Raw genomic sequence first — 229041 nt, 5'->3', positions numbered from 1 at the left:
CTCTTCAACGCTTTTTTCACGCAGCTCTGTTGCTTTCATTACATCACCGTCTTAGTTACAAAGGTGGTTTTGATAGGCAGTTTTGCTGCTGCCAGCTTGAATGCTTCACGGGCCAGCTCTTCTGGTACGCCGTCCATTTCATACAGGACTTTACCAGGCTGGATCAGGGCAACCCAATACTCAACGTTACCCTTACCTTTACCCATACGCACTTCCAGCGGCTTCTCGGTGATCGGTTTGTCCGGGAATACACGGATCCAGATCTTACCTTGACGCTTAACTGCACGGGTCATAGCACGACGTGCTGCTTCGATCTGACGGGCAGTCAGACGACCACGGCCAACAGCTTTCAGACCGAAAGTCCCGAAGCTAACATCCGTACCCTGCGCCAGACCGCGGTTGCGGCCTTTGTGCACTTTACGGAATTTCGTACGCTTTGGTTGTAACATAGCGACTCTCCTTACTTACGGCCTTTACGCTGCTGCTTTTTAGGTTGAGCAGCCGGTTCCGGTTGTTCAACAGCAGCCATACCACCCAGGATCTCGCCTTTGAAGATCCATACCTTAACGCCGATTACACCATAAGTGGTGTGCGCTTCAGAGGTGTTGTAGTCAATGTCAGCACGCAGAGTGTGCAACGGCACGCGACCTTCACGGTACCATTCGGTACGTGCGATCTCGGCGCCGCCCAGACGGCCGCTAACTTCAACTTTGATACCCTTCGCGCCCAGACGCATGGCGTTCTGAACCGCACGCTTCATAGCACGACGGAACATCACACGACGCTCCAGCTGTGAAGTGATGCTGTCAGCAACCAGTTTTGCGTCCAGTTCCGGTTTACGGACTTCGGCGATATTGATCTGTGCAGGAACGCCAGCGATTTTCGCGACGACCGTGCGCAGTTTTTCTACGTCTTCACCTTTCTTACCGATCACGATGCCAGGACGAGCGGTGTGAATGGTCACACGGATGCTCTTAGCTGGACGCTCGATAACGATACGAGATACAGACGCCTTAGCCAGTTCCTTAGTCAGGTACTGACGTACTTTAAAGTCGCTGTCCAGGTTGTCAGCGAATTCTTTGGTGTTCGCAAACCAGGTAGAGTTCCATGGTTTTACAATACCCAGGCGAATACCATTAGGATGTACTTTCTGACCCATTGCTAGTCTCCAGAGTCTCAGCGATCGGACACAACCACAGTAATGTGGCTGGTGCGCTTCAGGATGCGATCTGCACGACCTTTTGCACGCGGCATAATGCGCTTCATGCTTGGGCCTTCGTCGACGAAAATTTTCGCGACTTTCAGATCGTCGATATCAGCGCCATCGTTGTGTTCAGCGTTAGCAATGGCAGATTCCAGAACTTTCTTGACCAGTACAGCCGCTTTCTTGTTGGTGTAGGTCAAAATGTCCAGTGCCTGCGACACTTTCTTACCGCGGATCAGGTCAGCAACAAGGCGAACCTTCTGAGCAGAAGAACGAGCGTGGCGATGTTGAGCTAAAGTTTCCATCTCTTCCTCCTACTTATTTCTTCTTGGCTTTTTTATCAGCCGCGTGACCGCGATAAGTACGTGTCGGCGCGAATTCACCCAGTTTGTGACCAACCATTTCGTCGGAAACAAAGACAGGAACGTGCTGACGACCATTATGGACAGCGATGGTCAAACCGATCATGTTAGGAAAGATCGTTGAACGACGGGACCAAGTGCGCAAAGGCTTCTTGTCACCGCTTTCCACCGCTTTCTCTACCTTCTTCAGCAAGTGCAGGTCAATAAAAGGACCTTTCTTGAGAGAACGTGGCATGGCTTATCCTCTAATATTATTTGCTACGGCGACGTACGATAAATTTATCGGTACGCTTGTTGCTACGGGTCTTCTTACCTTTGGTCTGAACGCCCCACGGAGTTACCGGGTGCTTACCAAAGTTACGACCTTCACCACCACCGTGCGGGTGATCTACTGGGTTCATCGCGGTACCACGAACGGTCGGACGAACACCACGCCAACGGGTTGCACCAGCTTTACCCAGAACGCGCAGCATATGCTCAGCGTTACCGACTTCGCCCAGTGTAGCGCGGCAGTCAGCTTCGACTTTACGCATTTCACCTGAACGCAGACGCAGGGTAACGTAGGAACCTTCACGCGCAACGATCTGCACGTAAGCACCGGCTGAGCGAGCAATCTGACCGCCTTTGCCTGGTTTCATTTCTACGTTGTGAACGGTAGAACCCACCGGGATGTTACGCATCGGCAGTGTGTTACCTGCTTTGATCGCAGCATCAACGCCAGACTGAATCTGGTCGCCGGCTTTCAGGCCTTTAGGGGCCAGGATGTAACGGCGTTCGCCGTCTTTGTACAGAACCAGTGCGATGTTCGCAGAGCGGTTCGGATCGTACTCAAGACGTTCAACGGTTGCCGGGATACCATCTTTGTTGCGTTTGAAGTCAACCAGACGGTAAGCCTGCTTATGACCACCACCGATGTGACGGGTAGTGATGCGACCGTTGTTGTTGCGGCCACCGGATTTGCTGTTTTTTTCCAGCAATGGAGCAAACGGCTTGCCCTTGTGCAACTCTGGGTTCACCACTTTAACGACGTGGCGACGACCCGGAGATGTCGGTTTACATTTAACAACTGCCATTGTCTTTCTCCTCCGACTTACTCAGCGCCGCCGACGAAGTCCAGATTCTGGCCTTCCTTCAGGGTGACGTAAGCTTTTTTCCAGTCGCTACGACGACCGATACGCTGTCCGTGACGCTTAACCTTACCTTTAACTACCAGGGTGTTAACGTCTTTAACTTCTACTTCGAACAGTTTCTCAACAGCAGCAACGATCTCTGCTTTAGTCGCGTCTTTAGCTACTTTGAGTACGATGGTGTTGGTTTTTTCCATCGCGCTAGATGCCTTTTCAGATACGTGCGGCGCGCGCAGTACTTTCAGCAGACGTTCTTCACGGATCATGCCAGCATCTCCTCAACTTGCTTAACTGCATCAGCAGTCATAACGACTTTGTCGAAGGCGATCAGGCTAACTGGGTCGATACCCGCTGCATCACGCACGTCAACCTTGTACAGGTTACGCGCAGCCAGGAACAGATTCTCATCCAGTTCGCCGGTGATGATCAGCACGTCTTCCAGCGCCATGTCTTTCAGCTTCTGTGCCAGCAACTTGGTTTTCGGTGCTTCAACAGAGAACTGCTCGACAACGATCAGACGATCTTGACGTACCAGTTCGGACAGGATGCTTTTCAGCGCGCCGCGGTACATCTTTTTGTTAACTTTTTGACTGTGGTCTTGTGGCTTAGCAGCAAAGGTCACGCCACCTGAACGCCAGATCGGGCTCTTTACAGAACCTGAACGCGCACGGCCGGTGCCTTTCTGACGCCAAGGCTTTTTGCCTGAACCGGTTACTTCAGCGCGAGTTTTCTGCGCGCGAGTACCCTGGCGGGCGCCTGATGCGTAAGCAACAACAACCTGGTGAACCAGCGCTTCGTTGAAATCACGACCGAAGGTAGTTTCGGAAACAGTCAGCGCGCTCTGCGCGTCTTTCAATACTAATTCCATTGCTATCCCCTTACGCCTTCACAGCTGGTTTAACGATCAGGTCGCTACCGGTAGCACCGGGAACTGCACCTTTAACCAGCAGCAGGTTGCGCTCAGCGTCAACACGTACTACGTCCAGGCTCTGAACAGTTACGCGCTCATTACCCAGCTGACCTGCCATTTTCTTGCCTTTGAACACTTTGCCCGGAGTCTGGTTCTGACCGATAGAACCCGGAACGCGGTGAGACAAGGAGTTACCGTGGGTTGCGTCCTGGGTACGGAAGTTCCAGCGCTTAACGGTACCTGCGAAACCTTTACCTTTAGAGGTGCCAGTTACGTCTACTTTTTTAACGTCAGCGAAAATTTCAACGCTGATGCTCTGACCTACAGAATACTCATCACCTTCAGCGGTGCGGAATTCCCACAGGCCACGGCCAGCTTCTACGCCAGCTTTAGCAAAATGACCAGCTTCAGGTTTGGTCACACGGTTTGCTTTTTTAGCACCGGTGGTAACCTGAATTGCCTGGTAACCATCGTTCTCCAGGCCTTTGACCTGAGTAACGCGGTTCGCTTCAACTTCGATTACGGTTACTGGGATAGATACGCCATCTTCAGTGAAGATGCGGGTCATACCCACTTTTTTACCGACTAAACCAATCATTGTTTCAACCTCTCAATCGCTCGATGACCTGATTAACCCAGGCTGATCTGCACGTCAACACCGGCAGCCAGGTCCAGACGCATCAGAGCATCAACGGTTTTTTCAGTTGGCTCAACGATGTCTACCAGACGCTTGTGAGTGCGAATTTCGTACTGGTCACGCGCATCTTTGTTAACGTGCGGAGAGATCAGAACGGTAAAGCGCTCTTTGCGGGTCGGCAGCGGGATCGGACCACGTACCTGCGCACCAGTGCGCTTGGCAGTCTCGACGATTTCCGCGGTTGATTGATCGATCAGACGATGATCAAACGCTTTAAGACGGATACGGATTCTTTGGTTCGACATGAGACCAAGGCTCCAAACATTTTATAGACGAAAAAAATTACTACTCGAACCCATTACGATTGATGGGAGAGTGTAATCGTTCAGCATATAACTCCACAGTTGGGAGTATTGTCAGACGGCCCAACAAACTGCCGTCTGCGATTCAGCTCGAATCGCGCCTGCCAATATCGGCAGGCCCGCGCATTATACGTAGATTTGCTCAGGAAGCAACCCACGATGCACATTTGCCACAGAAAACTGTGTTTAACGCTTTTGTGTACGTCTGCACAAAAGCCCTGCAGGACGGATGTCTTCGCCCCTTTTTTTCTGGGCGCGGTTTTCCATTCTCTTTTTCTTATCCGCGACGCAGAGGATGCGTTCAGACAGACTCAGTCATCACATCAGGTTAACCGGAGGTCATCGTGTTGCTCATCATCGTTGCTGTCTCCCTGTCAGGCGGCGCGCTTGGCAGCTTTCTCGCCCTGGCCTGTCAACGTTTTAATACGTCCGCTTCACCACGTCGCTGGCTGCAGTCATTGTGGACGCCGCCTTCCCACTGTAGTTACTGTCGCCGCACGATCCTGTGGCACGACAGCGTTCCGCTGATAAGCTGGCTGTGGTTGCGGGGGCACTGTCGGTTTTGTTCGCATCCGGTCGGTTTGCTGCCCGTGCTGTTTGAGCTGACAGGCGCCCTGCTCTGCCTGTTGCTGGCTTACCTGTTTCACGACAATCTCATTCATGCGCTGTTTCCGCTTCTGGCTTCCTGTTTGCTCCTCGTCCTTGCGGCCATCGACCAGCGCCACTTCCTGCTGACAGATGTTCTCACCCACGCGCTCCTGTGGCTGGGTCTTTCACGTTTCATGTTCTTTCAGCCACTCACGGTCAGTTCGGCCATCGGTGGCGTCATGTTTGGCTATGGTTCACTTTGGTTGCTTGCCGGAATTTTTCAACAGGTTACACGGCGGAAGGGATTAGGTTGTGGGGATATTAAACTGTTTGCCGCACTGGGCGCATGGTGTGGTTGGCAGGCCCTGCCCTTCATTGCCCTGACCGCCTGTACGACAGCCTTGATCGCTTTCGGCGCGCTGCGGATAAGGAACTGGGCGTGGTACCTGAACAGCCCGCTTCCCTTTGGCCCTTTCCTGGCCGTCGCGGGCTGGGGAGTTATCGTTAGTCAAAGCCTTACTCTTCTTTGATTTGCGCCTGCAGGTAATTCTGGATGCCCATCTTACTAATAAGATCAAGCTCAGTTTCAATCCAGTCGATATGGTGCTCCTCATCTTCGAGGATGGCGATCATCATATCGCGGCTTACGTAATCATGAACTTTATCCGCATAGGCGATGGCTTCACGCAGGTCTTTTGCGCCTTCGAGTTCAAGATTGAGATCGGACTGCAACATCTCCCCGACATCTTCTCCAATCCTGAGTCGTCCCAGATCCTGCAGATTAGGAATGCCTTCAAGAAACAGAATACGTTCGATGTATTTATCCGCATGCTTCATTTCATCTATGGACTCATGGTACTCAACGTCGTTAAGACGCATCAGTCCCCAGTTTTTGAACATCCGTGCATGTAAGAAGTACTGGTTTATTGCAACCAGTTCATTCCCCAACAATTTATTGAGATGACTTATGATTTTCGCATCGCCCTTCATTTCGCTTCCTCCGCTCATGTTTATTTGAGCGTAGATGCGGTTAAAAAGAAGTCAAAAAAACGCGATGAAAATTGTGGGTATTATCAAGTCGGTGGTGTGTGTGCGTTTACGCGATTTCTTTATATTGCGGAGCGTGCTGCATCTCTTCATCCATAATCGCACGGGCATCCCGAATACATTTTCCACATTGCTTTCCCACGGGCACGATTTGGCGCAACTGCTGGATAGATTTGGGCTGATAACGGCGCACGACTTCACGGAGCGTTTTGTCACTGATGGCATTACACAGACAGACGTACATTTATTCATCACCCGGTCTATTTCGTGCGCACAGTGTAAATGCGAATCGTTTTTATTTCAAACCTACCTTTTGTGAGGAGAAAGCCTGCGTGATTAAATGACAGGCATAAAAAAAGAGCACCGAAGTGCTCTTTTTATTTTGCAGTGGCCACTCATGTGGCCACATCAGAGATCACAATTAAGCGATAACTTTAGCAACAACGCCCGCGCCAACGGTACGGCCACCTTCGCGGATTGCGAAGCGCAGACCTTCGTCCATTGCGATTGGGTGGATCAGGGTAACAACCATTTTGATGTTGTCGCCTGGCATAACCATTTCAACGCCTTCTGGCAGCTCTACTGAACCGGTCACGTCAGTGGTACGGAAGTAGAACTGTGGACGGTAGCCCTTGAAGAACGGAGTATGGCGGCCACCTTCGTCTTTAGACAGAACGTAAACTTCTGACTCGAACTTGGTGTGTGGCTTGATGGTGCCTGGCTTCGCCAGAACCTGACCACGCTGGATGTCTTCACGCTTGATACCGCGCAGCAGAACACCACAGTTTTCGCCTGCCTGACCCTGGTCCAGCAGTTTGCGGAACATTTCAACACCGGTACAGGTTGATTTCGCCGTATCTTTGATACCCACGATTTCAACTTCGTCGCCGACTTTAACAACACCGCGCTCAACACGACCGGTTACTACAGTACCACGGCCAGAGATTGAGAATACGTCTTCGATTGGCAGCAGGAACGGCATGTCGATAGCACGAACCGGATCCGGGATGTAGTTGTCCAGGTGGTTAGCCAGCTCAACGATCTTCTCTTCCCACTCTGGGTTGCCTTCCAGCGCTTTCAGTGCTGAACCGCGAACGATTGGAGTATCGTCGCCCGGGAAGTCGTACTGTGACAGCAGGTCACGGACTTCCATCTCAACCAGCTCCAGCAGCTCTTCGTCATCAACCATGTCACACTTGTTCAGGAACACGATGATGTAAGGAACGCCTACCTGACGACCCAGCAGGATGTGCTCACGGGTCTGCGGCATTGGGCCGTCAGTCGCAGCAACAACCAGGATCGCGCCGTCCATCTGCGCAGCACCGGTGATCATGTTTTTCACATAGTCGGCGTGGCCCGGGCAGTCAACGTGTGCATAGTGGCGAGACGGGGTTTCATACTCAACGTGTGCAGTGTTGATGGTGATACCACGTGCTTTTTCTTCAGGGGTGCTGTCGATCTGGTCGAACGCACGCGCCTGGCCGCCGTTGGTTTTAGCCAGAACGGTGGTGATTGCTGCAGTCAGGGTGGTTTTACCGTGGTCAACGTGACCGATGGTGCCCACGTTTACGTGCAGTTTGTTACGTTGAAATTGCTCTTTCGCCATGGCGATATTCCTTACGTTATGCCTTCATCACCCGGGATGAAGGCATCAGTTCAAATTTAAACCGTAGCTTATTTGCTACGAGCTTCAATAACGGCCTGCGCAACGTTGTTCGGTGCGTCGTCATACTTCAGGAACTCCATGGAGTACGAAGCACGACCTTTGGTCAGAGAGCGCAGCTGAGTTGCATATCCGAACATTTCAGACAGTGGAACTTCAGCGTGGATCTGAACGCCAGTAGCGTTAGATTCCTGCCCTTTGAGCATACCACGACGACGGCTAAGGTCACCGATTACGTCACCGGTGTTCTCTTCTGGGGTTTCAACTTCAACCTTCATGATAGGCTCAAGCAGAACAGGCTGCGCTTTCTTAAAGCCATCTTTAAAGGCTATAGACGCGGCCAGTTTAAACGCCAGTTCAGAGGAGTCAACGTCATGGTAAGAACCGAAGTGCAGACGAACACCCAGATCCACAACCGGATAACCTGCCAGTGGGCCTGATTTCAACTGCTCCTGGATACCTTTATCAACGGCTGGGATGAATTCGCCAGGAATTACACCACCTTTAATATCGTTGACAAATTCGTAACCTTTCGGGTTCGAACCTGGCTCCAGCGGGTACATGTCGATAACAACATGACCGTACTGACCACGACCACCAGACTGCTTGGCGTGTTTACCTTCGATACCGGTAACTTTAGAGCGGATAGCTTCACGGTAAGCAACCTGTGGTTTACCCACGTTCGCTTCAACGTTGAATTCACGCTTCATACGGTCAACGATGATATCGAGGTGAAGTTCACCCATACCAGCGATGATAGTCTGGTTAGACTCTTCGTCAGTCCATACGCGGAATGACGGGTCTTCTTTCGCCAGACGACCCAGAGCCAGACCCATTTTTTCCTGGTCAGCTTTGGTTTTCGGCTCAACGGCGATAGAAATTACCGGCTCAGGGAATTCCATACGCTCCAGAATGATTGGCGCGTTTGGATCACACAGGGTATCACCAGTGATAACGTCTTTCAGGCCGATCGCAGCGGCGATGTCACCTGCGCGAACTTCGCTGATTTCTTCACGTTTGTTAGCGTGCATCTGAACGATACGACCGAAACGCTCACGTGCAGATTTCACGGAGTTCAGAACGGTATCGCCTGAGTTAACCACACCAGAGTAAACGCGGAAGAACGTCAGGTTACCCACGAATGGGTCAGTTGCGATCTTAAACGCCAGAGCAGAGAACGGCTCTTCATCACTTGCGTGACGCTCAGCTGGGGTATCTTTACCATCGTCCAGCATACCGTTGATTGCCGGTACATCGGTCGGGGCTGGCAGATACTCAACAACCGCATCCAGCATTGCCTGAACACCTTTGTTCTTAAATGCAGAACCACAGGTCACCAGGATGATTTCGTTTTTCAGCACGCGCTGACGCAGCGCTTTTTTGATCTCTTCTTCAGTCAGCTCTTCACCGCTGAAGAATTTCTCCATCAGCTCTTCAGAGGCTTCTGCTGCAGCTTCGATCAGCTTGCCGCGCCATTCTTCAGCCAGTTCTTGCAGGTTAGCTGGGATCTCTTCGTAATCGAAGGTCACGCCCGCATCCTGGTCGTTCCAGTTGATGGCTTTCATTTTGATCAGGTCAACAACGCCGGTGAAGTTTTCTTCAGCGCCGATAGCGATCTGCAGCGGAACCGGAGTCGCGCCCAGACGAGATTCGATCTGACCAACTACTTTCAGGAAGTTTGCACCCATGCGGTCCATTTTGTTAACGAACGCAATGCGTGGAACTTTATATTTGTTAGCCTGACGCCATACGGTCTCAGACTGTGGCTGAACACCACCTACAGCACAGTAAACCATTACTGCGCCATCGAGCACACGCATGGAACGTTCTACTTCGATGGTGAAGTCAACGTGTCCCGGGGTGTCGATGATGTTGATGCGGTGTGGCTCAAACTGCTTAGCCATACCTGACCAGAACGCGGTCGTTGCAGCAGACGTGATGGTAATACCACGTTCCTGCTCCTGTGCCATCCAGTCCATGGTCGCTGCGCCATCATGCACTTCACCGATTTTGTGGTTAACACCGGTGTAGAACAGGATACGCTCGGTAGTAGTGGTTTTACCGGCGTCGATGTGTGCGCTGATACCGATATTACGGTAGCGCGCAATGGGTGTTGTACGAGCCATTTTATTCCTCGGTTTTTAGGACGTTCAAAGTTAGTCGACCCCAGCGGGTTGGCTGTTTGAGCGCCCGCTGGTTTAACAACAACTACGCAGCTGTTACCAGCGGTAGTGAGCGAACGCCTTGTTGGCTTCAGCCATACGGTGAACGTCTTCACGTTTCTTAACTGCAGTACCTTTGTTTTCTGCAGCGTCAGAAAGTTCGTTCGCCAGGCGTAAAGCCATAGATTTATCACCGCGTTTACGAGCAGCTTCTACGATCCAACGCATTGCCAGGGCATTACGACGAACCGGACGGACTTCAACTGGAACCTGATAGGTTGAACCACCAACGCGACGTGACTTAACTTCGACAGTCGGACGCACGTTTTCGAGAGCAACCTCAAAAGCTTCCAAGCCATCTTTACCAGCACGTTGAGCCAGGGTCTCAAGTGCGGTATAGACGATAGATTCAGCAGTAGATTTTTTACCATCTACCATCAGGATATTTACAAATTTAGCCAGCAGCTCTGATCCGAACTTAGGATCCGGCAGAATTTTACGCTGACCAATGACGCGACGACGTGGCATGGAAATACTCCGTTGTTAATTCAGGATTGTCCAAAACTCTACGAGTTTAGTTTGACATTTAAGTTAAAACGTTTGGCCTTACTTAACGGAGAACCATTAAGCCTTTGGCTTCTTCACGCCGTACTTGGAGCGTGACTGCTTACGGTCTTTAACACCTGAGCAGTCCAGCGCGCCACGAACGGTGTGGTAACGCACACCTGGCAGGTCTTTAACACGACCGCCACGGATCAGGATCACGGAGTGTTCCTGCAGGTTGTGACCTTCACCACCGATGTAGGAGGTGACTTCAAAACCGTTAGTCAAACGCACACGGCAAACTTTACGCAGTGCTGAGTTTGGTTTTTTAGGAGTGGTGGTGTACACACGGGTACAAACGCCACGTTTCTGCGGGCAAGCTTCCAGCGCCGGCACGTTGCTCTTTGCAACTTTGCGGACGCGTGGTTTGCGAACCAGCTGGTTAACTGTTGCCATTAAATAGCTCCTGGGATTTAGCTTTTTGCTTCGTAAACACGTAATAAATCACCTCGTAGAATTACGAGGAGGCAGAATTTTAGGGCTGTGTCAAAAAGGTGTCAAGAAATAACCAGGGGGCCAACGCATTACCAGGCCATTTGTTGTTGATGTTTTACCGTTAGCGCAACGAAAAAAGTATAGTCCACAGACTGCACAACAGGGGAAATTTGCGTGCTCAGCCCCCGGGCATTCAGGTCATCTTCCAGTGCCCAGAGCTTCGCCCCTGAGGCGCGAAGCTGTTCCAGCGCCCTGCTGCCCTCAATCGCCGCCAGTACGCCATCCTGCAGCAAGAGCAGGTCATCCTCCGGCATAAGCAGTCGGGTCAGGCTTTCGATGTCGCTGTAAGTCGGTGAGTGAAATAACGTATGCAGCATTAGGTGCTCTTAAAAAGTCAAAATACGGTCATAGCCTGCGAGTTTTTGCCGCAGGGCCGACGCATCTAAAATTTCGGCATCCAGAATGCGTGGCGCATTTTCCGCTAAACCGCGCGACTGCAGCGATGCCCTGCACAGATAACACTGGTCGATATCATACAGCGCCAGCACGCCGAAGGTAGCGGCATAATGCCGGCTGTGAATATTTTCCGGCTGTTGCTCACTGTTAAGCTGCAGAACGCCATCTCCAATAAAAAACAGGCCGATATCGTCACTCAACGCGCCGGTGGCCAGCACCGCATCTAACCCTTCACGTCCCGCACTGCTGCCATGTGGGGCTCGGGTGAATACAAACGCGACACGCTTCATCAGAACTGCACCATCCGCTCGCAACGCAGCGCCGCTTCCGCCAGCGCGCCTAAGCCGGCCAGGGTAAAACCGGGCTGAAGATTCGCGCCCGGCAGCGCAAGCCGTGAGGCTTCCTGCGCATCCGTTACGCCGCGCCGGAGTGCGGCCGCCACGCAAATGTTCAGCGCCACGCCATGCGCCTGATGAAGCGACTGCCAGGCACGAACAAGATCGAATTCGTCACTGGCGGGCGCGCTAAGCTGATTGGCGTTCAGCACGCCTTCCCGATAAAAAAAGACGCTTTCCAGCTGGTGTCCCGCTGCCAGCAGCGCGTTGGCAAACAGCAGGGCGCTGGTCGCCTGCTGCGTACCATAGGCCGGACCGGTGACAAGAAGCGCATAGCGCATTAACGATCCTGCCCCTGAAAGTCACCGTTTTTAAACTGGCGGATGTACAGGTACACGGTATGTTTGGAAATATTTAAGCGCTCGGCGACCTGATTGATGGCGTCTTTGATATCGAAAATCCCTTTTTCATACAGATTCAATACGATCTGACGGTTCTTGGCATTATTCGAGACGTTACGGTCGGCGCTCACTTCTTCAATCGTAAATTCCAGCGTCTGCATGACCAGGTCATCGACCGAACTGGCAAAGTTCACATTGGAATCGACCTGCTGCATCTCTGGCGGCAGAAACGTCGACATGATCTGTGAAAACGGAACGTCGAGGTTCATGTTGATACACAGTAAGCCAATCACCCGCTGCTGGCGATTACGAATCGCAATCGTGACGGACTTCATCAGCACACCACTTTTCGCGCGGGTAAAGTAAGCGCGGGAGACGTTGCTGTCTGCACCCTGCATATCATGCAGCATGCGCAAGGCTAAATCCGTGATGGGCGAGCCCACTTTACGCCCTGTATGCTCGCCGTTAGCAATACGCACGGCCGAACAGTTTAAATCTTCCAGTGAGTGAAGGACGATTTCACAATGCGAGCCGATCAACATGGCAAGACCATCTACAACGGCCTCATACGATTTTAAAATATCGTAATCAGTTTGCTCGAACGGATGCTGCTCCAGAAGATCGAAGTCGCTCAGTTCACCGGGATTGAATGGATTAGACATTGAAGACATCACCCTACATGGCTGGAGCCTGTCACAGCGGCTACGGGCAGACTCAATATTGGGATAGTTATGCAGGCGATAGTCTGGCAAATGTCGCGGGGTTATGCCAGAGGTTTGTCATAAAGAGAAACCGCCACCCGAAGGTGGCGGCAGACAGATTACTGGGATTTCTTCGCGTCAGCAGCAGGTGCCTGCGTTTTTTCATCCGCTTTTGGTGCCGGTTTGATATCAAGCAGCTCAACGTCAAACACCAGCGTGGAGTTAGCCGGGATGCCCGGAACACCGTTTTTACCGTACGCCAGGTTTGGTGGGATAACCAGCTTGATCTTACCGCCTTTCTTAACGTGCTTCAGGCCTTCAGTCCAGCCTGGAATCACGCCGTCAAGACGGAAAGACAGGGGCTCACCGCGCGTGTAAGAGTTATCAAACTCGGTGCCGTCGATCAGCGTACCTTTGTAGTTTACAACGACTGTATCGCTGTCTTTTGGTGCCTCACCGGTCCCTTCTTTCTCAACCTTATACAGCAGACCACTTTCGGTCTTCTTCACGCCGCTCTCTTTAGCAAACTTAGCGCTGTAAGCTTCACCCTTCTCGGCATTTTCTTTTGCGTCTTTTTCCATCTTGGCTGACGCCGCGCCTTTCACGCGGGCTTCGAACGCCTGCAGGGTTTGCTCGATTTCTTCGTCAGACAGCTTGCTCTTGCCGCCAAACGCGTCCTGAACACCGGCAATCAGTTGCTGCTTGTCCAGCTTGATGCCCAACTTCTCCTGTTCTTTCAGGGAGTTGTCCATATAACGGCCCAGTGACGCACCCAAAGCGTATGCAGATTGCTGATCTTCATTTTTGAAGGCGGCATTTTTTGGAGCCTGAGGAGCAGACTGTGGAGCATCGGCAGCGGCCGGAGCTGCTGCTGTTTCTGCAGCCATTGCCAGCGGAGCATTCAGCGCGACGGCCATGGTGGTAGCTAACAATGTGACTTTAAACAGTGATTTCATCCTTTCTCCAAAACCGAAGCCTCTCACCTCGGGAATCATTGCGGACTGAGGGCCCACACTATAACTTTACGTGGCAATGACGAACACTCCCACAACGTAATTATCTGGTCTACTTCCGACCTTTTTTGCATCAGGAAGTTTCACCAGAGATGATGTCATCTGACCCTTTTTCAAGCTAAACACCAAATAAAAGCGAATAAATAGGGCAATTCTGCAACGCCAGCCTTTAGAATCATGCGCTGAGTAACCCCTTAACAGGAGAAAAGATCATGCAACAGTCAGAGTGGGAACAACGTATTGAAGCGCTTGAAAGTAAGCTGGCCTTTCAGGAGATCACTATCGATCAACTGAACAATACCGTCGTTCAGCATGAACTTGAAATGAGTAAGATGCGCGAACATATGCGCCTGTTACTTGAGAAGTTTAAAGCCAGCGCGCCGTCGATGATTGCCGATGCTTCAGAAGAAACCCCGCCGCCGCATTACTGATCCATCCGTGACAGGCCAGGCTGACTGTCGGCAGGCCCGCTCTGCCGAGGTCTGCTGACAATAAAATGCCGCAAAAAGTAAGGCCACCCGAAGGTGGCTCTGCACTACCGCGTCGGACTTAGTGGCTGCAGCCACAACCACCCGTTCCGCAACCACCTTTACCGTGGTCATGGTCATGGTCGTGATCGTGGTGATGACCATCTGCACCGTGAACATGGCCGTGTGCCAGCTCTTCCGGTGTGGCTTCACGAATCGCAACCACCTCAACGTTAAAGTTCAGGTTCTGACCCGCCAGCATGTGGTTACCGTCAACCACAACATGGTCGTCTTCCACTTCGGTGATTTCAACCGGCACCGGACCCTGATCGGTTTCCGCCAGGAAACGCATGCCAACCTGTAATTCGTCAACGCCCATAAAGACGTCTTTTGGTACGCGCTGTACCAGGTTGTCATCGTACTGACCGTACGCGTCATTTGCCGGGATATGCACGTCAAACTTATCGCCCGCGACGTGGTTTTCCAGCGCATTTTCCAGACCAGAAATCAGGGAACCATGACCGTGCAGATAGTCTAACGGTGCACTCACCGGTGACTCGTCAACCAACACACCGTCTTCTGTACGTACCTGATAGGCCAGGCTTACCACCAGGTCTTTTGCTACTTTCATGATATCTCCTAACCGTTGAGAACTAAGATCCCGTCTCATTGGTCTATTCTTGCGTGCAATAACACCAACCAGAAAGGTTCGGGGCTGAGTACAAGAGGCACTCTTTTGCTCTTGCGACTTCAGCGTTAATGGCGTCAATTGTAACGGAATTCAATCCCGCTGTGTGCTTAAGCTTAAAAAAAGCTGGGCCATTTCGCTACTCGGGATGGAAAATTCCGATCACTTGCTCGTTACTGCGAACCTGATCGCGTGCCTGTTTATCGGCTTCCCGCATTTGATGGCCGCACTTTACACACTCGACGACATCGACATTGTTTTCACGCCACATGGCCAGCGTGTCTTTTTCCTGACAATGCGGACATACCGCACCAGCAATAAAGCGTTTACGCATGCTGTTCTACCTGTGTCTTTTGATTACTGATCGTCATCCCAGTCATGGAACTGACGTCGTTCATGCTGCATTTCACGCTGAAAAATGTCTTCCAGTTCACGTCGCGCCTCGCGGACACGGGAAATCTGCGCCATATCAGAGTGGACAGGCATCAGCTCCCGCAACATGCGCATATCCAGCCGGCGGAAGTGTTGCTGTGCCCGATGAGCCTGATGAGGATGCATTCCCAGCGACATAAGCGTTTTACGCCCCAGTTCCAGCGCACTGGAAAAAGTTTCACGTGAGAACTGCGTCACGCCCGCCTGCAGCAGTTCGTGGGCTTCCACACGACCACGGGCACGCGCCATAATCTGCAAATGCGGAAAATGTTGCTGGCAGAGATGCACAATCGTCATCGCATCTTCCGGATTGCTGCAGGTAATGACGATTGACTGCGCATCAGCCGCACCCGCCGCTCGCAGCAGTTCCAGCTCCGTTGCATCACCATAGTAAACCTTGTAGCCGTACTTGCGCATCAGGTTGACCGCACTAATATCACGCTCCAGTACGGTGATGCGCTTATTGTTTGCCATCAGCAAACGGCCCACTACCTGACCAAAACGTCCGAAGCCCACCACAATGACCTGCGGCTGATCGTCCTCAACGAAGGGTTTTTCAGTGTCTTCATCGCTTTCATTAAAGCGACGCGCCAACAGCCGATCAATTGCCTGCATCAGCAGCGGCGTGGTCATCATGGACAGCGTCACGGTAACCAGCAGCAGCGGCAGTTGGTCGCCCGAGAACAGTCTGGCTGACGAGGCCGCCGAGAACAGTACAAAAGCAAACTCGCCGCCCTGACTCAACACGCCGGCAAACTGCTGACGTTCAGAGCTGCGTAAGCCATAGATTCGAGCCAGCACATACAGCACCAGTAACTTGACCGACACCAGCGTCAGTACGCCCAGTAAAATGGCGATAATGTGGGTATAAAGCACCCCGAGGTTCAGCGCCATGCCCACCGAGATAAAAAACAGCCCCAGCAGTAAGCCTTTGAACGGCTCGATCGCCACTTCCAGCTCATGACGGTATTCACTTTCCGCCAGCAGAATCCCGGCGATAAAGGTGCCTAACGCCATGGATAACCCCAGCGCATCCATAAACAACGCGGAGCCCAATACCAGCAGCAGCGAGGCGGCGGTAAACACTTCACGCACGCCTGAGGCCGCGATGTAGCGAAAAATGGGGCGCAGTAAATAGCGGCCCCCGACGAGCATGCCGGCAAACGCCAGGACCTTCATGCCCACTTTCATCCAGTCGACGCTGCCGCTGTCATTCCCGGCCAGAAGCGGAATCAGTGCCAACGCCGGAATAACAGCCAGATCCTGAAACAGCAGCACCGAAAACCCTAGCTGGCCCGCTTCGCTGCGGTTCATGCCCTTGTCCCGCATCAGCTGCAAGGCCATCGCCGTTGATGACATGGCCAGACCGATCCCGCCGATTACCGCCGCGCGCCAGTCAAAGTTTGTCAGCCACAGCAATGCGCCAAGAATGGCGGCGGAGAAAATGACCTGCGCGGCACCGATACCAAAGATAGAACGGCGCAGCGCCCACAACTTTGCCGGGTTCAGTTCCAACCCGATGATAAACATCAGAAAGACAACGCCCAGTTCAGAAAAGTGCAGAATCTCGTCGACGTCACTAATAAATCCCAGTCCCCACGGACCAATGGCAATACCGGCCAGTAAGTACCCCAATACTGCGCCAATCCCCAGGCGAGCCGCTACCGGTACAATCAGCACCGCCGCAAAGAGATAGATGACTCCTGCGGTCAGCAGCGTTTGTCCTTCCATTTATAACCCTCCATTCGGCAGCGGTGCTGCCAGCCAGTCGCTATAGGCACGGGCATATTTTTTGAGTAAATCAGGTTGCTGACGGCGCGCCCAGTAAATAATCATCGGCGACATCCAGTGCATACGGCACATCTGTGCGGTCAGCTCAAAAGGTCGCAAAATGTCATTCATGGAATAGCGGTTCAGTCCGTGCTGCTGAAAGGCCGTTTCAGGTTCGCCGGTTGTGACGATACTGCGCCAGTACTTTCCTTCTAATGCGTTTCCGTCTATGCCGTTAGCAAAACCCCGGGACAACACGCGATCTAACCACTCTTTAAGTAACGCCGGGCAGCTGTAGGTATAGAGAGGATGTTGAAAAATAATCACATCATGCTCACGCAGTAGCTGTTGCTCATGGTGGATATCGATAAAAAAATCCGGATAGGCGGCATAGAGGTCATGAACAGTAACATGCTCAAGGGGCCTGGCCGCGTCCAGCAAAATACGATTTGCGATGGAATCCTGCGCTTCCGGATGAGCAAAAAGCAGCAAAATCTTAGGTGGCTGCGACATCCTTTCCCTCCAAAGCGTCGTCATTGGTGCGGATTTCCGCTACCATGCACAACGCAACAAAAACCCAATTATGTTGCACGTAAATTAACATATTCTGACGATACGGCGCTTATGATTGTCTTTTCTGCCCTACAAATTCGCCGCGGTGTTCGCGTCCTGCTCGACAACGCTACCGCCACCATCAATCCCGGCCAAAAAGTCGGGCTGGTGGGTAAAAACGGCTGTGGAAAATCCACCCTGCTGTCGTTGCTGAAAGGTGAGATCACCAGCGATGCGGGATCGTTTACCTTTCCCGGTAACTGGTCGCTTGCCTGGGTGAATCAGGAAACGCCTGCCCTCAGCCAGGCCGCCCTTGACTATGTCATCGATGGCGACCGTGAATACCGCCATCTTGAAGCAGAACTGGCAGAGGCCAACATCAGAAATGACGGAAATGCCATCGCCCTGATTCACGGTAAGCTCGATACCATTCAGGCCTGGACGATTCAGTCGCGCGCCTCAAGCCTGCTGCACGGGCTCGGATTCAGTCAGGAACAGCTTCAGCGCCCGGTCAGTGATTTTTCGGGGGGCTGGCGCATGCGTCTTAACCTGGCCCAGGCACTGCTGTGTCGATCGGACCTGTTGTTACTCGATGAACCGACGAACCACCTCGATCTGGACGCCGTGATCTGGCTGGAACGCTGGCTAAAAAGCTATGAGGGCACGCTGATTCTGATCTCGCACGATCGCGATTTTCTCGATCCGGTGGTGGACAAAATTATCCACATCGAACAGCAGACGATGACCGAGTACACCGGCAACTACAGTTCCTTCGAACGCCAGCGCGGCGCGAAACTGGCCCAGCAGCAGGCGTTATACCAGAGTCAGCAGGAAAAAGTGGCGCACCTGCAAAAATATATCGATCGTTTCCGTGCACAGGCCACCAAAGCCAAACAGGCGCAAAGCCGTATTAAGATGCTGGAACGGATGGAGCTGATTGCGCCAGCCCATGTGGATAATCCGTTTAGCTTCAGCTTCCGCGCACCCGAAAGCCTGCCGAATCCGCTGCTGAAAATGGATAAAGTTACCGCGGGCTATGGCGATCGCATTATTCTGAACGCCATTAAACTTAACCTGGTGCCGGGATCGCGCATTGGCCTGCTGGGTCGCAACGGTGCCGGCAAGTCAACGCTGATTAAGCTGCTGGCGGGCGAACTCGCCGCCAAAGCGGGCGAAATTGGCCTGGCGAAAGGGATCAAGCTGGGTTACTTCGCTCAGCATCAGCTGGAGTTCCTGCGCGCCGATGAGTCGCCTTTACAACATCTTTCACGGCTTGCGCCGAAAGTGCTCGAGCAGCAGTTACGGGATTATCTGGGCGGCTTTGGCTTTCAGGGCGATAAAGTCACAGAGGTAACCGAACGCTTCTCTGGCGGCGAAAAAGCGCGGCTGGTGCTGGCGCTGATTGTCTGGCAGCGCCCCAACCTGCTGTTACTGGACGAACCCACCAACCACCTCGATTTGGACATGCGTCAGGCATTAACTGAGGCGTTGATTGATTTCGAAGGCGCACTGGTTGTCGTATCGCACGATCGCCATCTGTTACGCGCCACCACCGATGACCTCTATCTGGTGCATGATGGCAGCGTTGATGTGTTCCCGGGCGATCTGGAAGATTATCAGCAGTGGCTGAGCGACCTGCAAAAACAGCAAACGCAAAATGAGGCCGCGCCTAAACAGGACAATGGTAACAGTGCTCAGGCCCGTAAGGATCAAAAGCGTCGTGAAGCCGAGCTGCGAACGCAGACCCAGCCCTTGCGCAAAGAAATCGAGAAGTTAGAAAAACAGATGGCGAAGTGGCAAGCCCAACTGGCCGACGCCGAACACCTGCTGGCAGACAGCGCGCTGTACGAACACAGCCGCAAGGCTGATTTAACGGCTGCCCTGCAAAAACAGGCTGAGAGTAAATCGGCGCTGGAAGAGGTGGAAATGGCCTGGCTGGACGCGCAGGAAAAACTGGAAGCGATGCTCGCCTCCTGACAGAGGCGGCATCACCTTTCGTCACAACCGTACCGGTGTACTCGCGGTACGGTTCAGTAAGGCTTATCGCCTAATACCGTGGCGCGCTGCATCACTCTTCGGGCCGGATAGTAATCGGCATTGGCGTAGTGCTGAGTGACGCGATTGTCCCAAATCGCCAGGTCATTAGGCTGCCAGCGCCAGCGCACCTGAAACTCCGGTTTCGTGCTATGCGCAAACAAAAAGCCCAGTAATACATCGCTCTCTTTCTGACTCAGCGTCAGAATTCGGGTTGTAAAACCCTCATTGACGAACAGCGCTTTTTTCCCACTAACCGGATGCGTCCGGATAACAGGATGCTGCACAGGTGGGTTTTTCGCCGCAGCCTGCCGCCAGCGCTGGTGTTCCTCTTCTGTCTTACGGTGTTTATATTCCGGAAACGACTTTGTAAAATCGTGCTCCGCATAGAGTTCAGACAGCAAGGTTTTGAAGGGAGCAGACAGCGCCTCATACGCCGCAATACCGCTGGTCCATAACGTATCCCCACCCGCCTCCGGCAAGACTTTGGACGCCAGCAGCGCCACAGCCGGAGGCGTCTGAATGAACGTCACATCGGTGTGCCAGTTATCATTATCCGGAGGATTATCCTGATGCGTATCCAGGACAATGATCTCTTCCACGCCCGGCGCATGCGGATAAACCGGATGGATATGAAGATCGCCGAAGCGAATGGCCAGCGCACGATGCTGCTCGGGCGTGATCACCTGATCACGTAAAAACAGTACCTGATGACGCAGCAAGGCGTGATAGAGCTGCTCAAACTGCGCGTCACTGAGTGGACGCGAGACATCAAGGTTGCCGACCTGCGCGCCGATAAAGGGGCCCAGAGGCGTAATCGCTAACTTTTCGTTCATTTTTGCTCTCCGTTCCAGGGCGTCAGACGGCGCTGTAGCGCACGCAGACCCAGTTCTAAACTACATGCCACAATGGCAATCACCGCGATCCCTGCCAGCACCACATCCGTTGCCAGAAATTCCCCTGCCGACTGCACCATAAAGCCCAGCCCACGCGTGGCAGCAATGAGCTCGGCGGCCACCAGCGTTGACCAGCCCACACCTAATCCAATGCGTAAGCCGGTCAGTATCTCTGGCAAGGCACCCGGCAGGATGACCCAGCGCAGCCGTTGCCAGCGATTCGCCCCCAACGATGCCGCGGCGCGCAGACGAACCTGCTGTGCGTTGCGAACACCGGCCACAGTCGACAGCACTATCGGGGCAAAAATCGCCAGCGTGATCAGCAGTATTTTCGATGTTTCACCAATACCGAACCAAATGACCATCAAAGGTAAATACGCCAGCGGCGGCACGGGCCGATAGAGCTCAATCAGGGGATCGATCAGGGCACGTAAAACCGGGCTGACGCCCATCGCAATGCCCACCGGAATGCCTGTTAATGCCGCCGCGCTGAGCGCGATCAGCATGCGCGTCAGGCTGGCTGACAGGTGCTGCCATAACGTCGCGTCCATAAACCCCTGCGGACCGGCAACGCTCAGTAACTTACTCAGCACCTGCTGCGGCGACGGCAGAAACAGCGGCGCAATGAGCCCCAGTGTGGTCACGCTCCACCAGATGAACAACAGCACAAGCAGGCTCACTGTGCTCAGCGTGGCCGTCAGGGAGAAAGGCCAGCGCAGGCGACGACGCCGGGCGCGGGTCGGCACATCGTTAATGATCGCACTCATGCAAATGCCTCCCGTTGTGCAAATACCCGGTTCAGCACATATTCCCGTTGGGCGATGAAATCGGGATCAGACTTGATGCTGCGGCAGGGTTCGCCGTCCACGAAACGCTGGCCAAAATTCAGCGTCAGCGTTTCCTGTACCCGACCGGGCCCCGGAGAGAGCAGCACCAGCTCGCTCGCCAGAAAAATGGCTTCTTCAATGTCATGCGTAATCAGCAGGATCTGTTTACCGCTGTCCTGCCACAGCCTTAACAGCAAGGTCTGCATTTGTTCACGGGTAAACGCATCAAGTGCGCCAAACGGTTCATCGAGCAGTAACAGGCGGGGATCGGCAGCCAGCGCGCGGGCGATGCCAACGCGTTGACGCTGTCCGCCAGATAACTGCCAGATATGCCGCTTTTCAGCGCCTTCCAGCCCAACATTTTTTATCATCTGCCGTGCAAGGGCTTCACGCGGCTGGCGCGCCATACCGGCAATCTGTAATCCGAAAGCGACGTTATCCAGCACATTCCGCCAGGGCAGCAGGCCTTCATGCTGAAACACCACGCCGCGATCGGCGCCTGGCCCCTGAATTGCCTTGCCGTCCAGAGAAATACTGCCGGACTCGACCGGTAAAAACCCGGCGATCAGATTCAGCAACGTGGTTTTGCCACAGCCTGACGGTCCCAGCACAACGACCAGCGCGTTATCCTCCACGCGCAGTGAGATGTCCTGTAATACCGGCTGTCCGCCATAGCTCGCGTTCAGATGGGCTATTCGCAACATGACGATGTCCTCAGGGCTTGACCAGGGGCGCAACAAAACGACTCGTGACAAAGGCGCTGTAATCATTACCGGCCTGCGGCACCTTGCCCTGTTCTTTCAGGAATTGCGCCGTGTCCACGATGGCTTTGTTCACCGGCTGCTGCAGTTGCGCCACCTGCTGGGCGGCGGTCAGATAGGTGTTGCCCTTAACCAGTCCAGGAATTTGTTGCTCGGGCACGCCGCTTAAGCGCGAAAGTTTACTGAGGTTATCAGGCTGTTTAAGCCAGTGTTCGGGATGGTCCAGGTAGGCTTTCTGCGCCTCAATAGCGCTACGGGCAAAGGCGGTCACGATATCCGGATGCTGCTGCGCGAAGTCTTTGCGTACCACCCAGACATCAAGTGTCGGTGCGCCCCAGCGCCCGACCTGCGACGAATCCGTTAAAACGGTGCCATCTTTCTCCAGTTCATTCACCGCAGGTGCCCAAACGTAAGCACCGTCAATGTCCCCGCGTTGCCAGGCCGCCACAATCGCAGGCGGTTGCAGATTGACCAGTTGGACCTGAGACGGCTTAATCCCCCAGTGTTTTAATGCCGCTAACAAGCTGTAATGGGTAGTCGAAATAAAGGGGACAGCGATCCGCTTGCCGATCAGGTCCTGGGGACGGGTGATCGTTTTCTTCACGACCAGCGCTTCAGAATTGCCTAACTGAGAAGCCAGTAAAAAGGCTTCGATGGGGAGCTGCTGCGTTGCCGCAACGGCCAGTGGGCTGGAACCAATATTGCCAATCTGGACATCGCCTGATGCCAGCGCACGAAGCACGCCTGATCCGCTATCGAATTTGCGCCATTCGACCGTCGCACCGCTCTCTTTGGCAAACGTATTATCCGCCTGCGCCACCTTCGCGGGTTCAGCGGAGGTCTGATAAGCCACCGTTACGTTGACCGCGTTGGCCTGAAACGCCAGCACTGACAGGACCGCCGCCAGAATCGTGAGTCGCCCTTTTTGCATGATTTTTCCCCATCATTTTTATGATGTGGGCAGTGTTGCTGGCACAAGTAATTTCATAAAGGAATTAAAAGTTATCCCTAATAGAAAGAAATTCTTAGATCATCATCTGCAATAGATTGCCGTTATACGCAAATTAAATTTCAGACAAAAAGCCATAAATTTGTCAGGCGCTCACATCCTGGTTGTGCTATTGATATGCGCTATTATTTGCTCCCCGGTGAGGCTTGCGAGTTCGATGTCGATCGACAAAGTTGCCCTGTTAGCTGGCGTGTCTAAAGCCACGGTATCCCGCGTGCTTAACGCGCATCCTGGGGTAAAAGCAGATACGCGACAGAAAGTGCTGGATGCCATTGCCACAAGCGGCTATCAGCCAAACCTGCTGGCGCGTCAGTTGCGAACCTCGCAGAGTCATATGCTGCTGGTCCTGATCTCCGATATCACGAACCCTTTTTGCTCCCGAGTTGTTCAGGGCATCGAAGCTGAAGCAGAAATGCACGGCTACCATATTCTGCTGTGCAATTCGGCCTCACAGTTTAAACGTGAGTCGGCCTACCTGACCTTACTGACCGGCAAGGTGGTGGACGGCGTGATTACGATGGATGCCGCCGCCGGGCTGCAAAGCCTGATCGATATTATCGGTGATGCGCCCTGGATTCAGTGTTGTGAGTTTGATCCCGAGATTGCGGCCTCGTCCGTCTCCATCGATCATCTGGACGCCGCACGTGATACCGTCCATTATCTGGCCGGCCGGGGCCGTAAGCGCATTGCACTGGTGAATGGCGATATGCGTTATCTCTATTCTCAATATCGCGAACAAGGCTATCGAGAAGGCGTTGCGCAATCGGGGTCAGACTGGACGAATGTCGTCTATACCGAAGGCATTACCTGCGAAGAAGGCAGTCGGGCATTGCAGGAATTGTTGCGTTTAGCGGAGCCGCCGGATGCGGTATTTGCCGTGTCTGATGTGCTGGCGGTTGGCGTGGTGCATGCAGCGCTGGAGGCGGGCCTGCGTGTCCCGGAAGACCTTGCCGTCGTGGGGTTTGACGGCATTCCCTTTACCAGCAGCCTGAATCCACCGTTAACCACCATTGAACAGCCCATGTATCAACTGGGCGCGCGCAGCGTGCAGCTGTTGCTGAAAAAAATTCGCCAGCCGCACGCGCCGGTTGTTCGCGAAGTGTTGCCCTGGACGCGCCTGGAGCGCGCATCCAGCTAAGCTCAGTGCCAGATCAGCAATACGCAGGCCGCCGTTAACAGCCCCATGCTCAGGTTAAAGCGTTTCCAGGCGCGGGGACTACGTAAAATACGGCCGATCATCGCACCAAAGCCCATCCAGATAACGCCTGCAACCAGATTGACCATAACCATGCCAAGACTGATTAACAGGACAGAATGGCGATAGCCCGCACCGGCCAGACTAAAACTGGCGACGGCACCCAGCGCCATGAGCCAGGCTTTGGGGTTGATCAGTTGTAATAAGCCTCCCTGCCAGAACGGCATAGGTGCGACAGGTGCCGCATCGGTTTCCAGCTTCTCATAGGCTGCGGTGGCAATCTTCCAGGCCAGCCACAGCAGGTAAAGGCTACCGGCAATTTTCAGGATGAGATGCAGGGAGGGATAAAGCAGTATCAATCCACCCACGCCAAACGCTACCAGCAGCAGCATTAGCTGCATGCCAATCATAATGCCGATCATCAACGGGAGGGTGCGCAAAAAACCAAAATTGGCCCCCGAGGCGGTGAGTAACATATTATTAGGTCCGGGTGTAATCGCCGCGACCCAAAGAAAGCCTAATAATGATAAAAACAGACTGAGTTCCATTAACCCGGGTTCTCCTCCCTTAGTGAAAACTTATCGAAGCTAACAGTGTGATATGGAACAGACAAGCCTTTACAACATGAAATTTTCGGGCCCTGACGACGCGGCGTTCATTCCCCTGCCCGGTCTGGGCAACCCGCACCTGCAAACCATTCTGCCGCGGTTGATACGGCGGACGAAAAGGTTAACGCCACACTGGCAGCGGCTGGATTTACCTGACGGTGACTTTGTTGATTTGGCCTGGAGTGAAGATCCTCAGTTTGCCCGGCATAAACCGCGCGTGGTGCTGTTTCATGGCCTGGAAGGAAGTTTCCACAGTCCCTATATTCATGGCCTGATGCTGCAGTGCAAACAGCGTGGCTGGCTGGCGGTAGTAATGCACTTTCGCGGCTGCAGCGGTGAGCCGAACCGTCTGAACCGGATATACCACTCCGGTGAAACCGAGGATGCGCGTTTTTTCCTGCACTGGCTGACGACGCGCTGGGGCCGGGTACCCACAACTGCTGTCGGCTTCTCGCTGGGCGGGAATATGCTCGGTTGCCTGTTAGGCCAGCAAGGTGATGAAGCCCTGATCGACGCGGGCGTGATTGTGTCTGCGCCCCTGATGCTGGAACCCTGCAGCGCCCGACTGGAGCGCGGCTTTTCACAGGTTTATCAGCGTTACCTGTTAAGCCAGTTAAAAAAGAATGCCCAGCGTAAACTGCGGGCCTGGCCCGACACGTTGCCGGTGAACCTCATTCAGCTTAACGCCCTGCGCCGTCTGCGGGACTTTGACGACGCGATCACGGCCCGGGCGCATGGTTTTGCCGACGCCACGGATTATTACCGTCGCGCCAGCGCTATGCCGCGACTTAAGTTCGTGACAAAACCGCTGCTCATCATCCATGCAAAAGATGACCCGTTTATGAGCGATGAGGTGATCCCGCAGCCTGCGCAATTATCTGCCACTATTACCTATCAGCTGACACAGCAGGGTGGGCATGTTGGTTTCGTCAGTGGCACCCTGCGTCAGCCTCGGTTGTGGCTGGAGCAGCGCGTGCCACAGTGGATTTCCTCTTATCTGGATAACTGACTCTGTGATTATTCCCTGGGAACAGGTTTCTCCCGAAACCCTTGAAAATCTTATCGAAGCGTTTGTTTTGCGTGAAGGCACGGATTACGGCGAGCAGGAGCTCAGCCTGACGGAAAAAGTCGCCGATGTGCGTCGTCAGCTGGAGCACGGCGAGGTCGTTCTGGTATGGTCGGAACTGCACGAGTCGGTCAACATCATGCGCAAAAGCGAGTTTCGTGGCTGATGCAACGAACGGAAAATCGTGCTAACAATGCTCATCGCCCGACGTCACAGGGACTTCAACTATGTCTGCACGCCATCCGATTATCGCGGTAACGGGCTCCAGCGGTGCGGGAACCACCACCACCAGCCTGGCGTTCCGTAAAATTTTTCAGCAACTCGGTTTGCACGCTGCCGAACTGGAAGGGGACAGTTTTCACCGCTTTACCCGACCCGAAATGGACATGGCTATCCGAAAAGCGCGCGATCTGGGGCGACATATCAGCTACTTTGGCCCGGAGGCGAATGATTTTGGCCTGCTGGAGCAAACGTTCATCGAATACGGCGAACACGGTAAGGGCCAGTCGCGTAAGTATCTGCACACCTATGATGAAGCCGTTCCCTGGAACCAGGTTCCCGGCACCTTCACGCCCTGGCAACCGTTACCACCGGATACGGATGTGCTGTTTTATGAAGGCTTGCACGGCGGCGTGGTGACTGCACAACACAATGTGGCGGAAAAAGTCGATTTGCTGGTCGGCGTCGTGCCCATCGTCAACCTAGAGTGGATTCAGAAACTGGTGCGCGATACCAGCGAGCGTGGCCATTCACGCGAAGCGGTGATGGATTCGGTAGTGCGTTCCATGGAAGATTACATCAATTTCATTACGCCGCAGTTTTCACGAACCCATATTAACTTTCAGCGCGTCCCCACGGTGGATACCTCTAATCCCTTTGCCGCGCGCACCATCCCTTCGCTGGATGAAAGCTTTGTGGTTATCCACTTTCAGGGGCTGGAAGACATTGATTTTCCCTATCTGCTGGCCATGCTGCAGGGATCGTTTATTTCCAATATCAACACGTTGGTGGTACCCGGCGGCAAAATGGGACTGGCGATGGAGTTAATTATGGCGCCGTTAGTAAAACGGCTCATGGAAGGGAAACGGATTGAATAACCACAGAGGCCAGCCTGGCCTCTGTGAGATTACAGCGCGATCACTTCGTAGCTGTGGGTAATGTTGACGCCTTTGCCTAACATGATGGCGACAGAGCAATATTTTTCCGCTGACAGATCGACAGCGCGTGCCACGGCTTTATCCGAAAGTGCGTTGCCGCTGACGATAAAATGCAGATTGATATGGGTAAAGATGCGGGGGGCTTCTTCCCGACGTTCAGACGATAGTTTCACTTCGCAATCAACCACATCGTTGCGGCCTTTTTGCAAAATTGACACAACGTCAATGGCGCTGCATCCCCCTGCCGCCATCAGCACCATCTCCATAGGGCTCGGCGCTTTATCGCCAGAATTGCCATCCATCAGTATCTGATGGCCGGACGATGATTCCCCCAGGAATGTTAACCCTTCAACCCATTTGACGCGTGCCTGCATAATTTTGACCTCAGAATAACCTGTTTTGGCTCAGCGTACGCTTTTGCCTGGGAAACAGCAATCCAGAGAAAACGCCATCTTGCTGAAGCGAGACAACACAAGACAGTCGACGTAAGCTGTGCTACAAACAGAGCTGAAAATATTTTTCGTCATCCGAAGACGAAGCCGGGAAGAATGATGCGCACTGCGCCGAATGCAGCCCGAATAATTTCCTGAATGGAAAGACGCTTAACGCTTACATCGCCTGGCAGGGAAACAGAGCCCTGTATTTTGGGCACGATTACAACAGAGGATAATAGCGAATGGTTCTCGGCAAACCGCAAACAGACCCTACACTTGAATGGTTCCTGTCCCATTGCCATATTCACAAGTATCCATCCAAAAGTACGCTCATTCATCAAGGTGAAAAGGCGGAAACGCTTTACTACATCGTTAAAGGTTCCGTTGCGGTACTGATTAAGGATGAAGAAGGCAAGGAGATGATTCTGTCCTATCTGAATCAGGGCGACTTTATTGGTGAGCTTGGCCTGTTCGAAGAAGGTCAGGAGCGCAGCGCCTGGGTACGTGCGAAAACCGCGTGCGAAGTGGCAGAGATTTCCTACAAAAAATTCCGTCAGCTGATTCAGGTGAATCCGGACATCCTCATGCGCCTCTCCTCGCAAATGGCGCGCCGTCTGCAGGTCACATCGGAAAAAGTGGGCAACCTCGCGTTCCTTGATGTCACCGGTCGCATTGCGCAGACGTTGCTCAACCTGGCGAAACAGCCGGATGCCATGACGCATCCTGACGGCATGCAAATTAAAATTACGCGTCAGGAAATTGGCCAAATCGTGGGATGTTCACGTGAAACCGTGGGACGTATTTTGAAGATGCTGGAAGACCAGAATCTGATCTCCGCACACGGCAAAACAATTGTTGTTTACGGCACGCGCTAAGCTTTATTCTTCACGGCATAATGGCAACGTTATGCCGTGAATTATTTGCGTTGAGCCGATGTGGCGAAGAATAATTTATCACCCTGAAGTTAACTATGCCCTGCGCCAGACACTGGTGTTGTGTCTCCCCGTCGCGCTCGGCTGGCTGTTTGGCGATCTGCAAAAAGGATTGCTGTTCTCATTGGTGCCTGCCTGCTGCAATATTGCCGGTCTGGATACACCCCACAAACGCTTCTTTAAACGCCTGATTGTCGGCGGCAGCCTGTTTGCCCTGGGTAGCTTACTGATGCAGTGGCTTCTGTTTAAAGACGTGCCCTTACCGCTTATTCTTTTCGCCCTGCCTTTGCTGCTGGGCGTGACAGGTGAAATCAGCCCACTGCACGCACGGTTACTCCCTGCCACACTGATCGCAGCGATATTTACCACCAGCCTGATTGGCCGCATGCCCATTTACGTACCGCCCCTGCTCTACATCGGCGGTACGCTGTGGTATGGCCTGTTTAACTGGTTCTGGTTTTGGCTGTGGAAAGAGCAGCCAATGCGTGAAAGCCTGAGTCTGATTTACCGCGAACTGGCGAACTATTGTGACGCCAAGTACACCTTGTTGACGCAACTTACCGATCCGGAGAAGGCGCTACCACCGTTGCTGGCGCGGCAGCAAAAAGCAATCGACCTCATCAACACCTGTTATCAGCAGATGCATATGCTGTCCGCCAGCCGCGATCACAGTCATAAGCGACTGACCCGCGCTTTTCAGGTCGCACTGGATTTACAGGAACACATTTCTGTCAGCCTGCATCAGCCAGAAGAAGTGCAAAAACTGGTAGAACAAAGCCATGCAGAGGCCGTGATTCGCTGGAATGCGAAAACCATTTCCGCCCGTTTACGTGAGCTGGCAGACAACATCCTGTACCACCAACTGTCCAGTCGCTTTGATATGGACAAGCAGCTGGGGGCACTGGAAAAAATCGCCCGTCAGCACCCGGACAATCCGGTAGGAAATTTTTGCCTTTATCACTTCAGCCGCATCGCACGGGTACTGCGTACACAAAAGCCCCTTTATCAGCGTGATTTGATGGCGGATCGCCAGCGCCGTTTACCGCTTCTGCCCGCACTCAGAAGCTATCTCTCGCTGCGCTCATCTGCCCTGCGCACGGCCGGACGTTTTTCTGTGATGCTGATGCTGGGTAGCGGGCTGGCGCTGTTCTTTTCGATTCCCAAACCCTACTGGATTCTGATGACCATTATGTTTGTCAGCCAGAGTAACTACAGCGCCACACGGGTGCGTATTCAGCACCGTGCGCTGGGCACCTTTGCCGGGCTGGTGATTGCGGCAGCCTCGCTGCGGCTGGATGTCCCTGAACCGCTGGTGTTGAGCATCATGCTGGTGATTACCTTTATCAGCTATCGCTTTACCCGCCAGTTTTACGGCTGGTCGATGGTGGGATTCACGGTCACCGCGGTATATACCCTGCAACTTCTGTCACTTAACGGCGCACAATTCTTACTGCCGCGCCTGCTGGATACCCTGATGGGCTGCCTGATTGCGTTTGGCGGAACGTTATGGCTTTGGCCGCAGTGGCAAAGTGCCCTGCTACGACAGAACGCACATGATGTGCTTGAGGCTTTCCAGGACGCGTTACGCATGTTGCTTGGTCCGGAACAGTCTCCCGAGGTACTCGCCTATCAGCGCGTTAACGTTAATCAGGCCCACAATGCAGTCTTTAACTCACTAAATCAGGCGATGCAGGAGCCGGGGTTTAACGCACGCTATTTACAGGATATGCGTTTATGGGTCACGCACAGCCAGTTTATCGTTGAGCACATCAACGCCATGACGATTCTGGCACGCGAACATACCATGCTGCCGCCTACGCTGGCGGAGCACTATCTGCAATGGTGTGAAATTGCGCTGCAGCGTTGCCAGCAGCGGCTTGAATATGACGGCGAAAGTTCGCAAACCGATCTGTTACAGGGGATTGAAGATATCAACGAGGGACCGGTCACAGTACTGGAGCAGCACATCAGGCGCATTCTGGATCATCTTAAGGTGATGCACACGATCTCATCGCTGGCGTGGAACCAGCGACCGCATCATGGTCGCTGGCTGATTCGTAGTCTGGGTCGAAAATAACTCAGGCAGCCAGGACTTTCCCGACCGCTTTGGCAAAGCGCGCCATGCCTTCTTCAATATCGGCGGGTTCAATAATCAGTGAAGGGGCAAAACGCATCACATCCGTACCAGCCACCAGCACCATAACGCCTTCAGCCGCGGCGGCATTGAGGATATCGCGTGATTTTCCGGCATGTTGCGGCTTCAGGGCCGCGCCTACCAGTAAGCCTTTGCCGCGAATATCGCTAAACAGATCGTAACGGGCATCAATCGCCTTGAGTGCCTCGACAAACTGCTGGCGACGGGATTCCACGCCGTTCAGCACGTCTGGCGTATTGATCAGATCCAGCGCGGTTTCAGCAATCGCACAGGCCAGCGGATTGCCACCATAGGTGGTGCCATGCACGCCAGGAGCCATCGTTGACGCCACCTCTTCGGTGGTCAGCATCGCGCTGACAGGAAAACCACCGCCCAGCGCTTTCGCCGAAGTCAGAATGTCTGGCGTGACGCCGTAGTGCTCATAAGCAAACAGCTTACCGCTGCGCCCCATACCGCTCTGAACTTCATCCAGCACCAGCAACGCCTGATGTTTATCGCAGAGCTCACGCAGCCCCTGCATAAATTCTGGCGTGGCCGGCATGACGCCACCTTCACCCTGAATGGGCTCAACGACAATCGCACAGGTGTGGTCGTCGATAACGGCTTTCACTGCCGCCAAATCGTTAAATGGCACATGCACAATGTCAGCGGGTTTTGGGCCAAAACCGTCGGAATATTTTGGCTGGCCGCCTACCGTGACCGTAAACAGCGTCCGGCCATGAAAGGCATTATGGAAGGCAATAATTTTGCTTTTAAACGGGCTATGACGTTTACAGGCATAATAACGCGCCAGCTTAAACGCGGCCTCGTTGGCTTCTGCGCCGGAGTTGGCAAAAAACACTCTGTCCGCGAAGGTGGCGTTAATCAGTTTGCTGGCCAGGCGCAAAGCCGGTTCATTGGTGAACACATTGCTGGTGTGCCACAGGGTTTCGCCCTGTTTCTTCAGGGTTTCAATCAGCGCCGGGTGACAATGGCCCAGCGCGGTGACGGCAATCCCACCCGAGAAGTCGATATACTCTTTACCCTGCTGATCCCACACCCGGCTTCCTTTGCCTTTTACCGGTACAAACTGCGCAGGTGCATAAACAGGCAAAATAACCTGATCGAACGTTTCCCGTGTTACCGCAATGTTTTCCGCTGCCATTGACAACCTCGCAAACTGATGAGTTGATTCATGATGAAATAATAATCATGAAATATGCATAAAAAATCACTTAAAGGCAAACACAACTTTACTGTTGCAGGAAATTAGCGAGCAGTTGATGTCCCTGTTCGCTGAGGATACTTTCAGGATGAAACTGCACGCCTTCCAGTGCCAGCGTTTTATGGCGGATGCCCATAATTTCGTCGGGCTGACCGTCACGTAAACTCCATGCGGTGACGTCAAATTCATCAGGCAGCGTATCGGCTTTCACAATCAGCGAGTGATAACGCGTTACGGTCAGCGGTTGATTCAGACCGCGAAATACACCACAGCCGTTATGCTGAACAGCAGACGTCTTACCGTGCATGACTTCGCGCGCACGCACGACCTGCGCACCAAACACCTGGGCGATGGCCTGATGCCCCAGACAAACGCCCAGCACCGGCAGGCGACCGGCGAAGTGGCGAATGGCCTGTAATGAGATCCCGCTCTGATCGGGCGTACAGGGGCCGGGTGAAATCACCAGGTGGGTTAACGGCAACGCCGTCATTTCATCCAGAGTGATGGCATCATTTCTTACCACCTGAACGTTCGCGCCCAGTTGGCAAAAATACTGGTACAGGTTCCAGGTAAAAGAATCGTAATTATCAATAAGCAGCAGCATGGTTATGATTTCAGGCAGATCAGAAGGATACGTACAAGGCCCGGCATCCGGAATGAGGACCAGAGCCGTATCTTATCATGCGGTGTGACGTGAGTGTGATGTGAGGAAAACAGACTACCATGCGCAGGGAGACGCGCTCGCCTCCCTGGCGGGAACGGGGTTCAGACAGGATGCGCTTCGCTGACGATGCTGGCAAAGACGTCTTCCAGCGGTTGTAAATCCCCTGCCGCACCGGCCTGACTGGCGCTGACCCACTCTTCCGGATTCAGTTTTTCCCATTCCAGCAGGTAACCTGCATGCAGGGCCAGTTGCTCAAAGAAAATACGCTGCGCCCGGCCATTACCTTCGCGAAAAGGATGAAGCATATTGATTTCGCAATAATACCAGGCGACGCGTTTCGCAAACTCAGCTAAAGGCAGATCGGCCAGGCCGTTCTCTTCTTCTAGCGCGGCCATGAGTGCATTACCCTCTTTTTCGATATATTCGAAGTGACAAAAAGGGGTTTCGTCGCGCCAGATGTCCAGCGTGCGGAGTTCGCCAGCCCAACTGTAGACATCCTGAAACAGCGTACGGTGAATGTGACACAGGTAAGGCAGGCCGATTTTGGGTGGGCCCAGTTCAAGCGTGGCAAGCCGGGCGGCGCTAAAGCTCAGTTCCGCTTTACGTAACTGTGCCTCATCATGAATATCGAGACGGTTTTTGAGGACCGTGTCGTTTTGCCACAGGTAGGGATCCTGCGTGACGGCAGTATTAGCAGCCATATTGCCTCCTTAATGAGGCCAGACGGGCTTCCGCCTCTTCACCCTTAACCTCCGGTTCCGTCAGGGTAAAGCCTTCAAGCCGACAGCTTGCCCGATAGCTGGCATTCCGCCGCTGTCGCCAGAGCGCTGCCTTCTGTTTGTCTGTAAGTGTATTTGCCATACCGCCTCCTGCTCAGGTTTGCCCTAAGTATAAGAGCAAATTTTCCCTTTGCCGGAAACGGGATGGCAATCAAGACAATCAGGGCAGGACTTTTGCTGACAAAATGACCACCGGCTTGACGGGAACATTCTGGTAAGGCCCGACATCTTTGGTTGGCACCTGAGAGATTTTGTCCACGACGTCCTGGCCCTTCACGATCTTACCAAAGACGGCGTAGCCAAAATCGCGCTGACCATGATCCAGAAAGGCGTTGTCAGCGACGTTCAGAAAGAACTGGCTGGTGGCGCTGTCTTTGTCGGAGGTGCGCGCCATGGAGATGGTGCCGCGCAGGTTGCGCAGACCATTATCCGCTTCATTTTTGATCGGCGCATTGGTTTGTTTTTGCTGCATTTCATTGGTAAAGCCACCGCCCTGAATCATAAAACCCGGGATAACGCGGTGAAAAATCGTGTTGTTGTAAAAACCACTGTTAACGTAATCAACGAAGTTTTTAACGGAGATCGGTGCTTTTTGATTATTCAGTTCGAGTTCGATGTTACCGGCAGAAGTGGTCAGCAGGACATGCGTATCACCTTTGGCCGCTAAAGCTGAGGCAGAAACAGAAGAGAGCGCTAACAGGGCAACTGCCGCTGTCAAAGTACGTTTAAACATGAGTAATTCCTTACTTTGGAGAGCTAGCTCAAAAACGATATTGATTGTAAAGAGCATGTAATACAAGAGCCAGCGTTTTACCTATATTTACGCTAAACGCACCCAAAAACGCCTGAAAAAGATTGCTTCCGCTTCGTGACTAAAATCACAGTATTGATGAAATGAATGACAACAGTTTTCACTCTTAGTTTATTAAGATCACGGTTCCGTTTACAATTTCTGCCGCTTCAGCGCTCCCGCTTCCCAACAGGTTCAGAACATGACAAATCGTAATCGTATCGGCCTTACCTGGATTAGCTTTCTTTCCTATGCGCTCACCGGTGCCCTGGTGATTGTCACCGGTATGGTAATGGGTGATATCGCGAAAGATTTCCAGATTCCCATCGACAGTATGGGTAACACCTTCACTTTCCTGAACAGTGGCATCCTGGCTGCCGTTTTCCTTAATGCCTGGTTGATGGTCATTGTGCCGCTCAAACGCCAGTTGATTTTTGGCTTTGTGCTGATGGTATTAGCCGTTATCGGACTGATGACCAGCCGGGATCTGTCGGTATTTTCGCTGTGCATGTTCGTACTGGGCGTCGTCAGTGGTATCACCATGTCGATTGGGACGTTCCTGATTACCCACATGTACGAAGGCCGCCAACGGGGTTCACGCCTGCTGTTTACGGACTCCTTCTTTAGTATGGCTGGCACCATTTTCCCGATTCTGGCCGGCATTTTACTGGCACGTCATCTGCCGTGGTACTGGGTTTACGTCTGCATTGGCGTCATTTACGTCGGTATTTTTATCATGACGTTATTCGTGGAGTTTCCGGTTCTGCGTAAGCCAGAGAACAGCCCAACGGTTGAAAAAGAAAAATGGGGACTGGGCGTACTGTTACTGGCGATTGCCGCCTTATGCTACATTCTTGGCCAGCTCGGCTTTATTTCCTGGGTGCCTGAATATGCCACCAAAGTGATGGGCATGAATATTGATGATGCCGGTCAACTGGTAGGAAGCTTCTGGACCGCTTATATGGTCGGCATGTGGGTATTCAGCTTCCTGCTGCGCTTCTTCGATCTGCAACGTATTCTGATGGTACTGGCAGGACTGGCCACGGTGCTGATGTACTGGTTCGTAAGCAGCCAGGATGCAAGCATGTTGCGGTGGATTATTCTGACGCTGGGCTTCAGCTCAAGCGCGATCTATACGACCATCATTACGCTCGGCTCTCTACAAACCAAAGTCGCGTCTCCCAAGCTGGTTAACTTTATTCTGACCTGTGGCACCGTGGGTACCATGCTGACCTTCGTCGTTACGTCACCCATTGTGAAAAACAGCGGCGTGCACAGCGCGCTGCTAACGGCAAATGGCCTGTACGCCGTGGTGTTTATCATGTGTGCGTTGCTGGGCCTGGTGACCAAACACCGCTCGCACGGTCATATCACGCATTAATCCTCTCAGGGCGGCGGCAACGCGCCGCCCTTTGCTTCATCGCCTAAAGGTCACCGCTTCCCACGTTTCCAGACAGATTTTGCTCTCTGCGGGCTGCGTCGCCGCGATGACCTTTCCACGCCGAAGCGAATAACGCACCGGCACCTGCCGCCTGACCGCATCAAAACCGTTCTCTGCGGGCAGAATGATAAAACTGGCTTCATGACCGCGCTGAATACCGTACTCTGCTAAATTCAGCGTGTTGGCACTGTTGCGTGTAATCAGATCGAGCCCGGCATTAATTTGCTCGTACCCCATCAGCTGACACACATGTAATCCCATATGCAGCACCTGAAGCATATTGCCCGTACCCAGCGGATACCAGGGATCGAATACGTCGTCATGGCCAAAACAGACGTTAATCTCCGCCTCCAGCAGCTCTTTCACCCGGGTAATGCCGCGGCGTTTGGGATAGCTGTCAAAGCGACCCTGTAGGTGAATATTCACCAGGGGATTGGCAACAAAGTTGATGCCGGAGAGCTTCAGTAAGCGAAACAGACGAGAAGTATAAGCCCCGTTATACGAGTGCATCGCTGTGGTATGGCTTGCCGTGACGCGCGCACCCATCCCGTCACGGTGTGCCAGCGCGGCAACGGTTTCGACGAAGCGTGACTGCTCATCGTCAATTTCGTCACAGTGCACGTCTACCAGCCTGTCGTAACGGTTGGCCAGCGCGAACGCTTTATGCAGGGATTCCACGCCGTACTCCCGCGTGAACTCAAAATGGGGAATCGCGCCGACGACATCCGCGCCGAGTCGGAGCGCTTCTTCAAGTAGCGCTTCGCCATTAGGGTAAGACAGAATGCCTTCCTGCGGGAACGCCACGATTTGAATCGTGATCCAGGGTGCCATCTCCGCTTTCAGTTCCAGCATAGCCTTGAGGGCGGTTAACGTCGGATCGGACACATCCACATGCGTGCGCACAAACTGTATGCCATTCGCGATCTGCCATTTCAGCGTTTGCATCGCGCGCCGTTTTACATCCTCATGACTTAATAAGGCTTTCCGCTCTGCCCAGCGCTCAATACCTTCAAACAGCGTGCCGGACTGATTCCAGGCCGGTTCACCCGCCGTTTGGGTGGTATCCAGGTGAATATGAGGCTCAATAAAAGGCGCGTACGCCAGGCCGCCTTCCGCATCGAGTGCTGCGCCCTCGGCTGACAGCTGCTGAGGCTGCGCCGTGATGCGGGCGATTTTTCCTTCCACGATCTCTATCTGCCACAGCCCTTCCCGGGTGGGCAAACGCAGATTGTTTATCCAGCGAAGTGGTGCTGTTGTCATTCCGGGCTCCTCATGCGTTAAGCGCTGCGAAGTAAAGCTAACACGATCTCTCTGCCCTGCTCCAGATGACTTTATTCGTTATTTAAATCACTTAGCGCGTACGAGGCCGAACCGGTGCCCTGCCTCTGCGGACAGATCAGGCGCGGGAGCAAAAGGTCGGGGACGAATAAGATGACATGATTACCGAAAGCGAAACGCAAGAAGGGTTGGCACACGTTCCGCTCCGTTTGCGCGTGGTACCTGGCCGTCATTTTCCTTTGTCGGCAGCGTGGTCAGCCTGCGCCGCCCATTACGCCGGGGGGGAAAATCAAAACGGCGAGCCTTCGCTCGCCGTTTGACTTACAACGTTACCGATTAGGGTTGAGAAACAAACCCGACCGCTTCATAGACTTTTTTCAGGGTTTCCTGCGCCTGGGCACGGGCTTTCTGTGCACCGTCACGCATCACCTTTTCCAGCAACGCTTCGTCGTTGCGGAAGCGATGATAACGTTCCTGCAGGTCTGTCAGCATGCCCGATACGGCTTCTGCGACCGCGCCTTTCAGGTGCCCGTACATTTTGCCTTCGAACGCCTGCTCCAGCGCGGTCACCGGCGTACCGGTTACGCCTGACAGGATGTCCAGCAGATTCGAGACGCCCGCTTTCTCTTTAATGTCATAGCGGATAACCGGCGGCTCTTCAGAGTCGGTCATCGCACGCTTAATCTTTTTAACCACCGATTTGGGATCTTCAAGCAGGCCGATCACATTGTTGCGGTTATCATCCGACTTAGACATCTTTTTCGTCGGTTCCAGCAGCGACATCACGCGTGCGCCTGATTTTGGAATGAATGGCTCCGGCACCTTGAAGATATCGCCATACAACGCATTAAACCGGCTCGCAATATCACGGCTCAGCTCAAGATGCTGTTTCTGATCTTCCCCCACCGGTACCTGCGCGGTCTGGTAAAGCAGAATGTCGGCAGCCATCAGCACCGGATAACTGAACAAACCCGCGTTGATGTTTTCTTCATAGCGTGAGGATTTGTCTTTGAACTGGGTCATGCGGCTCAGCTCACCGAAATAGGTGTAGCAGTTCAGAATCCAGCTGAGTTGCGTGTGCTCCGGCACATGCGACTGAACAAAGATGGTGCTCTTCTCGGGATCGATGCCGCAGGCCAGATAGAGCGCCAGCGTATCTAAGGTGGCTTTACGCAGTGCAACCGGATCCTGGCGCACGGTGATGGCGTGCAGATCGACGATACAGTAAATGCAGTGGAAATCGTCCTGCATCTGCACCCACTGACGCAGCGCCCCCATATAGTTGCCAATGGTCAGTTCGCCGGACGGCTGTGCGCCGCTGAAAACGATGGGTTTGCTCATGCTTATGTCCTGATAAATTACAGCCCGATAGCGGGCAAAAGTTCGTCAAAAGAGTCAAGGGTCAGATCGGGCTGGCTGCTGGCAATAGGTTCACCATAGTTATAGCCAAACGTCATGCCGACATTGGGTACGCCGGCAGACTGCGCGGCCAGAATATCATTGCGTGAATCCCCGACAAACAGCAGTTGTGAGGGCAGCAGCCCCCATTTACCCAACACCAGAAAAATCGCGGCAGGATGCGGTTTTTTAACCACCACATCATCGCCACCAATGATCAACGAAAACGCCTGGTCGATTCCCAGCGATTGCAGCAGCGGCGCGACAAACGGCGTCGGCTTATTGGTCACAATCGCCATCGGCATGCCTGTGGCCTGTAACCGTGTCAGCGTCTCTTTGACCTGAGGAAACAGGGTACTGCCCGCCTCCACCGTGCTGGCATAATGTTTGTCAAACAGCACACGCGCATCACGCTGCTCGTCCGGGTGTGGCTCGCGTCCGAGCGCCCAGGTCAGCGCACGGCACATCATAACGTCGGCACCATTCCCAATCCACGTTGACACGCGCGCCACGCCAGCAGCAGGCAACGCCAGGTCTGCCAGCGTCAAATCGATCGCATCCGCCAGCCCCGGCGCGCTGTCGACCAGCGTACCATCCAGGTCAAAGGCCAGCCCACGAATATCAGTGAAATGAGCCATTCGCTTTCTCCAGCTCGTTCCGCATGTCGTCGATCACTTTCTTGTAATCCGGATGGCCAAAGATGGCCGAACCGGCAACGAACATATCTGCACCCGCTGCCGCGATTTGCGCAATGTTATCAATCTTCACACCACCGTCGACTTCAAGGCGAATGCTGTAGCCGCTCTGATCAATCCGCTTACGCGCTTCACGAAGCTTGTCGAGCGTGCCGGGGATAAATGACTGACCACCAAAGCCGGGGTTCACCGACATCAGCAAAATGATGTCCAGTTTATCCATCACATAGTCGAGGTAGCTGAGCGGAGTGGCAGGATTAAAGACCAGGCCTGCTTTGCAACCGTGCTCTTTGATTAACTGCAGCGTGCGGTCAACGTGCTCGCTCGCTTCGGGGTGGAACGTGATGTAGGTCGCGCCAGCCTTGGCAAACTCGGGGATTAACGCGTCCACTGGCTTCACCATGAGATGCACATCGATCGGGGCTGTGATGCCATAGTCACGCAGCGCTTTCAACACCATCGGTCCCATTGTCAGATTCGGCACGTAGTGGTTGTCCATTACGTCGAAGTGAACCACGTCGCCTCCGGCCGCCAGTGCCTTCGCGGTGTCTTCACCCAGGCGAGCAAAGTCTGCCGAAAGGATGGAAGGGGCCAGCAAATATTGTTTCATCCGATTCTCCACTGTTGTGCGCCAGCATGATGGCTGGCGTAGTACCCTGGTCGCGGACGAAACAGACTAGCTATAGAGTGCCAGCAGTTCGTCGACCTTGGTGCGACCGGTTATGCTTCGGCTAATAGAACGCCGGACTTTGACCACATGTAACACGGCATCCTGATACCAGCAACGCGTCAGTTCCGTATCATGGTTAGAAATCAGGACCGGAATTTGACTCTCAGACGCCAGCTTTGCGGCCAGTTGCGCCAGATGCTGCTGCTCATGCAGGCTAAAACTGTTGGTGTGGTAAGCCGTGAAGTTAGCCGTTGCGGACAGCGGCGCGTACGGCGGATCACAATATACCACAGAGCCTTTTTGGGCATTGTTCAGGGTAACATCGTAGGATTCACAGACAAACGTCGCCTTTTGCGCCCGTTCGGCAAACCAGAGCAGCTCGGCTTCCGGGAAGTAAGGTTTACGATAGCGCCCAAACGGCACATTGAACTCACCACGCAGATTGTAACGGCACAGGCCGTTGTAGCAGTGGCGATTCAGATAGAGGAACAGCAGCGCACGCTGATAAGCGTCATGACTGAGGTTAAACTCCGTGCGCAGTTGGTAATAACGGATTTCGCTGTTTGTTTCGCTGGTAAACAGTAAACGCGCATCGCGAATAAAATCCGCCGTGCGCGTTTTGACAATATTGTAGAGATTGATGAGATCGTTGTTGATGTCGGCCAGATGATAGCGATCAAAATCGGTGTTAAGAAACACGGAGCCCGCGCCAACGAAGGGTTCGATCAGGCAATCACCTTGCGGCAAATGACGGTGGATCTCTTCGACTAAGGGAAATTTCCCCCCCGCCCATTTCAAAAAAGCGCGATTTTTTTTCATGCTGTCGTGGTAATTACATCTTATTGTGAGGCTGTGGTTGAACCGACAGCAGATCTGCGCTTAAAACAAGGCCCGCATGGGCAGGCCCCACATCACTTATTGACTGGCTTCTTTCCTGACCTGACTGACCGGTTTCACCCAGGGATTCTGTGCACGTACCTCTGCAGGCAATGTCGCAACGGCACGCTTTGCGTCGGCCGGCGTGGCGTAAGAACCACTGACCAGCACATACCAGGGTTGACCATTGCGCGTGGTTTTATACACATGGTACGCACTCAGGTTTTGCTTCTTCGCCCAGGCATTCAGGCTTTCCGCTTTAGATGCGCCGCTCAACTGCAACGTGTAGTTGCCGCCCGGTACTGATTTGCTGGCCGTAGCGCTACTGCCCGCCGCTTTTGCCGGCGCGTTATTCACGGATGAGTGCGCTGGCGTTGTGTGGGTTTTATGCTCGCTGGCTGCGGGTTTAGACGCCGTTCTGGCAGGCTCACGCGTATGACGCGGCGTGACGGGTGCCTGCGCGGCGTTTTGACGACCTGTAGCGGGAAGACTCGCCGCTGCACCTGCTTTCCCACTCACCGTAGCGGGTGCGGTCGGCAGAGAACTGCTGCCTTCTGCACCCTGTGCGGCGCCATCAACCTGCTGTTGCTGGTTGGTCAATGCGCTGTTCAGGTCGCCGGGTAATGTAATGCGTTGCTGATTAGCCGGGGTTTCAACCGGGGCTGCCTGCGTGGGTGTGGATGCAACCGGTGGCATGGAAATATCGCGTGGCGCATTTGTCGCCCCGGCTGCCGGTTCCGCTCCTGCTGCATTCGGAGTGCCGGTGGAAGGCTGTGCTGTTCCCGTGGCGTTCTGACCGCCGCTCATGGCGGTGGAGCCGCTGAGATCAATATTTTTTCCGTTGCCCGATCCTGCGGCCCCGCTGGTGGCGGTGCCTTTGTCAGTAGAGGACGACGCGGATTTGCTGTCGTCAGCGCCGTTGAGCGCTGAGCCAATGCCCAGCACGAGCAGCAGCAACACAAGGATACCGACGCCCATCATGACGTGCTGGCGCGAGACCGGAGCTTTCGTCGCAGAGGACGATTTACGTGGGCGCGAGGGACGACGGTCACTGGCGTCAGGTTTTAACTCATCATCCGGTTTGAACTCATCCATTTTGCCTCCTCCGTAAAGCGGCCGTTCGCACTGCGCACCCGCGCGTCGCGTCACCACTTACCTGCTGAATATCAAGATTTCTGGCAGTCATTAATTGCCGCCATCACCATATCATGAGCCACGCCACCACGCACTTCAGCGCGGCCTATTGCCAAAGGCAGTATCAGACGTAATTCGCCCGCCAGCACTTTTTTATCGCGCATCATATGGGGCAAATAGTCTTCGGCCTGCATCTCAACCGGTCCGTTTACCGGCAAACCGGCGCGCTGCAGTAACGCGATAACGCGTTCGCAATCCTGCTCGCTGAACTGACCAAGACGTTGCGCGGTTCGCGCCGCCATCACCATACCAGCGGCAATCGCTTCACCATGCAACCAGTTGCCATAGCCCATATGCGCTTCAATGGCATGGCCAAAAGTATGACCCAGATTCAGTAATGCGCGCTGACCGTTTTCACGCTCATCCGCGGCGACAACCTCGGCTTTCAGCTCACAGCAACGACGGATGCACCAGGCCAGCGCGGCTTCATCCAGCGCCAGAAGGCGGTCAAGATTTTGCTCAAGCCAGTGAAAGAATTCACCGTCCAGAATGATGCCGTATTTAATCACTTCAGCCAGACCGGACGCCAGCTCACGCGGAGGCAGTGACCGGAGACATTCCGTATCAATCACGACCGAAGCGGGCTGGTAAAACGCACCTATCATGTTTTTGCCAAGAGGATGGTTAACCGCCGTTTTTCCGCCAACCGACGAGTCAACCTGAGACAGCAGCGTGGTCGGCACCTGAATGAACCGCACACCACGTTGATAGCTTGCCGCAGCAAAACCGGTAAGATCGCCAATCACGCCCCCACCCAGCGCCACCAGCGTGGTATCGCGCCCGTGGGGCTTTTGCAGGAGGGCGGTAAAAACCTGATCCATCACCGCCAGCGTTTTGTGCTGCTCACCGTCGGGCAAAATCACCTGATCCGTCTTCACTCCCGCCGCCTTTAGCCGCGCCGTGACCTTATCCAGGTAAAGCGGTGCCAGCGTCTCGTTCGTGACCAGCATGGCATTATCACCCGCTTTTAACGGCCAAAAAGAAGCCGGATCATTAAACAGTCCGGCGGCGATAGTGATGGGGTAACTGCGTTCCCCCAATGAAACGGTGATCTTCTCCATGATGCTCGATACCTGTCAAAGAGCTTTCAAACGTTGGATCAACTTTTTTCCAACATGTGGATAATCTGATTCGCCACCACTTTTGCACTTTGATCGTCAGTGCGGATGGTAACATCGGCGATCTCTTCATACAGCGGGTTGCGTTCAGCGGCCAGCGCTTCAAGTACTTCACGCGGTGGCGACTCGACCTGCAGTAAGGGGCGTTTTTTGTCACGCTGCGTACGTGCCAGTTGTTTCTCAATAGTGGTTTCAAGATAAACCACGACGCCGCGGGCGGAGAGACGATTACGTGTTTCCCGGGATTTTACGGAGCCACCGCCGGTCGCCAGGACGATGCCCTGCTTCTCGGTCAGTTCATTGATGATTTTTTCTTCACGATCGCGGAAGCCAGCTTCGCCTTCAACGTCAAAAACCCAGCCCACATCCGCTCCGGTGCGTCGCTCAATTTCCTGATCGGAATCGAAGAACTCCATATTGAGTTGCTGAGCCAACTGACGGCCAATAGTGCTTTTGCCGGCACCCATCGGCCCAACCAGAAAGATATTGCGTTTCTCTGCCATTTTGTCGGTATTACTAAGAATTCGTTAATGATACCCCGCTTTCAGCATTTTACTGGCGGGACAGGAACTGAGACCTCATGAGCGTTAGCAAGAGTCAGACGAAAAATTATCTCAACACTCAAGGCTGTTTGGCAACCGATTATATTGCTTACAGCACATCCATTTCTGAATTGGCCTGTTGTTCGCGAAACTGTAAGGCGTCAGTAAAGCGTTGTGACATGACTGCGTACAGAGGAATTCGCTCATCTGCTTGCCGGGTTCTTCCAACTCAGACGCTTACAACGTGTTAAAAATCGCTAAACCTTGTAAGCTAATTCCTGTCCTGCGTCAACGCAGTTAAACTTTAAGGGCACATTTTCCGTTTTATCGTGCCGTAAGCGCTGCTTCCCTGACCAATCGCGGCGTCATGAAGATCACCAGCTCGCGTTTTTTATGTTCTTCAGCCTGCTGGCGGAATAATCCCCCCACGACAGGCAGACGGCCAAGTAACGGCACCTGCGTTTGCCCCTGAGTGCGCTGCTGATGGAAAATACCGCCCAGGGCCAGTGTTTGCCCGTCGTTAACCGTCACCTGCGTTTCCATTTCCTGCTTATCAATCGACAGCACCTGCGAGGCGCTGGTCTGAACCACGCGCCCCGGCACGTTCTGGCTGATACGTATTTTCAACTGAATGCGGCCATTGCCTAAAACGGTGGGCGTGACTTCCATGCCCAGCACCGCTTCTTTGAATTCGATACTGGTTGCGCCGCTGTTACCGGCTGAGACTTCATAAGGGATTTCGGTGCCCTGTTTAATCGACGCGGTTTGCTGATGCGACGTAAAAAGCCGTGGGCTGGCGATGATTTCAACCTGGTTTTCCTGCTCCAGCGCACTGAGCTCCAGATCCAGCACTCTGCCGCCTGTCCGCGACAACGTGACGCCCAGCGAAACAGCGGGCGAGGTCAGCCCCAGGGGAATAGCCAGAAGCGGGTGATGTAAAGCCCGGCTGAGGCTTTCACTATCCTCAGACAGTCGCCAGTTGACGCCCAGCTCATGCAGATTCTCTTCGCTAATCGTCACGATATGGGCCGCCAGCTCAACCTGTTCCAGCGGCACATCCAGCGCCTGAATCCAGCGCTCCGTGTCTTGCAGCGCCGGTTCAATGTCGCGTAGCAACAGGCTGTTGGTGCGCGTGTCCACAGAGGCGCTCCCGCGCGATGTCATAAGCGACTGGCGTTCCCCTTGCAGGCTGCGATGCACCTCACTGGCACTGGCATAGAGCAGGTTGATCCTGCGCTGCATTAAAGGACGCTGCTGACGCGCTTCCGCCTGTTGTACCTTTTCTGCTTCGCGCCGCTGCTGCTGCCAGCGCTCGGGATAAACCAGCAGAACGTTATCTTCTTCCAGCACAGTCAGTTGCGCCATCCGCGCGACCAGCGACAGCGCCTGTTGCCAGGAGACGTTGTCCAGCCGCAGTGACAGCGTTCCGTTAACCTCAGGGGAGATCATCAGGTTGATCTGCTGGTAATCAGCCAGCGCCTGTAAAATGCGCTCAATCGGCGCATCATCAAACGCGAGGCTCAGGCCTTCATCAGGGCTGGCGTGAGCGGGGATCTGGCAAAACAGCAGGAGGGTCAGAATCGCTATCCTTATCATGCAGGCGTCCTTTGAGATGAAACGTGAAACGTTGGGCCGGGCAACTGCCCGGAATAAATAGCTGAAGCGAACGGGAAGTAAACCGGAGGGTTTGCCAGGGGAACAACGGAAAAGGCTGGTCGCTCAGGACGTGAACAGATTTGCCCTGTGGCGTCAGTAGCCAGCCCTGAAACCGGGGAGCACGACCAATGATGCCCTGCAAACGCCATTCGCTGAGAGGTTCAACCTCCGCCAGGCAGGCCGCGCCAGGAAGGGGACGAAACGGATCGCGTGCCTGCGCAACGCCAGCGCCACAGCTGAGTAACAGCAGAACAACACTAATGGGTTTCATCAGCGTCCAGCCAGAGTTGCGCCACCAGATAGTCAGAATGAGCGGTTAACTGAAAGCGATCAGGAAACGCCGTTGCAGACGTTGAAAGCGCTGAAAACAACGGCGGAAACTGGGCCCATTGCAGATGGAAAGTGAGGGCTCGAGGCTGTTCATCGGGCAGCCACTGCTCAAGCGCTGCACCCCGTTCTGCGATAATCGCCTCCAGCGTCGATGACGCAGCTGGCTTTTCCATCTGAATCTGCTGAAGTTGTGCCTGTAAAACAGCAAGGGCGGGATAGCGGGCAAACTGTCGCTGCAGCTGTTGCAGGTGCGCCTGCTGCTGCACGCATTGATGCCTGGCATCAGCCAGCACCCGTTTTTGCGGCTGTAGCACGGTCCACCAGGCCACACACAGCAGGCAGACCGCGCCCGCCAACAGGCTGCCATAACGCAGCGGTGGAGCTAACCGCATCCAGTGCCCGGTAAGGCTACTCACTAGTCGCCTCCTTAAGGCGAATATGCAAGACGAAGCGATACTCCCCTTCAGGCTGGCGTTGCACATTGCCTTGTTTGATCTGTGAAAACAGCGCCACATCGCTTAAGCGCTGGCGAAAGGCGCGAATCTCCTGCATATGCTGCGCTTTGCCCTCCAGTTGTAACGACGTTTCCCGTTTATCCAGTCGCGTTAACCACAGCCCGTCAGGCAGCAAAGCAGGCAACGCAAGCCAGAGTTGCTGCCAGACGTGAAACTGCCTGCTCTGCTGGTGCAGCCAGTGGCGGCGCTGCTGCGCCTCATCCAGTTGTTTCAACAATCGCTGTTGCTGCGCCACCTGCTGTTCAGCGGCCTTAAGGGCATGACTGAGGCCGACATGCTGACGCTGAACCCGTCTGAGCGCCTTATGGTTCCGCCAGCACTGTCCTGCCACCAGCAACACGACCAGTCCTGACGTGACAGCCAGTATACGTAAGCTCTGACGCCGTTGACGCTGCCAGCGCCAGTGCCGCCAGGGAAGAAGGTTCACAGCGACCATCAGCAATCCTCTTTCCGCAACGCCAGCCCGGCGGCCAGGACGAAGGCCCCCGGATGCGCGGGCAAAGGTGGCTGCTGATAGCGAAATGTTTGCAGGGGAGAGAACGGCACCGTGCCAGCCGGCGGCAATGCGTTATCGGCATCACAATAATAAAGCGACGTCGCGTGGGGAAAAGCCTGCTCACGTAGCGCGTCAAAACCGCCCTCTCCGGCAAAAAGTGCGGCGTTGACGCCATCGCTCCACAGGTAACGTGCATCCTGGCGTAAAACCACTACACTTCCCGCAGCCAGTTGCGCCTGTTCTGCGACGATGTTGAGTGCGTTCGTTGCCAGTTCAAATACAGAGCATTTAAGGCCGGCCTGCTCCAGCGGTGTCCGCCACTGCGTAACGACATCCCGCCGTGCAGCCGTGACGCTTAGCCGTTCCAGGTTGGTATCGACACGGTAATCCAGGGTCAGTTCACTGGGGTCCACCGGGAAAAGACGCTGAGCGGATGCCCGGACAAAGCGGCCCAGTGCGGGTTCTTTTAAGGGCGGATCAGGCAGAGAAAGCGGTTGCTGTAGTGCCAGATACGCGGGAAGACAGACCCGTAACGTATAGCGCCGTGGTAACAACTTACGCCACTGGCTTAATACAGACAGCAATGCAGGGGAAGATTGCAGCACACCGTTTCTTAACGTATCTTGCGGCAGCCGTTGCTGCCACCAGTGGCATAATTGCCAACCCCGGCGACGACGCAGGATGGCAAGGGCACAGCACTGCCGGTTCTGAATATCCAGTCCAATTTGCCAGGTGTGAAAAGCCATGCGCGCGATCTCCTTATCGTCCGGAAAAATGGACATATCAAAGCGTCTGGCTTGCCTTTATACTACTGCGCGGTTGCTTATAAACTGCCCAAACGACAACAGATGGGAAATCTCAGGTGAAGTTCGTAAAGTATTTATTAATCCTTGCAGTGTGTTGCATCTTGCTGGGAGCTGGCTCGATTTATGGTTTGTACAAATATATAGAGCCCCAGTTACCCGACGTTAACACACTGAAAGATGTGCGTTTGCAAACCCCTATGCAGGTTTACAGCGCCGACGGTGATCTTATCGCCCAGTATGGTGAAATGCGCCGTATTCCGCTTAGCCTGCAGCAGGTTCCACCTGACATGGTCCATGCGTTTATTGCGACGGAAGACAGCCGCTTCTATGAGCATCACGGTGTGGATCCCATCGGGATTTTCCGTGCCGCCAGCGTTGCGCTGGTTTCAGGCCATGCGTCCCAGGGGGCCAGTACCATCACACAGCAACTGGCGCGTAACTTTTTCCTCAGTCCGGAACGCTCCCTGATGCGTAAGGTAAAGGAAGCCTTTCTGGCGATTCGCATTGAGCAGTTGCTGAATAAAGACGAAATTCTTGAGCTTTACCTGAATAAAATCTATCTCGGCTACCGGGCTTATGGCGTTGGCGCAGCCTCGCAGGTGTATTTTGGCAAACCCGTTGGCGAGCTGTCGTTGAGTGAAATGGCGACCATCGCCGGGCTGCCGAAAGCCCCGTCAACCTTTAACCCGCTGTATTCCCACAGTCGTGCTGTCGCCCGGCGCAATGTGGTGCTGGCTCGTATGCTGGACCAGAAATACATCACCCAGCAGCAATATGATGAAGCACGTAATGCGCCGCTGGTCGCCAGCTATCATGGCCCGAAAATCGTCTTCTCCGCGCCCTATCTGACCGAGATGGTGCGCCAGGAAATGGTGAAACGCTATGGCGATAATGCGTATACCGATGGTTACAAGGTTTACACCACCGTGACGCGCCGTCTGCAGGAATCCGCGCAGGAAGCCGTGCAGAACAACGTCATCGCCTACGATATGCGTCACGGCTATCGTGGCCCTACCAGCGTGCTGTGGAAAGTCGGCGAGCCAGCCTGGGGGCAAACGCAGATTGTTAAAGCATTAAAAAATCTGCCTCTGTACGGGCCGCTTCATCCGGCCGTCGTAACGCATGTCCAGAGTGACGAAGCCACCGTCATGATGAAGGATGGCAGCAATGTGTCACTGACGATGGCGGGCGTGCGCTGGGCGCGTGCCTTTAAATCGGACACAGTGCAGGGACCGACACCAAAAAGCATTGCACAGGTGCTTCAGCCGGGCCAGCAGATCTGGGTACGCCAGGTCGGCGATACATGGTGGCTGGGCCAGGTACCGGATGTGAACTCGGCCCTGGTTTCACTGGACCCTAATAACGGTGCGGTTCGCGCACTGGTCGGGGGCTTTGACTTCAACCAGAGCATGTTTAACCGCGCGACTCAGGCGCTGCGTCAGGTGGGTTCAAACATCAAGCCGTTCCTGTATACCGCGGCGATGGATCGTGGGTTAACGCTGGCCTCCATTCTGAACGACGTACCGATTTCTCGCTGGGATGCCGGTGCCGGTGCGGACTGGCGTCCAAAGAACTCTCCGCCCACTTACGATGGTCCGATTCGTCTGCGTCAGGGGCTGGGGCAGTCTAAAAACGTTGTCATGGTTCGTGCCATGCGTGCAATGGGCGTGGATTACGCCGCAGAGTATCTCCAGCGTTTTGGCTTCCCGGCACAGAATATTGTGCATACCGAATCGCTGGCCCTGGGTGCCGCGTCGTTCACACCGCTGCAGGTCGTGCGGGGCTATTCGGTGATGGCTAACGGCGGCTTCCTGATCGATCCTTATTTCATCAGTAAGATCGAAAATGAACAGGGACAGACCGTTTTCGAAGAGAAACCCAGAATTGCCTGTCCGCAGTGCAACTTACCGGTGATCTACGGTGAAACCAAAAAAGCGCTGGCGCTGAATGCGGAAAGCGTTGAGAACGTTGCCCCGTCCGCCCCACAGCAAAATCAAGCCGTGCCGCAGCCTGAGCTGGAGCAAGTGCCCGCCCAGCCTCAGCAGGGTGGCGAGCAGCAGTATGCGCCGCACGTGATTAACACACCGCTGTCCTTCCTGATCAAAAGCGCACTGAACAGTAATATTTTTGGTGAGCCAGGCTGGATGGGCACCGGCTGGCGTGCCGGACGCGACCTGAAACGTAATGATATCGGCGGGAAAACAGGGACGACTAACAGCTCCAAAGATGCCTGGTTCTCGGGTTACGGCCCGGGCGTGGTGACCTCGGTGTGGATCGGCTTCGATGATGCGCGTCGCGATCTGGGTCGCAGTACGCTTTCTGGTGCCATTCCCGATCAGATTTCGGGCTATGAAGGCGGGGCGAAGAGTGCACAGCCTGCATGGGATGACTTTATGAAAGTGGCCCTTGAAGGTGTACCTGTTCAGCCGTTAACGCCGCCTGAGGGCATTGTTACCGTGACCATTGACCGCAGTACGGGCAAGCTGGCCAATGGCGGAGGAAACACACGTCAGGAGTACTTTATCAACGGAACACAGCCAACCGAATATTCGGTTCATGATGCAGGTACGACCATCATGGACAATGGCGAAAGTCACGAACTGTTCTGATAAACGTGAGAGGCGGCCTGGCCGCCTCTCCGCTTTTTACCGCCCGGAAATCTGGTGCTCAATCAGTAATGCAGACGGCCCTGCTTCACCAGCCACTCACGCACCATAAACAACGCACTGACGTTGCGCGCTTCGCGGAAATCAGGCTCCTGCAGTAACGCCAGCATGTTGCTTAACGGCCAACGGTGGACCACCAGCGGCTCAGGCTCATCCCCTTCCAGCTTCTCCTGGTAAAGCCCTTCTGCAACCACGATGTTCATCTTGCTGGAAAAATAGGACGGTGCCATCGTCAGTTTACCCAGCATAGTTAACTGGCCAGCCCCGAATCCCGCTTCCTCTTTCAGTTCACGGTCGGCCGCCTGATTGACCGTTTCACCCGGATCGATTAAGCCTTTTGGAAAGCCCAGTTCATAGCTTTCCAGGCCCACGGCATACTCTTCGATCAGAATCAGATGATCATCAATAATGGGCACAATCATGACTGCCTCGCGTTCCGACGGTTTCATGCGTTCATAAATGCGCCGGGCGCCATTGCTGAAGGCCAGGTCGACCGCTTCGACAGTAAACAACCGTGAACGTGCTACGGTTTCTACATTGAGGATGTCAGGTTTTTTTAACGACTTTTTCATATCAGCCTCAAACTTGCTGCGCCAGCACTCCGTAGCGAATTAGCATACCTAACCGTGGAGCATTGTGCGACTCAATGACGTCATCCGGTTACGCAGCCGACGTTTTCTCTATGCAATAACGGCTCTATTTCGGGCACAAAAAATTTGCGTTAGTCAATATCTGCCTTCAAAATTCAGACAATGCCGATACAATACTATGTGCATGATAGTTACTATTCTGGCACTGTGTGCTGTAATAACGCCTAATCAAATGATTTACAGTACAATTTTGTTTGTTGTTAAACTTGTCAGAGTTGTTTAACCTCCCATCAATCGCCTGAAATCAGGGGCGCGTCTGGGGACGTAAGTCTAAAGTGAAGGCAGTATTTTGGCTGAATTGAGCAAAGCATGAGCACAATAATTATTATATTGGCCTTAGTGCTAACCTGTTCAATTCTGGCAGGTATTGGATTTTGGTACGCTATGCGGCGCAGGCCGCCGTTGGCGAAACCGTTGCCATTCATCAGCCCGCCCTGCCGTAAACTGACTGAAAGAGAGCGCAGAGCCGTAGAGCAGTATCTTGCCGCCCTGGAAAAACAACCCCGTATTCTCAGCCCTGGTGAATCCCGTCGTCGGCACGAAAAGCTGGTGCTGACCGCCCAGAGCAACAATGTTTATCCGGTTACCCGCGCGATTACCCGCTATGGGCTTTCCACCGACGATCCGCATAAGTGGCGCTACTATCTGGATGAAGTTGAAGTCCATTTGCCGCCGCTGTGGGAACAGTACATCACCGATGAAAATTACGTTGAGTTGATCCGTACGCAATCGATCCCACTCATCATTTCGTTAAACGGCCACTCGCTGGTGGATTACGCGATTGATCAGCAGTCACTGCCTAATCTGATACGTCCGGCATCCACAAATGCCTCTATCCGTAAGGCCGAAAGCGAAAACGTTGAGTTAGTTCGGGTGCGCAAAGAAACCCTGGAAGAGTATCGACTGTCCCGCCCGGATGGCACGCGCGAGGCCGTTATCATCTCGTTTGCGTTGATGATGTTTTTTATTGGTTTGTTATTACCCACAAGTCTGATGATCTGGCTGGTGGTGATTGCCAGCGCGATGGTCGTCGCAAGTCTGTGGTTAATGTACCGGATTCCCGGTGAAAATGGTCTGCGTGAGATCCACTGCCTGCGCGGCGCGCCAAAACGCTGGGGCTTGTTTGGCGAGTCCAATCAAGAGCAGAGCAACATCACGCTGGGAATTATCGACCTGATTTATCCTGCGCACTGGCAGCCTTACGTCGCTCACGACCTGGGACAGGTTACAGACGTCGAAATTTATCTTAACCGTCAGGTGGTGCGTCAGGGCCGTTTTCTTTCTTTGCAGGACGAGGTAAAAAACTTTCCGCTTCAGCGCTGGCGGAAAAATGTCGTTCTGGCCTGCGGTGCCTTTATTGTTCTGGCCTTCTTACTCACCTGGATACCGCTCAGTATGCCCATCAAGCTCAGCCTTGCATGGGTAAAAGGTACTGACAGCCTTGATGTCAGTAGCGTCAATCAACTGAGTCGTGAAGATTTGAAAGTGGGTGACAGCCTGAAGGTTACCGGGACCGGAATGTGTGCCGTGCCGGGCAATTATCAAAGCAATCGCACTTATATCTACATGCCGTTCGACTGCTCGCAGATCTACTGGAATAACGCTACGCCTCTGCCACTGCCTCACTCAGATATTATTGAGAAAGCCTCCGCGCTTCTGGAAACCACCACAAAACAGCTGCATCCCGAAACCAATACGGACCCCAAACTGAATCCGCAGTTAGCGTCTGCAATTCAGAAATCAGGCATGATTTTGCTGGATGACTTTTCCGATCTGGTGTTGAAAACGCAGGCGCTGTGCAGCCAGGCACAGGACTGTGTTCGGCTTAAAAACGCGTTGGTGAATTTGGGCAATGCCAAAGACTGGGACACATTAGTCAGCCGCGCCGATTCCGGTCAACTTAACGGGATGAATGTCCTGCTGCGCCCTGTCAGCGCGGAAGCGCTGGAAAATCTGGTGCACACCGCGACGTCGACCTTCTTTTATCGTGAAACGCGTCGTGCCACAGAAAATCTCAACAGCCCACCGCCGGGCGGGTTTGTGATTGTCAGCGACGAAGGGCATCAGTTAGTCAACCAGCCTCAGCCCGCGGTTCCCTTGTTTGATCTGGATGCGGCCTCACAATGGCAGGAGCTGCAACGTCTGTCCTCACTGCTGTTGCACACGCCGTTCAGCGCGACGGGCATCATCACGAACATCTACACAGATGCCAACGGCACGCGCCATATCGCCCTGCATAATGAACCTGATGCGATGGCAAAATGGCGCTATCTCGGTGCCGCCTTGCTGTTAATCGTGCTCCTGGCCTGTGGCCTGACTAACGGCCTGCTGGCGCTGCGTCGTATACATCGGAATCGTCAGCGTATGCTCGCGATTCAGCAATACTACGACACGTGCTTTAACCCTTCCCTCAGCACTATACAGGGCGTGCGCTCCGTATTCTGACCGGCCTGCAACTGTGCTACCCTGTTGCGCGAAAAGGCAATGGGTAAATCCGCCATGATGTGTAACGGTTCTGATATTGATACCGTGCTGTTGGATATGGACGGCACGTTACTGGATCTGGCGTTTGACCGCGTCTTTTGGCGGGAACAGGTGCCGGATGCGCTGAGCGCGCATCGGGGCATCCCTGTCAAACACGCGCGGCAGTTGATGGAAGAAAAATATCAGGCCGTGTCCCATACGCTAAACTGGTATTGTCTGGACTACTGGTCAGAGGCCCTGCAACTGGATATCCACGCGATGCTCTGGGCACACCGTCATCGCGTCCGCTTACGGCCCGATACGCTGCCTTTTCTGCAGATGCTGCGGCGCGCAGGTAAGCGCACTATTCTGCTGACCAATGCGCATCCCTGGAATCTGGACGTTAAACGACGACAAACAGGTTTAGCACCACACCTTGATTTATTACTTTCCACCCATACCTTTGGCTATCCGAAAGAAGATCAACGTTTGTGGCAGGCGGTCGCGCAACACACGGGCTTTGATGCATCACGAACATTGTTCATTGATGACAACGAAATCCTTCTTGATGTCGCTAAATCCTGGGGAATCGGCTGGTGTTTAGGCATCCGTAATCCTGATTCCGGTCGTCCCGAACAACCCTTTCAGCGTCACTATGCAATAAGCCATTACCGCACAGTGATCCAGGCCTGGGAGCAGCTATGAAAGAAAAATCTGAAGACGGTGTTCGTCTTGATAAATGGCTTTGGGCGGCGCGGTTCTATAAAACCCGTTCCATTGCGCGCGAGATGATTGAAGGCGGTAAGGTTCATTACAATGGTCAGCGCAGCAAACCAAGTAAGCTGGTTGAACGTGATGCGGAGCTAACCCTGCGCCAGGGCAATGATGAACGTACCGTCGTAATTACCGGGATCAGCGAACAGCGGCGCCCGGCCAGTGAAGCGCAGCAGCTTTATCGTGAAACGGACGCCAGCATTGAGAAGCGCGAAAAAATGGCGCTGGCGCGCAAAATGAATGCGCTGACTATGCCCCATCCCGATCGCCGGCCTGACAAAAAAGAGCGCCGCGATTTGATGAAATTTAAGTTATCGGGTGATGAGTAAGACAGGCCTTGATGCCGCTCACCGCCCGCCCAAAGAGAGAAAAATTATGTCTGTAAACGATCAACTGCGCCGTTATCTGTTTGAAAATGCTGCTGTTCGCGGCGAACTGGTCAACGTTTCAAACACCTGGCGTGAAACCATTAAAAACCACGATTATCCACCCGCTGTGCAAACCCTGCTGGGTGAGTTACTGGTGGCAACCAGCCTGCTTACCGCGACGCTGAAATTTGATGGTGAGATCACCGTGCAGTTGCAGGGCGATGGTCCGCTGACGCTGGCCGTGATCAATGGGAATAATCAGCAGGAATTACGCGGTGTCGCGCGAATGAAAGGCGAGATCCCTGACGACAGCACGCTTAAGAGCATGGTGGGCAACGGCTATCTGGTGATTACGATTACGCCAGAAAAAGGTGAGCGCTATCAGGGCGTGGTCGGTCTGGAAGGTGACACGCTGAGCGAATGCCTGGAAGATTACTTCATGCGTTCAGAACAGCTGCCAACCCGACTGTTTATCCGCACCAGCGATGCAGGCGCCGCCGGGATTCTGTTACAGGTTCTGCCCGCGCAGGACACGGATAAAGAGGATTTCGACCATCTCGCTACGTTGACAGAGACGATTAAAACAGAAGAATTGATCGACCTGCCGGCAACTGATGTGCTCTGGCGACTGTACCATCAGGAAGAAGTGACCGTTTACGATCCCCAGCCGGTGATCTACAAATGTACCTGCTCGCGCGAACGTTGCGGCGAGGTCCTGAAAACGCTGCCGCAGGAAGAAGTCGATGAGATTATTGCCGAAGACGGCAAAATCGATATGCATTGCGACTATTGCGGATCGCATTATGTTTTCGATGCTGTCGATATTGCCGGTATCCGCAGCAACTCCGTGGAAAACAGCAACCGTCTTCACTGATCCGACCAGGGCGGTTCTGCCGCCCTCACCTCTGCTTTGCTATGCCCTTAATTTACTTGATAAATTATCTTTTTTTACTTTCTTAACATCTTAAAAACGTTCGAAACACGACCTTAACGCGCCCTGAGTCGCATTTTTAAAAGAACATACCTTCCCCCTCAGACTCAGTAGAGTACACTGCGCGCGATCTGTCTCCTCGCCTGACCGGGCGGCCTTTGACCGACACGATCCCAAACTCTTTTTGCCCGTACAGAACAGACACCGATTTAAGGAGCAGTAAAATGCGCGTTAACGGCCTGACCTCGAAAGCCCTTGCCGATCTGGGCATCACCGATACCACTGAGGTGGTTCACAACCCTGATTACGACACGTTATTTCAGGAAGAGATGCGCCCGGAGCTCGAAGGTTTTGAGCGTGGCACCCTGACGCAAAGCGGCGCAATCGCAGTCGATACCGGGGTGTTTACCGGGCGCTCGCCTAAGGATAAGTACATCGTCCGGGATGACACCACGCGCGATACGTTGTGGTGGAACGATCAAGGCACCGGAAAAAACGATAACCAGCCTCTGTCGCAGGAAACCTGGCAAGCGCTGAAAAAATGCGTGACGCAGCAGCTTTCAGGTAAGCGTCTGTTTATTGTGGATGCCTTCTGCGGTGCCAATCCTGACTCACGCCTGAGCGTACGCTTTATTACCGAAGTGGCCTGGCAGGCACACTTTGTGAAAAACATGTTTATCCAGCCCAGCGCTGCCGAACTGGATAACTTCACGCCGGATTTTGTGGTCATGAACGGCGCAAAATGCACCAATCCGGACTGGCAGGCGCAGGGACTGCATTCTGAGAACTTCGTGGCCTTTAACCTGACGGAAAGGATGCAGCTGATTGGCGGCACCTGGTATGGCGGGGAGATGAAAAAAGGGCTGTTCGCAATCATGAACTACCTGCTCCCACTGAAAGGCATTGCGTCAATGCACTGCTCGGCCAACGTGGGTAAAGCCGGTGACGTGGCGGTGTTCTTTGGTCTGTCCGGCACGGGTAAAACCACATTGTCTACCGATCCGGATCGCCAGCTTATTGGCGATGATGAACACGGCTGGGACGATGACGGCGTGTTTAACTTTGAAGGTGGCTGCTACGCCAAAACGATTAATCTTTCTGAGCAGGCCGAGCCCGAAATCTACCGCGCCATTCGCCGCAATGCGCTGCTGGAAAACGTTGTGGTGCGTGAAGACGGCAGTATCGATTTTGCGGATGACAGCAAAACCGAAAACACCCGCGTCTCCTATCCGATTCATCACATCGATAATATCGTGCAGCCGGTTTCCAAAGCAGGTCATGCGAAGAAGGTGATTTTCCTGACCGCCGATGCCTTTGGCGTACTGCCTCCGGTCTCCCGTTTAACGCCAGAGCAGACGCAGTACCATTTCCTGTCGGGATTCACCGCCAAGCTTGCCGGCACGGAACGCGGTGTGACCGCCCCCACGCCAACATTCTCAGCCTGCTTTGGTGCCGCCTTCCTGACACTGCACCCCACGCAGTATGCAGAAGTGCTGGTGAAGCGCATGGAAGCGGCCGGTGCGCAGGCTTATCTGGTTAACACCGGCTGGAACGGCAGTGGAAAACGCATTTCGCTGAAAAATACCCGCGCCATTATCAACGCGATTCTGGCCGGTGAACTGGATGATGCGCCAACGGAAACGCTGCCGGTATTCAACCTTCAGGTCCCTAAAACCTTGGGCGATCTGGATGAAGACACCCTGGATCCACGTCGTAGCTGGGAAAGTGAAGCGAAGTGGCACGCTGCGGCGGATGATTTGGCCCAGCGTTTTATCACTAACTTTGAGAAGTATACCGATAATGCGGCAGGTGCCGCGTTGGTTAAAGCCGGTCCACAGCGCTAATCGCCACGGCGCGGCCTGAACCGCCGCGCCGTTGTTTTAGCTCAGCGAAAGATTGCCGCTGTTTTGAACCGCTTCCGGGGTTTCTGCTAACGGCAGCCAGGCACGGATGCGTAATCCTCCCCGCTCACTGTCGCCAATTTCCAGCGAACCCTGATGTGCATCGATAATACGCTGCACGATAGCCAGTCCCAGACCGGTACCGCTGGTGCTACGCGCACTGTCACCGCGCACAAAGGGCTGGAACAAATGGGCCAGTTGATCGGGTTTAATACCCGGGCCATCGTCTTCAACCTGGAACCAGGCGCGATGCAGTTCCCGACCGCTGCTGACCTTGATCCAGCCATTTCCATAACGTGCTGCGTTCACCACCAGGTTAGCCAGCGCACGTTTAATGGAAAGGGGATTAATCTCCAGCATCAACTCTTCCGCCATCACCGCATTTTCGATTTCACGCTCGTAACCGCTTTCTGCGGCCACCACTTCACCTAAAACGCTGTTCAGGTCGGCCAGTTCGGTCTGCATTTCCTGACCGGTGCGCAGGTAGTCAATGAACTGCTCTATGATGGCATTGCACTCTTCGATATCTTTATTGATCGATTCGGCCAGATAGCCATCCTGCTCGTTCATCATCTCTGTGGCGAGGCGAATACGGGTTAACGGCGTACGTAAATCGTGGCTGACGCCCGCCATGAGCAACGTTCTGTCGTCAGCGAGCTGTTTAACGCCTGCCGCCATCTGGTTGAACGCGCGCGTGACCGAGCGCACTTCTGACGCGCCATACTCACGCAGTGGCGGCGGGATAATGCCTTTGCCGACCTGCAGTGCGGCGTGTTCCAGGTCCACCAACGGGCGGTTTTGTATGCGGATAAATAGCCAGGCCCCGCCGATCGCCAGCAACATTATCGCCAGGGTATAGCGGAACAGCGGCGAGAAATCACCCTGGTGAATTTCAGTCAGCGGCACGCGCACCCAGATATCGGGCGACAGCCAGGTCTTTAACCAGACAACCGGGGAGTTTTTATTAACCTCGACGCGCACATCGGTCGGGCCACCAAGCTGCTGCCCCATCTGATCGCTGAGGAACTTATAGTGCTGTGCCCAGCGCAGTCCGCTCTCCTCTGCTGCCGCATTGGTATAGAGCGAAATACCCAGTTCACGATAGATTTCTCGGCGAAACGCGGGTGGCACTTCCAGCTGCGTGCCATCTTCCAGTTGTAAACGGTCCGTCATCAGCATACGGACTTCATACGCCAGAACCTTATTGAACTGTTGCAGGCTGGGAAGAATGGCGAAGTTCAGCACCACCAGGTAGGTCGTTACCAGGCTGACAAACAGCAAGGTAACGATCAACAGCAGGGTGCGGGCAAACGAACTTCGTGGCGAGAAGCGCAACCGCCTCATGCTTTACTGCCGTCCGGCACAAAGACGTAACCCAGGCCCCAAACGGTCTGGATGTAGCGTGGGTGAGCCGGATCTTCTTCCACCATGCGGCGCAGGCGAGAGATCTGAACGTCAATGGAACGCTCCATAGCACTGTACTCACGACCGCGGGCCAGGTTCATCAGTTTATCGCGCGACAGCGGCTCACGTGGGTGACTCACCAGCGCCTTAAGCACGGCGAATTCGCCGCTGGTTAACGGCATAGGTTCATCTTCACGGAACATTTCCCGCGTGCCCAGATTGAGCTTGAACTTACCAAACGCGATGACCGCTTCTTCCTGCGAAGGCGCACCGGGCAGCTCATTGGCCTGACGACGCAGCACGGCACGAATGCGCGCCAGCAGTTCACGCGGGTTGAATGGCTTGGGAATATAGTCGTCCGCACCGATTTCCAGCCCCACGATACGGTCCACTTCTTCACCCTTAGCCGTGACCATGATGATAGGCATGGGGTTGCTCTGGCTACGCAGACGGCGGCAAATCGACAGCCCATCTTCGCCAGGCAGCATCAGATCCAGCACCATCAAATGGAAGGATTCGCGGGTTAACAGACGATCCATCTGCTCGGCGTTGGCGACACTGCGCACCTGAAAGCCTTGTTCGGTAAGGTAGCGTTCAAGCAGAGCGCGTAAACGCATATCGTCATCGACGACCAGGATCTTGTAGTTTTCTTGCATTTTTAACTCCCAAAGGCGCGATTGCCTGAGCCAATATTGTTAAAAAAACATGTGGCACAGCGACAGTGTTTAATGGTTTATATTCTAGTCAAAATTGTTACAAAGCATATTAAACAGCAGCTTATATTTAAATTCACGTTCTGCTGACGGAGAAGCCGTTCCGTTTCGTCCTCCGTGGGACAGAATACGGCAAATCTGAAATATTGGCTAAAATTCCGCTATTTACTGGTTTTAACACCGTACCAGTAATAATCGCGCTAACAAAAACAACGGGTTGCCAGAAAATTTGACTTAAATCGAATCCGTTATTGCCCGCTTCTCCGGCAAGCTGCGGTTTATGACTCTGATAACAGCATATTCTTCCGCAAAAAAACAGGATAATACGCGACCGTTCTCGGATTAGTATGAGATCCGCTTTTAATGAGTCCACTTGCAGCTAAAGTCCAATAAATCAATCAGTAAAGCTCACTTTGCGTACTGCCTGATATCACCCAGACTAAAGCAACGCCAATCTGTCGCTTTACGGGGAAAACATGAAAAAAACGATCTTACTGCTGAGCGTACTGGCCTTGTCCAGCATCAGCCAAAGTTATGCCGCCCCTGCAGCCGGTGAAGCCGCCGGTGCACAGGCCACCACAACCGCTCAGGGCAACTCCAATGCCATCGGTATTGGTGCCATTGGCGCGCTGTTGGGCGTAGCGCTGGCGACCGCAGGCGGTGGCGGCGGTGATGGTAACAGCAGCAGCACCTCAACCACGACGTCGACCAAAGCGGGTAAATAAGTCAGCCTCCTCGCCTCATTGTGCTTCCCTGAGCGTGAAGCGCAGTAAAAGGGTTTTTAGCCTGTTAAAAACCCTTTTCTCGCCCCCTTTTTCGCCACACCGGATTTGCTTTACACTGAAGCTCTTTTGATTTGACCGGCTGCAGTACATGAGAACGCGACTGATTACCCGTGAAGGTTTTAACACCTTAAAAGCTGAACTTGATTATCTGTGGCGGGAAGAGCGACCCGAGGTCACCAAAAAAGTGACCTGGGCTGCCAGCCTGGGCGATCGGAGTGAAAATGCCGATTACCAGTACAATAAGAAGCGTTTGCGCGAGATTGACCGCCGCGTCCGCTATCTCAGCAAAAGTCTTGAGCAACTGCGTATTGTGGATTATTCGCCCCAACAGGACGGCAAAGTATTTTTTGGTGCCTGGGTGGAAGTCGAGAATGACGACGGTGAAGTGAAACGCTTTCGTATCGTGGGCTACGATGAAATTTTTGGCCGTAAGGATTACATCTCGATTGACTCGCCGATGGCCCGTGCGCTGTTAAAAAAAGCGGTCGGTGATATGGCTATTGTTGAGACGCCAGCCGGGCCGGCCGCCTGGTATGTTAATGAAATTAGCTATATTGAAGCCTGATTCAGAATATCGCTGAAAGCAGGCCCATTCTCTGGCATTTTCGCCCATCAATCCGTATAACTATCGGCTATTTCTCAACCCAGAAAGCATAATAGTCCGATGATGAATGTTCTTAGCCAGCTAATTGCAAGTGAGCTCCAGGCGCGCCCCGAGCAAGTTGACGCCGCCGTCCGCCTGTTGGATGAAGGGAATACCGTGCCATTCATTGCACGTTATCGTAAAGAGGTGACGGGCGGTCTGGATGATACGCAACTCCGCCAGCTGGAAACCCGCCTCGGCTACCTGCGTGAACTCGCTGAACGCAGGCAGGCCATCCTGAAATCCATTGAGGAACAGGGAAAACTCACCGACGACCTGGCTCAGGCCATCAATGCAACGCTCAGCAAAACAGAACTCGAAGATCTTTACCTGCCCTACAAACCCAAACGCCGCACCCGTGGGCAAATCGCCATCGAAGCCGGTCTGGAGCCGTTGGCCGAGACATTGTGGCAGGATCCCTCGCACGATCCGGAGCAGCTGGCTGCCGGTTATGTGAATGCCGATAACGGTGTCGCCGATGTTCGCGCAGCCCTTGATGGCGCGCGCTATATTCTGATGGAGCGCTTTGCTGAAGATGCCGCGCTGCTGGCTAAAGTACGCCACTATTTGTGGAAGAATGCCCATCTGGTATCGAAAGTGGTGGAAGGTAAAGAGGAAGCGGGCGCGAAATTCCGCGACTATTTCAACCACCATGAGCCGCTGCATACCGTACCGTCTCACCGTGCACTGGCGATGCTGCGCGGACGTAACGAAGGCGTGCTGCAACTGTCACTGAATGCCGATCCGCAATTTGATGAGCCACCGCGCGAAAGTCATGGCGAAACCCTGATTGCCGAACACCTGAACCTGAGACTGAATAACGCGCCCGCCGACAGCTGGCGCAAGGCTGTGGTCAGCTGGACCTGGCGCATCAAGGTGATGCTGCATCTGGAAACCGAGCTGATGGGCACGGTTCGCGAGCGGGCCGAAGATGAGGCCATCAACGTCTTTGCACGCAACCTGCACGATCTGTTGATGGCGGCACCTGCGGGCATGCGTGCCACTATGGGCCTGGATCCGGGCCTGCGTACCGGCGTGAAAGTTGCCGTCGTTGACGCCACCGGCAAGCTGGTCGCCACCGATACCGTTTATCCCCATACTGGCCAGGCCGCGAAAGCGGCGGCGGCCGTGGCGGCGCTGTGCGTGAAGCACCAGGTCGAACTGGTGGCGATCGGAAACGGTACCGCCTCACGTGAAACCGAACGTTTCTTCCTTGATCTGCAAAAGCAGTTCCCGCAGGTCACGGCGCAAAAAGTGATCGTCAGCGAAGCGGGCGCATCGGTCTACTCCGCGTCAGAGTTAGCGGCGCAGGAGTTCCCGGATTTGGATGTCTCCCTGCGCGGGGCGGTTTCCATTGCCCGCCGCTTACAGGATCCGCTTGCCGAGCTGGTGAAAATCGACCCGAAATCCATCGGTGTAGGCCAGTATCAGCATGACGTCAGCCAGAGTCAGCTGGCGAAAAAGCTGGATGCGGTCGTGGAAGACTGCGTGAATGCCGTCGGCGTTGATCTGAACACCGCTTCCGTACCGCTGCTGACGCGCGTAGCAGGTCTGACGCGCATGATGGCGCAAAATATCGTCGGCTGGCGTGACGAAAACGGGCGTTTTCAGAATCGTCAGCAGTTACTCAAGGTGAGCCGCCTGGGGCCGAAAGCCTTTGAGCAATGCGCAGGCTTCCTGCGTATCAATCACGGCGATAACCCGCTGGATGCGTCTACGGTTCACCCCGAAGCCTATCCGGTCGTCGAGCGCATTCTGGCGGCCACGGAACAGGCCCTGACCGATTTGATGGGCAATCCGGCCAGCCTGCGGAATCTGAACGCTGTGGACTTTACCGATGCGCGTTTCGGCTTGCCGACCGTGACTGACATCATGAAAGAGCTGGAAAAACCCGGCCGCGATCCCCGTCCTGAGTTTAAAACCGCGCAGTTCGCGGAAGGCGTGGAAACCCTGAACGACCTGATGCCGGGCATGGTGCTGGAAGGTGCGGTCACTAACGTCACTAACTTCGGTGCTTTCGTGGATATTGGCGTTCATCAGGACGGGCTGGTCCATATCTCTTCCCTGTCCGATAAGTTTGTGGACGATCCGCATCAGGTCGTGAAGGCGGGCGACATCGTCAAAGTCAAAGTCATGGAAGTGGATCTGCAGCGTAAACGTATCGCGCTTACTATGCGTCTTGACGAGCAGCCGGGTGAAGGCCATGCCCGCAGTGGTAAGAGCAGCACGGCACGTGAGGAAAGACGTCCCGCAGCGAACAAAGGCCGGGCGCGTCCCGCCAGTCAGCCAGCAGGTAACAGCGCCATGGGTGATGCCCTGGCTGCGGCCTTCGGTAAGAAGCGCTAGTTAACGGCGGTTACGTCGCCTCTTTCCCGGTGCGGAAGGAGGCGACGCTTCACCCTCCCTTCCCCTTTACGCTGTTCTTAGCCCTCCGCCAGGCTTTGCCTGTCAGCAAGCCGTTGCGCCCTTTCGCTGGCTGCGCGTGCGATTAAGTTGAAAATCCTCACCCTGACGCTACGCTAAAAAGACGCCCGTGATAATAACGACACCCGCTGTGGCAGCCCCTTAAAATGGAAAAAATCACTGCTTTACTCGATGCGATTTATGCCGATGCCTTTCCACAGGCTTTACGTGAACGCCTGCTCGTCCTGATTGCAGACGCTCGCGATACCACAAAATTGCCACGTAAAGCGCACTGGGACGAACAGGATGTCGTACTGATTACCTATGCCGATCAGTTTCGCGAACCGAATACGCCTACGCTCCACACTTTCTCACGCTTTTATCAGCAGCATTTGCAGTCGACCTTTCCACTGGTGCACCTTCTGCCGTTCTATCCTTATTCGTCCGACGACGGTTTTTCCGTCATCGATTACCATCAGGTCAATCCGTTATGTGGCGACTGGCATGACATTGCCCTGCTGCATCAGGAAACACGACTGATGTTCGATTTTGTCTGTAACCATATGTCGGCGCACAGCGCATGGTTTAAGCATTATCTTGCACAGGATCCGGGCTGGGATGATTTTTTTATAAGCCTGCCGCCCACTACCGATCTGAGTGCGGTAACGCGGCCACGGACGTCGCCCTTGCTCACCCCGTTCACGCTGGCAAACGGTGACATTCGTTTTGTCTGGACCACCTTCAGCGCCGATCAAATTGACCTGAACTTTGCCAGCCCTGACGTGCTGCTGCGCATGGTTGAGGTCCTGCTCGACTACCTGAAACGTGGAGCCGATTACGTACGGCTGGATGCAGTGGGCTATATGTGGAAAACACCCGGCACCACGTGCATTCACCTCGAAAAAACGCATCTGCTGGTCAAACTGTTTCGTGCCATCGCCGACGAGGTTGCACCGGGCACCGTGATCATTACTGAAACCAATGTGCCGCATAAAGACAACATCAGCTATTTCGGCAAGGGTTATGATGAAGCCCAGATGGTGTACCAGTTCTCGCTGCCGCCGCTGGTGCTGCACGCCATCCACACCGGCTCGGCGCGTGCGTTACGCCAATGGGCCAGTACCCTTACGACAGGCAATGGCAATACCACTTTTTTCAATTTCCTGGCATCGCACGATGGTATTGGCCTGAATCCGGCACGCGGTATTTTATCTGAAGTGGAAATTACCGCCCTGGTGCGCGATCTGGCGCTGGAAGGTGCGCTGATCTCGTACAAAAATAATCCTGATGGCACGACCAGCCCCTATGAAATCAACGTGACCTATTTCGACGCGCTCAACCGTGAAGGCGATGACGATGAAACGCGGCTCAAACGCTTTATGTTAGCGCACGCTATCTTACTGGCGTTTCCGGGCGTACCCGCCATTTATATCCAGAGCATACTGGGTGCACGTAACGATTATGAGGGCGTACGCGAAGCCGGCCATAACCGGGCGATCAACCGGCAAAAATATGCGATGCCGGAGATTGAAGACGCGCTGGCAAACAGGAACGGTTTACGCCATCAGGTTTATACGCATTTGAGTAAACTGATTCAGCAGCGTCGCCGTCTGGCCGCTTTCCATCCTGATAATCCGATGCAGCTCTTTCAGAGTGACAATGCGCTGTTAATAATGAAGCGTGATGAGCCCGCCCGCTGCGATGCGTTACTGTGTGTATTTAATCTCAGTGGCAGACAGGTTAAAGCGCAGTTACCCGAAGCGCGCCTTTTTCAGGATGTGATCAGAGGTGAGAAGGTGGATGGCACCCAGCCTGTGGTGCTGGATGCCTGGCAATTCATGTGGCTACGCTAATTACTTGTACACTTCCGCAGTTGCACTGAACTTACCGTGCTCACGGCCCGCGATCACCCGGAAGTACTTGCCGCCCTTCTCATCCGCTGCTTTTGACAGCTTCTTCTTGGCATCCATTGGCGAGGTGGTTTCTGCCGTGGTGTTTACGGTACCAATTTTGGTCAGATTCATCTTCTGCACTTCTTCTTTGGTGACTTCTTTCGCCGCCAGTGCAGAAAATGACACTGCGCCCATCATCACTGATGCAACTACCCATTTCATAACCTTCATTTGTCTACCCTCATTCATGATCCATTGTTGAGATGTAAGCAGCCGCAAATCGCTTAAGGCTATATCGAACGGCATAGTCATCTCCCTGACTAATCGCATAGAAGTGCAGCGGCCTTGCTCACTCATCAAGTATTGCTGCTACACAGAAATTTGCCAGTTACGGTCTGGGTTAACTGTCTAATCCGCTGATAAATGAAATAATATGCTGGCAGAAGGCGTCAGGATGAGAAATAAACGGCGCATGTGCGGCTTTGTCTGTCACAACAGAAGGCGATGCCGGTAACTGTTGGTCAAGCTGTTGCGCAATGCGACGGGGTACCAGACCATCCAGCGCGCCATAGATGCGCAGAAAAGGCAGCGAAAGCGTGGCAAGCCTGTCACGTAAATCGCATTCACTCAGAATCTGCAGACCACCATTCAGCACCGCTACGTCGGGCATCTGCTGTGACAGCACAATGTCTTTCAGCTGGCGTGCATCGGCGCGGGCGCTTTCCGAGCCCATGGTTTGCAGAGCCAGAAAACGCTCAACGGTACGCTGAAAGTCCTGACTCAGCTGCTGCTGAAAGTTATGTAAGGTTAAAGGGGCAATCCCAGGCCAGTTATCGCGGGCGGTAAAGCAAGGTGACGAGGCGACGGTAATCAGGGCACGTAATCGTTCGGGGACGCTCAACGCCAGCTGCGTGGCAACCAGCCCGCCCAGAGACCAGCCCAGTACAGTGGCGCGCGAGGGCAGATGCGGCTCAAGCACCTGTGCCATCGCTTCCAGCGACATTGCCGGGAATCCCTGGCTGCGGCCATAACCGGGTAAATCCACTAAGTGCAGACGGAAATGCGTGCTGAGTCGCGGCACGATGTTTTGCCACACTTCCGCATTCAGTCCCCAACCGTGCAGCAGCACAAGATCGTTATCTCCTTCGCCGCAGGTATGCCAGTAAAGTGAGCTCATCCGTTATGCTTCCATCATTCATTAATAAGGAGGCCACTATGCTACCAATGCCCGCCCTGTGTTGGCTATGCCAGTTGCCGCTACGTCTTGCCCGGCACGGCATTTGCTGTGTCTGTCTGCGCCAGTTGCCCCGCCTGCCCCCGTTATGCCCGGTGTGCGGTCTGCCTGCCGCTTCTGGCAATCTGACCTGCGGGCGCTGCCTGCGTCACCCGCCGCCCTGGCAGACGTTAGTCTGCGTCAGCGCCTGGCAGCCCCCGCTCAGCACATGGGTAAACCAGTTAAAATTCTCCGGGACGACCGCACTAAGGGTGATGCTGGCGCGTTTGCTTTTGTTAAGCTGGTTGAATGCGTACCGTAGCAAACGGACGAGCCGTCCCGATCTGCTGATGTGTGTTCCGCTGCATTCACGACGCTGCTGGTGGCGCGGCTACAATCAAACGGTCCTGCTGGCCGCACCCCTGGCTCACTGGCTGGGCTGTGCATTCAGTCCGGCGTTATACCGACGGCGCGCAGGTGCCGTTCAGCATCACTTAAGCGCCCGCCAGCGTCGTCGCAACTTGCGAGGAGCGTTTCATCTTGAAGCCGATGTCACCGGACGCCATATCGCCCTGATCGATGATGTGGTCACCACCGGCAGTACGGTCAAAGAAATCAGCCGGCTGCTCCGGGCGCGAGGCGCAGCCAGCGTGCACATCTGGTGCCTGTGCCGTACCTTGTAGAGCCCGAATGATGGGCGTATTATAACCAACTAAATTAGTCAACTATTGAGCAACTGACATGATCCGAATTACTGATTCTGCCCAAGAGCATTTTTCAAAACTGCTGTCTAAACAAGAAGATGGCACCCAGATTCGCGTATTCGTGATTAACCCGGGTACGCCAACGGCCGAATGCGGCGTGTCATACTGCCCACCCGATGCGGTTGAAGCCACGGATACTGAACTTAAGTTTGAAAAACTGTCCGCGTATGTTGATGAACTGAGCGCGCCCTATCTGGAAGACGCTGAAATTGACTTCGTCACCGATAACCTGGGCTCGCAGCTGACGCTGAAGGCGCCTAACGCTAAGATGCGAAAGGTTTCTGACGATGCGCCACTGGTTGAGCGCGTTGAGTACCTTTTACAGGCGCAGATTAACCCACAGCTGGCCGGACACGGCGGACGCGTTTCGCTGATGGAAATCACCGACGACGGTTTTGCTATCCTGCAGTTTGGTGGCGGCTGTAACGGCTGTTCGATGATCGACGTTACCCTGAAGGATGGCATTGAGAAAGAGTTGCTGGCAGCCTTCCCGCAGTTGAAAGGCGTGCGCGATATTACTGAGCACCAGCGTGGCGAGCACTCGTTCTACTGATGTTCACGCGCGACAGCACCGCTGTCGCGCGTTCCCGTTATCCCGCCTTTCGCCGTTTAGTCACGGTTTTCAGTAGCTTATTGACGTCATCATCGGCAAAGATGCTTTCCAGTGGCTGCACCAGCTTGCGGCGCCAGTTGGGATATTGATCGACGGTGCCCGGCACGTTAACCGGCGTGGTCATGCCCAGCCAGTCCTCAGGCTGCAACCCAAGCAGTGCACTGTTAGTATCCGCCAGAAAGCGGTGCACAGACTGATTCAGACCGGGCGTCATCGCGAGCGACGCCGCCTGTTTTGCGCTCCGTGCCGGCACCGCGCCCGCTTTATGTAGCGCATCGAGCAGCGCCTGCTTTTGCTTCAGTCGCTGCTGCTGCAGGTTGAGGACAGTTTTTTTATCGGGATAAAGCCCAAGCTCCTCGCCGAGCTGCAAATCGCCGCCACTCCAGAACCCTGTCAATGTGGGCAGATCGTGCGTGCTGGCGCTGGCGATTGACTGCCGTGGATAGGCCCGGGGCGCGCGATACTGGCCCTGCCTGCCCTGTTCAAACCACAACACTTTCCACGAAAAGACGCCACTGTCGCGCAGCAGACTGACGATCTCTTCAGGCACGGTACCTAAATCCTCACCGATCACCATACAGCCCTGTCGGTGGCTTTCCAGCGCCAGAATACCTAACAGATCGTGAACCGGATAAGCCACATATGCCCCTTTATCCGCCGTTTCACCCGCCGGTACCCACCAGAGGCGCAGAAGCGCCATTACGTGGTCGATACGTAGCGCGCCGCAGTCACGCATATTCGCACGCAGGATGTCGATAAAGGGCTGATAACCTCTGGCCTGCAGAACATGGGGATCCATCGGCGGCAGCCCCCAGTTTTGGCCCAGCGGACCAAGCCGATCGGGCGGCGCGCCGATGGACGCTTTCAGCCGGTAGAGCTCTGGATCGTGCCAGGTTTCAGCGCTGCCTTCTGCTACGCCGACAGCCAGATCGCGGTACAGGCCGACACTCATACCCAGCGCCTGACTGCGCGCCCAGCACTGCGAAAACTGCTGCTGCGCCAGCCACTGCAACCACTGCCAGAAAGCAATCTCCTCGCCGTGCTGTTCGCACCAGTTCTGCACCTCCGCGGAGCGGCAGTCACGCCAGCTTTCGGACCAGGCAGGCCAGCCTGTCAGCGCGGAGCCTTCACGCTGCATGTCTGCCTGCAGACCGTCATAAACGGCCTGATAGCGCAAACTGTCGCCCCCTTGCTGGATAAATTCGGCAAAGCGTTGTTTCTGCTCATCTTCCGCACGCCGGGCCTGGAACTGAGTCCAGCTATGGCGCAACGCCGTCAGCTTCAGCGCCATCACTGCATCGTAATCCACCCACTCACTTTCCCGGGCCTTGCTGAGTGCTTTTTGGGTTTTCGCGCTTTTCCACCACTTTTGCGCCGCGCGGCTCTGCTGGAAATCCTCTACCTGTGCCACATCAATATAGATGATGTTTAACCAGCGACGGGACGACGGACTGTAAGGGCTGGCAAAAGCGGGGCTGGCCGGATAGAGCGCGTGCAGGGGATTCAGGCCGACAAAATCACCACCGCGCGCGGCAAGCTGCTCCAGCAAATATTCCAGATCGCCAAAATCACCAATGCCCCAGTTTGTTGCTGAACGCACGGTATAAAGCTGAACCAGCGCGCCCCAGCGTTTCTCTCCGGCACGCAAGGCCGGGGGGAGATAACAGCGGCGCGGCGCGACGATCACTCTCGTCTGCCACGTACGCTTGCCCTTGCTCAAGGTAAGCTGGTGATAACCCTGTCCCAGAGGAGAAGGCAGCGTAAAGGGTGCACCACCTTCGAGTGTTCCGCTAAAAGTTTTGCCTTTCTCTGTCTGCAACTGCCAGCTTATGCGACCGTCAATCTGTGGCGCCAGCACGCGTTGGCGATTACCGCTGAAGACCACAACAGGCGGCAGCGGTGATTTGCTGGCTTTCTGCGGATTTTCCATCACGGCAAGCAAGGCACGCTTTGTCTCATCGCTGATCGCTTCCGGTTCACCGTTCGCATTGAAGTACGTCAGCGCTATTCCTGCCGCCAGTGCGGCTTTATCAAGTGAAGAGGATGTCATCGCAATTCCTTAGCGTTGCGCCTGCCAGATGCGCTGTTGGTAGTCCCGAATCGAACGATCCGAACTAAAAAACCCGGCTCGTGCCGTATTGAGAATGGCGGCGCGCGTCCAGGCTTCCTGATCGCGCCATAACGCCTCAACGCGTTTTTGCGCATCGACGTAAGCCTGATAATCCGCCAGCACCAGCCAGGGATCGCCATTTTTTGTCAGACTCTCCAACATTAGGTCGAATGCATGCTTATCGCCATTACTGAACTTCCCTTTTTTCAGAGACGTCAGTAATTCATCCAGCTCTTTGTTATGCTTGCGGATCTTTTGCGGCTTGTAACCTGCCGCTTTAAGCGCCTTAACCTCATCCACGGTATGGCCGAAAATAAAGATGTTCTCTTCGCCGACCTGTTCGGCGATTTCTACATTCGCCCCATCCAGCGTGCCAATAGTGAGTGCGCCATTTAATGCCAGCTTCATGTTGCCTGTGCCTGAGGCTTCGTAGCCCGCTGTGGAGATCTGCTCCGACAGATCGGTAGCAGGGATCAGGTATTCGGCTGCCGTAATGCGGTAATCCGGCATAAAGACGACTTTGAGTTTGTCGCCAACAAGCGGGTCGTTATTCACCACGTCTGCCACCTTGTTGATGGCATAGATAATGTTTTTTGCCAGGTAATAACCCGGTGCGGCTTTGGCACCAAAGAGAAACACGCGGGGAATCATGCTGGCATCATCGGGATTATCGCGAACGCGTTTATAGCAGTGCAGAATATGCAACAGGCCTAAATGCTGACGCTTATACTCATGCAGTCGCTTGATCTGCACATCAAAGATCGCTTCTGGATTAACAAGGATGCCGGTGCGCTGCGCAATGTAGGTAGCCAGACGCGCTTTGTTATGGCGCTTAACCGCACGGAAGCGCTCACGGAAGGCAGGATCATCCGCACAGGGCTCCAGGCCCTGTAGGGCCGTCAGATTACTGACCCATTCGCATTGAAGCGTATCGTCAATCAGGCTCGACAGTGCGGGATTACACTGCTTAATCCAGCGGCGCGGCGTGATGCCGTTCGTGACATTGTGGAATTTTTGCGGCCAAAGCTGATGGTACTCGGGGAAAAGATCGGTCACGACCAGGCCGGAATGCAGGGCCGCCACGCCATTCACTGCAAAACCGCTCACCACGCACAGGTTTGCCATGCGCACCTGACCATCGGCCACCACTGCCAGCTTCTTCCATATCGCTTTATCACCTGGCCAGCGCTGTTTAACCTGCTGTTTCAGGCGGCGATTGATCTCTTTGATAATGACCATATGACGCGGCAGCACACTGCGCATCAGCTTTTCATCCCAGCGTTCCAGCGCTTCAGGCATTAAGGTGTGATTGGTATAGGCAAACACGCGGCTGGTGATATGCCAGGCCTCATCCCAACTCAGCTGATGCGCATCCAGCAATACACGCAGCATTTCCGGTATAGCGATAGTGGGATGCGTATCGTTTAGCTGGATCACTTCATGATCTGGCAGGGCATGGATACTGCGCCCTGCCTGATGATGACGTCGCAAAATATCCGCCACTGCGCAGGCACACTGAAAATATTGCTGCATCAGGCGCAGGCGTTTTCCCTGTGGGTGATTATCGTTGGGATAAAGCACTTTGGTCAGGCTGGCGGCATCAATCCCCTGCTGTTCAGCCTGTAAAAACTTACCATCGTTAAACAGCGTCAGGTCAAAAGGATGTTCGCTGGTGGCTTTCCACAGCCGTAACGGCAGCGTCACCCCGTTACGGTATCCCGTAATCGGCAGATCCCAGGCTTCCCCGCGAAGATAAAGGGCAGGTACCCATTCCAGGCGACCTTCATCGCGCTTGATCACTTTTCCACCCAGCCCGACACGCACATCCAGCGCTGCGTTATGGCGAAACCAGGGATAGGTGTCGCGCTCCCAGTCATCCGGTTCTTCAACCTGTTTGCCCTCTGCGAAGCGCTGGCGGAACAGGCCATATTGATAATTCAGCCCATGTCCGGTTGCAGGCTGGCCTGCCGTCGCCATGGCGTCCATGTAACAGGCCGCCAGCCTTCCCAGGCCGCCGTTACCTAAGGCTGGATCGACCTCTTCTTCCAGCAGTTCGCTCAGCTCAACCTGATGTTCAGCCAGCAGGGCTTTTACCTCATCAAACCAGCCCAGATTAAGCAGGTTATTGCCCGTAAGACGTCCCAGCAGAAATTCCATCGACAGATAGTTCACATGACGTTGTGGCGAGAGGGATCGGGCGGTGGGCTGCACACTGATCACATCATTCATTGCGGCACTGAGTGCCTGCCACCACTGATGCGGCGTCATTTGCCTGGCGGAGGTGTAGCCAAGATGTTGCCATTGGCGGGTTAATGCAGCCTGAAAGCGGGATTTATTGAATTTCTGCTGTGGCATATCACTCCCTTTGTATCCATATGGGTAAGGTAAACATGGCATGCGCATGGGCCGGCAACATGGCCAGCGACCGTTTTAATTAAATACGTGAGTGCGGGAAAAAGCGACAGACTGAGGTAAAAAACGCCAGTTTACTCACTGGCGGGCAGGAATTAGCAAAGTTCGAGGTGAACGTCGTGCTGTTCAATCACCTTCATGACGCTGGCGGGCGGCATTTTATCGGTATAAAGATAATCAAGCTGGCTCATATTGCCCAGGTTGACCATGGCATTACGTCCAAATTTCGAGTGATCCACAACCAGCATGACACAGCGTGAGTTCTCGATGATGGCGCGCTTGGTGCGCACCTCGTGGTAGTCGAACTCCAGCAGTGATCCGTCCATATCAATGCCGCTAATCCCGAGGATGCCGTAATCAAGGCGAAACTGTGAAATAAAGTCCAGCGTCGCTTCGCCCATGACCGCGCCGTCACGGGTACGTACTTCGCCACCCGCAATAATGACTCTGAAGTCCGGTTTGCCCATCAACAGCATGGCTACGTTCAGGTTGTTCGTCACCACGCGCAGATCGCTGTGGCCCAGCAGCGCATGCGCCACCGCTTCCGGCGTAGTGCCGATATCAATAAACAGCGTTGCGCCGTCGGGAATCTGGCTGGCAACGCGCTGGGCAATGCGCGCTTTTTCGGCCGACCACATCATTTTACGGTCCTGCCAGGCGGTGTTCTCCGAGCTGGAGGGCAAAGCCGCCCCACCGTGGTGCCGTTGAATTTTATTTTGATCGGCAAGGTCGTTTAAATCACGACGAATCGTTTGTGGGCTGACTTCAAAATGGTCGACCAGCTCCTCAGTACTGACATATCCCTGACGCCGAACCAGATCAATAATGGCGTCATGACGTTGCGTCTGCTTCACATTCCTCTCCTGTTTCGGGCTTATTCTTCTTCGTTGTGACTAGCGTTTTTTCTTGCGCGTATCAACAAATGCCATCGCCAGGCCAACCAGTAGCCCACCCACGTGCGCGGCATTGGCGATGGCCAGACCAAAGGCCCCAAACCAGCCGACCACCAGCCAGACGAGGGCAAATCCGATTAACCCGCGCTCCAGACAGATACCACTCTCAGGATCGCGTTCGCCACGCAGCCAGCAATATCCCATTAATGCATAGACCACGCCGGACAGACCACCAAACCAGATGCCGCTGAACTTTGCCTGCAGCCAGCCACTGAGCAGGGCGGAGATCAGTAAAATGACAAAAAGTTTGCCGCTGCCTAACCGTTTTTCTACCGCTCCGCCGAGATACCACCACCACATCAGGTTAAACAGGATATGCAGCAGCGAAAAATGCAGCAACGCATGACTAAACCAGCGCCAGACCTCAAAGTGCTGATCGGCATCGGGCCAGGCTAACCAGTACATTACGGTGCGATCGCCCAGCACCTGCATCAGAATAAAGACGGCGATACAGGCCAGCATCACGACGGTCGTCAATGGTCCGGCCCGCTCACGTATGTTTGCCCAGATGTTGCTGCGCTCATAGCGCAGGCCGCTGTCGGTTTTACCACTTTGCCAGCTCGCTGCCTGGTAGCGCGGATGATTGGGATCGCGCACGAACGCCTGAAGTTCGTTTTCGACCATTGAAAGCTGACTTTCATCATCCAGCACAATGACATAGTGACTTTCATGCTCAATACGCAATTTCACGCCACGCGTCGCCATGTAGTCAACAAAAGCCTGCGCCATGCGCGGCTGATTAAATTGGGTAATGCGCATTACTCACTCTCCGTGTTACGCCCGCTTATTTATTCAGCGCCGCTGGCAACCTGTTGAGGAAAGGCGGCGCGCCAGGCGTCAAATCCGCCATCTATACTGTAAGCCGTGGCAAATCCCTGACCATGCAGATAGTCCGCCGCGCCCTTACTGCTGTTGCCGTGATAGCACATCACCAGTACAGGCAGGCTCATGTCAGTGGTGCTGATGAAATCATTGAGGTTGCTGTTCGACAAATGCAAGGCGCCGCGGGCATGGCCGAGTGCAAAACTTTGCGCATCGCGAATATCCACCAGCACTGCGCCCTGCTCAAGATGCGCCTGCGCCTGGTGAACATCGATACATTGGTAGGTTTCCATGGTGTCTCTCATCATGTTTCATCATCAAAATGACAGCTAGTGTAACCCGATAATCCTCGGCAATAACCTGACAATAATTGTGGCTACTCACCTTTCCGCACACATAATGTTATCCATATCACGCAAAATTGTTTTTAAGCGGTTAAATACTGGCATCAATGTTGGTTTGCGATTATGATTATGCTCGAAAACGAACATAAGTGAACTATTCCGAACATCGGAGGAGACAACGTGGAAACCAAAGACCTGATCGTTATCGGCGGCGGCATCAACGGTGCTGGCATCGCAGCAGACGCTGCAGGACGCGGACTGTCGGTGTTAATGCTAGAGGCGCGGGACCTGGCTTGCGCGACCTCTTCCGCCAGTTCAAAACTGATTCATGGTGGCCTGCGCTACCTTGAACATTATGAGTTTCGTCTGGTAAGTGAAGCGCTGGCTGAGCGCGAAGTGCTGCTAAAAATGGCACCGCATATCGCGTTCCCGATGCGTTTCCGCCTGCCGCACCGTCCGCATCTGCGCCCGGCCTGGATGATTCGCACCGGTCTGTTCATGTATGACCACCTGGGCAAACGCACCAGCCTGCCGGGCAGTAAAAGCCTGACCTTTGGGCCGGATTCGGCGCTGAAGCCTGAAATTAAACGTGGTTTCGAGTATTCCGACTGCTGGGTCGATGATGCCCGTATGGTCGTCCTCAATGCGCAGGAAGTGGTTAAGCATGGCGGTGAAGTGCGCACCCGTACCCGCGTTACCCGCGCGTGGCGTGAAAATGGCCTGTGGATGGTCGAAGCAGAAGACATTGACAGCGGCAAAACCTTGTCCTGGCAGGCTAAAGGTCTGGTCAACGCAGCCGGCCCCTGGGTTAAGCAGTTCTTTGACGACGGGCTGGCGCTGAAGTCGCCCTACGGTATCCGCCTGATCAAAGGCAGCCATATCGTGGTGCCACGCGTTCACAATGAGAAGCAGGCTTATATCCTGCAAAACGAAGATAACCGCATTGTGTTTGTCATTCCGTGGATGGACGAGTTTTCCATCATCGGCACAACCGACGTGGAATATAAAGGCGATCCGAAAAATGTCGCTATTGACGACAACGAAATCGACTACATCCTGAAAGTGTACAACGGCCACTTTAAAAAGCAGTTAACGCCAGACGATATCGTCTGGACCTATTCCGGTGTGCGCCCGCTGTGTGATGATGAATCGGATTCGCCGCAGGCCATCACCCGTGACTACACGCTGGACGTCCGTGATGAAAACGGTAAAACGCCATTACTGTCGGTCTTTGGCGGTAAATTAACGACCTATCGCAAGCTGGCTGAGCATGCGATGGAGAAACTGGCGAAGTATTATCCCAAGGCTGGCCCGGCCTGGACGAAGAACTGCGTATTGCCCGGCGGTAATATCTCTGGCACCAGTGATGACTACGCTGCCAGCCTGCGCCGCCGTTATCCGTTTATTACTGAAAACATGGCGCGCCACTATTCCCGCACTTACGGCAGCAACACGGAACTGCTGCTCAACGATGCAACGTCGCTGGAAGATCTGGGTGAGAACTTTGGCCACGAGTTTTATGAGGCCGAACTGCGTTACCTTGTTCAGCATGAATGGGTGCGTGAAGTCGACGACGCTATCTGGCGCCGCACCAAGCAAGGTATGTGGCTCAACGAAGCCCAGCAGGCCCGTATCGCTGAGTGGCTGGCGGAGAAGGCCAAGCCGACGCTGTCGCTGGCCTCGTAACAGCGCGTGAGCGCTGAGCGTGCGGCACAACAGGTTACGGCCTGTTGTGCCGTTTTTTTTGCCTGCGCGGTCCTTTCGCTCGTTCAGATTACCGCCAGGACGTCATGTGAGCTCATCCTGAAATCCCTCATCCGCTCAGCGGGTGGGAAGGCCGCCCAACTCCCCCGCTTTGAGATTTGCGCCTGCTCAGGCGTTTTTATTGCTTTGGATACCGATAATTGATGCTTGTGCGAGAAGTCTTTTCAGGCACTGAGAAGGTTTGAGTCGCTGACAGCTTATGAAGCGCTGAGAGGGTTTCGCTCGCCAGACGGCCTGGAGTTTCAGCCAGCCCGGTGCGGGCGACCGACAAGGGGCCGCCAGCCGCCGCGGCCCCTTGACCCCGGGCTCCCGTCCTGCCCACCCGCCGCTTTGCGGTGCCTTCGCTCCTTCAGGATTTCTGCGGACCGCCAGGACGCGCCATCCGTGGCGCGGCCCGGCTCTCGCCGACGTCCTGTCGGCTCATCCGGAAATCCCTCATCCGCTCAGCGGGTGGGAAGGCCGCCCCAACCCCCCGCTTCACTATCTCTGTGTTAAAGCCACTTCCGGTGTCGCTGTAGGTGACCGGAAAGTCCTACAGTCTGCTGGTTTTGAATCAATGCCTGTTTATAAAAACTTTTTTGAATCCCACTGCACACATTCACTACAGACAACACCCGCTTTTAAAAGAAACCAGGACTGACAGGCGGGGGTTTTTCTGCCGGCATCCGGCGCGCTGAGGAGGGAACGGAGGCCAGGACGGCGCGGCAGGGATGCCGCGCAGAGGACGGCTGCGCTAGGGAGGGCGCATCCGGACGGTCCGTGAGGCCGCAGTGAGAGACGAAGGAACAGCGACGGCTGACGGCCGCCGGGATTGTTAAGGGGCTGGCGCGAGCCCCTTAACCCGGCCGCCTGCACGGACAGGCTGAAACTCCCTGTCGCCTGGCGGGCGGAAAATTCCCGGTGCAGGACCGTAATATCCCCCGCCCCGCGGCCAAACAGACAAATCCTCAGACAACACCACACCACATCAGTAACACGATCCCACAGGCAGGGGTTTCCTGCCGGCATCCGGCGCGCTGAGGAGGGAACGGAGGCCAGGACGGAGCGGCAGGATGCCGCGCAGAGGACGGCTGCGCCAGGGACGGCGCATCCGGACGGTCCGTCAGGCCGGAGTGAGAGACGAAGGAACAGCGACGGCTGCCGGCCGCCGGGATTGTTAAGGGGCTGGCGCAAGCCCCTTAACCCGGCCGCCTGCACGGACAGGCTGAAACTGCCATCGCCTGGCGGGCGGAAAACTCCCGGTGTACGACCGTAATCTCCCCCGCCCCGCGGGCAAAATATTCCCGACACACAACCGTAATCTCCCCCGCCCCGCGGGCAAAATATTCCCGGCGCACAACCGTAAACCCTCACCCCACGAACAACGCCCCAATAAAAAAGGGGCTGTCACCAGCCCCCCTCAATCTCAACTTTATCGCCAGGCTACAACCTCACCGGCGAAATATTCCAGATCTCATCCGCATACTCCTGAATCGTGCGGTCAGACGAGAAATAGCCCATGCCGGCGATGTTCATGGCGGCGCGGCGCTGCCATTCGTCTGGCTGACGATACAGTTCATCGACCTTATCCTGCGTATCCACATAACTGCGGTAATCCGCCAGCAACTGGTAGTGATCGCCAAAGTTCACCAGCAAATCGAACAGGTTACGGTAGCGGCCCGGATCCTGCGGGCTAAAGACGCCCGAGGCGAGCTGGGTCAGCACCTGGTGCAGTTCAGCATCTTCTTCATAGTACTTACGCGGGTTGTAGCCTGCCTGACGCAAGGCTTCGACCTGCGGAGTGGTATTACCAAAAATAAAGAAGTTTTCTTTGCCCACATGCTCCAGCATTTCGACGTTGGCACCGTCCAGCGTGCCAATGGTCAGCGCACCGTTGAGGGCAAATTTCATGTTACTGGTGCCCGAGGCTTCGGTACCTGCCGTCGAGATTTGCTCAGAGAGATCGGCTGCCGGAATAATAATCTGCGCCAGACTCACGCTGTAGTTAGGGATAAAGACGACCTTCAGCTTATTTTTAACCTGAGGATCATTGTTAATCACCTTCGCCACATCGTTAATCAAATGGATAATGTGCTTGGCAACGTAGTACGCCGAAGCCGCTTTACCCGCAAAAATATTCACGCGCGGCACCCACTCGGCATCGGGATCGGCCTTGATGCGGTTGTAACGGGTAATCACGTGCAGGACGTTAAGTAACTGGCGCTTATACTCATGAATACGCTTGATCTGAACGTCGAACAACGCGTTAGGATCGATCACCACATCGAGGTTTTTCGCTACCCAGACGGCGAGCCGTTTTTTGTTTTCCAGCTTGGCATCCGCCACTTTCTCAATAAAGGCCGGGTAATCGATACAGGCTTTCAGCTCGCTGAGCTGGCTTAAATCTGTCCGCCAGTTACGACCAATCTGCTCATCCAGTAATTCAGACAGAGGTGGGTTTGCCAGCGCCAGCCAGCGGCGCGGCGTAACGCCATTGGTTTTGTTGCAGAAACGGCCGGGGAACAGGCGGGAGAAATCGGCAAACAGGGACTGAACCATCAGGTTCGAGTGCAGCTCTGAAACGCCATTGACCTTGTGACTGACGACCACGGCCAGCCAGGCCATGCGCACCCGGCGCCCGTCGTTCTCATCAATGATAGAAATGCGCGACAGCAGATCCCAGTCGTCAGGATAATATTCCTGAATCGTTTTAAGGAAAAAGTCGTTGATTTCAAAAATGATGCTGAGGTGGCGCGGCAGGATCTTGCCAATCATATCTACCGGCCAGGTTTCCAGCGCTTCGCTCATCAAGGTGTGGTTGGTATACGAAAACACCTGGCAGCACACATCGAACGCATCATCCCAGGTAAATTTATGCTCATCAATCAACAACCGCATCAGCTCGGGAATCGCCAGCACCGGATGGGTGTCATTGAGGTGAATGGCAATTTTGTCCGCCAGGTTGCCCCAGGTCCGGTGCATCGTCCAGTGACGATTCAGAATGTCCTGCACGGTAGCCGACACGAGGAAATATTCCTGGCGCAAACGCAGTTCCCGACCGGAATAGGTTGAGTCGTCGGGGTAAAGCACGCGGGACACGTTTTCTGAGTGGTTCTTGTCTTCCACAGCCGCAAAATAGTCACCCTGATTGAATTTACCCAGGTTGATTTCGTTACTGGCCTGCGCGCCCCACAAACGTAACGTGTTAGTAGAATCCGTATCGTAGCCGGGGATGATTTGATCGTAGGCCATAGCCAGAATCTCTTCGGTTTCCAGCCAGCGAACCTTGGCCCCTTCGTGCTGAACACGGCCACCGAAGCGAACTTTATAACGGGTGTTGAAACGCTGGAACTCCCACGGGTTGCCGTATTCAAGCCAGTAATCCGGTGACTCTTTCTGCTCGCCATCCACAATATTCTGTTTGAACATGCCGTAATCGTAGCGAATGCCGTAGCCGCGGCCCGGCATACCGAGCGTTGCCAGCGAGTCCAGGAAGCAGGCCGCGAGGCGACCCAGGCCACCGTTACCCAGACCGGGATCGTTCTCTTCTTCCATCAACTCGGCCAGATCGAGGCCCATTTCGTCGAGCGCCAGATTGAGATCGTCGTAGATCCCCATCGCCAGCAGAGCATTGCCCAACGTGCGCCCCATCAGAAATTCCATCGACAGGTAATAAACCTGCCGCACATCCTGAGAAAGTTGCGCGCGGTTAGAGCGCAGCCAGCGCTCAACCATACGATCGCGCACGGCCAGCAGTGCGGCGTTCAGCCATTCGTGTTTATTCGCAATGGAAGGGTCTTTACCAATGGTGAACATCAGTTTGTATGCAATTGAGTGCTTTAAAGCATCAACCGTCAACGTAGGTGAAGCGTAAGTGAATGGTGTATTCATTTTCAGTTTCCCAATCCGTTACAACAAACGTTGATAAAGATCGCGGTAGGCTTGAGCGGCGACCTGCCAGCTAAAATCCATCCCCATCGCCTGACGCTGCACATAACGCCACAGTGAAGGGCGAGACCACAACACAAACGCGCGACGAATGGCCCTTAATAAAGACCAGGCATTACTGTCTTCAAAACTGAATCCACTGGCAATACCATCCGCAAGGTTTTCCAGCGAACTGTCGTTTACCGTATCGGCCAGGCCGCCCGTGCGACGCACTAATGGCAGGGTGCCATATTTCAGTCCGTAGAGCTGTGTCAGACCACAAGGCTCGAAGCGGCTTGGCACCATGATGACATCCGCGCCGCCAACAATGCGATGCGAAAACGCTTCGTGGTAGCCAATCTGTACGCCAACACTGCCAGGATGTTCCGCCGCAGCGGCCAGAAAACCCTGTTGCAGTTCGGCATCACCTTGCCCTAACAGCACCAGTTGTCCGCCCTGAGCCAGCAAACCGGGCAGCGCTTCCAGTACCAGATCCAGCCCTTTCTGTCGGGTCAGGCGGCTGATCACGGCAAAGACGGGGGCTTTGTCGTCCACCTTCAGTCCCATTGCCACCTGCAGCTGACGCTTGTTTTCCGCTTTGGCTTCCAGCGTATCGCGGTTATAGCGTGAGCTCAGCAGCAGATCATGGGAGGGATCCCAGATTGCCGGATCGACACCATTTAACACACCGCTTAAACGCCCTTCGCGCATCCGTTGGGCCAGCAGGGTTTCCATGCCGTAACCGTATTCGGGCGTGGTGATTTCATGCGCATAGGTTGGGCTTACGGCCGTCACATGATCTGCGTAAAACAGGCCCGCTTTCAGATACGAGATCTGTCCAAAAAACTCCAGGCCGTACATATTAAAAAAGGATTGTGGCAGCTGAATCTGATCCAGATGATGCGCGGAAAACAGTCCCTGATAGGCCAGGTTATGCACGGTGAAAACGGATTTTGCAGGCCGTCCACGCGCTTCAAGATAGGCACAGGTCAGCCCTGCATGCCAGTCGTGTGCGTGGACGATATCGGGCCGCCAGTAGCTGTCCAGACCGCAGCCTAACTCACAGCCCATCCACCCCAGTAAAGCAAAGCGTAAATAGTTGTCGACGTAGGCAAACTGCGATTCATCATGATAAGGACTACCCGGACGATCATAGAGATCAGGGGCATCAATAAGGTAAATGCCTACCCCATCAAACTGCCCAAACAGTAAGCGAACGGGCCCGGCAAACGTCTGCAACTCCGCCACCAACTGCGTATCCGGTATTCCTTTACGTAATGCAGGAAACGCGGGAAGTAACACTCGCGTATCTGTTCCACCCGCAATTTGTGCCTGAGGTAATGCCCCGACTACATCAGCCAGCCCGCCCGTTTTCAACAGCGGGAAAAGTTCTGAACAGACATGTAAAACCTGCATCCTCGACCTCATTAAGTTACCAGGCACGATCCTCGTGCCGATGGGTTGTGTGCCGCTTGTCGTTTATTGTCCCGCACTACTGAGTTTGGCCAGCATGGCGCGGGTTACCAGTACAATGCCTTCTTCTGAACGGAAAAAGCGGCGGCTGTCTTCATCAGGGTTTTCACCAATCACCATCCCTTCTGGCAACACACAGGCGCGGTCAATGACGCAGCGGCGCAGACGACAGGATCGGCCAACCACCACATCAGGCAGCAGTACCGTTGAATCAATGTTGCAAAATGAGTTCACCCGCACGCGGGAAAACATAACCGAATTCACGACCACCGAGCCCGAAATAATGCAGCCGCCAGAGACCAGGGAATTCATTGTCATACCATGGCTACCGGAACGGTCCTGGACAAACTTCGCCGGGGGTAAGGGTTCCATATGGGTACGAATCGGCCAGCTGCTGTCGTACATATCCAGTTCCGGTGTGACCGAGGCCAAATCGAGGTTCGCACGCCAGTAAGCCTCCAGCGTACCGACATCCCGCCAGTAAGGCGGAGCCTCGTGATCGTTTTGCACACAAGAGATCGCAAATGAATGGGCGTAGCCCTCACCACTTTCTACGACCTTCGGCAAAATATCTTTGCCGAAATCGTGGCTTGAACCGGCCTGATGCAGATCGTCCTCCAGCAAACCATAGAGATACTCGGCGTCGAAAACGTAAATCCCCATGCTGGCCAGCGATTTTGTGTCATCGCCCGGCATGGTTGGCGGCTTCGGCGGCTTCTCCACGAAATCGATTACTTTATTGTTTTCGTCAACCGCCATCACACCAAACGCGGTCGCCTCTGCGACGGGCACCGGCAGACACGCGATCGTGCAGCGGGCATCGTTCAGCACGTGATCCAGCAGCATTCTGGAGTAATCCATTTTGTAGATGTGATCGCCTGCCAGGATAACCACATACTGCGCGTTGTAACGCCGGATAACGTCGAGGTTCTGGGTCACCGCATCCGCTGTGCCGCGATACCAGTGCTCAGTGGAAAACCGCTGCTGAGCCGGAAGCAGATCAACAAATTCATTCATCTCTTCGTTGAAGATAGACCAACCACGCTGAATATGTTGGGTTAACGTATGAGATTGATACTGCGTAATGACGCCGATACGGCGAATGCCGGAGTTAACACAGTTGGAGAGCGCAAAATCGATAATGCGGAATTTGCCGCCAAAATGAACGGCGGGCTTGGCGCGTTTGGCGGTCAGATCCACCAGGCGCGTCCCGCGTCCTCCAGCGAGTACAAGGGCGATGGTTTGTGTAGGGAGCTGGCGCGCCAGCATAAGATGTTCTGCTCTTTCTAATTTAACCATGTCTGACTCCTTATCATTGCTTTTGGAACACACACACAGCGTGTGCGGGACCATGCCAGACAGTTAATCGGATGGGGTTACATTCCCCGGTAAAAGGAGGAAGGACGTGCCATTCTCCGTCTGGTAAGGCGATATCACATTGCGTATCTGTCGCATTTATTGTTATTAACCAGCAACCAGAGAGCAGAATTTGCAACCTGCGCATGCCCTGCTTCCAGCCGCCTTCATCCACAGGTTTACCCTGGTCATCCAGCCACTCGACATTGCCGTCCTCGTTCTGCCACCAGCTATCCGCAGTGAGTGCCGGAATGCGCTTACGCAGGTGAATCAGCGATGCGGTAAAGTCGACAAGGCCTTTTTCTTCATCGTCCCACTTGAGCCAGGTCAGTGGGTTGTCCTGGCAGTAAGCATTATTGTTGCCGTGCTGGGTTTGACCACGCTCGTCCCCGGCCAGCAGCATCGGTGTGCCCTGAGCAAGCAACAACGTCGTCAGCAGCGCTTCCGTGCTGCGCCTGCGGCGCTGGGCCACATCCGCACTGACCACCAATCCTTCTGTACCATGGTTATGGCTGTAATTGTTACCGTGTCCGTCACGGTTTTGTTCGCCGTTGGCTTCATTATGTTTTTGACTGAAGCTCACCAGATCGCGCAGCGTGAAACCATCATGCGCGGTGATCATATTCAGGCTGGCATGGGGCTTGCGGCCATTGTGCTGAAAAAGGTCGCTTGAGGCGGCAAACCGGCGGACAAAATCCCCCATCGTCACATCCCCATGCAGCCACGTCCGGCGGGCCGTGTCACGAAACTGATCGTTCCACTCAGCAAACTGTGCGGGGAAATTCCCTACCTGATAACCATTGGGGCCAATATCCCAGGGCTCGGCAATCAGTTTGACCGTTGAGAGGATCGGGCAGCCGCGTATGGCCTCGAACAGCGCGGCGTCGCGATGGTAGTCAGGCTCACGCCCCAGAACCGGTGCCAGATCAAAGCGAAAGCCATCCACGTGGCAGACGCGCACCCAGTAGCGCAACGCCTCCAGTATCCAGTTCATGACCTGAGGATGGCTCAGATTGAGTGTGTTACCGCAGCCAGTCCAGTTGTGATAACCGCCCTGGTCGTCGAGCCAGTAATAGCTGGCATTGTCGATGCCGCGAAAGGATATTGTCGGCCCGGTCTCATCCAGTTCTGCCGTATGGTTAAACACCACGTCCAGGAGCACTTCGATGCCCGCAGCATGCAGGCGCTTCACCGTCTGCTGAAACTCCTGCAGCGGAGACAGCCCATCCTGGCCGGAAGCATAACGAGGATCGACCGCCCAGAGGGCAAAAGGGTTATAGCCCCAGTAGTTGGTTAAGCCCAGACGCAACAGGCGCGGCTCGCTGGCAAAGTGGGCCACAGGCAGTAACTCGATAGCCGTAATGCCCAGTTGGAGCAGGTAATCGATCATCACAGGATGCGCCAGTGCGGCATAAGTGCCACGCAGTGCCTCAGGAATACCGGGATGCAGCTGGGTCAAACCGCGAACATGGGTTTCATAAATCACGCTGCTGCCCCATGGCGTGCGCGGCGCCTGATCTCCCTGCCAGTCGAAATCCTCCATCACCACGACAGATTTGGGTGCCAGCGCCGCGTTATCGCGTGTGTCGGGCTCCGTGTAGCCACAGTGGAAACGCGGATCGTCGGGGATGTCGCCCAGCACTGCTTTGGCACAGGGATCGACCAGCAGCCTGGCGGGATTGAAAACATGCCCCGCCTGCGGTGCCCAGGGGCCATAAACCCGGTAACCATAGCGCTGTCCGGGCTGGACGCCCGGAAGATAACCGTGCCAGATATCGCCGCTACGCGCAGGGAGTTCAACGCGCTGCTCAAGCCCGTTCTCGTCGAACAGGCAGAGTTCAACGCGCTCAGCATGATGGGAGAACAGCGTAAAGTTTACGCCCTTCCCGTCATAGCTGGCACCCAGCGGGTGGGGATGTCCGGCACGCACGATCATTCTCCCTCCCGCACCAACCATACCGTCGCCAGCGGCGGTAAGTTCAGGCTCAGTGACTGGGGACGACCGTGGCTTTCCTGCTGATCGGTATGAACACGATGATTACGTACGTCGCTGCCGTGATAGTCATGCTGATCGGTATTGATGACTTCGCGCCAGCTGCCCGCCTGATTGACGCCAAAGCGATAGCCCGGCCGCGGTACAGGCGTAAAGTTGCTGACGACAATGATTTCATTGCCTTCACGATCGCGACGCACAAAGGCAAAAACTGAATGTTCGGCGTCATCCACCACCAGCCATTCGAATCCGGCCGGATCGAAATCAAGCTGATGAAGCGGGGTGTAATATTGGTAGGTATGGTTCAAATCACGCACCAGACGCTGCACACCGTGGTGCCAGTTGTCTTCCCCTTCCAGCAAATGCCAGTCCAGGCTGACATCATGGTTCCACTCTTTGCCCTGTGCGAATTCGTTGCCCATAAACAGCAGTTTTTTACCCGGGAATGCCCACATCCAGCCGTAGTAGGCGCGGAGGTTGGCAAATTTTTGCCAGGCGTCGCCGGGCATGCGATCCAGGATAGAGCGTTTACCGTGCACCACCTCGTCATGGGACAACGGCAGGACAAAGTTTTCGCTGTAGTTGTACATGATGCCAAAGCTCATCAGGTTGTGATGGTAACGGCGATGAACGGGATCGAGCTTCATGTAGTCGAGCGTGTCATGCATCCAGCCCAGATTCCATTTGTACCAGAATCCCAGGCCGCCGCTTTCAGGAGGACGTGAAACGCCGGGATAATCGGTAGACTCTTCGGCCATCGTCACCGTACCGGGCGCGACATGCCCCAGCGTGCGGTTGGTGTAGCGCAGGAAGTTAATCGCTTCGAGATTTTCCCGACCGCCATATTGATTGGGGATCCATTCGCCCTCGGCGCGGCTGTAATCGCGATAGATCATTGAAGCAACGGCATCCACGCGCAGACCATCAATACCAAAACGTTCCAGCCAGTAAAGCGCATTGCCTGACAGATAGTTACTGACTTCGCGGCGACCAAAGTTGTAAATCAGTGTGTTCCAGTCCTGATGGTAGCCTTCACGCGGATCGCTGTGTTCGTACAGTTCTGTGCCATCGTATTTCGCCAGGCCAAAGTCATCGCTGGGGAAATGGCCTGGCACCCAGTCCAGCAGAACGTTGAGTCCCGCCGCATGGGCCGCCTCGATAAAGTGACGGAAATCATCCCGGGTGCCAAAACGGCGCGTGGGCGCATACATGCCCAGCGGCTGATAGCCCCAACTGCCGTCAAAAGGATGCTCATTGATGGGCAGCAATTCGATATGGGTAAACCCCATCTCTTTCACGTAAGGCACCAACTGTTCAGCCAGCTCTTTGTAGCTGAGCCAGAAGTTGTTGTCGGTATGGCGGCGCCACGATCCCAGGTGAACTTCGTAAATAGAAACAGGCTTGTCGAAATCATTGGCCGCTTTACGGGCCTCGGACATCTCGACTTTTTCTGGCAGGCCACAAATCATCGAGGCCGTTTGTGGCCGCATTTGCGCCTCAAAGGCATAGGGATCGGCTTTGATTCGCAACTGACCCTGCGCATCGATGATTTCAAATTTATAGAGCTGCCCGTTAATGGCCCCGGGAACAAACAGCTCCCAGACCCCCATTTCCTGGCGCAAACGCATCGGATGGCGACGGCCATCCCAAAAGTTGAAATCACCGACAACGGAGACACGACGCGCATTAGGAGCCCAGACGCAGAAACGCGTGCCGATGACGCCATCAATCACATCACCGTGCGCGCCCAGGGTTTCATAAGGCCGAAGGTGAGTTCCTTCCGCCAGCAGCCACAAATCCATCTCCTGCAACAGAGGACCAAAGCGGTAAGCATCATCGATGAGGTTTTGCTGACCATGCCAGTTCACAGCCAGTTGATAGCGAAAGGGATTTTTACGACGAGGAATAACGCCGCTGAAAAACCCGCGCGCGTCATCGCATTTCAGTTGAGCAAGCTTACGTCCTGTGGAGGTTTCGATAACCCAGACTTCAAGGGCCTCGGGGAGCAACGCCCGCACTTCAAGACCGTTTTCCGTTTTATGCATCCCCAGCAGCGAAAAGGGGTCGGAATAGTTACCCGCAAAAAGGGCATTGATCGCCTGGCGATCGGGTAGCTCTGACATGACTTTCTTCCTGTGATAGTTGGCAGGCTAAAAGACCACGATGCACGCGCTATCGCATATCTCTTGCGCTGCTCTTCATTGAGCCATGAGTACAGCGGCGTGGGCGCCAGCAAAAAACGCTTGTCACCACGCGCCTCCTTAAATCACAACCAGTAAGCATTAAGCCTGTCTGCTTGATGCCAATCCCGCAGTATCACCAGACGACTATCCGGCACTCCGAGACATTAGATAATTTTGACTTTTTCCTACCGTCCGGTTCCTGATGCAATCCTGCGCCATTCGGACGATTTTCCTGTATACCGTCGACTTAAACCGCGGAGCCGGTATGTGAGCGCCCTTGCACAATGATGAAAAACAGTAAAATATATTAATACATAACGGATCTATGTCTCATAATCTTCACTCAAATGCAGTATCTTTTTTTGGCGCGATCATCTTGCCTGCGTGCCGTATGGACGAAAGGCGGTCAACGGCCTGCCGGACTCGCCACCTGTCTTACGCGCCGGGAGCCGTGAGCCACGGCGACATTTCCCTGGCCGCTTTAACATGACATAAAACGGACAACTGCCGAGTGTGCGTTAACAGTGTGACAGGATGCTGCTCACACGCCGGAACCACGCGCCTTTTGAAAAAAAACGCGGCCAGCTTGCACCGAAAAAAGTCTGTCTTTACCAGCCACAACAACCAGTTAGTGAATACATTAAAACAGCCCGTCTGTTACACGCCCTTGTTAAATCATAGCTTGGCGGCGAGCGTTGACAGAGCAGATCAGCAAAAATTTATTTCTGGACAGGCAAAAAGGGGAAGCGGATCACTTAGTGATCGTAACGGTAGAACAGTTTGCAGGGATTTGTAGAAAAAAGACCGGAAAAACCCGGTCTTTTTCGTCTTTCAGATTTAGTCGATCAACAGACGTAACATGCGGCGCAACGGCTCAGCCGCACCCCACAGTAGCTGATCGCCCACGGTAAAGGCCGAGAGGTATTCTGGTCCCATATTCAGTTTGCGCAGACGGCCGACCGGCGTGTTCAGCGTCCCCGTTACCGCCGCAGGCGTCAGTTCACGCATAGTGATTTCACGATCGTTAGGCACGACTTTTACCCATTCATTATGGGACGCCAGCAGTTGCTCAATCTCGGCCAGCGGCAGATCCTTTTTAAGTTTCAGCGTGAAAGCCTGACTGTGACAGCGCAGCGCACCGACACGGACGCAAAGTCCATCGACAGGAATGACGCGCGGGGTCGCCAGAATCTTGTTAGTCTCAGCCTGTCCTTTCCACTCTTCGCGGCTTTGGCCATTATCAAGCTGCTTGTCGATCCACGGAATCAGGCTGCCCGCTAACGGCACGCCGAAATTATCCGTCGGCAACGTGCCAGAGCGCGTGAAATCCGTCACGCTACGTTCGATATCCAGAATGGCAGAGGCAGGATTTTGCAACGAGGTCGCCACGTGATCGTGCAGCATGCCCATCTGTGTGAGCAGCTCGCGCATGTGACGGGCACCGCCCCCGGACGCAGCCTGATACGTAGCCACGGAAACCCATTCAACCAAATCATGTGCGAACAGGCCGCCCAGTGACATCAACATCAGACTCACCGTACAGTTGCCGCCAACAAAAGTTTTGATGCCGCTGTCGATGCCCTGACGAATAACCTGATGGTTAACCGGATCCAGGATAATAATGGCATCGTCTTTCATGCGCAGCGTGGACGCCGCATCAATCCAGTAGCCATTCCAGCCACTGGCACGCAATTTCGGATACACCTCAGAGGTATAGTCGCCGCCCTGGCAAGTAATGATGATATCCAGCGCCTTCAACGCGTCAATATCAAAGGCGTCCTGCAATGTTCCCTGCTGTTTGCCCGCAAACGTCGGGGCCGCTTCACCATGTTGTGAAGTGGAGAAGAAGACCGGATTGATTACATCAAAATCACGTTCTTCACTCATGCGGGACATCAGCACTGAACCCACCATACCGCGCCAACCCACTAAACCTACATTCTTCATGTCATATCCGTTTCAGGGTGATAAACACCTGACTTTCTCATCGAAGGGAAAAGTGTCGTGGTACTTTCACGCCACTCTGCGTAATAATCAACGTTGCCTGTGATGATTAACTCTACAAAATGCAGATTTTCTGGCAAGTGAATTAATGTAATCGGGCCAACTTTTTCAGCAGCCCTGCTAATAACCCGGCTTTATCTATAACGAGAAGATGTTAAACGAATGACTGAAATGATCTCAGCAACAATATTGTTGTTGTTAATAATGGATCCGTTGGGCAATTTGCCGATTTTTATGTCGGTTTTAAAGCATCTGGAACCCAAACGTCGGCGCGTCGTGCTTATTCGCGAAATGCTGATTGCCCTTATCATCATGTTGTTGTTTTTATTCACGGGCGAACGCATTCTGGCCTTCCTTAATCTGCGTACCGAAACCGTCTCCATTTCCGGTGGCGTTATTCTGTTTTTAATCGCTATTAAGATGATTTTCCCCTCGCCGGAAAGCAGCAGTACCGGGTTACCGGCGGGCGAAGAACCCTTTCTGGTGCCACTGGCCATCCCACTGGTGGCGGGGCCTTCACTGCTGGCGACACTGATGCTGTTATCTCACCAGTATCCAAACCAGATGTCGCACCTGGTTGGAGCCTTACTCATCGCCTGGGGCGTAACGGTGATGATCCTGCTGTTATCGGGCCTGTTTCTGCGTCTGCTGGGGGACAAAGGCGTTAACGCACTGGAACGCCTGATGGGATTGATCCTGATTATGCTGGCGACGCAGATGTTTTTAGACGGGATTCGTGTGTATCTGAAGCTATAGTTGTCGGCGTTAACCCGGGCAGCGTTGCCCGGGTTAAATCGCTCAGGTGAGCAGGGTAAAGGCGATCATCCCGACCACCGCGCCCACGGTGCCTAAAATGGTTTCCATCAGCGTCCATGTCTTGAGCGTTTCACCTTCGGTCGCGCCGGTGAAGCGGCCAAACAACCAGAAGCCCGCATCATTAACATGGCTGATAATAATGGAACCGCCGCCGATGCAGATGGACAAGGCTGCCAGCTGTGCGCCGGAGTAATGCAACGGTTCTATCACCGGCATGATCAAGCCCACCGTCGTCAGGCAGGCCACCGTCGCCGACCCCTGAATCACCCGGACCGCACCGGACAGAATAAAACAGGCCAGGGCAACCGGCAGCCCGGCACCGGTCAAGGCATTGCCCAGTACCGGCCCTACGCCAGAATCAACCAGCACCTGTTTAAAGACGCCGCCCGCTCCTATTACCAGCAAAATAATCCCCGCAGGCTGCAGCGCACTGCCACAAATCTGCATCACTTTTTCTTTATCCATGCCCTGACGGTACGCCAGGCCATAGATAGCGACCAGGCAGGCCAGCAGAATCGCGATGAAGGGATGCCCGATGAATTCCAGCCACTCGTAAAGTGTAGAGCCCTCAGCGGTGAAGCGTGCACCAATGGTTTTCAGCCCGACCAGCACAAGTGGAAACAGGATAAGCGCCAGGCTAAAGCCAAAAGAGGGCAACTTGCCGGCATCAACGTCGGGCTGATGATCTTCCGGTGGTGCGCTGAACGTTACGCGCTTCGCGATAAAATTGCCAAACAACGGCCCGGCAATCAGCATGCCCGGCAGAGCGGCACACAGCCCAAGCAAAATCATCCAGCCGAAATCCGCATGCATTTGCGAAGCTAACAGCATGGGCGCAGGGCCCGGCAGCAAAAAGGCCGCCGCCGCCGCCACACCGGCAAACAAGGGAATAACCAGCCTGACCAGGTTATCCCCTGTCCGCCTGGCGACAGCGAATGCGATGCTAATCAGCAGCACTACGGCCACCTCAAAGAACAGCGGCAACGCGCAGATTAAGCCGGCAATGCCCATGGCAAAATGCGCCCGGCTCTCGCCAAAGGTGTTCAGCATGCGAATCGCAATCTGATCCACCGCCCCGGTTTCATGCAGGATCTTGCCAAACATGGCACCCAGCGCCACGACGATGGCTAAGAAACCGAGCGTGCCGCCCATGCCTTTCTGCATCGTTTCCGCGATTTTATCCAGCGGCATGCCCGACAACAGACCCGCGCCTACAGAAACCAACATCAGGGCAAGAAAAGCATGCATCCGGGCTTTCATCACCAGAAAAAGCAGCAGCAGGACAGAGCCTGCTGCAGTCAAAATAAGTGTTGCGGTATTCATGGTCTAGCCTTGATTGATTGCATCCTTAATGGTTGCAACCGTTGCCGCTACAACCTCGTCCAGGGAGTGCGTGATATCGACAGCCAGCACATCCGTTTCATCCGCACCCGGCTCTTCCAGCGTCGCAAATTGTGTTACCAGCATTTGCGGCTTAAAGAAGTGCCCTTTGCGCGCTTTCAGACGCGATTCGATGGTATCGAAATCCCCTTTCAGGTAGACAAAACGCAGGTTGTCGTTGCCCTGTCGAAGCATATCGCGGTAATGCTTTTTCAACGCTGAGCAGACGATGATGGAGATCGCCTGCGTACGTTGCATGGCGAACGCCGCGTCATTCAATGCCTGTAACCATGGCAAACGGTCGTTATCGTCCAGCGGATGGCCTTCTGCCATCTTTAAGATATTGGCGCGGGGATGAAGAAAATCGCCATCGAGAAAAGCGGTGTTCAACTGGTGGGAGACCCGGTTTGCCACAACGGATTTGCCGCTGCCTGAAACACCCATCAAAATAAAAACGTGATGTGGCGTGGATTGCGTCGTCATTTTCTACTCCGGCAAGTCAATGTGCCATGTTACCGATAACAATGATGCTTATCATTCTCCTGGTGACATTACACTCTGGCAACCTTTTTACTGACTGAAGCCTTAAAGTGTGAGCTGACTCATAAATTTGCGCGAATCAGATACTGCCGCCTTCCACAATAGCAAATCCCATATCCAGCGGCTGGCTGACCCGGTTTTCACCGGCAATGCGCGCCAGTAACAACGCGGCCGATTCACGACCTATTTGGTCTCGCGGCGTCAGAACCGTCGCCAGCGCAGGCGTCACCACCTGACTGATATCATGACCGTGAAAACCGGCAATAGCCATTTGGGAAGGCACCTGAAGCCCCTGACGCTGGCACTCAAACATCGCGCCCACCGCCAAATCGTCGTTGGTACAGAACAGGCTGTCCGTCTGAGGATAGCGTCGCTGCGCTTCGCGGAGCAATTCGCCACCGGCACTGAAAGAGGAGGCTTCTTCCATCATGACACTGCGCGGCGTTAATCCGGCTTCGCGCATGGCACTTTCATAACCCCGCTGCTTTTGCAGCGTGCGTTCATCCAGGCGCGCGCCCAGATAAACGGTATGACGGTGCCCTTTTTTCAGAATCGCCAGCGTCATTTGCCGGGCGGCTTCGACGTTGTCAAAGCCTACCGCCATATCCAGACAGGGCGTAACGCTGTCCATCATTTCAATCACCGGAATACCGGCCACCTCCAGCATGCGTAACGTCCCTGCTGTATGTGTGCGTTCGGTCAGAATCACGCCATCGATGTTCCAGCCAAGCAGCGACCGCAGCTGGCGCTCCTCTTTTTCCGGGTTATAACCAAAGTGTGCCACCAGCGTCTGGTAACCGGCTTCATCCGTCACCGCTTCGATTCCCCGCAGAACATCGGCGAACACCTGATTGGTCAGCGAGGGCAGCAACACGCCGATGGCGCGGCTGGTCGCGTTGGACAGCATATCGGGGGCGCGATTGGGGATGTAACCCAATTCATCCAGCGCAACGGCGATCTTCTCCCCCAGCGCAACCGACACCTGCTCAGGATTGCGCAGATAACGACTGACAGTCATTTTGGTGATACCGATACGATCGGCAACGTCCTGTAGAACCGGTCTTTTCTTCTTCATCGTAAGCGCCTGGATCTCGCTGAAAGCACATGATGACGAGTCTACCACTTTTTTACAGGCAGATTGCTAATGGGGCGATGGGGCGAGACAGGCTCGCCCCCTTCAGGCTCAGACCGGCGGCAGGTCAAACAACAACACTTCGGCCGCGCTGTCGGCTTCAAGCGTCAGGCCAGTTTCGTCCCAAACGGCAAAGGCATCACTGTTTGACGCGGATTGCCCGTTCACCTTCACGTCGCCTTTGACAACCTGAATCCAGATACGGCGTCCCGGCTCAATGGTCACGCTGTCGCTTTCGCCTGCCGCAAATACCCAGCGCGATAGCGTCATGTCCTGCCAGACTTTGAGCGAACCGTCACGGGCATCCGGGGTGAGGATAAACTGGCGACCCTGCACATCCGGAAAGCGACGCTGATCGTAACGCGGCTCAATCCCCGTGCGCTCTGGAATGATCCAGATTTGGTAAAGATGCAGCGGTTCTGTTTTGCTGGCGTTGTATTCTGAATGACGTACGCCGGTACCTGCACTCATGATCTGGAACTCACCCGCGGGAATCTGTTCCTTGTTGCCCATGCTGTCCTGGTGTTCCACGGTACCCGACAGGACATAGGTCAAAATTTCCATGTCTTTATGCGGATGCGTACCAAATCCCTGGCCGGGATCGATCACATCTTCATTAATCACCCGCAGGGCTGAGAAGCCCATAAAATTTGCATCGTAATAGTTGGCAAACGAGAAGGTGTGCCAGCTGTCCAGCCAGCCATGATTAGCGTGGCCACGTTCTTCAGCTTTACGTAAATAGATCATGTTCAAATCTCCTCACTGTTTTTTATAGTTTGGTATCAGGTGAGAAAGATTGATAGCTGAAAAACTTCACCTCTCTGTTCAAAAATTATGAACCTCTGGCAAGGGGTTGTTGAACGGAACTGAAGGAAAGCAGGACGGGCGCGCAAAAAAAAAGCCAGCACCCGGCTGGCTAAATAATACTGTGAGCAATGTCGTGCTTTCTGACGTCTCGACAACATCCAGAAAGCATGACAATAATAATTATTATCATTCTCGTCTGTAAAGCGATTTTGTGTATTATTTCTGTTGACGCCTGACGTAAATCCCCTGATGTTTAAAGGGTTTACCACGTGCTCATAAGGATAACCGCCATGCCTTCAGTGATGATTCGCCATGCTGTCCCGGCTGATGCCCCCGCGTTAACTCGTCTTTACAGCCAGCCTGAAACCCAGGCCGCAACCCTGCACCTGCCCTATCCCTCACTATGGGAGCAAAAACTGGCCAGTCCACGCGCCGGTGTGCATATGTTGGTAGCCTGTATTGATGAGCAGGTGGTCGGGCAACTCACGCTTGAAGGCGTTACGACAGCACGGCGGCGACACTGCGCCAGCATAGGGATGGGCGTTGATCCGGCGTTTCATCGACGCGGGGTGGGCAAAGCTTTGATGGCGGCAATGGTCGATCTTTGCGACAACTGGCTTCAGGTGACGCGCATTGAACTGACGGTCTTTGCTGATAATCACAAAGCAATCGCGCTGTACCAGCAGTTCGGTTTCCGAATTGAAGGCACCGCGCAGGGCTATGCGATACGCGAGGGGAACATGACAGATGCGCATTTTATGGCGCGTATCAAAGCATAACGAAACGGGCAGCCAGAAGGCTGCCCACCGATATTAATAACCGGCACTCAGATCGCCCACCGTGCGGGGATCAGACGCACCGTACAGCGTACCGTCAGGACCAATCATAATACTTTGTGTACTGCCCATGGCCGGTTGCACTTTAACGTGTTGTCCTTTCGCTTCGAGCAAGCGCAACGTATCCGGGCTGAAGCCCTTCTCAACCCGTAACTGATCGGGCAGCCACTGATGATGGAAACGCGGCGCATTGGTCGCCTCTGCCACGTTCATGCCGTAATCAATGCTGTTCACGACCATTTGTAATACCGTGGTGATAATGCGACTGCCGCCCGGGCTACCGGTAACCAGCCACGTTTTTCCGTCCTTCGCAACGATAGTCGGTGACATTGAGGATAACGGACGTTTTCCAGCCTGCACCGCGTTGGCTTCCCCGCCCACCAGCCCATATACATTCGGCGTGCCCGGTTTGGCCGAGAAATCATCCATCTGGTTGTTCATCAGAATGCCGCTGTTACCCGCTACGATGCCACTGCCGAAGTTAGTGTTTAAGGTGTAGGTGACCGCAACCGCATTGCCGCTTTTGTCCACCACAGAGAAGTGAGTGGTTTGATTACTTTCGTAAGGGGCCAGTTTACCGGGCTTAATATCACTGGATGGCCGTGCCTTCGCCAGATCGATTTGCTGTGCCAGCGATTTGGCATAGGCTTTGCTGGTCAGCGCCTGCCACGGGACTTTGACGAAGTCTGGATCGCCCAGATACTCTGAGCGATCCGCATAGGCATACTTCTCTGCTTCAGCCATGACCTGCATGGCGTCGGCGCTGCCAAAACCCATTTTTCCCAGATCGAAATTTTCCAGGATATTCAGGATCTGCACGATATGAATACCGCCCGATGAGGGTGGTGGCATCGAGAAGACCTCATAGCCCCGGTAAGTGCCGCTGATCGGCTTACGCTCTACCGCATGATAGGCCGCGAGATCGGCTTTCGTTATCAGGCCGCCATGCTGCGCCATCTCGGCCGCAATCTGATCGGCAATCTTGCCTTTATAAAACGCATCCGGGCCTTGTTGTGCGATCAACTGCAGGCTGTGAGCCAGATTCTTTTGTACCAGACGTTCGCCTTTCAGCCAGGGCGTGCCATCCGGTTTGAAGAAAATAGCTTTACTGTTGGGATGGGCGAGCAGGACTTCCTTGCCATAGGTGTTAAGATCGTCCGCCAGCGCATCATTCACGATAAACCCGTCGCGCGCCAGTTTGATGGCAGGTGCCAGCAGTTTATTCAGCGGCAGCGTACCGTATTTGTTCACCGCCAGCGCAAAGCCAGCCACGGTGCCAGGCGTGCCTGAAGCCAGCGGTGACGTTAGAGAAAGCTTACTGTCGGCGTTGCCTTGCTTGTCCAGGAACATATCGCGCGTGGCCGCCGCCGGGGCCATTTCACGAAAATCGATCGCCGTGGTCTGTCCTGATGCCGTTCGCAACAGCATAAATCCACCGCCGCCCAGGTTGCCCGCCTGCGGATGCGTCACTGCCAGCGCGAAGCCAACCGCCACAGCGGCATCGACCGCGTTACCGCCCTGACGCAGGATATCCACGCCCACATTGGTGGCCAGCGCATCGACTGACGCCACCATGCCGTTATGGGCTTTGACCGGATGAAACGTATCGCTGTCTACGCCATAGGAGACAGGCGGCGCCTGAACCGGGGCGGCATTTGCCCCCGTAACAACAGTAAAACTCATTAGTAGTGACCAGCTCAGCTGGCGTAACCTGGCTTGCATCATCATTCCGTTCCCACCTTCACGGTTATTTACATTTCTTTATCCTTTATGTAACTGACTACAAACAAAGCCGAATATCAAGGATTAACGCAAATTCAGTGCACTCCTGGAGCAGTAATCTGAACCAGCGCATAAACTTACGCTAACGACCACATGACCTGCTTCAGGCATGCACACACAGCACCGGTCGTTTACTGGAGGATTAAAATGAAAAAGTGGCTTATGGTTTTCGCCGCCCTGCTGCCGTTAACCGGCATGGCGAACATGCTGAACAGCACGAATGATTCCAACAAGCCTGGCTATAATCCCAGCCAGCAACGCATGCAGACCCAGATGCTTAACCAGTCGCAGCAACAGCAGACGAAGTTACAGCAGGACCAGCAGCGTCAGAATCAGGACGTACAGCGGAAGTTGCAGGAGCAGCGGGATAGTGCCCAGCAGCGGGTGATCAAATCGCAGCCGGGCCAGCAGCAGAACCAACAGAATATGAACTAGTGAAAATCGGGGCCAATGCTGTCGATGCTGTCGGTACAGATGGCATCGACGCCCCATTTCAGTAATGTCCTTGCCCGTTCCGGGCTGTTCACGGTATACACCAAAATACGCAGATCGGCCTCTTTCAGCTCAGCGACTCTGGCTTCAGTGAGGACCTTGTGATTCAGGTGAATTGAAGTGCAGTCCAGCGCCCGCGTCTTCGCCTGCCATGCGTTATCCCAGTGATGAGACAACAGGCCGCGCGGTAGTTGTGGTTCGGCCTGCATGGCCGCTTCCAGTGCCACAAAGGAGAACGAGGAGAGCAGAGGAAGAGGTTGCCGCTGCCACAGCGTGGCAGCGGCCTGCGCAATGGCGCGTCCGGTTTCGGCGTCGGTCCCTGTGGTCGGTTTAATTTCGATATTGGCCATCAAACCATGCTGACGGCAGCGTGCCGCGACCTCATCCAGTCGGGCCAGCTTTTCGCCCTGAAAGGCCGCGCTGAACCAACCGCCCGCATCAAGCTGCGACAGCTTGTCCCACGGGAGCTCGCCCGCAATGCCCCAGCCGTCGCTGGTGCGATCTAACGTATCGTCATGCAGCAGAAAAATGTGCGCATCTGCCGAGAGTTTGGCATCAAACTCAATCATCAGATGTCCGTATTTTGCGCCAACGTCAATCGCAGCAAGGGTATTTTCAGGTGCCAGCTTGCCACCACCACGATGGGCGACAATGCGCGGATAGGGCCATTGCTTTTCACTCATTCCAGACGCTTCCCGTGACTTGAATCGAAGAAATGTAACGCCTCAACAGGCAGATGCAGCCACAGGGTGCTGCCTGCTTCCGGGCGCTCGCTATGGGGTAAGCGTACCACTAAACGTGCCTCACCGATGCGACCGTGTGCCAGATTGTCGGCACCCAGCATCTCAAGCGTCTCAACACGGAAGGGAATGCCGCCCTGCTGCTGGCTACTGAGTTGAACATGTTCGGGCCGGATACCAAGCACCACGGGGCGATTGGCCCATTTGGCTTTGCCCTCGCCCACCGGAATAGCGTGGGACGCATCAACCACAAAGCGAGCGCCATCTTCGCTGAAATTGCCCTGTATCAGACTCATCGCGGGGGAACCCATAAAGGAGGCCACAAACAGGCTGGCCGGGCGCTCGTAAACATCGACCGGCGTGCCAATCTGTTCCAGCACGCCTTTGTTCATCACCATCACGCGCTGGGCCAGCGTCATCGCTTCAACCTGATCGTGCGTCACATATAAGCTGGTCGTTTGCAGACGGCGATGCAGTTGCTGAAGCTCAAGGCGCATTTGTACGCGCAGGCGCGCATCCAGGTTAGAGAGCGGCTCGTCGAACAAAAACACGGCGGGTTCACGCACGATGGCACGCCCCATGGCCACGCGCTGGCGCTGTCCACCGGATAACTCACGTGGACGGCGCGTTAACAGATGATCCAGCTCCAGGCTCCGTGCCGCATCCAGCACGCGTTGGCGAATATGCTCTTTACTCATCCCACGAATTCTGAGGCCGTAAGCCATATTTTCTTCGACGGACATATGGGGATAAAGTGCGTAGTTCTGGAACACCATGGCAATGCCGCGATCCTTGGGCTCCTCATGCGTGACGCGTTTATCCGCGATATAAATATCGCCGGACGTGACGCGCTCCAGTCCTGCCACCATGCGCAACAGCGTGGATTTGCCACAACCCGAAGGGCCTACCATCACCATAAACTCGCCGTCATTGATCGTGACGTTGAGCGGCTGGATGATTTGATTTTTACCGTCGTAAGATTTGGTCACCGCCTGAAGGGTTACGCCTGCCATCACTATTTCTCACTCTCAACCAGACCACGCACGAAGGCGCGCTGCATAACAAACACCACCACCACGGGTGGAATCAGGGTTAATAACATTGCGGCCATGACTTCGTTCCACTGCGTTGGCGAACCGCTGGTAGAAATCATGCTTTTGATCCCCGCCACGGCCGTGCCCAGGCTGGCGTTATCAATGATTAATAATGGCCAGAGGTACTGGTTCCAGCCATAGATAAACGTGATAACGAACAGCGCCGCCAGATTGGTTTTTGACAAGGGCAGCACGATGTCCCAGAAAAAACGCATCGCGCTGGCACCGTCAATGCGCGCGGCTTCAATAAGCTCATCCGGCAACGACATAAAGAACTGCCGGAACAGGAAAGTGGCCGTCGCGGAGGCCATCAAGGGCAGTGTCAGGCCGCTGTAGCTGTCCAGCATGTTGAGATCGGCAATCACCTGCACCGTTGGGAAAATGCGCACTTCGACCGGCAGCATCAGGGTGATAAAGATCATCCAGAAGAACAGTGAGCGCAGGGGGAAGCGAAACCACACCAGGGCAAAAGCGGACAGAATCGACACCAGAATCTTACCGACGGTGATGCCCAGCGCCATGATAACGCTGTTCATCAGCATCAGGCTAAAGGCCGGACCGTTGCCGTTCACGCCCTGCGTCCAGATATGCGAAATGTTTTCCCACAGGTGAGTACCGGGAATCAGCGTCATCGGGACGTTATAGACGGCGTCGTTATCCAGCGTGGCGGCCACAAAGGCCACATAGAGTGGAAACAGGATGGTCAGGATACCCAGCACCAGGACGACATGGCTGAAAATGTCCAGCCCGCGACGATTTTCAATCATTGATATTGCACCTTACGCTCGACGAAGCGGAACTGAATAACGGTCAGCGCGATAACCAACAGCATCAACACCACGGACTGCGCAGCAGATGAGGAGAGATCCAGACCGGTAAAGCCTTCACGATAAATCTTATAGATGAGCGTCGTCGTCGCCTGGACCGGGCCACCGCCTGTCGCGGCATCAATGACCGGGAACGTATCGAAGAAGGCATAAATCAGGTTAACCACCAGCAGGAAAAAACTCACCGGGGTAATCAACGGAAGCGAAATAGAGAAGAACCGACGCACCGGCCCTGCCCCATCAATGGCGGCGGCTTCGACCAGCGACTTTGGTATCGACTGTAACGCGGCAAAAAAGAACAGGAAGTTGTAGCTCATCTGCTGCCACACTGAAGCCAGCACCACCAGGAACATGGCCTGGCCGCTGTTCTGTGCGAAGTTCCAGTTATAGCCCATGTGGTTAAGCAGGTAGCTCAGCAACCCCAGTCCGGGACTGAACAGGAACATCCACAATACGGCCGCGATCACCGGTGCCACCGCATAAGGCAACAGCAGCAACATCTGATAGAGCTTGCGCAGGCGTACGACGTAGTCCACCAGCGCCGCCAGGAGCAATGAGGACACCATGCCAAAAAAGGCGACCATGCTGCTGAACTTGATGGTGGTCCAGAAGGTGTCCAGATAAAGCCCGTCGGAAAAGAGCCGTTCAAAGTTCGCCAGACCCACAAAGGTGCTGGAGATGCCGAAAGGATCCAGGTTTTGCAGTGAATACCACAACGCTTCACCCGCTGGCCAGACAAAGAAAATAGCGGTGATCAGAAGTTGCGGCAGCACCAGCAAATAGGGTAACAGGCGATTACGAAACACCGGGCGAGATGGAGACATAACGTTCTCTGACTTGGGTGAAAAAAGGCCAGCCGGAGCTGGCCTGCAGAACGGATTATTTATTCTGTTGCTCGAAACGACGCAGCAGCTCATTACCCCGCTTCACGGCGTTATCTAACGCAGCCTGCGGTGTCTGCTTGCCGGTCCAGACGCTTTCTAACTCTTCATCCAGGATGGTACGAATCTGCGGCATATTCCCCAGACGCATGCCTTTGGTGTAAGGCAACGGCGGCTTGTTCATCATCTGGCGAATCGCAATATCCGCACCTGGATTTTTCTCGTAGAAGCCTTCTTTCTTCGTCAGCTCATACGCGGCGGTAGTAATAGGCAGGTAGCCCGTTTTCTGGTGCCATTCCGCGGCAATTTTTGGCTCGGTAAGGAACTTCATAAATTCCGCCGCGCCTTTGTAGGTATTGGCATCTTTGCCTTTCATCACCCACAGGCTGGCACCGCCGATAATCGCGTTCTGCGGGGCATTCGGAATATCCGCATCGTAAGGCATCATGCCGACGCCATAATTGAATTTGGCGTAATGGCGGATATCGGCCAGTGAACCTGACGAGGCCGTGGTCATGCCACAGTCACCGTTATAGAACTTCGCGGTGGATTCATCTTTACGACCAAAATAGGTGAAATCACCTTTCTTGTTCATGTCTTCCAGCAACTGGATATGGCGAACCTGCGCCGGTTTATTGAATTCCAGTACCGCATCGGTGCCGTCGAATCCGTTATTTTTGGTGGCCACCGGCAGACCGTTCCAGGCGCTGAAGTTCTCAATCTGAATCCAGCCCTGCCAGCCGCTGGCATAGCCACAGCTCATGCCTGATTTACGCAGTGCATCGGCATCTTTTGCCAGTTCCTGCCAGGTTTTGGGTGGCTGATCCGGGTTTAAACCGGCTTTTTTAAACGCATCTTTGTTGTAGTACAGCACAGGCGTGGAGCTGTTGAACGGTTGCGAGATCAGCTGGCCTTTTGAATTGCTGTAGTAAGCCGCGACCGCAGGAACAAACTGCTTCTCGTCCATTGAAATGCCCGCGTCTTTAAAGACCTGATAAACAGGCACAATGGCTTTAGAGGCCATCATGGTGGCGGTGCCCACTTCGTAAACCTGCAACAGCGCGGGCGCTTTTCCGGTGCGGACCGCGGCGATACCTGCCGCCAGACTTTGTTCGTAGTTCCCTTTGTACACAGGGACGATTTTGTAGTCAGGGTGTTCCTGGTTAAAACGTTGTGCCAGTGAGTCAACTTCTTTGCCTAACTCGCCTTCCATTGAGTGCCAGAAAGGGATCTCAGTGACGGCCAGTGCATTACCACTGATCGCCAGACCGAGCAGGGCGCTCATCAGGCTACGACGAAAAGTAACAACGGACATAGGATTTTCCTGTTCAGGTAGGTACGCGCGCTATCACGCATTTTTTGCTCGCGAAGTAACATGACATGTGGAAATGACGGAAAAATAACAGTCAGATGACGGAAAAATGACGACAGAATGTCAGGATATGACAGTGATAAGCGCGTTTAATGGACCGGAAAGCACCGGGCTGAACCGCGCTGCTGAAGCAGGGATAAGTATGTGCCGTAAGGGAAGGAAAATTCGCCGGGTGACAGCCCGGCACAGAGCCTGCAGTCACCCGGCATAGATGATGGCGGGGAAACCTAGGCGCCCAGATAGGCGCTGCGCACGGCTTCATTCGACAGCAGTGCCGCACCGCTGTCCTCCAGCACGACATGACCATTTTCCAGTACGTAGCCCCGATCGGCCAGCTTCAGCGCCTGGTTCGCGTTCTGTTCAACCAGGAAAATCGTCATACCTTCGCTGCGCAGTTGCTCAATCGTGTCAAAAATCTGCTGGATAATAATCGGCGCCAGACCCAGAGAAGGCTCATCGAGTAACAACAGGCGCGGCTGGCTCATTAACGCGCGGCCGATGGCGAGCATTTGCTGTTCACCGCCCGACATGGTGCCCGCACGCTGCACCTTACGCTCTGCCAGACGTGGGAACAGAGTGTAAACGCGATCGATGCGCGCCAGATACTCCGGGCGACTGGCAAAAAAACCGCCCATGGCCAGGTTCTCTTCCACCGTCATGCGTGAGAACACGCGGCGACCTTCGGGCACGATGGCAATAGCCTCACGCATAATGCGCGCCGTTTGCCAGTCGGTAATGGTTTTGCCGTCAAACGTGATCGTACCGCTGGTGGCGCGCGGCTCGCCGCATAATGTGCCCAGCAAAGTGGTTTTGCCTGCACCGTTTGCGCCGATCAGGGTGACGATTTCGCCCTGATCGATATGCAAACTGACATTATGCAGCGCCTGAATTTTGCCATAGTGCGCACTGACGTTATCAATGGTTAACATGGCCATATTACGCCTCTCCTAAATAGGCACGGATCACATCCGGATTATTACGAATCTCTTCCGGCGTGCCGTTCGCCAGTGGCGTGCCCTGATTCACCACATAAATACGGTCAGAAATGCCCATTACCAGCTTCATATCGTGCTCAATCAACAAAACGGATACCTTATGCTCGCCTCGTAACTCGGCGATCAGCGCATCCAGCTCATGCGTCTCTTTCGGGTTAAGTCCGGCTGCCGGTTCATCCAGCATTAAAATCTCCGGCCGCGTCACCATGCAGCGGGCGATCTCCAGTCGGCGCTGCTGACCGTAAGCCAGGTTACCGGCCTGGCGATTCGCCATATCGAGTAAGCCAACCCGCTCAAGCCAGGTGGCAGCGCGATCCAGCGCCTCGCCTTCACTGCGGCGAAAAGCCGGGGTTTTCAGTAGCCCCGCAAACACGCCACTTTTCAGGTGCTGGTGCTGGGCGACTAACAGGTTTTCAATCACCGTCATTTCGCGGAATAAACGGACGTGCTGGAAGGTACGCACGATCCCCATACGGGCGATCTTCTGTCCGGGCAGGCCAGTCAGGTTCTTGTCGCGTAAGGTGATACTGCCGCCCGTTGGCTTATAAAAGCCGGTCAGGCAGTTAAACACGGTGGTTTTACCCGCACCGTTTGGACCAATAAGCGACACAATTTCCTGGGGGCGCAATTCCAGTTTAACGTTGTTCACGGCTAACAGACCGCCGAAGCGCATCATCAGGCCTTCAACGGCTAATAAAGGCTGACTCATGCCTGTTCTCCTTGTTTACCCTGACGCAGTTTCAGGTGCGGTCGTTTCATCGGCAGTAAGCCTTGCGGACGCCAAATCATCATCAGCACCATCAGCGCCCCCAATACCAGCATGCTGTATTCGTTGAGGTCGCGCATCAGCTCACGCGAAACCACCAGCAAAATGGCGGCCAGAATAACGGCAAACTGCGAGCCCATTCCGCCCAACACCACGATAGCCAGAACAAAAGCGGACTCGACAAAGGTAAAGGACTCCGGACTGACAAAGCCCTGGCGAGCGGCAAACAGCGTTCCCGCGAAGCCAGCAAAGACGGCGCTGATAGTAAACGCGGTCAGCTTAATGCGGGTCGGGCTCAAGCCCAGCGAACGACAGGCGATCTCATCTTCACGTAACGCTTCCCATGCCCGACCCAGCGGCATGCGCAGCAGGCGGTTGATCACAAACAGCGTCAGCACCACCAGCAACAATGCCACCAGATAGAGGAATATCACCCGGTCGTTAGGATCGTACTTCATGCCAAAGACATCGTGAAACGTGCCCCATCCCCCCTCGCTGACGCGACGGCCAAACTCCAGGCCAAAAAAGGTGGGCTTAGGAATCTGAGCAATTCCATTTGGACCGCCGGTGATTGCCGTGTTATTGAGCAGCAGAATACGGACGATTTCGCCGAAGCCGAGCGTGACAATAGCCAGATAGTCACCGCGCAAGCGCAGCACCGGGAAGCCGAGCATCAGGCCAAATGCGCCCGCAACCAGGCCCGCCAGCGGCAGGCTTTGCCAGAAACCAAAACCATAGTAATGATTAAGCAGCGCGAAGGTATACGCGCCAATGGCATAGAAACCACCGTAGCCCAGCACCAGCAGACCCGACAGCCCTACGACCACGTTCAGTCCCAGACCCAGCATGATGTAGATCAGTGTCAGGGTGGCAATATCGACGCTGCCGCGTGTAACCAGGAACGGCCAGATAACCGCCGCGGCGATCATCAAGCCCATAATGGCTTTTTGCTTTGGCGTTGAGCCGTCGAAGCCCGGCAACACCAGGCCACCACCGCTACGTATCAGCTTGCCCTGAAACAGCGGACGTAGCAGTTGAAACAAAAACACAACGGCACAACCGATGAATATCCAGTTCCAGCGCACGCTGCCGGCATTCACTATCTGTAGCTGCGTACCATTCAGATCGAGGCGCATTCCCATAAAGAAGGCCGCCAGCACCAGCAGCATGGCCGCTGAAACAATCGCATTGACCAGACCAAGGCGTTTCATACTTTCTCCACCTCCGGGCGGCCCAGAATACCGGTAGGCATGACCAGCAGCACCACAATCAGTAAGGCAAACGACACCACATCTTTGTATTCGGTGGAGAGATAAGCCGAGGTCAGCGCTTCGGCAATGCCCAGCACCAGCCCGCCAATCATCGCGCCGGGAATACTGCCGATGCCGCCCAGGACCGCCGCGGTAAAGGCTTTCATCCCCGCCATAAAGCCGATAAACGGGTTAATCGAGCCATAAAACTGCCCCAACAGCACGCCCGCAACCGCCGCCATCGCCGCACCAATCACAAAAGTCAGCGAGATCACCCGGTCAGTATTAATGCCCAGCAGGCTGGCCATTTTGAGGTCTTCCGCACAGGCGCGGCAGGCGCGTCCCATGCGGGAATAACGGATAAACAGGGTCAGGGCCAGCATTGCCAGGAACGTGACCACCCAAATCACGATCTGCATCGTCGACAGCGTGGCGGCAAAGCCGTTGCTTTCGCCCAGCGTCCACTGGCCGGTGATTAAGCTCGGCAGGGCAAGGTCACGTGAACCCTGCGTCAGGCTGACGTAGTTTTGCAGAAAGATGGACATTCCGATGGCGGAGATCAACGCAATCAGACGCTTGGATGCCCGTACGGGACGATAAGCCACCCGTTCGATGCTCCAGCCATAGGCACTGGAGATGATAACGGCCATAACAAAACCGGCGGCAATCATGAGCCAGCCGGTATCAATACCCATCATCATCAGGGCTGCAATAACCATAAAAGAGACATAGCTACCGATCATATAGACTTCGCCATGGGCGAAGTTAATCATGCCGATAATGCCGTAAACCATGGTGTAACCGATGGCGATCAGCGCGTAGGTGCTCCCCAGAGTCACCCCGTTGAACATCTGCTGAATAAAATAGAGAAACTGCTCGGACATAGTGAGGACCTGCTCAGAAACCAGAAAACCCCTCTCCTGCTGCCAGAAGAGGGTTAGCCAGGCGATGGCGCGTCAGTCACGCCTTCTCCTGCTTCCCCGCTGTCGTACGACGGGGAAGAATCAGTGCCTTATTTAACTGCGGTAGACGAACCGTCTTTGTGCCATTTGAAGACGCCAAACTCGAAGCCTTTCAAATCGCCTTTCTGATCCCAGCTCAGTTCGCCCATCACTGTCGGAACCGGTGCGCCGGTTTTCAGGTTCTTCGCAATCGCATCCGGCTCATCGCTCTTACTGCGCTCCATGCCGGTCACCAGAGACTGGATAGCCGCATAGGTTGTCCAGACAAACGGGCCGGTAGGATCTTTACGGTTAGACGCGCTATTCGCTTTGATGGCGTCCACGATGGCCTTGTTCTGAGGCAGCTGGTCGTAACGTTTTGGCAGGGTTACGTAGAGCCCTTCTGAGGCGTCGCCCGCAATGTTAGACAGCGAGGCGTTGCCCACACCTTCTGGCCCCATAAAGCCTGCTTTCAGTCCTGCCGCTTTTGCCTGACGCAGAATCTGGCCCAGCTCCGGGTAATAACCACCGTAATAAACAAAGTCGACGTTTTCTTTCTTCAGTCGCGCAATCAGCGTTGAGAAATCTTTATCGCCCGCGGTGATCCCTTCAAACATCACCACGTTGCCGCCTTTCGCTTTCAGGGTTTTCTGTACCGATTCTGCCAGACCCTGGCCGTATTGCTGCTTGTCGTGCACCACAGCAATGCGTTTTGGCTTGATGACATCCAGAATGTAGTTCGCCGCAGTTGGACCCTGATCAGAATCCAGACCGGTCGTACGCATCACGTCGGCATAGCCGCGTGCAGTCAGTTCTGGCGCGGTAGCCGCAGGCGTAATCATCAGCACGCCTTCATCGTTATAGATATCTGATGCAGGCTGCGTAGAGGAGGAGCACAGGTGACCGATAACATATTTGATACCGTCATTGATGACCTTGTTAGCCACCGCAACCGCCTGTTTCGGGTCACAGGCATCGTCATATTCGACACCGACCAGTTTGTCGCCGTTTACGCCACCTTTGGCATTGATGTCTTTAATCGCCTGTGCGGCGCCGGTAAATTCCATATCACCATATTGCGCGACCGGGCCAGTAGCGGCACCTACGATAGCGATCTTAATGTCTTTCGCCATTGCCGCATGGCTCATCGCCAATGCAATGCATCCTGCCAGTAACGCGCGACCTGTCATTTTCATGCGAACTACCCCATTAGTTATGTCGTGTTTGTTGTGAGTGGTTTTATTTTGGCCAGATAAAGGGGAAAACTGATTTAACAATAAGGAGTTAGCACGCTTTTCTGGCTTTTATTAATAATAAGGCTTTATATTTCAGTCTATTAAACAGGAAGTTTATTCTGTAAAGCAACTGACATATTCATGATTCGCGGCCAAAAGCAGCATAATCAACTGGATGCAATGCGCGGCTTTTGTTCACCAGGCCAGCGCGTTATGCTGGCTTTAAATGCTGACTACCTGTTTATAACTATTATCCTGGCACTCTGTCGCTGTTTTGACCTGTTTTATTGCGTAAAATGTGCCGGGGTTCTGATTACGGGAATTGACTACACTTTCGGCTTATACACGGACAGGTGTTTGTTATGAAGCTTACTATTTTGCGGTTGACCTCTCTAACGCAGCAGGATCGGATCGATCTGGAGAAAATCTGGCCTGAGAGGGATTTGGCCACGCTGGAAAACGCGTTAAATGAAAATCACCGCCTTTATGTCGCACGCTTCAACGACCGTTTGCTGGCGGCGTTACAGTTAGAGATAGCCGGTATCCACGGTAAAGTGCATCATCTGACCGTCAGAGATGTCACGCGACGTCGCGGTGTCGGGCAATATTTGCTGGAAGACACGATGAAGCAGAACCCATCGCTGGAGGACTGGTGGATTGCTGATGACGGTAGCGAAGATCAACGCGTTCGGGCGGCGTTTATGCAGGCCTGTGGATTTCGTGCGCAGGTTGATGGCTGGGTAAAATAAATCGCGGGCAATAAAAAGGGCGACCTGAGGTCGCCCTGTCTCGTCAGGCTTCGATAGCCATTCGGAGTTTTTTCATCGCGTTCTTCTCAAGCTGTCGGACACGCTCAGCAGAAACACCGTATTGATCGGCCAGTTCCTGCAGGGTGGTTTTGTTGTCTTCGTCCAGCCAGCGGGCACGGATGATATGCTGGCTGCGCTCGTCCAGCCCTTCCATTGCATAAGTCAGCTTATCGGCTGCATGCGATTCCCAGTTGTCCTCTTCGATGCCGTCCGCAAAGTCAGAGGTTTTATCCTGGAGATACAGCACCGGCGCCATGGATTTTCCTTCGCCGCTTTCGTCGTCAGCGGACATATCGAAGGTCATATCCTGAGCCGCCATGCGCGATTCCATTTCTCGCACATCTTTGCTGCTCACGCCCAGCTCACGCGCCACCATCTCGACTTCATCCTGGTTAAACCAGCCCAGACGCTGCTTGGTTTTACGCAGGTTAAAGAACAGCTTGCGCTGTGCCTTAGTGGTCGCCACTTTCACGATGCGCCAGTTACGCAGCACATACTCGTGAATTTCTGCTTTGATCCAGTGAACGGCAAAGGACACCAGACGAACACCCACTTCTGGATTGAAGCGACGAACGGCTTTCATCAAGCCAATGTTACCTTCCTGGATCAGGTCAGCCTGAGGCAGGCCATAGCCAGAATAGTTACGAGCGATATGAACAACAAAGCGTAGGTGAGACAGGATCAGCGTCTTTGCCGCATCCAGATCGCCCTGGTAATGCAGCCGTTCAGCCAACGCTTTTTCCTCTTCTGCCGACAGCATCGGCCAGGTGTTGGCAGCCCGAACGTAAGATTCCAGGTTGCCCAGAGGAGCAATAGCTAAAGTTTGCATTTCTTTGGTCATTCAAACCCTCACAAAATCAGTGGAATTGCCGCATCTTTCCATAAGCGCACGTCACATTATGTCAACGTCGCAGGAAAACCAAAAGCAATCTGTGCTACTTAGAAAACAAAGTTATCCACAAGTTCAATTATAGCAGTGAATATTTTACACACAGATGACAGCAGGGCAACATCCTCTGCGCCCACTGTCGGCAGCAGAGGATGATTATAACAAAAAAATGTTGCAGCGCTTTACTGGGGCGTAAATCGACGTAAATGTTGTACGGTTGCCAGCCAGGCGGCAATCCAGCCGATAATGGCGGCGATGAGCAACAGCAGTAATGCCTCATCCCAGGAAAACCCTTCCAGAGAGAAGGTGGTGCCAAATACCGACGCCACCTGAGCCACAACAGACTGCAGGCGCAGCACCAGCACTTCAGACAGGATCAGGGAAAGTACCGCGCCACTGAACCCGAGTAACGCGCCACCATACAGGAACGGCCGCAGGATAAATCCATCCGTTGCCCCGATCAGCTTCTGAACGTTGATCGTATCGCGGCGGGCAAAAATACTCAGCCTGACGCTGTTACCAATCACGAGGAAGACCGCCACGATCATCAGGATACCGATCATCGACGCAATTTGACCGACCAGGCCGGTCAGCGCCGCCAGACGGGCAAACCAGCTGTCATCCATCCGTACCTCATCGACGCCCTGCACTTTCGCCACTCTGTCGCGTAACGTTTGCATGGTGTCCGAATTCTGGAAGTTGAGCTTTGGCGTAATGATAACGACAGCAGGCAGCGGATTCTGTTCCAGCATATCCATCGCGCCGCCGAAGCCTGACCAGTTGCGGAATTCATTCAGGGCTTCTTCACGCGTCAGATAGTTAACGTGATCCACACCCTCAACCTGTTTCAGTTGCGCGGTCACATTCTCAGCAGCCGTATCATCCAGCGTTTTTGAGAGATACACCGTCAGTTGCGGCGCGGGATACCACTGCGAAGCCGCCTGACTGACGTTTTTCCACACCATATAGCAGACGCTGGGCAGCGTCAGGGAAATCGCAATCACCATCACTGTCAGCAACGTCGCCAGCGGCTGACGCCACATATCTGACAGCGTACCGCGTAGCGCGTAGCGCCACTGTTCCTGCCAGCCACCGCGTAACGCTTTGCTCTTTGACGGTTGCTTCGCCTTCGGGGCTGCCGCGCGTTTGTTGCGTTTATTGACCATCGTGGCCTCCGTGCAGGCGTCCTTTATTCAGCGTCATTACCCGATAATTGCGGCGACCAATAAGGGCAACATCATGCGTCGCCATCAAAACGGTCACACCTACGCGGTTAAACTCTTCAAACAGGCGCAGGATGTCTTCTGACAGCGCCTCATCCAGGTTACCCGTTGGTTCGTCAGCCAGCAGAACGGCGGGCTTATTCACGACGGCACGGGCAATACCGACACGTTGCTGTTCACCGCCGGAGAGCTGAATAGGAAAACTTTTCGCTTTGTCGAGCAGGCCCACTTTATCGAGCGCCGCCGAAACACGACGACGGATATCCTCGCCGCTGGCACCGGAGATGATCAACGGGATGGCCACATTGTCATAAACGCTACGATCCATCAGCAGATGGTGATCCTGAAAGATCATCCCGATCTGACGACGCAGGAACGGCACTTCGCTGTTACGTAGGCGCGAAATATCGTGTCCGCTAAACCAGATTTGCCCGGCGCTGGGGCGCTCAATGCCACAAATCAGCTTCAGCAACGTACTCTTACCTGCCCCGGAGTGGCCGGTCAAAAACGCCATTTCGCCAGGACGCAGATTAAAATCTACGCCCTGCAGCGCCTGACGTCCGCCGAGATATGCCTTACTGACCTCTTCAAAGCGAATCATCCTAATTAGTCCTCTCGGGCAAACAGTGCCTCAATAAAATCCTCGGCCTTGAAGGGCCGTAAATCGTCGATGCCTTCTCCGACACCGATATAACGGATAGGGATGCCAAACTGATCGGCGACCGAGAAAATCACGCCACCTTTGGCTGTCCCATCCAGTTTAGTCAGTGTAATGCCGCTCAGCCCTACCGCTTCATGGAACAGTTTGGCCTGGCTGATGGCATTTTGCCCGGTACTGGCATCCAGGGTCAGCATGACTTCATGTGGCGCCTGCTCATCCAGCTTCTTCATCACACGGGTAATTTTCTTCAGCTCTTCCATCAGGTGCGATTTATTTTGCAAGCGCCCTGCGGTATCCGCGATCAACACGTCAACGCCACGTGATTTGGCCGCCTGGATGGCATCGAAAATCACCGAGGCAGAATCCGCGCCGGTATGCTGCGCGACAACGGGAATGTTGTTGCGCTGGCCCCAGACCTGAAGCTGTTCAACAGCGGCCGCACGGAACGTATCGCCCGCAGCCAGCATCACAGATTTACCTTCTGCCTGATACTGACGTGCCAGCTTGCCGATGGTGGTGGTTTTACCCACGCCGTTCACGCCGACCATTAAGATAACAAACGGGGTTTTACCTTCGACATTCAGCGGTTCATCGACTTTCGCCAGGATCGCCGCCATTTCGCTTTTCAGCAGGCCATAAAGCGCTTCCGCATCACGCAGTTGCTTACGGTCAGCATGCTGCGTCAGGCTGGTAATAATGCGCCGCGTCGTTTCCACGCCCACGTCGGCAATCAGCAGTTGTTCTTCCAGTTCTTCGAACAGGTCATCGTCGATTTTCTTGCCACGGAACAGGCTGATAAAACCCGAGCCCAGGTTCTGGCGGGTCTTCACCAGGCTGCGCTTCAGGCGGGCAAAGAATCCCTCTTTGGTGGGGCGCTCCTGTTCCTGCTCGTGCGCTACCAGCGGTGCGGCGGCTAACGGAAGATCGCTGACCGTGTCGTCTGGCGCTGTCGCCCCGGCATCGTGCCCGACAGTTTCAACGTTAACGACGTCCGCGTCTCCCAGTGCCAGCGCAGCCAGTTCTTCGTCACTCAACGGCGCATCGTCCGCCTGTTCAGTTTCAGCGGTGGCAGCGTCGTGCGGCGCGATATCTGTCACGTCGGCATCCGCCAGCGCCAGCGCGGCCAGTTCATCGTCGCTCAGCGGCGCATCGTCCGCCTGTTCAGTTTCAGCGATGGCAGCGTCGTGCGGCGCGATATCTGTCACGTCGGCATCCGCCAGCGCCAGCGCGGCCAGCTCATCGTCGCTCAGCGGCGCATCGTCCGCCACAGGTGCCTGTTCAGGCGCGGATGAGGCAAGCTCAACCTCCGCTGACGGCAGCGCAGTCAGTTCCTCATCGTTGACGTCATCGGCAGGCTCAACGGGCGTGATCATACCGGTATGCGGATCAACCGCCGTTTCAGGCCCGGCTACACGGGCGGTAACCGGTACGTCTTCAGACGTAGCTGCATCACTTTCCTGTTGCTGTTCAACACGGTTTTCAGGTGCGGCACCGCGTTCCTGTTCAGCGGTTTCCGCCTGACTGCGTGCCGGGGCTTCCTGTTCTGGCTGCTGGGCTTCCGGTTGTGCCGTCTGCGCATCCGTTAAGGGTTGTTTCTCTTCTTCTTTGCCAAATCCCAGCCAGGAAAAAAAGCCTCGTTTCTTCTCTTTTGCCATTGTGTAACCACACTCCTCGATGGCTTCATCCCGGTAGCACAATGTTCCCAGGGTTAAAAACAGTATTGGTGATAAACGCCAAAGTGGCGTTAAACCGCAGAATTATGCATAACATCAGCAGCGTCGTAGTCTAACACTTTCCTGGCAGCTCACCACAGCACCCTTTTTTAACGTTTCTTCTCATCGTTTCGCCCGTTAAACTACGCAACAAATTATGACGATTTGTGAGCAAGATGATAAAACCTCCCCGTAAAACAGGTGGTGCGGGCCAAATCCGCATTATTGGCGGACAGTGGCGCGGCCGCAAATTACCGGTGCCAGACAGCGCGGGTCTTCGTCCCACCACCGACAGGGTGCGAGAAACCCTGTTTAACTGGCTGGCACCCCACCTGCAGCAGGCTGACTGCCTGGATTGCTTTGCCGGAAGTGGCGCACTGGGGCTGGAAGCGCTCTCACGCTATGCCGCGTCGGCAACGCTGCTTGAGCTGGAGCGCCCGGTGGCGCAACAGCTGAGCAAAAACCTTCAGACATTGCAGGCCTCAAACGGCAACGTCGTACAAACCAACACCCTGAGCTGGCTGGCGCAGGACGGCCATCCCTTTGGTATCGTGTTTGTCGATCCTCCGTTTCGGCAGGGTTTGCTGGAGCAAACCCTGCAACTGCTGGAAAAAAATAACTGGCTGACAGCGGATGCACTCGTCTACGTTGAAAGCGAAGTGGAAAACGGCCCACCGCCGGTGCCGGTTCACTGGGATTTACATCGCGAAAAAATTGCGGGCCAGGTGGCCTATCGTTTATATCAGCGCCAACAGGAGACGCATGATGTTACTTAATTTAGGACGCCTGCTGATGCTGTGCGTATGGGGTTTTTTACTGTTTAACCTGATTCATCCGTATCCGAAGCCCCTGACCTGGTTCATCAATGTGGCCTTGATATTTATGATCCTGATGCACGGCCTGCAGTTAGTCCTGCTGCGCACGACGCAGGGCAAAGATGCACCACCGCTCGATCGCGCTACCCAGATCAAAGTCTTTTTGTTTGGCGTGTTCGAACTGGTTGCGTGGCAGAAAAAAAATTTCCCACGTAAATAAAGGATAACGGCGGGCGTCACGCTCGCCGTCAGTTTCCGGCAGGCGTGAAGCGGATAAAACGCGTGCCCTGAAGTGTCAGCTCGCCTTTCGTGCCCTTGTCCATCAGGTGGTAGTCGCTTTCATTAACGCGCATCTTAATATCGCTTTCGCCATTGAGCGGATGAAACCAGGCCTCATAGCGCATTTCGTCTCCGGCGATCACTTCGCGCTCACGTGAGCGGCGACTGGATACCGAAAACTCACGTTTGGTTTTGACCTCAACCGCGACGGTGCGTACCGGCGAGGCATCGTTGACGGCTGCCTCGCGCCGCTGTTTGATGAACTGGCGTGTCGCGAGTACGGCAATAATGGCCACGACGATAATAAAAAGTAGCGGTGGTTTCATCTTTCCTCAGCGTTTATCCGGTCTCAGATCGTCTTGCATTGCGCGATAAAGCATACAACCAGAGTTGACCGATTGTCACATCGCGCTGGCATAACCTAGACTGACAGGAGTGTTTCAGGAACTGTCACCATTTTGGTAAAAAGGGAGAAGCAATGCTCTGGTCCTTTCTCGCTGTACTTTTCTCCGGCTGGCTGTACGTTGATGCCTCTTACCGGGGCCCGCAATGGCAACGCTGGTTATTTAAACCTGTTACGTTGCTCCTGTTAGTCGGTCTGGCCTGGCAGGCCCCCACACGCAATACATCTGATTACCTGATTGTGGCTGGGTTAGTCGCCACGCTCATCGGCGACACGCTGACGCTGCTCCCGCGGCAACAAATGCTTTATGCGCTGGGCGCGTTTTTCCTGTCGCATCTGCTGTACACGCTGTGTTTTGCGGCCAATATGACGATGACATTTTACTGGCCCATCCCACTAACGTTTCTGATCATCGGGGTGGTTGTGATTGGTGTGCTGTGGAGTAAGCTGGAAACGCTGCGCTGGCCCGTCTGTACGCTGATCGGCATGACGCTGGTCATGAACTGGATGGCTACTGAACAATATGTCTTCCGCCCCAGCGATTACAGCTTCTCAATTCTGGTTGGCTCTGCCCTGCTGCTGCTGGCCAATATCGTGTGGTTTATCAGCCATTATCGCCGCCGTTTCAGCGCCGACAGCGCGATTGTCGCGGCCTGCTACTTTGCCGGTCACTTTATGATCGTCCGCTCCCTGTGGATCTACTGAAAAAAGGCACAATAATGCTGGCGTTGGGTTAAACCTCTGGGTGTAAGATAAGCCGTGGGCACGTCGCCCACGTCTTCCGGAGGTTATATGCATCAACATCATGCTTGTGGCTGCGGTAAGCCACGCAATACTCATCGAGCCGCAAAACCACTTTGTGCCATTCGCCCTGTTCGTCCGGGCACCTTATCCATTACTGCGGCCTCTCCTGAAACGACAGAGAGCACCAGCTGCGGCGGCGACTGTAGCTGCTCTGCCGCGTCTGCCGGCGAAGCCAGTGACGAAGGTGACCGACGACGATCCTCTGATGCTTTTCAGTTCAGCTGGCAGGTTAGCGGTATGGACTGCCCCAGTTGTGCCCGCGCAATCGAAACCGCCGTTCGCCAACTCCCTGACGTCCTGCAGGTCCGCGTCGTCTTTTCCAGTGAAAAACTTGTCGTTAATGCCCGTGCCCCGGTTCAGTCTGCAATAGAAGACGCCGTGATAAAAGCAGGTTTTCATCTCTCCTCAACCTCTGTTTCTGCGCCTGCGCCATCGCCCTGGCGTGCCCGTTTCCCGCTTTTACTGCTTGCTGCGCTCATGGTAGCCAGCGCTGCGCTTACGCAGGTGAATGCCGTTTGGGGCGACCGGTTATTTATTCTGACGACGCTGGTCGGGCTGGTGCCGGTCGCGCGTAAGTCGTGGCAACGTCTGCGAACCGGCTCTGCCTTTACCATTGAAACTCTGATGACCCTGGCGTCGGCAGGTGCGTTATTAATTGGTGCGCATGCGGAAGCCGCCATGGTTCTGCTGCTGTTCCTGTTGGGCGAAAAACTGGAAGCCTATGCCGCAACCCGCGCGCGCAGTGGGGTAAGCCAGCTGATGGCGCTGCGTCCCGAGTTCGCTGTGCGCCTGCAAAATGGCACCCGTAGTGAGGTGCCCCTGTCCGCGTTGCAGCCTGGCGACCGGATCGTAATCGCCGCCGGTGACCGTTTGCCGGTCGACGGCTGCTTACTGGCGGAAAGCGCCAGTTTCGATGAGAGCGCGCTGACGGGCGAGTCGGTACCGGTGCTGCGTCAGCGTGGCGAAAAAATACTGGCGGGTGCGACCAGCGTTGATCGTCTGGTGGAACTGGAGGTGGTTTCCAGGCCTGGCGAAAGTGCCATTGACCGCATTTTGCAGTTGATTGAGGAAGCCGAAAGTCATCGTGCCCCGGTAGAACGTTTTATCGATAACTTTAGCCGGATTTACACGCCAGCCATCATGCTGCTGGCCCTGCTGGTGATGGTGCTGCCGCCCCTGTTTGGCGCGGGTGCCTGGCTGCCCTGGGTTTATAAAGGCCTGACGCTGCTGTTGATCGGCTGTCCCTGTGCGCTGGTGATCTCCACGCCCGCCGCCATCACGTCCGGACTGGCCGCCGCCGCCCGCCGTGGTGCGCTGATTAAAGGAGGCGCGGCCCTGGAACGGCTGAGCACAGTGCAGACGATCGCGTTCGATAAAACGGGTACGCTGACAGAAGGCCGGCCGCAGTTGACGCGAATTTTGCCGTTCGGCGAGGCTAACGAAGACGCGATTCTGCAATTAGGTGCCGCGGTGGAACAAGGTTCTACCCATCCACTGGCAACGGCGATTGTGGCAGCCGCACAGTCCAGGGCACTGCCGCTTCCGTCTGCCACTCAACAGCAGGCACTGGCGGGAAGCGGTATTCAGGCTGAAGTGGACGGCCAGCGTATAACGTTGCTGGCACCGTCGTACGTCAGCAGCCTGAGTCCGGCGCACCAGGCAATGGTGCATGAGCAGGAAGCCCAGGGCGAAACCCTTGTGATGGTGCTGCGTAATGGCGAGGTGCTGGGGGCGCTGGCCTTACGGGACAAGCTGCGCAGCGAAACCCCCGCCGCCTTGCAGGCCTTAAAAGCGCTTGGCATCAACAGCCTCATGCTGACAGGTGATAACCCGCGGGCGGCCGCTGTCGTCGCCCAACCTTTAGGCATCGCCTGGCATGCCAGCCTGTTGCCAGCCGGTAAGGTGGAGGCGGTTCGTCAGCTCAGTGAGCAGCAGGTGGTGGCGATGGTGGGCGACGGTATCAACGATGCGCCAGCCATGAAGGCCGCCACGCTGGGTATTGCGATGGGCAGTGGGACGGATGTCGCGCTGGAAACGGCGGATGCCGCCCTGACGCGCAATCAGCTCAGCAACCTGGCCCCGATGATTGCCCTGGCGCGCCGCACCCGGGCGATTATTCGTCAGAATATTGGTATTGCGCTGGGGCTGAAGGCGCTGTTCCTGGTGACGACGCTGGCGGGGTTAACGGGATTGTGGCTGGCGGTGCTGGCTGATTCCGGTGCCACCGCACTGGTCACGGCAAACGCGTTGCGGCTGTTGCGCACGCGGGATGCATAACCTGACGGCGGCTCACTGCCGCCGTTATTCTCCCATCCCTTTCTGAATCAAAAACTGGTAAGGCAGCGTGTCGGTTTGTTCGGCCAGTAGCTGGTGCTCCATAAACCGGCAAAAACCGGGGATATCCCGCGTGGTTGCCGGATCGTCCGCGATAATCAGCAGCGTTTCACCGTCCTGCATGCCGCGCACCGTTTTACGTACCATCATGACCGGCTCGGGACAACGCAGGCCCTGAGCATCCAGTTGATGGTCGGCGGAAGAAAATGCATCACTCATGACGGTCTCGATTTCAGTTAACGGGCGCTTATTCTAGCGCGTCCGCCCTTTGACGCAAGGCGGTAACGATTGCGTTAAAATTAGCCATTGCATTAATAGCACAACAGGGTAAGATGCGGCCGTTTTTTGTTCATAAAACTGCAGCGCACTGAATGTTCAGTTGCCTGCACTGGGTTCCCTCACCCCACCACTAAAAAGGCTTACTATGCTCGCATTTACCCCGCGTCAGCGCGCTCATGCGCTCGTCTGGTTGTCCCTGTTTCATCTGCTGGTGATCACTTCCAGCAATTATCTGGTGCAGTTGCCTGTTTCCCTTTTCGGTTTTCATACCACCTGGGGCGCCTTTAGCTTTCCGTTTATTTTCCTGGCCACTGATCTGACCGTGCGCATCTTTGGTGCGCCGCTTGCACGCCGCATTATTCTGGCGGTGATGGTGCCGGCCCTGTTTATCTCTTACGCGATTTCCAGCCTGTTTTACCAGGGCGAATGGCAAGGCTGGCAGGCGCTGCAACAGGTAAACCTGTTTGTCGCCCGTATCGCCTGCGCCAGCTTTATGGCTTACGCATTGGGCCAGATTCTGGATGTGCACGTTTTCAACCGCCTGCGTCGCTTGCCGCAGTGGTGGGTGGCGCCAGGCTGTGCCATGTTTTTAGGCAACATCAGCGATACGCTGGCCTTCTTTTTCATTGCCTTCTACAAAAGCTCCGATCCGTTTATGGCACAGCACTGGGTAGAAATCGCTCTGGTCGATTACAGTTTCAAAGTGCTGATTTGTATGATTTTCTTTTTGCCTGCCTATGGTGTTTTACTCAACGCTGCGCTCAAACGCCTGGCCGAACGCCAGGCCCAGCCGCAGATACATTTCGGCTAACCGGCAATACAGCCTTTCCTGACAATCCGCTAAAATCTCCTGACAATACTCAGGTTGCGTTTGCAACCTGATTCCTGTTGTATAAACGCCTTCGTGGAATGTTAAAAAGGGATTCTGATGCGTAATTTAGTGAAATATGCGGGAATTGGTTTGCTGGTACTCGGCCTTGCCGCCTGCGATCAAAAGAAAGATGAAGCAGCAAACGATAATGGCGCATCTGCCAGTCAGTCTGCACAAACCGTGGCGCTGATGGACGGTAAATTACGTTTTACCCTGCCACCTGGACTGTCAGATAAGAGCGGTAAACTGGGTTCTCAGAGTACCAACATGCACGTTTATGCTGATGAAAGCGGTGCGCGGGCGATTATCGTCATTGCCGGTGAGCCGACGAATGAGGCCCTGGATGTGTTAGCGCAACGCATGGAACAACAGCAGCGTAATCGCGATCCCCAGCTTCAGGTTGTCTCCAATAAAGCGGTCACGCTGGGCGGTGAGCCGGCACAGCAGCTGGATACCGTCATCTCAGCAAACAACCAGACCTCCTGGTCCTCGGTTGTTCTGGCCAAAGTCGATGGTAAGCTGATGACGATGCAGATTACGCTGCCCGGGGACAATCAACAGCAGGCCCAAAGCGATGCTGAAACCGTGGTGAAAAGCATTACCCTGAAATAACGGCAAGGGCACACCACACCACCGCGCGTTAATACTGAGCCATGCAATGATCATTCTGCCGCATGGCTCAGTTATCACTCATCCCTTCTGCTTCAGACACGCTGTTCGCGCGCCTGACGCCAGTAATCAATCAGCCGCAGGTAGTTCTCTTTTACCGCCGCCACCAGTGCGTCGTCACGTATTTCACCCTGCAACCACTGGCGCGAGGGCTGTGCAAAGATTGTGCGCCCCACCGCAAACCCTTTTACCCACGGGGCCTGCGCCGCCGCGGCAAACCCCGCTTTAAGCGTTGCTTCTGGCGCATCAAGTCCCAGTAATAAAATGCCACGACAGTAAGGATCCTGCTGTTCGATCAAGGCACCTATGTCACGCCAGCTTGCCGGAGACAGGGGTGGGAGCTTCCACCAGTCAGGCTTGATGCCAAGCGCATAAAAGTGGTTCAGCATCTTAAGAAAATGCGCTTCATTGTGGTCTGGCTGGCTGTCAGGCAGGATCACTTCCAGCAGTAACTCATGACCGCTCTGGTTACAGCTTTTCCACACTTCCAGCAACAGCGCGTCCTGCTCCTCGCGCAGTTCGGCACTGTCGTGAGGATGATAAAACACCAGGCATTTCACCACATGCTCCGCTGGCCAGCCGATCAACTGGGAACCAATGCTGCCATGTTCCAGGCGTAACGGACGCGACCCCGGTAGTTCAATGGGTCGGCCAATCCATCGGTTCTTACCCGTAATCGCATTCAGCGTTTTCTGACCGAAGGTCGTGTCTGCCAGAATGCCGCTTTTACTTTCAATGCCGGCTTGCTGCACGGCCTGCTCCGCAGCCTGCAATAGCAAAAGTTTCAGCTGCGGAATGCGCGAAATGTCCGCGCCAGCCTCCGTAGCCATCTCTACCAGCTGTTTGCGGTGATCAAAAGCGAAAATATTCAGTTCTGGCCAGGCGTGTTGACGCGACGTGACGCGGTGCAGATGGGTCAGACGGCTATCCAGATCGGGGCGTTTCACGTCCTGTTCGCGGCTTAAAAAGTCATCCAGCTCCTGTCGGGTGGGCATCGCAGGGGCGCACCCGTGTCGCGAAACCACCAACGCGCCACAGGCGTTTGCGTAACGGCAGGCCTGTTCCCATCCTTCATCGTTTAACCAGCCGCGCAGCAGACCGGACATAAACGCGTCCCCTGCGCCCAGCACATTAAGGACCTCGACACGCACGCCGCTGTGCAGTTTCACCGCTGCCCAGTTGTCTGGAATCGCGCCTTCAAATACCACGCATCCCATTGCTCCTCGCTTACAGACCAGCGTTGCGTTGCTCACCGTGCGCACGTTTTTCAGCGCGGTCAGCGTATCGGTGCTGCCGCCTGCGATATGAAACTCTTCTTCCGTGCCGACAATGAGATCGAAATAATGCATAACCTGCTGCAGTTGCGCGGTGACTTCAGAGGAGGCGATAAACCGGGTTTCCCCGTCCCCCAGTGAAGTCAGGCCCCACAATACCGGACGATAGTCGATGTCCAGCGCAGTACGCAGATCATGCTTACGGGCATATTCCAGCGCTTTCAGCACGGCCGCTCGCGTCTGCGGGTGCGACAAATGCGTGCCGGTTACCGCAACCGAGCGAGAAGAAGCGATAAAGTCTTCATTAATGTCGTCTGGCACCAGGGCCATATCGGCGCAGTTGTCGCGGTAAAAAATCAGCGGAAAAGTGTCTTCATCTTTAATGCCCAGGATGACCAGAGCGGTCAGCCGCTTTTTGTCCGTGATAAGTGCTTCTGTATTGCAACCGACCCGCTGCAAACTTTCCCGCAGAAAACGGCCATTATGTTCATCGCCTACACGAGCCAGCATGGCGGATTTCAGCCCCTGAATCGCCGTACCGTATGCGACATTGCCTGATGACCCGCCCAGATATTTCGCGAAAGACGTGGTGTCTTCCAGCCGCGCGCCAATTTGCTGACCATAGAAGTCGACGGCAATGCGTCCGATACAAATCACATCAAGACGCTTCTGTTCTCTCTGCATGCTTCTGGTTTCCTTCTGTGATGAGCAGACACTGCGGACAGGTTGTGCGTGGGGTCTGAAGGTGTCTGGTTAACGATAAACGCAGTATGAGGAACAAATATTCCAAACTCAATTCAAAATGAAACTTACACTGCGATTATGTGAAGCAGTTAAAAATCTGTTATGCCCGACACGTCAGTCAGGCGTTGCCGGACGGGACCTCGCGGGCCCGGTGCGACAGGGCCATGACGCTCCTGCCCGTTTTGCAGCATCTTTCTGCGTGATGAAATGAAATCTCGAAAACTTTGTAACTCTCACTAAACATTCCAGTTACGCTTATGGCATAGCTTCCCGCTGCCCTGTCAGCAAGGGTAAATTTGATCCCCCTCGCAAAATGAAATATTTCTTCTGTAATCGTATTTTATGAAAAATGCATTTGTTTATAATCCTCTGACATTTCAGTTCTTCAGGTAGCCTTTTCCGTTACGTCACGCCTTTTTAGCGCGGTGCCGGACTCTGCTACTGCCAGCACGTTGAGGAAGGTTTATGGCCACCATCAAACTGACTACCGCACAGGCATTAGTTAAGTTTCTCGATAATCAATACATTGACGTAGACGGCACAGAGACAAAGTTTGTAAAAGGCATTTTCGCCATTTTCGGTCATGGCAATGTGTTGGGACTGGGACAAGCGCTGGAGCAGGACAGCGGCGATCTGGTGGTCTATCAGGGGCGTAATGAACAAGGGATGGCCCATGCCGCAACGGGCTTTGCCAAACAGTCTTTGCGCCGCCAGATTATCGCCTGTACGTCGTCCGTAGGGCCCGGCGCCGCCAATATGCTGACGGCCGCCGCCACTGCCACCGCAAACCGAATTCCTCTTCTGCTCCTGCCTGGCGACGTCTTTGCCACCCGCCAGCCCGATCCGGTCTTGCAGCAGATTGAGCAGCCCTGGGATCTGAGTATCAGCACCAACGACGCCTTTCGTGCCGTCAGTAAATACTGGGACCGCGTCAGCCGTCCGGAGCAACTGATGAGCGCCTGTATTAACGCCATGCGCGTCCTGACCGATCCGGCTGAAACGGGTGCCGTCACGCTCTCTTTACCGCAGGATGTTCAGGGTGAAGCCTGGGATTATCCGGATTATTTCTTCCAGAAACGCGTTCATCGTCTGGATCGGCGTCAACCCACCGTTGCCCAGCTCGAAGATGCGCTGAAGCTCATCATCCGTAAACGTAAGCCATTAATTATCTGCGGCGGGGGCGTGAAATATTCCGGCGCAGGCGAGGCGCTGCGTGCATTTGCCGAACGCTATCAGATTCCGTTTGCTGAAACCCAGGCGGGAAAAGGTACCTTATTGTCTGATCATCCTCTCAACATCGGCGGCGTGGGTGAAACCGGCTGTCTGGCGGCCAACCTGCTGGCAAAAGAGGCCGATCTGGTGATAGGCATTGGAACGCGCTACACCGATTTCACCACCTCGTCGAAATGGATCTTCCAGCATCCTGATGTGAGCTTTCTGAATGTCAACGTCAGCAACTTTGACAGTTATAAGCTCGATGGCGTGCAGTTGCTGGCCGACGCACGTGAAGCACTGCTGGCGCTCAGCCATGGACTGGTTTCACAGCACTATGCCAACGACTGGGGCGATCAGGTTGCCCTGGCCCGGCAGCAGCTGGAAGACGAGACACAGCGCGTTTATCACATCACGCCCAACGATACCGCCTTTGAGCCTGAGATTGCCGATCACCTTGACCGAAAAGCCGTCTATGCCGAATTTAACCGCCTTACGCAGTCTCTGCTGACACAAAGCAGCGTAGTGGGCACGCTGAATCAGCACCTGCCTGCCGATGCCGTGATCGTGGGTGCTGCGGGCAGCCTGCCCGGCGACCTGCAACGCGCCTGGCGTACGCGGGGTTATAACGGCTATCACCTTGAATATGGTTACTCCTGCATGGGGTACGAAGTGAATGCGGCACTGGGCGTCAAACTGGCGCAGCCTGAGCGAGAGGTTTATGCCCTGGTAGGCGATGGCTCGTTCATGATGCTGCATTCCGAGCTGGTGACCTCCCTTCAGGAAGGGGCGAAAATCAATGTGGTCCTGCTGGATAACATGAGCAATGGCTGTATTAACAACCTGCAAATGGGGCACGGCATGGACAGCTTTGTTACCGAGTTCCGTTTCCGTAATCCGGACGGTGGCAAGCTCGACGGCGGACTGGTTCCGGTGGATTTTGCCGCCATTGCCGCCGGTTATGGCTGCAAAACCTATCGCGTCAGTACGCTGGAGCAGCTTACCGCCGCGCTGGAAGACGCAAAAACGGAGCGCGTTTCCACGCTGATTGATATCAAAGTGCTGCCCAAGACCATGATTCACAACTACTTCAGCTGGTGGCACGTTGGTGTGGCACAAACCGCCCACTCGACGCGCGCGCAACAGGTGGCGAACACGCTGAATACGCATCTGGCTCAGGCCCGTAAATACTGATTTCCGGGCCGTCTGACGGCCCATGTTTCTACTCTCCGATTTAACCCTACAGGTGTAATTATGACATTGAAACTTGGTGTGATTGGAACAGGTGCGATTGGTCAGGAGCACATTCGGCGCTGCAACAATGTCTTACAAGGGGCAAAAGTGGTTGCGGTATCCGATATCAATGCGGAAGGCGCCAAAGCCGCGCTGCAACGTCTGAACAGTGATGCAGACGTATGTGAGGATGGCTTCGCAGTCATTCAGTCACCCAACGTGGATGCCGTGCTCGTCACCTCCTGGGACCCGACCCATGAAGCGTTCACGCTGGCCGCCATTGAAGCGGGCAAACCGGTCTTCTGTGAGAAGCCGCTGGCGATGAGCGCTGAAGGCTGTCGTCGTATCGTGGACGCCGAGATCAAACACGGCAAACGTCTCGTACAGGTCGGCTTTATGCGCCCCTACGATGCCGGTTATCGGGCATTGAAAAAGGTGATTACCGATGGTGATATCGGTGAGCCGCTGATGCTGCATTGCGCGCACCGCAACCCGACGGTGCCGGAAAACTACAACACCGAAATGGCGATTACCAATACGCTGATCCACGAGCTGGATGTCCTGCGCTGGCTGACCCGCGACGACTATAAAACCGTGCAGGTGGTGTTCCCGCGCGTCAGTTCTAAAGCCCGTCCACACCTGAAAGACCCGCAAATCGTTCTGTTTGAGACGCAAAAAGGGATTCGCATTGATGTGGAGATCTTTGTGAACTGTACCTACGGCTACGATATTCAGTGCGAAGTCGTGGGCGAGGAAGGTATCGCCAGACTGCCCGAGCCGTCATCGGTACAGTTACGTAAAGACGCCAAACTGTCCAATACCATTCTGGTCGACTGGAAAGATCGCTTTATTGAGGCATACGACGTTGAGCTACAGGCCTTTATCAACGACGTAAAAGCGGGCCAGTTAACCGGTCCTTCCGCATGGGATGGTTTTGCCGCCTCGGTCGCTGCTGACGCCTGTATCAAAGCGCAGAAGAGCGGCGCGATCGAACCCATTGAAATGCCCGCCCGTCCGGCATTTTATAACTGACTCCTCTCGCCTTCAGGCAGGTAACTGATGAACAATCAAAAGGTTAAGCTGGCGATCGCGCCCATTGGCTGGACGAATGATGATATGCCCGAACTGGGCAGCGAAAACACCTTCCAGCAAACGGTCAGTGAAATGGCGCTGGCCGGGTTCACCGGCAGTGAAGTCGGCAGTAAATACCCACGCGATCCTGCGGTTCTGAAACCGATGCTGGAGATTCGCGGTATTGAGATCTGTAACGCCTGGTTCAGCACCTTCTTTGCACAGGGCGACAAAGCGAAAACGATTGAGGGATTCACCGAGCACATGAATTTCCTCTTCGAGATGGGCGCCCGGGTGATTGGGTGCTCTGAACAAAGCAAGAGCATACAAGGCACGACGCTGGCGGTGCTGGACGATAAGCCCGTGTTTAACGACGATGAATGGCAGCGCACGGCGGAAGGCTACAATGAACTGGCCGCGATCGCCGCCCGTAAAGGCATGCGCGTCTGCCTGCACCATCACATGGGCACCGCTATCCAGACGCCAGCAGAAATTGACCGTTTTATGGCCATGACGAACGATACTGTCGGCTTACTTTACGACACCGGCCATATCTACTATTCCGAAGGCTCACAGCAGGCCATGCTGGCGGTACTGGAAAACCACTTGCCACGTATTTTCCACGTGCACCTCAAAGATGTGCGGGATGACATCGTCGCTGAAGTCAGAGATCAGCATCTGTCTTTCCTGGACGGCGTAAAAAAAGGCACTTTTACCGTGCCGGGCGATGGCGTGATCGACTTTAAACCCGTGTTTAAAATCCTTGATGATTACGGCTATCAAGGCTGGATGGTGGTGGAGGCAGAGCAGGATCCCGCGCTGGCGAATCCATTTGAGTATGCGGTGAAGGCACGAAAATATATTCGCGAGCACACCGGGCTGTAAATTCACCCTGACGCAGGACGATATGCATAAGGCTGCCCCAGAGCAGCCTTTTTTTTTCAGCCCGATCGCACCGTTTGACGACGAATCTGTGAGTCATTTCATAAACCAATGAAATAAATTATGCCTGAAAAACAAACAAATGAAATTTTCCATCCATCTGGTATCATAGCGATTCTTATCCAGCCACGCTTTCCGCACATGAGCCGACGTAATGAGCAATAACCCTTCCCAACTTTCACTGCTGCAGGACGAGATTCGTCGCCGTTATGAAACGCTGAGTAAGCGTCTGAAGCAGGTGGCTCGTTATATTCTTGATAACAGTAACAGCATCGCCTTTGATACCGTCGCGTCTATTGCTCAGCAGGCCGATGTGCCGCCTTCGACCCTGATTCGCTTTGCCAACGCCTTTGGTTTTAGCGGCTTCAACGAAATGAAACAAATTTTTCGTCAGCATCTGATGGAAGAGACGGTTAACTACACCGAACGGGCACGCCTGTTCCGCCAGACCGCCGCAGATGACGCAGCGAACGCGCCTGAAAGCCCGGCGGAAATTCTGAATGTCTTCACCATGGTAAACAGCCAGGCGTTGCAGCAACTGGCGATGCAGGTGAGCCCGGAGCAGTTGAACAAAACGGTACAGTTACTCAATGATGCCGAGAATGTCTATGTTATCGGCCTGCGTCGCTCGTTCAGTGTCGCCTCCTATCTGGTTTACGCCCTGCGCCATCTGGAGCGCCGCGCCTTTCTGATTGACGGGTTAGGCGGCATGTTCACTGAACAGCTGACGCTGGTGAATCCGAAAGACGTGGTGATTGCTATCAGCTGTTCGCCTTACGCCCGCGAAGCGGTAGAAGTGGTTGAGCTGGGCGCCAGGCTCGGTGCCCGCCTGATTGCGATTACGGACAGCCAGGTGAGCCCTCTGGCCGCGTTCAGCGACGTTTGCTTTGTGGTACGGGAAGCCCAGGTGGACGGTTTCCGCTCTCAGGTGGCGTCACTCTGTCTGGCTCAGACGCTGGCGGTTTCCCTGGCACTGAACAATGCCCGGACGCCCCCCGCATCCTGACGATCGCGCCACCTGACAGGGCGGCGTAGCCTGCGCCGGTCAATCAGAGACGGCCTCGTCAGGTAACAGACAGAGCCTGTCGCCGAACACCGTTCTCTGGTCAACTTACAGGTACCATCACGCAATAAAAAAGGCAGCGAATAGCGCTGCCTTGTCAGTCCTCGCCACGGATTAACGTCGCGGATAACTGTCGCTGTTAACCCAGGCGTGATCGTGCTCCCAACTGAACTTCCACAAACGTACCGGCCCCGCCATGACGTTAAGGTAGTAATTGTCGTAGCCTGCCAGCGTCGCCACAGGATGATAGCCGCGCGGCACCATGACCACATCACGGTTATACACTGCCATGCACTCATCCAGCGAACGGTCGTCAGTATAAACGCGCTGCATGGCAAACCCCTGCTCGGGTTGAAAACGGTGGTAATAGGTTTCTTCCAGATAGGTTTCGTGTTCGCTGTTTTCCTGATCGTGTTTGTGGCTCGGGTAAGAGCTGGTATTGCCCTCATCGGTATACACTTCCACGACCAGCAGGCTCTCTGCCGGTTGAGAGTCCGGCAGAATATTATGCACCAGGCGCTGATTTTGCCCTTTGCCCCGCCGTTCAACGCCAACATCCTCCGGCGCAATCAGGCGAGCGGGCAGCTTGCCGCCCTGCCCGGGTGCCTGGCAGACCGCCAGCTCAAGATCGCTTTCAGCCTGTACCCTGACGTCATCATCATGAGGAACATACACAGAATAAGGCGGCGTGCGCTCAAACGGTGACAGACGTTTGCCGATATTCGGGAAACGTGCGTGGCGCGTGGTGACGGAAGCCAGCCCCGCGACCAGCACCAGGCAAAGTTCGCTGTCGCCACTTTTCAGGTCGAGCGTTTGCCCTTTTTTCAGCAGATAGGATGAAAAACCGACATAACGCCAACCGGCGCGCGCTGGCGTCACCTGCTGAATGCAGCCGTTATTGTCGGGCTGTTTTACCTTCGAAAGTAAGGCCATTCGCCTCCTCCTGTTTTGCGGTCCTTCACCTGACAACCCGCGCCCCTGTGTGTGGAACGCTGCGTCAGTGGTGCAGGTGATTTAGCCTAACGTTGGCATGCTGAATTCGGACACCGTTTGCTGACCGCCTGGCCAACGCACGGTGGCGGTTTTCATGCGGGTGTAAAAACGCACGCCGTCTGGCCCGTGCACGTTTAACGCACCAAAGACTGACCGTTTCCAGCCCCCAAAACTGTGGAAGGCCATCGGCACCGGCACCGGCACATTGACGCCGACCATTCCGGCCTCAACATCCTGCACAAACTCCCGCGCGGTATGGCCATTGCTGGTAAAGATGGCGCTGCCGTTACCAAATTCGTGGCTGTTAACCAGCTTCAGGGCACTGTCGTAATCCGGCGCGCGCATAATGCTCAGCACCGGACCAAAAATTTCCTCACGCCAGATGGTCATCTCGGCGGTAACGTTATCGAACAGCGTACCGCCGACGTAGTAGCCCTCTTCGAAACCGGCGACTTTGTGGTTGCGGCCATCAACGACCAGCTTCGCCCCTTCCTGCTCGCCCAGATCGATATAGCCCAGCACCTTTTTCTGGTGTGCCGCAGAAACCACAGGCCCCATTTCATTTTCATCGCTGCCTTGCTGGATTCCCGGCCCAACCCGTAATGCGTTGATCAGCGGTGTCAGGCGCGAAATGAGCTTATCGGCGGTATCATTGCCCACTGCAACGACAACCGGCAGCGCCATGCAACGCTCGCCCGCCGAGCCAAACGCACCGCCCATAATCGCGTTTACCGTGGCGTCCAAATCGGCGTCTGGCATAACGATGGCGTGATTTTTTGCCGCGCCAAAAGCCTGAACGCGCTTACCGTGCGCACTGGCCGTTTTGTAAATATGCTCGGCCACACCGGATGAGCCAACGAAGCTGACGGCGGCAATACGCGGATCTTTATAAAGCTGTTCTGCATTGTCATTGGAACTGTGCACGACATTAAATACGCCATCCGGCAGGCCCGCCTCCTTCAACAGCTCGGCCATGCGCACCGACGCTGACGGATCCAGCGCAGGCGGCTTGAGAATAAAGGTGTTACCGCAGGCCAACGCAATCGGGAACATCCACAATGGCACCATTGCCGGAAAGTTGAAGGGCGTAATCCCTGCCACGACGCCCACCGGCTGCATCAGCGAGTAACTGTCTACGCCACCGCCTACATTCGGGGAATACTCGCCTTTAAGCAGGTGCGGAATACCACAGGCAAATTCGATGACTTCGATACCGCGCGTCAGCTCACCCAGCGCATCTGACCAGACTTTGCCATGCTCAGACACAATCAGCGCCGCCAGTTCATCGCGGTGCTGCTCCATCAGAGCTTTAAAATTGAACATGATGCGTGCGCGGCGCAGCGGGGAGGTTTTTGACCAGGCAGGAAAGGCCGCATGTGCCACATCAATCGCCTGAGCCACTTCATCTGCGCTGCTTTGCGTGAGCTCACGGATAACCTTGCCGGTTGCCGGATCGAACACAGGAATGGTTTCGTTGCTGGCGCTGAATGTGGTTTGACCGCCAATAAAATTTCCTACGATAGTCATGATGTTGCCTCTTTGGTATGTACGGTTCCAGCGGGCAGAGCACAGAAGTGGCATGCTGGCTGGGCAGGAAAAGCCAAAAGCATGCTGGAAAACTATTACAATGGAATAAATTTTTCAAATAGATATTTTTGGAAAATTACTTTTTAGTGGCACAGATCGCATTTCTCTTTTCATAAAGGATTGACGCCTTCGCGGCGGCCATTCTGGCTCGTCATCGCTGACGGTGTAATCGGGGTCCCCATGACATTGTCGCTTCAGGGCGGTTTAACACCTTTGCGGGATGAAAGGTTTTCGGCCTGACGGCATTAAGCAGCCCGGATATGTTTCATCAATTTAAAATATGAAATATACATTTCTTTTTGCTGAGAGTCGGCCAGAAAAATGGCTGCTGGCCATGAGGACAGTTGTCTGGTGAAAAAACATCACTACGCACTAACGCAGTGCAAAAAAGGGCGTTAATCGTCATTTCATGAACCAATAATTTCTTCACTGCCCCATCAGGAATCATGTGTTTCACTTTCCCTGGGCGAGCAACACGTTTTATCACAACATTATCCCTATGATTTTAAAGGCATTGATAGCAGAGGAACGTTTATCAGATAAACCTGGCCTGCTTTATGCAACATCTGGTGACTTCCCCGCACTGAGATGAGATAACCGTGTCTGACGAAAAAAACAGTGGCTTACTGTACGGCCTTGATCAGCGAATTCCGCCTGTGCAGGCTTTTTTTAGCGCATCGCAGCATGTACTGGCAGGTCTGGTCGGGATTATCACGCCGCCTTTGCTAATTGGCACCGCGCTTGGTCTGGAAGCCTGGCTTCCGTATTTAATTAGTATGTCGCTCCTTGCTTCGGGCATCGGCACCTTTCTGCAGTCAAATCGCGTGTGGGGCGTGGGCGCGGGCATGATATGCATGCAGGGCACCAGCTTTGCTTTTCTCAGCGTCGCCATTTCAGGTGGCCTGTGGGTCAAAGCCCAGGGCGGCAGCCCTGAGGACATTATGGCGATGCTGTTTGGCGTCAACGCCGTGGCCGCGCTGGTTCCGGTTATCGTCAGCCGCTTTATTGATACCTTAAAACGGGTCTTTACGCCGGTCGTGACGGGAAGCGTGATTGCGTTAATCGGTATCAGCCTGATTAAGGTCAGCGTGATTAACTGGTGCGGCGGTCAGAATGCACAGGATTTTGCCAGCCTTAGCAACCTCGCCCTGGGGGCGTTGACGCTTGGCGTGATCGTGCTGCTGAGCTGTTCGGGGAACCGCTGGCTGCGTCTGTCATCCATCGTGGTCGGCATTCTCACCGGCTGCATCGCGGCGGCACTGAGCGGCAAATTTCAGGTGCATGGTTTGGGGGACAGCCTGTTTCGCCTGCCCGCGCTGTTTCCGTTTGGCTTTCACTTCAACAGCAGCCTTTTTGTGCCTGTAGTGCTGGTTTCACTGGTCTGCATCATTGAGGCGGTAGGCGATCTTACCGCAAACCACCTGATCTCCGGTAAGTCGATTACGGATAAAGCGTTCAGTGCGCGCCTGAAAGGCGGCATTCTGGCTGACGGACTGAGTTGTATGATTGCCGCCATGCTGAGTGCCTTTCCAAATACCACCTTTGCGCAAAACAACGGCGTCATACAGATGACCGGTGTGGCAAGCCGTTTTGTTGGCCGCTATATCGGTGTGATGCTGATTTTACTGGCTCTGTTTCCGCCGTTTAGCGAAGCGTTGCGTCAGATTCCCACGCCCGTCCTGGGTGGCGCGACCATGGTGATGTTTGGCTGCGTGGTAACGGCCGGCATTCGTATTCTCAGCCAGACCGCGCTGACGCGCAGAGAGATGCTGATTGTCGGCCTGGCCTTCAGCTTCGGCTTAGGGATTGAGTCCGTGCCTGCTGCCCTTTCCCATCTGCCGCCCCTGTTTGCGAACCTGTTTGGTTCAGCCGCCACCAGCGGCGGGATTGTTGCCATCGTGCTGAATATTCTGATTCCCGGCGGGCAGGAGCCGGTGCCACAGGACGCCACGAAAGAGGAATCTGCGCCCTCAGTGTAAGGCGGCGGCATCGCTGTTGACAGCATATCGCAGTGACAGTCGCCATTGTCCGCCGCGGCATCAGGACGCTTAACACCCTTTCGCGTCCTGTTTCCCGTCACCGTCTCGCCTCGCTTACCCTTTTCCTCAACGAATCCGCTTCTGATTTTTCCTTCAACTACACTTCAATCAGTTATTTATGCGTAGAGAGAACGAATGAACGGGTTGCAGCAGGAAAGAATTGGACAAAATATCTTAATCAAACTGGCGATGTTAGTGATTATCCTTGCCGGGATAAGAGCCGCTTCCGATATTCTGGTGCCGTTACTCCTGGCGGCGTTTTTTGCCATTGTGTTGAATCCCTTAGTCACGATACTGATGCGGCGCGGGATGGCGATTACGCTGTTGATCACGGTCATTTTTGTTGTGATTTTGCTGCTGGGGGCCGTACTGGCCAGCTCCATGAGTGAGTTTTACGATCTCTATCCTCAACTGCGCACCATCATGGAAAAGAAAATGCTGGTCGTTCAGCATCTGGCGGCCAGCATTCATCTGAATGTCTCTACCGATGCGCTGGTTCAGCGCTTCGATCCCAACACATTGATGAATCTGGCCAGCGTGGCGCTGAGTGGTTTTTCCGGCGCAATGACCAATACTGTCCTGTTGATCCTTACCGTCGTCTTTATGCTGTTTGAAGTGCACCACCTGCCTTACAAAATGCGCAACTCGTTTGTGAACCCCAAAATTCGTATTGCGGGTTTACACAAAGCGCTTAAAGGCGTGACGCATTACCTGGCATTAAAAACGCTGATCAGCCTGATTACCGGTATCTCGGTCTGGCTGACGCTGTACCTGCTGGATGTGAAATTTGCATTACTGTGGGGCGTGGTAGCCTTTATCCTGAATTTTATTCCCAATATCGGGCCGATTATCGCCGGTATTCCCCCTTTCCTGCAGGCACTGTTGCTGAACAGTGTGTTTGACGCGGCGATGGTGGCGGCGCTGTTTACCGCCATTCATATGGTGTTTGGCAATATGTTAGAGCCGCGCATCATGGGGCGCGGACTGGGATTGTCGACACTGGTGGTCTTTCTGTCCTTGATCTTCTGGGGCTGGCTGTTGGGTCCGGTCGGTATGCTGCTCTCCGTACCGCTGACCAGCATTACAAAAATTTTGATGGAAACCACGCCAGGCGGAAGCCGGCTGGCAATCATGCTGGGCACCGGACGTCCTAAACCTGCCCGGCTGCTAACCAAGTAAACGCTGCTGCACATGCTGCAGATGCGCTCTCATCGCAGCCTGTGCAGCCTGCTCATCTCCCCCGACAATGGCCTCTGCAATGCACTGATGGTCGGCGTTCATTTCGTCAGCAAAGGTATTGTCGGCATAATGGCGTTCCAGCCGACGAAAATGCGCGCTGTCGCGTTTGTTCCACAGGTTTTCCATCATCTCCCGCAGCAGATCGTTACCGCTCATCTCGCTAATCAAAAGATGAAAGGCTTTATCCTGTTCTATAAACGCCGCATCGTTTTCATTAAATTGCTGGAGACTGATGCTCATCGCCATGAGCCGCTCACGTTGCGCCTCACTGCCGTTACGCGCCGCCATTCCTGCCAGCAGACTTTCATAGGCTTCGCGCGCCTGTAAAAGATCCTGCAGGCTGAAATGTTCGGTGTCTTTGACCGCTGAGGGCTGAGGCAGGGTTTGGGCGACAAATACGCCCGTTCCGGTCTGGATAGTGACGTAGCCCGTCATCTCAAGCGCAATCAGCGCTTCACGCACGGACGAGCGACTGACACCCAACTGCTTTGCCAGCTCTCGCTCCGGTGGCAACGCACCGCCGGGTACGAAATCCCCACGCTGAATGCCCGCGATAATGGCATTGGCGATCTGTCGATAAAGTCGTTCAGTTTTCAGTACCGGTAGCACCATCACCTTCTCCTGTTATGGCCGTCTTTGCAGAATCCAGCCGGACGTATTTACTATGCTGCGATCCGGATCACGGCCTTAATTTACGCGCTAATTTACTCTTGGTCCAGCGGCCTGACCACTGGGCCACCCGTTCATCAAGGAGTAATAATGGAACATACATGGCGCTGGTACGGCCCCAACGATCCTGTTTCACTGGACGATGCTCGCCAGGCAGGTGCAACCGGTATTGTTACGGCACTTCATCACATCCCAAACGGCGACGTGTGGCCCGTAGCCGAAATCAAAGCGCGTCAGGCGCTACTGGCGGAAAAAGGACTCACCTGGTCTGTTGTTGAAAGCATTCCCGTTCACGAATCCATTAAAACGCAACGGGGCGATTATTCGCGCTATATCGCCAACTATCAGCAGTCGATTCGTAATCTGGCCGCCTGCGGGATCGATACCGTGTGCTACAACTTTATGCCGGTGCTTGACTGGACGCGTACCGATCTGGCCTGGACCTTGCCGGATGGGGCGAAAGCGTTGCGGTTTGACGCCGATGCGTTTGCTGCGTTTGAACTGTACCTGTTAAAACGTCCCGGTGCGGAAAAAGAATACAGCCCCGCCGAGCAGCAGGCCGCTGCTGCCTGTTTTGCCGCGATGAACGAAGAAGAGAAAGCCACGCTGGTGCGCAACATCATTGCGGGTTTACCCGGTGCGGAAGAAGGCTACACGCTTGAACAGTTCCAGGCCCAGCTGGCCCAATATGATGGCATTGATAAAGCCAGACTGCGCGAGCATATGGCCACCTTCCTGCGGGCTATTGTGCCAGTGGCAGAAGAGGTGGGCATCAAACTGGCGGTACATCCCGACGATCCGCCGCGTCCTATTCTTGGCCTGCCGCGCATTGTCTCCACCCAGGAGGATATGCAGTGGCTGAAAGAGACTGTCGACAGCCTGCATAACGGATTCTGCTTCTGTACAGGTTCGTACGGCGTTCGCGACGATAACCCACTGGTTACGATGGCCGAAACCTTTGCCGATCGTATTAACTTCGTGCATTTACGCGCCACAAAACGCGAAGCAAACCCCAACAGCTTCCACGAAGCCGCTCATCTGGCGGGAGACGTTGATATGGTTGGCGTCATCAAAGTCATTCTGGCTGAGGAGCAGCGCCGTCGCCGTGCAGGCAATCTACGCGCTATTCCTATGCGTCCCGATCACGGTCATCAGATGCTGGACGATTTGCACAAGCGCACCAATCCGGGCTATTCAGCAATCGGCAGGCTCAAGGGGCTGGCCGAGCTGCGTGGCGTAGAAGTCGCGCTGAAGCAAATCTACTTCCAGGATTAGCCCACCACGGTGCCGCTGGAGGGGACATGCCAGACCAGAAGCCATCGTGTTCCGTTGACCCGGCGCATGTGGTCCGTGGCTGCGGCGTCAACGCCCTTTTGCTTTCCCCACCGCGCGGGGACATTCTTTTGCCCCGCGCACACGGCCTGCCTGCCGGCCACAGGGACACTTTGCAGAAAATGTGAGTATTCACTTTCATCAGTACACTCTGTCATATGCCGTCTTTCACCCAATCCGGGCATGAATTTTCTGTCAATAAATTATGGACGAGGCCGATAATGACGATTATCGGAGGCAAAGGATATCCGACCGTTCACCCGTGGTGTGAACTGGCGTGCTATGCTGAATAAACCCTTAGCACCGCTCAAAAACATGATTACAATTCAGAGGTTATACGGTGCCGCTGATTAAAGAAAAACCGGCCCATACCAGGCTACTTATCGTCTTTGCTGGCGTCCTGCCACTCCTTCTGGGACTGTTTTTTTGTGCTATTGATGCGCGTCAAACTGTGCGCGAGCAACAGATCAACACGGCAGCGACTTTACTGTCTCAGGCAGAAAAAATCAGCGACAACGCCTGGAGCATGATTGCCTGGCTTCGGCAGTACGAGGAGCAGCCCTGCGAGCAAATTGAGCATGCATTGCGGCTTAACGGCACGCTTTATCCCTACTTTCGTGGCCTGGGCACGCTGGAAAACGACGTGATCACCTGCTCTTCGGCTTACGGTAATAAACCCTCAACCCTGAAGGCGATGATTGGCGTAACGCCGCCGGTGGCGCGCAAAGACGGGTGGAGTTTGTCTCTGCGCGGCTCCTACAGCGTACCCGACCGGCCCGCCGTCATCTTTGTGCGTAACCTTACCGCAGGCAGAGCCGTCTGGGTAATGGTGGAAGGGCAATATCTCATCGATTTTATGAGTGCGTTAGGGAGCACGCACGATTATCAGATCACGATGCGCTTCAGTGACGGTGCGTCAATTGTGTCAGGTGAACATGATTTTACCGGGGATACCGGGCCTTCTCCTCAACTTTATCGCGCCACGTCATCGCGCTATCCCATCAGCGTAACGCTACTGGCACCGGGCACAGAACGCATAAAAGCACTGAAACAGTTGTTGCTCCTGATTATGCCTTTTGCTTCCGTGTTTTCCGTTTTGTTGATGATTCTCACGGCATCATGGCTACGCCGGCGATTTTCATGGGCAGATGACATTCGTCGCGCCATTCGTTCCGGGCAGTTCAGCGTGCACTATCAGCCCACCTACAGCTATGCGCTTAAACGCTGCACCGGCGCAGAAGCCCTTTTGCGCTGGACGCTGCCCAATGGTGACAGCGTACGTCCCGATACCTTCATCAGCGCGGCGGAAGCCGAGGGAATGATCATTCCCGTTACCCGCCATTTAATGGATTTAATCGTTGAAGACGCGCGGCAGTGGAAAACGAATCCCGGTTTTCATCTGGCAATTAACGTGGCCGCCGACCATCTTCAGCATCCAGACTTCGTCGATGAGATGCTGAGCTTCGCGGAAAAGATGGCAGTAACGGAATTCAACCTTACTCTGGAGCTGACCGAACGAAGCCTGATTAAGGAAGGTAACGTGGTGGCGGACAAACTGGAAAGATTGCGTGCGGCGGGGATGAAAGTCGCGATTGATGACTTCGGAACCGGCCATTGCTCGCTCAGTTATCTGCAAACTTTCGCGCTGGACTATCTCAAAATCGATCGGGGCTTTATTAATGCCATTGAATCACTGGATGGCGAAACGCCTGTGCTGGACGCCATTATCAGCCTGAGCCACAAGCTTAAGCTACAGGTATTAGGTGAAGGTGTTGAAACTGCACTGCAATTCCACTACCTGCAACAGCACGGCGTGACCTTCGTGCAAGGCTATTTTTATGCCCGCCCTATGGAAAACAGCGCCTTCATTGCATGGATGGAAAAATATGGTCATTTGCCAGTGCCTCCTGAAGCGCTCTAGAGCACATCAGGTCACCATCGGATGACAACAGCACGAAATGATTTTGTAGGGATTTAGCGCCGTTTACGTGCCGCGCGCAATGCGACGGCTACCGTTTCTTCCTGCTGGCAGACAGACAGGCCTTCACAGGGCCGACGGGTACGCTGGCTTAGCCGCTGGCGTTGGCACCGACTGCTGGAGTAACTGCTGGCATTCTTCATATGCCGAGCACTGCTTTCCCGTTGTCGTCGACGTGATAAGCGTTTCGCTCAGCTTCGTCAGTCGGTTTATCCAGCGTTTCCCCCGACAGCGAAACCAACCCGGCGCAGAGTCCATCTGTGTCCTCTCGCCGCGCTGCCGATCAGCGGACAACAGAGTGGCAGGATAGATTAATTTTTTTTCCACACTATCGATGAGCGCCACCCAGGGATTTTGGCTCATGGCGATATCCTCCTTGACAATTTCTATCCAAATCAAGGGGGATGAGTATTACTGAAGGGAATTGATTAGGCAAGCCTCAACGGTCAACACGAAAAATCATAAGTAATTTTAACCTGTAATGCGTCAGAGCGCGTTTTCATTTGCGATCGGCACGTATAGTTACCATGCAAACGCGTTCGCCTGCTTCTTTTTTTAGCCAGTAAGACTGGTGTAAACACAAGGCAGAGTTGGTCACTTTCAGGCCAAACATGACAAATATCACACAAAAACGTTATACTCTGCGGTCGATGAAATGAATCACGGCAGTTTTCGTTGTATTTATACGTCGACAGATAATGCTGTTTTACGGCTATGCTTAAATTTCCTCAACGCAGCGGTCTGAACGCTGTTGTCGGTTCGCGCCGTTGAGGACTTTCATGTTCCATTACAGGGTAATTCTATGAAATTGCGTAGGAAGCGTGTAAAACCGATTGGGATCGATGATGTGACCATCATTGATGATGCCCGTTTACGAAAAGCCATTACCGCCGCGTCGTTGGGTAACGCCATGGAGTGGTTTGATTTTGGTGTTTATGGCTTTGTGGCTTATGCCTTAGGTAAAGTCTTTTTTCCGGATGCCTCACCGGGCATTCAAATGATTGCCGCCCTGGCAACGTTCTCTGTTCCTTTTCTGATTCGTCCTCTGGGTGGCCTGTTCTTCGGCATGCTGGGTGATAAATATGGCCGTCAGAAAATACTGTCCATTACCATTGTCATTATGTCGGTCAGTACGTTCTGTATTGGTCTGATTCCCTCTTACGCCTCCATCGGCATCTGGGCACCGATTTTGCTGCTGTTGGCCAAAATGGCGCAGGGCTTTTCCGTGGGCGGGGAATATACCGGCGCATCGATTTTCGTGGCGGAGTATTCACCGGACCGCAAACGTGGCTTTATGGGAAGCTGGCTCGACTTCGGTTCTATTGCCGGTTTTGTACTGGGTGCGGGCGTTGTCGTCCTGATCTCGACCATTATTGGCGAAGAGAACTTCCTTGAGTGGGGCTGGCGTCTTCCTTTCTTCCTGGCCTTGCCGTTGGGCATTATTGGTTTATATCTGCGTCATGCGCTGGAAGAAACGCCAGCATTCCAGCAGCACGTTGATAAGCTGGAACAGGGGGATCGCGAAGGCCTGCGTGATGGTCCGAAAGTCTCTTTCAAAGAGATCGCCACCAAACACTGGCGCAGCCTGTTAGCCTGTATCGGCCTGGTCATTGCGACCAACGTGACCTACTACATGCTGCTCACCTACATGCCAAGTTATCTGTCACACAACCTGCATTACTCAGAAGATCATGGCGTGCTGATCATCATCGCCATCATGATGGGGATGCTGTTTGTGCAGCCGGTAATGGGCATGCTGAGCGACCGTTTTGGCCGCCGTCCGTTTGTGATTCTGGGCAGTATTGCGTTGATGGTTTTTGCTATTCCCGCCTTTATGATGATCAACAGCGGCGTGCTGGGAATGATTTTTGCCGGACTGCTACTACTGGCGGTAATCCTGAATGCCTTTACGGGTGTGATGGCATCGTCTCTGCCTGCAATGTTCCCTACGCATATTCGTTATAGCGCCTTAGCCAGCGCCTTCAATATTTCGGTATTGATTGCCGGTCTGACGCCAACGGCCGCGGCCTGGCTGGTCGAAGCGACCAACAACCTCTACATGCCCGCGTACTATCTGATGGTCGTGGCGGTGGTCGGTCTGATTACCGGTCTTTACATGAAAGAGACCGCGAATAAGCCGCTGAAAGGGGCGACGCCTGCCGCATCAGATTTAGAAGAGGCGCGCGAAATCCTTCAGGAACACCACGATAACATCGAACAGAAAATCGAAGATATCGACGCAGAAATTGCCCGTCTCGAAGCGAAACGTAAAAATCTGGTGCAGCAGCACCCGGACATTAACGAGTAAGCTCTCCCGTCTCCCGCCTTGTGGCGGGAGACGTTTTATTCTCTCAGCGCACCGCACACAAACCTTCATCGCCTGCTCTTAATCGGAGTAGACTGTCCGTCTTATTTGAATTAGCTACGTGAGTAACTATGTCTGATTTTTCCCTTACCCAACGTCCCAGAAGATTGCGCGCCAGCGCATCCATGCGTGCAATGTTTCAGGAGTCCACCCTCAGTATCAACGACCTGGCTTTACCCATTTTTGTTGAGGAAGGCGTTGATGACTATAAAGACATTCAGGCTATGCCAGGCGTAAGGCGTATCCCGGAAAAACGTCTGGCCCACGAGATTGAACGTATCGCCAGGGCAGGCATCCGCTCCGTGATGACCTTTGGGATTTCTCATCATACCGACGCGACCGGCAGCGATGCCTGGAATGAAAACGGCCTGGTCGCACGGATGTCGCGCATTTGCAAAGATACCGTGCCTGAAATGATTGTGATGTCGGATACCTGCTTCTGTGAATACACCAGCCACGGCCACTGCGGCGTGCTGTGCGATCACGGCGTGGATAACGACGCAACCCTTATCAACCTGGGTAAGCAGGCCGTTGTCGCGGCAGCGGCAGGCGCTGACTTTATCGCGCCCTCGGCCGCGATGGATGGTCAGGTGCAGGCTATCCGCCAGGCACTGGATGCTGCGGGCTTTACGCAAACGGCGATTATGTCTTATTCCACCAAATTTGCGTCATCCTTCTACGGCCCGTTCCGTGAAGCCGCCGGAACCGCGCTGAAAGGCGATCGCAAAACGTATCAGATGAACCCCATGAATCGCCGCGAGGCCATTCGCGAATCACTGATTGATGCCGCCGAAGGTGCCGATTCGCTGATGGTGAAACCGGCTGGCGCCTATCTGGACATCCTGCGCGACATTCGTGAACGCACTGAGCTTCCCCTGGCGGCTTATCAGGTCAGCGGTGAATATGCGATGATTAAATTTGCCGCGCAGGCCGGCGCGATTGATGAACGTAACGTGGTGCTTGAGAGCCTGGGGGCCATTAAACGTGCGGGTGCCGATCTGATCTTCAGTTATTTTGCGCTCGACCTGGCGGAGCAAAATCTGCTGTAGGCAGTCGTTCTCTGCGATGCGACAACGTGTCGCAGAGAGGTCTGTTTTAACTTTGCTCAGGGTGACATTTTACTTGCGGCATGGTAACGTGATGTAATATTACCACAAAGTCACCCCTCCCACCTTTGCAACAAATAATATACATATCACGCATAAATATAATTGCTCATCATGTTATTTCACATCCCTGGAAATAACCATGCACTTCCTTGAGAATCTTTACGTAACGCCTATTTTGAGAAACATATGTTAATTTAAAATCATCTTCATTATTTAAGGGGGTGTTATGAATGAGAACAAATACAATGAGAGCGTAATTATTTCTGTTACTGAATGGATTAATGAAAATCTCGATCAGCGATTAAGCATTGATGATATTGCGGAAAAGGCGGGCTATTCAAAATGGTATCTGCAGAAGTTATTTTCCCGCTATAACGATGAAACGCTTGCACGCTATATTCGCAAGAAGAAATTAATATCCTGTATTAACGATCTCAAAAACAGCCGTACACCTATTATCAACCTGGCCGTTAAATACCATTTTGAAAGCCAACAATCTTTTACGCGCTCGTTTAAACAGATGATGGGCTGTACGCCCAGCGTTTGCCGCAAAAGACAAATGAAAGGGGGAACGGACAGCGCCACGTCCACCGGTGCGCATCCCTGTAGTCTCTGCATACGGACGCCGAAAAAGGCAAAAAAGCCGGTTTACAGCGGAATAAATGACACCCGGAGCAGCGACGATTTAGTCCGCTTTTTTTAAATACAGGCGTTACTCGTCCGGCTTATAATATTGCACGCCAATCTGAATTCGCTCTCGCCCGTTGGCAACACGATGACGATTGGTATCGCGTAATGAGTAAATACATCCGCAGTACTCTTGCTGATAAAAGCTTTCGCGCTTACTGATTTCGATCATACGCGCCGAGCCGCCGCCTTTGCGCCAGTTAAATTCCCAGTAGGTCAAATCGGGATATTTTGCCGCCGCACGGACACCGCAGTCATTAATCTGCTGCATGTTCTTCCATCGGGAAATCCCCAGACAACTGGTGATAACAGGAAAACCATTTTCATGCGCATAGAGCGCCGTACGCTCAAAACGCATATCGAAGCACATGGTGCATCGCTCACCACGCTCAGGCTCCCATTCCATGCCTTTGGCCCGTTTAAACCAGTCATCACGATCGTAATCTGCATCGACAAAAGGCACATTAAACTTTTCAGCAAAGCGGATATTCTCCTCTTTACGCAGTTCGTACTCTTTAAGCGGATGAATATTCGGGTTATAGAAATAGATCGTGTATTCAATGCCGGAGGCCAGCATGGCTTCCATGACTTCCCCTGAACAGGGCGCACAGCAGGAGTGCAGAAGCACTTTTTTGTGTCCACCGGGCAACGGTAGCGGTTGACGCTGATAGGGCTGAGACATAAGCACCTTCAATCAATGAAATAAAAAAGGCAGTGTAATGCCGGGACTGGTCTGTTGCAAAACTTCAGTGTATCGGATCGCCCCTGCCTGTAGTGAAGGCCTGAGGGCGAATTCCTTTACGCCATTACCATTGCAGCGTTTTTCCCGCGTAGTCCACATAGTGGTGACCACCGCGCCCCTGAAACATCGTCAACTGCGTGAAGATCCCTTCCGCGCTTTTTTCAGCCGTAAGGGGGGCCTTATCGCCGCCCATATCCGTTTTCACCCAGCCGGGATGCAGCGTTAACAGCGTGCCATTCTGCGCTTCTACCCCTCTGGCAAGGGAACGGGTCAACATATTGAGCGCCGCTTTACTGGCCGAATACAGAGGAGCGTCCGCGCTGCGGTTCTCATTCAGGCTGGCAAGCTGCGAAGACGTTAACGCAATCACGCCCTTTTGCTGATTCAGCAACGGCAGCAAAATCTCAGCGCAACGTACCGGCGCGACGGCATTGGTCAGGAACAGCTGCATCAGTTCGCTGTCATCCGTCTCGGCCAACTTTTGATGCGCTGGCCCGTAAACGCCTGCATTAATCAAAATGGCGTCATAAGGCTCTCCACTCAGCTGGACCGCAACGTGTTTAACCGCGTCGGTATCCGTTATATCCACTTGATGCCAGTCAACCTCAGGGTGCTCGCCTTGTGGCGGAATAGCACTACGGTAAGTGGCCGTCACCTGCCAGTGATGGGCTACAAACGTGTTAACCACGGCGAGTCCGATGCCGCGCGACGCGCCGATAACTAAGATTTTCCCCTGATGAGCCATAGGATTGTCCTCGTTGATGAAGTCAGTAAGCAGAGTAGAGGCGGGTTAGCGCACGCACTGCATTATACAGGCTGTTTTGTGCGGATACCGCCGCTCCGACCCTGCTGTGTGTCCTGATACGCCCTGCCTGGGTTATTCAATCTGCTGATCAGGCGGCGAAGATTTGTTGCCATCCCGGCTCTTTTCCACACTCTGCGGATGATCTTCCCCCATTGCCAGGGCTGTCGCGCTGGCGGGATCGAACAATGAGAAGCTCTCGATCTGGTCCAGCATGATCACTTTGCGAAACGCCATGGCATTTTTGGGTTCTGAATCCAGCGTGATGCCGTGCTCGGCGTACCAGCTACTGTAATTATGTTCGACCGCCAGCTTTAATGTATGGCTGTCGCGATAACCGCTCAGCATCGGAATGAGCACGATATTGGCGGTGCTTTCATATTCAAAAGTTGCCGCATGCACCATGCCTATGTAGATGCGTCGCGATTTTAGCGTGATCCATGCCAGCTCCCCCTCCTCCATGCACTGGAAAAGCATCTGCTCGACGCCGTTAGAACGGGAGAGTTTTTGATAGAGGTCTTTTCGGCCAGAGACATTAAGCCGTGCGCTGCCCGCCCAGTTCGAGCGATAAAGGCAAAACAGAATGGCGAAGGTCAGCATAATGACTACCGGTGCCTGAATACCTAAAAAGCTCCAGTTCATAAACTTCATTTGCAGCTGAAGATGATCGCCGGGGAAAATATAAAGCGCGTTAGAAACGGAGGAAATAATAAATAAGACAAACCAAATAAATGCGGTGGCAAAAACCCCCTGAAGCACGAATATACAACCGTATAACGCCACCAGAAAATAGACATCCCAGCCTGAGGTACGGCGCATTTTGAAACGGCTGGAAAGATCCCGACTGGTGTACCAGTAACCACTTACCATCAATACCATAAAAATCGCGGTACCCACCTCAGACTCCTTTTAAGCTATTGACGTGCCGGTTGAAATCCTCCTTTACTTCCTCACTGAGGATATTGACCGCGGCGTTACCGTTTTCATCGATAATAATGCGCTCACCATCGGCAATGGAGTCGTTTATGTCCTGGCGGCTCATTATCTGGAGGAATTTATCCGGGCTGGCGAACAAGGAACGAACAAAGCTGATCATGACAGGTCACTTACTGAGTTAAAAAACACAAGTATGTGACCGAATTGGCTTTGCTGCCATTTTATTGCCGGTAAACATTCTTAAAAGCCTGATTAACGAAGCGGTAAATGTTGCTGATTTTTTCGCGTTCTGCTCTCCCCCTTTATAAAAGATGGCGAAACGAATTCATTCATCCCTGACGATGATGCCCTTCTTAACGCAATCCGGTCTGCCCGATGCACGCCATAAAACGACAGTGCACAAACCGCTTTTGTCGCCTGATGGCAGCTCATCGCGGCGGTCGACAGCGCCGTGCATCGTACGCACCTTGTTGCCGGCCCCGACGTAAAGGATCGGCCACTCGCTCGTACGCGGAAAGAGGAACATCGTTTCTTCAGTCTGGATCACATTACCGGGTTATTTTGTTGCACTAGTGTGATGCAAGTTTCAATTACGTTGCACCTCGATTGCGCTTAATTTATCGGCAGGCTATCAACTCCACCATTCCGTTGCACATAATCACCTGACGTGGCTGTTTTTTAACAGGCCAGGGCAAACTGGCATGCATTGTGCTTGTTACTTAAATAACAACATTGCGAGAAATGACAGCCAGGTAACATTGAGGACGACATGAGCGCTCACACCGAACTGCTGAAAAAAATCGAGGCTGCCATTAGTCAGCAAACGCCCAGCGAAAAACGGATAAGTTCGTGGCTGCTCAGCCATTCCGAACAAATCCCCTTTGAAACGGCGGACAGCATTGCCCAGGCGACCGGCACCAGCGGAATTACTGTCGGGCGTTATTTGCGCAAGCTGGGATTTAAAAATCTTGATGATGTGAAAAACCTGCTGCGCGATGTGCCCAATACGCCGTACAAGCAATGGGGCGTGATTGACCGCCTTGATTCATGGGAGCAGCAACGCACGCTGCCGGATCCGGCCAGCCAGTCACTACAAATGGAGTTAGAGGCTATCCGCTATGTCTACCAGCTGGCGCAGACGGAGACCTTTCGCCATATCAGCCAGCAAATAGCCGAGGCCGAAACCGTCATCGTGTTGGGGATTCAGTCCACCCGGGGCATCGCGAATACCTTCTTCAGTCATCTGGAATATCTGCGACCGCGCGTGACCTATGCCGATGGCAGCTCGGGCAGTTGGCTGGAGTCGCTGAACTCCGAGTCGTCAAAGCCTTACGTCATTCTTACGGATACGCGAGCCTATTCCACCGTAGCAAGACAGTTTTGTCGGGTCGCCACCGCACGTGGCGTGTCGATGGCGCTGGTTACCGATATCTGGTGTCCATGGGCCCGAGATTATCCGGTGGATTTACTTCAGGTAAAAACGGACACCGCCAATTTTTGGGATTCGCTGGCCCCCATCAGTTGCCTTTTCAACCTTCTGCTGTCTGCAGTCGTCGAACGCCTTGGCCCCGCGCTTTCTCAGCGCCTGGCACAAAACCGATTGTTGCAGCAGGAATTTGGTCAGTTTGAACATTGATAAAACAGGGATTACAGAATGATGCAGGAAACAGAGCTGGTCGATATCGCAGTGGCCTTTCCGGCGCTGACTATCGATCTGAAATATGCCACCGCCGATAACATTACGGGCCAGCCCATCTACAGCGTAGCCCGCTGCCTGCTGCATCCCGATGCCGCCGTCGCGCTGGAGAAAAGTATTGCTATTGCCAGCGTGGCGGGTTTTACGCTGCTGGTGCTGGACGCCTATCGCCCACAAAAAGCGCAGGAGCTGCTTTGGCACGCCTGTCCTGATCAGAATTACGTCGTGCCTTTATCGCAAGGCTCGAATCACAGCCGTGGCACCGCGATTGATGTCACGCTAATCGATGCTGACGGGCACATTCTGGATATGGGAACCGGGTTTGATGAAATGCAGGCGCTGTCGCACCCCTACCATCCCGACGTGCCGCTGGCTGCTCAGCGCAACAGGCTACTGCTTAATGCCGTGATGTTTGGCGGTGGCTTTACTGGCATTGCGACCGAATGGTGGCATTTCGAGTTACCGGAAGCGGCCCGTTATCCGCTGATTAACGATGTTTTCACCTGCATATCCCCAGCCCAGACTGACGGAGTTTTACCATGACAATGACGCACACAGCACCCCATTATTTTCGCCCTTTGTTACTTGCTATTACCCTCGCGGCCACGACGACATCCGTGCTGGCTGCGGTACCGAAAGACATGCTGGTGATAGGAAAAGCGGCCGATCCGCAGACGCTGGATCCGGCGGTGACGATTGATAACAATGACTGGACCGTTACGTATCCTGCCTACCAGCGCCTGATCAAATACAAAACAGAAGACGGTAAAGGCACCACGGAGATCGAGGGCGATCTGGCTCAAAGCTGGCAGAGTAGTGACGATGGCAAGGTCTGGACGTTTACGCTACGTCCGGATGCCGCGTTTGCCGATGGCTCACCCGTGAATGCTGAGGCGGTTAAGCTCTCTTTTGAGCGTCTGATGCGTATCAAACAAGGCCCGTCGGAAGCCTTTCCAGCCGACATGAAAGTCGAGGTAGTCGATCCGCATACCGTGCGTTTCACGCTGAACACCCCGTTCGCACCGTTTCTTTATACGCTCGCGAATGACGGCGCGTCCATTATTAACCCTGCCGTGCTGAAAGCGAACGCCGCCGATGATGCGCGCGGCTATCTGGCCGAGCATACCGCAGGATCCGGTGCCTATATGCTGCAACGCTGGCAGAAAGGTCAGCAGCTGGTGCTGGTGCCTAACCCGCACTTTACGGGGCCTAAACCGGCCTTTAAGCGCGTTTCCGTGAAAATTATCAGCGAAAGCTCTGCCCGTCGTTTGCAGCTGGCAAAAGGCGATGTCGATATTGCCGATGCGTTACCGGTAGACCAGTTCGCCGCGCTGAAGAAGCAAGGTGACGTCACCGTCATGGATTATCCCGCCCTGCGTGTGACCTACCTCTATCTGAACAACAGCAAAGCACCGCTAAATCAGCCTGATTTACGCAGAGCGATCTCCTGGGCGACCGACTACCAGGGCATGGTACAGGGCATTCTGGGCGGCAACGGTAAACAGATGCGCGGTCCGATTCCGGAAGGCATGTGGGGCTATGATCCTCAGGCCATGCAGTACAGCTTTAACATGGATAAAGCCAGGGCTGAACTGGCTAAACTGCCCAGCAAACCGCAGACCTTGTCCTTTCTCTATTCGGACAACGATCCAAACTGGGAGCCGATTGCCCTTTCCATGCAGGCCAATCTGAAGACGCTGGGCATCAACGTTAAGCTGGAAAAACTGGCCAACGCCACCATGCGCGAGCGTATCGGTAAAGCGGACTATGACATTGCCATTGGCAACTGGAGCCCGGATTTTGCCGATCCCTACATGTTCATGAACTACTGGTTTGAATCAGACAAAAAAGGTCTGCCCGGCAACCGCTCTTTTTATTCCAACCCGGCGGTCGATGCGCTGCTGAAGAAAGCGGTTTCCACGACCAGTCAGGCTGAACGGACCCGCGATTACCAGCAGGCCGAGCAGATCGTGATTAACGATGCGGCTTACGTGTATTTATTCCAGAAAAATTATCAGGTTGCGATGAATAAGTCGGTTAAAGGCTACGTGTTTAATCCGATGCTGGAGCAAATCTTTAACCTCGCCACCATGCATAAAGAATAACAACCTTCACGCCCGTTCACGCAGGGCCTGCCTGGCCCTGCTGAGGAAGACATGATGAGTTACTGGAGTCTGTTAAGACAGCGTAGCTGGGGACTGCTGTTGGTGGTCGCTGGCGTCTGCGTCATTACGTTTATTATTTCGCATCTTATTCCCGGGGATCCGGCCAGGCTGCTGGCCGGCGATCGTGCCAGTGATGAAATTGTCCAACACATCCGCCAGCAGTTAGGGCTGAACTTACCGCTGTGGCAACAATTTATCCGTTATGTACAGCAACTTTTGCATGGCGATCTGGGCACCTCGATCCGCACAGGCCGCCCGGTGTTAGACGATTTGCGGGCATTCTTTCCCGCCACGCTGGAGCTGGCCTTTTGTGCGCTGTTGATCGCGCTGCTGGTCGGCGTGCCGCTGGGCGTGCTTTCTGCCGTTTATCGCAACCGCTGGCTTGATCATCTGGTGCGTCTGCTGGCGCTGACCGGTATTTCGACCCCGGCGTTCTGGCTGGGACTGGGTGCCATCGTCCTGTTTTATGGCAAGTTGAACCTGCTGCCCGGCGGCGGACGCCTGGATGACTGGCTTGATCCACCCACACGCATCACCGGTTTCTACTTGGTTGATGCCTTGCTGGAGGGCAATACTGAGGTCTTTATGAACGCCCTGCAGCATCTGATTTTGCCTGCCACCACGCTGGCCTTTGTCCATCTGGGCATCGTGGCGCGTCAGATTCGCTCGGCCATGCTGGAACAGTTAAGCGAAGACTATATTCGCACCGCGCTGGCGAGCGGACTGCCTAAGTTTACTATCGTCGTGCGCTATGCCCTGCCCAACGCCCTGATCCCCTCTGTGACCGTGCTGGGGCTGGCCCTGGGTGACCTGCTGTATGGTGCCGTCCTGACCGAAACCGTGTTTGCCTGGCCCGGTATGGGCGCGTACGTGGTGTCCTCGATTCAGGCACTCGATTTTCCCGCCGTGATGGGTTTTGCCATCGTCGTGTCCTTTGCGTACGTGCTGGTCAACCTGTTTGTGGATCTTCTTTATCTGTGGATTGACCCGCGCATGGGTCGGGGAGCGTAACGCATGATGATGACGCAAGAACAGCCTGCTGTACGTCAGGCGAAACCCACGCTTCTCGTCTGGAAGCGTCGGCTCTGGATGGTGCGTAAAAGTCCACTGACCCTGCTGGGGGCCGCCATTATTGTCCTGATGCTGGGATTGATGGTGTTCTCGCCCTGGCTGGTGCCCCACGATCCGAATGCCATCAGTTTGACCGACCGTCTTCAGCCGCCCAGTGCTGCGCACTGGTTTGGCACCGATGAAGTGGGCCGGGATCTGTTTAGTCGCGTGTTGGTCGGCAGCCAGCAGTCTGTCGCGGCGGGACTGGCCGTGGTGCTGCTGGCGGGCATCAGCGGTTCATTACTGGGCTGTCTGTCCGGTGTTCTGGGCGGTCGCAGTGATGCGCTCATTATGCGCCTGATGGACATCATGCTGTCTATCCCTTCGCTGGTGCTGACCATGGCGCTGGCCGCGGCGCTGGGACCGAGCCTGTTTAACGCCATGCTCGCCATCGCCATTGTGCGTATCCCTTTTTACGTCCGGCTGGCACGCGGTCAGACGTTGATTGTCAGACAGCATACCTTTGTCGAAGCCGCCAAAACCTTTGGTGCCTCGCGCTGGCATCTGATTAGCTGGCATATCCTGCGTAATGCACTGCCGCCGCTGGTGGTACAGGCCTCGCTGGATATCGGCAGCGCCATTCTGATGGCCGCGACGCTGGGCTTCATTGGCTTAGGCGCGCAGCAACCGACCGCTGAATGGGGTGCGATGGTAGCGAACGGGCGCAACTACGTGCTGGACCAGTGGTGGTACTGCACCTTCCCCGGCGCGGCGATCTTAATCACCGCCGTTGGATTCAATTTGTTTGGCGATGGGATTCAGGATCTGCTGGATCCGAAAGCAGGAGGACGTCACTGATGCAAGAGAGAATCCTGACGATTGAGGATTTACGCCTCAGTTTCCCGGTCTATCAGGGCGAGGTGAATGTGCTGAACAATGTGTCCATGCACATTAACCGTGGTGAAATTGTCGGCGTAGTCGGGGAATCCGGTTCGGGGAAATCGGTCACCGCCATGCTGGCGATGCGGCTGATTCCCGAACACAGCTATCAGATCAAAAGCGGCAAACTGGAACTGGCGGGACAGAATGTCCTGACCGCCAGTGAGGCCGCGATGCGTAAAATGCGCGGCAATCGCGTTGCCATGATCTTTCAGGAACCCATGACCGCCCTGAATCCCACTCGCCGCATCGGCAAGCAGATGGTGGATGTCATTCGACAACATCGTCCCGTGTCAGCCCGTGAGGCCAACGCACGGGCGCTTGCGCTGTTGGGCGATATGCAAATCGCGGACGCAAAGAACGTGATGGCGCGCTATCCCTTCGAGCTTTCCGGCGGCATGCGTCAGCGCGTCATGATCGCCCTGGCCTTTTCCTGTGAACCCGATCTGCTGATTGCCGATGAACCCACGACCGCGCTGGATGTCACCGTACAGCGTCAGGTACTGCGCCTGTTAAAACAAAAAGCGGAGGCAACGGGCACGGCGGTGCTGTTTATCAGCCACGATATGGCGGTGGTTTCGCAGTTGTGCGACCGGATTTACGTCATGTACGCCGGCGCAGTCATTGAAAGCGGCCTGACGGAAACCGTCCTGCATTCACCGAGCCATCCCTATTCCATTGGCCTGCTTGCCTGCTCGCCCGATGCCAGCGAACCGCGCGCCCCGTTGGCGTCCATTTCCGGCACCGTCCCCAACCTGACCTGCCTGCCCTCGGGCTGTGCGTTTCGCGAGCGCTGCTTCGCGGCAGGCGAACGCTGCACCCGCGCACCACGTTTACAGGCGACGGGCAACGCTGCCCAGCAGGTGGCCTGCTGGTATCCACAACAGGAGACGCGCCATGTCTGATGCTCTGCTCACGCTACAAAACGTACACGTTGCCTTTCCTGCGAAGAAGAACTGGCGTGGCAAAGTGACGGAACGGGTTCATGCACTGAATGGCCTGGATATCCAGGTCAGACAGGGCGAAACGCTGGGCATTGTCGGTGAATCCGGTTGCGGCAAAAGCACCCTGGCGAAACTGTTGATGGGCATGCTGAGTCCGACAACGGGTCAGCTTGACCTGGCCACCGCCGCTGGCGGAGGCCAGGAACGTCGCATGCAAATGGTCTTTCAGGATCCGCTCTCGTCACTGGATCCCCGCCTGCCGGTCTGGCGTATCATGACCGAACCGGTCTGGATTCAGTCACGCGCGTCAGAAAAAACGCGACGCGCCCTGGCTGACTCCCTGGCCCGTCAGGTGGGGATTCGCCCGGAATACCTGGACCGTCCACCGCATGCGTTTTCCGGCGGTCAGCGTCAACGCATTGCCATCGCCCGGGCACTGTCCTCCCAACCCGACATCATTGTGCTGGATGAACCTACCTCGGCACTGGATATTTCTGTCCAGGCGCAGATTCTGAACCTGCTGGTGGAACTGCAACAGCAGTACAATCTGACGTATATCCTGATCTCTCACAACGTCTCTGTCGTCCGTCACATGAGCGATCGCGTTGCGGTCATGTATCTGGGCCAGATTGTCGAACTGGGCGCGGCTCAGCACGTTCTCGATTCACCTCAGCATCCCTATACGCAATTGCTGATGGACTCTGTGCCACGTATTGGCGCGCCGCTGGAGGGGGCTCCCGTCAACACCGAACTACCGGGTAACCGCCACCTGCCAACCGGCTGTTTCTTTCGCGATCGCTGTCCGCAGGCAACAAGTGGCTGTGCCACGCCTCAGCCTTTGCGCGTTCAGGATGACGGGCGGGCGGTCAGGTGCTGGCTGGCCCATAACCTTATGCATGCCTGATTCACAACACATCAAGCGGGTGGCGCAACGCGACCACCTTTTAACGATCACTCTTTCAGGAAGACATTGCGATGAAAATCATTGTGCTTGGCAGCGGCGTGGTGGGCGTCACCACCGCCTGGTATCTGCAGCAGGCAGGGCATCAGGTCACCGTGATCGAACGTGAAGCGGGCCCGGCATTGGGTACCAGCGCCGCCAACGCCGGTCAGATCTCGCCTGGCTACGCCGCGCCCTGGGCCGCACCAGGCGTGCCGCTTAAAGCGGTTAAGTGGATGGTGCAGCGCCATGCGCCCCTTTCGGTACGGCCGGATGGATCTCGCTTCCAGTTGGCCTGGATGATGCAGATGCTGAAAAACTGCAATCCTCACAGCTATGCCGTCAATAAAGCCAGGATGGTCAGACTGGCAGAGTACAGCCGTGACTGCATCAGTGCGCTGCGGGCCAGCACAGGAATTGAATATGAAGGACGCCAGGGCGGCACCCTGCAGCTGTTTCGCACAGAACAGCAGTTTGAAAACGCAGCGCGTGATATTGCCGTGCTGCAGGAGGCTGGCGTGCCGTATCAACTGCTTGAAGCCGACCAGCTGGCGACCGTCGAACCTGCACTGGCTGACGTAAAGCACAAGTTGACGGGAGGTTTACGGTTGCCTAACGATGAGACTGGCGATTGCCAGCTGTTTACCCAGCGACTTGCCGCCCTGGCGCGCGATGCCGGCGTCACGTTCCGCTTTAACACGCAGGTGGATGCGCTACTGACCGAAGGTGACAGGATCAGCGGGATTGTCTGTGGCGATCAGACGCTGACGGCGGACGGGTACGTTATGGCATTTGGCGCTTACTCTACCCAGTTGCTTCGACCACTGATGTACATTCCGGTGTATCCGCTGAAAGGCTATTCCCTGACGATTCCCCTCGCCGATGAGGCCGGTGCCCCGGTTTCCACGGTACTGGATGAAACCTATAAAATTGCCATCACGCGTTTTGATAATCGCATCCGCGTCGGCGGTATGGCGGAAATCGTGGGATACAGCAAAACCCTGCTGCCCGCGAGACGGCAAACGCTTGAGATGGTGGTAAACGATCTTTATCCCCGTGGCGGCCGCGTTGAGCAGGCGACTTTCTGGACCGGATTACGGCCGATGACGCCTGACGGCACGCCGATTGTCGGTCATACACATTTCACCAACCTGTGGCTGAACACCGGACATGGCACGCTGGGCTGGACGATGGCCTGCGGATCCGGCCAACTGTTAAGTGATGTGATTTCAGGCAAACAGCCCGAGATTGCGCACGCAGACTATGCGGTTTCGCGCTATGCCTGAGCGCGTCACTGATGGCGAAGCTCGTTACACGGCCTGCGCGCAAGCCCAGGCCGAGCTCCAGGCCCACTGGAAATTATAGCCTCCCAGCCAGCCGGTCACGTCAACGACCTCACCGATAAAATAGAGTCCCGGCACGTCACGTGCTTCCATTGTTTTAGAGGACAGCTGAGTCGTATCCACACCGCCCAGCGTGACTTCAGCGGTACGGTAACCCTCCGTGCCGTTGGGCTGCACCTGCCAGTTGTGCAACGTCTGCACCAGCGCTGACTGCTGCTTGCTGTTCAGCTGCTTCAGCGTGACATCCGGCACCACCTGCATTTCCTGTAAAATTTCGACCAGGCGCTTAGGCAGAATTTTCGCCAGACTGTTTTTCAGACTCAGATTCGGGTGCGCGTCACGCTGAATCGTGAGGAACGCATCCAGCGGCGTGGCAGGCGAGAGATTGACCGAGATAAACTCACCCGGCTGCCAGTAGCTGGAAATCTGCAAGACCGCCGGGCCGGACAGGCCACGATGGGTAAACAGCATCGCCTCTTTGAAGACGGTGCCGTCTTTCGCTTCGATGGTCGTGTCCAGCGCCACACCGGACAGTGTCTGCAGTTGTTCAAGCAGGGGTTTATGCAGCGTAAAGGGCACCAGGGCGGCACGGGTTGGCAACACCGTTAACCCAAACTGCTCGGCCACTTTATAGCCAAACGGTGACGCGCCCAGGCCCGGCATGGAAAGCCCGCCGCTGGCGATGACCAGCTTCTCTGCCTGTACGCTGCTGCCGTTGAGTTGCAGGACATAGCCCGCTTCGTCGCGGGTTACACTCAGGATTTCGCTGCGCAAACGCAGGGTCACACGCCCCTTTTCACACTCGGCGAGCAGGAGATCGACCATCTGCTGCGCAGACTCATCGCAAAACAGTTGCCCCAGCGTTTTCTCGTGCCAGGCAATGCCGTGACGATTCACCAGATCGATAAAATCCCATTGGGTATAACGCGCCAGCGCTGACTTACAGAAATGGGGATTATTCGACAGGTAGGCGGCCGGTTCGGTATAGAGATTGGTGAAATTGCAGCGCCCACCGCCTGACATTAAAATCTTGCGGCCCGGCTTTTTGCCGTTATCCAGCAGTAATACGCGGCGACCGCGCTGTCCAGCCTGCGCGGCACAAAAAAGCCCCGCGGCCCCTGCTCCAATCACGATAACGTCAAACTGTTCCACTGCCATTGTCCACCTGATAAAAGAGGGGCAGATTGTAGTGATCTGCCTGCGTTGATGCCAGTGTCAAAAAATTGCCGCAATTATGTCATAATGTAACTTTATAATTTTTAAGGAATTTACGCCTTTAAGCTTACAAAATTGACACTTTTAAGCCGGTTCAGGTCTATATTTTCCTTTCCCAGACCACATATTGTCGCGGATAATGCGCCGCGTTCATGTCCTCCAAAATGGCGTAACGTCTATGCTACATCTGTTTGCTGGTCTCGATCTTAGCACCGGCCTGTTACTGGTTCTTGCTCTGCTGTTTGTATTGTTTTACGAAGCAATTAACGGCTTCCATGATACGGCCAACGCGGTTGCGACGGTCATCTATACACGCGCTATGCGTGCTCAGCTTGCTGTGTTAATGGCTGGGGTATTCAATTTCTTTGGCGTGCTGCTCGGCGGATTAAGCGTGGCTTACGCCATCGTGCATATGCTCCCGACCGATCTGCTGCTCAATGTTGGCTCCGCTCACGGTCTTGCTATGGTCTTCTCCATGCTGCTGGCCGCGATTATCTGGAACCTGGGAACGTGGTATTTAGGGCTTCCGGCCTCCAGTTCTCACACCCTGATCGGCGCGATTATCGGTATTGGCCTGACCAATGCGTTAATGAGCGGGACATCGGTGGTGGATGCGCTTAACATTCCGAAAGTGCTGAATATCTTCCTGTCGCTCATTCTCTCCCCCATTGTCGGTCTGGTGATTGCGGGCAGCCTGATTTTCCTTCTGCGCCGTTACTGGAGCAACACTAAAAAGCGTGCACGGATTCATATGACGCCCGCTGACCGTGAGAAGATTGACGGCAAGAAAAAACCGCCTTTCTGGACCCGTACCGCCCTGATTATCTCCGCCATTGGCGTCAGTTATTCACATGGTGCTAACGACGGGCAAAAAGGCATTGGTCTGATTATGCTGGTCCTGATTGGCGTTGCGCCAGCGGGCTTTGTGGTCAATATGAACGCGTCGGGTTACGACATCACGCGAACGCGCGATGCTGTGAATCACCTGGAACAGTATTACCAGCAGCACAGCGAATCACTGACCCATATTATCCAGATGGCACCGCCTAAGCTGCCCACGCCGGAAGAAGTCGAACCCACCAGTCCCAAAGAGTTTCACTGCGACAGTGCACGTGCGCTTCAGGCCGTGCAGCGTGCGCAGGTGCTTCTGAACAATCTGCAAAACTACAACGACTTGTCGGTTGAGCAACGCAGCCAGATGCGTCGCCTTTTGTTGTGTATTTCCGATACGGCCGATAAAGCGGCGAAGCTGCCGGAAACCTCGCCAGAGGATAAACGCTTCCTGGGCAAGCTCAAAGGCGACCTGCTGAACACCATTGAGTACGCCCCGGTGTGGATTATCATGGCGGTCGCACTGGCATTGGGAATCGGCACGATGATTGGCTGGCGCCGTGTGGCCACCACCATCGGTGAGAAAATCGGTAAAAAAGGCATGACGTATGCGCAGGGCATGTCGGCGCAGGTTACTGCCGCAGTGTCCATAGGGATTGCCAGCTACACCGGCATGCCGGTTTCCACGACCCACATCCTCTCGTCTTCCGTGGCCGGCACCATGCTGGTCGACGGTGGCGGACTGCAGAGTAAAACGATCAAAAACATCGCCATGGCCTGGGTTTTCACCCTGCCGGTCTGTATTTTGTTATCAGGTTCACTCTACTGGATAGCGCTGAAGCTCATCTGAGTAAGCAGCACATCAGGGCGACTTCGGTCGCCCTTTTTAATGCCAGATAGCCAGGGCGATCAAACTGATAATGACTAATCCGCACAGCGAACTGGTCAACAAAAACAAGCCTCTTACCCGCTCACACCGGCGAATAAATTCGTCATCATGATGATCAAGATAGCGCCTTGCCCAGATATAGCGGACCAGCCGCACCTGCTTGCCAGGCTGACCATGGGAGGTGAAAAAACCCGCGCCGTCAACATATTGGTATAAGAGGGGATCGCAACCCCGGAGAACCACCAGCAGCGCACGCAACGAAGAGAAATAGCGCGCCATATTTACAAGGCATACCACACAAAGAGCCCAAAAAAGCGCGATAGTGCTGATCATGTCACCCTCCTTACCGGCACCGCAGAACAGTGCAGAACGCGCACCGTGCTGAACAGTCCCTGCAGAATTTGCCAACAACCCCGTTAAGCGATTTGTAGTTTTATTTTTGAATCATCAGAAAAGTAACAGCCATGTGATCAAGGCTGCTTTTTTTAGTTTAGGAGAAATGTTCAATTTTTTACCAGCGAGGATTTTCGTTTTATACGAGTAAAAATCATTCATCATTGATCTTATTCACAAGCCAGACGGCTTCAGAAGCATTTGTTAACACACAGGGCTATACTTTCAGGTATAACAACAGCATTGCCTGTATTGCAGGTTACCCATTTTGGTGGCGCTCATCGCCCGTTCGCGCAATGGATTTCGCAGCTGTGACGCGTCTGGAAACCGCTGCCATTCTGAATCTCGTGGAAGGAGTTATATCATGGCTTATAAACATATCCTGATTGCAGTCGATCTTTCGCCAGAAAGTCAGTTATTAGTGGATAAAGCTGTCTCGCTCGCGCGCCCTTACGACGCCAAAATTTCGCTGATTCATGTCGATGTGAATTACTCTGATCTGTACACCGGCCTGATTGACGTCAACCTGGGCGATATGCAAAAGCGGATTTCTGAAGAAACCCATCTGGCGCTGAAAAATCTGTCAGATGCAGCGGGCTATCCCATCACCGAAACCCTGAGCGGCAGTGGCGATCTGGGCCAGGTGCTGGTCGATGCGATTAAAAAATACGACGTGGACATGGTGGTGTGCGGTCATCATCAGGACTTCTGGAGCAAGCTGATGTCATCAGCGCGTCAGTTGATCAACACCGTGCATATCGACATGTTGATCGTGCCACTGCGCGACGAGGATGACGAATAACCCGCACGAAAAAAGCCGGGGCGGTTGACGTGAAGGAACGTCGTCGCCGACCGGCTTGACATGACTACTCCGCGAGCGGCGGATAGATATCGAAGCGGTGGCTTTTCGTGACCACCGCAGACTGCGTCACGACACCGGCCAGCGGTGGCGCATAATCAGGACGTTTCACCACGATACGCTTCTTTGCCAGACGGCGTGCCGGTTCCAGCAAGGCATCCGCATCCTCATCCGCGCCGACTAATGACTGAAACACCCGCATCTCTTTTTTCACCATGGCGCTTTTTTGTCGATGGGGATACATAGGATCGAGATAAACCACATCTGGCGGTGGCGCAATATCGGTGAGTGCCTGAATACTGGAGGCATGAATCAGTGAAAGACGCTCACGCAGCCAGCCACCAATTTCCGCATCCTGATAGCCACGCGCCAGCCCGTCTTCCAGCAGCGCCGCCACCACGGGATGCCGTTCCAGCATGCGCACCCGACAGCCTAAGGCCGCCAGCACAAACGCATCGCGCCCTAACCCGGCGGTCGCATCCACCACGTCGGGCAGGTAACTGCCTTTAATGCCGACCGCTTTTGCTACCGCTTCGCCACGGCCACCGCCAAAACGCCGGCGATGCGCCATGGCACCGGAAACAAAATCCACGAAGATGCCGCCCAGTTTAGGCTCATCCCGCTTACGCAGTTCAAGATGCGTTGCGGTCTTTACCAGCGCCAGCACCGCATCGTCACAATGAGTCAGTTGCCAGCGTTCGGCCAAAACAGATAAGGCGCCGTCACCGGCGCCTGTTTCATCAAACAAACAAATTTTCACGTACGGCTTATCCCTGAATACCGTAGTGTTCCAGCATGGCATCCAGCTGAGGCTCACGGCCACGGAAGCGTTTAAACAGCTCCATCGGTTCTTCCGAACCGCCGCGCGTCAGAATGTTGTCGAGGAAGGACTGACCGGTTTCGCGGTTAAAAATGCCCTCTTCTTCAAAACGTGAATACGCATCCGCCGCCAGTACATCGGCCCACAGATAGCTGTAATAACCCGCTGCGTATCCGCCCGCGAAGATATGGCTGAACGCATGCGGGAAGCGGCCCCATTCCGGGCTGGGGACCACGGCGACTTTGCTTTTCACTTCGCGCAGCGTCTCCAGGATCTGTGCGCCTTTTTCTGGGTTGAATTCAGTATGCAGACGGAAATCGAACAGACCGAACTCCAGCTGGCGCAGGATGAACAACGCCGCCTGGTAATTTTTCGCTGCCAGCATCTTATTCAGCAGGTCTTCAGGCAGTGGCTCGCCGGTTTCGTAGTGCCCGGAAATAAACGCCAGCGCCTCCGGCTCCCAGCACCAGTTCTCCATGAACTGACTTGGCAGTTCCACCGCATCCCATGGCACACCGTTAATGCCTGACACGCCAGCCGCCTCAACGCGGGTCAGCATATGGTGCAGGCCGTGACCAAACTCATGGAACAGGGTGATCACTTCGTCGTGCGTGAACAGCGCCGGTTTACCACTGACGGGACGGTTAAAGTTACAGGTCAGGTAAGCGACCGGTTTTTGCAGGCTGCCATCGGCTTTACGCATCTGCCCAACGCAGTCATCCATCCACGCGCCGCCACGCTTATGCTCACGCGCATACAGGTCAAGGTAGAAGCTGCCGCGCAGCTCGCCACTTTCATCAAACAGATCGAAGAAACGCACATCCGGGTGATAAACATCCACATCCGTCCGCTCTTTGGCGGTGATGCCATAGATGCGTTTGACGACTTCAAACAGGCCAGACACCGCACGGGATTCCGGGAAGTAAGGACGCAGTTGCTCATCACTAATGGTGTAGAGGTGCTGTTTCTGTTTTTCGCCATAGTAGGTCAGATCCCAGGGATTCATGGTCTCCACGCCGTACTCTTTCTTCGCGAAAGCACGCAACTGCGCCAGCTCTTTCTCGCCCTGTGGACGTGCGCGGTCGGCCAGATCGTTCAGGAAATCGATCACCTGAGCAGGGCTTTGCGCCATTTTGGTTGCCAGCGATTTATCCGCGAAGGAGTCGAAACCCAGCAGCTGAGCCAGTTCGTGGCGCAGAGCCAGCTCCTCGGCCATAATCGGGCCGTTATCCCATTTGCCCGCATTAGGGCCTTGATCGGAGGCGCGGGTGGAATAAGCACGGTACATTTCTTCACGCAACGCGGCGTTATCACAGTAGGTCATCACCGGCAGGTAGCTGGGAATATCCAGCGTCAGCAACCAGCCTTCCTGACCTTTGGCTTCAGCCTGCGCTTTCGCTGCGGCCAGTGCGCTCTCCGGCATGCCCGACAGTTCGCTTTCGTCAGTGATCAGCTTGCTCCAGCCCATCGTGGCATCCAGCACGTTGTTACTGTAGGCAGAGCCCAGCTCAGACAAACGCGCGGCAATTTCGCCATAGCGCTGCTGCTTGTCTTTTTCAAGACCAATCCCGGACAGTTCAAAGTCACGCAGGGCGTTATCGACGGCTTTCTGCTGCGCCTGATCCAGCGTGCGGTAATGACTGCCTTCCTTTAAATTCCGGTAAGCCTGATAGAGCCCTTCGTGCTGACCAACCCAGGTACTGTACTCAGACAGCAGCGGCAGCGTTTGCTCGTAGGCTTCACGCAGTTCCGGGCTATTTTTAACCGAGTTCAGATGGCTGACCGGCGAAAAAATACGGCTCAGGCGATCGTCGGCTTCTGCCAGCGGCTGGACAAGATTGTCCCAGGTGTAAGGTGCGCCGTGCGCTACCACTTTTTCCACCATCGCCCGGCATTCATTTAAAACGTCGGTCACGGCAGGCACCACGTGCTCAGGCTTAATCGCCGAAAACGGGGGAAGCGTGAACGAGGTGAGTAACGGATTAGTCATAGCGCAGTCCTTTAACAATGTGTGGGGCGCGATGAATCGCGCAACGCAATCTTATTAACATGCGGTCTGGAATGCTGAAAATCAATGGTGTAACCGGTCATGAATAGCAGAATAGCGCCGGGCTGGCCTTCCGCCGGCGTTTGGATTAACCATAGCAGAGGATAAAACAGGCTAACACACCGATGGCGCAGAAGGTTTACCCTGTAATCCAGGGCCAGAGGCCCGCTGCCGTGCGCGAAATGCCAGCAATTATTCTTATCTGTCGTTATAATCGGGCCAACTTGATTATTTTTAGCTTCAACCGCGGACATACCCTTTTTTATGTTGAGTTATCGCCACAATCTTCATTAATGGTTTTTGTGCTTACTCATGCTTACCCAGTTTTGTTATTTATCAACAAGTTAACCTTTTAAACCCACTGTACATTGTTCCAGTGTTTTTTGACGTTTATGCAGTTATGCGGCAGACTGTGGGGTAATCGGTGGGGTAATAAAACGGCGCATCAGGTATGGCTACATCCATTAATAAGTTAAGCGACAGAAAACTTCGCTCATTGCTGGGCGTGGAATCTGACAAGCTGGTAAAAATATCTGATGGTGCCGGGCTGATGGTCAGGATCACCAAGTCAGGCTCAATTACATGGCTTTTCAAATATCGCTTGGGTGGCCGCGCTACAGAGGCAAAACTGGCTACGCTGGGCCGCTATCCAGACCTGACCTTATCCAAAGCGAGAGAATTACGCGATCAGTGCCGCCAGTGGCTGGCAGAAGGTCGTGACCCGCAAAGAATGCTCAAACTGGACAGGGAAATAACCTTAAAGCCTGCCACGGTGAAAGACGCTATTGAGTACTGGCTTGCCGAATACGTGGATGGCAATCTGGTCAACGATACCCGCTACCGTGAGCGTTTCGACAAGCATATATTCCCGCACATTGGCGAAATGGCTCTATCAGACTGTGAAACCCATCACTGGCTTACCTGCCTTGCCCGAACAAAGAAAACAGCTCCAAGCATTGCCGGAATGCTTCTGCAAATGTCACAGCAGGCTTTTAAGTTTTGCCGCGTTCGGCGGTTTGCCGTCTACCATGCGCTGGACGGCCTCACAATGCAGGATATTGGTGTAAAGGTGAATCGTCGCAAGCGCGTTCTGTCTAACCGTGAATTGCGTGACCTGCTAACCGCGCTGAGAGCAGATTTCTTTGCGCCCTATTATCAAAACATTATTCATCTGCTGCTGGTGTTCGGTGCCCGTACTGTAGAACTGAGGCTCTCAGAAATCAGGGAATGGGATTTGAAGGAAAGACTCTGGACTGTACCGGAAAGCCACAGCAAGACCGGCGAGAAGATTATCAGGCCGATTCCTGAAAAATTATTTCCACTGATAAAGCGGCTGGTGGACGAGAACAGACACACAGGCTATCTGCTGGGCGAACTGAAAAAGAATACAGCAGTAAGCCAGGTGGGCGCATATGTCGCAAAAAGGCTCAGTCATGATGAGCACTGGCGCTTACATGATTTGCGCCGCACTTTCTCAACCTATATGAACGATCTCGGTATACCGCCTCATATTGTTGAATTACTGCTAGGGCACTCATTGGGCGGCGTAATGGCAGTTTACAACCGCAGTCAGTATCTGCCTGAAAAGCTGGATGCGCTTAATAAGTGGTGTGATCGGCTTGAAGTACTTGCAGGTAACCACAAAAACGTAGTTTTACTTAAGGCTGGTGGAAATGAGTAATTATCCTGATTATGTTCATGAAGAAATCATTAGGTATTATGAGTCTGAGCTTATTAATGCTGATGGATGCAAAGATATCACCTCTAAATTGATTTTTGATGAGCGAATGATGTTCATTTGGAGCGCCCTTTCTAAAAGAGCAAATTCTCTGAATAGTCCGTTTTTTTTCTTCGCATGCCTTGCCATGAAAATAAATGAATTGGCCGAAGGTCCTAGCGAATGGGATTTAGTGACGCATAAAAATAAGATAGCTAAGATAAAGAGGATTTCTGAACTTTCAAGAATGCTCTCCATGGAGTTAGACGGCACGCCGCTTGATAGTTCGGTAACTTCTTACATGAGCCATGGTTATTTTGTTAGAAGATTCCAAGATAAATGGCAAGGCGGTGACAGATTAAAGGTCATGGATTATGTGCTGGATAAATATTGTTCAGAAGTTAATGGTACATATGTAGATAACACTGACGATGTATTAGGAATTTCTGCCGCCTGGAATTCAGTCGGGGTAAACGGACCTTACCTTAGCTATGTTCTTGATTCTCTTAGTCAGAAAGCAGAAGAATTTAATCCGGTATCAGTTATAAAAAGGAAGAGCGGAACGCCTGAAAAAACCTTTTTTGTTAGGTCTTTGAGTGACTTTTTCAAAAGTGGTTTTGGTGACTCACTTTACAATATTACAGCGGTCATAAGCAGTATTTTTCTTAATTCTGATATTGATATTGAGACAGTAGTGAGCATTAACAAAAGTAGTTAGACATTGGCGTAAAATTGGGTAAAGTGCATTAATTTACGCCAATGTCACTAAATTGACCAAGAATCAAGATTTTCTGCCAATGATGTATAAACAGCTATTAATAGAGGTTTAGCGCAAATTACATAATCATTTTTGACACTGCACAATCTCCATAACACCAAAACGGAGAAGTAAACATGTCAAATAATGCACCTGCGCAAGCTCAACAATTTACCCCCCCGACTCCTGAGCAACGCCGCACTATTCTCAATGAGTACGCTTTCAAATACGACAAGCGTATTCGTGAGGATGAGTGCGTGGAAATCACCAGCCTTTCCCGCTCTACCCGCTGGAAGATGGAACAGGAAGGCCGTTTTCCTGCCCGTTGTCATTTTGGCCGCAATAGCTGCGCCTGGCTCCTTTCTGATGTGCTCTGGTGGGTTCGCAACCCGCCGTCAGTAAACAACGTTAATAACCCATACAGCCGCAAAACAGCTTAAGGGGCCATCATGAAGAAATTAAATCAGTTGGTGCCCATCCAGCAGGGAAATATTTGTGGTGAGTCTGCCTCTGTGGTTAGCGCTAAAAAGCTTCATGCTTTTCTGGAGGTTGGCCGCGACTTCACAACATGGATCAAGGCTCGCATTAATCAATACGGCTTTACATCAGGCGTGGATTTTATCGTCGTCGAAAATTTGAGTTCCCCCATTTTGGGGAGCGCAAATATTAACCGGTTTACCCCCGAATGGGGGAAAACCTCTGCTGGTGGCCGTCCGGGTGCTGACTATCTGATCACCACAGATATGGGGAAAGAGCTGGCGATGGTAGAGCGCAATGAAAAGGGGCGTGAAGTACGCCGCTATTTCATCAATTGCGAGCGTCAGGCGAAATCAGCGGCTGCTATTCCTCAATCCTTACCTGAAGCCTTACGGCTTGCCGCTGACATTGCAGAGAAAGCCTCGCGCCTTGAAAGCCAGCTGCAGGATGCGGCGCCAAAAGCTGAGTTCGTTGACCGCTTTGTCAATTCAGCTGGCAGTCTGGGATTCAGGGAGGCTGCAAAGCTGCTGAACGTCAAAGAGACTGTATTGCGCCGCTTCCTGATTGATAAAGGGATCATGTATGCACTGGCAGGAAAACTGACACCTTACGCCCATCACATCGAGTCAGGACGCTTTACCGTCAAAACTGGTGAGAACATGAATAACGGGCATGCGTTTACCCAGGCAAAATTTACGCCGAAGGGTACTCAGTGGCTTGCTAAAAAACTTTTGGAGGCTGGGTTGCTGGGAGGTGGAAATGCGGGAGCTTAATAAAACAAAAGCGGCCTTGCAGGGCCGCCTAAGTCACTTCTCAAATATCGCTGAAAATAATATCACACTGATCGGTCAGGTCAATGCGCGAAGATTTGCTCATATCTTTTCTGGCTGCGGGAAATCCACCGCTGTAAATGGGCCAACGTTGTTGACCGAACCGCAAAAATGCGCTTCATCAATACGTCCAAAGTTGGACGCATCGTCGTCATCGCTAATAAGCTGGTTTTACAGCGCATCTTTGGCACCTTCAAAAGCGAAGGGGGGTGTCTCGACTTTTGGATCGACCCCTATAATCGATGAGCCCATCCGATTATCTTTAAGCGAGTCGGTTCTGAGCTTTTACCTCATTGGGGGAAAAGACCGGTTACCTCAAAATGAGGTTATCGAAGAAATCAGTTACTTACAGATTAAGGCTCAGGCATTTCCCCAAATCCGGGGAGATAATCTGGCTCCTGAAAAGTCAGGAGATTACTGTCAGCATTCTGAATCTTTGCGCTTACCCTGGGCAAGATATGCGTCTACGTCAGCAGAAAGAGCATTTGTAATCGTTCTGGGTGTAAAGCCAGCCTTTTCCCGCTCACGCTTCTTCTTGCGGAGGGTGCGCAAATCCTGCTCGGATACAGCGTTTGTTGTGCGGTCAGGAAAGCCTTCTGCTGGTGGATCGTCATCATCAAAGGGCCAGCGCTTCATGGTTCATTCCTTTGGTTCTGTTTTAGCCTGTTTTCGCTGGCGGCGTTTTATTTCGCTTTCCAGCGCAGTAACAACAAACTGCCCTGCACTCTCGCCTGAATCTTTAAGGCGCTCAACTTCGCTTGCAATACTCAGTGGCACTCTTACATCAATCCTTTTTGACTTTGCATTAACTGATTTTGTTGCCATTGCAGGTTTCCTTGTAGTTGGGTGTCCGACAATGATAAACAAAAAAAAATATGTTTCAAGCCTTGACGTGTCCGACACCAATAAATACTCTTTGTCCGACACCTCAGAATTCCCTCAGGTGCAAAAGCAGCGAAGCCCGGTAGTGTCACCAGCACTAACCAGGCTTCTGACCAAACCGTTAAATGGAGTAACGACTATGGCTAAGACTCATAGTACCCAAACTCACCCAAAATTTACATGGCGTTTTCTGGCTATTGATCGCGCTGACATGTCGGCTAAGCCTTGCCTCCTGTCAGTCATTGCAGAAAATGAGAAAGACGCCCGCCGCGTACTGGCCCCGTACTTCATTCTTTCACTGGCTGCACGCCTGCCGGTAGTGGTGGTGAACCATGCATAACATTCAACCTAAACAGCGCTGGCAAAACAGCCGCGGCGAACTGGTCACTATCGTTTCTGCTGCATTCAATCGAGTTGGCTTTGTTCGTGACGGCTTCACATGCCCCTGCACATGGCCAGAACAACGTTTTGTTAAAGAGTTCACCCCTGCTCAGGAGGTCAGCCATGGATAAGCAAACCCCAGTTCATGTTGCCAGTGAACTTTACGGCCTTGAAACCATCATCAGGGCTGCTATGGAAATGGATCACCGCTGTGATGATGAGTACGAAATTACCCTGCACCTGTTAGAAAGGGCCATTCAGCGTTGCGTTAAAACCCGAGAAGCCGTTGAGACAGCGGGGGTGCACCATGTCTGATAAAGCACAGTTCTCAAACGTCTGCCAGTTAGAGCAGATGCATTCAGACGATCTCCGCATTGGTCAGGTCATGGGGCAGGCCAGTAACCCGGATATCAAAAATATCTCCCGCGCACGGCTGATGCGTATTGGTAACGGACTGCATCACCTCATGACTGAGGTTATTCCCCAGATTGAGGACATTCCGTTGAGGCAGGAAGTGTACTTATGGGTAAGCCGCTGTTACCAAATCACGCAGTTTGAGCAGATCGATCAGGAAAAGGGGCGTTAATCATGAGAGTACGTAAAGCCCCAAATGTTAAGCATCTGCCGAGTGATCAGGGGGAGGAAGCCATTATTTTTGCCGGTGATGACGCTTGGTCTTTTGCTAAGGCGTGGCAGGATTCAAACCCGATGAACGACAAAACGCCGCCCGTGGTTCTGAGCCCTAAGGAACTCAGGGATTTGAGCTCCGTGACAATCATCAATGAGGGTCGCCGCTACGTCAGCGTTTATCGGGGCGGTAACCTGACACAGACTGAAATCACCACTATAGCGACAAAGCTGGCGCTTGCTGGTGTGAAAGAGGCCCGCCTGTACGACGAGGCATATCAGTTGCTTGAGGACTGGACGGCGCAACTTCCTCGGCTGAAAGAGGAAGCGGAGAAAGGTCAGAGCGTGGTAATCAGCCTGCCCGTAAAGAACGTGCGCCCTGAGCCGGGTGACGAGCTTAAAGCGCGGGTAGAAAGGCGCGAAGACGGTCTGTTCTGGATTACGCCTAAAGTCGATAAGGACAGCGGCGAGATCATCAATAACGAGGCGTGGCTCTGCTCACCTCTTGAGGTGGTCGGTTCCGGTAGTGATGGGGCAGAGCGTTATCTGGTTCTCCGCTGGCGTTCACCGCGAGGCAAAGAGGATATTACCCGGCCCATTCCCAGCGCTGACATTGGTGAGCGTGACGGCTGGCGGGCGTTAAAAGCTGGTGGGGTGAACGTCACGACCAAAAGTTCTTACCGGGCTATCCTGGCTGACTGGCTACAGCAGAGTGGCAGCGGTCAGGAATGGATTATCAGCCAGACCACCGGCTGGCATCACGGCGCGTACATCATGCCGGATGGTGAAGTGATCGGCGAACCTGAGACACCAATCCTGTTTAACGGGCGCAGCGCGGCTGCGTCAGGTTATGCGGTGTCGGGAACGCCGGAGAGCTGGAAGCAGTCTGTGTCGCGTCTGTCCTGTGGTAACCCGTCAATGATGTTGGGCGTTGCTGCTGCGCTCTCAGCCCCGCTTATCGGGCTGGTGGGTGCTGACGGGTTCGGCGTTCACCTTTTCGAGCAGTCCAGTGCGGGTAAAACGACCACGGCCAACATTGCCAGCAGCCTCTGGGGTGAGCCTGACGCACTGCGCCTGACGTGGTACGGCACGGCGCTGGGTATTGCCAACGAAGCGGAGGCACACAACGACAGCCTGTTACCGCTTGATGAAATCGGGCAGGGCAGCAGCGCCAAAGACGTGGCCACGTCTGCTTACACCCTGTTCAACGGAGCCGGAAAGCTACAGGGCGCGAAAGAAGGCGGCAACCGCGACCTGAAGCGCTGGCGCACGGTGGCGATCAGTACCGGTGAAATGGATATCGAAACCTTCCTGTCTGCGGGGGGAATCCGCGTTAAGGCTGGTCAGCTTGTTCGCCTGCTGAATATCCCGATGGAAAAAGCGTCTGTGTTCCATGATTACCAGAACGGCAAGCAACATGCCGATGCGCTGAAGGAGGCCTATCAGGCTAACCACGGCGCAGCTGGCCGCGAATGGGTTCGCTATCTGGCATCCCACCAGCAGGAGGCTAAACAGGCGGTGCGCGATGCTCAGACGCGCTGGCGGGCATTAATTCCCGCTGACTACGGTGAGCAGGTGCACAGGGTGGGTGAGCGGTTCGCCATTCTTGAGGCGGCGCTGGTCATGGGAACAGCCATTACGGGCTGGACGGAGCTACAGAGTCGTGACGCCATACAGCACTGTTTTAACGCCTGGGTAAAAGAGTTCGGCACCGGCAACAAGGAGTATCAGCAGATCATCGAGCAATGCGAAGCGTTCCTGAATGCTCATGGGCTGAGCCGGTTTGCGCCACTGCCTTACAATCCGTCAGACATGCCGATACGCGATCTGGCTGGCTACAGGGAGCGCGGAAAGCATGACGATTCGCCAATGGTGTTTTACACCTTCCCGGCAACGTTTGAAAAAGAGATGGCTCAGGGTTTCAACGCTAAGCAGTTTGCCCGCGTTCTGGCAGAGTCCGGGATGCTCACACCGCCTGCAAGTGGCAGGGGTTATCAACGCAAGTCGCCACGCATAGATGGAAGGCAAATAAATGTTTATGTCATGCAGTATCAACAGGATGAGCATGAATAATAGTTACACGTAAGCGTTTATTTTGTTGGTTCAGTTGGTTCACTGATACATGTAAGTTATTAGTTATATGATTTTACTGATAATTTTTTTAAAAAACTGAACCAACACTGAACCAACAAATAGCGATTTTGAACCAACAAACGTGTGATTTGAACCAACAGGATTTAAGCCTCGAAAAATTGCGAGTCGTACTGAACCAACATCAAAACCCCGTTTGTTGGTTCAAAACGGGCCTTTGTTGGTTCACTTTTTAAAAAATAACCCTTTAAAAACAGTCATCTTTACAAATTGAACCAACTGAACCAACTGAACCAACAACGTTTTGTTTATATATACGAAAAAGAGAGGATGTTATGAGTGCAAAACTGACAGATGAACAGATTTACTCGCAGGTTTTGATTAGCAAAATTGCAGAGCATCAGGATCACTTCGGTATGCCACGCAGCAAAACAGACTTGCAGCTTATGGCGCTGAGTGATTACCGTGACATGTCACGCCGTGATGCGTTCTTTTATGTGGATCACAATGGCTTCCTTCGCCACCAGTTTTCGGGCGAAGTTATTGCAGCCAGTAAGGAGCAGCTTGATATTTTCATTGATGAGCTGAAGGCAAAAAGATACCTCCTTGATGACGCGATGGACTGCGCCAGAGAATAGTTTTGTAAATTATTTGTTCGCATCTTATCGCCAGTGTTCAGGCATACAAACTACTGTTTACTCTGGTTTTATCATGTATATCTTAGAGAGTGGCACTCAGACGTGAGCCGCCACTGGCCGTTAAATCAAGCTGTAGTGAGTACAGCCTGCGCGAGGCAGAAAAAGGTTTAACGGCCTCCCCTTCCCTGTCGGTTTCACGTCTTAACTTTTTATTGTTACGAGAAACCACTTCATGAAAAAACTTTTTGAACTGCGCCAGCAGAAAACCGCCCTTAAAGACCAGATGCGATCATTGCTGACCACCGCAGACGGTGAAAAGCGCAGCCTGAACGACGAAGAAGGCAAACAGTTTGACGAACTCCGCGCTAAAGTCGCTGACCTCGATGTAGAAATCTCCCGCCTTGAAGCCGTACATGACGAAGACCGTAGTCAGCCAGGCATTCCCGCAGAGGGAAAAGGCGTCACCAACGAAGAATTGCGCACCTATATCCTGACCGGGGAGCGCCGCGCCCTGTCTACTGCCGTTGGCGCTGATGGCGGTTATACCGTTATCCCTGAGCTGGACAAAGAGATCATGCGCCAGCTTCAGGATGACAGTGTGATGCGCTCCATCGCCACGGTAAAGACCACCAAAACCAACGAATACCAGAAGCTGGTGTCTGTTGGCGGTACCACGGTTAAGCGCGGTACGGAAGGCGAAGACCGCACCGAAACCGCCACGCCGAAGCTGGAAGAGGTCAGCATTAAACTGAATCCGATTTACGCCTACCCGAAAACCACTCAGGAGATTCTCGATTTCTCCGAGGTGGATATTCTGGGCTGGCTGTCGTCTGAGGTTGCCGATACCTTCACCGCCGTGGAAGAAGACGATTTTGTTAACGGCGATGGCGTGAAGAAGGCGAAAGGCTTCCTGACCTATCCCCGCGCGGCCACCGGCGACAAGGCCCGTCCGTTCGGTACGCTGGAAAAAATCGTTTCATCTGGCGTGACCGCTGACGGCCTGATCGACCTGCTGTACAAGCTGAAAGCCAAATACCGTAAAAATGCGGTCTGGGTGATGAACTCCAACACCGCCGCAGCCCTTCAGAAGCTGAAGAACGGCAACGGGGATTACATCTGGCGAGATCGTCTGGTTGCCGGTTCTCCGGATACGCTGCTGGGCCGTCCGGTTCAGTACGTTGAAACGATGTCAGATGCCGCAGCCGGTAAAGCGTTTCTGGCCGTGGGTGACTTCAGACGCGGTTATTTCATCGTTGACCACACAACCGGCGTGCGCACCCGCCCGGACAACATCACCGAGCCGGGCTTCTACAAAGTTCATACCGACAAATACGTTGGCGGCGGCGTGGTGGACTCTAACGCCATCAAAGTGCTGGAAATCGCTGGTTCAGGTTCCTGATTCAGTTCATGAGGGGCTACGGCCCCTTTTCAGCCTCTGTGGAAGCCGACAATGAAAACAAAAGAATTTGAAATCCGCACCTCTGAAGTCACCGCCAGCGATAAAAAGCTGGTGGGCTATGCCGTGCGCTGGAACAGCCTGTCAGAAGTTATCTGGGATGAGTTCCGCGAACAGTTTGCACCGGGGGCCTTTACTGACAGCCTGGCCGCTGGTGGGGATGTTCGCGCCCTGTATGAGCATAACTACACCCAGCTTCTGGGCCGCACCAAATCCGGCACGCTGCAACTCTCTCAGGACGATACCGGCTTACGCTTCGAGCTGACGCCGCCTGACACGCAGTTAGGCCGTGACGTGCTGACGCTGGTGGAGCGTGGCGACCTGTCCGGCATGAGCTTTGGCTTTCGTGCGCTGAAAGAGTCATGGGATATCGCCCTGGCACCTTACCTGCGCACCATCACCACGGCTGAGTTGATCGAAGTCACCGTCACCAGTATGCCTGCCTACCCCGAAAGCGCGGTTGAAGTGGCGCAGCGTTCCCTTTTTACCCAGCACCCTGAGTTACGCCGCCATGGTGATAACCGCCGCCGCTGGGCTGATTTAGCGGGGCTGTGATATGTGGCCTTTCAGTCGTAAAAAAGAAGAACAGCGCAGCATGACGATTGATGAGTTCATGGCGATGGCAGGGATACCCAATACCGGTTCAGGTGAATACGTTTCATCCGGTACAGCGGAATCCCTGCCGGCGGTCATGAATGCCGTATCGGTCATCAGCGAGGCGGTGGCAACCATGCCGTGCTTCCTTTATCAGGTTCGCCACATCAACGGACAGGAAGAACGCGAGTGGATGAGCAACCACCCGGTGGATTTTCTGCTCAATGAGCGCCCGAACGAGGTGCAGACCGCCTACCAGTTCAAACGTACCATGATGCGGCACTGCCTGCTGAACGGTAACGCCTATGCGGTGATTACGTGGGGCCGTGACGGTCAGCCGCAGTCACTCTATCCCTATGCGCCGGGTTCGGTTGTGCCGGAGCGCATCGGCGAGCGTAAATTTCGCTACACCATCACCGAACCGTATACCGGCAACGTGCGCGTTTATCTTCAGGAAGAAATCCTTCACCTGCGCTATGCCACGGAAGACGGCTTTTTAGGCCGCTCACCCGTTTCCGTCTGCCGCGAAGCGCTGGGGCTGGGTCTGGCTCAGCAGCGTCACGGGGCCAGCATCATGAAAGACGGCATGATGGCATCGGGCATCGTGAAGGCCAAAGAGTGGCTCGACAGCGTGAAGGGCAAGCAGGCACTTGACGCACTGGAGCGCTACAAGGGCGCACGTAACGCCGGAAAAACGCCGATTCTTGAGGGCGGTATGGAGTACGAGCAGTTAGGCATGAGCAATCAGGATGCCGAATGGCTGGCTTCGCGCCGGTTTTCTATCGAAGACATTGCCCGCATGTTCAACGTGTCGCCCATCTTCCTGCAGGAATACAGCAACAGCACCTACAGCAACTTCAGCGAGGCGAGCCGTGCCTTTGCCACCATGACCATGCGCCCGTGGCTGACCAACTTTGAGCAGCAGATTAAATCCGCACTGGTGGCGTCTCCGTCCGTTCCCGGCATCCGCTATCAGGTGGAGTTTGACACGGCCGACCTGCTGCGTGGTACGCCGAAAGAGCGCTACGAGAACTACCAGACCGGCATTAAAAACGGCTTCCTGAGCCCGAACGATGCCCGTCTGCTGGAAGGGATGCCACCGCGTGAAGGCGGTGATGAGTTCAGCCAGGCATGGAAACAGGAAGTCAGCGTGAAGAAGTCCGGGGAGGCTGACCAGTGAGAGCCGGAAAAATGAAGCGCCGCATTACCTTTCAGAAGTCGGAAACCCATCGTGACAAAATGGGGCAGGTGATCTACGTCTGGTCTGACCTTGCGACCGTCTGGGCAGAAATCAGGGCCATCAGCGGCAAAGAATTAATCGCATCCGGTGCCCAGCTTTCGGTAGCCACAGTCCGTATCTGGACACGCTACCGTGACGATATCACCACCGCTAACCGCATCCTGTACAGCCTGCCAAACATTCGTGGTCAGGTTTACGGCATTGTAGCCGTCATTCCCGATACGGACCATTCCCGCCTGGAAATTCTCTGCAAGGGAGGGATATCCAATGCCTGAGTTAATCACGCTGGCAGAAGCAAAGATGCACTGCCGCATTGACGATGACTACGAAGACGCGCTGATTGAGGCCTACATCGCCGCCGCTCTGGAGGTCTGTCAGCAGCATATCGGCAAGCGCTTTGACACCGAGCCACCGCAGATTGATTTTAACCCTGCCCTGAAGGTGGGCTGCATGATGTACGTCTCACAGCTTTATGAGTACCGCGCCACCGTCAGCGATATCGAAGCCAAAGAGGTGCCGATGGCGATTTCCGCGCTCTGGTCAGCGTACCGCGATCCGGGAGTGTACTGATATGCCGTGGCAACCCTTACGCCGGTGCAGTGAGCCAGGATGCAACAAGCGTGTTAAGTCAGGCAAGTGTGATGAGCACAAACGGGAAGCCTCACGACAGCAGAACGCCCGCCGTGGTGGACGCCGTGAGCGTGGCTATACGCCTGAGTGGGATAAATACCGCCTGGTGTTTCTGAGTGCTCATCCTCTGTGCGTGCACTGCCTGAAAGAGGATCGCTACACCGCTGCAACCATCGTCGATCACATCATCCCGATTAACGGCGGCGATGACGTACTGTTCTGGCCTGCCAGCAATCATCAGCCGTTGTGCCATTCCTGCCACTCACGCAAGACCACCACAACTGACCCGCTGACCAAGCAGCAGCGGAAAGCCGGTAAGTTCAGGGAGCAGGAAGAAGCCGCCGCGCAGCGCAACAACTGGATGTATGACCATGACTGAGCAGGAGATGAAACAGATTATGGCAGGCCTCACCCGCAGCCGTGACCAGTTCACCCGCAGACAGCCCGCCAGCAAGGGCAGGCGCATGAGAGAGCGTGAGCGTGACATACGCGAGGCGATGCGCAACCGCTGACCGTTCAGGGGTGAAATCATTGCAGATGCAACTATATCAATGAGAATGATTATCATCGAGGGGTGGGGGTGTCTGCCATGACAACGCCCTGACCCGGTGGCACCACCCGCCTCCTCAGATTTTTACGCACGGTGATTTTTTTGAAAATAAAACGAGCAGGAAAATAATTTTTATGGCCAGACCTCCGAAACCGCCGGCTTACCTCGATGAGATTGCGGCGCAGCAATGGAAAGCGAAGGCGAAACAGCTTGCGGAACGTGGAGACCTGACGCCCGCCGACTGGAACAGCCTGGAGCTTTACTGCGTTAACTACGCCATGTACCGCCGCGCGGTGGCAGACCTTGAGAAGCGCGGGTTCAGCATCACCAACAGTCAGGGCGGCGAGAGCCGCAACCCGGCGCTGAGTGCCAAAGCGGACGCAGAAAAAATCATGATTAAAATGTCCTCGCTGCTGGGCTTCGATCCGGTCAGCCGCCGCCGTACCCCGGTTGAAACCGAAGAGGAAGACGAACTTGACCGCCTGGCATGAGTACGCAGACGCCATAAAATCGGGCGAAATTCCGGCCTGTAAGCGGGTAAAACAGGCCGTCGAACGCTACTTTTCAGACCTGAATGACCCCCGTTACCGGTTTGACAGCGCAACCGTTGAGCGCTTTATCGCCTTCTCCGTGCTGTGTCCGCACGTCAAAGGGCCGCTGCGCGGTCAGCCGATAGCGCTGGAGCCGTGGCAGCAGTTCGCCTTTGCCTGCCTGCTGGGGTTTAAGGTGGCGGCAACCGGGCGCCGTAAGTACAAGAGCGCCTACATTCAGGTGCCGCGCAAGAACGCTAAGTCCACCGTGGCCGCTATGCTGGCGAACTGGTTTCTGGTGATGGAGGACGGCCAGCAGGACATTTACACCGCCGCCGTGAGCCGCGATCAGGCCCGTATCGTTTTTGATGACGCGCGTCAGATGTGCCTGCTGTCAAAACCGCTTCGCAGGCGTCTGACCATTCAGCAGCACAAAATGAATTATGCAAAGTCCAACAGCCTGTTAAAGCCACTGGCGGCAAAAGCGGCCACGATTGAGGGCACTAACCCCAGCCTGGCGGTAGTCGATGAGTATCACCTTCACCCTGACAACGGCGTGTATTCGGCCCTTGAGCTTGGCATGGGCGCACGTCCTGAAGGGCTGCTGTTCGCCATCACCACAGCAGGCAGCAACATCGTGTCGGCCTGTAAACAGCACTACGACTACTGCTGCCAGATTCTGGCGGGTGAGGAGGTCAACGACTCGCTGTTCGCGCTCATCTACGAGCTGGACGACGAGGCAGAAATAGACGACCCGGCCATGTGGATCAAGGCCAACCCGAACCTGAATATCTCCGTTGACGCCACGGCGCTGGCAGACACCATCAGCAAGGCACGGGGCATTCCCTCGCAGTGGGTGGAAATGCTGACGAAGCGCTTCAACATCTGGTGTCAGGGGGCTACGCCATGGATGGGCGCGGGCGCGTGGGACGCCTGCAAAGCTGATTACAGTGAATCTGACCTGCACGGTCTGGAGTGCTATGCAGGCCTTGACCTGTCCTCAACCGGCGACATTGCCAGCGTCTGCTACGCCTTTCCGTCTGACCGTGAAATCCGGCTGCTGACCCGTCACTACCTGCCCGAGGCGCAGTTGCAGAACGTGGCGAACAAGAACCGCGCCGTCTACCGCCAGTGGGCCAGAGCGGGCTGGATACGCACCACGCCGGGAGACTGCATCGACTATGACCGCATCCGCGACGATATCCTGCGCGATGCGGAGACGTTCGGCATCAGGCTGGTAGGCTTTGACACCTGGAACGCCACGCATCTGCGCACCCAGCTACAGGGCGCGGGGCTGGACGTTGAGCCGTTCCAGCAGACCTACCTTAAATTCAGTCCGGTGGCGAAGTCTCTGGAGGTGTTCGTTAACCGTAAAGTCATCCGTCACAACGGCGATCCGGTGCTGGCGTGGGCCATCAGTAACGTGGTGATGGAAAGTGACGCCAACGCCAACATCAAGCCCAACAAAAGAAATCGGCCAACAAGATTGACCCCGCCGTGTCCGCGCTCATGGCGTTCGGCACATGGCAGGCAGAGCATGAAGATTTTGCATTCAGCATGAGCGACAGCCACAAAGCGCGGCTCAGTCATTTCAACGGAATCTAACGGAGCAGGGTATGAAAAATATCGCAGAAGCGCGGGAAAAAGTTTTTCAGATGTTTGGCAGTGACGGCTTGCAGGCCTTTGACGAGGTGATCCGCGATGAGGCGGGCACGATCACCATCGGAGAAAACCGGGTAACGTTCCACAATATTGAGGGTGCTATCCTTTTCCGTGCCGGTGAAGCAGACCCGGACAGCGAGGGTTAATTATGTTTGGTTTATCCGTTCAGCCCGCAGACGGCGGCAAACCCATTCTGTTAACGGCGGGCATGCGCTACGCTTCTTTTCTGGGGGGCGCTTCACTGCCCGCTAACGGCTCAGCCGTGACTATGAAGCCGCAACCCGGTAACTCAAAATCCCTTATCGTGCCGCGAAATCTCGTCAGGGTTTATGAATCCGGCAATCCGGCAGGCCCTGTACTTGCCTGTACCACTTCCCTGAGCTACAGCGGAAACACGCTGAGTTACAGACCCAAATGGATTACGCCCGGGAAGAATCCCCCTAATGCTTCTCCGGCAGGTTACGTCGATGTGTTTTCAGTCGCTTACGCAGACAGGCCCACAGGGGGAGATTTCGGTATTCTCGTTTCTAACGGCGCAAACTTTATGAAGATAACGGACTCATCCTATCTCGGGTTTGTCACGTACCGGGGGGTTATCAGCGTAAACGGCGAGTGGACGATCCCTTCTTCCGTCACCGCTCTGGGTAACTACATTGTCTTTGCCCGCTGGTCAAATACCGACACGCCGCTTTATCTCGACAGAGACAGCAATACAATCAGGACGTACACAGGGTTTGGTTCGACAGCAGGTTCCGTGCAGGGCGGCAGCGTATCAAATATCCAGATCGTTATCGTGTCATGCGGATTCAGCCCACCCCTGCCAGCCAGTGGATTTGGCATTGCCATATGGAATGCGGCGGGTCAGTGCGTCTACTCCAGCGCCTTAGCCCCCGTGATGTGGTCAGACGCCTATTATGATTTCGGTTCATACGAAAATTACGACGACACCACAGGCGAGGTGCTTTCGTGGGTCAACCCTACAGGCAATGTTGCACAGCCGATGATTCCGTTATGCAGTCTGGGTATTCAGCGCGGCGACTACAGCAGGAACGCGAACAATTACAGCTATAGAGTCTGCCTGGAGTCTGGTTTCAAGATGAGCGGCAACGCTGTCTCAACTGCAAGAGCACGCTCCACAGGGAGAGAGGTTGTGCTTTACCAGTACCCGAAAGCCATGCAGGTTGCCTGCCAGTTACCCTGCCTTGACGCCAGCCATTATTTTTAACGCCGCTAAAAATTTTTGAAAGCCAGACAGGGGATATCTATGCAAAAGAAAGACATTACCGCCACACTGACCGCCGCAATGAAGCAGGAAGGGTACGAGCTGGACGGGAGTGATCGCCTGCTGATACGCAAAACGGTTATGGACAGCCTGGCATCACAGCGGCGAAGGGAAAACTTTCACAGATCGGCTGCAACTCAGTTCACCTGGAACCGCCCACACAATCCCCGCCAGAGATAATTCACACAGAGGGGTGTGCGAAGTTTTGCGCATACCCTCCCCTGCATTTCCTCCAGCCTAACAAGTGCTGATATACTCGCGCCCGATTGGTTCTCATGCTTTTTCCTGCATATGCTGCTGTGCGCTGTTCTGTGGGGTAATCCGTGGGGTAATAATTGTAATAAATTGATTCACTATCAATTAAAACCTTATAAATTCAACAGGATAAATAAAAATGCTCAGCTATCGCCACAGTTTTCACGCTGGCAACCATGCCGACGTGCTTAAGCACACCGTACAGAGCCTCATCATCACTGCGTTAAAAGAGAAAGAAAAACCGTTTCTCTATCTGGATACGCACGCCGGTGCAGGACGTTATCAACTCAGCGGCGAGCACGCAGAGCGCACGGGTGAATATCTGGAAGGCATCGGACGCATCTGGCAACAACCGGACGCGCCCGCCCTGCTGCAACCCTATTTCGATGCGATTCATGCCCTGAACCGTAACGGCACGCTGCGCTACTATCCTGGCTCTCCGCTAATCGCCCGCCATCTGCTGCGCCCTGAAGATAAGATTCAGCTGACCGAGCTGCATTCCAGCGATTATCCGCTGCTGCGTACCGAGTTCAGCAAAGACAGTCGCGCGCGCGTTGAAAGGGCCGATGGCTATCAGCAGCTAAAAGCGAAGCTGCCACCGCTGTCACGTCGTGGACTGATACTGATTGATCCGCCTTACGAAATGAAAAGTGATTACCAGGCCGTTGTAAAAGGCATTCAGGAAGGTCACAAACGTTTCGGTACCGGTATTTATGCGCTGTGGTACCCGGTCGTCTTGCGTCAGCAAATCAAACATATGCTGCGCGAGCTGGAGGCCACGGGCATCCGTAATATCCTGCAGATTGAGCTGGCCGTGCGCCCCGATAGCGATCAGCGTGGCATGACCGCGTCCGGCATGATTGTCATCAATCCCCCGTGGAAGCTGGCCGATCAGATGAACACGCTGCTGCCGTGGCTGCATCAGAAGCTGGTGCCAACCGGCACAGGCCATTTCAGCGTTAACCAAATCGTACCTGAATAATTCCTTTCCCAGCTTAACGTCGCCGCGCACAGCACGGCGGCGTTGAACGTAGGTCATTTTTATGTGGATCATCCTGGCGGGCGCGCTGGCCGCCCTGCAACCGGCGAAACGCCTCTCTCTGTTATTACTCGCGCTGGCAACGGCGCTGGGCGTTTATCAAAACGTCCTCGACTGGCCCGTTACCTTTGTGTTTGCGGCTGTCGCTGCCTTGGTCGCGTTTCGTATCTACGATCGCCGGAGTCGGCGATGGCAGATCGTCAGCGAAGCCCTTCTGGTGTTGATTGCGCTGGCGCTGATGCTGCACCTTATTCCGGGATTCAATAATCCCCTGCAGGTCGAGGCGGTTAAGGTCGGTGCCCGCAGCGTGCCCTTCTCATTTTCCTTTAATTTCGATAAAGCGCTGATTCCTTTTCTGCTGCTGGCCTGTCTGCCGACGCTGTTCAACGCAGAGGCGCATCCGCCGCGCTCGCCGGCCTGGTGGCTCGCGCCTGTCGCCGCCGTGCCGCTGCTGTTGGGCAGCGCCGTGTTGCTGGGCGGCCTTGCCGTCGAAACGCACCTTCCGGACTGGCTGGGATCGTTTGCCCTGGCCAATCTGTTTTTTGTCTCACTGGCCGAAGAGGCGTTTTTCCGGGGTTATCTCCAGCAGCGCCTGCGCCAGAAATGGGGCGGCGTGATCGCCCTGCTGGTAACGGCACTGCTGTTTGGTCTGGCCCATGCATCTGGCGGGGTGCTGCTGATGATCTTTGCAGCGCTGGCCGGACTGATTTATGGTCTGGTCTGGCACTGGAGCGGCCGCCTGTGGCTGGCGACCGCGTTCCATTTTGCACTCAACATGGTCCACCTGCTGTTCTTTACCTACCCTGCGCTGGCGCACTGATCCCTACAGCGTGAAGACCGCCAGGTCGTGCGCCATCTCAGTGTCAGGGAAAATGCGCTGGCATTCTGCCAGCAGGCGCGCCATGTCCCGGGCGAGGTAACGCGAACTAAAATGGGTGGCAATCAGGCGCTTTGCTCCGGCCTGCTTTGCCACCGTTGCAGCCTGTAAGGTGGTAGAGTGACCGCGCCCGTTGGCTTTTTCAGCCAGCGCCTCTTCCAGCGTGGTTTCATGCACCATCACATCAACGTCCGCCGCCAGCTGTAGCGCGACGTCAGTGGGCGCAGTATCTCCAAAAATGGCCAGCGTTTTGCCTTTCACTGGCGGCCCAAGATACTCAGCGCCGTTAACGGTACGCCCGTCTTCCAGCGTAATCGTATCGCCCTGCTTTAACTGCTGATACCAGGGACCGCGCGGTACGCCCTCTGCTTTCAGGCGAGGCGCATCCAGAAAACCGGGTTTGTCATGCTGCTCAATGCGATAGCCAAAGCAGGCAATGGTGTGATTCATCGGCCAGGCGGTCACGCGAAATTCGCCATCATCCAGGACCTCACCCGCGGCGATCTCGACGATCTCCAGCGGGTAATCGGTATACGAGCTGGACAGCGACAGTGCCGTTTCAACGAAGGCTTTCAGCCCTGCTGGACCGTAAACCGTCATTGGCGTGGTTAACCCCGCCATCGAGCGACTGGTAAGCAGGCCCGGCAGCCCAAAAATATGGTCACCATGAAGATGGGTGATAAAGATTTTATCGAGTTTGCCAGGCTTCAGGTCTGAGCGCATAAACTGGAGTTGTGTGCCCTCACCGCAGTCAAACAGCCAGGTGGCGCCGCTTTTGTCGCGGGTAAACGCGATGGCAGTGACATTGCGTTGCAGACTCGGCGCGCCCCCGCCGGTGCCAAGAAAAGTCAGGTACATGCTATGCTTCCCTGTAAATAATGAAACGATAAGGCCTGTTACAATCATAGGCGCAATTTTTGCGACGCCGTACCCTGCGGCGTTACACTCTCTATCACTTTCCCAGTAACCGGATGAGACTTCCATGACCCGACATTATGACTATCTCGCCATCGGCGGCGGCAGCGGCGGTATCGCTTCAATTAACCGTGCAGCAAGCTATGGCCAGACGTGCGCCCTGATTGAAGCCAAAGCGCTGGGCGGAACCTGTGTCAACGTCGGCTGCGTGCCGAAAAAAGTAATGTGGCACGCCGCACAAATTGCCGAGGCCATTCATCTTTACGGGCCGGATTATGGTTTTGATACCACCGTTAATCGCTTTGACTGGGGCACGCTGGTGAAAAACCGTAGCGCCTATATCGATCGTATTCACCAATCATACGACAATGTTCTGGGGAAAAATAAGGTCGATGTGATCCACGGTTTTGCCCGTTTTGTTGATGCCCATACCGTTGAGGTGAATGGCGAAACGATCACCGCCGATCATATTTTGATTGCTACGGGCGGACGCCCGAGTCATCCCGACATTCCCGGCGCGGAATACGGGATTGATTCTGACGGCTTCTTTGAGCTGGATGCCCTGCCAAAACGTACCGCCGTGGTCGGCGCGGGCTATATCGCCGTTGAGCTGGCGGGCGTGGTAAACGCATTAGGTTCAGAAACCCATCTGTTTGTTCGCAAACATGCGCCACTACGCAATTTTGATCCGCTAATTACGGATACGCTGGTTGAGGTGATGAACGCGGAAGGCCCAACGCTGCATACGCAGGCGACGCCAAAAGCGGTAGCAAAAAATGCCGATGGCAGCCTGACGCTGCAGTTGGAGGACGGCAGTGAATACACGGTTGATTGCCTGGTCTGGGCGATTGGACGCGTTCCTGAAACCGACGGCCTGAATATTCAGGCAGCGGGTGTGGCGCTGGACGAGAAAGGCTACATCAAGGTCGATAAATTCCAGAACACCAACGTGCCTGGCGTTTATGCCGTCGGCGATAACACCGGTGCCGTTGAACTGACGCCGGTCGCCGTCGCGGCGGGCCGTCGCCTGTCAGAGCGTTTGTTCAATAACAAACCGGATGAGCATCTGGACTACCGCAATATCCCGACTGTGGTGTTCAGCCATCCCCCCATCGGCACGGTGGGCCTGACAGAGCCGCAGGCGCGCGAACAGTACGGTGATGACCAGGTGAAAGTCTACAAGTCCGCCTTTACCGCGATGTACACCGCCGTCACGCAGCATCGCCAGCCGTGCCGCATGAAACTCGTCTGCGTCGGTCCGGAGGAAAAAATCGTCGGCATTCATGGCATTGGCAGTGGTATGGACGAAATGCTGCAGGGCTTTGCGGTTGCGTTAAAAATGGGCGCGACCAAAAAAGACTTTGATAATACCGTGGCGATTCACCCGACGGCGGCGGAAGAGTTTGTCACCATGCGCTAACCCGTTCCTCTCTGCTGCCGACAGACAGCAGAGAGACCACCGCTCGCTGGCCTTCGCGCCAGTGAGCGATTTATCAGTTGAAATAGGTCTCCCGCAGCGGCGTCAACGCCGCACCGAGTGCCGAGCTGTCGCCCTCAATAGTGCTCAGCAGAATATCCGGATACTCCGCCGAAATATTCCAGCGTTTGCCCGAACTGACCCGGGGCATGGCTAAAAACATTTCGCCCAGCTTACGGGGCAATTCGCCGCCTAAAATAATGGCACCGGGATCGATAACGGCATTCAGGGCATCCATGGCCCGATGTAAATTGGGCGTGACTTCGTTGACCCATTGCCGGGCAATGGGCCAGTCCGGATCGAATTTATTATTCAGATCGCGAATGTTGTGGATTTCAATACCGCCGTTGCGCAGTCGATCAATTAAGATTCCCAGCGCAGGACGCAGTTTGCCCTCTTCCGGCGAAAAAATCCGGCTGATCTCGCCCGCATTGCCAAAAGCACCCTGAAACGGTTTGCCGTTAATGACAATGCCGCCACCAAAGCCGTAATTAAAAGAGAGGTAGCCGAAGGTCTCGTAGTGCAGGCCCGCGCCCAAAAAAGCTTCTGCATGCGCGGCCGTCGTGGCGTTATTTTCAATCCAGACGGGCCGGTCAAACAGCGTCATAATTTCACGGCGCAGATCAATGCCCATCCAGTTTTTCAGCGGTTCTGGCGGATTAAAATATTTCCGGGAGTCATACAGAAAGCCCGCCATGCTGTATCCGACGCCACACACTTTTTCTGACGAAATACCAATATGTTTTAAGGTATCCAGATAATGGCGTTTGAGATCCAGCAGCGTTCGGGCAGGATTGCCGGGCAGCGTGTCCAGCACGCAGTATTCGATAATATCGCCGCGGAAATTAATCAGGCTTGCCGCCACGCTGTCAGAGTTAATGGAAATACCGTAACTGTAACGTGCGTCCGGATTCAGGGATAACGACGGGCTGGGCTTACCCCTTCCCTGTGAGGGCGATTCCCCCAGGCTGAGAAAACCGTTTTCGGTCAGTGTATCAACAATACGGTGAACCGATGACTGATTCAGAATCGTTTGTGAAACCAGCGAGGAGCGGGAAATGCCGTGATTGCGGCGAACAAGCTCAAGAATAAGTTTTTCACTGCGATTAAGTTCGACTTCATCACGACCTGAATATCCATGAACCACCACGTTATCCTCACCGTTTTAATGACAGGTTCTGTTACACCCTAGCACGCTTTTATGCATTCCGAATAGTCATGCGCCTGACCTTTACGTGCTGTGTGAACATGCTGATTCAGGACGATATTCCTAAAAAAAATCGCATCACCAAATCATCATAATACTGACACAAAACAGGCCGACACTCTAATTTCATGCGTAAAGCATTATATTAAATCAGCGTTTCCCGTTGCTGAGTCATTGTGCAGCACAAGGTAAACGAACGAGCTCAGGACCTTTCACAAAATGAACGGATTAAGAATGGATACGCGCGTAAAGGTGATTGAACGTATTGCTCAAGAGGCATCACAGCTGGCGCTGGATTATTTCAGGCAGCTCAGTGAATTAGAAATCTGCGAAAAAAGGCCCCAGGATGTGTTCAGTGAAGCAGATCAGGAGGTTGAGAAGCTGATTCGTCAACGTCTGGCGCAATATTTCCCCAATGAACGCGTCATTGGCGAAGAGCAAGGCGGCGAACTCAGTGACCGTTACTGGTCGGTCGATCCGATTGATGGCACCAGTAACTTTCTCCGTGGCTCGTCGTTATGGGGCATTTCTGTCGGTTATGTCATCGACGGCGAACCGGTCATCGGGGTGATTGTTCATCCGGTGTTAAACATCATGCTGAGCGGGGGCAAGGAGACCGGCATTTATTTTAACGGCCAGCCTTTTACGCGACCCGAAATCGCCCAGGGACTCAAAACCGTTGCCATTGGCGACAGTCCTTCATGGGACTTCACCCACCAGCTCTGCATTGAAAAAGCGTACCGGGATACTGGCTGGAATGTGGTGCGCTACCGCTGTGCCACCATCGGTTTAAGCTTTAGTGTGCTGGGCTATGTCGATGGCTATCAGGAGTGCTTCAGCAGTATGTGGGATGTTTCTGCGGGCTATGCCCTATGCAAAGCCGCAGGGCTTGATGCTCATCTGGCCGGGAGCCAGGAAAAAAGTTCAACACATGTGAGTGTTGGCACCGCGGCACTCAATCGCCTTTCCGCCCAGTTTATTCCGCACCCCCGCTTTACCCCCGCCTGAATATCCGTCAGTCCGCGCTCTCTTCCTGCCGTCTTTTCAGGACAGCGTTTCGGCGCTGTCCTCCCCGCTTTTTTCTTCATATGACCGACAAACGTTCTGCCTTCAATATTATTCACTATGCATGATAATAGTTAGCAGAGTAAATGTACGAAATCAAAGCAACTCATTATTATCATGTTAAATATGGGTTTTATAAAATTAATAAATTCTTAACCTGTCTGAAATTGCCTAATTTCGCCGCATCAAATTATTATGCGCATCGCATTAATTAAGATACACACATTTCTTCAATGACGGGGCAGCCATACGTGAATACGCTTGAAATCAATAATGCCATGCTCAGATTCGACGACTTTGTCGCGCTGGACGGCATTTCACTGAAGGCCGAAAAAGGACAGTTCGTTTCCCTGCTGGGTCCGTCTGGATGTGGCAAAACCACGCTGCTCAAAGTGATTGCGGGCTTTTACAGCCTGGACAGCGGGGAAGTCCTGATTCACCAGCAGGACATGCATCAGGTTAAACCTGAGCACCGCGATACGGCCATGTGCTTTCAGTCCTATGCGCTGTTCCCTCACCTGTCTGTGGCCGAAAACATTGGGTTTGGGCTGAAGCAGAGGAAAATGGCCAAAGCGGAGAGACAGGATCGCGTCACGCAAACCGCCGCTCAGGTCTCGTTAAACGCCCACTTACCGAAGCTGCCTGCGCAGTTATCGGGCGGTCAGCAGCAGCGTGTCGCGCTGGCCAGAGCGCTGGCTGTGCGGCCCGAAATCGTGTTGTTCGACGAACCGCTGTCGAATCTCGACGCCACATTACGCGACAGAGTCCGCCTCGAAATCCGCCAGCTGCAGCGTTCACACGGGTTTACCGCTATCTATGTGACCCATGACCGTGCAGAAGCCCTGTCCATGTCTGACGTCGTCGTGGTTATGAACGCCGGACGCATTGAGCAAACCGGCACCCCTGAAGATATTTATTACTCGCCGGTTAACCGGTTTGTTGCGGGCTTTGTTGGCCAGGCGAATGTGATGAAAGCGCATGTCATCGACGGTGACAGTCACACCGGAATGTATCGTGTTTCCTGCGTGCTGGGTGAAATGAACATTCACAGTCCTGTTCCGCCCCTTTCCGACAAGGTATACACCTTCTGGCGTCCGGAAGATGCTCTGCTGAGCGAACAGGAAACCGGTATGAATACCCGTGCTTTCGAAATAGGTGCCGTGAGCTTTCTGGGCAACCTGTCCGAGCTACAGGTTCACCCAAAGGACCATGAAGAGCCGGAATACCAGTGGCATATTCAGTTAGTCGGTAAAAATCACATTCGGGAAGGAGATAGCGTTAATTTTTCCATCGCGCCTGACAGGATTCGCTTTTTGCAGGAAAGCTGGTCATGAAAGTGCACAACCGAAACATAGTCGCCTGGTTACTGGTGCTGCCTGCGGTCGCTCCCGTCGTGCTCACCCTGATTCTGATCGTCGTTATGGCCATCGCGCAATCTGTCGGACTGTTCAACTTTGGCGCGCCTGCGCATTTTACGCTGCAGTACTGGGAAACCATCCTGAACGACAGTCAGCTGTGGCGCGCCACCGGCTATTCCCTGAAAATTGGCGTGGTCAGTGCCGTCCTGTCTGTGGCGCTGGCCCTACCGCTGGCGCTGTGGCTGAGAAAGCCCTTTCCCGGCTCTGTGCTGATGAGCGGCTTACTGAAAGCCCCGTTGATGGTACACGGGCTGGTCGCCGCCCTGCTGTTCATCAATCTGATTTCCTGGCAGGGCTTTATTAACCTCGGCCTGCTCAAACTGGGCATCATCTCGCAACCCATCCGTATGCAGAATGATCGCTGGGGCATTGGTGTCATTATCCTCCAGGTCTGGAAACAGCTTCCCTATGCCCTGTTGATCATCACCGGCAGCCTGCGCGCTATCGGGGACGAAATCGTTGATGCGGCCCGCGATCTGGGCGCAGGCAAAACCGCCCGCCTTTTACAGATCATTCTGCCCTTATCCATCAAAGCCGTTCAGGTTTCGCTGATCCTGATCTTCATTGGCGCATTGGGCGACTTTTCATTCCAGGTCGTGGCTGGCCCCACCAGCGTTTTCTCCCTGTCGCAATACATGCTGCGCTTTCCGGAAATCAGCGCCCAGGGCTGGAACCTTGCGGCCGTGGTGGCGGTAATATTAATGCTGGCGGCGTTTGTCGGTGCGGTGGTGCTGGCCGGTGTGGCGAAGTGGCTGCAAAAAGTGGGAGAACATAAATGATGAGAGCCAGAAAAAGCATGTCGCCCCTGCGTATCATGATGATGATCCTGATTACCGCACTGTTCATGTTGTGGCTGGTGATCCCCTTTATTCTGACCGTGCTGTGGTCTCTGGTGGATAAAACGCATCCCTGGGCCTGGCCGGATGCCCTGCCGCCCGTGCTTTCCCTGGGCCGCTGGGTCGAAGTCTGGACGACCACGGCCCTGCCACAGGCGCTGAAGAACAGCTATTTACTGGCGGCAACCGTCTCTGTGCTCACGTTGCTACTGGCCCTGCCAGCGGCCTGGGCGTTTGGCCGGATGTCGTTTACGGGTAAGTCCCTGCTACAGAATGCGATTTTGCTTCCGCTCATCGTGCCCGGCTTTGTGATTGCGCTGTTTTTTTCCATGCTGTTGAACGTGGTGGGCATCCACAGTCGGTTTGTCGGCATTTTACTGGGACATACCATCATCTTAATGCCCTATGCCGTGAGGATTCTGACCCTTTCCTTTTCTCAAATACGTCAGGACACCCTGGATGCCGCCCGCGATATGGGCGCGTCTGTAGTAAATCGTTTTTTAGTTGCCTGCCTGCCAACTATCAGACCCGGCATATTTGCGGCCTTAATTATTGTCTTTACGTTATCCATCGAAGAGTTCGCCATTAGCTTTATTGTCGGCTCGCCGGATTTTATTACCGTACCGACCATTCTTTATTCTTATCTGGGTTACAACTTTATCAGACCTAATGCCGCTGTTATTTCTTTAATGCTGGTCGTGCCGAATGTCATTTTAATGCTGATAGCTGAAAAATTACTGACAAAGAATCCCGTCGCCGCTTTTGCTGGAAAAGGCTGACGGTTATTAACTCGCTTAACTGGGGAAAATCATGTTCAGACGATCTGCCACCTTATTATTACTTGCGTGGGCTTTTTGTACTCAGGCTCAGGATATTACACAAATGGACTGGCAACATATTGTTGACGAGGCTAAAAAAGAAGGGAAATTAACCTGGTACCAATGGTATTACCAGGATCGTCTTAAAGAGCAGGTCAGCCTGTTTGAAAAACAGTACGGTATTGCTGTTACGATCTCTGAAGGTCCGCTGCAAGGCAATATTAATAAACTCATGGCTGACCGGGGACGGGAAACAGGCGATATTGATGTGTTTTCGATTGGCGGAGGCGCATTCGGTACGGTATCGCCTCAGCAAACGTTTTTTGGCCCGATTAATACACTGCTGCCGGAAGGCAAAACCCTGAACTACACCATTGAGGGTACGGACAGTAAAGGTTATGGCGTGGCATTTTGGGGCAATCAGACGGGCCTGGCCTACGATTCGCGCCGCATGAAAGAAAGCGAGTTGCCCCGTACCCTGCCGCAGCTCACCACCTTCCTGCAGACTCATCCTCAGGAGTTTGGCTTTAACGTGGAAAACGGCGGTTCCGGTCCGGCGTTTATTGAATCTGTCACGCGTACGCTGGTGCCTGGCTTTGATTTCACCAAAGGCGATGCGGATGTAAAAAGCCTGACGGCCTTACAACCGGCCTGGAACTGGTTCAAACAACTGCGTCCTGATTACATTATTACCGCCTCTAACGCCGACAGCGTAACGCGACTGGTGAGCGGTGAGTTTCTGCTGGTCCCCGCCTGGGAAGACTATCTGGTGGGCTTAGAAAACCACGGCGAAGTCCCCAAAACCATCCGACTCTATATCCCCGATTTCGGCATGCCCGGCGGCGGAAATATGGTGGCGATTCCCAAGAATGCGCCACACAAAGCGGCAGCATTGCTGTTTATCCACTGGCTGACGCTGCCCACGACACAAAGGCTGTTTCAACAGGTTTATGGCATTACGCCACAAAATAAAGAAGTGAATCGCGATGCTGGTCTGATCAACAGCAAAGAACGTGTTCATGGCACCCAGTTCATGCCTAAACCGCTGGGCGACGAAGTCAGAACCGAATTTTCTAACCAGGTCTTACTTAAGTAAGCCTGTGCTAACCCGACAACAGAAGGTAACGCTGAGCATGCCGACAAAAAAACACCCTGTACGCGTAGTGAATTCCCGCCTGATTGCACATCGTGGTGCGCCTCTGCTGGCACCAGAAAATACACTGCCTTCTTTTCAGGCGGCCGTTGAGCATGGCGCGACGTGGATAGAGGTGGATGTCAAACTGACCAAAGACAGGCACCCGGTCATCATTCACGATGACGCGGTGGATCGGACAACAAATGGCACCGGCTATGTCGCCAATTTAACCCTGGACCAAATCCGGTCGCTGGATGCGGGCGTCTGTTATGGCCACCTGTTCAAAGGCGTTAAAGTCCCTACACTGGCTGAAACCGTGGGATTTGTGCTGGATAAAGGTATTGGCCTTCAGCTGGAGATCAAACCAACGTCAGGTCAGGAAATTGAAACTGCGGAAATTGCCATTACGCAGCTGAAATCGCTGTGGCCTGCGGATGAAAAGAAGCTCTTTATCAGCAGCTTTTCTGAGCTCTCGCTGAAGGTTGCGGAAAGGATCATGCCTGACGTCCCGCGTGGACTGGCCGTGTGCGTTCCTCCCAGCGATCCTGTGGCATTACTGGCCAGAACCGGCTGTCAGATCCTGCACTTCCTGGCGGACTTTGCGACGGATGACGACCTGAAACGCCTGGCCGATTCCGGTATTGAGTTTGCGATTGCCACAATTAATGACCCTGCTGTCGCCCGTAAATATTTACACAGTGGCGCGCAAACGATATTGAGCGATATACCTGATTTAGCCATTTAATAATAAATACATTATCAAGGCGTTATGCGCCCTGATAATCAACACCAGGGAAAACCATAAAAATACGGCCACATGATGTAGCCACGTAACGCTTTTAATTATTTCGTCATAACGAAACTGACATTTTTGAACAATGCCGCCTTGTGCGGAAATAAACCTCATGCTTCACCAACATTAAAGGGTAGATGATATGCAACGTAAAATAAAAATATGCGCGCCGCATGCACTGTGTTTGCTGATCTCATTTTCTGCATGCTCCGCTGAAATTTATAATAAAAACGGTAATAAACTTGATCTGTACGGTAAAGTCGATGCGCGTCATGTCTTTTCGGACAATACCGCCGAAGATGGTGATAACTCTTATGCGCGCCTGGGTTTTAAAGGTGAAACCCAAATTAACGATCAGCTGACAGGCTATGGTCAATGGGAATATAACTTCCAGCTGAACCACAGCGAAGGCGGCACTGACGCACAAACCGGGAATGCGACGCGTCTGGGTTTTGCAGGTCTGAAACTGGCTGACTTTGGCTCATTCGATTACGGCCGCAGCTTTGGCGTGCTGTATACCGCATCGGCTTACACCGATATGGCACCGATTTACGGTTCCGGCACCATGACCACCAACGACAACTTCCTGTCAAAACGCTCAACCGGCCTGGCCACCTGGCACTCGCCAGACTGGAACGGCCTGAAGGTCATTCTTCAGTATCAGGGGAAAAACGACCGCTCAACCGCTAAGCTGGCAAACGGCGACGGCTACGGTGCCGGTGTGACCTACAGCATTACCGATGGTTTGAGCATTGCTGCGGCCGGTATGAAAGCCAATCGTACGCTGACACAGCAAGCTGACGGTCAGGGTGACGATGCGACGGCATGGGTGACCTCGGCCAAATACGATGCGAACCAAATCTACCTTGCCGCGATGTACGGTGAGGCCAACGATGTGACCCCGTACGGCCAGCTGTCGCAGATTGCTGATAAGACGCATAACTTCGAAGCCATTGCGCAATATCAGTTCCTCAACGGCTTACGCCCTTCCATTGGTTTTGTCACGCAGCGTGGGGAAAACCTGCAAGGCGCAGGCAACTTTGCCGGTGGAAGCCAGACCATGCAGAAATATATTGCGGTGGGCACCTATTACTACTTCAACAAGAACATGCTGACCTATGTGGATTACCGCATTAACCTGTTGAAAGATAATGACTTTACTCGTGCTACCGGTATCACTACGAAAGACAGCGTCGGGATGGGCCTGACCTATCAGTTTTAATCGCAGTGACCGTGCTTTATCACATGCTTTGCCCTGTGTCGCTTCAATCCTGAGAATCGCTGTTTTAGCGAGGCCGGCAACTGCCGGCTTTTTTTATGACCGGCGTCGCCAGGATAACTAAAGGACAGTGGCAGACCGATGCGTCAACGGTGAGGGGTTCTGATCAAGGTTTTCCAGCCATTTCACATAGGCCTGATCCCACAGCGCAGCCGGCGTGCCCGCTTTACCCAGGCCAAAACCATGCCCGCCGCTGGAAAGCTGAATCAACTGAACCGGCACGCGATTGCGGCGACAGGTATCGCGCATTAACTGCGTGTTAAAGGGTTTCGAAGTGTGGTCGTCACCGGCCTGCGCCAGGAAGGTTGGCGGATAAGCGTGCGTGACATAATTTTGCACAGACCAACTGGCTTCTTCCTGTGGGCTGGCATCATTACCGACCATCATCAGATGTGTATTGGTATGTTGATAAGGGGCTTCCAGGGTAATGACCGGATAAATCAGCCCGACACTGTCCGCTTTGGGGATTTCCTGATCCACTCTGTCAATGGGGGGATAGGACTGAAAGTCCGGACGCGCCGCCGCCATCCCCAGCAAATGCCCACCGGCCGAAAATCCTAATACATGCACTTTTCGTTCGAATGAGCGAAGCAGACGCAGCGCGCGCTGGGCATCCTGTAAAGGCGCCAGATTTCCGGCCTGCCACTTTTCACGCGGCAAACGGTAGCTGAGAACATAGGCGGTATAGCCGTTGGCATTTAACCAGTGTGCAACGGGCCAGGCTTCACGTCCCATACCGATCCAGCGGTAGCCGCCGCCTGCCGCGATGAGCACCGCTTCACCGTTGGGGTTTTCAGGTCTGAAACGCTGAATCGCCGGGCTGACGATATTCGACCAGGAGCCCCATGCATCAACACGTAATTTTCCGCCAGGGCCGCCACCGCCGGGCGGTTCGTCCGGCCAGAGGGGAATAATATCATCGCGGGCAAACAGTTTGCTGGTAGCCAGTGAAAGCGCAAGCGCTCCTGTGCCGAAAATAAAGCGTCGACGCGTAATCATGATGCCTGTTAAATCTATGCCAGAAAGGTCAGACGGCCCTGTCGGTCCGCTGCGTTTTTATTATGTATCGCACGTTTGGTGAAGACGCTGGCGATTATGTACGCAATCGGGCATGAAAATCCATTAAAAAACGCGCCATTTTAGCGCGTTTATTGACGATTTAACTGCGGTTAATCTTCCTGCTGGAACTGCGTCATCACCGTTTGCTCACACTGCTGCGTATTTTTACGCAGTTTAGCGCGCTCTTCGTCACCCAGCTGCAGCCATGCGCTGGCGACTTCATTCGCCAGTTCCTCGTCAAATTCAGGTTTATTGAAGGCGGAAGAGGACTGCGATCCTGCGACGCTGGATTTCATTTTTTCGACATACTGATCGGCTGTCGATACGCTTTTTTCACTGCTCACGATGTGACACAGCTGGCTGGCGTAAGCACTTTGTTCCGTGTCGTCTGCCGCCAGCGCACTGCCAGAGGCCAGTACGCTCAGCAACAGTATCTGAGATATCTTCATCGTCTTCTCCTGTTATCAGTTAACCCACTTTCATGACTGGCGCTGCTTTGCATCCAGTCGGGCCTGGCGCCAGTTTAGCAACGGCGTTACCGACACGCCGTGCACCACGATGCTGCATACCACCAGCGTCAGCGCCATATCAACCATCATCGTTGCCTGCGAGCCGCCCATACCATGGACCCAGGCAAACGCAATATAATTAAGACTACCTATACCGCGAATCCCCAGCCAGCCGATGAGCAAACGGTGAGGAAGCGATACGCCGCAGCGCAGCGTGACCAGCCATACGGCGAGTGGCCGGACGACCACAAACAGCAACAGGCCGAGCATCACGCCCTGCATGTTCCAGTGATGGGCCAGCGTCACGCCGAGGACCACCATCATTGTGGCCGCCAGTAAACGCTCAATAGTATCGCCAAAAGACAGCGCGTCGCCTACCACTAAACCGACCGATTTCACCATACCGCTACCGTGTTGCTGTAAACGCTGGTTGGGATTGACCAGTGCTTCCGCAGGCAGCACCCGATCGTCATCCGGCATATCATCAGGCTGATAACGTTTGAACACACCCAGTTCAGCCCGACGTAATCCCAGGCCTGCCGCAAAGGTAGCCAGAAAGCCCGACGCGCCCAGCGATTCAGCAAGGGCATAGCTCAACGCAATGAGCGCCAGCGCCAGAAAGTCATTGGGTGCGACATCACCATGCGCATGACGAAGCCGTGCGGCCAGCAGGCCGACTAACCGCCCCAGACCAAACCCCAGCAGAATGCCGCCGCCAATGGCCCACACCACATCAATGGCTGCCCAGCGTGCCAGCATGCCCGTGCCCAGACTTTCACCGTTAAACAGCAACAGGGCCAGAATGAGTAACGGCAGCGCCGAACCATCATTCATACCCGCCTCACTGGATATCGCAACGCGCAGGGCATCATCGTCCTGCGCATCGCTGACGGAAATCAGGCTGGCCAGCACAGGATCGGTGGGCGCAACAATGGCACCAAAGGCCAGCGCAATCGGCCACGACAGCCCCACCAGCCAGTGAGACAGCAGCGTCATTGCGGCGACCGTCAACAACATGGCCGGAAACGCCAGCAGGCTGCCCGCGCGCCATTGCCTGGCTTTCAGCGGCAGACGCAGCTTGAGCCCGGTGATGAACAGCGACGCGGCCATCGTTATCTCGGTAATATGCGCGACCAGTTCAGCATGGCGGAGGATATCGATTTCAATCACATCAAATCCCCACGGCCCACAGGCGATCCCGGTTAATAAAAAAAGACCAAAAGAGGTCACGGGGCCGCGGTGGATCCACCCTGATGCCAGCGACATTAATAACAGCAGACAGCCCGTCGCAGCTGTCCAGGCAATGAAGTTCATAACGCACCGTTTTAATTGAGTTTATGAGTAAGCCTGGCACATTTGCTGGCGGGCGGAAGAATCAGTCCCTGAGGTGACGACTGGCGAGGCGGATCAACAGGCTGACAGCGGCGGCAACGGTGGATAACACGACAACGCCATTCCAGCCCCAGTGCGCCAACGCCAGGCTACCCAGTGCCGCCCCGCTGGCCATACCGATAAACACCACGGTAAACAGCAGGGCATTTAGCCGGCTACGCGCCTCGGGAACCAGACCGTAAATCAATGTCTGATGGGCCACCAGGGTCGCCTGCACGCCTAAGTCAAAACCTATTGTGCTGATAATAATGACGGCCAGTTGAGCTGACAGCGGCAGGAAAGGCAGTAAAAACATCAGCGCGAAAGAGAGCGTCACCAGACCGGCACCAAACTGGGTGACGCGCGCCGGGCCAATACGATCCGCCACGTTCCCGGCCAGCGGCGCCGCCAGCGCGCCTGCCACCCCTGCCAGGCCAAAAGCACCGGCAATGGCACTGTCAAAATGGAAGCGGTCGCTAAGCATGATCGCCAGTGTTGACCAGAACGCACTAAAACTCACGGAGAGCAGTCCCTGTGCCAGCGCCGCACGCCGCAGGGTTTGATGCGCACGCCATAAGTGCACCAGTGACAACAGCAGGCGGGGATAGCTTACCGACGTACCCGGCGTAAAGCGTGGCAGTACGCGCCACAGCGTCAGGCTGATCAGCAACACGGCCACAGCCGCAATCATGTACATGGTGCGCCAGCCAAAATACTCCGCCACCACACCGCTAACGACACGGGATAATAAAATGCCGACCAGTAAACCCGTCATCACCGTGCCAACCGTTTTACCCCGGCTGGCCACCGGGGCGAGCGCGGCCGACGCCGGAACAATGTCCTGCGCCACGGTCGCCGTCAGGCCGGTGATAAAACTGGCGATAAGCAGTGCGCTGATGCCGCCGGAAAAGCCGCACAGCAGAAGCGCCATGACTAGCAGTAACCCTTTGATCAAAATAATGGTGCGACGATCGTGGCGATCGCCGAGCGGGGCCAGCAGCAGGATCCCCAGCGCATAACCCGCCTGGGTTAACATGGGCACCATCCCAACGCTGCCGACGCTTATCTGGAACTGCTTGCTGATGATGTCGAGCATGGGCTGACTGTAGTAAATCGATGCCACGCTCAGACCCGCACCGGTTGCTAACGTAAAAACAAGGGGCGCAGGCAGGCGCTCAGTTGAATGCCGGTTCAGGTTGTGTACCACTGTCATAGTGAGATCCTCGAAAAAAGCGTGTGGCAAGTAAAGCCTGTTTTTGGCATACGCGGTAGACTGATAAAAAACAAAACGGTTATACGTTGGGCGCATGATCAATTTCAGCAATAACGATCGTATCGCATTGATGCATACCTTTATTCGCATTGTCGAAAGCGGCAGTTTGTCTGCCGCCGCAGTGCAACTTGGCACAACGCAGCCCACTATCAGCCGTCGGTTGCAGGCGCTTGAGCACGGGCTCGGCGTGAAGCTGATACTGCGCACGACGCACGCGCTCAAGCTCACCGATGATGGCGAACGCTGTTATGCACAGGCACGTCAACTGCTCGCCACCTGGCATGCGCTGGAAGACGATCTGACCGGCGCAGGCAGCGATCCCATCGGGACACTGCGGGTACGCGCGCCGCATGCATTTGGTCAGGATCAACTGGTCGCCCCGTTGGTGGACTTTATGCGCCGCTATCCCCGTTTACGCATAGAGTGGATGCTGAACGACAGAACACCCGATTTTGTGGCCGAGAACGTTGACTGCGCCATTCAGGTCGGCGCGCCTACCGATCCTTCGGTCGTGGCGGTGCTGCTGGCCGAAGTGCCGCGCATTGTTGTCGCGGCCCCTGAACTGCTCCGGCAGCATGCACCGATCACCCGGGTCGAACAGCTGGGCGCGTTGCCCTGGCTCGCGTTAACCAGCTTCTACCGTAACGAAATCGCGTTACAGCATCAGGACAAAGGTGAACCGGTGAATCTGCCCATCGCCCCTGTTTTAAGCAGCGACAGCCTCTATGCGGTACGCAAAGCTGCGCTGGCGGGCCTGGGGGCCGCCATCGTCTCGTCGTGGGTGATACAAGAGGATTTAGCAGAGGGCAGGCTGGTCCAGCTCATGCCGGAATGGCAGGCTCCGGCGTTACCGGTATGGCTGACCTATCCCTGGGCGAGCTATTATCCTGCCCGGCTGACTGCGTTTTTTGCCATGATCAAGGCGGTGTTGCCTCATCTGGCGGGGGCACGGCCGGCGTCAGGCTGACGCCGGCATCTCGCGGGAAAAGCGACGTCAGTCGCCGGCGCGGATAACGCGTGCCGTCGGTTACACGTTTTTCTTCTCTGCCCGCGACATGCTGTCCAGCCAGCCCATCACAAAGGCCGACAAAACGAAGGTCAGATGGATGATCACGTACCACATCAGCTTATCATTTTCGACATTGCGCGCGTCCATAAACACCCGCAGCAGGTGGATGGAGGAGATAGCCACAATCGACGCCGCCACTTTGTTTTTCAGCGAGCCGGAATCCATCTTACCCAGCCAGCTCAGCTTCTCTTTGCCCTCATCAATATCGAGTTTGGAGACAAAGTTTTCATAGCCAGACAGCATCACCATCACGAGCAGCCCGCCGACCAGCGTCATGTCCACCAGTGACAGCAACAGCAGGATCAGATCGTTTTCTGCAATGCTAAAAATGTTGGGCAACAGGTGAACAATTTCCTGGAAAAATTTGATGGTCAGTGCCAGTAATCCCAGCGAAAGTCCAATGTAAACGGGAGCCAACAGCCAGCGCGATGCATACATCAGGTTTTCGGTAAAACGTTCCATAATTTCCCAGTCATAAGCAGTAAAGTCGCGCATTATAACCGATCATCTGTGAAGTTATTTCAGCCCTTCAGGAGAAATTTCAGGTGCGGGCGGCAAGGGTAAAGAAAGGCGGAAACAGGCCCCACCTTCCGGGCGATTTTCCGCCCAGATCTGACCGCCGTGACTCTCAATGATGGTTTTACAAATGGCCAGTCCCAGTCCGACGCCTGGTACGGCCGACTCTTTGTCGCCACGCGAAAACTTATCAAAAATACGGGTCATGTCCTGTTCCGCGATGCCCGGACCGCCATCCCAGACGGCAATTTCCAGGCGGGCATGATCACACCAGGCGCGGATCCCGCGCGGCGCGCAGTTACCGGCGTATTTGAGGCTGTTTTCGATCAGGTTGGTAAACACCCGCTCCAGCAAGGTGCTGTCTCCCTTAATCAGGACGATATCCGCAGGCAGATCGAGTTCGACCGCCTTTCCTTTCAGCGACGGTGCCATGCTACTGAGCGCCCCGCCGATCACCTCTTCGAGAGCCAGCCACTCTTCCCGTAAATTCAGACCGCCGGACTGAATACGCGCCATATCCAGCATATTGCTGACCAGACGAATCGTGCTCAGGGTCTGTTCGCGAATCTGGCTGGCCTGGGGCACATATTTTGAATTATCACTGGCCAGGTCGAGCATCAGCATTTCCGCCTGACCAAACAGCACGGTTAAGGGCGTGCGTAAATCGTGAGACAGCGCCGACAACAGGGCATTGCGTAACTGTTCACGCTCGGCGGCCAGCCGCGAAGCCGCTTCACTCTGCGACAGCGCCAGACGTTCCAGCGCGTTCGCAATCAGGACGGTGAAGGTTTCTAACAGCCGCTGCTGTTCGGGAATCATCAGCTGGCGCACGTTTTCTGGCTCGACGACCAGCAGCCCGCGACAGGATTCTCCTACCTTCAGCGGCAGAATCTGGTAGGGCACGGCCGGTAACGTGTCTGTGCCTGCGCCGGCTGGCTGGCCTTTGCTGTAGCTCCATTTGGCGATAGCCCAGTCCGGTTCATTTCCCGGCAGCGCGTTGCCCAGGGTTTGCAGCTCGCCCTGCTCATCCGGCAGCAGCAGCAGGGATCGGGCCTGCAATGTGGCGTCGAGCACGCGCTGACTGGTGGCCGCGATATCCTCGGGTGTCAGACCGCTGCCCAACGATTTAGCCATTTCATACAGTTGCCGGGTGCGCTGTTCGCGATAACGCGCGACGCGCGCCTGGTAGCGCACGCCCGCCGTCAGGTTACCCACGATCACGCCGACCGCCAGCATTACGCCAAAGGTCACCAGGTACTGTAAATCGGAGACGGCAATCGTGCCTTTCGGTGCCACAAAAAACAGATCAAAGGCAATGATGTTGATGACTGTGGCGATCACGGATGGCCATCGGCCATAACGCAGGGCCACGATCACCACTGCCAGCAGGTAGATCATCACGCAGTTGGCCGGATCAAAGCTGATCAGCACCGATTGCCCGGCGGCGGTGACCAGAATACACAGCACCAGCGCCATCATGACGCCGCGCAACTGCATGCGCCATTTGTCGCTGTTAACCCGGTCGCTGGCTAAAGGATGCGGCGCATCCTGCATGGGCTCATTGAGTGCCACTACCAGCAAATCCAGATCCGGGCCCAGTTGCCCTAGCCGCTCAGCAAAACTGTCGCGTCGCCAGCGTCGCACGGGACGCCGTCCGGTCACAATCTTGCCCAGATCGTGTTCCCGCGCGTAGCGCAGCACCGCCTGAGCGTCGTCGGGATCGGAGAGCGTTGCCGTTTCCGCGCCCATCTCCTGCGCCAGTTTGAGCGTCCGCAAAATGGCGCGGCGACGGGCCTCCGGTAAGCGGTTGAGGCGCGGCGTTTCAACATAGACAGCATGCCATTCGCTGCCGAGCCGGGCGGCCAGCCGTGCCGCCGTACGAACCAGTTTCTCGCTGCCCGTATCGTCTCCGATACAGAGCAAAATCGCGTCGCGCGTGTGCCAGACCTTGTCCCGTCCCTGGCTGTCGCGCCAGGCGCGCATCTGGTCGTCTACCCGATCGGCCGTGCGGCGCAGTGCCAGCTCACGAAGCGCAAACAGGTTGCCTTTGCGGAAGAAATTTTCGATGGCCCGCTCGGCGCGATCGCCAATGTAGACCTTGCCCTCTTTCAGGCGTTGCCGGAGATCGTCAGGCGGCAGATCCACCAGCACCACTTCATCGGCGCTGTCAAAAAACGGGTCTGGTACGGTTTCACGCACCTGAATGCCGGTAACGCCGCCGACCACATCATTCAGGCTTTCCAGGTGCTGAACGTTCACTGTGGTCAGCACATCGATGCCCGCATCCAGCAGCTCTTCAATATCCTGCCAGCGTTTGGGATGTCGCGAGCCTTTCACGTTGGTATGAGCCAGTTCATCCATCAGGATGACCGCCGGATGACGTGCCAGCGCGGCATCCAGATCGAATTCAGCATGGCGGGATCGGCCGGTAGCGCGACGCGGCAGCACCACCAGTCCGTTAAGAAGCTGGGCCGTTTCCGGCCGCTCGTGGGTTTCCACCACGCCGACCAGCACGTCGAGTCCCTGGGCACGGAGCCGCTGCGCCTCCTGCAGCATGGCGTAGGTTTTCCCTACCCCCGCACAGGCACCAAAATAGATCTTGAGCTTACCGCGATGGCTGTCACTGTTGGCCTGTAACAGCGCATCCGGATCGGGGCGCAGCGGTTCGTGATTCATAGCGTCCTTTTACTTATTTAAGATCGTTCAGCGCCAGATTGAGTTGCAGCACATTCACCGTGGGTTCGCCGATAAATGGGAGCAGCGGACGTTGAGTCAGGCTGTCCACCAGCGCATCCACTTTCGCCAGCGGCAACTGACGGGCCGCCGCCACGCGCGGTGCCTGCCACAGCGCTGCCTGTGGCGAAATCTCTGGATCAAGCCCACTGGCTGAACTGGTCACCAGATCTACCGGCACCGGCCCATTGGCCTGCGGATTGGCTGCACGTAACGCGGCAACGCGTTCAGCCACCGCTTTGTCGAGTGCCGGATTACTCGCGGCCAGGTTACTGCCACTGGATGCCAGGGGATTATACGGTTTGTCGCCGGTGGCAGAAGGACGGCCCCAAAACTCGCCAGGCTGGCTAAAAGCCTGCCCAATCAGTGCAGAGCCCCGTTCTTCACCTTCTACCTTTAACAGCGATCCGTTAGCCTGCCAGGGAAACAGCCACTGCGCCAACCCGGTCGTGAGCAAAGGATAAACTACGCCACATACAACCGTTAGCAGCAGCAGCAGAAAAATTGCCGGACGTAACTGACTCATTTTATTCTCCTCAGGCCATACCAAACAGCACAAGCAACATATCGATCGCTTTGATACCGATAAACGGCACCAGCAGTCCACCTAATCCATAAATCAGCAAATTACGGCGCAGCAGTGATGCGGCGCTTAATGGCCGGTAGCTCACGCCTTTTAAGGCCAGCGGAATCAGGAAGACGATTACCAGGGCATTAAAAATCACTGCCGACAGAATCGCGGAGGACGGTGAGTGCAGCTCCATCACGTTGAGCATATTGAGCTGAGGATACGTAGCCGCAAACGCCGCCGGAATAATGGCGAAGTATTTGGCTACGTCGTTGGCGATACTGAACGTGGTTAACGATCCGCGCGTCATCAACATCTGTTTACCGATATGGACCACTTCCAGCAGCTTGGTCGGGTTGGAATCCAGATCGACCATGTTGCCTGCCTCTTTTGCGGCCTGCGTCCCCGAGTTCATCGCGACCGCGACATCGGCCTGCGCCAGCGCAGGCGCATCGTTGGTGCCGTCACCGGTCATCGCCACCAGGCGGCCTTCGGCCTGATACTGACGGATCAGCGCCAGTTTGGCTTCGGGTGTCGCTTCCGACAAAAAGTCATCCACGCCCGCTTCGGCTGCAATCGCGGCGGCGGTCAGCGGGTTATCACCGGTAATCATCACGGTTTTAATGCCCATTTTGCGCAGTTCGGCAAAGCGCTCTTTGATCCCGCCCTTGACGATATCTTTCAGCGCGACCACGCCCAGCACTTTCGGGCCTTCAGCGACAACCAGCGGGGTGCCGCCCGCACGGGCAACCTCTTCCACCCGGGCGTTTACTTCTGCCGGGAACGCACCGTGACTGGCTTCAATATGACGGCGCACCGCATCGACCGCCCCTTTACGAATCAGGCGGTTCTGCACGTTCACACCGCTCATGCGCGTCTGGGCTGAGAAGGGAATAAAACTGGCTCCCATGCTGCTCAGGTCCCGCTCACGCAGATTAAATTTTTGCTTCGCCAGGACCACGATACTGCGACCTTCCGGCGTTTCATCCGCCAGCGAGGCCAACTGGGCGGCATCGGCAAGCTGTTCTTCTGTGACGCCGGGGGCCGGTAAAAACTGGGTCGCCTGGCGGTTACCCAGTGTGATGGTGCCGGTTTTGTCCAGCATCAGCACGTCCACATCCCCGGCCGCTTCGACAGCACGACCACTGGTGGCAATCACGTTTGCCCCCAGCATTCGGCTCATCCCCGCGACGCCGATGGCGGAGAGTAAACCACCAATCGTGGTAGGGATCAGGCACACCAGTAACGCAACCAGCACGGTGATGGTCACCGGCGTACCGCCCCAGGCGGAGAACGGCCACAGCGTGACGGTAGCTAACAGAAACACAATCGTCAGGGACACCAGCAGAATCGTCAGGGCGATTTCATTGGGCGTTTTACGGCGCTGTGCGCCTTCCACCATCGCGATCATGCGATCCAGGAAGGTTTCGCCGGGGTTTGCACTGCAGGTGATGACCAGCCAGTCGGACAGAATACGCGTCCCGCCGGTTACCGAGGCAAAGTCACCGCCCGATTCACGAATCACCGGCGCGGATTCCCCGGTGATGGCACTTTCATCAACCGATGCGCCCCCTTCGACCACCTCACCATCGCACGGGATAACGTCACCCGCTTCCACTAATACCGCATCCCCTTTGCGCAGCTCATCGGCCGCAATCTGCTGCCATTTTGCACCGTAATGCGCAGCCGACAGTTTTTTCGCAAAGCTGGTTTTTTTGACGCCTTTCAGGCTGTTCGCCTGGGCTTTACTGCGCCCTTCGGCCAGCGCTTCTGCCATGTTCGCAAACAGCACGGTAAACCACAGCCAGACAGACACCGCGCCGGTAAAACTGGCGCTGCCGGTCTGATAGCCAGTAGACATCAGCACCGCCAGTACCGTGGTCAGGAGACTGCCCAGGTAGACGACAAACATCACCGGATTACGAAACTGAACGCGTGGGTCGAGTTTTTTCACGGCATCGATTGCTGAAGTGCGCAAGAGCGCTGCGTCAAACACCTGTTGTTGACGACTCATGATTAATGTCCCTGAATAAGTTGCAGATGCTCGGCTACCGGACCCAGAGCCAGAGCGGGGATAAAGGTCAGTGCGCCCACCAGCAGGACGGTGCCTACCAACAACGCGATAAACAGCGGACCATGCGTTGGCAGCGTCCCGTTACCGACCGGCTGAATTTTTTTACCGGCCATAGAACCGGCAATCGCCATTACCGGCAGGATGATGCCAAAGCGCCCCAGGAACATGCAGATGGCCAGCAAAACGTTCCAGAACGGCGTGTTCGCGCTCAGACCGGCAAAGGCACTGCCGTTGTTGTTGGCGGCCGACGATACGGCGTATAACACTTCACTGAAGCCGTGGGTGCCTGGGTTAGCCATACCGGCCCGGCCAGCGTCGGTCATCATGGCGATGGCTGTACCGATCAGCACCAGAGCGGGCGTCACCAGAATGGCAAGGGCGGTCATTTTCATTTCCCAGACTTCGATTTTTTTGCCGAGAAACTCGGGAGTACGGCCAATCATCAGTCCGGCGATAAACACCGCCAGCAACACGAACAGCAACATCCCATACAGGCCCGCACCGACACCGCCGAAGATCACTTCGCCCAGTTGCATCAGCAGCATAGGTACCATACCGCCCAGGGCCGTGAACGAGTCATGCATCGCATTCACCGCACCACAGGACGCGGCGGTCGTGATAACCGCAAACAGGCTGGAATTGAGAATGCCAAAGCGCGTTTCTTTTCCTTCCATATTGATGGCGCTGTCCGCGCCCAGCGTCAGGAAGTGCGGATTCCCGTTCACTTCCGCCCACATCACGAAGGCCGCCGCCACAACAAACATCAGCGTCATTGACCACAGCAGCATGTTGCCCTGACGACGGTCTTTCACACATTCGCCAAAGGCAAAGCACAGCGCGGCCGGTATCAGGAAGATACTGAGCATCTGCACGAAGTTGGTCAGCGCGGTGGGGTTTTCAAACGGGTGAGCAGAGTTCGCGTTAAAAAAGCCGCCGCCGTTGGTGCCCAGCATTTTGATGGCTTCCTGCGAGGCCACCGGGCCCATTGCCAGCGTTTGCTGCGCCCCATCCAGGCCGGTAATCGTCTGATAAGGCAGGACGTTCTGAATGCTGCCCTGGCTGACAAAAAACAGCGCCATCAGCAGACTGACGGGCAATAACACGTAAAGCGTCACGCGCGTCAGATCGCGCCAGGCGTTACCCAGGGTTGCAATCGAGCGATTCGCAAAGCCCCGAATCAGGGCAAAGGCGACAGCGATACCGGTCGCGGCAGAGAAAAAGTTCTGCACGGTCAGGCCCACCATCTGGCTGAAATAGCTCAGGGTGCTCTCGCCTGAATAAGCTTGCCAGTTGGTGTTAGTGACGAAGCTAATCGCGGTGTTAAGCGCCAGATCCCAGCTCAAGGCCGGAAAGTGTTGTGGATTGAGAGGGAGCTTGTCCTGAAGCAGCAGTATAGCCAGCAGGAGGATCAGGCCGAAAAGGTTGAACAGCACAATGGCCAGCAGGTATTGCGGCCAGCGCATATCGCCTTGCTGTACCCCGGCGACGCGCCAAAACAGCGCTTCGGCACGGGTAAAAAGGGGTTTGTCCGCCACCAGCGCTGCCAGACCACGTCCCAGCGGCTGTGCCAACACCATCAGCACCAGCAGATACACCGCGATCAGTAAAAATGCATTGGCCGCCATCAGAAGGCCTCCGCATTCAACAGGGCATACACTAAATAGCCCAGCAACAACACGACCAGCACAATGCCGGTTATCACGCCTGCACTCACAGCAACCTCCAGAGGTTTGGATTTGCTGAATAGCTTGCGCTGAGTCACATAAAGAAAGGGTTAAAAAGCACTGGCACGCTGTAAAAAAGGTATAAAAATGGCGACGTTGGCTCAGGCAACGTCCAGCAACCAGACCCGGTTGAGGTCGATCGTTGGCCAGGCCGCGAGACTCTCCGAGCAGACAATGCTGTCCGTGCAAAAACTGTCCCCCAGATCGACCACTTCTGGTCTGACGGGGCGCTTAGCGTGCAACGACCAGAAAACATGTACGCGCGGCTTCTGAAGCGATTGTTCGCCCGCCTTGACCACCAGTGCAATACGTCCCGATGCCAGCCGCACCAGCGACCCCACCGGATACAGACCGATTGTCGTAACGAACGCATGCAGCAGCGTTGTGTCAAAATGCCCGCGCCAGGCCAGCATCGACTGTAAAGCCTGTGCGGGTGTCCAGCCCTCGCGGTAAGGACGCGTTGAGGTCAGGGCATCGTACACATCACAAATGGTGGCCATACGGGAATAGACGCTAATCTCATGGCCTTTATGACGGTAGGGATAACCGCTGCCGTCATATTTTTCATGATGATGCAGGGCAATATCGACCAGGTCATCCCCTGCGTTCGCTTCCATCAGCATCTGTGCACCCGCTATCGGATGCTCGCACATGATGGCAAACTCGTCGTCGCTCAGCTTATCCGGTTTATTCAGGATACTGAGCGGTACGGCCGCTTTGCCAATGTCATGTAACAACCCTCCCATGCCAACGCGCTGAAGTTGCTGCGCATCCAGGCCGAGCTTTTTACCCAGAGCGATCATCAAGCCGCAGACCGCCATGGAGTGCAGGTAGGTGTAATTATCGTGATCTTTCAGTTGTGCCACGCGCAGAAGTGCGCTGGGCTCGCGCTCAATCGAACCGGCTATTTTATCCACAATATCAATCATACTGCTCAGATCGAGGCCGCAACCCATTCGCGCTTCGTTAAACAGCGCCAGGACCTTGATTTTGCCTTGTTCAAACAGCTGCTGTGCCTGTTCACGTTCCTGCGTAAAGGGAGCCTGCTGGCAGGGTGCGGTATGGACTGGCTCAGGAGGTGGTGATGAAATCGATTTCTCTTCATCAATCCATAACCGCTGAATACCTTCACGCCGGAACATCGCAACCTGCTGCGGATCGGTGATCAGCATCTGATTACGAATACGTTTGTCTTTAAACCACCAGACCTCAAGTTTGTGGACGAACATGCCCGTTTTCAGTTCGTCGATCGTTATTAGTTTTATCACAATCGCCCTCCAGAGCATCAGTGGGTGATACCGTCATATCGGCAGGCGATGGGTTTTATGCAGGGCATTTTGTGCGAACTGTGGCACAGAACAACGTTTAAACATGTTGCGCGACTTTTGACCTTAACGCCGCGCGCAAAAACGGGCAATGCGCGGTCGTTACGCCACGTTGAGCAGTTTGGCCATCATCACCACATCATGAAGTTTACCTTCACGTAAGGATGCCTGACGACGCACCCCTTCGCGCTCAAAACCCAGCCTTTCATACAGCGCCAGCGCCCGATGGTTGTCATGAAACACCTCAAGCTCCATGCGGGTGATGCCCAGCCAGTTACGTGCATAATCCATTGCCGTGCGGATCAACAGCTCGCCAATGCCGCGCCCTGAGAACGCCGGATTGACACCGATGCCGAAGCTGATGCAGTGACGCGTACGCGGATTATGATTTGTAAACAAGGTCAGCTCACCAACCATTTCGCCGTCTACTTCGGCAACAAAATTGATGAAGCCCTCGGCATCCATTTTTGCGAATTTCTTTTCCCAGGTGGCGACGCTGGGAAACGGCAATTGCAGCGTCCAGGGGAAAACCGCCGGATGGCCGTAAAGACGTTGGTAAGCCGCTGCATCATGCGGTTCACGGCCGCGCAGAGTGATATCCATAGAGAATCCTTTTTTTAATCGGGCGTACACATGCACTAAGCTGTAATTCTTATCGAACGGAAAGAGTAACTGTATGTTGTATCGTCGTTTCGAACGTTTTATCAATATTTTTCAGGATGCCCCCACCGATATGCCGCCCTCACGGGTCTGGCCTTTTTATTTTTACTACCTGCGCCAGGTGTGGCCGAGCTTCGCAGCACTGCTGGTGGTGGGGCTGGTGGGCGCGCTCATTGAGGTGGCGCTGTTCAGTTATCTGAGCCGCATCATTGATCTGGTTAACCATTCCACCCCGGCTACGCTGTTCCACGATAACTGGCCAACCTTACTCTGGATGGGCTGCGTCGCCCTGATACTGCGGCCGGTGTTTATTGCGCTGCACGATATGCTGGTTCACCAGAGCATTAATCCCGGCATGACCAGCATGATTCGCTGGCAGCACCACAACTACGTTCTGCGTCAGAGCATGAATTTTTTCCAGAACGATTTTGCGGGCCGGATTGCGCAGCGCATTTTGCAAACCGGCAACTCGCTCCGCGATTCTGCGGTGCAGTTGGTCGATGCCATCTGGCATGTGCTGATCTACGCCGCGACGGCGCTGGTGCTGTTCGCCGAAGCGGACTGGCGTTTGATGATTCCGCTCATTATCTGGATTGTGCTTTACAGCGCGGCGCTGCGCTATTTTGTGCCGCGCGTAAAGGCCCGTTCCGTGGTGTCCTCAGAAGCGCGCTCGAAACTCATGGGCACGATTGTGGATGGTTACACCAATATCGCTACCATCAAGCTGTTCGCCCATAGCGACCTGGAGCGGCAGTACGCACGTGAGGCGATTCAGGAGCAGACAGACAAAACGCAGCAGGCTAACCGCATGGTAACCAGCATGGATTTGACGCTGTCGACGCTCAACGGCGTTCTGATTGTCGCCACGTCCGGCCTGGCGCTGTGGCTGTGGAGCGCATCGCTGATTAGCGTCGGTGCCATTGCCCTGGCGACCGGCCTGGTTATCCGTCTGGTTAATATGTCCGGTTGGGTGATGTGGGTGGTGAACGGCATTTTTGAAAATATCGGCATGGTGCAGGACGGACTGAACACCATTTCCCAACCGCTTAGCGTGCAGGATGCGCCCCAGGCGAAACAGCTCAGGGTGACGCAGGGGGAGATTCGCTTCGACAACATCCGTTTTAACTATGGTGGCGAGCGGCAGGTGATTAATGGCCTGAACCTGACCATTAAACCGGGAGAAAAGATTGGCCTGATTGGACCTTCCGGTGCCGGAAAATCAACGCTGGTCAATCTGCTGTTGCGTCTTTACGACCTGAACGGCGGGCGCATCCTGATTGACGGTCAGTGTATTGCCGAGGTGACGCAGGAAAGCCTGCGCAGCCAGATTGGCATGATCACCCAGGATACCTCGCTGCTGCACCGCTCTATCCGCGAAAATCTGCTCTATGGCCGGCCCCATGCCAGCGAGGAAGAACTGCAACTGGCTATCCGTCGCGCCCGCGCCGACGAATTTATCCCGCTGCTGTCGGATTCCCAGGGCCGGACAGGGCTGGATGCGCATGTCGGTGAGCGCGGCGTAAAACTGTCTGGCGGGCAGCGTCAGCGTATAGCCATTGCGCGCGTGTTGCTGAAAGACGCGCCGGTTCTGATCATGGATGAAGCCACTTCCGCCCTTGATTCAGAGGTGGAAGCGGCGATTCAGGAAAGCCTGGAGTCGTTGATGCAGGGTAAAACGGTGATTGCCATCGCTCACCGTCTGTCCACCATTGCAAAAATGGACCGGCTGGTGGTGCTGGAACACGGCCAGATTGTCGAAATCGGTAGCCACCAGGAACTGCTGGCACAAAATGGCCTGTATGCCCGGCTCTGGCAACACCAGACCGGCGGGTTTGTCGGGGCGGACTAGTCGCCGCGTCGGTAAGGCAAGGCGTCCCGGGCTTCCTCGGCCCACAGGTGAACGCCCTGCCGCTCCTGCTGCAAAAAATCGTCAACGGCGGCGCGCAGGCCGGGATGACACAGGTAGTGCCAGGAGTGGGTAATCTGCGGTTCGAAACCACGCACCAGCTTGTGTTCGCCCTGCGCGCCCGCATCGAAGCGTTGCAGGCCTTCGGCGATGGCGAAATCCATCCCCTGATAAAAACAGGTTTCGAAGTGAAGCTGGTTAAATTCCGCCAGGCAGCCCCAGTAGCGGCCATACAGGCTTTCCCCGTCTTTAAGGTAAAAAGCCATCGCTGCGGGCTGCTGCTGCAAACGGGCAATGACGACGCGAATGTTTTCCGGCAGACGCGCGGCCAGTAAGCTAAAAAAGGCACGCGTCAGATAAGGACGCTGACCGCGCACCGCGTACGTGTTGGCATAGCAGGTGTACACAAAATCCCATTGATCTTCACGCAGTTGATCGCCGCGATACCAGTCAAATTCAAAGCCGTTCAGGGCGACCTGCTCCCGTTCCTTGCGCAGCTGTTTGCGCTTGCGTGACATCAACGTATCCAGAAAGTCCTGGAAGTCGCGATAGCCGCGATTGTGCCAGTGATACTGGCAGCCCAGCCGCGCCAGCCAGTCGGGTTGTTCCGCCAGCAGCGCGTTAGCGTGAGAGTCGGTGAAATTGATATGCGCGCCACTCAACGCCTGGCGCTCCAGCCAGTCTGGCAGCCTCGACAGCAGACGGATAGCGGCATCGGATTTGCCCAGCACGCGCGCGCCCGTTACCGGGCTGAAGGGAATGGCACCGAGCCATTTCGGATAGTAAGCGATACCGGCTCGCTGACAGGCATCGGCCCAGGCGTGATCGAACACGTATTCACCCTGTGAATGGCTTTTTTGGTAGCCGGGTAGCGCGGCGCAGAGTTCACCCTGCTCACGCCAGACCAGATGGGCTGGCTGCCAGCCCCTTTCCGGCCTGACGCTGCCGCTGTCTTCAAGGCTCAGCAAAAAGGCATGGCGCAAAAAAGGCTGATCATCAGGCAGCAGCGCATCCCATTCAGCGGCGGGAATGTCGGATAACGTGCTCAGGGTAAACAACGACATGCATAACTCCAGACGGCAAGCGGTGACGTTTCAGTCAAGCAGGTTTTACGTTACAGGGAAAGGGAGACGGCACGTAATGTTTGCCTTTTCCTGAACGACAGGCGGCCTTCCCGGCGGTCAGTTTGATTTTGACGTTAACCGGTGTAACTGTTCAAATACCTGTCAGACAACACAACTTTTACAGGAACCGGCATGGCAAAAGCACTGGTGATTTTTCTGCACGGCGTAGGCAGTAACGGCGACGATCTGGCACCTGTCGGCGACTATTGGGCAACCTTGTTACCCGATGTGGTCTTTGCCTCACCGGATGCGCCTTATGCTTTTGAACAGGGCATGGGCTATCAGTGGTTCAGTCTGGCGGGCATTACGCCGGAAAACCGTCCAGGGCGGGTTCGCGAAGCTCGTGAGGCGTTTGACCGCGTTCTGCGTGACCTGATGGCGCAGCATGATATGGCAGAATGCTGGGAGAAGGTCATCCTGGTGGGCTTTTCTCAGGGCTCGATCATGGCGCTAGATCTACTGGCCTCTGGCCGTTATCCCCTGGCGGGCGTGGTGGCATTTTCCGGCCGACTGGCCTTTGACGGCCCACTGACACCACTCGCGCATACGCCAGCCCTGCTGATCCATGGCCGGGCTGATGCGGTGATCCCCGTCAGCGAAAGCGAGTCAGCCGCGGCTCGCCTGAAAGCTGCGGCGGTTCCGGTCGAGGCATTGATTGAGCCACAGACTGGCCACACGATTTCAGCCGAGGGCGCCCTGCACGCCGCCAGCTTCATCGCTCAGTGTCTGCAGGACTGATGGCATCCGGTTTCGCGGCGGCGTTAACCCAACAGGTTAATCAGCGCAAAACCGGCAAAACTCATCAGCAACGAGCCAATGACATGCACCAGCGCGCTGCTCATGGCCCAGAGATATTTTCCGGACTGCAACAGGGTCATTAATTCTGCGGTAAACGTGGAAAACGTGGTGAGCCCGCCACATAAGCCTGTAATGATCAGTAACCGCCAGGCGGGATCGAGCTGGGGATTTTTAATAAACCAGGCCATGGCCCCCCCGATCACAAAGCCGCCAATCAGATTCACCAGCAACGTACCCGGTGGAAGATTGGGGAAAAACGCATTGAAACGCATACCGAACCACCAACGCAGTACACAACCTACGCTGCCGCCCACAATCACAGCGAATAGCGGTTTTAACATCTTATACTCCCGTTAACAGGCATTGTGCAGAAGACGGTGGAGGGTCAGCAAATACCGGCACCTGACGCTCCCGCTCCCACGAAAGGATAAAGGATAGTGTCAGGCGTCATCAGCCGCAGGGGAAACCTGCTGGCGGTTGGGGAAGGTGGAACGCCATCACCTTGCGCAGGCAATCATACGCTGCCGTTTTCTGACTGGCAACTCAGACCATGTGAACGCGCGCCCGTGATGTGCGGCTGACATGTAGTGTTAAAAACCCGACGCGGGTAGCCTTAAAAGGGGGTAGAATTCAGGTTTCCCCTTTTTCCGTTTTCCGCTTAAATAAATGACGGCTTTTACGCTTGCCGCGCCCACACAACGATTGTCGCCCCGGGTGAGGCGCTCACGCTTTCTGGAGAATCCTGTGCGCACTGTCATTTTTGATACTGATATCGGCGTGGATGATGCCTTTGCGCTGGCCTATGCCGCGCGGACGCAACATCTGCTGGGCATTACCACGGTATTCGGCAACGTTGCCGTGGGCCAGGCGGTGAAAAATGCGCGGCTCTTTTGCCAGAAAATAGCGATTGACGTGCCGGTGTACCGCGGCTGCGCCCGTCCGCTGGCACGGGAACCGAGCGCACCTGCCAGGCTGCATGGTGAAGACGGTTTAGGGGATGCGTTTGATAATCCGTTTAGCGACGACGCGCCCGGTGCCGTGCAGTTTATTATCGACAGCGTTCGTGCTAATCCCGGCGTCATTACGCTGGTGGCAATCGGCCCCCTTACCAATATCGCCAGCGCCATCAATCAGGCACCGGATATTATCCCGCTGGTCAAAGAACTGGTCATCATGGGTGGCGCCTTTGGTACCGATGGCCACAGCGGGAATGTGACACCGTTCAGTGAATTTAATATCTGGAAGGATCCTCATGCTGCGGATCAGGTCCTGTCCTCGGCCTTGCCGGTTATGCTGATCCCGCTGGATGTTACCCATAAAGTGTTGATCAATAGCGATGAGGTGGATCAACTGCAACAGCCGATCCTGCGGGCGATCTGCCGCCCTTATCTGGCGTACAGTCTTGAGAAGGAAGGATTTGCGGGAATGGCGTTGCATGACACGCTGACGATATCCTGGCTGTGTTTGCCCGAGGCATTTACGCTGGTGGAAAGCCCACTGCGGGTGATTACCGAAGGCATCGCCTGTGGTCAGACGGTGCGCCAGATCAGCACGCTGGCTTCCCGTCACAACCCTTTTCGCGATTTGCCCCGACAACGCATCGCATTGGGCGTGGATGCCGACGCCGTGCGTCGCCACTTTTTCCAGTCGCTCTCCGGAACGGCGTAGCGCGTGCGGAGACAGCGCACCCCGTTGTCTCCGGCTTCAGCGATCAAAATCGATAACGCCCTTAATTAACGCACGATTGTTGATGACCTGCGCCTCAAAGTGTTCTGCCAGTGTCGAAAACGCGAAACGCCGGTTGAGCATCATATCGGCACGTAACGTCCCGGCCGCCATGAGTTCACGCACCCGATCAAAATCCTCACGGGTGGCGTTACGGCTACCCATGATCGTGCTCTCCTTCTTGTGAAACTCACTGTCAGGAATCACCAAATCCCCTTTATGCAGACCGACGTACACGATTGTTCCGCCATGGCGAATCAGGCTCACGGCCGCGTTCATCGCCGCAGGATTGCCTGTGGCATCAAGCACCTTCAACGGCAGCCTGCCATCAAATTCGTTTCGCAGTGAGATTATAAACGCCGCATCAGCCGGATTGAGCGCACAGAGGCCCAACTGCTGGCTGACGTGCTGACGGCGGTAATCACTGGTATCCGCGACCACCACCTGCGCGCCGTTAGCAGCGGCAATGGCGGCAGCCCCCAGGCCGATCGGCCCCGCTCCCACGACCAGCACCTGCTCGCCCTGCGCCACCGCCGCTCGACGCACCGCGTGGGCGCTGATGGCAAAAGGCTCAATGAGCGCTGCGGCTTCTGGCGCAAGATCGTCCACCACCAGCAGGTTAGCTGCCGGTACGCAAAGGTAGTCGCTAAAGCCGCCATCCTGATGGACACCCATCACCGAAATGTTTTCGCAGCAGTTGGTTTTACCGCTGCGGCAGGCATCGCATTCAAAACAGGAGAGATAGGGAATCAGTGCCACCCGCTGTCCTGCGGCTAAATCGTGAACGGCAGCGCCTGTCTCCACCACCTCCGCACAGAGTTCATGGCCGAGGACACGCGGATAGCTAAAAAAGGGTTGGTTGCCTGCCCAGGCGTGAATGTCGGTGCCGCAAATGCCTGCGCTGACGATTTTAAGCAGCGCTTCAGTCGCGGCAGGCCGGGGTTGAGCGCGTGTAGCCCAGACCAGCGAACGCGGTTCTGCGATGACTAAGGCTTTCATAGTGGTCATGGCCCCTCTCCGGTTATCAAAAGCGCAGTTATGGCGAATCTGGCTGCGGCACCGTATTCCCCTCTTCTCACTTTGTGAACCAGAACGGCTTTTTTGGGCCTTCAATGGTTTTTAATGCATAAAAAACCGGAGCCCCCGCATGAGCCGCAGCCAAAATTTACGCCATAACGTCATCAACCATATGCTGGAAAGCATCGCCCAGGGCCACGTTCAGTCACCGCTGCCACCGCAGGCCGCCCTGGCCGAAATGTTTACGGTCAGCCGCACGACCGTGCGTCATGTGCTGAGTTATCTGCATGAGCGAGGCGTACTGGAAAAAGTCAAAGACAGCTGGGTTATTGTGCGCGCGCCGGAGGCGCAGGACAGCCTGAACGCGGTGATGCCGCCGATTGATCAACAGGCCAGTCTGGTTGAAAAGCGTTTTTTCGATCTGATCAATCAGCGACAGTTGCAGCCCGGCGATACCTTCAGCGAGCTGCAACTGGCAAAGCAGGCCAATGTCAGCCCGGTGGCCGTGCGCGAATTCTTACTGCATTTTATGCGCTACAACCTGCTGGAACCGGTCAAACGCGGCCACTGGCAGATGAAAAAGTTTTCGCAGACGTATGCGGAAAAGCTGTTTGAGCTACGTGAAATGCTGGAAACCCATGCCCTGACGCGTTTTTTAAATTTGCCCATGGACGATGAACGCTGGATTCAGGCGCGCGATCTACTGGATCGGCACCGATCGATGCGTGAGACCATTGCCAGCAACTATCGCCATTTTGCGGCGCTGGATAAGCAACTGCACTCGCTGATTCTGTCTGCCGCCAATAACCCGTTCTTTAATCAGTCGCTGGAGATTATTTCCGTTATTTTCCATTCGCACTATCAGTGGGATGAAAGCGATCTGAAGCAGCGCAACATCGTTGCCCTGGAGGAGCATATGGCGATTTTGTCTGCGTTAATCGGTCGCCGGGATGTGGATGCGCTTTGCGCCCTGCACAGTCATCTGGCCACAGCCAAGCGATCCATGATCCGCAGCATTAATCAGTACAATTAAAAACCGATTAAAAACCGCAAAGCATTAGCTCTCGCACGATTTTGAAACAACTTTACAACATCTCTGCTTTATCGCCCTTACTCTTCATCGCAACGCGCCGGCGGCCCTGTGCCGTCGGGCATCATTAATGCTCACAATAATGATAAATCGCCTGCTCAGGGAGATTGCCATGGAAAACAGATCGGTTATTGATCGTTCAACCTCGCCCGCCGCCGCTGCACCTGATGAGGCGTTTGTGCCGTTGCGCAGTGATATCGTGCGCTCGCCGCGCATCCGTAAAGTCCAGATTACCGCCATGCTGTTGCTGCTGCTTGCCGCCATCATTAACTACCTTGATCGCAGCTCGCTGTCGGTGGCCAATATGACGATTCGTGAGGAGATGGGGCTGAGCGCGACGGAAATTGGCGTGCTGCTCTCGGCATTTTCGCTGGCTTACGGGCTGGCACAACTGCCCGCTGGCGCCCTGCTGGACCGCAAAGGCCCACGTATTATGCTGGGCGTGGGCATGTTCATCTGGTCACTTTTCCAGGCCGCGTCCGGACTGGTGCATAACTTTACTCAGTTCGTGTTGGTGCGCATTGGCCTCGGGATGGGTGAAGCGCCCATGAATCCATGCGGCGTAAAGGTCATCAATGACTGGTTCAATATTAAAGATCGCGGGATGCCGATGGGGATGTTTAACGCCGCCTCGATGATCGGATTATCGGTGGCGCCGCCGATCCTGGCGGCCATGATGCTGCTGCTGGGCTGGCGCGGCATGTTTGTGACTATCGGTATTTTAGGGATTTTCCTCGCGATCGGCTGGTACATGACTTATCGCGACCGTGATAACAACACCTTAAGTGCGGAAGAGATCCATTATCTGCAGGCGGGCAGCGTGGCATCGCGTAAAGCGCCGATCAGCTTTCGTGAATGGCGAGGCCTGTTTAAGCAGCGCACCATGTGGGGCATGATGATTGGCTTCAGCGGCATTAACTACACCGCCTGGCTGTATATTGCCTGGCTGCCGGGTTATCTGCAGTCGACCTATCACCTTGATCTTAAGAGCACAGGCTTACTGGCGGCGATTCCTTTCCTGTTTGGCGCAGCCGGCATGTTGCTCAACGGCTATGTGGTGGATGCGTTAGTGAAACGCGGCTGGGATGCGGTTAAAACCCGTAAGGTGTGCATTGTCAGCGGCATGGTTCTGTCTGCGGGTTTTACCGCCTTCGTCACGCGCGCCACTGAGACCACCAGCGCCGTCACCCTGATTGGCATGGCCCTGTTTTGTATTCACTTTGCGGGGACCTCATGCTGGGGCCTGATCCACGCTAACGTGACCGCGCGCATGACGGCCTCCGTAGGCAGCATTCAAAATTTCGCCAGCTTTATCTTCGCGTCCTTTGCTCCGGTGATTACCGGCTGGATACTGGACACCACGAAGTCCTTCAGCCTGGCGCTGATGATTTGTGCCTGCGTAACCCTGATGGGCGCACTGGCCTATCTGGTGCTGGTTCGCAAGCCCATCACCGACGGAGCCTGACTCAGGTCAGCGCTCTGATGCTCACGCCATGACGGGCGCCGTAACGCTGAATACCGGCGATCGCTGTCCCGACAGTGAGCGGCGGCGGCGCAGGCAGCAGCGGTGCCCGCTCACGGAGCGCCGCGTCAAACTGCGAAACACTGGTGACATCATGAGGAAAACGCGTTTCATCCACACCGACCAGCGCGCCTTCGTCTTTGGCGAAGGTAAGCAACTGCTGCCAGCGGGCGATGTCGGCCAGCCCGATGCTGTCGGCCCCTTGTGAGTACAACACCATATCGATGTAGCGGAACGGCGGCTGTTTTTCCAGAAAACGCTGCAGCGCATCTGCCGAGGCGGCAGAGGGGAACATCAGCCAGAAGGGAATCGCCTGTTGCTGCATACTGCACCAGGGATCCAGCAATATAAAGCTGTCTACCGTAAGCCGGGTGGGCAGCACGCCTGCCGCCAGATACCAGTCACGGTAGATTTCCGCCACCACAAAACTCAGCGCCTCCGGTTGCTCATAACGAATTTCCATCAGCGTCCAGCGTTGAGCTTCTGCCAGTTTTTTCAGAGGAGAGATCAGGTAACCATCCAGCCCCCATTCGGCTTCAGGGACATGATCGGTGATGGCAGGCGGCGTCCAGCGCGCCCGATCAACCCCTGCCCGCGCCAGATATTCCGCAACGCGGGGGCCGCCCTGCAAATACTCGCTTTCCGTTGCCCCACCGGGTGCGCCAAACTGGAAAAACGAACGGTCGCTGGTGCGGGTGACCGGCCACTGGCGCGTGCAGTGATTGATAAACAGGGTCGCGCCTGCGGGCAATCCTCCCAGCAGAAATTCATTAAAGGCGAGTGGCATATCGCGTAATTTAAGCCGGAAAGCCTGCATATTTTCGAGCAGCAGCCGGTCCTGACTCGGATCCTGCCTGTGATGGACCGCCAGCCTTGGCCAGGTCGCCAGCAGCGCCGCGGCCACCGCTTTGCCTTGCTCAAAGCCGGCCTGGGCATCGTCCGGATCGCTGGGTTCCACGCGCACCGGGCACAGAAACGTTTGCGGTAGCCAGGGCGTTCCCATCGCCGCCGCCAGATGGACCAGCGCACCGTTCGATGCGCCGATAAATGCCGCCGGATACTCTCGCTGCGGGTAGGCACTCACCATCCATTCGGCGATGCCTTCCACATCCAGCTCACCCGCCTGTTTCGGGCTGATTCCGTCCGCCTGGCCACTTATCGCATGGCCCCATTCACGTAACCGGCTCGGTAGTCGATCCAGTGAAGGCAGTAACCGGTCCAGCATCGATGACGAACGGGTAAGGGGCTCATCGCGTAGTGCACTTGCCAGAGCCAGCAGCATGGTTGCTGCGGAATCAAAGCGGGCGATGCCCTTCGGCGGTTTACTCATCGGCGTTCTCCTGCTGAATACGGGCCAAAAAGGGTCGGATCGCATGGCAGAAGCTCCATGGATAGACATAGTGCAGCCGGTGGGTACCGCCGCGCAGGGTGATTTTTTCACACTGAGGCAACAGCCCCGCCAGCTCATCCAGCCAGCGCGCCGGACAAACCGGGTCCCGCGAACCCCGGAGCAACAATGTGGGGGCCGTCAGATACGTCAGATGGTATTCAATCGGATCGTTAAGCATGGCGCGCAGCGTGCCAAATACGCGGGGGAGACCGGCTTTCGCCCAGTCGATGCGGGCCAGCGGGTCAGGTGAACGGTGGGCTTCCAGTCGGCTGTTGCGCCAGCCGCGCCAGAGCTGGCGCAACAGGCTTCGCGCATGGCGATCGGCTGTGGGCCCCTGTAGCACCAGTCCGGCCACGGCGTCCGGGTGTTTATCCGCCAGCGCCGCCAGCACCTGACAGCCAAAGGCGCTGCCGACCCAGATTGCCCGCCGGAAACCATTGTGCTGGAGCCACTGCCACAGGATATCGGCCAGTTCACTGACGGAAAGCACCGGTGCCGATGCGGGCAACGCGCTACCGCCAAAGCCGGGCAGGTCGGGGACCAGCACGTGATAGTCCCGACCCAGCGCGAGGGCCAGCGCCTCCATCGAACGGCCTGACATCGCCAGACCATGAAGCAGGACGACAGGTAAACCATGAGGTGCGTCGGGCGTCACGCGGGTGAACATGCGCCAGTCACCGATCTGTTGATAGTAACCCGCCAGCCCCGCATGGTGACTACGCGGTGAAACAGGCGGCGTTTGTTTCATTTGCTGCCAGCGCTTCGCGCCCCACAGCACGGCGCCTATACCTAAACCAACCCCTGCGGCCACGGCTATGCCCTGTCGCCTTTTACACCGGATGGTACGCCTCATCAGCTGCTCCTGTTCCTGGGTACTTATTGAGTGTAGGACGGGATCGGCAGAGAGGCAGTGAATACACTGCGTCAGGCGACAGGGTTACGCAGGCAACCGATTTTTTCTATCTCGACTTCCACCACGTCGCCACGGAACATGAACAGGGGCGGCGTCCGTTTTTTCCCTACGCCGCCGGGGGAGCCGGTGATAATGACATCGCCGGGTGATAGCGGACTGAAGGCAGAGATATATTCGATAATGCTGGCGACCGGATGCACCATGCTGGCGGTGGTATCGTTTTGCACTTCACGACCATTCAGCCGGGTTTTAATCGATAACTGTTGGGGATCAGGAATCTCGTCCGCAGTCGTCATCCAGGGACCAAATCCTCCGGTCTGCGGCCAGTTTTTCCCGGCGGTAAACCAGGTAAACTGCATGTCACGCACGGTGGCATCCATAAAGCAGCTGTAACCCGCAATGACGTCCAGCGCGTCGGCGGCCTTAACCCGATGCGCCGGTTTACCAATAATCACCGCCAGCTCACCCTCGTAATCGAATTCCTGGGTAGTCAGCGGTTTTTGCAGCGGTTGCTCATGGCCGGTCAGTGAATCAGCAAAACGGATAAATAAGGTTGGCGCGTCCAGCGTTGCGGCAAACTCCTGGCGTTTATCCGCGTAGTTCATTCCTACGCAGAAAATTTTTCCAGGCTGCTCAATAACGGGAAGAAACTGCACGGCAGAAAACGCGTGATCGACGGGCATGTTCTGAAAGGCGGCAAGATCGGCCAGAGAAGAACGTGTCAAAAAGGTTTTTAAATCCGGGCAGGCTTTGCCCAGGCGCATCCCGACATCGATCACGCCCTGTTCCCGTACGATACCCACGCTTTTTTTCCCCTGAGCGGGAAGATAAAAACTGCATAACTGCATTGCTGCCTCTTTTATTATGTCGGGCTATCCACCCGTGTTGAGAATAAATCGGCGCGCAGAGTAGCAAAAAGCATGACGGAAATCGTACTGCGATTGGCACAGTGGATGTCCAGATGTATCACAGTATGTCAGGCGGAATGCGAGACCAGTGCGGGCTGAACAGAGAGGCGGAGACAGGCGAGAAGAACGACAAAATGAGGTGATAATCACCGGTCATTCCCTGACCGCGACTATCGAGGGTAAAACGTGGCGCTTAGTTCAGCGCACCGGGTGGTACGTGTTTAAAGGTTTCCACATACGCGTGAAACACGTACTTAAAAAAACGTTTCATACAGCATCCAGTTAAAAATTTGTTGAATAACTACAGGAAAAGTATAGCTCCTGCTGTTTTAATCAGCAATAAATTTTGAACCAGATCACAAAATACGATTTTGCGGGCGTTACTGAAACAGCCCGAGATGCTCGGTGAGGATGGTGGAGCCGATGGCGATGAGGACCAGTCCGCCCAGCACTTCGGCCCATTTACCTAACACAGGCCCAATGAAGCGGCCGACCAGCACGCCAGTGGTAGCCATAACGGTAGTGGCGGCACCGATTGTCAGAGCCGTGGTGACGATATTAACCTGAAGGAAGGCCAGCCCCACGCCAACCGCCAGCGCATCCAGGCTGGTGGCAACGGCGGTCGCCGCCAGGACCATAAAACCATGGCTTTGCGGCGCTTCGCACGGTTCAGACGCCGTTTTACGGAAGCCTTCCATCATCATTCGGGCACCCAGGAAAGCCAGCAGGAAAAAGGCTATCCAGTGATCCCACGCGGCAACATACTGGCTGGCAGCAAGACCCAATGCCCAGCCAATCAGCGGCGTCAGGGCTTCGATACAACCGAAAATCAGACCGGTGCGCACGGCTTCTTTCAGGCCCGGGCGATGCAAGGTCGCACCCTTGCCCAGCGCAGCAGCAAATGCGTCCATCGACATTCCAAAAGCAAGAATCAGGGTGGCGATAAAGGTCATGATTTGTTCACTTGGGATGAAAAGCCAGCATTTCGGGCTGAATTCATCACACATATGGCTCGGTTATTAAAAAGTGCGCGCAGTCTATCACGCAATAATCGTTATAAAAAGACAATAAAATCAGGGATTTAAGTATAGCAAAGGCTATAACTCATAACAATCGCTATGAATGTCTCTAAGTTAATGTCATTTAAGCCTTTTCTTTGCAATGCACAGCGTGACTTCCTGCCCTGAACAGTCCGTCATTGAACCTTCTCGCGGAATGCCGGAAAATGGCGGGCTGGTAAATACGGAATTTTTGTCCATGACTAACCCCTTCGAATCCCTGATCATTCCCGGCGGCATTTTACTGTTGGGCTTTCTCTCTGCCCTTCTGCTTCCCGCTCCCGCGTTTAGCCTGGCCGTCGCGCAGCACCTGCAACAGATGTTCCATCTGCAGGACCTTAATCAGCTTTATACCGTGGTCTTTTGCCTGTGGTTTTTACTTCTGGGCGCGCTGGAGTTTTTTGTTATTCGCTTTATCTGGCGCCGCTGGTTTCGGGCGTAATCACGCCGTCAGGGCGACATCTGCCTGCTGCCCCTCTTTTTTTAAAAGACTGAATTACTGAGAGGCTGGCGGTGGTGAACCTTTGATCATGCAAAGCGTCAGCGATGCGGCGCGCTTCCTTGCCGTCGGTCAGTCACCTGGCTGGCTCTGAGGTCACAAAAATGTAACATTTTTTTTACAAGATAGCCTTCGCCGCCTTATCGATTAAAAATTCAACGCAAAGAATAAATTTCAATAATCCCTTTTTTTCATTAGGTTAGATTATTCCTTTCGCTAAGTGACATTTTCATACCGCACCATTATGGGGCAATCCCGCAACATCCTCTTTTACTTAACCCGTTGAGTTAGCTGCAAAAAAGGCTTATGGCGCGCCTGTTATTATGATTCTTTCTTATGCTGAATCATTTCTGCATTTAAAAAATAAACAAATGTTTAATTCGAACGCGAGAATGTTATATTTGGGCAACAAAGCATAACGTTCAGTTAACTCGTTATCGTCGCTTTAACCTATACCTGAGTCTTAACCCGGAAATAGCGCAACGCGCTCGACAGAAGCGTGACTATTTCGCCTGCAACACTGTTGAGCTTCAGGTCAACAGAAGAGGAGATGTCGCCTCATGTGCAAATCAGCTGTAAATCTTGCGCTCACAATGAGTGTTAGCGGAAAGGACACCACCGGGGCGCAGGAGCGTAAAGACGTCGATGTGCTACTCATTGGCGCTGGCGTCATGAGCGCCACCTTAGGCACCTGGCTGCAGGATCTTGAGCCAGACTGGTCCATTGAAATGGTGGAACGGCTGCCGCATGTGGCGGAAGAGTCCTCTAATGGCTGGAACAATGCCGGTACAGGCCATGCCGCGCTGGCCGAGCTGAACTATACGCCGCAGAGAGCTGACGGCAGTATCGATATCGCGAAAGCCATTGCGATTAACGAAGCCTTCCAGATTTCTCGCCAGTTCTGGGCCTATCATGTCCAGAAAGGCAATCTGCATACGCCAAAAAGCTTTATCCACAGCACACCGCATATGAGCTTTGTCTGGGGCGATGACAACGTTAACTTCCTGCGCAAACGCTTTAACGCATTACAGAAAAGCACTTTGTTCCGTGGCATGGCTTACTCTGAAGATCCACAGCAAATTGCGAAGTGGATTCCGTTGGTGATGAAAGGCCGTCCCGCCAGTCAAAAAGTGGCCGCGACCTGGACCGATATGGGCACCGACGTCGATTTCGGTGAAGTGACGCGTCAGTTGATTGCCTCACTGGAGAAAAAAGCCAGTTTCCGTTTGCGCATGAGCCAGGAAGTTCGCGACATTACACGCCTGAACGATGGTCGCTGGCAGGTTACCCTTGTCAGCCTGACAGACGGTTCACGTCGTACGTTAACCGCCGGTAAGATTTTCATTGGCGCAGGCGGTGCGGCGTTGCCGTTGCTGCAGAAGGCTGGCGTTCCCGAAGCCAATGGCTATGCGGGCTTCCCGGTCGGCGGCTCTTTCCTGGTGACCGAAAATCCCGATGTTGTGAAACAGCATATGGCGAAGGTCTATGGTAAAGCGAGCGTCGGTGCGCCGCCAATGTCCGTGCCGCATGTGGACACGCGCGTTCTGAACGGCAAACAGGTTCTGCTGTTTGGGCCGTTCGCGACCTTCTCGACCAAGTTCCTGAAGCAGGGTTCGCTGCTGGACATGTTTGCCTCGCTGAACAGTACTAACCTTATGCCGATGATCAAAGTCGGACTGAAAAGCTTTGATCTGGTGAAGTACCTGATGGATCAGGTTCTGCAAAGCGACCGTGACCGGATGGACGCGCTGCGCGCCTATGTTCCGCAGGCGAAGCAGGAAGACTGGCGTCTGGTGACCGCAGGTCAGCGCGTGCAAATCATCAAGAAAGATGAAAAAGAAGGCGCGGTATTGCGTCTGGGCACAGAAGTGGTGTCGTCGGAAGATGGCTCGATCTCGGCACTGCTGGGTGCTTCGCCGGGCGCCTCAACAGCGGCACCGATCATGCTGGAACTGCTGCACAAGGTCTGTCCAGAGCAGATGGCGTCACCGGAATGGCAAAATAAAATTCGTGCCGTTGTGCCGTCCTGGGGCCGCAAACTTAACGGTGACGTCGCCCTGACTGAAAAAGTGCTGGCTGAAACCAGCCGCGTCCTGCAACTGCCGTATACGCCTGTAACGCCGGTGGCCGCGAATGACGAAGGCCGTGAAACTGCCTACGTCGTCGGTAAATAACCGTCTTCTACCTGTCTGAGGCCTCGCTTGCGAGGCCTTTTTGTTTGCCGCTTGCCTGGTTGACTCCCCCATTCTCTATTAGGGTTAGTGCATCGTCTGACGTAATGCAGGAGAAAATGGCATGGCTCAACCGAACACGGCACACGAACTCACGTTACTTGATCGCTACTGGCGCGCCGCTAACTATCTGTCTGTCGGGCAGATTTATTTGATGGACAATCCGCTGTTACGCGAGCCATTGAAGCCAGAGCATATTAAACCGCGCTTACTGGGCCACTGGGGCACCACGCCCGGACTGAATTTTATCTATGCCCATCTGAACCGGATTATTCGTCAGCGCGACCTCAACCTTATTTATGTCTGTGGTCCCGGCCATGGCGGGCCTGGCATGGTTGCGAATACCTGGCTTGAGGGGAGCTATAGCGAAATCTATCCGCATATCCGTCAGGATGCCGACGGCATGCAGAAGCTGTTTAAACAGTTTTCTTTTCCGGGCGGTATTCCCAGTCATGCGGCACCCGAAACCCCGGGCTCGATCAATGAAGGTGGAGAGTTAGGCTACTCACTTTCTCATGCCTTTGGCGCTGTCTTTGATAACCCCGATCTGATCGCGCCCTGCATCATTGGCGACGGCGAAGCCGAAACCGGACCGCTGGCCTCCAGCTGGCACGGGATTAAGTTTCTTAATCCCCAGCGCGACGGTGCCGTGCTGCCCATTCTGCATCTGAATGGTTATAAGATTGCGAATCCAACGATTCTGGGCCGCGCCAGTGACGACGATCTGCGTCAGCTGTTTCGCGGTTACGGCTATGAACCGCTGTTTGTCTGCGGTCATGAACCTGAAGAGATGCATCCGTTGATGGCCGACACGCTGGATCGCGCTTTTTCAGAGATTGCCGGCTTTCAACAGGCCGCCCGGCAGGGCTCACCAATGAAGGCCATTCCCCGCTGGCCGATGATTATCCTGCGCAGCCCTAAAGGCTGGACCGGGCCGAAAACGGTAGATGGCAAGAAAGTGGAAGGTTTCTGGCGGGCGCACCAGGTGCCCGTAGCGGCCTGCCGCGAAAACGAAGACCACCGTAACATTCTGGAGAACTGGCTGCGCAGCTATCAGCCTGACGATCTGTTTGATGAACAGGGGCGGCTTAAGCCGGAACTGCAGGCGCTGGCCCCACAGGGCGACAAACGTATGGGCGCGTCCCCGTTTGCCAACGGTGGTTTACTGCGCCGTGAATTAGTTACGCCTGATATTCGCGAATTTGCTTTCGATACACAGCAGCCCGGCTCGCAGGCCGGACAGGCAACTGAACAGTTTGGCCGTTATCTTAACGCCCTGTTCCAACGCAATCGGGACAATTTCCGCGTGTTTGGTCCGGATGAAACCGCCTCTAACCGCCTGACGCCGGTATTTGACACCACCAGCCGCACCTGGCTTGAAGCTATTGAGCCTTATGATGAGCAGTTGGCCCCCGATGGTCGGGTAATGGAAATTCTCAGTGAACATCAGTGTCAGGGCTGGCTGGAAGGATATCTGCTTACCGGCAGGCACGGATTATTTAACTGCTACGAAGCCTTTATTCACATCATTGACTCGATGTTCAACCAGCATGCCAAATGGTTAAAGGTGACACGCAAGCTGGGCTGGCGTCAGCCCATCTCCTCGCTTAACTATCTGCTGTCTTCTCACGTCTGGCGTCAGGATCATAACGGTTACAGTCATCAGGATCCGGGCTTTATCGATCACGTTGCCAATAAAAAAGCCGACATCGTGCGTATTTACCTGCCGCCCGATGCAAATACGTTGTTATGGGTGGGCGACCACTGTCTGCGAACATGGGACCGCATCAACGTGATTGTGGCCGGCAAACAGCCTGCGCCGCAGTGGCTGGACATGGACAGCGCCATCGCCCATTGCGAGGCCGGAATGGGTGAATGGCACTGGGCCGGCACAACCCCGCAGGGCGCAGAGCCGGATGTGGTGATGGCCTGCGCGGGTGATGTGCCCACCATGGAAACGCTGGCGGCCGTCGATCTGCTGCGAAGTTATCTGCCGGACCTGCGCATTCGGGTGGTTAACGTGGTAGACCTGCTGGCGCTGCAAACGCAGAAACAGCATCCTCACGGCAAGTCAGAAGAGGCGTTTGATGCGCTGTTTACCGCAGACAAGCCGGTGATTTTTGCCTTCCATGGTTACCCCAGTCTGATCCACCGGCTGACCTATCAACGCAATAACCATCGTAATTTCCATGTGCATGGCTTTAATGAAGAGGGCACAACTACCACGCCTTTCGACATGACGGTGCTGAACGAGCTGGATCGCTATCATCTGGCGCTGGCGGCCATCAGGCATATCCCGGGGCTTGCCGATCGCCATCCTGAACTGCCTGACGATCTGCAGCAGCGCCTGGCAGAGCATCATCGCTATGTACGGGTCTATGGCGAAGATGTGCCGGAGGTGCAGAACTGGAAGTGGCCCTCCGCCAGCGCCCCCGGCGCACCGGACTAAACCGCTTTCAGGGCATCGGCCAGCATCCAGATCGTCGTTACCACCAGTGACAGCGCCATCAGGCTGTTGAACAGCTGGCGTTTCCAGGCGATTTGCAGGTGACCGCGCAGGCGGTCACCTAACGCCGCCCACAATAATATGCAGGGCAGGTTGAGCAGCATAAAACTCGCCATCACGATCAGGACGTGACTGTTGGCGCTGTACAACAGCGCCACGTTGCTGGCCATTAACCAGGCTTTAGGATTCACCGCCTGAAAGCAGGCACCGCCGAGAAACGTCATCGGCTGAGGCTTGTGCCGGGCCTCAGGTGCAGCCGCACGAAATATTTTCCAGGACAGCCACAGCAGATAGCTACATCCCACCAGCGTAAGCGGCAAGCGGATGGATGCCATCCAGTGCAGCAACAGCTCCAGTGTCATGCCCGCAATAACCGTTTGCAGGCCGCATCCAAGTAAAATGCCAAACACCATCGGCAGCGTCCGGCGCATACCAAAATTCACGCCGGAAGTGGCAAGCAACAGGTTGTTAGGACCCGGCGTAATCGACATCACGGTGACATAACTGAAAAAAGAGGGATCAAGCATCATGGTATTCCTGACAGGGAGACAGAGCACCATGCTACGTTGCGAAAAGTGATGGTAACAGGGACAGGAAATGGCTATTTTAATGGGTACAATCACGCTGATGTCAAACTGTACCTGTCGTGCCAGGAGGCAATTGTGTCCCTTGAAATTCAGCCTGAACAAACGCTTTACCAGCAACTGGCCGATAGCTTCGCAGAGGCCATTCATCAGGGTACTCTCAAGCCTGGTAAGCGCTTACCGGCTATCCGTCGCGTCGCCCAGTCGCACCAGGTGAGCGTGAACACCGTGCTGAATGCCTGGCAGCTGCTGGAGAACCGTGGCCTGATTGAGGCACGACCGCAATCAGGCTATTACGTGCGCGGCGTCCTGCCTGTGGTCACCCGGCATACTCAGCACGCTGCTCGTGTGATACGCGATCCCAGCAACGAAAAGCTGGATTTGATCGATAAAGTGTTCGCCGCGCAGAATCATCCTGATTACATCAATATCTCGCTGGCCTGTCCGCAGGACAGCGAACTGTTCCCCTCGGCCCGGTTAGCCCGCATCACCGCCTCATTGCTACGACGCAATCCCAACCTTATCGGTCGCTATGCGCTTCCGCCCGGTAGTGAGCGCTTACGGGAGGAGATTGCGCGACGCGCATTACATGCGGGTCAGTCACTCACCGCCGATGATATCACCCTCACCCATGGTTGTATGGAGGCGTTGCAGCTGGCATTGCGCGCGGTGACGCAGCCCGGCGACTGCGTAGGGCTGGAATCACCTACCTACTTTTTTTTGTTCCCTTTGCTGGCTTCACTCGGCCTCAAAGCGCTGGAAATCCCCACCGATCCGCAGCGTGGTTTGTCGCTGGATGCGCTGAAAATGCTGCTGCAGGAAGAGCGACTTCAGGCGATTGTGGCGATGCCCACGGCACAAAATCCGCTGGGTTACTGTATGAGCCTGCCCGACAAGAAAAGGCTCGCAAGGTTGGTAAATACTTACAAAGTGCCGCTCATTGAAGACGGCCTTTACGATGAATTGCAGTTTGACTGGCCGCTTTCCCCTGCCGTGAAGGCCTTTGACGAGCAGGGCTGGGTTTTATACTGCACCAGCTTTACCAAAACCGTTGCGCCGGATTTCCGTGTCGGCTGGATTGCGGCCGGACGCTTCCACGATGCTATCGCACGGCTTAAAGCCGTGTCATCGATGGCGGAGTCCGCTCTGCTGTCAGAGACGCTGGCAGAGTTTCTTGCTAATGGCGGTTATGACCATCATCTGCGTAGCCTGCGGCGCTGTTATGCCAGCAATCTGGATGAGGCGCGAGGGTTAATTGCCCAGCATTTTCCCCAGGGCACGCAGGCCACGTTGCCGCGCGGCGGCTTTGTTTTTTGGGTGGAACTGCCGGGCAACGTGAACACGACCGAGATGTTCTCTCGTCTGCTGAAAGAGCAGATCTGCGTGACGCCCGGCGCGCTGTATTCGCTGAGTGAGCGCTATAACCATGCACTGCGCCTCTCGTGCTGCTATCCGTTTACCGATCGCTACATTCGCGCTATCGCCCGCGTCGGTGCCATCGCCTGTGAACTTGCGGGCCTGCCGCCGGGTCGGGCTCAGGGCGTTCCGTTCCGTCCCCAGATGGTATAACCATGACGTTCAGTCAGACGCTCGTAATAGGTCCGGACAGCCGGCAGGTCGGGATGATCCAGCGGGGTTTCAAACCAGCGGTTCACGGCAAGGCCAATCGGGATATCCGCCAGCGTGAAGTTGCGTCCGGCGACATAGCGACCAGTGTGCTCCAGCTGCTGGTTGAGAATCCCCATGGTATGGGACCAGCCTTTGCAGGCCGCAGCTAACAGGCGGGGATCCTGATGCGCGGGCGAATGGCGCACCAGCGACATAAAGGCATAGCGCCACGAGGTGTTAAGTTCGGTTGATTGCCAGTCCATCCACTGATCCACCGGCGCGCGCGCGCGCGGATTTTCCGGGTAAAGCCACTCGCCGCCATAGGCCGTGGCCAGATAGCGCAAAATAGCGTTGGATTCCCACATGACAAAGTCGTCGTCGAGTAATACCGGGATCATGGCATTGGGATTAAGCGCCATAAATTCTGGCGAGTGAGTGGATTTGAAACCTTCGCCCCACTCTTCGCGTTCGTAAAGCAGGTCCAGCTCGTCACACAGCCATAATACTTTGCGCACATTGATTGAGGAGGCGCGTCCAAGAATTTTTAACATAGCAGGCTCCATCCGGTTGCTTAACTTATTCATAGCCCTGTTAACTGACATAAGCAATTGCCCGGGCATGAAAAAACCTCTTTATCTCAATGAAAAGGAGTGACAATGAAGGTTGCGTTTAAACAAGTGGACGTTTTCACCTCGATTGCGTTCAACGGCAATCCGCTGGCCGTCATCATGGATGCGCAGGGCCTCGACGACAGCCAGATGGCGGCGATTGCACGCTGGACCAACTTATCCGAGACGACCTTTGTCCTGCCGCCAGAAGACAGCCAGGCTGACTACCGCGTGCGCATCTTCACCGTACAGGGCGAGCTACCGTTTGCAGGTCATCCCACGCTGGGTACCGCCCATGCCCTGCTTGAGGCGGGCTGGAAAACCAACACACCAGGCAGGATGGTGCAGCAGTGCGGCGTCGGCAATGTGGTGGTGACAATCCCATCCGATGGTACGCTGGCTTTTGCCGCGCCCAGCGCCACCCTGACGCCCTACCACGATGCCCTGATCAGCACAGCATTAAACAGCGACGCGCTGGATCATTCACAGCCTGTCACCGTGGCGGATATGGGCATTCGCTGGTTGCTTATCCCGATGGTCAGTGCCGAGGCGGTGCGCGCCGTCATACCCGACGTCAACGATCTTGAGCGGTTAATTACCCACGCCAGCGTGGATGGTGTAATGCCCTTTGGCCCGCTGCCCTCGGGAGAAACAGAACAGTATGAAGTGCGGGGATTACTGGTTGAGCACGGCAGCCTGACAGAAGATCCGATTACCGGCAGCGCAAATGCCTGCCTGGCGCGCTACTTCGCGGCTCAGGGTAAACCGCACAATTACCGCGTTCGTCAGGGCACGCAGGTCAGACGTCAGGGCCGGGTGAACGTGGCTTATGAGGGCGAAACCATCTGGATTGGCGGAAAAACAGTGACGATCGTTGAGGGCACAATTGACGTTACGCCCTGAGACACGACAGGGCGACGGAGTCGCCCTTACTGTTACAGTCCCTGCCCGCCCGATGCTTCGATGCGTTGCGCGGTGATCCAGCCGGTTTCCTCGCTCAGAATGGCGCAAATGGCGTCGCCAATATCATCAGGTAATCCGACCCGCCCCAGAGCGGTCAACGCAGCGATGCTTTCATTCACGGCTTTATCGTCACGCACCCGTCCACCGCCAAAATCCGTTTCAATCGCGCCCGGCGCCAGGATATTAACGCGGATTCGACGTTCCCCCAGCTCTTTGGCCTGGTAACGGGTCAGCACTTCCATCGCCCCTTTCATCGCCGCATAGGTGCCCGAGCCAGGATAGGTCAGGCGCGTTAATCCACTGGAGATATTCAGAATGCGCCCGCCGTCGCTGATAACAGGCAGCAGTTTTTGCGTCAGGAAGTACGGCCCTTTGAAATGCACATTCATCAGCGCATCAAATTCCGCTTCCGTCGTCTCGGCAAAAGGTTTGTAGTGACCATGCCCGGCATTGTTCACTAAATAATCAAATGTCTCACGCTGCCAGTGCTGCTGTAAGGTGTTTTTGACATCAGAAATGAAGCGGTCGAACTGGCTAACATCACCCACATCCAGCTGTAGCGCTATGGCGCGACCGCCTGCGCGCTCAACAGCGTTGACGACGTCCTGTGCTTCGTTTTGATGATTGCGGTACGTCAGGATGATATCCCGGCCTTTTGCCGCCAGTTTTAGCGCTGCATTCTTGCCTAAACCGCGATTTGCGCCCGTAATCAAGACGATTTTACGATTCATGTTGATTTCCTGTTGCAAAATTGAACACAGATTCAGGATATTCGTTAAAAATTGTTCTATAAACGCTTAAGAATGCGCAGCACTGTTCCATTTACAACAACAATCGGCAGGCTATATGGATAAAATTCATGCAATGCAGGTGTTCGTCAGAGTTGCAGAGATGGGCAGTTTTACGGCGGCGGCTGACAGCCTTGGGTTACCAAAAGGCAGCGTATCACGGCAAATTCAGGCGCTGGAGAATCTGATGGGCACACGGCTGCTGCATCGTACTACCCGCCGCGTGCAGCTGACTCAGGATGGCCTGGTATACTATGATCGCTGTCTTGATTTGCTGGCGATGATTGGCGATATGGACAGCCTGTTTCAGCACGATCCCGCGACGTTAAGTGGCAAACTGCGGGTCGACATGTCCGTGGCAATGGCGAGCGATCTTATTCTTCCGCGTCTGCCTGAATTCCTTCAGCACTATCCTGGCGTGGAAATTGAACTCAGCAGCAACGATCGCCAGGTTGACGTCATTCGCGAAGGTTTTGACTGTGTGATTCGCGTTGGCGAGCTAAAGGATTCGGGACTGATCGCCCGCCGTATAGGCACGCACACCTTGATTAACTGTGCCAGTCCTGACTATCTTGCGCGTTTTGGCAGGCCGATTCGGCTTGAGGAGCTGTCGCAGCATGCAATGGTGCATTACAGCCAGCCGTTAGGTCAGGCGGCGCAAGGCTTCGAATACTTCGATGGTAAGCAGTGCCACTATGTGCACACGGGCGGCGTCGTGACGGTGAACAGCACCGAAACCTACCGCGCCGCCTGCCTTGCGGGCCTGGGCATTATTCAGGTGCCGACGGTGGGCATCCAAAAATATCTTGAAAGCGGTCAACTGGTCGAGGTGCTCCATGCGTTCCCGGCCAAACCGATGCCCATTCACTTGCTCTATCCCCATCGCCGGAATGTCGCGCGTCGGGTTCGGGTGTTTATGGAGTGGTTAAGTCAGGTGCTCCAGGAGTATGTCACCTGACAGGCTATAATGTGATTTTAAGGTTCAACAGGAAAGTGAATGTCTATGACAGACGAGCAGGACAACGTAAAAGACGCCAAACCGCTGATCGATATTAAAACCGGCAACAAGTCCGTCGATCGTTCCATCGTGCGCGTATCACGCTTCGCCGCCTGGTTCCAGGCGATACCGGCGGTAGCGCACTTTATTCGCGCGCTGGATCGGTTTAACGATCGCCTCGGCAGCCAGTTTGGTGCCGCCATTACCTATTTTTCGTTTCTGTCGCTCATCCCCATTTTAATGGTGTCTTTTGCTGCCGTGGGTTTCGTGCTGGCCTCGAATCCGGACCTCCTGACCGATATCATCAACAAAATCGTCAGCAGCATCAGCGATCCGTCGCTGGCGACCACGTTAAAAAACACCGTGAACACGGCCATTCAGCAACGCGCAACCGTGGGCATCACCGGTTTGTTGCTGGCGTTGTATTCCGGTCTCAACTGGATGGGGAATTTACGCGAGGCTATTCGTGCGCAGTCACGCGACGTCTGGGAGCGTCAACCCGACGATAAAGAGAAGATCTGGAAACGCTATATTCGCGACTTCTTGTCCCTGACCGGCCTGATGCTGGCGCTGGTGATTACTTTGTCACTGACCTCCGTCGCCGGTTCCGCCCAGGCGACTATCGTTAATGCGTTAGGGCTGGATGGCATTGAATGGTTGCGCCCGGCACTGACGATCATCGCGACGTCCATCTCTGTACTGGCAAATTATCTGCTGTTTCTGTGGATTTTCTGGATTCTGCCTCGCCATAAACCGCGCAAAAAAGCCCTGCTGCGTGGCACCTTACTGGCGGCCATCGGGTTTGAAGTCATTAAGTTTGTGATGACGTTGACGCTGCCGAAACTCGCCAGCTCGCCCTCGGGTGCGGCTTTTGGCTCGGTGTTGGGGCTGATGGCGTTCTTCTATTTCTTTGCCCGCCTGACATTGTTCTGCGCGGCCTGGATTGCCACCGCCAAATACAAAGACGATCCACGCATGCCTGAAAAAGGCGCAATGGCCACCCACGAACAGCAGTAACCAGCGAAAAATCCCTGCCCCCGGTTATTTATCAGCCACTTTACAGCATGAATAACCAGGGGGTCACTTTTCTTCAGCGCTTTCACAGAGTATCTCGCCATGTTTATCTCTGTTAACGCTGCCATTCTCCGACATTTCACATCAGGCAAAGATTTTCTACTTTTAGGCAGAGAAAGCCGCGGCTGACGCGGTTTCCAGCCATTGAATGCCGCTATACAGGTGCGTAAGATTCCTTAACGGTATTTAAAAATAAGAAACATTTATGCAAGCCTCCATCTCAGAAACTCTTGATAAACAACATGAGCCAACGCCAGTGAACTCACGCAGTAAAGTCGTTATTGCTTCACTGGTTGGCACCGCCATCGAATTTTTCGATTTCTATATTTATGCCACCGCCGCGGTCATTGTCTTTCCGCATATCTTTTTTCCTCAGGGTGATGCCACTGTCGCCACGCTACAGTCACTGGCGACCTTCGCGATTGCGTTCGTTGCGCGCCCTATCGGCTCAGCGCTGTTTGGTCACTTCGGTGACCGTGTCGGTCGTAAAGCCACCCTGGTAGCCTCGCTGCTGACCATGGGGATCTCTACCGTGGTCATTGGTTTGTTACCCAGCTATCAGAGCATTGGCGTTCTGGCCCCGCTGCTGTTAGCACTGGCCCGCTTTGGTCAGGGCCTGGGACTCGGCGGCGAATGGGGCGGTGCGGCCCTGCTGGCCACGGAAAAT

At 54.6% G+C, this 229041-nt stretch carries 225 protein-coding genes, 1 pseudogene and 1 riboswitch (2 of these 227 cut by a window edge); of the genes and pseudogenes, 99 read left to right on the top strand and 127 right to left on the bottom strand.

The window, feature by feature from the left end; translation table 11 throughout:
* The 10 genes in view from rpmC to rpsJ are tightly spaced (at most 32 nt apart) and all read right to left on the bottom strand, a layout consistent with a single transcriptional unit that may run on beyond the window.
* Window positions 1-39: the start of a 50S ribosomal protein L29 gene (gene rpmC, locus GC087_RS02185; RefSeq protein WP_006120588.1), read on the bottom strand. Its footprint begins 153 nt before the window's first position; 39 of the gene's 192 nt are visible here — the first part of the coding sequence; it begins with the start codon at window positions 37-39; its stop codon lies beyond the left edge, outside the window.
* Window positions 39-449, bottom strand: coding sequence for a 50S ribosomal protein L16 (gene rplP / locus GC087_RS02180; RefSeq protein WP_002438716.1), 411 nt, complete (start codon window positions 447-449; stop codon window positions 39-41). The genes rpmC and rplP overlap by 1 nt, the downstream gene beginning before the upstream one ends.
* Window positions 450-460: 11 nt before the next feature.
* Window positions 461-1159 (bottom strand): 30S ribosomal protein S3, encoded by a 699-nt coding sequence (gene rpsC / locus GC087_RS02175; RefSeq protein WP_006120587.1) that lies wholly within the window; start codon window positions 1157-1159, stop codon window positions 461-463.
* Between the two features lie 17 nt (window positions 1160-1176).
* Complete coding sequence (gene rplV / locus GC087_RS02170) at window positions 1177-1509, bottom strand: 50S ribosomal protein L22 (protein WP_002919773.1); 333 nt, start codon at window positions 1507-1509, stop codon at window positions 1177-1179.
* A gap of 13 nt (window positions 1510-1522) precedes the next feature.
* Window positions 1523-1801, bottom strand: a complete 279-nt coding sequence (gene rpsS / locus GC087_RS02165; RefSeq protein WP_001138115.1) for a 30S ribosomal protein S19 — start codon at window positions 1799-1801, stop codon at window positions 1523-1525.
* A gap of 16 nt (window positions 1802-1817) precedes the next feature.
* A complete protein-coding gene (rplB, locus tag GC087_RS02160; RefSeq protein ID WP_006120586.1) occupies window positions 1818-2639 on the bottom strand; it encodes a 50S ribosomal protein L2 in 822 nt (273 codons plus the stop codon).
* A gap of 17 nt (window positions 2640-2656) precedes the next feature.
* A complete protein-coding gene (gene rplW, locus GC087_RS02155; RefSeq protein ID WP_006120585.1) occupies window positions 2657-2959 on the bottom strand; it encodes a 50S ribosomal protein L23 in 303 nt (100 codons plus the stop codon).
* Entirely contained in the window at window positions 2956-3561 is a 606-nt protein-coding gene (gene rplD, locus GC087_RS02150) for a 50S ribosomal protein L4 (protein WP_006120584.1), read from the bottom strand. Before rplD ends, rplW begins: the two co-directional genes overlap by 4 nt.
* A gap of 10 nt (window positions 3562-3571) precedes the next feature.
* On the bottom strand, window positions 3572-4201 hold the full coding sequence (gene rplC / locus GC087_RS02145) for a 50S ribosomal protein L3 (protein WP_006120583.1): 630 nt from the start codon (window positions 4199-4201) through the stop codon (window positions 3572-3574).
* A 32-nt stretch (window positions 4202-4233) separates the two neighbouring features.
* The gene (rpsJ, locus tag GC087_RS02140; RefSeq protein WP_006120582.1) at window positions 4234-4545 is read right to left on the bottom strand and encodes a 30S ribosomal protein S10; all 312 of its coding nucleotides are present in this window, start codon (window positions 4543-4545) and stop codon (window positions 4234-4236) included.
* A 401-nt stretch (window positions 4546-4946) separates the two neighbouring features.
* Here rpsJ and GC087_RS02135 point away from each other — a divergent pair, with 401 nt between their 5' ends.
* Window positions 4947-5720: a prepilin peptidase gene (locus tag GC087_RS02135; RefSeq protein WP_324029521.1), complete on the top strand. Its 774-nt coding sequence runs from the start codon at window positions 4947-4949 to the stop codon at window positions 5718-5720.
* Here the strand turns inward: GC087_RS02135 and bfr are convergent.
* The 11 genes from bfr to fkpA form a co-directional block, all read right to left on the bottom strand.
* Window positions 5707-6180: a bacterioferritin gene (gene bfr, locus GC087_RS02130; RefSeq protein ID WP_006120580.1), complete on the bottom strand. Its 474-nt coding sequence runs from the start codon at window positions 6178-6180 to the stop codon at window positions 5707-5709. The two genes, GC087_RS02135 and bfr, sit on opposite strands and share 14 nt — an antisense overlap.
* A gap of 106 nt (window positions 6181-6286) precedes the next feature.
* Window positions 6287-6481 carry a bacterioferritin-associated ferredoxin gene (gene bfd, locus GC087_RS02125; protein WP_033741530.1) on the bottom strand — a complete coding sequence of 65 codons (195 nt, stop codon included), beginning with the start codon at window positions 6479-6481 and terminating at the stop codon, window positions 6287-6289.
* Window positions 6482-6658: 177 nt separating this feature from the next.
* The gene (gene tuf / locus GC087_RS02120) at window positions 6659-7843 is read right to left on the bottom strand and encodes an elongation factor Tu (protein WP_006120578.1); all 1185 of its coding nucleotides are present in this window, start codon (window positions 7841-7843) and stop codon (window positions 6659-6661) included.
* Between the two features lie 68 nt (window positions 7844-7911).
* Complete coding sequence (gene fusA / locus GC087_RS02115) at window positions 7912-10026, bottom strand: elongation factor G (RefSeq protein WP_006120577.1); 2115 nt, start codon at window positions 10024-10026, stop codon at window positions 7912-7914.
* Window positions 10027-10119: 93 nt separating this feature from the next.
* Window positions 10120-10590 (bottom strand): 30S ribosomal protein S7, encoded by a 471-nt coding sequence (gene rpsG, locus GC087_RS02110; protein WP_006120576.1) that lies wholly within the window; start codon window positions 10588-10590, stop codon window positions 10120-10122.
* A 96-nt stretch (window positions 10591-10686) separates the two neighbouring features.
* Window positions 10687-11061, bottom strand: coding sequence for a 30S ribosomal protein S12 (rpsL, locus tag GC087_RS02105; RefSeq protein WP_006120575.1), 375 nt, complete (start codon window positions 11059-11061; stop codon window positions 10687-10689).
* 128 nt (window positions 11062-11189) lie between these two features.
* Window positions 11190-11477: a sulfurtransferase complex subunit TusB gene (tusB, locus tag GC087_RS02100; protein ID WP_033741532.1), complete on the bottom strand. Its 288-nt coding sequence runs from the start codon at window positions 11475-11477 to the stop codon at window positions 11190-11192.
* Between the two features lie 9 nt (window positions 11478-11486).
* Complete coding sequence (tusC, locus tag GC087_RS02095; RefSeq protein ID WP_033741534.1) at window positions 11487-11846, bottom strand: sulfurtransferase complex subunit TusC; 360 nt, start codon at window positions 11844-11846, stop codon at window positions 11487-11489.
* Complete coding sequence (gene tusD / locus GC087_RS02090; RefSeq protein WP_006120572.1) at window positions 11846-12232, bottom strand: sulfurtransferase complex subunit TusD; 387 nt, start codon at window positions 12230-12232, stop codon at window positions 11846-11848. Before tusD ends, tusC begins: the two co-directional genes overlap by 1 nt.
* Entirely contained in the window at window positions 12232-12954 is a 723-nt protein-coding gene (locus GC087_RS02085; protein WP_054632986.1) for a helix-turn-helix transcriptional regulator, read from the bottom strand. The genes tusD and GC087_RS02085 overlap by 1 nt, the downstream gene beginning before the upstream one ends.
* Window positions 12955-13112: 158 nt before the next feature.
* The gene (gene fkpA, locus GC087_RS02080) at window positions 13113-13949 is read right to left on the bottom strand and encodes an FKBP-type peptidyl-prolyl cis-trans isomerase (RefSeq protein ID WP_006120570.1); all 837 of its coding nucleotides are present in this window, start codon (window positions 13947-13949) and stop codon (window positions 13113-13115) included.
* A 269-nt stretch (window positions 13950-14218) separates the two neighbouring features.
* Between fkpA and GC087_RS02075 the strand changes: the two genes are divergently transcribed.
* Entirely contained in the window at window positions 14219-14437 is a 219-nt protein-coding gene (locus GC087_RS02075; RefSeq protein WP_006120569.1) for a protein SlyX, read from the top strand.
* A 118-nt stretch (window positions 14438-14555) separates the two neighbouring features.
* On the opposite strand, the gene slyD is transcribed toward GC087_RS02075, so the two are convergent.
* The 4 genes from slyD to kefG all read right to left on the bottom strand — a co-directional run bounded on the left by slyD (window position 14556) and on the right by kefG (window position 17876).
* A complete protein-coding gene (gene slyD, locus GC087_RS02070; protein ID WP_006120568.1) occupies window positions 14556-15104 on the bottom strand; it encodes a peptidylprolyl isomerase in 549 nt (182 codons plus the stop codon).
* A gap of 196 nt (window positions 15105-15300) precedes the next feature.
* Entirely contained in the window at window positions 15301-15495 is a 195-nt protein-coding gene (locus GC087_RS02065; protein WP_006120567.1) for a YheV family putative zinc ribbon protein, read from the bottom strand.
* Window positions 15496-15518: 23 nt separating this feature from the next.
* A complete protein-coding gene (gene kefB / locus GC087_RS02060) occupies window positions 15519-17324 on the bottom strand; it encodes a glutathione-regulated potassium-efflux system protein KefB (protein ID WP_006120566.1) in 1806 nt (601 codons plus the stop codon).
* Window positions 17325-17876: a glutathione-regulated potassium-efflux system ancillary protein KefG gene (kefG, locus tag GC087_RS02055; protein ID WP_006120565.1), complete on the bottom strand. Its 552-nt coding sequence runs from the start codon at window positions 17874-17876 to the stop codon at window positions 17325-17327.
* A gap of 111 nt (window positions 17877-17987) precedes the next feature.
* On the opposite strand from kefG, the gene GC087_RS02050 reads away from it, so the two are divergent.
* Entirely contained in the window at window positions 17988-19892 is a 1905-nt protein-coding gene (locus tag GC087_RS02050; RefSeq protein WP_058701411.1) for an ABC transporter ATP-binding protein, read from the top strand.
* Between the two features lie 53 nt (window positions 19893-19945).
* On the opposite strand, the gene tauD is transcribed toward GC087_RS02050, so the two are convergent.
* Genes tauD through tauA form a run of 4 tightly spaced genes read right to left on the bottom strand, consistent with a single transcriptional unit; the run spans window position 19946 to window position 23364 of the window.
* Window positions 19946-20785 (bottom strand): taurine dioxygenase, encoded by an 840-nt coding sequence (tauD, locus tag GC087_RS02045; protein ID WP_262959561.1) that lies wholly within the window; start codon window positions 20783-20785, stop codon window positions 19946-19948.
* Entirely contained in the window at window positions 20782-21612 is an 831-nt protein-coding gene (gene tauC / locus GC087_RS02040) for a taurine ABC transporter permease TauC (protein ID WP_006120562.1), read from the bottom strand. Before tauC ends, tauD begins: the two co-directional genes overlap by 4 nt.
* Complete coding sequence (tauB, locus tag GC087_RS02035; protein ID WP_033741545.1) at window positions 21609-22376, bottom strand: taurine ABC transporter ATP-binding subunit; 768 nt, start codon at window positions 22374-22376, stop codon at window positions 21609-21611. The genes tauC and tauB overlap by 4 nt, the downstream gene beginning before the upstream one ends.
* A gap of 10 nt (window positions 22377-22386) precedes the next feature.
* Window positions 22387-23364: a taurine ABC transporter substrate-binding protein gene (gene tauA, locus GC087_RS02030; protein WP_262959563.1), complete on the bottom strand. Its 978-nt coding sequence runs from the start codon at window positions 23362-23364 to the stop codon at window positions 22387-22389.
* Between the two features lie 235 nt (window positions 23365-23599).
* On the opposite strand from tauA, the gene GC087_RS02025 reads away from it, so the two are divergent.
* Window positions 23600-24580, top strand: coding sequence for a LacI family DNA-binding transcriptional regulator (locus tag GC087_RS02025; RefSeq protein WP_006120559.1), 981 nt, complete (start codon window positions 23600-23602; stop codon window positions 24578-24580).
* A 2-nt stretch (window positions 24581-24582) separates the two neighbouring features.
* Here the strand turns inward: GC087_RS02025 and GC087_RS02020 are convergent, their stop codons facing one another.
* Window positions 24583-25185 carry a LysE family translocator gene (locus GC087_RS02020; RefSeq protein WP_033741549.1) on the bottom strand — a complete coding sequence of 201 codons (603 nt, stop codon included), beginning with the start codon at window positions 25183-25185 and terminating at the stop codon, window positions 24583-24585.
* A 52-nt stretch (window positions 25186-25237) separates the two neighbouring features.
* Between GC087_RS02020 and GC087_RS02015 the strand changes: the two genes are divergently transcribed.
* The 3 genes from GC087_RS02015 to GC087_RS02005 all read left to right on the top strand — a co-directional run bounded on the left by GC087_RS02015 (window position 25238) and on the right by GC087_RS02005 (window position 27408).
* Window positions 25238-26254 carry a hydrolase gene (locus GC087_RS02015; protein WP_006120557.1) on the top strand — a complete coding sequence of 339 codons (1017 nt, stop codon included), beginning with the start codon at window positions 25238-25240 and terminating at the stop codon, window positions 26252-26254.
* A 4-nt stretch (window positions 26255-26258) separates the two neighbouring features.
* Complete coding sequence (locus GC087_RS02010; protein ID WP_006120556.1) at window positions 26259-26477, top strand: YheU family protein; 219 nt, start codon at window positions 26259-26261, stop codon at window positions 26475-26477.
* 61 nt (window positions 26478-26538) lie between these two features.
* Window positions 26539-27408: a phosphoribulokinase gene (locus GC087_RS02005; RefSeq protein ID WP_033741552.1), complete on the top strand. Its 870-nt coding sequence runs from the start codon at window positions 26539-26541 to the stop codon at window positions 27406-27408.
* Window positions 27409-27437: 29 nt separating this feature from the next.
* Here the strand turns inward: GC087_RS02005 and GC087_RS02000 are convergent, their stop codons facing one another.
* Window positions 27438-27842 carry an OsmC family protein gene (locus GC087_RS02000; protein ID WP_162286694.1) on the bottom strand — a complete coding sequence of 135 codons (405 nt, stop codon included), beginning with the start codon at window positions 27840-27842 and terminating at the stop codon, window positions 27438-27440.
* A gap of 302 nt (window positions 27843-28144) precedes the next feature.
* On the opposite strand from GC087_RS02000, the gene crp reads away from it, so the two are divergent.
* Window positions 28145-28777 (top strand): cAMP-activated global transcriptional regulator CRP, encoded by a 633-nt coding sequence (gene crp / locus GC087_RS01995; protein ID WP_000242758.1) that lies wholly within the window; start codon window positions 28145-28147, stop codon window positions 28775-28777.
* 58 nt (window positions 28778-28835) lie between these two features.
* Window positions 28836-30911, top strand: a complete 2076-nt coding sequence (locus GC087_RS01990; protein WP_033741557.1) for a YccS/YhfK family putative transporter — start codon at window positions 28836-28838, stop codon at window positions 30909-30911.
* A gap of 1 nt (window position 30912) precedes the next feature.
* Here the strand turns inward: GC087_RS01990 and argD are convergent, their stop codons facing one another.
* From argD to ppiA, 5 genes are all read right to left on the bottom strand, one after another.
* Window positions 30913-32133, bottom strand: coding sequence for a bifunctional acetylornithine/succinyldiaminopimelate transaminase (gene argD, locus GC087_RS01985; protein ID WP_033741559.1), 1221 nt, complete (start codon window positions 32131-32133; stop codon window positions 30913-30915).
* Window positions 32134-32221: 88 nt separating this feature from the next.
* The gene (locus GC087_RS01980) at window positions 32222-32797 is read right to left on the bottom strand and encodes an aminodeoxychorismate synthase component II (RefSeq protein WP_006122311.1); all 576 of its coding nucleotides are present in this window, start codon (window positions 32795-32797) and stop codon (window positions 32222-32224) included.
* Window positions 32798-32958: 161 nt separating this feature from the next.
* Window positions 32959-33558 (bottom strand): putative adenosine monophosphate-protein transferase Fic, encoded by a 600-nt coding sequence (locus tag GC087_RS01975; RefSeq protein WP_006120990.1) that lies wholly within the window; start codon window positions 33556-33558, stop codon window positions 32959-32961.
* Window positions 33548-33718 carry a FicA/YhfG family antitoxin gene (locus tag GC087_RS01970; protein WP_006120991.1) on the bottom strand — a complete coding sequence of 57 codons (171 nt, stop codon included), beginning with the start codon at window positions 33716-33718 and terminating at the stop codon, window positions 33548-33550. Before GC087_RS01970 ends, GC087_RS01975 begins: the two co-directional genes overlap by 11 nt.
* 78 nt (window positions 33719-33796) lie before the next feature.
* Entirely contained in the window at window positions 33797-34369 is a 573-nt protein-coding gene (gene ppiA / locus GC087_RS01965; RefSeq protein WP_033741562.1) for a peptidylprolyl isomerase A, read from the bottom strand.
* Between the two features lie 259 nt (window positions 34370-34628).
* On the opposite strand from ppiA, the gene tsgA reads away from it, so the two are divergent.
* The gene (gene tsgA, locus GC087_RS01960) at window positions 34629-35807 is read left to right on the top strand and encodes an MFS transporter TsgA (RefSeq protein ID WP_006120993.1); all 1179 of its coding nucleotides are present in this window, start codon (window positions 34629-34631) and stop codon (window positions 35805-35807) included.
* 36 nt (window positions 35808-35843) lie between these two features.
* On the opposite strand, the gene GC087_RS01955 is transcribed toward tsgA, so the two are convergent.
* From GC087_RS01955 to pilM, 13 genes are all read right to left on the bottom strand, one after another.
* Window positions 35844-37127 (bottom strand): cytosine deaminase, encoded by a 1284-nt coding sequence (locus GC087_RS01955; RefSeq protein WP_205950827.1) that lies wholly within the window; start codon window positions 37125-37127, stop codon window positions 35844-35846.
* A 354-nt stretch (window positions 37128-37481) separates the two neighbouring features.
* A complete protein-coding gene (trpS, locus tag GC087_RS01950) occupies window positions 37482-38486 on the bottom strand; it encodes a tryptophan--tRNA ligase (RefSeq protein WP_033741566.1) in 1005 nt (334 codons plus the stop codon).
* Window positions 38487-38503: 17 nt separating this feature from the next.
* Complete coding sequence (locus tag GC087_RS01945) at window positions 38504-39181, bottom strand: phosphoglycolate phosphatase (RefSeq protein WP_006120996.1); 678 nt, start codon at window positions 39179-39181, stop codon at window positions 38504-38506.
* A complete protein-coding gene (rpe, locus tag GC087_RS01940; RefSeq protein WP_006120997.1) occupies window positions 39165-39848 on the bottom strand; it encodes a ribulose-phosphate 3-epimerase in 684 nt (227 codons plus the stop codon). Before rpe ends, GC087_RS01945 begins: the two co-directional genes overlap by 17 nt.
* Before the next feature lie 66 nt (window positions 39849-39914).
* Complete coding sequence (gene dam / locus GC087_RS01935) at window positions 39915-40727, bottom strand: adenine-specific DNA-methyltransferase (RefSeq protein ID WP_006120998.1); 813 nt, start codon at window positions 40725-40727, stop codon at window positions 39915-39917.
* Between the two features lie 96 nt (window positions 40728-40823).
* The gene (locus tag GC087_RS01930; protein ID WP_033741569.1) at window positions 40824-41879 is read right to left on the bottom strand and encodes an SPOR domain-containing protein; all 1056 of its coding nucleotides are present in this window, start codon (window positions 41877-41879) and stop codon (window positions 40824-40826) included.
* 71 nt (window positions 41880-41950) lie between these two features.
* On the bottom strand, window positions 41951-43039 hold the full coding sequence (gene aroB / locus GC087_RS01925) for a 3-dehydroquinate synthase (protein WP_058701419.1): 1089 nt from the start codon (window positions 43037-43039) through the stop codon (window positions 41951-41953).
* Window positions 43040-43077: 38 nt separating this feature from the next.
* On the bottom strand, window positions 43078-43599 hold the full coding sequence (gene aroK / locus GC087_RS01920; RefSeq protein ID WP_033741572.1) for a shikimate kinase AroK: 522 nt from the start codon (window positions 43597-43599) through the stop codon (window positions 43078-43080).
* Window positions 43600-43962: 363 nt separating this feature from the next.
* Window positions 43963-45234 (bottom strand): DNA uptake porin HofQ, encoded by a 1272-nt coding sequence (gene hofQ / locus GC087_RS01915; RefSeq protein ID WP_080752836.1) that lies wholly within the window; start codon window positions 45232-45234, stop codon window positions 43963-43965.
* Window positions 45170-45565, bottom strand: a complete 396-nt coding sequence (locus GC087_RS01910; protein ID WP_072209546.1) for a HofP DNA utilization family protein — start codon at window positions 45563-45565, stop codon at window positions 45170-45172. Before GC087_RS01910 ends, hofQ begins: the two co-directional genes overlap by 65 nt.
* Window positions 45552-46040 (bottom strand): HofO family protein, encoded by a 489-nt coding sequence (gspM, locus tag GC087_RS01905; RefSeq protein WP_172913555.1) that lies wholly within the window; start codon window positions 46038-46040, stop codon window positions 45552-45554. The genes GC087_RS01910 and gspM overlap by 14 nt, the downstream gene beginning before the upstream one ends.
* Window positions 46033-46575, bottom strand: coding sequence for a PilN domain-containing protein (locus GC087_RS01900; protein WP_262959567.1), 543 nt, complete (start codon window positions 46573-46575; stop codon window positions 46033-46035). Before GC087_RS01900 ends, gspM begins: the two co-directional genes overlap by 8 nt.
* On the bottom strand, window positions 46575-47381 hold the full coding sequence (pilM, locus tag GC087_RS01895) for a pilus assembly protein PilM (protein WP_324029518.1): 807 nt from the start codon (window positions 47379-47381) through the stop codon (window positions 46575-46577). Before pilM ends, GC087_RS01900 begins: the two co-directional genes overlap by 1 nt.
* Before the next feature lie 116 nt (window positions 47382-47497).
* Here pilM and mrcA point away from each other — a divergent pair, with 116 nt between their 5' ends.
* Window positions 47498-50050, top strand: coding sequence for a peptidoglycan glycosyltransferase/peptidoglycan DD-transpeptidase MrcA (mrcA, locus tag GC087_RS01890; protein WP_039342670.1), 2553 nt, complete (start codon window positions 47498-47500; stop codon window positions 50048-50050).
* Between the two features lie 62 nt (window positions 50051-50112).
* On the opposite strand, the gene nudE is transcribed toward mrcA, so the two are convergent.
* A complete protein-coding gene (nudE, locus tag GC087_RS01885; protein WP_054686903.1) occupies window positions 50113-50679 on the bottom strand; it encodes an ADP compounds hydrolase NudE in 567 nt (188 codons plus the stop codon).
* Window positions 50680-51066: 387 nt separating this feature from the next.
* Here nudE and GC087_RS01880 point away from each other — a divergent pair, with 387 nt between their 5' ends.
* From GC087_RS01880 to pckA, 5 genes are all read left to right on the top strand, one after another.
* Window positions 51067-53202 (top strand): intracellular growth attenuator family protein, encoded by a 2136-nt coding sequence (locus tag GC087_RS01880; RefSeq protein ID WP_262959569.1) that lies wholly within the window; start codon window positions 51067-51069, stop codon window positions 53200-53202.
* Between the two features lie 57 nt (window positions 53203-53259).
* Window positions 53260-53925: a GMP/IMP nucleotidase gene (yrfG, locus tag GC087_RS01875; RefSeq protein ID WP_394550769.1), complete on the top strand. Its 666-nt coding sequence runs from the start codon at window positions 53260-53262 to the stop codon at window positions 53923-53925.
* Complete coding sequence (hslR, locus tag GC087_RS01870) at window positions 53922-54323, top strand: ribosome-associated heat shock protein Hsp15 (protein WP_006121008.1); 402 nt, start codon at window positions 53922-53924, stop codon at window positions 54321-54323. Before yrfG ends, hslR begins: the two co-directional genes overlap by 4 nt.
* A 46-nt stretch (window positions 54324-54369) precedes the next feature.
* Complete coding sequence (hslO, locus tag GC087_RS01865; RefSeq protein WP_006121009.1) at window positions 54370-55236, top strand: Hsp33 family molecular chaperone HslO; 867 nt, start codon at window positions 54370-54372, stop codon at window positions 55234-55236.
* Window positions 55237-55517: 281 nt separating this feature from the next.
* Entirely contained in the window at window positions 55518-57137 is a 1620-nt protein-coding gene (pckA, locus tag GC087_RS01860) for a phosphoenolpyruvate carboxykinase (ATP) (RefSeq protein ID WP_054686900.1), read from the top strand.
* Between the two features lie 36 nt (window positions 57138-57173).
* On the opposite strand, the gene envZ is transcribed toward pckA, so the two are convergent.
* Both envZ and ompR read right to left on the bottom strand, forming a co-directional pair.
* Window positions 57174-58538: a two-component system sensor histidine kinase EnvZ gene (gene envZ, locus GC087_RS01855; RefSeq protein ID WP_006121011.1), complete on the bottom strand. Its 1365-nt coding sequence runs from the start codon at window positions 58536-58538 to the stop codon at window positions 57174-57176.
* Complete coding sequence (gene ompR / locus GC087_RS01850) at window positions 58535-59254, bottom strand: osmolarity response regulator transcription factor OmpR (protein ID WP_001157751.1); 720 nt, start codon at window positions 59252-59254, stop codon at window positions 58535-58537. Before ompR ends, envZ begins: the two co-directional genes overlap by 4 nt.
* A gap of 533 nt (window positions 59255-59787) precedes the next feature.
* Between ompR and yjbE the strand changes: the two genes are divergently transcribed.
* From yjbE to GC087_RS01830, 4 genes are all read left to right on the top strand, one after another.
* Complete coding sequence (yjbE, locus tag GC087_RS01845) at window positions 59788-60036, top strand: exopolysaccharide production protein YjbE (protein ID WP_006121012.1); 249 nt, start codon at window positions 59788-59790, stop codon at window positions 60034-60036.
* Window positions 60037-60184: 148 nt separating this feature from the next.
* On the top strand, window positions 60185-60661 hold the full coding sequence (gene greB, locus GC087_RS01840; protein ID WP_033741594.1) for a transcription elongation factor GreB: 477 nt from the start codon (window positions 60185-60187) through the stop codon (window positions 60659-60661).
* Between the two features lie 99 nt (window positions 60662-60760).
* Window positions 60761-63085, top strand: a complete 2325-nt coding sequence (locus GC087_RS01835) for a Tex family protein (RefSeq protein WP_262959570.1) — start codon at window positions 60761-60763, stop codon at window positions 63083-63085.
* Between the two features lie 224 nt (window positions 63086-63309).
* Window positions 63310-64995 carry a sugar phosphorylase gene (locus GC087_RS01830; RefSeq protein ID WP_324029516.1) on the top strand — a complete coding sequence of 562 codons (1686 nt, stop codon included), beginning with the start codon at window positions 63310-63312 and terminating at the stop codon, window positions 64993-64995.
* On the opposite strand, the gene GC087_RS01825 is transcribed toward GC087_RS01830, so the two are convergent.
* Together GC087_RS01825 and bioH are read right to left on the bottom strand one after the other, a co-directional pair.
* The gene (locus GC087_RS01825; RefSeq protein WP_033741618.1) at window positions 64996-65265 is read right to left on the bottom strand and encodes a YdgH/BhsA/McbA-like domain containing protein; all 270 of its coding nucleotides are present in this window, start codon (window positions 65263-65265) and stop codon (window positions 64996-64998) included.
* A 169-nt stretch (window positions 65266-65434) separates the two neighbouring features.
* Window positions 65435-66211 (bottom strand): pimeloyl-ACP methyl ester esterase BioH, encoded by a 777-nt coding sequence (gene bioH, locus GC087_RS01820; RefSeq protein WP_262959572.1) that lies wholly within the window; start codon window positions 66209-66211, stop codon window positions 65435-65437.
* 38 nt (window positions 66212-66249) lie between these two features.
* Here bioH and gntX point away from each other — a divergent pair, with 38 nt between their 5' ends.
* Both gntX and nfuA read left to right on the top strand, forming a co-directional pair.
* A complete protein-coding gene (gntX, locus tag GC087_RS01815) occupies window positions 66250-66930 on the top strand; it encodes a DNA utilization protein GntX (protein WP_262959573.1) in 681 nt (226 codons plus the stop codon).
* 58 nt (window positions 66931-66988) lie between these two features.
* Window positions 66989-67564 carry a Fe-S biogenesis protein NfuA gene (gene nfuA, locus GC087_RS01810; RefSeq protein WP_033741605.1) on the top strand — a complete coding sequence of 192 codons (576 nt, stop codon included), beginning with the start codon at window positions 66989-66991 and terminating at the stop codon, window positions 67562-67564.
* Window positions 67565-67601: 37 nt separating this feature from the next.
* On the opposite strand, the gene malQ is transcribed toward nfuA, so the two are convergent.
* The 5 genes from malQ to glpE all read right to left on the bottom strand — a co-directional run bounded on the left by malQ (window position 67602) and on the right by glpE (window position 74214).
* Window positions 67602-69674: a 4-alpha-glucanotransferase gene (gene malQ, locus GC087_RS01805; protein ID WP_205958895.1), complete on the bottom strand. Its 2073-nt coding sequence runs from the start codon at window positions 69672-69674 to the stop codon at window positions 67602-67604.
* 9 nt (window positions 69675-69683) lie between these two features.
* Window positions 69684-72089: a maltodextrin phosphorylase gene (gene malP, locus GC087_RS01800; RefSeq protein WP_324029513.1), complete on the bottom strand. Its 2406-nt coding sequence runs from the start codon at window positions 72087-72089 to the stop codon at window positions 69684-69686.
* Between the two features lie 152 nt (window positions 72090-72241).
* Window positions 72242-73000: a DeoR/GlpR family transcriptional regulator gene (locus tag GC087_RS01795; RefSeq protein ID WP_006121023.1), complete on the bottom strand. Its 759-nt coding sequence runs from the start codon at window positions 72998-73000 to the stop codon at window positions 72242-72244.
* A gap of 39 nt (window positions 73001-73039) precedes the next feature.
* Window positions 73040-73858, bottom strand: a complete 819-nt coding sequence (gene glpG, locus GC087_RS01790) for a rhomboid family intramembrane serine protease GlpG (protein ID WP_006121024.1) — start codon at window positions 73856-73858, stop codon at window positions 73040-73042.
* 29 nt (window positions 73859-73887) lie between these two features.
* Window positions 73888-74214 (bottom strand): thiosulfate sulfurtransferase GlpE, encoded by a 327-nt coding sequence (gene glpE / locus GC087_RS01785; RefSeq protein ID WP_006121025.1) that lies wholly within the window; start codon window positions 74212-74214, stop codon window positions 73888-73890.
* A 231-nt stretch (window positions 74215-74445) separates the two neighbouring features.
* Here glpE and glpD point away from each other — a divergent pair, with 231 nt between their 5' ends.
* Window positions 74446-75951 carry a glycerol-3-phosphate dehydrogenase gene (glpD, locus tag GC087_RS01780; RefSeq protein ID WP_262959576.1) on the top strand — a complete coding sequence of 502 codons (1506 nt, stop codon included), beginning with the start codon at window positions 74446-74448 and terminating at the stop codon, window positions 75949-75951.
* A gap of 1500 nt (window positions 75952-77451) precedes the next feature.
* Here glpD and glgP read toward each other — a convergent pair.
* From glgP to asd, 6 genes are all read right to left on the bottom strand, one after another.
* A complete protein-coding gene (gene glgP, locus GC087_RS01775) occupies window positions 77452-79899 on the bottom strand; it encodes a glycogen phosphorylase (protein WP_033738164.1) in 2448 nt (815 codons plus the stop codon).
* 18 nt (window positions 79900-79917) lie between these two features.
* Complete coding sequence (gene glgA / locus GC087_RS01770; protein WP_033738165.1) at window positions 79918-81351, bottom strand: glycogen synthase GlgA; 1434 nt, start codon at window positions 81349-81351, stop codon at window positions 79918-79920.
* 63 nt (window positions 81352-81414) lie between these two features.
* Window positions 81415-82707, bottom strand: a complete 1293-nt coding sequence (glgC, locus tag GC087_RS01765) for a glucose-1-phosphate adenylyltransferase (protein ID WP_033738167.1) — start codon at window positions 82705-82707, stop codon at window positions 81415-81417.
* Between the two features lie 13 nt (window positions 82708-82720).
* Complete coding sequence (gene glgX / locus GC087_RS01760; RefSeq protein WP_324029512.1) at window positions 82721-84700, bottom strand: glycogen debranching protein GlgX; 1980 nt, start codon at window positions 84698-84700, stop codon at window positions 82721-82723.
* Window positions 84697-86880, bottom strand: coding sequence for a 1,4-alpha-glucan branching enzyme (glgB, locus tag GC087_RS01755; RefSeq protein ID WP_324029510.1), 2184 nt, complete (start codon window positions 86878-86880; stop codon window positions 84697-84699). Before glgB ends, glgX begins: the two co-directional genes overlap by 4 nt.
* A gap of 897 nt (window positions 86881-87777) precedes the next feature.
* Window positions 87778-88887 (bottom strand): aspartate-semialdehyde dehydrogenase, encoded by a 1110-nt coding sequence (asd, locus tag GC087_RS01750; protein ID WP_033738171.1) that lies wholly within the window; start codon window positions 88885-88887, stop codon window positions 87778-87780.
* 219 nt (window positions 88888-89106) lie between these two features.
* On the opposite strand from asd, the gene GC087_RS01745 reads away from it, so the two are divergent.
* Entirely contained in the window at window positions 89107-89700 is a 594-nt protein-coding gene (locus GC087_RS01745) for a YhgN family NAAT transporter (protein WP_006121032.1), read from the top strand.
* Window positions 89701-89742: 42 nt separating this feature from the next.
* Here GC087_RS01745 and gntU read toward each other — a convergent pair whose 3' ends face one another.
* From gntU to GC087_RS01725, 4 genes are all read right to left on the bottom strand, one after another.
* Window positions 89743-91083 (bottom strand): gluconate transporter, encoded by a 1341-nt coding sequence (gene gntU / locus GC087_RS01740; protein ID WP_324029508.1) that lies wholly within the window; start codon window positions 91081-91083, stop codon window positions 89743-89745.
* Between the two features lie 3 nt (window positions 91084-91086).
* On the bottom strand, window positions 91087-91623 hold the full coding sequence (gntK, locus tag GC087_RS01735; RefSeq protein WP_006121033.1) for a gluconokinase: 537 nt from the start codon (window positions 91621-91623) through the stop codon (window positions 91087-91089).
* A 136-nt stretch (window positions 91624-91759) separates the two neighbouring features.
* Window positions 91760-92755 (bottom strand): gluconate operon transcriptional repressor GntR, encoded by a 996-nt coding sequence (gene gntR / locus GC087_RS01730; protein WP_110268726.1) that lies wholly within the window; start codon window positions 92753-92755, stop codon window positions 91760-91762.
* 108 nt (window positions 92756-92863) lie between these two features.
* Window positions 92864-93559, bottom strand: coding sequence for a pirin family protein (locus GC087_RS01725; RefSeq protein WP_033738177.1), 696 nt, complete (start codon window positions 93557-93559; stop codon window positions 92864-92866).
* Between the two features lie 350 nt (window positions 93560-93909).
* Between GC087_RS01725 and GC087_RS01720 the strand changes: the two genes are divergently transcribed.
* On the top strand, window positions 93910-94398 hold the full coding sequence (locus GC087_RS01720) for a GNAT family N-acetyltransferase (protein WP_324029506.1): 489 nt from the start codon (window positions 93910-93912) through the stop codon (window positions 94396-94398).
* Window positions 94399-94431: 33 nt separating this feature from the next.
* Here the strand turns inward: GC087_RS01720 and ggt are convergent, their stop codons facing one another.
* A complete protein-coding gene (gene ggt, locus GC087_RS01715; protein WP_369974390.1) occupies window positions 94432-96177 on the bottom strand; it encodes a gamma-glutamyltransferase in 1746 nt (581 codons plus the stop codon).
* A 207-nt stretch (window positions 96178-96384) separates the two neighbouring features.
* Here ggt and GC087_RS01710 point away from each other — a divergent pair, with 207 nt between their 5' ends.
* The gene (locus GC087_RS01710) at window positions 96385-96672 is read left to right on the top strand and encodes a DUF2756 domain-containing protein (RefSeq protein ID WP_324029504.1); all 288 of its coding nucleotides are present in this window, start codon (window positions 96385-96387) and stop codon (window positions 96670-96672) included.
* Here the strand turns inward: GC087_RS01710 and ugpQ are convergent.
* The 10 genes from ugpQ to GC087_RS01660 all read right to left on the bottom strand — a co-directional run bounded on the left by ugpQ (window position 96669) and on the right by GC087_RS01660 (window position 106791).
* Complete coding sequence (gene ugpQ / locus GC087_RS01705) at window positions 96669-97412, bottom strand: glycerophosphodiester phosphodiesterase (protein ID WP_324029502.1); 744 nt, start codon at window positions 97410-97412, stop codon at window positions 96669-96671. The genes GC087_RS01710 and ugpQ overlap by 4 nt on opposite strands.
* The gene (locus GC087_RS01700; RefSeq protein WP_033738186.1) at window positions 97409-98482 is read right to left on the bottom strand and encodes a sn-glycerol-3-phosphate import ATP-binding protein UgpC; all 1074 of its coding nucleotides are present in this window, start codon (window positions 98480-98482) and stop codon (window positions 97409-97411) included. Before GC087_RS01700 ends, ugpQ begins: the two co-directional genes overlap by 4 nt.
* 2 nt (window positions 98483-98484) lie before the next feature.
* Window positions 98485-99330, bottom strand: a complete 846-nt coding sequence (ugpE, locus tag GC087_RS01695) for a sn-glycerol-3-phosphate ABC transporter permease UgpE (protein WP_006121040.1) — start codon at window positions 99328-99330, stop codon at window positions 98485-98487.
* Complete coding sequence (gene ugpA, locus GC087_RS01690) at window positions 99327-100214, bottom strand: sn-glycerol-3-phosphate ABC transporter permease UgpA (protein ID WP_006121041.1); 888 nt, start codon at window positions 100212-100214, stop codon at window positions 99327-99329. Before ugpA ends, ugpE begins: the two co-directional genes overlap by 4 nt.
* 55 nt (window positions 100215-100269) lie before the next feature.
* The gene (gene ugpB, locus GC087_RS01685; protein WP_058701433.1) at window positions 100270-101586 is read right to left on the bottom strand and encodes a sn-glycerol-3-phosphate ABC transporter substrate-binding protein UgpB; all 1317 of its coding nucleotides are present in this window, start codon (window positions 101584-101586) and stop codon (window positions 100270-100272) included.
* Window positions 101587-101870: 284 nt separating this feature from the next.
* Window positions 101871-102578 carry a high-affinity branched-chain amino acid ABC transporter ATP-binding protein LivF gene (gene livF, locus GC087_RS01680; RefSeq protein WP_058701434.1) on the bottom strand — a complete coding sequence of 236 codons (708 nt, stop codon included), beginning with the start codon at window positions 102576-102578 and terminating at the stop codon, window positions 101871-101873.
* Between the two features lies 1 nt (window position 102579).
* Window positions 102580-103347, bottom strand: a complete 768-nt coding sequence (gene livG, locus GC087_RS01675) for a high-affinity branched-chain amino acid ABC transporter ATP-binding protein LivG (RefSeq protein WP_006121046.1) — start codon at window positions 103345-103347, stop codon at window positions 102580-102582.
* Window positions 103344-104615, bottom strand: a complete 1272-nt coding sequence (locus GC087_RS01670) for a high-affinity branched-chain amino acid ABC transporter permease LivM (RefSeq protein WP_324029499.1) — start codon at window positions 104613-104615, stop codon at window positions 103344-103346. The genes livG and GC087_RS01670 overlap by 4 nt, the downstream gene beginning before the upstream one ends.
* The gene (livH, locus tag GC087_RS01665) at window positions 104612-105538 is read right to left on the bottom strand and encodes a high-affinity branched-chain amino acid ABC transporter permease LivH (RefSeq protein ID WP_033738195.1); all 927 of its coding nucleotides are present in this window, start codon (window positions 105536-105538) and stop codon (window positions 104612-104614) included. Before livH ends, GC087_RS01670 begins: the two co-directional genes overlap by 4 nt.
* 128 nt (window positions 105539-105666) lie before the next feature.
* Window positions 105667-106791, bottom strand: coding sequence for a branched-chain amino acid ABC transporter substrate-binding protein (locus tag GC087_RS01660; RefSeq protein WP_324029497.1), 1125 nt, complete (start codon window positions 106789-106791; stop codon window positions 105667-105669).
* Between the two features lie 401 nt (window positions 106792-107192).
* On the opposite strand from GC087_RS01660, the gene panM reads away from it, so the two are divergent.
* Complete coding sequence (panM, locus tag GC087_RS01655; RefSeq protein WP_058701437.1) at window positions 107193-107579, top strand: aspartate 1-decarboxylase autocleavage activator PanM; 387 nt, start codon at window positions 107193-107195, stop codon at window positions 107577-107579.
* A gap of 43 nt (window positions 107580-107622) precedes the next feature.
* Here panM and rpoH read toward each other — a convergent pair whose 3' ends face one another.
* The 4 genes from rpoH to ftsY all read right to left on the bottom strand — a co-directional run bounded on the left by rpoH (window position 107623) and on the right by ftsY (window position 112067).
* Window positions 107623-108480, bottom strand: a complete 858-nt coding sequence (gene rpoH / locus GC087_RS01650) for an RNA polymerase sigma factor RpoH (RefSeq protein ID WP_006121051.1) — start codon at window positions 108478-108480, stop codon at window positions 107623-107625.
* Window positions 108481-108710: 230 nt separating this feature from the next.
* A complete protein-coding gene (gene ftsX, locus GC087_RS01645; RefSeq protein ID WP_033738206.1) occupies window positions 108711-109694 on the bottom strand; it encodes a permease-like cell division protein FtsX in 984 nt (327 codons plus the stop codon).
* On the bottom strand, window positions 109684-110352 hold the full coding sequence (gene ftsE / locus GC087_RS01640; RefSeq protein WP_006121054.1) for a cell division ATP-binding protein FtsE: 669 nt from the start codon (window positions 110350-110352) through the stop codon (window positions 109684-109686). Before ftsE ends, ftsX begins: the two co-directional genes overlap by 11 nt.
* Window positions 110353-110357: 5 nt before the next feature.
* The gene (ftsY, locus tag GC087_RS01635) at window positions 110358-112067 is read right to left on the bottom strand and encodes a signal recognition particle-docking protein FtsY (RefSeq protein WP_205955751.1); all 1710 of its coding nucleotides are present in this window, start codon (window positions 112065-112067) and stop codon (window positions 110358-110360) included.
* A 233-nt stretch (window positions 112068-112300) separates the two neighbouring features.
* Between ftsY and rsmD the strand changes: the two genes are divergently transcribed.
* On the top strand, window positions 112301-112900 hold the full coding sequence (gene rsmD / locus GC087_RS01630) for a 16S rRNA (guanine(966)-N(2))-methyltransferase (RefSeq protein WP_033738212.1): 600 nt from the start codon (window positions 112301-112303) through the stop codon (window positions 112898-112900).
* On the top strand, window positions 112890-113159 hold the full coding sequence (locus GC087_RS01625) for a DUF1145 family protein (RefSeq protein WP_006121057.1): 270 nt from the start codon (window positions 112890-112892) through the stop codon (window positions 113157-113159). The genes rsmD and GC087_RS01625 overlap by 11 nt, the downstream gene beginning before the upstream one ends.
* Before the next feature lie 28 nt (window positions 113160-113187).
* On the opposite strand, the gene GC087_RS01620 is transcribed toward GC087_RS01625, so the two are convergent.
* On the bottom strand, window positions 113188-113544 hold the full coding sequence (locus GC087_RS01620) for a DUF2500 domain-containing protein (RefSeq protein WP_033738213.1): 357 nt from the start codon (window positions 113542-113544) through the stop codon (window positions 113188-113190).
* A 152-nt stretch (window positions 113545-113696) separates the two neighbouring features.
* Here GC087_RS01620 and GC087_RS01615 point away from each other — a divergent pair, with 152 nt between their 5' ends.
* Both GC087_RS01615 and GC087_RS01610 read left to right on the top strand, forming a co-directional pair.
* A complete protein-coding gene (locus tag GC087_RS01615) occupies window positions 113697-114326 on the top strand; it encodes a lysoplasmalogenase (protein WP_033738214.1) in 630 nt (209 codons plus the stop codon).
* 87 nt (window positions 114327-114413) lie between these two features.
* Window positions 114414-116702, top strand: a complete 2289-nt coding sequence (locus GC087_RS01610; RefSeq protein ID WP_058708190.1) for a zinc/cadmium/mercury/lead-transporting ATPase — start codon at window positions 114414-114416, stop codon at window positions 116700-116702.
* 24 nt (window positions 116703-116726) lie between these two features.
* On the opposite strand, the gene tusA is transcribed toward GC087_RS01610, so the two are convergent.
* The gene (gene tusA, locus GC087_RS01605) at window positions 116727-116978 is read right to left on the bottom strand and encodes a sulfurtransferase TusA (RefSeq protein ID WP_006121061.1); all 252 of its coding nucleotides are present in this window, start codon (window positions 116976-116978) and stop codon (window positions 116727-116729) included.
* 205 nt (window positions 116979-117183) lie between these two features.
* Between tusA and GC087_RS01600 the strand changes: the two genes are divergently transcribed.
* Together GC087_RS01600 and GC087_RS01595 are read left to right on the top strand one after the other, a co-directional pair.
* The gene (locus GC087_RS01600) at window positions 117184-117849 is read left to right on the top strand and encodes a 7-cyano-7-deazaguanine/7-aminomethyl-7-deazaguanine transporter (RefSeq protein ID WP_039342735.1); all 666 of its coding nucleotides are present in this window, start codon (window positions 117184-117186) and stop codon (window positions 117847-117849) included.
* 117 nt (window positions 117850-117966) lie between these two features.
* Window positions 117967-118521, top strand: a complete 555-nt coding sequence (locus GC087_RS01595; protein WP_006121064.1) for a DcrB family lipoprotein — start codon at window positions 117967-117969, stop codon at window positions 118519-118521.
* A gap of 92 nt (window positions 118522-118613) precedes the next feature.
* Here GC087_RS01595 and GC087_RS01590 read toward each other — a convergent pair whose 3' ends face one another.
* On the bottom strand, window positions 118614-120536 hold the full coding sequence (locus GC087_RS01590; protein ID WP_058708191.1) for a bifunctional 5-dehydro-2-deoxygluconokinase/5-dehydro-2-deoxyphosphogluconate aldolase: 1923 nt from the start codon (window positions 120534-120536) through the stop codon (window positions 118614-118616).
* Window positions 120537-121061: 525 nt separating this feature from the next.
* Here GC087_RS01590 and iolD point away from each other — a divergent pair.
* From iolD to GC087_RS01570, 4 genes are all read left to right on the top strand, one after another.
* A complete protein-coding gene (iolD, locus tag GC087_RS01585) occupies window positions 121062-123002 on the top strand; it encodes a 3D-(3,5/4)-trihydroxycyclohexane-1,2-dione acylhydrolase (decyclizing) (protein ID WP_324029492.1) in 1941 nt (646 codons plus the stop codon).
* A gap of 60 nt (window positions 123003-123062) precedes the next feature.
* Window positions 123063-124073 carry a bifunctional inositol 2-dehydrogenase/D-chiro-inositol 1-dehydrogenase gene (locus tag GC087_RS01580; protein ID WP_033738232.1) on the top strand — a complete coding sequence of 337 codons (1011 nt, stop codon included), beginning with the start codon at window positions 123063-123065 and terminating at the stop codon, window positions 124071-124073.
* Between the two features lie 27 nt (window positions 124074-124100).
* Complete coding sequence (iolE, locus tag GC087_RS01575) at window positions 124101-124997, top strand: myo-inosose-2 dehydratase (protein ID WP_006121068.1); 897 nt, start codon at window positions 124101-124103, stop codon at window positions 124995-124997.
* A gap of 211 nt (window positions 124998-125208) precedes the next feature.
* On the top strand, window positions 125209-126060 hold the full coding sequence (locus GC087_RS01570) for a MurR/RpiR family transcriptional regulator (protein WP_058708193.1): 852 nt from the start codon (window positions 125209-125211) through the stop codon (window positions 126058-126060).
* A 171-nt stretch (window positions 126061-126231) separates the two neighbouring features.
* Here the strand turns inward: GC087_RS01570 and iolB are convergent, their stop codons facing one another.
* From iolB to GC087_RS01555, 3 genes are all read right to left on the bottom strand, one after another.
* On the bottom strand, window positions 126232-127050 hold the full coding sequence (gene iolB, locus GC087_RS01565) for a 5-deoxy-glucuronate isomerase (protein ID WP_054632931.1): 819 nt from the start codon (window positions 127048-127050) through the stop codon (window positions 126232-126234).
* An 81-nt stretch (window positions 127051-127131) separates the two neighbouring features.
* Window positions 127132-128637 carry a CoA-acylating methylmalonate-semialdehyde dehydrogenase gene (locus GC087_RS01560; protein WP_033738237.1) on the bottom strand — a complete coding sequence of 502 codons (1506 nt, stop codon included), beginning with the start codon at window positions 128635-128637 and terminating at the stop codon, window positions 127132-127134.
* Between the two features lie 328 nt (window positions 128638-128965).
* The gene (locus GC087_RS01555; RefSeq protein WP_152998347.1) at window positions 128966-129184 is read right to left on the bottom strand and encodes a hypothetical protein; all 219 of its coding nucleotides are present in this window, start codon (window positions 129182-129184) and stop codon (window positions 128966-128968) included.
* 112 nt (window positions 129185-129296) lie between these two features.
* Here GC087_RS01555 and GC087_RS01550 point away from each other — a divergent pair, with 112 nt between their 5' ends.
* Together GC087_RS01550 and GC087_RS01545 are read left to right on the top strand one after the other, a co-directional pair.
* Window positions 129297-130676 carry a nucleobase:cation symporter-2 family protein gene (locus tag GC087_RS01550; protein ID WP_283788584.1) on the top strand — a complete coding sequence of 460 codons (1380 nt, stop codon included), beginning with the start codon at window positions 129297-129299 and terminating at the stop codon, window positions 130674-130676.
* 195 nt (window positions 130677-130871) lie between these two features.
* A complete protein-coding gene (locus GC087_RS01545) occupies window positions 130872-131915 on the top strand; it encodes an AI-2E family transporter (RefSeq protein ID WP_324029490.1) in 1044 nt (347 codons plus the stop codon).
* Here the strand turns inward: GC087_RS01545 and GC087_RS01540 are convergent.
* The gene (locus tag GC087_RS01540; RefSeq protein ID WP_039342744.1) at window positions 131904-132587 is read right to left on the bottom strand and encodes a FadR/GntR family transcriptional regulator; all 684 of its coding nucleotides are present in this window, start codon (window positions 132585-132587) and stop codon (window positions 131904-131906) included. The two genes, GC087_RS01545 and GC087_RS01540, sit on opposite strands and share 12 nt — an antisense overlap.
* Before the next feature lie 147 nt (window positions 132588-132734).
* Between GC087_RS01540 and uxuA the strand changes: the two genes are divergently transcribed.
* Complete coding sequence (uxuA, locus tag GC087_RS01535) at window positions 132735-133919, top strand: mannonate dehydratase (RefSeq protein WP_039342747.1); 1185 nt, start codon at window positions 132735-132737, stop codon at window positions 133917-133919.
* A 397-nt stretch (window positions 133920-134316) separates the two neighbouring features.
* On the top strand, window positions 134317-135897 hold the full coding sequence (locus GC087_RS01530; protein WP_054632928.1) for an EAL domain-containing protein: 1581 nt from the start codon (window positions 134317-134319) through the stop codon (window positions 135895-135897).
* 123 nt (window positions 135898-136020) lie between these two features.
* Here the strand turns inward: GC087_RS01530 and GC087_RS01525 are convergent, their stop codons facing one another.
* The gene (locus tag GC087_RS01525; protein WP_324029489.1) at window positions 136021-136317 is read right to left on the bottom strand and encodes a hypothetical protein; all 297 of its coding nucleotides are present in this window, start codon (window positions 136315-136317) and stop codon (window positions 136021-136023) included.
* Window positions 136318-136756: 439 nt separating this feature from the next.
* On the opposite strand from GC087_RS01525, the gene proP reads away from it, so the two are divergent.
* From proP to GC087_RS01510, 3 genes are all read left to right on the top strand, one after another.
* The gene (gene proP / locus GC087_RS01520; protein ID WP_006121078.1) at window positions 136757-138262 is read left to right on the top strand and encodes a glycine betaine/L-proline transporter ProP; all 1506 of its coding nucleotides are present in this window, start codon (window positions 136757-136759) and stop codon (window positions 138260-138262) included.
* A gap of 128 nt (window positions 138263-138390) precedes the next feature.
* Window positions 138391-139368 carry a porphobilinogen synthase gene (hemB, locus tag GC087_RS01515; RefSeq protein ID WP_006121079.1) on the top strand — a complete coding sequence of 326 codons (978 nt, stop codon included), beginning with the start codon at window positions 138391-138393 and terminating at the stop codon, window positions 139366-139368.
* 286 nt (window positions 139369-139654) lie between these two features.
* A complete protein-coding gene (locus tag GC087_RS01510; RefSeq protein WP_054632927.1) occupies window positions 139655-140131 on the top strand; it encodes a helix-turn-helix domain-containing protein in 477 nt (158 codons plus the stop codon).
* A 9-nt stretch (window positions 140132-140140) separates the two neighbouring features.
* Here the strand turns inward: GC087_RS01510 and GC087_RS01505 are convergent, their stop codons facing one another.
* The 4 genes from GC087_RS01505 to GC087_RS01490 form a co-directional block, all read right to left on the bottom strand.
* Complete coding sequence (locus GC087_RS01505; RefSeq protein ID WP_006121081.1) at window positions 140141-140797, bottom strand: epoxyqueuosine reductase QueH; 657 nt, start codon at window positions 140795-140797, stop codon at window positions 140141-140143.
* 124 nt (window positions 140798-140921) lie between these two features.
* On the bottom strand, window positions 140922-141602 hold the full coding sequence (locus GC087_RS01500) for an SDR family oxidoreductase (protein ID WP_039342771.1): 681 nt from the start codon (window positions 141600-141602) through the stop codon (window positions 140922-140924).
* Between the two features lie 132 nt (window positions 141603-141734).
* Complete coding sequence (locus tag GC087_RS01495) at window positions 141735-142556, bottom strand: hypothetical protein (protein WP_006121083.1); 822 nt, start codon at window positions 142554-142556, stop codon at window positions 141735-141737.
* Between the two features lies 1 nt (window position 142557).
* Window positions 142558-142755 carry a hypothetical protein gene (locus GC087_RS01490; protein ID WP_033738245.1) on the bottom strand — a complete coding sequence of 66 codons (198 nt, stop codon included), beginning with the start codon at window positions 142753-142755 and terminating at the stop codon, window positions 142558-142560.
* Between the two features lie 609 nt (window positions 142756-143364).
* On the opposite strand from GC087_RS01490, the gene GC087_RS01485 reads away from it, so the two are divergent.
* The 8 genes from GC087_RS01485 (at window position 143365) to GC087_RS01450 (ending at window position 151615) form a co-directional block, all read left to right on the top strand.
* Window positions 143365-144231, top strand: coding sequence for a MurR/RpiR family transcriptional regulator (locus GC087_RS01485; RefSeq protein WP_006121084.1), 867 nt, complete (start codon window positions 143365-143367; stop codon window positions 144229-144231).
* 18 nt (window positions 144232-144249) lie between these two features.
* Window positions 144250-144834, top strand: a complete 585-nt coding sequence (ddpX, locus tag GC087_RS01480; RefSeq protein WP_039342773.1) for a D-alanyl-D-alanine dipeptidase — start codon at window positions 144250-144252, stop codon at window positions 144832-144834.
* Window positions 144831-146396 (top strand): ABC transporter substrate-binding protein, encoded by a 1566-nt coding sequence (locus tag GC087_RS01475; RefSeq protein WP_164482678.1) that lies wholly within the window; start codon window positions 144831-144833, stop codon window positions 146394-146396. Before ddpX ends, GC087_RS01475 begins: the two co-directional genes overlap by 4 nt.
* Window positions 146397-146450: 54 nt before the next feature.
* A complete protein-coding gene (locus GC087_RS01470; protein WP_164483230.1) occupies window positions 146451-147467 on the top strand; it encodes an ABC transporter permease in 1017 nt (338 codons plus the stop codon).
* Between the two features lie 3 nt (window positions 147468-147470).
* Window positions 147471-148364 carry a D,D-dipeptide ABC transporter permease gene (gene ddpC / locus GC087_RS01465; RefSeq protein WP_006121090.1) on the top strand — a complete coding sequence of 298 codons (894 nt, stop codon included), beginning with the start codon at window positions 147471-147473 and terminating at the stop codon, window positions 148362-148364.
* Window positions 148364-149350: an ABC transporter ATP-binding protein gene (locus GC087_RS01460; protein WP_058701451.1), complete on the top strand. Its 987-nt coding sequence runs from the start codon at window positions 148364-148366 to the stop codon at window positions 149348-149350. Before ddpC ends, GC087_RS01460 begins: the two co-directional genes overlap by 1 nt.
* Complete coding sequence (locus tag GC087_RS01455) at window positions 149343-150293, top strand: oligopeptide/dipeptide ABC transporter ATP-binding protein (RefSeq protein WP_058701452.1); 951 nt, start codon at window positions 149343-149345, stop codon at window positions 150291-150293. Before GC087_RS01460 ends, GC087_RS01455 begins: the two co-directional genes overlap by 8 nt.
* A gap of 71 nt (window positions 150294-150364) precedes the next feature.
* Window positions 150365-151615, top strand: a complete 1251-nt coding sequence (locus GC087_RS01450) for a D-amino acid dehydrogenase (RefSeq protein ID WP_039342784.1) — start codon at window positions 150365-150367, stop codon at window positions 151613-151615.
* A gap of 24 nt (window positions 151616-151639) precedes the next feature.
* On the opposite strand, the gene GC087_RS01445 is transcribed toward GC087_RS01450, so the two are convergent.
* Window positions 151640-152824, bottom strand: a complete 1185-nt coding sequence (locus tag GC087_RS01445; RefSeq protein WP_033738343.1) for a BaiN/RdsA family NAD(P)/FAD-dependent oxidoreductase — start codon at window positions 152822-152824, stop codon at window positions 151640-151642.
* A 241-nt stretch (window positions 152825-153065) separates the two neighbouring features.
* On the opposite strand from GC087_RS01445, the gene pitA reads away from it, so the two are divergent.
* Window positions 153066-154568, top strand: a complete 1503-nt coding sequence (gene pitA / locus GC087_RS01440) for an inorganic phosphate transporter PitA (protein WP_039342786.1) — start codon at window positions 153066-153068, stop codon at window positions 154566-154568.
* A 36-nt stretch (window positions 154569-154604) separates the two neighbouring features.
* Here pitA and uspB read toward each other — a convergent pair whose 3' ends face one another.
* On the bottom strand, window positions 154605-154940 hold the full coding sequence (gene uspB, locus GC087_RS01435) for a universal stress protein UspB (RefSeq protein WP_006121097.1): 336 nt from the start codon (window positions 154938-154940) through the stop codon (window positions 154605-154607).
* A gap of 424 nt (window positions 154941-155364) precedes the next feature.
* Here uspB and uspA point away from each other — a divergent pair, with 424 nt between their 5' ends.
* A complete protein-coding gene (uspA, locus tag GC087_RS01430) occupies window positions 155365-155802 on the top strand; it encodes a universal stress protein UspA (RefSeq protein ID WP_006121100.1) in 438 nt (145 codons plus the stop codon).
* Window positions 155803-155866: 64 nt separating this feature from the next.
* On the opposite strand, the gene rsmJ is transcribed toward uspA, so the two are convergent.
* On the bottom strand, window positions 155867-156619 hold the full coding sequence (gene rsmJ / locus GC087_RS01425; RefSeq protein WP_033738260.1) for a 16S rRNA (guanine(1516)-N(2))-methyltransferase RsmJ: 753 nt from the start codon (window positions 156617-156619) through the stop codon (window positions 155867-155869).
* A gap of 7 nt (window positions 156620-156626) precedes the next feature.
* Window positions 156627-158669 (bottom strand): oligopeptidase A, encoded by a 2043-nt coding sequence (prlC, locus tag GC087_RS01420; RefSeq protein WP_205950856.1) that lies wholly within the window; start codon window positions 158667-158669, stop codon window positions 156627-156629.
* Between the two features lie 508 nt (window positions 158670-159177).
* Here prlC and GC087_RS01415 point away from each other — a divergent pair.
* The 4 genes from GC087_RS01415 to GC087_RS01400 all read left to right on the top strand — a co-directional run bounded on the left by GC087_RS01415 (window position 159178) and on the right by GC087_RS01400 (window position 162450).
* Window positions 159178-160407, top strand: coding sequence for a tyrosine-type recombinase/integrase (locus GC087_RS01415; RefSeq protein WP_324029487.1), 1230 nt, complete (start codon window positions 159178-159180; stop codon window positions 160405-160407).
* A complete protein-coding gene (locus GC087_RS01410; protein WP_324029486.1) occupies window positions 160400-161161 on the top strand; it encodes a hypothetical protein in 762 nt (253 codons plus the stop codon). The genes GC087_RS01415 and GC087_RS01410 overlap by 8 nt, the downstream gene beginning before the upstream one ends.
* Window positions 161162-161337: 176 nt before the next feature.
* The gene (locus GC087_RS01405) at window positions 161338-161640 is read left to right on the top strand and encodes a helix-turn-helix transcriptional regulator (protein WP_164482683.1); all 303 of its coding nucleotides are present in this window, start codon (window positions 161338-161340) and stop codon (window positions 161638-161640) included.
* A gap of 9 nt (window positions 161641-161649) precedes the next feature.
* On the top strand, window positions 161650-162450 hold the full coding sequence (locus GC087_RS01400; RefSeq protein ID WP_324029484.1) for an antA/AntB antirepressor family protein: 801 nt from the start codon (window positions 161650-161652) through the stop codon (window positions 162448-162450).
* A gap of 477 nt (window positions 162451-162927) precedes the next feature.
* On the opposite strand, the gene GC087_RS01395 is transcribed toward GC087_RS01400, so the two are convergent.
* On the bottom strand, window positions 162928-163143 hold the full coding sequence (locus GC087_RS01395) for a hypothetical protein (RefSeq protein WP_324029482.1): 216 nt from the start codon (window positions 163141-163143) through the stop codon (window positions 162928-162930).
* A gap of 3 nt (window positions 163144-163146) precedes the next feature.
* Window positions 163147-163332 carry a YlcI/YnfO family protein gene (locus GC087_RS01390; RefSeq protein ID WP_324029480.1) on the bottom strand — a complete coding sequence of 62 codons (186 nt, stop codon included), beginning with the start codon at window positions 163330-163332 and terminating at the stop codon, window positions 163147-163149.
* Between the two features lie 196 nt (window positions 163333-163528).
* Here GC087_RS01390 and GC087_RS01385 point away from each other — a divergent pair, with 196 nt between their 5' ends.
* The 19 genes and pseudogenes from GC087_RS01385 to GC087_RS01295 all read left to right on the top strand — a co-directional run bounded on the left by GC087_RS01385 (window position 163529) and on the right by GC087_RS01295 (window position 177184).
* Window positions 163529-163729 (top strand): host cell division inhibitor Icd-like protein, encoded by a 201-nt coding sequence (locus GC087_RS01385; RefSeq protein ID WP_324029478.1) that lies wholly within the window; start codon window positions 163529-163531, stop codon window positions 163727-163729.
* Window positions 163722-163901 (top strand): DUF4222 domain-containing protein, encoded by a 180-nt coding sequence (locus tag GC087_RS01380; protein WP_324029476.1) that lies wholly within the window; start codon window positions 163722-163724, stop codon window positions 163899-163901. The genes GC087_RS01385 and GC087_RS01380 overlap by 8 nt, the downstream gene beginning before the upstream one ends.
* Window positions 163894-164085 (top strand): hypothetical protein, encoded by a 192-nt coding sequence (locus tag GC087_RS01375; RefSeq protein WP_324029475.1) that lies wholly within the window; start codon window positions 163894-163896, stop codon window positions 164083-164085. Before GC087_RS01380 ends, GC087_RS01375 begins: the two co-directional genes overlap by 8 nt.
* Entirely contained in the window at window positions 164078-164356 is a 279-nt protein-coding gene (locus tag GC087_RS01370; RefSeq protein WP_324029473.1) for a hypothetical protein, read from the top strand. The genes GC087_RS01375 and GC087_RS01370 overlap by 8 nt, the downstream gene beginning before the upstream one ends.
* Window positions 164357-164358: 2 nt before the next feature.
* A complete protein-coding gene (locus GC087_RS01365) occupies window positions 164359-166470 on the top strand; it encodes a DUF927 domain-containing protein (protein WP_324029471.1) in 2112 nt (703 codons plus the stop codon).
* 353 nt (window positions 166471-166823) lie between these two features.
* Entirely contained in the window at window positions 166824-167126 is a 303-nt protein-coding gene (locus GC087_RS01360; RefSeq protein WP_324029469.1) for a hypothetical protein, read from the top strand.
* A gap of 232 nt (window positions 167127-167358) precedes the next feature.
* The gene (locus GC087_RS01355) at window positions 167359-168525 is read left to right on the top strand and encodes a phage major capsid protein (RefSeq protein WP_324029467.1); all 1167 of its coding nucleotides are present in this window, start codon (window positions 167359-167361) and stop codon (window positions 168523-168525) included.
* A gap of 51 nt (window positions 168526-168576) precedes the next feature.
* Complete coding sequence (locus GC087_RS01350; protein ID WP_324029465.1) at window positions 168577-169137, top strand: HK97 family phage prohead protease; 561 nt, start codon at window positions 168577-168579, stop codon at window positions 169135-169137.
* A gap of 1 nt (window position 169138) precedes the next feature.
* Complete coding sequence (locus GC087_RS01345) at window positions 169139-170356, top strand: phage portal protein (protein WP_324029463.1); 1218 nt, start codon at window positions 169139-169141, stop codon at window positions 170354-170356.
* Window positions 170353-170691 carry a phage head closure protein gene (locus GC087_RS01340; RefSeq protein WP_164482693.1) on the top strand — a complete coding sequence of 113 codons (339 nt, stop codon included), beginning with the start codon at window positions 170353-170355 and terminating at the stop codon, window positions 170689-170691. The genes GC087_RS01345 and GC087_RS01340 overlap by 4 nt, the downstream gene beginning before the upstream one ends.
* Entirely contained in the window at window positions 170684-170986 is a 303-nt protein-coding gene (locus tag GC087_RS01335; RefSeq protein ID WP_324029461.1) for a head-tail connector protein, read from the top strand. Before GC087_RS01340 ends, GC087_RS01335 begins: the two co-directional genes overlap by 8 nt.
* Window position 170987: 1 nt before the next feature.
* Complete coding sequence (locus GC087_RS01330) at window positions 170988-171425, top strand: HNH endonuclease (RefSeq protein WP_324029459.1); 438 nt, start codon at window positions 170988-170990, stop codon at window positions 171423-171425.
* Between the two features lie 305 nt (window positions 171426-171730).
* Window positions 171731-172087 carry a phage terminase small subunit P27 family gene (locus GC087_RS01325; RefSeq protein WP_116585060.1) on the top strand — a complete coding sequence of 119 codons (357 nt, stop codon included), beginning with the start codon at window positions 171731-171733 and terminating at the stop codon, window positions 172085-172087.
* Window positions 172071-173731: pseudogene (locus GC087_RS01320) on the top strand (terminase large subunit). The gene GC087_RS01325 and the pseudogene GC087_RS01320 overlap by 17 nt, the downstream one beginning before the upstream one ends.
* An 11-nt stretch (window positions 173732-173742) precedes the next feature.
* Window positions 173743-173934: a hypothetical protein gene (locus GC087_RS01315; protein ID WP_324029457.1), complete on the top strand. Its 192-nt coding sequence runs from the start codon at window positions 173743-173745 to the stop codon at window positions 173932-173934.
* A 2-nt stretch (window positions 173935-173936) separates the two neighbouring features.
* A complete protein-coding gene (locus GC087_RS01310; protein ID WP_324029455.1) occupies window positions 173937-175013 on the top strand; it encodes a DUF6453 family protein in 1077 nt (358 codons plus the stop codon).
* A gap of 39 nt (window positions 175014-175052) precedes the next feature.
* Entirely contained in the window at window positions 175053-175250 is a 198-nt protein-coding gene (locus GC087_RS01305; protein WP_324029454.1) for a hypothetical protein, read from the top strand.
* A 214-nt stretch (window positions 175251-175464) separates the two neighbouring features.
* The gene (locus GC087_RS01300; protein WP_006121111.1) at window positions 175465-176307 is read left to right on the top strand and encodes a 23S rRNA (adenine(2030)-N(6))-methyltransferase RlmJ; all 843 of its coding nucleotides are present in this window, start codon (window positions 175465-175467) and stop codon (window positions 176305-176307) included.
* Window positions 176308-176368: 61 nt separating this feature from the next.
* Window positions 176369-177184 carry a CPBP family intramembrane glutamic endopeptidase gene (locus tag GC087_RS01295; protein WP_033738263.1) on the top strand — a complete coding sequence of 272 codons (816 nt, stop codon included), beginning with the start codon at window positions 176369-176371 and terminating at the stop codon, window positions 177182-177184.
* A 3-nt stretch (window positions 177185-177187) separates the two neighbouring features.
* Here GC087_RS01295 and rnz read toward each other — a convergent pair whose 3' ends face one another.
* Window positions 177188-178099, bottom strand: a complete 912-nt coding sequence (gene rnz, locus GC087_RS01290; protein WP_033738264.1) for a ribonuclease Z — start codon at window positions 178097-178099, stop codon at window positions 177188-177190.
* 124 nt (window positions 178100-178223) lie between these two features.
* On the opposite strand from rnz, the gene gorA reads away from it, so the two are divergent.
* On the top strand, window positions 178224-179576 hold the full coding sequence (gene gorA / locus GC087_RS01285; RefSeq protein WP_205957072.1) for a glutathione-disulfide reductase: 1353 nt from the start codon (window positions 178224-178226) through the stop codon (window positions 179574-179576).
* A 73-nt stretch (window positions 179577-179649) separates the two neighbouring features.
* Here the strand turns inward: gorA and GC087_RS01280 are convergent, their stop codons facing one another.
* Window positions 179650-180780 (bottom strand): ROK family transcriptional regulator, encoded by a 1131-nt coding sequence (locus GC087_RS01280; protein ID WP_054686841.1) that lies wholly within the window; start codon window positions 180778-180780, stop codon window positions 179650-179652.
* A gap of 294 nt (window positions 180781-181074) precedes the next feature.
* Here GC087_RS01280 and GC087_RS01275 point away from each other — a divergent pair, with 294 nt between their 5' ends.
* The 7 genes from GC087_RS01275 (at window position 181075) to GC087_RS01245 (ending at window position 188127) form a co-directional block, all read left to right on the top strand.
* The gene (locus GC087_RS01275) at window positions 181075-181848 is read left to right on the top strand and encodes an inositol monophosphatase family protein (RefSeq protein ID WP_033738271.1); all 774 of its coding nucleotides are present in this window, start codon (window positions 181075-181077) and stop codon (window positions 181846-181848) included.
* 290 nt (window positions 181849-182138) lie between these two features.
* Complete coding sequence (locus GC087_RS01270; RefSeq protein WP_054632917.1) at window positions 182139-183239, top strand: ABC transporter ATP-binding protein; 1101 nt, start codon at window positions 182139-182141, stop codon at window positions 183237-183239.
* The gene (locus GC087_RS01265; protein WP_039342799.1) at window positions 183236-184102 is read left to right on the top strand and encodes an ABC transporter permease; all 867 of its coding nucleotides are present in this window, start codon (window positions 183236-183238) and stop codon (window positions 184100-184102) included. Before GC087_RS01270 ends, GC087_RS01265 begins: the two co-directional genes overlap by 4 nt.
* Complete coding sequence (locus GC087_RS01260) at window positions 184102-184938, top strand: ABC transporter permease (protein WP_006121122.1); 837 nt, start codon at window positions 184102-184104, stop codon at window positions 184936-184938. Before GC087_RS01265 ends, GC087_RS01260 begins: the two co-directional genes overlap by 1 nt.
* 31 nt (window positions 184939-184969) lie before the next feature.
* Entirely contained in the window at window positions 184970-186073 is a 1104-nt protein-coding gene (locus tag GC087_RS01255) for an extracellular solute-binding protein (protein WP_033738282.1), read from the top strand.
* 37 nt (window positions 186074-186110) lie between these two features.
* The gene (locus tag GC087_RS01250; RefSeq protein ID WP_006121123.1) at window positions 186111-186857 is read left to right on the top strand and encodes a glycerophosphodiester phosphodiesterase family protein; all 747 of its coding nucleotides are present in this window, start codon (window positions 186111-186113) and stop codon (window positions 186855-186857) included.
* A 190-nt stretch (window positions 186858-187047) separates the two neighbouring features.
* Window positions 187048-188127 (top strand): porin, encoded by a 1080-nt coding sequence (locus GC087_RS01245; RefSeq protein ID WP_050504762.1) that lies wholly within the window; start codon window positions 187048-187050, stop codon window positions 188125-188127.
* Between the two features lie 117 nt (window positions 188128-188244).
* Here GC087_RS01245 and GC087_RS01240 read toward each other — a convergent pair whose 3' ends face one another.
* The 4 genes from GC087_RS01240 to GC087_RS01225 form a co-directional block, all read right to left on the bottom strand.
* Window positions 188245-189183: an alpha/beta hydrolase gene (locus GC087_RS01240; RefSeq protein WP_006121126.1), complete on the bottom strand. Its 939-nt coding sequence runs from the start codon at window positions 189181-189183 to the stop codon at window positions 188245-188247.
* A gap of 170 nt (window positions 189184-189353) precedes the next feature.
* The gene (locus GC087_RS01235; protein WP_006121127.1) at window positions 189354-189692 is read right to left on the bottom strand and encodes a hypothetical protein; all 339 of its coding nucleotides are present in this window, start codon (window positions 189690-189692) and stop codon (window positions 189354-189356) included.
* 30 nt (window positions 189693-189722) lie between these two features.
* On the bottom strand, window positions 189723-191066 hold the full coding sequence (locus GC087_RS01230) for a cation:proton antiporter (protein WP_006121128.1): 1344 nt from the start codon (window positions 191064-191066) through the stop codon (window positions 189723-189725).
* A 61-nt stretch (window positions 191067-191127) separates the two neighbouring features.
* Complete coding sequence (locus tag GC087_RS01225) at window positions 191128-192336, bottom strand: MFS transporter (protein ID WP_324029451.1); 1209 nt, start codon at window positions 192334-192336, stop codon at window positions 191128-191130.
* A 94-nt stretch (window positions 192337-192430) separates the two neighbouring features.
* On the opposite strand from GC087_RS01225, the gene GC087_RS01220 reads away from it, so the two are divergent.
* Window positions 192431-193363, top strand: a complete 933-nt coding sequence (locus tag GC087_RS01220) for a LysR family transcriptional regulator (RefSeq protein WP_324029449.1) — start codon at window positions 192431-192433, stop codon at window positions 193361-193363.
* A gap of 60 nt (window positions 193364-193423) precedes the next feature.
* On the opposite strand, the gene GC087_RS01215 is transcribed toward GC087_RS01220, so the two are convergent.
* The 8 genes from GC087_RS01215 to GC087_RS01180 all read right to left on the bottom strand — a co-directional run bounded on the left by GC087_RS01215 (window position 193424) and on the right by GC087_RS01180 (window position 203008).
* Window positions 193424-193927 carry a TIGR00645 family protein gene (locus GC087_RS01215; protein ID WP_006121131.1) on the bottom strand — a complete coding sequence of 168 codons (504 nt, stop codon included), beginning with the start codon at window positions 193925-193927 and terminating at the stop codon, window positions 193424-193426.
* 54 nt (window positions 193928-193981) lie between these two features.
* Window positions 193982-196657 carry a two-component system sensor histidine kinase KdpD gene (gene kdpD / locus GC087_RS01210; RefSeq protein WP_054632914.1) on the bottom strand — a complete coding sequence of 892 codons (2676 nt, stop codon included), beginning with the start codon at window positions 196655-196657 and terminating at the stop codon, window positions 193982-193984.
* A gap of 13 nt (window positions 196658-196670) precedes the next feature.
* The gene (gene kdpC / locus GC087_RS01205) at window positions 196671-197240 is read right to left on the bottom strand and encodes a potassium-transporting ATPase subunit KdpC (RefSeq protein ID WP_006121133.1); all 570 of its coding nucleotides are present in this window, start codon (window positions 197238-197240) and stop codon (window positions 196671-196673) included.
* A gap of 10 nt (window positions 197241-197250) precedes the next feature.
* Window positions 197251-199296, bottom strand: coding sequence for a potassium-transporting ATPase subunit KdpB (kdpB, locus tag GC087_RS01200; RefSeq protein WP_054632913.1), 2046 nt, complete (start codon window positions 199294-199296; stop codon window positions 197251-197253).
* A 2-nt stretch (window positions 199297-199298) separates the two neighbouring features.
* The gene (gene kdpA / locus GC087_RS01195) at window positions 199299-200981 is read right to left on the bottom strand and encodes a potassium-transporting ATPase subunit KdpA (RefSeq protein ID WP_033738293.1); all 1683 of its coding nucleotides are present in this window, start codon (window positions 200979-200981) and stop codon (window positions 199299-199301) included.
* On the bottom strand, window positions 200981-201070 hold the full coding sequence (gene kdpF, locus GC087_RS01190; protein ID WP_033738296.1) for a K(+)-transporting ATPase subunit F: 90 nt from the start codon (window positions 201068-201070) through the stop codon (window positions 200981-200983). Before kdpF ends, kdpA begins: the two co-directional genes overlap by 1 nt.
* 111 nt (window positions 201071-201181) lie before the next feature.
* Complete coding sequence (locus GC087_RS01185) at window positions 201182-202348, bottom strand: HD-GYP domain-containing protein (protein ID WP_110268699.1); 1167 nt, start codon at window positions 202346-202348, stop codon at window positions 201182-201184.
* A gap of 159 nt (window positions 202349-202507) precedes the next feature.
* Window positions 202508-203008, bottom strand: coding sequence for a GNAT family N-acetyltransferase (locus tag GC087_RS01180; RefSeq protein ID WP_006121137.1), 501 nt, complete (start codon window positions 203006-203008; stop codon window positions 202508-202510).
* 73 nt (window positions 203009-203081) lie between these two features.
* Between GC087_RS01180 and GC087_RS01175 the strand changes: the two genes are divergently transcribed.
* Window positions 203082-204914 (top strand): ABC transporter ATP-binding protein, encoded by a 1833-nt coding sequence (locus GC087_RS01175; protein WP_006121138.1) that lies wholly within the window; start codon window positions 203082-203084, stop codon window positions 204912-204914.
* Here the strand turns inward: GC087_RS01175 and GC087_RS01170 are convergent.
* Window positions 204911-206035, bottom strand: coding sequence for a GNAT family N-acetyltransferase (locus GC087_RS01170; protein ID WP_006121139.1), 1125 nt, complete (start codon window positions 206033-206035; stop codon window positions 204911-204913). The two genes, GC087_RS01175 and GC087_RS01170, sit on opposite strands and share 4 nt — an antisense overlap.
* Before the next feature lie 192 nt (window positions 206036-206227).
* Here GC087_RS01170 and GC087_RS01165 point away from each other — a divergent pair, with 192 nt between their 5' ends.
* The gene (locus tag GC087_RS01165) at window positions 206228-206833 is read left to right on the top strand and encodes an alpha/beta hydrolase (protein WP_033738302.1); all 606 of its coding nucleotides are present in this window, start codon (window positions 206228-206230) and stop codon (window positions 206831-206833) included.
* A 23-nt stretch (window positions 206834-206856) separates the two neighbouring features.
* Here the strand turns inward: GC087_RS01165 and crcB are convergent, their stop codons facing one another.
* Window positions 206857-207234, bottom strand: coding sequence for a fluoride efflux transporter CrcB (crcB, locus tag GC087_RS01160; protein WP_006121140.1), 378 nt, complete (start codon window positions 207232-207234; stop codon window positions 206857-206859).
* Window positions 207235-207327: 93 nt separating this feature from the next.
* Window positions 207328-207404, bottom strand: a riboswitch (Fluoride riboswitch).
* A 233-nt stretch (window positions 207405-207637) separates the two neighbouring features.
* Here crcB and GC087_RS01155 point away from each other — a divergent pair.
* Complete coding sequence (locus GC087_RS01155; protein ID WP_324029447.1) at window positions 207638-208561, top strand: nucleoside hydrolase; 924 nt, start codon at window positions 207638-207640, stop codon at window positions 208559-208561.
* Between the two features lie 36 nt (window positions 208562-208597).
* Here GC087_RS01155 and GC087_RS01150 read toward each other — a convergent pair whose 3' ends face one another.
* The gene (locus GC087_RS01150) at window positions 208598-209626 is read right to left on the bottom strand and encodes a zinc-binding alcohol dehydrogenase family protein (RefSeq protein WP_324029445.1); all 1029 of its coding nucleotides are present in this window, start codon (window positions 209624-209626) and stop codon (window positions 208598-208600) included.
* Between the two features lie 139 nt (window positions 209627-209765).
* Here GC087_RS01150 and GC087_RS01145 point away from each other — a divergent pair, with 139 nt between their 5' ends.
* Both GC087_RS01145 and GC087_RS01140 read left to right on the top strand, forming a co-directional pair.
* Window positions 209766-210668 carry a GntR family transcriptional regulator gene (locus GC087_RS01145; RefSeq protein ID WP_054632905.1) on the top strand — a complete coding sequence of 301 codons (903 nt, stop codon included), beginning with the start codon at window positions 209766-209768 and terminating at the stop codon, window positions 210666-210668.
* A gap of 169 nt (window positions 210669-210837) precedes the next feature.
* Entirely contained in the window at window positions 210838-212190 is a 1353-nt protein-coding gene (locus tag GC087_RS01140; protein WP_006121144.1) for an MFS transporter, read from the top strand.
* A gap of 1 nt (window position 212191) precedes the next feature.
* Here the strand turns inward: GC087_RS01140 and GC087_RS01135 are convergent, their stop codons facing one another.
* The 5 genes from GC087_RS01135 to mntP form a co-directional block, all read right to left on the bottom strand.
* Window positions 212192-213577 carry a hypothetical protein gene (locus tag GC087_RS01135; RefSeq protein ID WP_205953772.1) on the bottom strand — a complete coding sequence of 462 codons (1386 nt, stop codon included), beginning with the start codon at window positions 213575-213577 and terminating at the stop codon, window positions 212192-212194.
* A complete protein-coding gene (locus GC087_RS01130; RefSeq protein WP_172913593.1) occupies window positions 213570-214490 on the bottom strand; it encodes an alpha/beta fold hydrolase in 921 nt (306 codons plus the stop codon). Before GC087_RS01130 ends, GC087_RS01135 begins: the two co-directional genes overlap by 8 nt.
* 71 nt (window positions 214491-214561) lie before the next feature.
* On the bottom strand, window positions 214562-215398 hold the full coding sequence (locus GC087_RS01125; protein WP_006121146.1) for a fumarylacetoacetate hydrolase family protein: 837 nt from the start codon (window positions 215396-215398) through the stop codon (window positions 214562-214564).
* A gap of 253 nt (window positions 215399-215651) precedes the next feature.
* Window positions 215652-215729 (bottom strand): stress response protein AzuC, encoded by a 78-nt coding sequence (gene azuC, locus GC087_RS25775; protein WP_112900613.1) that lies wholly within the window; start codon window positions 215727-215729, stop codon window positions 215652-215654.
* 109 nt (window positions 215730-215838) lie between these two features.
* Entirely contained in the window at window positions 215839-216411 is a 573-nt protein-coding gene (gene mntP / locus GC087_RS01120) for a manganese efflux pump MntP (RefSeq protein ID WP_033738352.1), read from the bottom strand.
* 304 nt (window positions 216412-216715) lie between these two features.
* On the opposite strand from mntP, the gene GC087_RS01115 reads away from it, so the two are divergent.
* The 3 genes from GC087_RS01115 to GC087_RS01105 all read left to right on the top strand — a co-directional run bounded on the left by GC087_RS01115 (window position 216716) and on the right by GC087_RS01105 (window position 221695).
* Entirely contained in the window at window positions 216716-216958 is a 243-nt protein-coding gene (locus tag GC087_RS01115) for a DUF1158 domain-containing protein (protein WP_033738354.1), read from the top strand.
* A 617-nt stretch (window positions 216959-217575) separates the two neighbouring features.
* Entirely contained in the window at window positions 217576-219189 is a 1614-nt protein-coding gene (gene mqo / locus GC087_RS01110; RefSeq protein WP_033738313.1) for a malate dehydrogenase (quinone), read from the top strand.
* A 121-nt stretch (window positions 219190-219310) separates the two neighbouring features.
* Window positions 219311-221695: a phosphoketolase family protein gene (locus GC087_RS01105; protein ID WP_033738315.1), complete on the top strand. Its 2385-nt coding sequence runs from the start codon at window positions 219311-219313 to the stop codon at window positions 221693-221695.
* Here the strand turns inward: GC087_RS01105 and GC087_RS01100 are convergent.
* Window positions 221692-222279 (bottom strand): LysE family translocator, encoded by a 588-nt coding sequence (locus GC087_RS01100; protein WP_033738356.1) that lies wholly within the window; start codon window positions 222277-222279, stop codon window positions 221692-221694. The two genes, GC087_RS01105 and GC087_RS01100, sit on opposite strands and share 4 nt — an antisense overlap.
* A gap of 135 nt (window positions 222280-222414) precedes the next feature.
* On the opposite strand from GC087_RS01100, the gene GC087_RS01095 reads away from it, so the two are divergent.
* Window positions 222415-223905, top strand: a complete 1491-nt coding sequence (locus tag GC087_RS01095; protein WP_324029443.1) for an aminotransferase-like domain-containing protein — start codon at window positions 222415-222417, stop codon at window positions 223903-223905.
* Here GC087_RS01095 and GC087_RS01090 read toward each other — a convergent pair.
* Window positions 223872-224495: a glutathione S-transferase family protein gene (locus GC087_RS01090; RefSeq protein ID WP_033738317.1), complete on the bottom strand. Its 624-nt coding sequence runs from the start codon at window positions 224493-224495 to the stop codon at window positions 223872-223874. The genes GC087_RS01095 and GC087_RS01090 overlap by 34 nt on opposite strands.
* Window positions 224496-224600: 105 nt before the next feature.
* Between GC087_RS01090 and GC087_RS01085 the strand changes: the two genes are divergently transcribed.
* The gene (locus GC087_RS01085; RefSeq protein ID WP_324029441.1) at window positions 224601-225455 is read left to right on the top strand and encodes a PhzF family protein; all 855 of its coding nucleotides are present in this window, start codon (window positions 224601-224603) and stop codon (window positions 225453-225455) included.
* A 32-nt stretch (window positions 225456-225487) separates the two neighbouring features.
* Here GC087_RS01085 and GC087_RS01080 read toward each other — a convergent pair whose 3' ends face one another.
* Entirely contained in the window at window positions 225488-226246 is a 759-nt protein-coding gene (locus tag GC087_RS01080; RefSeq protein ID WP_006121151.1) for an SDR family NAD(P)-dependent oxidoreductase, read from the bottom strand.
* Between the two features lie 115 nt (window positions 226247-226361).
* On the opposite strand from GC087_RS01080, the gene GC087_RS01075 reads away from it, so the two are divergent.
* The 3 genes from GC087_RS01075 to GC087_RS01065 all read left to right on the top strand — a co-directional run.
* A complete protein-coding gene (locus tag GC087_RS01075; protein ID WP_033738321.1) occupies window positions 226362-227261 on the top strand; it encodes a LysR family transcriptional regulator in 900 nt (299 codons plus the stop codon).
* Between the two features lie 39 nt (window positions 227262-227300).
* Complete coding sequence (gene yhjD / locus GC087_RS01070) at window positions 227301-228317, top strand: inner membrane protein YhjD (RefSeq protein WP_110268694.1); 1017 nt, start codon at window positions 227301-227303, stop codon at window positions 228315-228317.
* Between the two features lie 262 nt (window positions 228318-228579).
* Window positions 228580-229041: the 5' end (the start) of an MFS transporter gene (locus tag GC087_RS01065; RefSeq protein WP_033738323.1), read on the top strand. The gene runs 870 nt beyond the window's last position; 462 of the gene's 1332 nt are visible here — the first part of the coding sequence; its start codon is at window positions 228580-228582; its stop codon lies off the right edge, out of view.

The sequence above is a fragment of the Pantoea sp. JZ2 genome (assembly GCF_035191405.1).
Lineage (GTDB): Bacteria > Pseudomonadota > Gammaproteobacteria > Enterobacterales > Enterobacteriaceae > Pantoea > Pantoea stewartii.
Note: the sequence above shows the minus strand (reverse complement) of the source record. Positions and strands in the feature narration are given on the sequence as shown.

Excerpts from the sequence above, each read along its gene's own strand:
- rplP (WP_002438716.1), bottom strand. The coding sequence starts at position 449 with ATGTTACAACCAAAGCGTACGAAATTCCGTAAAGTGCACAAAGGCCGC.
- rpsC (WP_006120587.1), bottom strand. The coding sequence starts at position 1,159 with ATGGGTCAGAAAGTACATCCTAATGGTATTCGCCTGGGTATTGTAAAA.
- rplV (WP_002919773.1), bottom strand. The coding sequence starts at position 1,509 with ATGGAAACTTTAGCTCAACATCGCCACGCTCGTTCTTCTGCTCAGAAG.
- rpsS (WP_001138115.1), bottom strand. The coding sequence starts at position 1,801 with ATGCCACGTTCTCTCAAGAAAGGTCCTTTTATTGACCTGCACTTGCTG.
- rplB (WP_006120586.1), bottom strand. The coding sequence starts at position 2,639 with ATGGCAGTTGTTAAATGTAAACCGACATCTCCGGGTCGTCGCCACGTC.
- rplW (WP_006120585.1), bottom strand. The coding sequence starts at position 2,959 with ATGATCCGTGAAGAACGTCTGCTGAAAGTACTGCGCGCGCCGCACGTA.
- rplD (WP_006120584.1), bottom strand. The coding sequence starts at position 3,561 with ATGGAATTAGTATTGAAAGACGCGCAGAGCGCGCTGACTGTTTCCGAA.
- rplC (WP_006120583.1), bottom strand. The coding sequence starts at position 4,201 with ATGATTGGTTTAGTCGGTAAAAAAGTGGGTATGACCCGCATCTTCACT.
- rpsJ (WP_006120582.1), bottom strand. The coding sequence starts at position 4,545 with ATGTCGAACCAAAGAATCCGTATCCGTCTTAAAGCGTTTGATCATCGT.
- bfr (WP_006120580.1), bottom strand. The coding sequence starts at position 6,180 with ATGAAGGGCGATGCGAAAATCATAAGTCATCTCAATAAATTGTTGGGG.
- bfd (WP_033741530.1), bottom strand. The coding sequence starts at position 6,481 with ATGTACGTCTGTCTGTGTAATGCCATCAGTGACAAAACGCTCCGTGAA.
- tuf (WP_006120578.1), bottom strand. The coding sequence starts at position 7,843 with ATGGCGAAAGAGCAATTTCAACGTAACAAACTGCACGTAAACGTGGGC.
- fusA (WP_006120577.1), bottom strand. The coding sequence starts at position 10,026 with ATGGCTCGTACAACACCCATTGCGCGCTACCGTAATATCGGTATCAGC.
- rpsG (WP_006120576.1), bottom strand. The coding sequence starts at position 10,590 with ATGCCACGTCGTCGCGTCATTGGTCAGCGTAAAATTCTGCCGGATCCT.
- rpsL (WP_006120575.1), bottom strand. The coding sequence starts at position 11,061 with ATGGCAACAGTTAACCAGCTGGTTCGCAAACCACGCGTCCGCAAAGTT.
- tusB (WP_033741532.1), bottom strand. The coding sequence starts at position 11,477 with ATGCTGCATACGTTATTTCACTCACCGACTTACAGCGACATCGAAAGC.
- tusC (WP_033741534.1), bottom strand. The coding sequence starts at position 11,846 with ATGAAGCGTGTCGCGTTTGTATTCACCCGAGCCCCACATGGCAGCAGT.
- tusD (WP_006120572.1), bottom strand. The coding sequence starts at position 12,232 with ATGCGCTATGCGCTTCTTGTCACCGGTCCGGCCTATGGTACGCAGCAG.
- GC087_RS02085 (WP_054632986.1), bottom strand. The coding sequence starts at position 12,954 with ATGTCTAATCCATTCAATCCCGGTGAACTGAGCGACTTCGATCTTCTG.
- fkpA (WP_006120570.1), bottom strand. The coding sequence starts at position 13,949 with ATGAAATCACTGTTTAAAGTCACATTGTTAGCTACCACCATGGCCGTC.
- GC087_RS02075 (WP_006120569.1), top strand. The coding sequence starts at position 14,219 with ATGCAACAGTCAGAGTGGGAACAACGTATTGAAGCGCTTGAAAGTAAG.
- slyD (WP_006120568.1), bottom strand. The coding sequence starts at position 15,104 with ATGAAAGTAGCAAAAGACCTGGTGGTAAGCCTGGCCTATCAGGTACGT.
- GC087_RS02065 (WP_006120567.1), bottom strand. The coding sequence starts at position 15,495 with ATGCGTAAACGCTTTATTGCTGGTGCGGTATGTCCGCATTGTCAGGAA.
- kefB (WP_006120566.1), bottom strand. The coding sequence starts at position 17,324 with ATGGAAGGACAAACGCTGCTGACCGCAGGAGTCATCTATCTCTTTGCG.
- kefG (WP_006120565.1), bottom strand. The coding sequence starts at position 17,876 with ATGTCGCAGCCACCTAAGATTTTGCTGCTTTTTGCTCATCCGGAAGCG.
- GC087_RS02050 (WP_058701411.1), top strand. The coding sequence starts at position 17,988 with ATGATTGTCTTTTCTGCCCTACAAATTCGCCGCGGTGTTCGCGTCCTG.
- tauD (WP_262959561.1), bottom strand. The coding sequence starts at position 20,785 with ATGAACGAAAAGTTAGCGATTACGCCTCTGGGCCCCTTTATCGGCGCG.
- tauC (WP_006120562.1), bottom strand. The coding sequence starts at position 21,612 with ATGAGTGCGATCATTAACGATGTGCCGACCCGCGCCCGGCGTCGTCGC.
- tauB (WP_033741545.1), bottom strand. The coding sequence starts at position 22,376 with ATGTTGCGAATAGCCCATCTGAACGCGAGCTATGGCGGACAGCCGGTA.
- tauA (WP_262959563.1), bottom strand. The coding sequence starts at position 23,364 with ATGCAAAAAGGGCGACTCACGATTCTGGCGGCGGTCCTGTCAGTGCTG.
- GC087_RS02025 (WP_006120559.1), top strand. The coding sequence starts at position 23,600 with ATGTCGATCGACAAAGTTGCCCTGTTAGCTGGCGTGTCTAAAGCCACG.
- GC087_RS02020 (WP_033741549.1), bottom strand. The coding sequence starts at position 25,185 with ATGGAACTCAGTCTGTTTTTATCATTATTAGGCTTTCTTTGGGTCGCG.
- GC087_RS02015 (WP_006120557.1), top strand. The coding sequence starts at position 25,238 with ATGGAACAGACAAGCCTTTACAACATGAAATTTTCGGGCCCTGACGAC.
- GC087_RS02005 (WP_033741552.1), top strand. The coding sequence starts at position 26,539 with ATGTCTGCACGCCATCCGATTATCGCGGTAACGGGCTCCAGCGGTGCG.
- GC087_RS02000 (WP_162286694.1), bottom strand. The coding sequence starts at position 27,842 with ATGCAGGCACGCGTCAAATGGGTTGAAGGGTTAACATTCCTGGGGGAA.
- crp (WP_000242758.1), top strand. The coding sequence starts at position 28,145 with ATGGTTCTCGGCAAACCGCAAACAGACCCTACACTTGAATGGTTCCTG.
- GC087_RS01990 (WP_033741557.1), top strand. The coding sequence starts at position 28,836 with ATGTGGCGAAGAATAATTTATCACCCTGAAGTTAACTATGCCCTGCGC.
- argD (WP_033741559.1), bottom strand. The coding sequence starts at position 32,133 with ATGGCAGCGGAAAACATTGCGGTAACACGGGAAACGTTCGATCAGGTT.
- GC087_RS01980 (WP_006122311.1), bottom strand. The coding sequence starts at position 32,797 with ATGCTGCTGCTTATTGATAATTACGATTCTTTTACCTGGAACCTGTAC.
- GC087_RS01975 (WP_006120990.1), bottom strand. The coding sequence starts at position 33,558 with ATGGCTGCTAATACTGCCGTCACGCAGGATCCCTACCTGTGGCAAAAC.
- GC087_RS01970 (WP_006120991.1), bottom strand. The coding sequence starts at position 33,718 with ATGGCAAATACACTTACAGACAAACAGAAGGCAGCGCTCTGGCGACAG.
- ppiA (WP_033741562.1), bottom strand. The coding sequence starts at position 34,369 with ATGTTTAAACGTACTTTGACAGCGGCAGTTGCCCTGTTAGCGCTCTCT.
- tsgA (WP_006120993.1), top strand. The coding sequence starts at position 34,629 with ATGACAAATCGTAATCGTATCGGCCTTACCTGGATTAGCTTTCTTTCC.
- GC087_RS01955 (WP_205950827.1), bottom strand. The coding sequence starts at position 37,127 with ATGACAACAGCACCACTTCGCTGGATAAACAATCTGCGTTTGCCCACC.
- trpS (WP_033741566.1), bottom strand. The coding sequence starts at position 38,486 with ATGAGCAAACCCATCGTTTTCAGCGGCGCACAGCCGTCCGGCGAACTG.
- GC087_RS01945 (WP_006120996.1), bottom strand. The coding sequence starts at position 39,181 with ATGGCTCATTTCACTGATATTCGTGGGCTGGCCTTTGACCTGGATGGT.
- rpe (WP_006120997.1), bottom strand. The coding sequence starts at position 39,848 with ATGAAACAATATTTGCTGGCCCCTTCCATCCTTTCGGCAGACTTTGCT.
- dam (WP_006120998.1), bottom strand. The coding sequence starts at position 40,727 with ATGAAAAAAAATCGCGCTTTTTTGAAATGGGCGGGGGGGAAATTTCCC.
- GC087_RS01930 (WP_033741569.1), bottom strand. The coding sequence starts at position 41,879 with ATGGATGAGTTCAAACCGGATGATGAGTTAAAACCTGACGCCAGTGAC.
- aroB (WP_058701419.1), bottom strand. The coding sequence starts at position 43,039 with ATGGAGAAGATCACCGTTTCATTGGGGGAACGCAGTTACCCCATCACT.
- aroK (WP_033741572.1), bottom strand. The coding sequence starts at position 43,599 with ATGGCAGAGAAACGCAATATCTTTCTGGTTGGGCCGATGGGTGCCGGC.
- hofQ (WP_080752836.1), bottom strand. The coding sequence starts at position 45,234 with ATGATAAGGATAGCGATTCTGACCCTCCTGCTGTTTTGCCAGATCCCC.
- GC087_RS01910 (WP_072209546.1), bottom strand. The coding sequence starts at position 45,565 with ATGAAACCCATTAGTGTTGTTCTGCTGTTACTCAGCTGTGGCGCTGGC.
- GC087_RS01900 (WP_262959567.1), bottom strand. The coding sequence starts at position 46,575 with ATGGTCGCTGTGAACCTTCTTCCCTGGCGGCACTGGCGCTGGCAGCGT.
- pilM (WP_324029518.1), bottom strand. The coding sequence starts at position 47,381 with ATGGCTTTTCACACCTGGCAAATTGGACTGGATATTCAGAACCGGCAG.
- nudE (WP_054686903.1), bottom strand. The coding sequence starts at position 50,679 with ATGAAAAAGTCGTTAAAAAAACCTGACATCCTCAATGTAGAAACCGTA.
- GC087_RS01880 (WP_262959569.1), top strand. The coding sequence starts at position 51,067 with ATGAGCACAATAATTATTATATTGGCCTTAGTGCTAACCTGTTCAATT.
- yrfG (WP_394550769.1), top strand. The coding sequence starts at position 53,260 with ATGTGTAACGGTTCTGATATTGATACCGTGCTGTTGGATATGGACGGC.
- hslR (WP_006121008.1), top strand. The coding sequence starts at position 53,922 with ATGAAAGAAAAATCTGAAGACGGTGTTCGTCTTGATAAATGGCTTTGG.
- hslO (WP_006121009.1), top strand. The coding sequence starts at position 54,370 with ATGTCTGTAAACGATCAACTGCGCCGTTATCTGTTTGAAAATGCTGCT.
- pckA (WP_054686900.1), top strand. The coding sequence starts at position 55,518 with ATGCGCGTTAACGGCCTGACCTCGAAAGCCCTTGCCGATCTGGGCATC.
- envZ (WP_006121011.1), bottom strand. The coding sequence starts at position 58,538 with ATGAGGCGGTTGCGCTTCTCGCCACGAAGTTCGTTTGCCCGCACCCTG.
- ompR (WP_001157751.1), bottom strand. The coding sequence starts at position 59,254 with ATGCAAGAAAACTACAAGATCCTGGTCGTCGATGACGATATGCGTTTA.
- yjbE (WP_006121012.1), top strand. The coding sequence starts at position 59,788 with ATGAAAAAAACGATCTTACTGCTGAGCGTACTGGCCTTGTCCAGCATC.
- greB (WP_033741594.1), top strand. The coding sequence starts at position 60,185 with ATGAGAACGCGACTGATTACCCGTGAAGGTTTTAACACCTTAAAAGCT.
- GC087_RS01835 (WP_262959570.1), top strand. The coding sequence starts at position 60,761 with ATGATGAATGTTCTTAGCCAGCTAATTGCAAGTGAGCTCCAGGCGCGC.
- GC087_RS01830 (WP_324029516.1), top strand. The coding sequence starts at position 63,310 with ATGGAAAAAATCACTGCTTTACTCGATGCGATTTATGCCGATGCCTTT.
- GC087_RS01825 (WP_033741618.1), bottom strand. The coding sequence starts at position 65,265 with ATGAAGGTTATGAAATGGGTAGTTGCATCAGTGATGATGGGCGCAGTG.
- bioH (WP_262959572.1), bottom strand. The coding sequence starts at position 66,211 with ATGAGCTCACTTTACTGGCATACCTGCGGCGAAGGAGATAACGATCTT.
- gntX (WP_262959573.1), top strand. The coding sequence starts at position 66,250 with ATGCTACCAATGCCCGCCCTGTGTTGGCTATGCCAGTTGCCGCTACGT.
- nfuA (WP_033741605.1), top strand. The coding sequence starts at position 66,989 with ATGATCCGAATTACTGATTCTGCCCAAGAGCATTTTTCAAAACTGCTG.
- malQ (WP_205958895.1), bottom strand. The coding sequence starts at position 69,674 with ATGACATCCTCTTCACTTGATAAAGCCGCACTGGCGGCAGGAATAGCG.
- malP (WP_324029513.1), bottom strand. The coding sequence starts at position 72,089 with ATGCCACAGCAGAAATTCAATAAATCCCGCTTTCAGGCTGCATTAACC.
- glpG (WP_006121024.1), bottom strand. The coding sequence starts at position 73,858 with ATGCGCATTACCCAATTTAATCAGCCGCGCATGGCGCAGGCTTTTGTT.
- glpE (WP_006121025.1), bottom strand. The coding sequence starts at position 74,214 with ATGGAAACCTACCAATGTATCGATGTTCACCAGGCGCAGGCGCATCTT.
- glgP (WP_033738164.1), bottom strand. The coding sequence starts at position 79,899 with ATGAATACACCATTCACTTACGCTTCACCTACGTTGACGGTTGATGCT.
- glgA (WP_033738165.1), bottom strand. The coding sequence starts at position 81,351 with ATGCAGGTTTTACATGTCTGTTCAGAACTTTTCCCGCTGTTGAAAACG.
- glgC (WP_033738167.1), bottom strand. The coding sequence starts at position 82,707 with ATGGTTAAATTAGAAAGAGCAGAACATCTTATGCTGGCGCGCCAGCTC.
- glgX (WP_324029512.1), bottom strand. The coding sequence starts at position 84,700 with ATGATCGTGCGTGCCGGACATCCCCACCCGCTGGGTGCCAGCTATGAC.
- glgB (WP_324029510.1), bottom strand. The coding sequence starts at position 86,880 with ATGTCAGAGCTACCCGATCGCCAGGCGATCAATGCCCTTTTTGCGGGT.
- asd (WP_033738171.1), bottom strand. The coding sequence starts at position 88,887 with ATGAAGAATGTAGGTTTAGTGGGTTGGCGCGGTATGGTGGGTTCAGTG.
- GC087_RS01745 (WP_006121032.1), top strand. The coding sequence starts at position 89,107 with ATGACTGAAATGATCTCAGCAACAATATTGTTGTTGTTAATAATGGAT.
- gntU (WP_324029508.1), bottom strand. The coding sequence starts at position 91,083 with ATGAATACCGCAACACTTATTTTGACTGCAGCAGGCTCTGTCCTGCTG.
- gntK (WP_006121033.1), bottom strand. The coding sequence starts at position 91,623 with ATGACGACGCAATCCACGCCACATCACGTTTTTATTTTGATGGGTGTT.
- gntR (WP_110268726.1), bottom strand. The coding sequence starts at position 92,755 with ATGAAGAAGAAAAGACCGGTTCTACAGGACGTTGCCGATCGTATCGGT.
- GC087_RS01725 (WP_033738177.1), bottom strand. The coding sequence starts at position 93,559 with ATGATCTATTTACGTAAAGCTGAAGAACGTGGCCACGCTAATCATGGC.
- GC087_RS01720 (WP_324029506.1), top strand. The coding sequence starts at position 93,910 with ATGCCTTCAGTGATGATTCGCCATGCTGTCCCGGCTGATGCCCCCGCG.
- ggt (WP_369974390.1), bottom strand. The coding sequence starts at position 96,177 with ATGCAAGCCAGGTTACGCCAGCTGAGCTGGTCACTACTAATGAGTTTT.
- GC087_RS01710 (WP_324029504.1), top strand. The coding sequence starts at position 96,385 with ATGAAAAAGTGGCTTATGGTTTTCGCCGCCCTGCTGCCGTTAACCGGC.
- ugpQ (WP_324029502.1), bottom strand. The coding sequence starts at position 97,412 with ATGAGTGAAAAGCAATGGCCCTATCCGCGCATTGTCGCCCATCGTGGT.
- GC087_RS01700 (WP_033738186.1), bottom strand. The coding sequence starts at position 98,482 with ATGGCAGGCGTAACCCTTCAGGCGGTGACCAAATCTTACGACGGTAAA.
- ugpE (WP_006121040.1), bottom strand. The coding sequence starts at position 99,330 with ATGATTGAAAATCGTCGCGGGCTGGACATTTTCAGCCATGTCGTCCTG.
- ugpA (WP_006121041.1), bottom strand. The coding sequence starts at position 100,214 with ATGTCTCCATCTCGCCCGGTGTTTCGTAATCGCCTGTTACCCTATTTG.
- ugpB (WP_058701433.1), bottom strand. The coding sequence starts at position 101,586 with ATGTCCGTTGTTACTTTTCGTCGTAGCCTGATGAGCGCCCTGCTCGGT.
- livF (WP_058701434.1), bottom strand. The coding sequence starts at position 102,578 with ATGGCCATGTTAACCATTGATAACGTCAGTGCGCACTATGGCAAAATT.
- livG (WP_006121046.1), bottom strand. The coding sequence starts at position 103,347 with ATGAGTCAGCCTTTATTAGCCGTTGAAGGCCTGATGATGCGCTTCGGC.
- GC087_RS01670 (WP_324029499.1), bottom strand. The coding sequence starts at position 104,615 with ATGAAACGCCTTGGTCTGGTCAATGCGATTGTTTCAGCGGCCATGCTG.
- livH (WP_033738195.1), bottom strand. The coding sequence starts at position 105,538 with ATGTCCGAGCAGTTTCTCTATTTTATTCAGCAGATGTTCAACGGGGTG.
- GC087_RS01660 (WP_324029497.1), bottom strand. The coding sequence starts at position 106,791 with ATGAAAATGACAGGTCGCGCGTTACTGGCAGGATGCATTGCATTGGCG.
- panM (WP_058701437.1), top strand. The coding sequence starts at position 107,193 with ATGAAGCTTACTATTTTGCGGTTGACCTCTCTAACGCAGCAGGATCGG.
- rpoH (WP_006121051.1), bottom strand. The coding sequence starts at position 108,480 with ATGACCAAAGAAATGCAAACTTTAGCTATTGCTCCTCTGGGCAACCTG.
- ftsX (WP_033738206.1), bottom strand. The coding sequence starts at position 109,694 with ATGGTCAATAAACGCAACAAACGCGCGGCAGCCCCGAAGGCGAAGCAA.
- ftsE (WP_006121054.1), bottom strand. The coding sequence starts at position 110,352 with ATGATTCGCTTTGAAGAGGTCAGTAAGGCATATCTCGGCGGACGTCAG.
- ftsY (WP_205955751.1), bottom strand. The coding sequence starts at position 112,067 with ATGGCAAAAGAGAAGAAACGAGGCTTTTTTTCCTGGCTGGGATTTGGC.
- rsmD (WP_033738212.1), top strand. The coding sequence starts at position 112,301 with ATGATAAAACCTCCCCGTAAAACAGGTGGTGCGGGCCAAATCCGCATT.
- GC087_RS01625 (WP_006121057.1), top strand. The coding sequence starts at position 112,890 with ATGTTACTTAATTTAGGACGCCTGCTGATGCTGTGCGTATGGGGTTTT.
- GC087_RS01620 (WP_033738213.1), bottom strand. The coding sequence starts at position 113,544 with ATGAAACCACCGCTACTTTTTATTATCGTCGTGGCCATTATTGCCGTA.
- GC087_RS01615 (WP_033738214.1), top strand. The coding sequence starts at position 113,697 with ATGCTCTGGTCCTTTCTCGCTGTACTTTTCTCCGGCTGGCTGTACGTT.
- GC087_RS01610 (WP_058708190.1), top strand. The coding sequence starts at position 114,414 with ATGCATCAACATCATGCTTGTGGCTGCGGTAAGCCACGCAATACTCAT.
- tusA (WP_006121061.1), bottom strand. The coding sequence starts at position 116,978 with ATGAGTGATGCATTTTCTTCCGCCGACCATCAACTGGATGCTCAGGGC.
- GC087_RS01600 (WP_039342735.1), top strand. The coding sequence starts at position 117,184 with ATGCTCGCATTTACCCCGCGTCAGCGCGCTCATGCGCTCGTCTGGTTG.
- GC087_RS01595 (WP_006121064.1), top strand. The coding sequence starts at position 117,967 with ATGCGTAATTTAGTGAAATATGCGGGAATTGGTTTGCTGGTACTCGGC.
- GC087_RS01590 (WP_058708191.1), bottom strand. The coding sequence starts at position 120,536 with ATGCAGAGAGAACAGAAGCGTCTTGATGTGATTTGTATCGGACGCATT.
- iolD (WP_324029492.1), top strand. The coding sequence starts at position 121,062 with ATGGCCACCATCAAACTGACTACCGCACAGGCATTAGTTAAGTTTCTC.
- GC087_RS01580 (WP_033738232.1), top strand. The coding sequence starts at position 123,063 with ATGACATTGAAACTTGGTGTGATTGGAACAGGTGCGATTGGTCAGGAG.
- iolE (WP_006121068.1), top strand. The coding sequence starts at position 124,101 with ATGAACAATCAAAAGGTTAAGCTGGCGATCGCGCCCATTGGCTGGACG.
- GC087_RS01570 (WP_058708193.1), top strand. The coding sequence starts at position 125,209 with ATGAGCAATAACCCTTCCCAACTTTCACTGCTGCAGGACGAGATTCGT.
- iolB (WP_054632931.1), bottom strand. The coding sequence starts at position 127,050 with ATGGCCTTACTTTCGAAGGTAAAACAGCCCGACAATAACGGCTGCATT.
- GC087_RS01560 (WP_033738237.1), bottom strand. The coding sequence starts at position 128,637 with ATGACTATCGTAGGAAATTTTATTGGCGGTCAAACCACATTCAGCGCC.
- GC087_RS01545 (WP_324029490.1), top strand. The coding sequence starts at position 130,872 with ATGAACGGGTTGCAGCAGGAAAGAATTGGACAAAATATCTTAATCAAA.
- GC087_RS01540 (WP_039342744.1), bottom strand. The coding sequence starts at position 132,587 with ATGGTGCTACCGGTACTGAAAACTGAACGACTTTATCGACAGATCGCC.
- uxuA (WP_039342747.1), top strand. The coding sequence starts at position 132,735 with ATGGAACATACATGGCGCTGGTACGGCCCCAACGATCCTGTTTCACTG.
- GC087_RS01525 (WP_324029489.1), bottom strand. The coding sequence starts at position 136,317 with ATGAGCCAAAATCCCTGGGTGGCGCTCATCGATAGTGTGGAAAAAAAA.
- proP (WP_006121078.1), top strand. The coding sequence starts at position 136,757 with ATGAAATTGCGTAGGAAGCGTGTAAAACCGATTGGGATCGATGATGTG.
- hemB (WP_006121079.1), top strand. The coding sequence starts at position 138,391 with ATGTCTGATTTTTCCCTTACCCAACGTCCCAGAAGATTGCGCGCCAGC.
- GC087_RS01510 (WP_054632927.1), top strand. The coding sequence starts at position 139,655 with ATGAATGAGAACAAATACAATGAGAGCGTAATTATTTCTGTTACTGAA.
- GC087_RS01505 (WP_006121081.1), bottom strand. The coding sequence starts at position 140,797 with ATGTCTCAGCCCTATCAGCGTCAACCGCTACCGTTGCCCGGTGGACAC.
- GC087_RS01500 (WP_039342771.1), bottom strand. The coding sequence starts at position 141,602 with ATGGCTCATCAGGGGAAAATCTTAGTTATCGGCGCGTCGCGCGGCATC.
- GC087_RS01490 (WP_033738245.1), bottom strand. The coding sequence starts at position 142,755 with ATGATCAGCTTTGTTCGTTCCTTGTTCGCCAGCCCGGATAAATTCCTC.
- GC087_RS01485 (WP_006121084.1), top strand. The coding sequence starts at position 143,365 with ATGAGCGCTCACACCGAACTGCTGAAAAAAATCGAGGCTGCCATTAGT.
- ddpX (WP_039342773.1), top strand. The coding sequence starts at position 144,250 with ATGATGCAGGAAACAGAGCTGGTCGATATCGCAGTGGCCTTTCCGGCG.
- GC087_RS01475 (WP_164482678.1), top strand. The coding sequence starts at position 144,831 with ATGACAATGACGCACACAGCACCCCATTATTTTCGCCCTTTGTTACTT.
- GC087_RS01470 (WP_164483230.1), top strand. The coding sequence starts at position 146,451 with ATGAGTTACTGGAGTCTGTTAAGACAGCGTAGCTGGGGACTGCTGTTG.
- ddpC (WP_006121090.1), top strand. The coding sequence starts at position 147,471 with ATGATGATGACGCAAGAACAGCCTGCTGTACGTCAGGCGAAACCCACG.
- GC087_RS01460 (WP_058701451.1), top strand. The coding sequence starts at position 148,364 with ATGCAAGAGAGAATCCTGACGATTGAGGATTTACGCCTCAGTTTCCCG.
- GC087_RS01455 (WP_058701452.1), top strand. The coding sequence starts at position 149,343 with ATGTCTGATGCTCTGCTCACGCTACAAAACGTACACGTTGCCTTTCCT.
- GC087_RS01450 (WP_039342784.1), top strand. The coding sequence starts at position 150,365 with ATGAAAATCATTGTGCTTGGCAGCGGCGTGGTGGGCGTCACCACCGCC.
- pitA (WP_039342786.1), top strand. The coding sequence starts at position 153,066 with ATGCTACATCTGTTTGCTGGTCTCGATCTTAGCACCGGCCTGTTACTG.
- uspB (WP_006121097.1), bottom strand. The coding sequence starts at position 154,940 with ATGATCAGCACTATCGCGCTTTTTTGGGCTCTTTGTGTGGTATGCCTT.
- uspA (WP_006121100.1), top strand. The coding sequence starts at position 155,365 with ATGGCTTATAAACATATCCTGATTGCAGTCGATCTTTCGCCAGAAAGT.
- prlC (WP_205950856.1), bottom strand. The coding sequence starts at position 158,669 with ATGACTAATCCGTTACTCACCTCGTTCACGCTTCCCCCGTTTTCGGCG.
- GC087_RS01415 (WP_324029487.1), top strand. The coding sequence starts at position 159,178 with ATGGCTACATCCATTAATAAGTTAAGCGACAGAAAACTTCGCTCATTG.
- GC087_RS01410 (WP_324029486.1), top strand. The coding sequence starts at position 160,400 with ATGAGTAATTATCCTGATTATGTTCATGAAGAAATCATTAGGTATTAT.
- GC087_RS01405 (WP_164482683.1), top strand. The coding sequence starts at position 161,338 with ATGTCAAATAATGCACCTGCGCAAGCTCAACAATTTACCCCCCCGACT.
- GC087_RS01400 (WP_324029484.1), top strand. The coding sequence starts at position 161,650 with ATGAAGAAATTAAATCAGTTGGTGCCCATCCAGCAGGGAAATATTTGT.
- GC087_RS01395 (WP_324029482.1), bottom strand. The coding sequence starts at position 163,143 with ATGAAGCGCTGGCCCTTTGATGATGACGATCCACCAGCAGAAGGCTTT.
- GC087_RS01390 (WP_324029480.1), bottom strand. The coding sequence starts at position 163,332 with ATGGCAACAAAATCAGTTAATGCAAAGTCAAAAAGGATTGATGTAAGA.
- GC087_RS01385 (WP_324029478.1), top strand. The coding sequence starts at position 163,529 with ATGGCTAAGACTCATAGTACCCAAACTCACCCAAAATTTACATGGCGT.
- GC087_RS01380 (WP_324029476.1), top strand. The coding sequence starts at position 163,722 with ATGCATAACATTCAACCTAAACAGCGCTGGCAAAACAGCCGCGGCGAA.
- GC087_RS01375 (WP_324029475.1), top strand. The coding sequence starts at position 163,894 with ATGGATAAGCAAACCCCAGTTCATGTTGCCAGTGAACTTTACGGCCTT.
- GC087_RS01370 (WP_324029473.1), top strand. The coding sequence starts at position 164,078 with ATGTCTGATAAAGCACAGTTCTCAAACGTCTGCCAGTTAGAGCAGATG.
- GC087_RS01365 (WP_324029471.1), top strand. The coding sequence starts at position 164,359 with ATGAGAGTACGTAAAGCCCCAAATGTTAAGCATCTGCCGAGTGATCAG.
- GC087_RS01360 (WP_324029469.1), top strand. The coding sequence starts at position 166,824 with ATGAGTGCAAAACTGACAGATGAACAGATTTACTCGCAGGTTTTGATT.
- GC087_RS01355 (WP_324029467.1), top strand. The coding sequence starts at position 167,359 with ATGAAAAAACTTTTTGAACTGCGCCAGCAGAAAACCGCCCTTAAAGAC.
- GC087_RS01350 (WP_324029465.1), top strand. The coding sequence starts at position 168,577 with ATGAAAACAAAAGAATTTGAAATCCGCACCTCTGAAGTCACCGCCAGC.
- GC087_RS01345 (WP_324029463.1), top strand. The coding sequence starts at position 169,139 with ATGTGGCCTTTCAGTCGTAAAAAAGAAGAACAGCGCAGCATGACGATT.
- GC087_RS01335 (WP_324029461.1), top strand. The coding sequence starts at position 170,684 with ATGCCTGAGTTAATCACGCTGGCAGAAGCAAAGATGCACTGCCGCATT.
- GC087_RS01330 (WP_324029459.1), top strand. The coding sequence starts at position 170,988 with ATGCCGTGGCAACCCTTACGCCGGTGCAGTGAGCCAGGATGCAACAAG.
- GC087_RS01325 (WP_116585060.1), top strand. The coding sequence starts at position 171,731 with ATGGCCAGACCTCCGAAACCGCCGGCTTACCTCGATGAGATTGCGGCG.
- GC087_RS01315 (WP_324029457.1), top strand. The coding sequence starts at position 173,743 with ATGAAAAATATCGCAGAAGCGCGGGAAAAAGTTTTTCAGATGTTTGGC.
- GC087_RS01310 (WP_324029455.1), top strand. The coding sequence starts at position 173,937 with ATGTTTGGTTTATCCGTTCAGCCCGCAGACGGCGGCAAACCCATTCTG.
- GC087_RS01305 (WP_324029454.1), top strand. The coding sequence starts at position 175,053 with ATGCAAAAGAAAGACATTACCGCCACACTGACCGCCGCAATGAAGCAG.
- GC087_RS01300 (WP_006121111.1), top strand. The coding sequence starts at position 175,465 with ATGCTCAGCTATCGCCACAGTTTTCACGCTGGCAACCATGCCGACGTG.
- GC087_RS01295 (WP_033738263.1), top strand. The coding sequence starts at position 176,369 with ATGTGGATCATCCTGGCGGGCGCGCTGGCCGCCCTGCAACCGGCGAAA.
- rnz (WP_033738264.1), bottom strand. The coding sequence starts at position 178,099 with ATGTACCTGACTTTTCTTGGCACCGGCGGGGGCGCGCCGAGTCTGCAA.
- gorA (WP_205957072.1), top strand. The coding sequence starts at position 178,224 with ATGACCCGACATTATGACTATCTCGCCATCGGCGGCGGCAGCGGCGGT.
- GC087_RS01275 (WP_033738271.1), top strand. The coding sequence starts at position 181,075 with ATGGATACGCGCGTAAAGGTGATTGAACGTATTGCTCAAGAGGCATCA.
- GC087_RS01270 (WP_054632917.1), top strand. The coding sequence starts at position 182,139 with ATGACGGGGCAGCCATACGTGAATACGCTTGAAATCAATAATGCCATG.
- GC087_RS01265 (WP_039342799.1), top strand. The coding sequence starts at position 183,236 with ATGAAAGTGCACAACCGAAACATAGTCGCCTGGTTACTGGTGCTGCCT.
- GC087_RS01260 (WP_006121122.1), top strand. The coding sequence starts at position 184,102 with ATGAGAGCCAGAAAAAGCATGTCGCCCCTGCGTATCATGATGATGATC.
- GC087_RS01255 (WP_033738282.1), top strand. The coding sequence starts at position 184,970 with ATGTTCAGACGATCTGCCACCTTATTATTACTTGCGTGGGCTTTTTGT.
- GC087_RS01250 (WP_006121123.1), top strand. The coding sequence starts at position 186,111 with ATGCCGACAAAAAAACACCCTGTACGCGTAGTGAATTCCCGCCTGATT.
- GC087_RS01245 (WP_050504762.1), top strand. The coding sequence starts at position 187,048 with ATGCAACGTAAAATAAAAATATGCGCGCCGCATGCACTGTGTTTGCTG.
- GC087_RS01240 (WP_006121126.1), bottom strand. The coding sequence starts at position 189,183 with ATGATTACGCGTCGACGCTTTATTTTCGGCACAGGAGCGCTTGCGCTT.
- GC087_RS01235 (WP_006121127.1), bottom strand. The coding sequence starts at position 189,692 with ATGAAGATATCTCAGATACTGTTGCTGAGCGTACTGGCCTCTGGCAGT.
- GC087_RS01230 (WP_006121128.1), bottom strand. The coding sequence starts at position 191,066 with ATGAACTTCATTGCCTGGACAGCTGCGACGGGCTGTCTGCTGTTATTA.
- GC087_RS01225 (WP_324029451.1), bottom strand. The coding sequence starts at position 192,336 with ATGACAGTGGTACACAACCTGAACCGGCATTCAACTGAGCGCCTGCCT.
- GC087_RS01220 (WP_324029449.1), top strand. The coding sequence starts at position 192,431 with ATGATCAATTTCAGCAATAACGATCGTATCGCATTGATGCATACCTTT.
- GC087_RS01215 (WP_006121131.1), bottom strand. The coding sequence starts at position 193,927 with ATGGAACGTTTTACCGAAAACCTGATGTATGCATCGCGCTGGCTGTTG.
- kdpD (WP_054632914.1), bottom strand. The coding sequence starts at position 196,657 with ATGAATCACGAACCGCTGCGCCCCGATCCGGATGCGCTGTTACAGGCC.
- kdpC (WP_006121133.1), bottom strand. The coding sequence starts at position 197,240 with ATGAGTCAGTTACGTCCGGCAATTTTTCTGCTGCTGCTGCTAACGGTT.
- kdpB (WP_054632913.1), bottom strand. The coding sequence starts at position 199,296 with ATGAGTCGTCAACAACAGGTGTTTGACGCAGCGCTCTTGCGCACTTCA.
- kdpA (WP_033738293.1), bottom strand. The coding sequence starts at position 200,981 with ATGGCGGCCAATGCATTTTTACTGATCGCGGTGTATCTGCTGGTGCTG.
- GC087_RS01180 (WP_006121137.1), bottom strand. The coding sequence starts at position 203,008 with ATGGATATCACTCTGCGCGGCCGTGAACCGCATGATGCAGCGGCTTAC.
- GC087_RS01175 (WP_006121138.1), top strand. The coding sequence starts at position 203,082 with ATGTTGTATCGTCGTTTCGAACGTTTTATCAATATTTTTCAGGATGCC.
- GC087_RS01170 (WP_006121139.1), bottom strand. The coding sequence starts at position 206,035 with ATGTCGTTGTTTACCCTGAGCACGTTATCCGACATTCCCGCCGCTGAA.
- GC087_RS01165 (WP_033738302.1), top strand. The coding sequence starts at position 206,228 with ATGGCAAAAGCACTGGTGATTTTTCTGCACGGCGTAGGCAGTAACGGC.
- crcB (WP_006121140.1), bottom strand. The coding sequence starts at position 207,234 with ATGTTAAAACCGCTATTCGCTGTGATTGTGGGCGGCAGCGTAGGTTGT.
- GC087_RS01150 (WP_324029445.1), bottom strand. The coding sequence starts at position 209,626 with ATGACCACTATGAAAGCCTTAGTCATCGCAGAACCGCGTTCGCTGGTC.
- GC087_RS01145 (WP_054632905.1), top strand. The coding sequence starts at position 209,766 with ATGAGCCGCAGCCAAAATTTACGCCATAACGTCATCAACCATATGCTG.
- GC087_RS01140 (WP_006121144.1), top strand. The coding sequence starts at position 210,838 with ATGGAAAACAGATCGGTTATTGATCGTTCAACCTCGCCCGCCGCCGCT.
- GC087_RS01135 (WP_205953772.1), bottom strand. The coding sequence starts at position 213,577 with ATGAGTAAACCGCCGAAGGGCATCGCCCGCTTTGATTCCGCAGCAACC.
- GC087_RS01130 (WP_172913593.1), bottom strand. The coding sequence starts at position 214,490 with ATGAGGCGTACCATCCGGTGTAAAAGGCGACAGGGCATAGCCGTGGCC.
- GC087_RS01125 (WP_006121146.1), bottom strand. The coding sequence starts at position 215,398 with ATGCAGTTATGCAGTTTTTATCTTCCCGCTCAGGGGAAAAAAAGCGTG.
- azuC (WP_112900613.1), bottom strand. The coding sequence starts at position 215,729 with ATGAAACGTTTTTTTAAGTACGTGTTTCACGCGTATGTGGAAACCTTT.
- mntP (WP_033738352.1), bottom strand. The coding sequence starts at position 216,411 with ATGACCTTTATCGCCACCCTGATTCTTGCTTTTGGAATGTCGATGGAC.
- GC087_RS01115 (WP_033738354.1), top strand. The coding sequence starts at position 216,716 with ATGACTAACCCCTTCGAATCCCTGATCATTCCCGGCGGCATTTTACTG.
- mqo (WP_033738313.1), top strand. The coding sequence starts at position 217,576 with ATGTGCAAATCAGCTGTAAATCTTGCGCTCACAATGAGTGTTAGCGGA.
- GC087_RS01105 (WP_033738315.1), top strand. The coding sequence starts at position 219,311 with ATGGCTCAACCGAACACGGCACACGAACTCACGTTACTTGATCGCTAC.
- GC087_RS01100 (WP_033738356.1), bottom strand. The coding sequence starts at position 222,279 with ATGCTTGATCCCTCTTTTTTCAGTTATGTCACCGTGATGTCGATTACG.
- GC087_RS01090 (WP_033738317.1), bottom strand. The coding sequence starts at position 224,495 with ATGTTAAAAATTCTTGGACGCGCCTCCTCAATCAATGTGCGCAAAGTA.
- GC087_RS01085 (WP_324029441.1), top strand. The coding sequence starts at position 224,601 with ATGAAGGTTGCGTTTAAACAAGTGGACGTTTTCACCTCGATTGCGTTC.
- GC087_RS01080 (WP_006121151.1), bottom strand. The coding sequence starts at position 226,246 with ATGAATCGTAAAATCGTCTTGATTACGGGCGCAAATCGCGGTTTAGGC.
- GC087_RS01075 (WP_033738321.1), top strand. The coding sequence starts at position 226,362 with ATGGATAAAATTCATGCAATGCAGGTGTTCGTCAGAGTTGCAGAGATG.
- yhjD (WP_110268694.1), top strand. The coding sequence starts at position 227,301 with ATGTCTATGACAGACGAGCAGGACAACGTAAAAGACGCCAAACCGCTG.